This window comes from Hymenobacter monticola (assembly GCF_022811645.1).
GTDB classification, from domain to species: Bacteria; Bacteroidota; Bacteroidia; order Cytophagales; family Hymenobacteraceae; genus Hymenobacter; species Hymenobacter monticola.
Map to the genome: position 1 here is coordinate 1,716,496 of NZ_CP094534.1, position 230,686 is coordinate 1,947,181.

Below are 230,686 nucleotides of genomic sequence, written 5' to 3' on the forward strand. Positions count from 1 at the left end.
AGCTGTGCAGCCCGACGGCAAGGTGCTAATCGGCGGCAACTTCTTTAGCTACAATGCCGCTGCCTCCCCGCGTTTGTTTCTGCGTCTTAATGCCAACGGCACCCTCGACACCAGCTTCAACCCCGGGGGAACCGGGCCCAATAATGCCATAGTGGATGAAGTACTGCTGCTGCCCGATGGCAGGGTGCTCATTAGCGGGCAGTTTACGTCGTATAATGGCATTGCCGCCGCCCCGGACGGAGTGTTGCGTGTCAACGCCAACGGCACGTTGGACACCAGCTTCAACCCCAGCGGCGCAGGGGTCAGCAACGGCACAGCAATAGCACTGGCGCTGCAGCCCGACGGCAAGGTACTGGTCGGGGGCAACTTTACGACCTACAACGGCAATGCTGCGGCTCCGGACTTCGTGTTGCGCCTCAACGCCGACGGTACCTTGGACACCAGCTTCAACCTCGGCGGGTCCGGGCCTAACCCCGCCAGCGTCGGCATCTCCGGCGGCTCTGTCACCCAGTTGGCGGTGCAGCCCGACGGCAAGGTGCTGGTCGGGGGGCAGTTCACTTCCTACAACGGCAACGCCGCGGCCCCAGACAATCTGCTGCGCCTCAACGCCGACGGCCGCCTCAACGACGCGGACGTGCCGCTGGCCGGGGCCACCTTCGTCTTCACACCCGGCAACACCGCCGGCTCCGCCCGCACCGTGAGCACGGCCGGCACCTACACCGCTACCGCCACCGCCCCGGCCACCGGCTGCACCTACACCTCCAACGCCGTGGTGGTGACCGTGGCCCCCGCCGACCTGACCATCAGCAACGCGCAAACCGTGCCCGCCGGCACCTACCACGACATCCTCGTGACCGGCCCCACCACGGGCGGCGCGGGCGTGGGCACCCTGGGCGGGGCCGTGACCGTGACCGGTACCGTGACGGTGCAGGCCGGCGGCGCGCTACTCACCAACTGCCAGCCCCTGACCGGCGGCGCGGGCACCAGCTTCGTGCTGGCGGCCGGCGGTACGCTCGGCATCTGCGACCCGGCGGGCATCGCGGCCACCGGCGCCACCGGCGCCGTGCAAACGGCCACTCGCAGCTTTGCGGCCGATGCTATTTATCTGTACAACGGCACCGTGGCGCAGGTCACGGGCACGGGCCTGCCTGGCACCGTGCGCGAGCTGGCTCTGAGCAACGCCGCCGGCGTCACGCTGAGCCAGCCCGTGCAGCTCACCCAGCGCGTGCTGCTGAGCAGCGGCAACCTCACCCTGGCGGGCCAGGCCCTGACCTTGCTGAGCGACGCCAACGGCACGGCCCTGGTGGCCAACTTGGGCGGCCTGGTGCTGGGCAACACGGCCACGCTGCAGCGTCACATCGAGACGAACACCGCCGCCAGCGGCTACCGCCACTACGCTAGCCCCATGCAGGCCGGCGCGGGCGCCGAAACCCTGGCTACGCTGGCCACCGCCGGCTACACGCCCGACTTCAGCGGGGCCGCCGCCTACAACAGCTCGGCCACGCCCAGCCTGGTGACGCCTTTCCCCTCGGTGTACCTGTACAACCAGGACCGCATTGCCGGCCTCACCAGCGACTACGGCACGTTTGACAAAGGCTGGTAGGCCGCCGTGGGCACCGAGGTGCCGCAGGCCGGGCGCGGCTACGCGGTGCAGGCCCCCGGCGCGGCGCTGGTCGACTTCACCGGCACCTTCACGTCGGGCAGCGTGAGCCGCGCCAACCTGCAGCGCGCCAGCACCGACCCGGCCACCGGCTGGCACCTGCTGGGCAACCCCTTCCCCAGCCCCCTCGACTGGAGCACCATGACCGTGGGCACCGCCGCCGCCGACAACCTGCAGAACGTGGACGGCGCCGTGTACGTGTACCAGAGCAGCGGCCCCTACGTGGGCAGCTACCGAACCTACCTAGCCGGCGCCCCCGGCAACGCATCGCCGCTTATCCCGGCCGGCAGCGGCTTCTTCGTGCACACCACCTCGCTGGCCACGCCCGGTACGGTGCGCTTCGCCGATGCCAACCGGGTGACGACTTTCGGCGCCCAGCCCGCCTTCGGGCGCGGCAACGACCCGCGCGCCCGCCTCACGCTCACCCTGCGCGGGGCCGCCGGCCCGGCCGACGCCCTGACCGTGTACGCCGACCCGGCCGCCACGCCGGGCTTCGACGCCGCGCTGGACGCCCTGAAGCTGCCCAACCCCACGGGCCTGAACCTCTCGGCCCAGGCCGGGGCCACCCCGCTAGCCCTTGATGCGCTGCCCGCCTTCGCGCCGGGCACCACCGTGCCGCTGGCCGTGGGCGTGCCCGCCGCCGGCGCCTACGTCCTGCAAGTGAGCGAGCTGGCGAACCTGCCCACCGGTACCGCTGCCGTGCTGGTCGACACCCAGCTGAACACCCGCACCGACCTGGCCGCGCTGCCCGCCGCCGGCTACGCCTTTGGCGTGACGGCCGCCCAGGCGGCCACACTCCTCACCGGCCGCTTTTACCTGAAGCTGGCTGCCGCTGGCCCCCTGGCCACGGCGGGCGGGCGCACCGCGGTCGGCTTGGCTCTCTTCCCCAACCCCACGCACGGCGCGGCCACCCTCACGGGTGCGCAGCCGGGCACGCGGGTGACGGTGTATGACGCGCTGGGCCGCTCGGTGACCTCGGCCACAGCCAACGCGGCGGGCACGGCCGCGCTGGTCCTGCCCACCGGCCTGGCCACGGGCGTGTACGTGATGCGCGCCGGTGGTGTGGCCCTGCGCCTCACGGTGGAGTAGTCCACAACCCGAAACGAAGAAGGCCCCGACGCTGAGCGCCGGGGCCTTCTTCGTTTCGGCCGGTGCGGGGTTAGTTGCGCCGCTTTTGTGGCTTGGGCGCTTCGGGCTGCGTCGCGAGTAACTCCAGCAAGCGAGCCGGGCTTATTTCGGTGAAGTCCTTGATGACAGCGAGGGGGGCTTGGAATGCTTTGGCCGGCAGGGTGGTGGCCACGGCCACACAGCGCATGCCAGCGCGGTAGGCGGCTTGCTCGCCCAATACGGCATCTTCAAACACGATGCAGTTTTCGGGCTTCACGTGCAGCTTAGCGGCAGTGGTGGTGTAGGTATCGGGGTGGGGCTTGCCCTTGGGCACGTCGTCTTTGCCAACGATGACGTCGAAGTACTGGCGCAGGTCGAGGTGGTCGAGCAGGTAGCTGAGGGTGGGACCGCCCGAACCGGTGCCAAGGCCGATTTTGAAGCCCTCGGCCCGGGCCGCTTTTAGAAATTCGACCAGGCCGGGCAGGGCGCGGCGCTTGCTCCAGTACAGCGTGCGGTAGAGGAACTCGCGCTGCTCAGCGTAGATTTCGAGCTGCTCTTCGGCAATGGGATGGCGGAAAACGCTTTGGATAATTTCGCCGGCCGGCATGCCGTTGAGGCGCTTGAGGAGCTGGCGGGCGTTGGTGGTCAGGCCGAGGTCGCGGAAGAGGAGCTGAAAGGCGCGGGCCTGCACGGGCGTGTTGTCGACAAGGACGCCGTCCATGTCGAAGATGAGGGCTGGTTTCATAGGGGGAGGGAAGTAGCGCGGGCTTTTAGGCCGCAAGTCAGTCAGCTAGATATTCGCGGACTAGAAGCCCGCGCTACGGTGCCCGGACGGGTTTGGTAACCTTGCGTACGCATGATGGGGGAGGGGCGGCGGTATCTTTGCCGAGCTTTTGCTTTTAGCTATTTCATGAAGAAGACCATGTTGCTGGCCTTGTTGGCGTTGCCAACGCTAGCCGCCAAGCCCGAAAAACCCGTGCCGCGCCCCAAGCTGGTGGTGGGCATTGTGGTGGACCAGATGCGCTACGACTACATTTACCGCTACTGGAGCAAGTACCCGGCCGGCGGCTTCCGGCGCCTGCTGGGCGAGGGTTTCAGCTACGAGAGCTGCCACTACAACTACGTGCCCACCTACACCGGTCCGGGCCACGCCAGCGTGTACACGGGCACCACGCCGGCCGTGCACGGCATTGTGGGCAACAACTGGTTTGAGCGCGAAACCGGCAAGGGCACCTACGTGACCGAAGATAAAACCGTGCACGCCGTTGGGGGCACCGAAGCCGCGGGCCAGATGTCGCCGCGCCACCTGCTCAGCACTACTATCACCGACGAGCTGCGGCTGGCCACGAACTTCCAGGCCAAAACCATTGGCGTGAGCATGAAGGACCGGGGCAGCATCCTGCCCGCCGGCCATGCCGCCACCGCTGCCTACTGGTACGACGGCACCAATGGCGCCTTCATCAGCAGCACCTTCTACCAGCCGGCTTTGCCCGATTGGGTGCAGAAATTTAATGCGTCGGGCCACGCGGCCGAGTACCTGAACAAGCCCTGGAACACGCTGCTGCCCATCGCCGACTACACCGAAAGCTCGCCCGACGATGTGGCCTGGGAGGCCGCCTTCAAGGGCGAAACCAAGCCCGTGTTTCCGCACGACTTGCCGGTGCTTTCGGCCGGAGCGCCCGCCTCGGTAGCGCCCGCCCTCAAGAACTCAGGCGACACCAAGAACCCCCAGACGCCCAACCAGAACCTCGACCTCATCCGCAGCACGCCCTTCGGCAACTCGCTCACCACCGATTTTGCCCTCGAAACCCTGCGCCAGGAGCAGATGGGCCAGCGCGGCATCACCGATTTCCTGGCTGTGAGCTACAGCAGCACCGACTACGTAGGCCACCAGTTCGGCCCCAACTCCATCGAGGCCGAAGACACCTACCTGCGCCTCGACCGCGAACTGGCCCGCCTGTTTGCGGCGCTGGATAAGCAAGTGGGGAAGGGCCAGGCCCTCGTCTTCCTAACAGCCGACCACGCCGCGGCCCACGCCGTGGGCTTCAACAACGCCCACCGGCTGCCGGGAAGCGGCGTGGGCCCCAGCGTCATCCGCGACTCAGTGCAGCGCGCCCTCACGCGCCAGTACGGCGCCGGCCAGTGGGTGCTCAGCTACGAAAACCAGCAGGTGTACCTCAACCGCCCGCTGCTGAAAAATAAGAATATCGACCTCAGCAAGGCCCAGGCGGCCGTGGCCGCCGCCCTGCTCACACTGCCCGGCGTCACGCAGTCGCTCACGGCCCTGGATTTGCAGCGCGCCCACTGGAGCGAGGGCCTGGGCATGTACCAGGAGAACGGCTTCTACGCCCCGCGCTCGGGTGATGTGCTCACCGTGCTGGCCCCCGGCTGGCTCGAAGCCTACGCCTACCCCGTGGTGAAGGGCACCACCCACGGCTCGGCCGGTGCTTACGATACGCACGTGCCGCTGCTGTTCTGGGGCTGGGGCGTGAAGCACGGGGCGTCATCGGCCGCCGTGCACATCACCGACATTGCGCCCACCATTGCGCAGTTTCTGCACATTCAGGAGCCCAGCGGCTGCTCGGGTGTGCCCCTGCGTGACGTGCTGGGGCGGTAGGTTGTAGCGTGGACTCTGCGAGTCCGCGAGCGAGCGGAGCGAGCAAACGGGCCTGGGCTTGCCTATTCGCTGCGCCCACGTGCGGACTCGCAGAGTCCACGCTACATTTTTTATAACCAAACTCCCTTTCCCGCTTGTAATTTTGACCACCCCAACCGCCAAGTAGACGGTTGTTTACCCTTCATATGACCCATTTCAACCCCTGGCACGACGTGTCGCGCGGCGACGAGACGCCCACCATCGTGCAATCCATCATTGAAATCCCCAAAGGCAGCAAAGGCAAGTACGAGCTCGACAAAGAAAGCGGCCTGCTGAAACTCGACCGCGTGCTCTTCTCGGCCGTGCACTACCCGGCCGCCTACGGCTTCATCCCCCAGACGTATTGCGACGACAAAGACCCGCTTGATATTCTGGTGCTGTGCTCGGTTGATATCGTGCCCATGTGCCTCGTGGAGGCCAAGGTCATCGGCGTGATGCAGATGGTGGACCAGGATGAGGAAGATGACAAAATCATCGCCGTGGCCGCCCACGACATTTCGGTGAATCACTACAACGACATTTCGGACTTGCCCCCCCACACGCTGCTCGAAATGCAGCGCTTCTTTGAGGACTATAAGGCCCTAGAACACAACAAGCACGTGGTGGTGGAGCGCTTCATGGGCAAGGAAGACGCCTACCGCATCATCAACGACAGCATCAAGCTCTACGAAGAGACGTTTGGCAACCGCGAAGCTAAATAGCTACGGTTGACCTTCTTTTTTGTAAGTCGTCCGTAAAGGCGAAGCATGGCCATAACCCGTCCTGCTTCGCCTTTTTGGCGTTTTTTATACGAGAATAGTCTCATTATCGTCATTTTGCTGCTCACGCTGGGCACGCTGAGCGGCCAGTTCGTGACGGGCTGGCATGATTACAACGACGAGCTCAAGGACATGGGCTTGGCCCAGCTCTCGGCCGGGCAGTATTTCCATTCCGGCCATTTCCTCGAAGCTACGTTCGAAAACTGGGAAAGCGAGTTCCTGCAAATGGGGCTCTATGTGGTGCTTACCATATGGCTGCGCCAGCGGGGCTCATCGGAGTCGAAAAAGCTGTACGAGGAAGAGGAAGTCGATGCCGAGCCCGACCAGTCCAAGAAGGACGCGCCTTGGCCCGTGCGACAAGGCGGCCTCGTTCTTACGCTCTATAAAAATTCGCTGAGCATCGCGTTTTTCCTGCTGTTTGCCATGTCGTTCTACCTGCACGCCCGCGGCGGGGCCGAAGTCTACAGCATCGAGCAGGTGCACGACGGCAAGCCGGCCGTGGGCGTGGCAGAGTATATGGGCACTTCGCGCTTCTGGTTCGAGTCGCTGCAGAACTGGCAGAGCGAGTTTCTCAGCATCCTGAGCATCGTGGCGCTCAGCATCTTCTTGCGCCAGCACGGCTCGCCCCAGAGCAAGCCCGTTGACGCTTCCTATAGCGAAACCGGCGGGTAGCCGCGTTTGAGCATGCTCACCGCTTGGCGGGCTCCCCGGGTTTCGGCCCGCTCGTGGGCAGTAGGACCTGATAGGTGTTCCAGAACTCCTCCCGGTAGGGCACGTTCGCGTTGGCTTCCATCAGCGAGGTTTGCAGCACGACCGGCTTGGCCAGCTCCACGCTGTTGGTGAGGAGTTCCTTCACGTCCTGCCGACGGTGCTGCGTGCTGTCGCGCAGCACAAAGCGCGCGGTGGTTTCGCGCCGGGCGTACTGCCGGAAATAAGTGCCTTTCGCTTCTTCGTACTGGTACACGTCGTGGTGCTGCCAGAACCTGGTGGCCGGCTGCGCAAACCCGTAGCGGCCGTACTCCCGGGGCTTCGTGAGCTCGGTGGGGCTGCGCGTGGTGAAGGCTTCGTACTTGACGACGGCAAAATTTTCGGTGTCCACAAACACGCTACCCGTGTACGCCTCGGGGGCCGGGTAGCCGTAGGGCGTCGTAAATGCGCTGGGCCGGTTGCACACGAATCCTACTTCATACACCGTTCGGCCGTTGTATTGGGTTTCGCCTTTCAGCGTGAAGGTGTACTTGTCGGCGGTGGCGGCCTCCAGCGGGTTGCGGGTGGTAAGCACCGGGTCGTCGCTCCACAGCAGCCAGAAATCGGGCGACTCCTGGTATTCCGGCAGGCGGGCATCGCCGGTTTTGCGCTGCTGCCGCACTTGCAGAAAGCGTTGCTTGCGGGCGTGCTCCCAGCTGCCCCGGCGGTAGCCCTCCTGGTCGTAGCCATCGAGGGCGGCTTCCCGCTGCACGCGCAGCGAGTCGTCGCGCCAGTGTTGGGCCCGCGAATACAGCTGCATGCTGTGCGCCTGCTGCGGGTAATTGGTGGTGATGTGTTCGCGGGCTTTGGCCAGAATGGCCGTTGCGCTCAGCGGGGCCCGCACCACCACCTCGCCCAACAGCTGCCCCTGCGGCACCAGCTGCAGGCGCAGGGGGGCGCCCGCGGGGTGCCGGGCCAGGCTCAGGCGCACCGAGGCATAGCCCAGGCAAGATACCTGCACGGTATCGCGGGTGTGCGCGGCGGGCACAAACAGCGCAAAGTCGCCCTCCAGGTTGGTGACCGTGCCCACCGCCGTGCCCCGAATGCCCACGCTGGCAAACGAAACGGCCGCTCCGCTCTTGGAGTCGCGCACCTGGCCCAGCAGCCGTAGCCCCGCCACCGGCGCGGCCGGTGCGCTAGTCACCGCCAGCAGCGTGGTGGGATGCATGGTGCGCGTAAAAAACAGCCCGTCGAACACCGCTTCCCAGGGGCCGCGCAAGGGCAGGTAGCCCAGGGGCGAGGCGTAGTAGCTGTCCAGCGGGCCGTTCTGCAGGTTCACGAAGCCCCGGGCGCACCCGCGCTGGCCGAACGCGGCCTCGATGCTGCCGGGCGGCGGCACGGGCACCGGGTGCAGGCTGGTGGTGTCGCCCGCCCGGCCGTAGGTACCGTCGTAGGCCACAAAGCCCACCGCGTAGGCTTGCGCGCCCAGGGCCTGCTTCACCAGCCGGCCCATGGGCACGGCCCCGGCCAGCATTTGGCGCGCCGACATGGCCTCGTCGTCGGCCGCGTGTTGCTGCCGCCGTAGTTGTTGCACGTAAGCCGCCGTCACGGCATCGTCGGTTTCCAGCCGTTCGATGCGGTTGGCAACGTGGTAGGAGGCGGCCCACACGATGATTTTGGCGTGCTCGGGCTGCCGGGCCAGGAAGAGCAGGTTGTCGGCCATCAGCGCGTCGCGGGAGTTTTGGACCACTTCCTTGCGGCCGCGGGCTTCGCTTTTGGCATCCTGTGCGTAGCGGGCCGTGGTGTGCAGCCACTGCTGCCAGAAGGCGGCCCGGTGGGCCTGCGCGGGCTGCTGCGCCGCGATGTAGCCGAGCGACTGCCGTACCCGCCGAAACCAGCGGTCCAGCCGCACGGTGTCGGCCGGGTGCTGCAGCTGCTGTTTGAAGTCGCCACCAGCCAGCTCGGCCAGCAGCTCCTGGGCGGGGTAAAAATCCGCCTCCGTCCACTTCGTGCGCCGGTCCTGGGCCACGAAGCCGCGCAACTCCGGCAGCAGCTGCTCGGCCGAATACTCGCCGCTGAGCTGGCAGTCGAACCCGGCCAGGCGCAGCTTGGGGTGCGTGCTCAGGTAGGCCGCCAGCGCCTGAAACTCCGCCGTGCCCGACCAGATGCCTTCGTACACCGACTTCTGCAGCACGGGCAGCACCGGTTGGCCCGCCGCTATTTCGCGGCGCGCCTTGTCCAGCGCGTACATGTCGCTCTCAAAAGCCAGGGTGTTGAAGCCCAGCGAGTCGTGCAGGTAGCGAATCAGGTCGATTTTGGCCTCAAACGTTGCCCCATCGAAATGCGACTGCTCGCCCAGCATGACCACGCGGACCGCCCCCAGCGCCTTGCGAACCGGCGCGTAGTGGTCGGGTGCTTCGGGCGTCAGGCACTGCAAGGGCAGCGTGGGCATCGGCGGTCCCGCCGGCCGTGCCTGGCCAACCGCGGCCAGGTGGCCGATTACACTCAACAGCCCCACCAACAAGAAATGAAGCAGCGGGAAATACCTGGTTTTTCTCATCGGGTTATTAGTGGGGCAAGTCAACAGGTTGCTCATATATAAATGCATCACAATCAATGGCGTGGGTCTGCCTATCGCTGCTGTAAAAATAGAGCAAGTTTGGGCTGATAACGCAAGCCGGGCAAAGCATCGTGTTTCAGCAATGCCGCTTGCTGCGCTTCAAATACCAGCCCCGCATCGGCCCTGCCCCGGCGCCGTTTTACCTTCGCTCCGTGGATTCTCCAGCTTCCTTCGCCGCCCCCGGGGCCGGCCGCGGCATTGCGCGGCGGGTGCTCGATGCCGTGCTGTTCAGCAGCGTGTGGCTGGCCGGCGCGGCGGCGGCCCAAACGGCGGCTTCGTTCCACCGCTGGCCCACGGCGGCGGGCGGCGTAAACGGCCGGGTGGTGGCGCTGGTGTTTGCCGCTACGCTGCTCGTGTACAACCTCGACGCCGTGCTGCCCTTCAAGCACCGGCAGCCGGCAGCGGGCTCGGGGCGCAAGGCCTGGCAGCAGCGACACCGCCGGGCGCTGGCGGTGCTGGCTGGCGCAGCTGCCCTGGCCGCCGCATACCTTTTTCTGGCCGATGGCTGGTGGCACTACTTGCCGGCGCTGCTGCCCCTCACGGTGCTGGCGCTGGTGTACTCGTGGCCCTTGGTACGCTGGCAGGGCCAGCGCAGGGCCGTGCGCGAGGTACCCTTGCTTAAAGGCTTTCTGATTGCGGGCGTGTGGTCGGCCATCACCGTGGGCTTGCCCGCGTTGGCCCTGCACCGCCCGCTGGCCGAGGCGCTGGGCCTGCTCACGCAACGCTTCGCCCTGGTGCTGGCCCTCACTATTGTGTTCGACATCCGCGACCTGACCCGCGACCGGGCGGCCGGCACCCGCACCTTCCCGGTGGTGCTGGGCGTGGCCGGCGCCAAAGCCGCCGCGCTGGCCTTCCTGGCCGCCGCCATGACGCTGGGCTACGAGCGGGGCGTGCCACCGCTGGGGCTGGGCCTCACGGCACTGGCCGCGGCGGCCGTTATTCTGCTGGCCGAGGAGCGGCGGAGCGACTACTTCTTTGCCCTGTGGGCCGATGGCGTGCTGCTGGTGCCGGCGGTATTGTATTTGGTAGGAAGTTAAAGCCGAGTAGCGGCCGCCCGCTAATTTCCGGGCCTATTCACTTCTTGTTCACTGTTTATGCCCGTTGTCGACCCTTCCACTGTGTTTCCGCTGGCTGGCTATGAACGGCTATGCTTCTTGAAAAACGTAGTTGACCACCCGCAGATAACCGTGGGCGAATACACGTACTACGACGATTTCGAGGACGTTGCCAATTTTCAGCGGCGCGTGCGCTACCTGTTCGATTTCACCGGCGACCATCTGCGCATCGGTAAATTCTGCATGCTGGCCTCGGGCGTCGAGTTCATCATGAATGGGGCCAACCACTTGGCCGATGCCATCAGCGCCTATCCCTTTGCTGTGTTTGGCGGCGACTGGGCGGGGGCAATGGCCGGCAAAGCTTACCCCAGCAAGGGCGATACTGTGGTAGGAAACGACGTGTGGATAGGTTACCGCGCCACCATCATGCCGGGCGTGACCATCGGCCACGGGGCCATCATCGGCGCCTGTGCGGTGGTCACACGCGACGTGCCGCCCTACGCCATTGTCGGCGGCAACCCGGCCCGCGTCATCCGCATGCGCTTCGATGCGGACACGGTGGCTCGCTTGCTAACCTTGGCGTGGTGGGACTGGCCCATGGAAAAGATTACCCGCTTCGCTCCGCTGCTGACAGGCGATGTGGCCGCATTTCTGGCGGCTGCGGAGTTGTAGCGCCGGTTTCAGCTTGTGCGGGCCGTGCAACAATGCACCAACTAAATCTGCGCCTGCACCTCCGCCAGCGCCGGGCCAATGTGCCGCACAATGTCTCCAGCCACCAAGCCAGCTTGCCCGGTATGCACGGCGGCCAGGTCGCCGGCCCGGCCATGGGCGTACACGCTTAGCCGCACGGCTTCGAAGGCCGGCAGTTGGGCGTGGGCGCGCAAAGCCAGGAGCACGCCCGTGAGCACGTCGCCGCTGCCGCCGGTGGCCATGCCGGCGTTGCCGGTGCTGTTGAAGTGCAGCTCGCCGGTGGGCGTGGCCAGGCATGTGTAGGCGCCCTTCAGCACCACCAAGCAGCGGTGTGCGGTGGCAAAGTCGCGCAGCAGCTCCAGGCGGTGGTAGTCGTCGCGGGCGGGCTCGGTGAGGCGCTCAAATTCCTTGGGGTGGGGCGTTAAAATGGTGTTTTCGGGCAGCAGCTTGAGCAGCGCACGGTGGCTGCCGAGCAGGTTCAGTGCGTCGGCGTCGATGACGAGGGGGAGCGGGGTGGGGCGCTTTTCGGTGGATTTGGCAGCGTTTTTCAGCAGCTTGCGCAGCACGGTGTAGGTGGCTTCCGCCTGCCCCAGGCCGGGGCCAATGCCCACGGCCTGGTAGGCGTCGAGCTTGGGCAGCTTGCTGAGGTAGGCCACCTGCGGGTCGGGCAGGCACATGGCTTCGGGCTGACTGATTTGGAAGATGTCGTAGCCGCAGCCCGGCACATGTGCCGTGAGCAAGCCCACGCCGCCGCGCAGGCAGGCCCCGGCCGCCAGCACGGCCGCGCCCATCTTGCCCCGGCTGCCAGCCAGCAGCAGCGCGTGCCCAAAGGTGCCTTTGTGGCTGAACTTGGGGCGCGGCGGGAGCGCGCCGGCCACCGCAGCGGCATCGGTATAGTGCCAGGGCGTGGCCGTTTCATTGATAAAACGCTTGCTCAGGCCGATGTCCTCGACGTGCCACGCGCCCACAAAGTCGGCATTCTGCGGCAGCAGAAAAGCCAGCTTGGGCAGGCCGAAGCTGACGGTGTGCTGCGCTCGTACCACCGCGCTATCAGCCGGCTGGGGAGCTTCGGCGAAGAGGCCACTGGGCAGGTCGATGGCCACCACGCGGGCTTGGGCCTTATTCAGGTGCCGCACAACGGCAGCGGCCAGCCCTTCCAGCGGCCGGCTAAGGCCGGTGCCAAACAGCGCGTCAACGACCAGCGTGCCGGACGCGATTTCCGGCAGCTTCTCCGCTTCCATTTCAGCCACGGGCACGGCGGCGGGCAGCTGCTGGCGGTTGTGCTGCCAGTCGGCCGACTGCTTTTCGGCGGGCAGCAGGGCCACGCGCACTGCATAGCCGGCCTGGTGCAGCAGCCGGGCTGCTGCGAGGCCGTCGCCGCCGTTGTTGCCGGGGCCGCACAGCAGCAGGATTTCGCCGGCTTCGTTGGAGTCGAACTGGTGGGAAAGCCATTCGACGAAAGCGCTGGCGGCGCGCTCCATCAGCTGGGCCGAAGTGATGCCCTGTTCCTGAATGGTGGCTTGGTCGAGGGCGCGGGTTTGGGCGGCAGTTAGGATTTTCATGGGGAAGACGAGAGGTCAGTAGCGCGAACTTTATAGTTCGCGTAGCAGAACGGCAATGGTTGCAACGGCGCAGGGTACGCGAACTACAAAGTTCGCGCTACTTTAAACCTACTTTTGAGCATGCAAGAAACCACCCGCGTCTTCATCGTGCCCGGCCTCGGCAGCTCCGGCCCCGAGCATTGGCAAACCTACTTCGAGCGCGAGCTGCCCGAGTGTACGCGCATTGAGCAGCGCGAGTGGGACGTGCCCGACCGCGCCGAGTGGGTGGCCCGCCTCGAAGACACCCTCGACGGCGAAGACCTGAGCCAGGTGGTGCTGGTGGGCCACAGCCTGGGCTGCGTCACCATCGCACACTGGGCCGGGCTGCACGGCCACCGCATCAAGGGCGCGCTGCTGGTTGCGCCCAGCGACGTGGACACGGCCCATTACGCCGCCTTTCCCACCACCGGCTTCGGGCCCATGCCGCTGGCCCGGCTGCCGTTCCCGAGCAAGGTCGTGTTCAGCCAGAACGATGAGTGGGTGACGCCCGCCCGCGCCCACCAGTTTGCCGAAGCCTGGGGCGGCGAGCTGGTCGATATCGGTGAGGCCGGCCACATCAACGCGGCCAGCGGCTACGGGCCGTGGCCGGCGGGGCTGGCGTTGCTGCAGGAGTGGCTGTAAGGAAAAGCGCGGCGATGCGTCTATCCGGGGCGGCCAAAAACCTCCGGGAGCTGGCCGCGTTTACCATATTCCTACCTCAAATTCGCTGATATGCAAACCTGGAACGACGTCATCCGCCTCGCCAACCACCCCATTCCTTCGCCGCGCCGCGTGGAGAAAACGCCCGCCGAGTGGCGCGCCCAGCTCACGCCCGAGCAGTTCCACGTCACCCGCGAGCACGGCACCGAGCGCGCCTTCACCGGCGAATACTGCGAGGCCCATGAAGCCGGCCTCTACGCCTGCGTGTGCTGCGGCACTCCGCTCTACGACTCGCGCACCAAGTTCGAGTCGGGCACCGGCTGGCCGAGCTTCACGCAGCCCGTCGATGAAAGTGCCATCCGCTACAAGAAAGACACCAGCTACGGCATGGTGCGCGTGGAAGTGCTCTGCAACGTGTGCGACGCCCACCAGGGCCACGTCTTCCCCGACGGCCCGGCGCCCAGTGGCCTGCGCCTGTGCATCAACTCGGCCAGCATCAAGCTGGTGACGGAGGGCCAAGGCGCGGCCGTAGCGCAATAGCTGTTGGCTGAGTTATAATTCAGTATAGCGTAATTTTAAGCCGAGCTCACACTGCTTACGCAGTGGGCTCGGCTTTCTTATTCCCACCATTTTCTGTTTTAATGAAGAAAGAATTACTCCCTGTTTTGTTGTTGACGAGCCTATTAGCCCAGCCTGCGGCTGCGCAATTGCGCCAGCACCGCGAGCCACAGGCTGCTACCCTGCCGGCCCCGGCCCAGCGCCTCGCGTCTAACACCAACTTTCGCCAGCTCACGGCCCTCAAGCAGCAGTACCGCGGCGGCACCTGGCTCGATACCCTGCGCTACACCTATTCCCGCTTCACGGCCCTGAACAAGCCCCTGCGCGAGCTGCGCGAAAACGCGCCAACCCGCGGGGCGGCCCTGCGCGCCCTGCGCCAGGAAAGCTACCAGTACAACGCCGCCGGTAAGCTCACGTCGGACTCGACCTTTGCCTACACCAACGGCATGCTCAACACCACCGCTACCCAAGCCTACAACTATACCTACGACGCCCAGGGCAACCTGCTGCAGGAACTACACAGCTTGCGACTGAACGGCACCTGGCGCCCCTACGGCCGCACCACCTACACTTACAACGCGCAGGGCCAGAACATACGCATTCTTGATGAGTCGTACTTCGGCTCGTCGTTTCTGGCCGATGACCAGGAACTGTTCACCTACAACGCCCAGGGGCAGGTGACGGTAGACGAGTTCCAACTGGCCGATATTTCGGGTACCAACTTTAGCCCCTTTCAGCGCAACCTGTTCACTTACAACGCGGCTGGCCTGCGCCTGACCGACACGCAGCAGGGGTACACCAACGGCACGTACGTCAACGCCTACCGCGTCACGAATACCTATACGGCTACGCCCATTGGCGTGCCCGCCGCCACGCAACTGGCCAGCTACGTTGTGGAGCGGGCCAGCGGGGCCACGGCCTGGGCGCCCTATTCGCAGGGCATCGAAACGTACGATGCCGATGGCAACCTGACCACTGACCTGTACCAGGTGTACAGCAACGGCGCTTACGCGAACGACTACCGCTACGTGTACACCTACCAGCGCGTGCTGGCCACCACCCCGGCCAAATCGCTGCAGGCCGGCCTGGTCGTCTCACCCAACCCCAGCCCCGCTGCCCAGCCGATGCGGCTACACTACACGCTGCCCGCTACGGCAGCCATATCGGTGACCGTGTTCGATGGCCTGGGGCGGGTGTTGCTCAATCAAACGGCTGGTGTGCAGACTGCAGGCGAGCACACGCTGCAGTTGGCGCAATTGCCCCAGGCGCCGGGCATCTACACCGTACGCCTCACAGCCGGAACGCAAAGCCAGAGCGTGAAGCTGGTGGTGAAATAGCAAACGACTGCCCGGTTGGAAAGCCGCTCCTGTATTTCAGGAGCGGCTTTTTTGTGCTTTAACTGTGAAAAAGCGGGGCTGTTCGACCCAGCGAGTGCTTGGCGGTGCCGATTTAGCGGCGGGAAACGTACACCTTTGCACCCCGCCGGCTGGCAGGGTCGCCGTTTCCGAAACGAACCTGCTGCCACCTGTTGTTGCAGGTATTCAGCCGGGGAGCTATCTGTTCGCTTCTTCCAATCCCACCCACTATGTCTTTGCTCTTCACCGATTTTGCTTCCTGGCAAGCCCACTGCGCCGAAACCGGCGAGCCACTTTACCAACCCGTTCTGACCTATGAAATTGAGCAGAAGGGCCGCACCGAAGACGAAATCTGGGCCGGCCTGCAGCGGGCATACGACGTGATGCGCGATGCCGTGCACGAGGGCCTCACCGGCAACATGACTTCCCGCTCGGGCATGATAAACAACGGGGCCAAGAAAATTGCCGCCTCGCCCGTCACCGTCCTTTCCCCCGAGTTCAAGCAGCTCGTTACCCGCGCCCTGGGCGCGAAGGAGGTGAACTCCTGCATGGGCCGCGTGGTGGCCGCGCCCACGGCCGGGGCTTCGGGCATCCTGCCCGGCGTGCTGGTCACGCTGCAGGATTTGCACAAGCTTGAAGACCGGCGCATTCTGGAAGGCTTGCTGGTGGCGGCCGGCATTGCCCTCATCATCGAGCAGAATGCTTCGCTGGCCGGCGCCGTGGGCGGCTGCCAGGCCGAAACCGGCTCGGCCGCGGCCATGGGCAGCGGGGCCATTGTGTACTGCCTGGGCGGGCCCGTCGAGCAGGTGTTTGCGGCCGTAGCCGTCACCATTCAGTGCATGCTCGGGCTGGTGTGCGACCCCGTGGCCGGCCTCGTGGAAGTGCCCTGCGTGGTGCGCAACGCCTCGGCCGCGGCCATCGCCTTCAGCTCGGCCCAGATTGCCATCGCCGGCATCGACCCGGTCATTCCCGTTGACCAGTGCGTGGCGGCCCTCGGCGAAGTGGGCCAGGCCATGGAAACCCGCTACAAAGAAACGGCCCTCGGCGGCCTGGCCGCCACCAAGCGCGGCAAGGAAATCGAGAAAATGGTGCTGGTGCAGGACGTCAACATCCTGCCCGACAGCAACGAGCTTTAATCAATACTTATTAACAAAAAAGCCCCGCTGGCACTGCCAGCGGGGCTTTTTGATGCGCCTGCAAAAAGCTATTCGCGCACAATGCGGCGCAGGTCGGTGCCGCCTTCGGTGGTCACGCGCAGCGTGTACACGCCCGCGGCCGCGGCCGACAGGTTCAGCTGCGTTTGCGATTGACCAGCGGCTACCTGCTGGGTGAGCACCACGCGGCCCACGGCGTCATACACGCTCAGCTGCACGGCTTTGGAGTAGCCCTGGAGCTGCAGCGTGAGCATACCGGTAGCGGTGGGGTTCGGGAACAGGTGCAGGGCCGAGCCGGCCAGCGGCTGCGTCGTGGCCGTGATGGTCACCGGCGTGGACGGGGCCGACTGGCAATTGCCCGTGGTGCTGATGAAACGCACCGAGTAGCCCGTGGGCGTGGTGGTGCCCGTAGCGGTGTAGGTCTGGCTGGTGGCGCCGGCGATGGGGTTGCTGCCCTGGTACCACTGGTAGGTGGTGCCGGCCGGTGCCGCGCTGCTGGTGAACAGTGCCGTGCTACGCGTGGGGTAGCTCACCGTGACGGTAGGCGTAGCCGGGAGCGGAATTGCCGTCACCTGGATGGGGGTGCGGGTAGCGCCCACGCAGGCCGTGCTCAGCGAAATGTTGTAGAAGTAGTAGTAAGCGGCCAGCGGGGTGCTGTTGATGCCGTTCGTGATGCTGAAATTGCCGCTGGGCGAGGTGATGGGGAACGACACACCGGTGGGCAGCGGGTTCTCACGCAACAGGTCGGTAAGGCCGGTGTAGGCTTTCACCACCAGCTGGTAGCCCGTGCCGGCGCCGGGCACGGTCAGGTTCAGCTGCACCGTGACGGGGGTACTGGCACCCGAGCCGGTCATGTTCAGAGCCGGCGTGGCCGCGATTTCGGTGCCAGTGCCGTCGCGCAACGCGAAGGTGATGGTGCCCGTGCCCACGGGATAAATAACGGCCGACTGAATGGTCAGGCCGGTGGTGGTGCTGAAAATCAGGCCGGTATCGACGGCGAGGAAGCCGCTGGTCACGGTGGGGGCCGTGCGGCCGCCAATCTCCGACGAGCCCGTAGATGCCTCAGCGTAGAAGGTGGTGTTCGTGGTGACGGCCGGGGTTACCACCGAAGTGGCCGTGCCCGTCGTGGTGGCGCCGGTCAGGGCCGTGCCGCCGGTGGCCGCGGTGAAGAACTGCACCGTGGTGCCGGCCGGGGCGTTGGCCGTGAGCGTGGCCGTGCTACCGGCGCACACCGATACCGGCGACGGGGTGCCCGTCAGCTGCGGGTTGCTCACCGTCACGGCCACCACGTTCGAGGTCACCACCGTGGTGCCGCAGGTCACCTGGGCGCGGTAGTAGGTGGTGCTGTTGATAACCGGCGTGGTGTAGCTGGCCGACGTAGCGCCCGCAATGTTGGTGAAAGTACCCGTGGCGCTCGTGCTGCTCTGCAGCTGGATGGCGCCGTTGAGGGCGCCGGCCAGGCTGAGGGCCGTGGTGCCCGAGTTGCACAGCGACGGCGAAGCGGCCGTCAGCGTGCCGGCCACCGGGGCTGAAACCGTGATGGTAGGGCTGGGCGTCAGGGTGTTGTTGGCGGTGTTGGCGTCGCCGGCCACGCTGGCTGTGATGGCAAACGAATAAGAGCCCACCGTCGAGAGGTTTACCGTGGTGCCCGTGCCGGTCAGCGGCACGTTCAGGGTGGCGCCCCCGGCCAGCGTGCCGGTGTTCAGCGTGAACGTCAGCGTTTGGGTGGCCACGCCGGTGGGGCCGGTCACTACCACCGTGATGGTGGCGGGCGTTGTAGCGAAGTTGAGCGCCGACGTGCCCGCGTTGCGGATGCTCACCGTCACGGCCTCAGCCGAGCCGTAGCAGGCGCCCGAAGCGCCGGCCGCCGCCGGGGCCACTAGGCCCGCGGCTGCAATGTCGACGGCCACCACCGTGAATTCATAGGCGCCAATGTCGGGCGTGGTGCCGCGCGTGGCGCCGGTGTAGTCTACCGTGACGCCCGTGATGGGCGTGCCCACGTTGTTGAGGGCCACGTTGGTGGGCGTCAGGTTGTAGGGCACCGCGGTGGTTTGCACAAACTGCGGGTCCACGCTCACCGAGTTGGCTTCCTGGCCGGTAGCGGTTTGCCAGGCGGCCAGCGTAGCGGCGTCCACCGCATTGAGACGGCCGATGCGGGCGGCGCCGGTGGCACCCACCGTCACGTACAGGTCGTTGTAGTTCAGGGTGCTGCCGGTCACGTTCGCACCCTGCTCGTAGTGCGCGTACAGCGGCGTGGTAGCTGTGCCGCCCGTGCCGCCGATGATGCTGAAGATGTTGTTGCGCACGTCGATGTTGGTGGCCGTGGCCGTCACGCTGGGGTTGCCGTTGGCAAAGGCAGCCGAGCCGGCTGTGCCGCCAGCGGCGCTGAGCTGGCCGGTCAGGTACACCGTGTTGTACACAATCTGCTCGCCGTAGCCGCCGCCCAGGTTGATGCCCACCGTGTTCCAGGTGGCGCTGGCAGCGGTCGAGTTGATGTTGTACACTAGGTTGTTGTCGAGGCGGTTGGCGCTGGCGTTGGCAGCGGTGCTCAGGGCAGCGCCAATGCTCGTGTTGATGGCCCACACCTTGGTCGTGCTCGTACCGGTGTAGGAAATGTTGTGCACCGAGTTGCGGCTAATAACCGCGCCCTTGCTGTCGGCCAGGAAAATGCCGTAGAGGTTGGACGTGGCGGTGCCGCTGGTCAGGTTCTGAATTTCGTTGCTGCGCACCGTCAGGCCCTGCTGGTACACCGCCCGCAGGCCTTCCTGCCCAAAGCCATTGCCCGTGCCGCTCTGGCCAATCTGGTTGCCAATGAATGAGTTGTTCTGGTCCAGCGTTGTGGCCGACACGCCAAACACGAATACGCCGTAGTAGCCTTTCGCAATGAGGTTGTTGGTGAACGTGTTGTTCGAGTTGGACGCCGGGGTGCTGGTGGTGGGCGAAGTCACGCCTGTGCCGCCGCCGCCCAGGAATACCGTGAACTGCGGAAAGCCCGTGCCCGAGTTGCCCCGGATGATGGTGTTGCGCACGTTGTTAAACGTGGCGCCGTCGCCGGCCGCCGCTGCGGCCACCCACAGCACCGCATTGCCCGAACCCGTAGCGCTGGTGTTCTCAATGGTCAGGTTTTGGCTGGTGGTGCCGTTGTTCGAGCCGTCGATGGTCACGTAGTCGGCCCCGTTCAGCATCAGCACCGCGCCCGTGGCCACACTGCCCGAGATGGACGTGGTTACGCCTGTATTGGGCTTGATGGTGAGCGTGTTGGTGGCCGAAGCCGTGCTCACCGACCCAAAGCGGATGGGGAAGGTTTCGGCCGTGCCGTAGGAGTTGTCCAGCAGCACAAACGTGACCGCGCCCGCCAGCGTGGCCGTGTTGTAGGCGGCTGCCGCAGCGGTTAGGGTGGCGTAGGTGCGCGTGGGTTGGGGCGACGTGCTGGTGCCCACGTAGTAGGTGCCGCTGAGCGTGGCCCCAGCCTGCGTCGTGAACGTGCCCGTGCCGGCGGTGCTGCCCTGGCCCTGGCCCAGCGCCACCACCTGCACGGTGTAGCCGGTGTTGGCCGACAAATTGCTGAAGTTGGCCGTGTAAATCGTGCCCGAGCCGGTGGTCGTCGTCGACGGCACAATGGTGGTGGTGGGCGTGCCGCCCGCCGTCGGCGTGATGGTCACGGCAAATCCGTACTCGTTGGTCGAGTTGTCGGTGAACGTGACCGTGCCACCCGTAGTGGTAATGGCACTGAAGGTGAGGCCCGAAGGCGCCAGCACAGCTCCACCGGCCGGGGTAAAGGTGTACGTGAGGCCCGCCGTCGGCTTGGTGGTGATGGCAGTCGTTTCGGTAGTAGAGCTGGCCGTGGGGGTCGCCACCAAGTCATTCAGCGACAAAAAGTTGCCGGAGCCTGTGCCCACGCCGCTGATACCCACCGAGGCACCGCCCGTAGAGCCGGCGTTGTAGGTGCCGGCTTCCGGCCGGTACACAAACTCGATGCGCCCGTCGGCCTCGTAGAGCTTGGCCTGAAACGAAACCACGGCCGCCGTGGCCTGGTAGTTCCACTTCTCGTTAATCCATTCCACGGTCAGCACCCGGCTGCCGGCCGTGCCGGTGGTGGCGTAGGAAATGTCGCTGGTGGTGGTCAGCTGCAAGTCGTCCCAGAGCGGGGCGATGAAGGGCCGCACGCCGGTGCCAGTGCTTAGGTTGTTAGTGGCATTGCTGCTCACCGCGCCGCCCAAGCCCAAGAACCCGTTGGTGCTGGCCGAAAACGAGGTGTAAGCCACACCGTTGTAAATAAAGGTGAAGCCAATGGGCAACACAGCCGTCACGCCGTCATCGGTCGACGATGCCGTGGCCACCGTGCCCCCGCTCAACGGCGTGAACGTGCCCGAACTGGCCGCAAACGTGTAATTGGCCACGCTCTGCGCCTGGGCGCCCAGCGTGCCCATCAGGGGCAACGCCAAAGCCAACACCGCGCGGGCCCAGTTGCGCCGGAACCCGGTCCGGCCAGCGCCGGAAGAATGTAAAAGTGTGTGCATAAAAGAAAAAAGTGAGGTGAGAAAAGGGTACTGAAAGCGGTAGAAGTCAGCGCATGGGCTTGCGGGCCCGTATGGAGCGTAAATTATGAATTATTATGATACCATATAAATTATTTCTGTCTACATCAAAAAGTTAAGGCCTGATTTTTTGCCCAAATGGTTCGGTTTGCAGCAAGCAGCGCCCGGCCAGGCACCATAACCCACTCCGTCTGGCTTTTATCGCCGGTGCGTTTTGAATTAATATTTAAAAATCAGCAGGTTGAATCGGGCGGCACCATTGCGTAGCGCGAAGGGAGCTTTGCCGGCTTGCTCCGGGCCCGCCAACGGCCTGGGTAGATGGAGCGCCAAAACGCAAAAAGCCCCGCCGGCAGTGCCAGCGGGGCTTTTCACTTTGCAAACCCAGGCGCTTATTCGCGCACCAGGCGGCGGGTTTCCACGCCGTCGGCATTGCTCAGGCGCAGCAGGTATACGCCCGTGGCCACACCCGTCAGGTCGAGGGCGTGGGTGGCGGTACCGGCGGCAGCCGGGAGCAGCTGCTGGCTCACCACGCGGCCCAGCGCGTCCAGTACCGTAAGCTGGGTGGCCAGGCGGTAGCCGGTCAGCTCCAGGGTCACCTGGCCGTTAGGCGTGGGGTTGGGATAGAGGCGCAAGCTGGCCCCGGCAATGCCGTTCTTAGCCGAGGTCACCACCAGCGGGTTAGAGGGCAGCGACACGCAGCCGTTGGCGTTGGTGGTGGTCACGGTGTAGGAGCCCAGTTGCGCCGGCAGGCCGGTGAGCACCAGGGTCTGGCCGGTGGCACCGGTCACGGCCGTGCCGTTGAGGTAGAATTGGTTGCCCGTGGTCGCGCTCGAAGTGAGCGTGGTGGTCGAGCCGTTGTAAGCCACCGAGATGGTAGGCGTGGCCGGGCGCGGGTTCACCGTGAAGGTCGTGGTGGCCGTGGCCGCCGCACAGCCGCCCGAGGCAGCCACCGTGTTGGTCACGGTGTAAGTGCCCGCTGTCGAAGTAGCCAGGTTGATGGCACCGGTCGTGGCGTTAATCGTCAGGCCCGTGGCCGAGCTGAACGTGCCGGCCGAAGCGCCCGCGCCTAGCGTAGGCGTCACGGCGCTGGTGCTGCCCACGCAGCCGGTCGCAGTGGCGTAGCTGAACGTGGCCAGCGGCGCAGCCGTGATGGTTACCTGCGAGGTAGCCGTGGCAGCGGCGCAGCCGTTGGCGGCCGCAATCGTGTTGGTTACCGTGTAGGTGCCCGGCGTCGAGCTGGCGAGCGTGATGGCGCCGGTCGTGGCGTTAATCGTCAGGCCGGTAGTCGAGCTGAACGTGCCGGCCGTGGCACCCGTGCCAAGGACAACGGCCGGGGCCGTGGTACCGCTCACGCAGAAGGTGGTCGAGGTGCCGTAGCTGAAGCTAGCCACCGGAGCGGCCGTGATGGTCACCTGAGTCGTGGCCGTAGCCGCCGCACAGCCCCCATTGGCCGCGATGGTGTTGGTCACGGTGTAGGTGCCGGGCGTCGAAGCGCTCAGGTTGATGGCGCCCGTGGTGGCGTTCAGGCTCAGGCCCGTGGCCGAGCTAAACACGCCGCCGCTGGCACCTGCGCCGAAGCTGGGGGCCGGGTTGGTGGTGCCGCTCACGCAGTAGGTCGACGTGGTGCCGTAGCTGAACGTGGCCAGCGGCGCCGAGGTAATGGTCACCGACTGGGTGCTGCTGCTGCCACAGGCCCCGGCCACCGTGTAAGACACGGTGTAGGTGCCGGGCGTGGAGGCGCTCAGGCTGATGGCGCCGGTCGTGGCGTTCAGGCTCAGGCCCGTGGCCGAGCTGAACGTGCCGCCGGCCGTGCCCGTCACCGTCGCTACGGGGTTGGTACCCGTCACGCAGAACGTCGTGCCCGAATAAGAGAACGCAGCCGACGTGGCCGGCGTGATGGTGACCGTGGCGGTGGCCGTAGCAGCGGCGCAAGCACCCGAAGCCGCGATGGTGTTCGTCACGGTGTAGGTGCCGGCCGTCGAGTTGGCCAGGCTGATAACACCGCTAACCGGGTCAATGCTCAGGCCCGCCGTGGAAGTGAACGTGCCAGCGGTAGCGCCCGTGGCCAGCGTGGGCGAAACGGTGCCGGTGCTGCCAGCGCAATAGGCCGTGGCCGTGGGGTAGCTGAAGCTGGCCACCGGAGCGGGGCTGATGCTCAGAACCAGCGAAGCCGTAGCGGCTGCGCAGGGGCCCGAAGCCGCCGACGTCAGCGTGATGGTCACCGAGCCGGCAGCCACGTCAGCGGCCGAAGGCGTGTAGGTGGCCCCTAGCGTAGTCGCGTTGGGCGAGAACGTGCCCGTGCCGCTGGTGGTGTAGGTGCCGGTGGTAACCGAACCGCCCACGGTGCCGCCCAGCGTGTAGGCCGAGGTGCCGCAGGTGTTGGCCGTGGCGGCCGGGAAGCTGGCCGTGGCCGGCTGCGTCACGTTCACCTGAATGGCCGTACGAGCGGTGCTGCCCACGCATTCGCTGCCCAGCGTCCAGTCGTAGAAGTAGTAGTAGTAGTTCGGCCCCGAAGTGAAGGTGTTGCCGGTGATGCTCACCGCGCCGCTGGGCGAAGTGTACGGATACACGGCGCCGCCCGTGTTGCGGTAGAGGCTGGCCGTCGAAGTGGAGGCGTTGGCCAGTTGGAGGCCGGTACCCACCGGTAGCGGGAAGTTCAGCGGCACAAACGTCTTCACGTTGAGGTTGGCCGCCGTGAAGGTGGCCGCGTACGTTTGCAGCACCGTGCCGGTGCTGGTGAGCAGCTGGATGTTGGTGACGCCCGCTGCCGTCGGGTACACGTACACGCCGGTCAGGGTTGTGGGTGCCGTCACGTTGAACACCAACGCGTAGTTGTTGTTGGTGCCGCTGCCGGTGTTAAGGGTATTGTCGGCCGGACCAACCCGTTCCGTGCCGCCCGTGAAGGCCTCGGCGTAGTAGGTGGCATCGGCCGTGAGGGCCGGCGTGGTGTAGCTGCCCGCCGTGGTGCTGGCCAGGGGCGTGCCGCCGGTAGCGGTGCTGAAGAAGCGCACCGAAGCCCCGGCTGCAGCCGTGGCCGTGAGCGTGGCCGTGCTGCCCGCGCAAATGCTAACCGGCGTGTTGGTCGAAGCCAACGTCGGGTTGCTCACCGTGATGGTGCTCACGTTGGAAGTGGCCGTGCCGGTATTGCAGCGCACCTGGGCGCGGAAATACGTGGTGCTGGTGAGCACCGGCGTGGTGTACGCGGCGCTGGTAGCGCCGGCAATGTCCGTGAACGTCACGTTGTCCAGGCTGCTCTGGTACTGGATGGTGCCGTTGGCGGCCCCCGTCAGGGCAAGCGTAGCCGTGCCACTCACGCAGATGTTCGGGGAGGACGCCGTCAGCGTGCCAGCCACCGGAGCCGACACCGTGCGGGTGGGCGCCGGCGTCAGCACGTCGTTCGAGGTGTTGCCATCGCCGGCCACCGTGGCCGTAATGGCGAACGAGTAGGTGCCTACGGTGCTCATGTTGAGCGTGCCGGGCAGCGTCACGGTCTGGGTAGCGCCGGCAGCCAGTGTGCCGGTGTTAACTGTGCCCGTCACCGTGGTGGTGCCGCCGCCGGGCAGCGTCACCACCACGGTGATGGTGGCCGGGCTGGTAGCGAAGTTCAGCGAGGCCGTGCCCGCGTTGCGAATGGTCACGCTCACCGGCTCGGCCGTGCCGTAGCAGGTGCTGGTCGTGGCCGGAGCCACCAGCGCCACCGGGGCCAGGTCGTTGGTGAGGGGCGTGAATTCATAGGCGCCGATGTCGGGCGTGGTGCCGCGGGTGGCGCCGGTGTAGTCCACCGTGACGCCCGCGATGGGCGTGCCGGTGTTGTTGAGGGCCACGTTGGCGGGCGTCAGGTCGTAGGGAACCGCAGTGGTTTGCACAAACTGCGGGTCGAGGCTCAACGAGTTGGCTTCCTGGCCGGTGGCCGTGCGCCAGTCGGCCAGCGTGGTGGCATCGGCGCTGTTGATGCGGCCGATGCGCGCCACGCCCGTGGCGCCCACCGTCACGTACAGGTCGTTGTAGTTAAGAGTGCTGCCCGTGTAGTTGGCCAGCGTGGTATAGTGCGCGTAGAGGGGCGTGGCCGCCAGGCCCGTGCCGCCGATGATGCTGAAAATGTTGTTGCGCACATCGATGTTGGTCGCGGCCGTGCTGCTGATGCCGTTGCCGTTGCTGAAGGCCGCCGAGCCGGCCGAACCGTTGCTCAGCTGGCCGGTCAGGTACACCGTGTTGAAGTAGTACCGGTCGCCGTAGCCGCCGTTGTTGTTGATGCCGCTGGTGTTCCACGAGGCGCTGGTGGCCGTCGAGTTCAGGGCATACACCAGGTTGTTGTCGAAGCGGTTGGCCGAGGCGTTGGCCGCCGTGTTGAAGGTGCTGGTCGAGGTCTGCGTCGAAATGCCGTAGAGCTTGGCCGTGCTCGTGCCCGTGTAGCTCAGGTTGTGCACCGAGTTGCGGGTCACACTAGCCGTTTGCACGTCCTGCAGCAGGATGCCGGTCATGTTCGAGGAGAACGTGGCCGTGGGGTTCACGATATTCTGCACCTCGTTGCGGCTCACCACCGGGCTCAGGGCGCTGGCCACCACAATGCCGTACTGGTTGATGTTGGTGGCGGCAGCGGCCGTGGCCGCCCCAATCACGTTGCCCGTGATGACGAGATTGTCCAAGCCGCCTACCGAGGTGTTGGCCGAGCCAAAGGCCTGAATGCCGGTCGTCACGCCCTGAATGCTGTTGTTCTGCAGCGTCGCGTTGTCGTTGTCGGCGCCGCCCAGCACGATGCCGGTAGTGGCATTGGCCGTGGCGCCGCCGCCCACCACGTTCACGTTGCGAACCGTGGCAAACAGGTTGGCCTGTGCCTGGCCGGTTTGCGAAAGCAGGCCCAGCCCGTAGGTGTTGGCCGTGAGCGTCGTGTTGGTCAGCGTCAGGTCGCGCGTGGTGCCGTTGGCCGTGTTCGAGCCGTCAATGGTCACGTAGCGGGTGCTGGCCAGGGCCAGCACGCTGCCCGCGGCCGTCACCACCGGGGTAGCCCCCGCGTTGGGCTTGATGAGCAGCGTGTTGGTGGCGCTGGCGTCGGGGTTGTTGAAGAAAATGACGGGGAAAGTTTCACCCGTCGTTGCCGAGTACGCGTTGTCGAGCAGCAGGAAGGTTACGGCGCCGCTCATGCCGCTGCTGCTATACGCATTGGCCGCCGCCGTGAGGGTGGCGAAGGTGCGGGCGGGGTTGGGCGAGGTGCTCGTGCCCACGTAATACACGCCACTCAGCGCGCTCAGGATGGTGAATTGGTTCACCGTGGCGGGGTTGGTGGTGAAGCTGCCGCCCAGCGGGCTGGTAGAAACGTTGCCGGGCACGTCCTGCGCGGCCACGTAGTACTGAATCACGTCGCCGGCGGCCACCCCGCCCAGGGCGGCGTAGTCGAAGGTGAACGTGTAGGTGCTGCCGCTCACGCTCGTGGCCAGGGCCGACGTGAACGCGCCGGTGGTGCCTTTGCGGTAGAGCAGGCGCGGCGGCGTGGTGGTCGAAACGCCGCTGAAATCGGTGATGGTCACGGCCAGGGTCCGGTTGGCGGTGCTGGCGGTGCTGGTGAGGGCCGCAAACGTGATGGTCGGGCCGGTCAGGTCAAGCGGGGTGAAGGTGCCTTCGTCGGCGCCGATATCGGGCGTGCTGGCGTTGCGCGCGTCGCCGTCAAAATCGACGGTGATGCCGCTCACGGCCTGCCCGCTGCTTTCCACCTGGGTGGGCGTGGTTGGGTTGATGTGCAGGAAGGTAGCGGCCGTGCCCGTCGTGCTCAGGAAGGGCACATCTTCGGTCACTGAGTTGCTTTCGCGGGGAGCAACCAGGGCCTTGTAAGCCACCAGGGTCTGGGTGGCGTTGGTGGCCGTGGTGGTGCCTTCCACGTACAGCAGGTTCGTGGCCGAAGGCGTGCCGGCGTAGTAGAGGTTGTTGTTGGTGGCGGCAGCCAGGTTGGCCGGAGCCGTGCCCGCCGTGCCGCTCACGCGGCGCAGGGCCGCGGTGTAGCCGCCCGTGCCCACGGCCGTGCTTTTGTTCACCACAATGTTGTTGCGCAGGTCCAGCACGGCACTGGTCGAGTTCAGGTAAATGCCCGAGGTGCCAAACGTGGCGCCCGTGCTTGTGGCAGCCAGGTTGATGGTGTTGTAATAGGCGTTGACGGTGGTACCGCCGCTCACCAGCAGGCCGGTGACGCCCACCAGGCTGGTCGACGTGGCCGCGCGCAGGTCGCCAATCAGGTTGTTGGCGACGGTGGTGGTCGTGCCGCCCGTCAGCCAGATGCCCGTGCTGAGGGTGGCCACGGTGCCCGCCGCAGCGCTGCCGCCGGCCAGGTTGTAGATTTTGTTGCGGCTGATGGTGGGCGAGCCCGTCGACGACAGAATGCCGGCCACGTTCACGGCCACCGCTGCAGCGCCCGCGCCGCTGATGTTGCTGATGGTGTTGCCGGAAATGTTGATGGCGCCCGACGAAGCCGACGAGAAGCCGAAGGCGTAGCCGCCGGTAGTGCTGCTGGTCACCGTAATGGGAGCCGTGGCCCCGCCGATGGTGTTGCCCGCGGTGGTGCCAATGTTCACGTCGCCGGTGCTCACGTAAATGCCCGACACGATGCCGTAGGTGGTGCTGGCGCCGCTGCTGCTCGCCCAGGTGATGTTGCCCACGCTATTACCCTGCACGTTAGTAGCGGTGCCGGTGGTGGTAACCAGGTAGATGCCCGCGTAGCGGTAAGCCGACGTGCCGGTAGTGGTGAGCGGCGTGCCGCCCAGGCTCGGAGCCGAGCCGCCCACGAAATTGCCCGACACCGTGTGGCCGTTGTTGGCATTGATGAAAATGCCGTACATCGTGCCGCTCACGCTGGCGCGGCTGGCCGTTTGGTAGAAGCTGTTGCCGCTGATAACCCAGCCTGCGCCGGTTTGGTTGAGGTAGACGCCGTAGGTGCTGCCCGTGCCGTAGTTGTTGAACAGGTTGTTGTTCAGAATGCTGTTGCGGGCATTCAGCGCGTTGCCGCCGTAAATCAGCGTCACCGGCGTGGTGGCGCCGTCGCCGATGTTGCAGTACTGCACCGTGTTGTCGCTGTTGCCGGTGGTGGTCACCGTACCGGTGAAGTTCACGTCGGGCGAGCCCGAGTCGCTGGTGCCCACGCCCTTGATTTGCACGTGCTGCACCGTGTTGAAGGTGGCGTCGCTGGTGAACTGCAGCGGAATGCCGCTGGTGCTCGTGCTGCTGATGGTCAGGTCGGTGGCCGCGGCCGGGCCGCTCACCGTGGCGCCCGAGCCGCCGGGGCGGCCGTCGATAATCAGGTACTTGCCCCCTGCGATGCTCATCACCGCTGTAGCGCCCGTGCCCGTAATGCTCAGGCCATTAGCGCCGGCTGCTGGCCGCACCGTCACGGTGTTGGTGGCCGTGGCGCCGGCGTAGTTGTACACCAGCGGGAAGGTTTCGGCCGTGCTCAGGTAGCCGCTCTGCAGCTCCAGCACCACCGGGCCGCATAGGCCATTGTTGAAGATGGCCGAGAAAGCGGCCGTCAGCGTAGCGTAGTCGGCGCCCGCGCCGGGTCCCACGGCCTTGGTGCCGCAGATGGGAACGGCCACCAGCGTGGTGGCCGTGGCCGTGGCCGTAAAGGACTGGTAGCCCTCGCCGTTGGCGGCCACCTTGTAGTAGTAGGTGGTGTTGGCGGTCAGGCCGGCTTGCGCCAGCGTCACGGTGCTGCCGGTGCCGGAAGAAGAAGACGTGGCCACCGTGCCCACCGAAGTGAAGGTGACGTTGTCGGTGGAGCGCAGCACCGAAAAGCTGTACTCGTTCGTGGAGTTGTCGGTGATGCTCACCGTCAGGCTGGTTTGCGTCACAGCCGTCAGGGCCACCGTGGGAACGGCCGGCACCACGGTGGGCGTGAACGTAAACACCGTGCGCGAGCCGTCGGCCGTCGAGTTCAATACCGCGATGGCGGTGTTGTCGGCCAGCGAAGTGGTCGTGGCCGTAGTCACCGTGGCGTCGTAGGTCGGCGTCGTGTTGAAGGTTTTCACCACGCCAATCTGGCCGGCGCTGGTGCCCGACGAAATGAAGATGGCGCGCGTAACGCCGGTGCCGTTGTTGTAGGCCGCGCCGTAGCGGTACTCAATCTTGCCGGTGTTTTCTTCGAGCACCACCTGCACCTGCGTGGGCGTGCCCGCGGCCGGGTCGCCCGCGTAGGGAATGCGCAAGCCCGTCCATTCCACCACCAGGGTGCGGTTGGTGCCCGGCACTACCTTGTAGGCCACGCGGCCCGTGGACTGCGTGGCATTGTCGCCCCCGAATGCGCCCAGAATGGCCGCGCCCGAAGCCGGCGATGCGTTGGTGCCCGAAATGACGGTGGCCCCCAGCCGCAGCTGCCCGTTGGAGTTCACGCTGAACTGGGTGTAGGGTGTGCCCATGAACACAAACGTGAAGCCAATGGGCTGCACGGTCGAAGCATCGTCGTCGCGGTAGGCGCCGGTGGCCAATGCGTTGGTCGTGCCCGTCGACATGTCCACCAGCGAGCCCGTGCTGCTCGTGGTGAAGGCATAGTTGGCCGTGCTTTGCGCCCAGGCCGCCGAAGTACTCAGCAGCGCCAGAAGCATCACGACCAGCCACCGGCTCAGCCGGTTAGCAAGTAAGGGTATGTGCATAAAAGTTGGAAAAGGGTGAGAGTGAGTGTGAATTGGAAAAAAAGTGAGCTTAAAAAATGGGTGATTGCGAATTTACAAAAGCCGATAGCGGCGTAAATTAGTCATTATTTCAAGGTGTTCCTGTTTTAATTAAAGCAACGCCCGGCCTGCCCAAAAAAGAAGCCCCCGCGCTAACACCCAGGGGCTTCAAGCAACGAAGAGGGCTCCTGGCTTACTGCTTGACGAGCCGCAGCCGCAGCGGCTGCCCGGCCAGCGCCACCTGCAGCACGTACAGGCCCGCCGGGACGGCGTCCAAATCACTAAGCACCAAATGATTGATGCCGACAGTCAGGTCGAGCGACCGGGCCAGCACCCGGCGGCCGGCGGCATCGGTGAGCAACAGCAGCGCGCCCGTTTGCGCCTGCGTCGCGCGCAAGGTGATGGCGAGTTCCGTGGCAAAGGGCTGCGGCGCGGCACTCAAGGTCGCCGCTTCGCCGAATGCCACCGTGCGCACGGGCGAGTAGGTGGCCGTGCCGTCGGCGTCCTGCTGGCGCAGGCGGTAGTAGCGCCGGCCGGCTTTGCCTTTTTCAGCGTCGAGGAAAAAATAGCGGTGGGCGGCCACGCTGCTGCCCGCACCGGCCACAAAACCCAGCGAACGGAAGTCCTGCCCGTTGGTGCTCACTTGCACATCGAAGCCCTGGTTGTTCTTTTCCGAGGCCGTGGCCCACTTCAGGGCCGCATCGGCGCTCTGGCGCGCGGCTTCAAAACTGGCCAGCTCCACGGGAAGGGGGCCGGGCGCTACCGTGAAGCTGCCTTTGTAGTTGTTGTTATTGTTGGAGTAGTACTCGGTGCCAAAACCGCACTGGTTGTAGTCCGAATCGCCATACACTTCCAGGGTATAGGTGCCCGGGGCCAGGCCGGCGGCCACGTCGGCCGCGTTGTTGAACTGGCTCCATTGCTGGTCGCCGGGGTTGGTCAGTTCCCGGTCGTAGGGCAGGTTCACTTGCGTGAAAGCACCGGGGGTGCCGCCGCTGGTCAGGTACACGCGGTAGTAAAGGTGGGCATTGAGCACGTTGCAGCCCCCGTTTTTAAACGTTTTGAGCTGCCCGCCCACAAACACCAGCGGCCGGCCCTGCACCACCGTGCCCAGGCTGGGGCCCACGAAATCGTAAGAAGTAGTTTGGGTAGAAGGGTTGAGGTCGTAGGTATTGGTGCCGGCGTTGTTGATGTTGAGAAACACGTAGCCTTCAAAAACACCGGTATTGGCCTGCACCCGGGCGCTCAGCAGCAAGAACAGCAGGCCGAGAAGGGTGCACCGGGTGCGCATTGGGTGGGCAGCAAAGCAAACGGGTAAAGAAAACGGCATAAGAGCGAGGTGGGAATTGGGGTTGGAAAAAGCAAAGAGAAAGGCATCGACTGAGCCCAAACGGACGCAGCACACCGGCCCAAAGGCCAATTGCAGTCTGGAAAGGAGGGAGGTACGGGGCTTATTTGCCGCTTCGGCCGCTTCGGCCGCGCGGAAGCGACGCAGCCAAAACGACCTCTCCTGAATTGCCCGGGGTAGAGGCAGAGAGATAACAAAGTTCATACATATGGCGAACTTTAACAATGCCCCTGCGCCCACTATTTCAGCATTGCCGAGGGCCTTAGCCGCACCCCGCTGCCTGCTCCGGTCAAACCGTCATTTGACGGGCCGGGGCCATGGTGATGCGGCGCAGAAATTCCAGCGCCGGCTGGTAGCGGCTGCGCAGCTCGCGGTAGTGCGCCCAAGCCGCGGCGCGGTCTTCGCGCAGGCGCAGGCCGTTGTCGGCCAGCAGCCGGCAGGCTTCGTCGAAGTCGGCGCGTTGGGGCGCTTCGTCGTCATCGGCGGGCAGCAGGCCGGAAGGTTCGGCGCCGGCTTTTTTGTCGAAGAAGCGGTACACCCGGTTCAGGGCCAGGCAGCCGGCCTTGAAAGTGGTTTCGACCTGGCGGGGACGGGGGCCTTCCACGGCGGCGAAGAGCAACGCCGCGGCGTCCAGAATCAACCCGCCGGCCGCCACCCAGGAGCGCCCCGGCTGCGGCGAGCGGAAAAACGACAGGATGGGCAGCGAGGTGTGGCTTTCCTCAATCTCGACAAACCATTGCTCCCAGGCGGCCCACTGCTGGTCGTCGTTCTGCACCGAGCCGTCGTGGTTGAGCCAGCCCAGCAGGCAGGCGGCGGTGGGCGGCGTGCCCGCCCGCAGTTCCAGCAGGGCCACCGTGGTTTCGCGCCGGGCAAAGGCCTGGTAAATGGTGGGCAGGTAGGAGAGCAACAGCGTGAGCAGCAGCAGCCCCAGCGTGGCTTCGGAGTAGGTGAGCACCCCGCCCACGAAACTGAACTCGTCGATGGTGCCCAGCGTGAGCAACGAGCTGCCGCTTAGCTGGTAGCAGTGCACGATGTCGCCTTCGCCCACCGCCCAGTACATGCCGGTATAGCCCAGGCTAACCAAGGCCTCCCACACCACGGGTAGCGCCACCAAGGCCACCGGCGCGTAGTGGGCCATGATTTTGTCGCGCCGCTCGTAGGAATTGGCCAGCTTGGCGGCCAGGTCGAACACCACCCGGATGCTCATGAACACCCACACGTTCAGCCGTACTACCTCGTTGCGCGGCAGCACAAACGAGCGGATAGCCGCCGATAACGTGGTGATAACGAGCATCACGCCGCCCAGCGCCGCCATCACGCGCAAAGCCCCAAACAGGAAGTCCGACATACCGAAGCAAAAACCCTGATACGGGCATCTGCCACAAACCGCCGACCGTTCAGCCCATTAACCGGGCTAGCGCGGGGCCTGCCGCGCCTTCCACAGCTCCCGGAACGAGGGCCCGCCGATGTGCAAGGCCTCGCGGCGCTTGCTCCAGCCCACCTGGCCCAGCAGGCGGCTCAGGCTCCAGTCCTTCACCTTGGCCGGCAGAATATCGAGCGCCCAGCGGTGCTGCATGCTCCACTTCCACAGGCCGATGGCCAGCTTTTCCTCGGTGGGCGCGTGGCCTTCCTCTACGCTCTGCTTTCGGTTGAGCAGCAATAGGTTGTGCAGCGGAATGCGCACCGGGCACACCGTGGTGCAGGCGCCGCACAGGCTGCTGGCGTAACTTAGGTGCTTGTGCTCGGGCAGGCCGCTGAGGTGCGGGCTGATGACCGAGCCGATGGGCCCGGAATAAGTGGTTTCGTAGGTGTGCCCGCCGATGTTCTTGTACACCGGGCACACGTTGAGGCAGGCGCCGCAGCGGATGCAGCGCAGGGCGGCGCGCTTGTCGGGCTGGGCCAGCAGGTTGGTGCGGCCGTTGTCGAGCAGGATGACTACCATTTCCTCGGGGCCGTCGGCCTCGCTGGCTTGGCGCGGGCCGAAGTACACGGTGTTGTACACCGTGACCTGCTGCCCCGTGCCGCTGGTGCTGAGCAGCGGCCAGAACAATTCCAAATCGGTGAGCCGCGGAATCACCTTCTCGATGCCCACAATGGCAATGTGCAGCTTCGGAAACGAGGCCGAGAGGCGGGCGTTGCCCTCGTTCTCGGTCACGGCAATGGCGCCCTCCTTGGCAATGAGGAAGTTGCCCCCGGTCACGCCCACCTCGGCCGTAGTGTATTTGTTCCGCAGCAGGTGCCGGGCCGTGAGCACCAGCTTCTGGGCGTCGTCGGTGGGCTCAATGCCGAGGTGCTTCACGAAGATATCGGCGATGTCGGCCTTGCTCAGGTGCATGGCCGGCGTCACAATGTGGTAGGGCCGCTCGCCGTTCAGCTGCACGATGTACTCGCCCAGGTCCGTTTCCACCGACTCAATGCCCTGCGTGGCGAGGTACTTATTCAGGTGAATTTCCTCGGTGGTCATGCTCTTGGCTTTCACCACGGTTTTGGTGTTGCGGGCCGCCGTTAGCTTGCCGATTTCTGCCAGGGCCTCGGCGGCGTCGCGCGCCCAAATCACGCGCCCGCCACGGGCCGTGAAGGCGGTTTCGAACTGCAACAGGTATTCGTCCAGCTTTTCCAGCACGGTGGCCTTGAGGTAGGCGCCCCGGTCGCGGGCCAGCTCGTGCTGTTCATACAGCTTCATGCCGGCGCTCACGGCCGCGTCGTACTTGCCGATGTTGAAGCGGATTTTGCGGCGGTGCTCGCGGTCGAAGGCCTTGGCCTCGGCGTCGAGCTGGAACTGGTCGGCTTTCACTTTCATGCGGTGGGGCGGGTGAAATGCGGTTCACCCGGATAGTTCAGTACTTGAAATTAACAGAGAACGTCATGCTGAACGCAGTCGAAGCATTTCGGCCGCGCTCAGCATGACGTTCTAAACGGTCACACTAATGATGTGCTAACTACGGCTTGTTCGAGTCAACCACAATGCGGCCGTCGCGGTTGGCCAACTCCCAGGCCAGGTGAAACACCAGCTTGGCGCGCTTCTCCATCTTCGAAAACTCGATTTTGCTGATTTCGTCGGTTTCCTTGTGGTAGTCGGCATGCACGCCGTTGAAGAAAAAGGCCACCGGCACCTTGTTCACCGCGAAGTTGTAGTGGTCGGAGCGGTAGTAGAAGCGGTTCGGGTCGGCCGGGTCATCGAAGCGGTAATCCAGGTCGAGGTTGCTGTACTGCTTGTTTTCGGCTTCCAGAATCACTTTCAACTCCGAGGCCAGCTTGTCGGAACCGATGACGTACACGTAGTCCGGCTTGCCCTCGTGCTCCACGTCGGTGCGTCCTATCATATCCACGTTCAGGTCGGCTTCCGTCTGGGCCAGCGGGAAAATGGGGTGCTTCGAGTAGTATTCCGAGCCAAACAGGCCCTTTTCCTCGCCCGTCACGCTCAGGAAGAGCAGGCTGCGGCGCGGGCCGTGCCCGTCGGCCTTGGCCTTAGCGAAAGCCTCGGCCATCGACACAATGGCCGAGGTGCCCGAGCCATCGTCGTCGGCCCCGTTGAACACCACGCCGTTCTGAATGCCCAGGTGGTCGTGGTGGGCCGAAATCACAATGATGTCGTCCTTCTTATCAGTGCCTTCGATGAAGCCCAGCGCGTTTTCCGTGCCCAGCGGCGTGCGCTTGCGCTCGGCCCGAATCTGCATCGGCTTCACCTTAAAGGTCGATTTCACCGGCTGCTTGGTGCTGTTGGTTTTGGCCAGGTAGGCCTGCATGGCCGCATCCTTGGTGCCCAGCAACGCCAGCCCCACGGCCGGCGACACATTGAACGTCGGTACGCGGCTCGGCTTTTGGCCTTCGCTGGGCATCACCACCGAAGGACGGCTGATGTAAGGCGCCAGGCGGGCCGTCTGCTTAGCGAAGTTGCTGGCGGGATTAAAGTTCACGAAGAACACCGAGCGGGCGCCTTTCTGAGTGGCTAGCTGCACCTTGGCGCGGTCGGTGCCCCACTGCGAGGGCGCCCCGTCGGGGCTCAGCAGGGCTTTGCCGCCGTCGCCGGTGGGCTCACCTTGCAAGATGAGCAGGTCTTTGCCCGCCACGTCGAGGCCGGCGTAGTCGGAGTAGCCGGCCTGCTCGATGCCGTAGCCCACAAACACCGGCGTCACGGTGGTTTCGGTAGCAAAAGGCGAGTCGCCGGTGCCATAGAAGTCGGTCAGCCAGGCGTAGCTGGTTTTGCCCACTTTCAGGGTGGCGCCGTCGGCCCAACTCACCTGCTCCACGTTGAATTGTTGCAGGTAAGGGTCGGTGCCGGTGGTCACGGGGCCGGTCAGGCCGGCGTTTTTAAACTGGGCGGCCACGTAGGCGGCGGCCATGTGCTGGCCCTTCATGCCCGTTTCGCGACCTTCGTACTCGTCGGAGGCCAGCACCGCCAGGTGCGTGCGCAGCCGCTCGGCCGATACCAGGTCGGCGTATTTTACGCTAAAGTCTTCCGGAGCCACGGGCTGGGTGGCGGCAACAGCTTTGTCGTCCTTGATTTTGGTTTTGGCGGGCGCCGTCACGCCCCCTTTGGTCTTCACTTTGACCTTGCCCTGCGCATGGGCCGGGGCAGCGCTGGCCAGGGCCAGAAAGGCCAGCAGGAGAGGGGTTTGTTTCATTGCTTTTGGTTGGTGGGAAATTTCTGGGACGGTGTAGAGACGCATAATTGCGTCTCGTCGTTGAACGTCTTGCGGCACGTCCTTTGGACGATTTCGTTCAACGGCGAGACGCAATTATCCGTCTCTACATCATTCAAAGCTTGATAATTACGATTTCACAATCAGCACGCTGGCGTAGGCGGCCACGCCTTCCTGCCGGCCCACAAAACCCAGTTTTTCGGTCGTGGTTGCTTTAATGGAAATATCTTCTTCGGCCACGCCCATCACGGCGGCCAGCACGCGCTGCATTTCCGGGATGTGGGGGTTGATTTTGGGGCGCTCCAGGCAGATGGTCGAGTCCACGTTACCCACCTCGTAGCCACGTTCGCGCAGCAGGCGCATCACGCCGGCCAGCAGCTTTTTCGAGTCGATGCCTTTGTACTGCGGGTCGGTGTCGGGGAAATGAAAGCCGATATCGCGCAGGTTGGCGGCGCCCAGTAGCGCGTCGCAAATAACGTGAATGAGCACGTCGGCGTCGGAGTGGCCGAGGGCGCCGTGGGTGTGCGGCACCTCAATGCCGCCGAGCCAGAAGGGCAGTCCTTCCTTCAATTGGTGAACGTCGTAGCCGAAGCCGGTCCGGATTTTCATAGAAGCGCGAATGCAAGCGGGCCACCGCGGCCCGGCGCAAAAGTACCGGCCGGCGCGGCTTCCGCCGAGGCACCTGCTACGGTCGTGTTTACAAATAAATAATATGATTCCGCAATGCTATTAAGCTAAATTTATTAGTTTTGTGTTGCCAACAAAATTAGTTGTCGATGCGTGCGGCCGCCTACTTTTTTTCGGTTCAAGCTAAAGTAAACGCGGGGCAGTTGCGTCTTGTCACGCGCGAAAAGGCCTTGCGCTGGTTGCAGACCGTAAAAACGCGATGGAAACTTTGGGTACATTGAAAGTTTCCGTTGTATCTTTGTGGCGTTAGTTATGGAAATCAAAGACCGAATCCTGAACCACGCCCAGCGGCTCTTCATGCGCAACGGCATCAAAAGCGTGAGCATGGACGACATCGCCGCCGACATGGCCATGTCGAAAAAGACCCTTTACAAATGGTTCGAAAACAAGGACCAGATTGTGATGGCCGGCATCACCAACCACCTCAACGGTGTGCAGGGCGAGTGCGCGGGGGTGGCCAGCAAAGCGGCCAACGCCGTGGAGGAAATGCTGATGCTGGCGAAGTGGGCCGACGAGCAGTTTGCCGACGTGCACCCCAGCATCTTCAACGACATGAAGAAGTACCATCCGGCGGCCTGGGAGCTATTTCGGGCCCATAAAAACACCTTCATTCTGGCCCAGATAGCGCAGAACCTGCGCCGGGGCATGGCCGAGGGCCTGTTCCGGCCCGACCTCGACGTGGAGGTGCTGGCCCGCCTCAACCTGGCCCAGATTGAGCTGGCGTTCGACTCGGAGCTGTACCCGTCCGCGCAGTTCAGCCCGGTGCGCGTCAACCGGGTGTTCGACGAGCATTTTCTGCTTGGTGTGGCTACCCTCAAGGGCCACAAGCTCATCAACGAGTACCGGCACATCACCGAGGCCGAATAATTTTCCCCCGCATACCCGTTTCTCTTTTAGCTGTTTATGAACATGCTGTTTCGAACCAGATTCCTGCTGGCGGCTGCCCTTGGTGTGGCCGTGCCGCAGGCGCTGCTTGCCCAAACCTCGCCAAGTGCCATGCCGGCGGCCCCGCCCACCACGGGCACCATGCCCCTGAGCCTGCAACAGGCCGTGGACTACGCCATTAAGAACAAGTCGAGCCTGCTGGCTACCCGCCTGGGCGAGGCCACGGCGGCCGCCCGCGTGGGCGAAATCAAGAGTGCCGGCCTGCCACAGGTGAACGTGGCCGCCACGCTCTCCGATAACTTCAAGCTGCAGAAAAGCCTGGTGGACGTGGGCGCCTTCGGAGGTGGTACCGCTCCGGCCCTCACCGCCGCCGACATTGCCAAGGCGCAGAGCGGCCAGACCGCCACCCTCTCCCAGGTAAATGTGGAGCGGGTGGCGCTGCCGCCCCAGGCCATTGCCTTTGGCCTGCAGTATGCCGGTAACTCCAGCGTGTCGGTGTCGCAGCTGCTGTTCGACGGCTCGTACCTGATTGGTTTGAAGGCCGCTAAGGTGTACACCGAGCTGGCCAAGAAGCAGACCCAGCAGGCCGAAATCGATGTGGCCGAGCAGGTGAGCAAGGCGTACTACAGCACGCTGGTGGCGCGTTCGCGCCTCTCGCTGCTGGCCCGCAACGTGCAGCGCCTCGATACGGTGCTCTACCAAACGGACAAGACCTTCAAGGCCGGTTTTGCCGAGAAGCTGGACGTGGACCGGCTGCGCGTGCAGCGCAACAACCTGGTGGTGGAGCAGCAGAAAGCCCAGCGCCTCACCGAGCTGAGCGTGGGGCTGCTGAAGTTCCAGATGGGCCTGCCGCAAAGCCAGAACATCAGCTTGACCGACTCGCTGGGCGCGGCCGTGGTGGATGCCGGCAGTTTGCGCCGGGCCTTGGGCGTGGCCAGCTTAAATACGGGCGGTGGCGCCCTGGGCCAGGCCCCGGTGCCCACCGCGCCGGCCACGCCGGGCGCCGATAATACGGCCGCCCAGAACCGCCTCGACCAGCAAAACGCCCTCTCCGGCGGGTTGGGCTCGCAGGCCCGCGGCGCCATCAACTACAACAACCGCATCGAATTCTCGACCCTGGAAACGCAGCAGGCCCTGGCCGGCCTCGACCTGCGCAACCGCCAGGCCGGTGCCTACCCGCGCCTCGTGCTCACGGGCGCCTATGGTTTCCTGGGCTCCTCGAACCAGCTGGGCGAGTTGTTCGCCTTCCGCGGGCCGGACTCGCGCAACAGCAACGGCTTCCCCAACCAGAACTGGTTTGGCTTCGGCAACGTGGGCCTGAGCCTGCAGGTGCCGGTGTTCGACGGTTTCCGCCGCAAGTACCTGGTGCAGCAGAGCCGCCTACAACAGCAGACCATTGAAAAGGGCTTCGAAACGCTGAAGCAGAGCATCGACCTGCAGGACGCCCAGAGCCGCACCACGCTCATCAACGCGCTGGACGTGCTCGACAACCAGAAAGCCAACCTCGACTTGGCCACCGACGTGGCCCGCGTGACGCGCATCAAGTTCAACGCCGGCGTGGGCTCCAACCTGGAGGTGATTACGGCGGAAACGGATTTGCGCTCGGCCCAAACCAACTACTACAGCGCCATTTACGACGTGCTGGTGGCCAAAGTGGACCGCGACAAGGCCACCGGCGAGCTGTATAACCAAGTGAAAAAATAACGCTGGGCCTGGCCCGCTTCCCTTTTAAAACACCGAAATACCCCGCTTACCCATGCGTTTCAACCCAACCCAACCCGCCGCGCTGTTCCTCGCCGGCACCCTGCTGCTGGCCTCCTGCGGCGGCGAGAGCAAAGACCCCAAAGCCGAGCTGGCCAAGCTGAAAAAAGAGCAGGCCGCCACGCAGGCCAAAATTGCCGAGCTGGAAACCAAAACCGGCGCCAGCGCCGAAGCGGCCGCTGCCAACATCACGCCGGTATCGGTGCTGAGCGTGCAGCCCGAGAGCTTCAAGAGCTACCTCGAAGTGCAGGGCCGCGTCGATTTCGACCAGAACGCCACCGTAGGCGCCCGCGCTGCCGGCTCGCTCACCAGCATCCGCGTGCAGCGCGGCGACCGGGTGAGCAAGGGCCAGGTGCTGGCCACCATCGACGCCAGCGTCCTCGACGCCAACATTGCCGAGCTGCGCACCCGCATGGAGCTGGCCAAGACGGTGTACGAGAAGCAGTCCGGCCTGTGGAAGCAGCAGATTGGCACTGAAATCCAGTACCTGCAAGCCAAGAACAACTACGAGGCCCTGCAGCGCAACCTGGCCACCCTTAACCAGCAACGCTCCCTGTATAATGTGGTGGCGCCCTTCAGCGGCACCGTGGATGAGGTGCTGCCCAAGTTGGGCGAAATTGCCGCCCCCGGCTCGCCGGTGGTGCGTCTGACCAGCGGCTCGGGCGGTAAAATCCTGGCCGACGTGTCGGAAGCCTACGGCAACAGCATTAAGGCCGGCGACGACGCCATTGTGACCATTCCGGACCTGGGCGGCGAGGAAATTCCCGCCACGGTGCGCGTGGTAAGCCGCAGCATCAACGCCACCAGCCGCACCTTCACGGTGGAGCTGCGCCTAAAGGGCAGCAAAGCCGCCGACCTGCGCCCCAACATGGTGGCTACGGTCCGCATCCAGAACTACGACCGCCAGAACGCCACCGTCATCCCCGTGGACCTGGTGCAGAAGGACGAGCAGAACAGCTACGTGTACGTGGTGGGCCAGGAAGCCGGCAAGGCCGTGGCCAAGAAGCGCGTCATCAAGACGGGCAACGCCTACAACGGCAAGATTGAAGTGACCAGTGGCCTGCAAAACGGCGACCAGGTGATTTCGGCCGGCTACCAGAATTTGAATGACGGCCAGGTGGTGAGTGTCGCCAAGGCCTAACACAGCCTTTGGGCTGTGATTTCTCACGCTTTTTACTAGAACGCTAGAAAAGCTATGCAAGACTTAGAGAAAGAGTTTGGGCCGACCAGTTGGTCCATCAACAACAAAACCAGCATCTACATCATCACGGTGATACTGTGCGTGGCGGGGATTTTTGCCTACATCAAGCTGGGCAAGGAGAAATTCCCCGACATCGTGATTCCGCGCATCATCGTGGCCACGGTGTACCCCGGCACCTCGCCGGCCGACATCGAGAACCTGGTGACGCGCCAGCTCGAAAAGGAGATTAAAAGCGTGAACGGGGTGAAGAAAATCAGCTCCACCTCGAACCAGGACTATTGCATCGTGGACGTGGAGTTCAACTCCGGCGTGGACGTGCAGTACGCCAAGCAGCTCATCAAGGACGCCGTGGACAAGGCCGCCACCGAGCTGCCCAACGACCTGCCCACCGCCCCCACGGTGAAGGAAATTAACATCTCGGAGCAGCCCATCATGTACGTCAACCTGAGCGGCAACCTGCCCGCCGCCCAGCTCAAAAAGTACGCCGACGACTTCCAGGACAAGATTGAGGCCCTGCCCGAAATCACCCGCGTCGACATTATCGGTGCCTTGGACCAGCAGGTGAACGTGGACGTGGACCTGAACAAGCTGCGCGCCTCGCGCCTGGGCTTCTCGGACATCACCCGCGCCATTGGCGGCGAAAACCTGACCGTGTCGGGCGGCTCCATTGATGTGGGCAATCAGAAGCGCGCCGTGCGCGTGGCCGGCCAGTATGCCCGGGCCGAGGACATTGCCGATATCCAGGTGAAGAACCTCAACGGCGCGGCCGTGCGCCTCGGCGACATTGCCACCGTGGTGGACGGCTTCAAGGACCGCGAAAGCTTCGCCCGCCTCGACGGCAAGCCTGCCATCACCCTGAACGTGGTGAAGCGCCAGGGCGAAAACCTGATTGACGCTTCGGACAAAATCAAGGCCATTGTGAAGGACGCCGAGCTGACGCTGCCCAAGGAGCTGAAAGTGACCATCACCGGCGACTCTTCGAACGACACCCGCGTGACGCTGCACGACCTCATCAACACCATCATCATCGGCTTCCTGTTGGTGACGGCCATCCTCATGTTCTTCATGGGCACCACCAACGCCATGTTCGTGGGCCTCTCGGTGCCGATTTCGATGTTCCTGGCCTTCCTCATCATCCCGGGCTTCGATTTTTCGCTGAACATGATTGTGCTCTTCGCCTTCCTGCTGGCGCTGGGCATTGTGGTGGACGATGCCATTGTGGTCATCGAAAACACCCACCGCCTGCTGCACGAGCACCCCAATCTGAGCACCGAAAAAGCCGCCAAATTCGCCGCCGGCGAGGTATTCGTGCCCGTGCTGGCCGGCACGCTCACCACGGTGGCGCCGTTTGTGCCGCTCATGTTCTGGCCCGGCATCGTGGGCTCGTTCATGTACTACCTGCCGGTCACGCTCATCATCACGCTCATGTCGTCGCTGGTGGTGGCTTTCATCATGAACCCGGTGTTTGCCGTGAGCTTCATGGCCCGCGAGGAGCATTTTGAAGAAGACCTGCACAGCAAGCCCAAAGCCACGCGCGGCTTCCTCATCGCCATCGGCGTGCTGGTGGCGCTGGGCATCCTGTTCAACGTGCTGGCCCTGGGCAAGACGCCCGAAGTCGGCCCCGACGGCGAAACGTCCGGCCTGCTGGGCCACTTCCTCGGCAACCTTTGCCTGGCCCTGGCCGGCTTCATCATCCTCGACAAATACGTGCTGGTGAAGATGATTGCCTGGTTCCAGACCCGCGCCCTGCCCAAGTTCCAGAACGGCTACGCCAGCCTGGTGCGCTGGGCCATCAGCCACCCGGTCATTGTCATGGTGGGCGTGGTCATCGTCTTCATCGGCTCGTTCGTGGCCGTGGGCATCCGCGGGCCCAAGGTGGACTTCTTCCCCAAAGGCGACCCCAAGTTCATCTACACCTACCTGCGCATGCCCGTCGGCACCCGCGTGGAAGTGACGGACTCGGTGACCAAAGTGCTCGAAAACCGCATCTACGGCGTCATCGGCCGCAACAACCCCGACGTGGAATCGGTGATTACCAACGTGGCCATCGGCGCCGGCGACCCCAGCGAGGCCACGGCTTCGGGCGTGTCGCAGTCGCACATGGGCAAGGTGGGCGTGGCCTTCAAGGAGCTGAGCGACCGCAAAGGCCCCGCCACCAGCACCTACATGGATAAAATCCGCGAGGTGGTGAAAGGCATCCCCGGCGCCGAGGTATCGGTGGACCAGGAAGCCAGCGGCCCGCCCCAGCAGAAGCCCATCGCCATCGAAGTGAGCGGCGACGACTACCCGGCCCTGGCCAAGCTCTCCAAGAAAGTGGAGCGCTACGTGGATTCCCTGCACATCAGCGGTATCGAGGACCTGCGCTCCAACCTGGAAGACCGCAACCCCGAAATCGCCGTCAACATCGACCGCACCCGCGCCAACCGCGAGGGCATCAGCACCGGCCAGATTGGCCTGGAAGTCCGCACCGCCATCTACGGCTCGGAAGCCAGCAAATTCAAGACGCCGGATGATGAATACCCCATCCAGGTGCGCTACGCCAAGCCCTACCGCAACGACGTGGACGCCGTGGTGAACGCCCCGCTCACCTTCCGCGACGCCACCGGCGCCGTGCGCCAGGTGCCCATCTCGTCCATCGCCACCGTCAGCTACGGCAGCACCTACGGCGGCATCAAGCGCAAAGACACCAAGCGCGTCATCACCATCAGCTCCAACGTGCTCAACGGCTTCACCGGCCCCGACGTGGCCGCCCAGGTGAAGCAGGCCCTCAAAGCCTTCCCCGTGCCCAACGGCTACAACGTGCGGATGGGCGGCGCCGAGGAAGACCAGAAGGAAACCACCGACTTCCTGCCCATGGCCGGCATCGGCGCGCTGGGCCTCATCTTCCTCATCCTCGTCACGCAGTTCAACTCGTTCAGTAAGCCGATTATCATCCTCTCTGAAGTGCTGTTCTCGATTGCGGGCGTGTTCTGGGGCCTGGCCATCACGGGCCAGAACGTGAGCATCGTGATGACGGGCGTGGGCATCATCGCCCTGGCCGGCATCGTGGTGAAAAACGGGATTCTGCTGGTCGAATTCACCGACATCCTGCGCGCCCAGGGCATGCCGCTGCGCGAGGCCATCGTGCTGGCCGGCCGCACCCGCCTCAACCCCGTGATTCTGACGGCCACGGCCGCCACGCTGGGCCTCATCCCGCTGGCCATCGGCCTGAACATCGACTTCTACGAGCTGTTCGCCTCCGGCAACGCCCACTTCTTCATCGGTGGCGAATCGGTGACGTTCTGGGGCCCGCTGGCCTGGACCATCATCTTCGGCCTGGTGTTCGCTACGGCCATCACCCTGCTGGTGGTGCCGGTGATGTATCTGCTGAGCGAAACGCTCAAAGGAAAAATTTCGGGAAAAAATCCCGACCACGTTGCAACCATTTCCAAAGAGGTGGACTCTGAAGAAATACAGGCGGTACGGCCGCCTGTACTAGCCTAGCATTTTCCGCGTTTTGGCGCCCGTCGGCCGGTTTTTGTTGCAGCACTAACCGCTTTTATCCCACCCCGACGGGCGCCTCACCGCAGGGTGCCCACTTCAGTAGCCTCACCGTTTTTTTCGCAACTATTATGTACGTATCCACTAGCACCGCTCACCACACGCCCACCATCGAGCAGCAGGTTTTCCGCATCATCAGCAAGCGCAAGGCCATCCGGGCCAGCCGCGTGCGCAAAACCGCCAGCCTCGCCCGCGACCTGCGCTTCGACACCGTCGACGTGGTCGACATCATCCTCGAGCTGGAGCGCAACTTCAGCATCACCATCCCCGACGAAGTGCCCCTCACCACCGTGGGCGATTTCGTGCGCTACGTGCGCGAGCACGCCGCCGCCGCTTAATAAGGAAGGCTGCCCGCTACCAGGCTATTGCTTATTAGTTGCTATCATTGAAAAAGGCCCCGGAACTAGGTTCCAGGGCCTTTTTTGCATTTGATAAAATCGGTTTAGCGCACGTTGCCACCCGAGTCGAGGCGGCCGGCGTCACTTTCGTTGCGGCTGCCTTCCCAGGTGCGCACCGTGGCGCCGCTGGTGTCGCCGGTAGGCTTCATATCATCGCCTTGCGTGTGCACCGGGGCCGGGCTGCTACTCTCGGGCGAGCCCAAGCCGGAGTCGGTGTTCGACTGTTGGCTGGAAGAATTAGTGTGCGACTCGGGGTGGGTGCCGTGCTGCTTGGCTGACTCAGCGGCGGGCTGGGGCGTGGAAGGATGCTGGTTATCAGGGTTCGAGTCAGTGCCGGAGGCTTTATTTGCAGTGGCTGGGTTGTCACTGGTGCCGGCATTTTTAGCCGACTCGCGGGCGGGCTGGGCGCGGTCCTCGTCGTAGTTGATGGGCGTCAGGCCGCCCATCGACGCGGCGGCGTTTTCGGCAGCAGCTTTATCGGTATTGCCAGCTACCACCGGGCGCGTCAGCTCCCACTCGTTAAACCTGTCCATCTCGTGCTTGAGGGTAGTTGAGAACCAGGCCACCAGGGCCACGTCGTCGAGCAGGCCCAGCACCGGAATGAAGTCCGGAATCAAGTCAATTGGGCTCAGGAAATAGATGAGCACGGCCACCGCAGCCGCCACCGTAGTGCCGGGCACGCCGGTGTACTCACCCGAAATCGACGCCTTGATGAGCCGGAACATGGTCTGGAGCGTTTCCCAGGCTTCGTGGGCCAGCGTGCCTACTTCGTTCTTCTGGCTAGCTTTCTGGTAGGCGTCCGTCAGCAGCTTTTTCATGCGCGTGGGCTGCTTGATGTAGCCCTCGGCGGTGCTGAGAAATTTCTTAAAAAAGGCCGAGCCGGCCACGTCGTTGCCGGAAGGCGGGGTTTGTTGATTTTGAGCCACGGAGTGCAGGATTTAAGAGTGCAGAAAATGAGAAGGACGGGCTGGCCCCTTTGTAAGGCCTGAATACTACAGTAGATGGGCTAAGGTTGTGAAGAGTACGGTAACACGCCTCTTAAGCAGTAAAAAAGTCAACTCAATCGGCGGGCGGCGGAGCATAATCGCAGCAAGCCAAATGTCGTTACAGCACAACGGCCCGCTTCTGGAAAGAAACGGGCCGTTGCAGCGGTCAGAAAGCGTTGGGAATTGAATTAGTTTTCAAATACCTTCACCACGAACACGTAGTCCTGCAGCTTCTTCAGCTGCTGCGGACGGGCGGCACCGGTCAGCTGGTTCGATTTGGGCAGGCGGTAGGGCGTTGCGGGCTGGGTGTTGCGCAGCGAATCCACGAGCCGCACCAGGTACGACGACTTGGTGGCGAAGGAAGTGCCTTCCAAGTCATTCTGCCGGGCATTGATAACCCCAATCAGATTGCCCTGCGCGTCGAGCAGCGGCCCGCCCGAGTTGCCGGGGTTCACCGGAATGCTGATTTGGTAAGCCGCCGTGTCGCCTTCGAAGCCCGAGCGCGCGCTCAGGGAGCCTTCGCCGTACACCACGTCTTCACGCGGGTAGCCCAGCGTAAACACCCGCTCGCCCAGGTCGGCCTGGCCAGCTTTGAAGGTGTAGGGCAGGCGGCCGAAGCCGGTGAAGCGCTTGTCGGTGATGCGCAGAATGGCCAGGTCGTGGGCTTTGTCAGAATACACCGGCTCGACGCGGTAGCGCTGCCGGTCGCGTCCCTCCACCTGCAGTGAATCGGCTCCTTTGATAACGTGGTAGCTCGTTACTAGATAGCCTTCCGCCGTCAGAGCGAAGCCCGTGCCGCCAAACTTGCCGTCCTTAAAAGGCGGCGGCAACACCGTTTTGCCGTCGATGCGCTCAATGGTGCGGTTGAGGGCCCGCTGGTTTTGTTTAAGGTTGTTGATTTCGCGGCGCATCCACTGAATGGAAGCCGGCGCCTGCACCTTCGAACTGCGCCAGATGTCCAGGCCCAGGAGCGTGGCAAACACGGCCATCACGGCCACCGAGGCGGCCACGCCCACCGTGGCGCGGTGCCCGCTCCAAAACTCGCGCAGCTTGCGCTCGGTGCGCGAGATGCGCAGCATCGGGTTCACGGTGTGGGTGAAGGGGCTGGCTTTTTCGGCCACGGGCGCTTCGGTCGGGGCCTCGGCGGTCAGCATGGCGGCGTGAATGCCGCGCAGCTGCTCACGCGTCTGCTGGCGCTGGCGGTAGCCGCGCAGCGTGCCGGTCAGCTCCTTGAAGTCGGCGTAGCGCAGGGCAAAGTCCGGGTCGGCCGCCAGGCGCGCTTCGAGGCTGGTGCGGGCGGGCCCGGCCAGCTCGCCGTGCGAGTAAGCTTCAAATAAGGCGTAATAGTCTGCTTCAGTCATCATGGGGTAAGCCTGCCGGTGGGAGCGGCAGCGGTAAGCGGAGGAGTAGTTAGTGATAAGTATTAAGTAGTGAGACGCATGACGAGTTGGGAGTGCTAATCAGTCCTAACAACATCTCACTACTCAATACTTATTACTAACTGCTAAATAGGCTCTTCTTTATAATGGGCAAAGAATAGTTTTTTGAGGCGCACGAGGCACTTGTATTTCTGGTTTTTGGCATTGTCGGCGTTGGTGTAGCCGAATTCTGCCGTGAGGTCCTGCATCGACTTGTCGTGCAGGTAGAAGCCTTCCAAAAGCGAACGACAAGGCTCCCCCAGGTGGTTCAGGGCCTCGCTCATGGTGGTGAAGCGGCGGTCCTGTTCCTCGGCGGCCAGCACGTCTTCCTCGGCCCCCGTGTTGAGGTAGGGGCCGTGCTCCTCGTCGTCGAGCAGGCGCACGCCAAAGCGGCTTTTGCTCGTGAGGCGCTTCAGCCACAGGCGGCGGCACACGGCGTAGAGGTAGGTTTTAATCTGGCAGCTCAGCTCCAGGGAGTTGTCGCGCACCTTTTCATAAAACACCATCACGCCCTCCTGGTACACGTCCTGGGCGTCGTCTTCGGAGCCGCTGTTTTGCAGCACGAAGTGCGACACCATGGGCCAGTGCAGCCGGTAGAGGTGGGCCAGCGCCCGCTCATCGCCGGAGCGAATGGCGGCAATCAGCGCATCGTCGGTAGGAGTCAAAGAAGAGGAAGTTGGATTGCCCCTGCTCATTCACTTTGGGAGTTAATACGAATGTGGGCGCCAAGTAACCCGCCGAAAAAATATTTTTCTGGGCCGGGTTACCTTTTCAAAAGGGCCGAATAAAGGGCGTTTTTAAGTTAACCCATTTTCAAAATTACCCCCAAAATGAACAACCTGTTCAAAGTTGCTGCCCTGGGCCTCGCCCTGACCGCTGGTCTGACCTCGTGCGAGTCGAAGAAGACCGAAGAGACCACCATCGAGACCCCGGCTGCTGGCACCGAGACGACCACCACCACCACCACCGACAGCACCGCTATGGCTGCTCCGGCTGCTGACGCTACGGCTGCTCCGGCTACCACCGAAGGTGCTGCTGCTCCCGCTGCTGGCGCTACCACCGAAGGCGCTACCACCGCTGGTACTACCACCACCACCACGACCACCGAAGCTCCTAAGTAGTTGTCGGCCGGTTTTGGCCGGCGCAATGCTTAAGCATCTGTAGTTAAGAAAAGCCCAGATTTTCCAGCAGGAAAGTCCGGGCTTTTTTGCGTTTGGCGACATCTACGAAGCTGGTTGTAATGTCCGCTTCTTAAGCAATTAAGGCCAATAAATCGGCCGCTATGCCAGCCCAGGGCTGCTGCAGGTTGAGGGTGATGACGCGCACCGGGTGGCCGCCCAGGGTGTAGCGCACGTCCACGGCTTGGGTGGCGGTGGGGTAAAGCAGAATGCCTTCGAGGGCCTGACCGGAGGCGGGGCGCTGGTTTTGGAGGTAGGCGTAGAGCTGGTAGAGGTGCGGCGAGATGAGGCGCTGCCGGTCGTAGCGCGGGCGCAGAGCTGCGGCGTAATACTTGGTGTCGAGGATGATTTTGCGGTCGGACGCCTCCAGGGTTGTGTCGGTGAGCATGGTGGGCAGCAGGGCCAGGTCGTCGGGCTGCGGGGCATCGGCCTGCCAGGCAATGGTTTCGGCGTACACACGGTAGTGGCGCTGCTCGCGGCGGAAAAAATTGCGCGTGAATTGCTCAAACAACCGCGCCATCAGTACCTCGTCGCGCCGGAAGTCGGCGAAGCGGCGCCGGCCGTTCGCAGCCGGCTCGGGCAGGGCCGTGAGCCACACCAGTTCGCATACGTGCAGCAAAAAGGCATCCTGGCTGCTCGGACGCTGCCGCCGCAGTTCGCGGAACGTAGCGGCGGTGGCAGCGGGTAGGGGGGTATTAGTGGAGGCTACGGGCAGGCGGCGGCGCACGTGGCCCAGCTCGCGTCGCAATGCCACCGGCAGGTCCGGGGCGCGCGCCAGCGCGTCCAGCGTTTGCGCCAGCAGCCGGTGCAGCGGCGAATCCGCCGTCAATTCATCGAACGAGCACACGGCGCGGCCCTGCGCCAGCAGGCCCCGCCCGAGGCTGGGCGCCAGCTCCACGCGCCCGCGCAGGCTGGTAAGCTCAGCGGTGTGGGGGGCGAACGTGCGCGGCAGGCCGGCGCGCAGCAGGCGGCGCGTGGCGTGCAGCAGCACCTGCGCCAGCAGCCCCAGTGGCCGGTGAAACGGCGTGGCCTCGCTGGCTTGGAGCACGGCCGGCTCGGGCAGCCGGTTCCAGGCGTAGCACAGGAAGTAGTAGAGCGTGGCGAGCGGAATCATGGAAATGGAAGCTGCGATGCAAAACAGGCTGAGCCTTTAGGTGCCGGACGCTTCGCAGTGCAGCGGAGGAGGATGTCTGCAAATACGACTAAGCCGGCCGGTTGAGCCAGCGGCGAAACGCCAGCGTGCCTGCCGCATACGCCAGCGCATCGAGCGGGTCGGCCACGGCCTGGGCATCGAAAAGCGGCAGGATGCCCTCAAACCACATCGAAACCGCCACCCAGCTCCACCCCAGCCAGGCATCCGGCAGCACGAAGGCCTGCGACCGAGCCACCATGCGCCGATAAGCGGCCACGGCCAGCGTGAGCATGACCGGCATGGCGGCCAGGTCGCTCAGATACGAGGTAAGCAGCGGCGGCAGCGGCCCCTGCAGCCAATGGCGGTTGGCTTGGCGCAAGCCGTACAGCAGCAGCGCGCCCACAAACAGCGGCCGGGTGAATTCAGGCCAGCGCTTCATGCTACCCGGCGGCCAGCGTGACAAACCAAACGATAAAAGCCAGAATGGCCGCAAACGCCAACTGCCCCCCGCGAATCATGCGTTTGATAAACCGGGTGAAAGCGCCATCGTCCGGATGAATTTCGATGAGCTGCAGCCCGGGCGCGGCCGGTTGGTTTTCCACTTCTTCGCGCTGCCAGGCGTTTTGCGCCGCCTGGGGGTCGAGCAGTTCGCCGCAATGCTCGCACCGGTCGTCGGGGTTTTGCTGCCACACCGACCATTGTTGGCAGGCAGCACATTTCTTGGAGGAAAGCAGCGGCGCGGACATAGGGACGGAGGAGGCTGGGCCGAAGCCGTCGCCGGCCGGCGATGAAATAATATGCCCCAAAAGTACTGCTTTTGCAACTACTACTTTACCCGTTCGGTGCGCTCTTACGCCAGCAGCTTACGTAGCTGCGCCGCGGCCGTGGCGGGCTGTTCGCGCCAGTAGTCGGCCAGCAGCGGGCCGATTTCCTGCTCAATAATCAGCCGCAGCCACGCGGTGGCCTGGGCCGGCTCCGCGGGCGGCTGGCAGAAGTAGCTGTGGCCGATTTCGAAGTCAGGGCCCAGCTCGGGGTCGTCGGCAATAGCCTGATTGAGCGCGGCCATGCGGGTGCACAGCTGTTCAATTACGGCCTCGGGCACCTGGCGCGCCGTCAGGTACTGCCGGAGCGGCGCACCAAACTGCGGTGCCAGCGCCACGAAGGCGAAGCGGCGGCGCAGCGCATAGTCGAGCGGGCTGAGCGACCGGTCGGCCAGGTTGAGCGTGCCGATGACGTACAAATTCTCGGGCACGAAAAACCGGGGCGCATCGGGCGGAGCGTAGGGCAGGCGCAGGGCGTGGGCCGGGCCGCGCTTGTCGGCTTCGAGCAGCAGCAGCAGCTCACCGAATATGCGGGGCACGTTGCCGCGGTTCACTTCGTCAATCAGCAGAAAATAGGGCCGGCCGGGGTCGGCCGCGGCGCGCTGGCACAGCAGCGGCAGCACGCCCGGTACCAGGTGGAACTGCCCCTCCGCATCGGGCCGGAAGCCCAGCATGAAGTCCTCGTAGCCGTAGCTGGGGTGAAACTGGACCAGCTCCACGCGGCGCTCGTCCTGGGCACCGAGCAGCAGCCAAGCCAGGCGCCGGGCCAGAAAGGTCTTGCCCGTGCCGGGCGGGCCTTGCAGCAGCAGGTTGCGGCGGCGCTGCAGGCCGGCCAGGGCCGCATCGAGGGCAGTTTCGTCAATAAATAATTCGGCCAGTGCCTGGGTGCGGGAATAAGCCGGGGGCGCGTAGGGGGCGCCCGGCTCGGCGGCAGCGCTGGGCAGCGGGGCTTCGGGCGTGTCTTTGGGCAGGCCGGTGTACAAGTCCTCGGCCTGCTGGCGGGCCACTTCTTCGCCGTCGGGGCCTGAGCCGGAGGTGAGCACCGGCCGCTTGGTGCTGATGGTGAAGTCGAGGCCTTCGAGCAGGGCATTGGTGGGCGCGCCGGCGGCGCGGGGCCAGTGGGCGGCGGGGTTGCCGGTGGCCAGGCGGTAGGCCAGCTCGGCCACGGCGCGGGGCGGGTATCGGCGGCCCCGGTACACCAGTTCGTACACGGTGCTGGGCGGCAGCGGCCGGCCTTCGCGCGCTATCTGGCGCAGGGCGCGCAGCACGTGCTCGCGGGTGAGCAGGGAGGCGAGCGTGCTGGCAGCGTTGAGCGAATCGGACGGCATGGCGGGCAAGGTAGAACCGGAATACGAAACGGCAGGAATTGAAAAAGTCTCCCGGCCGAGCCAAGAGACTTTTTCAATTCAATAACAAAAAAATAACGGGTTGCTGCTTACGGAGCCACCGTAAACTTCCGCGTCACGGAGTTGTACGGGCCGGGGATGAGCGTGCCGCTGCTGTCCACCAGTTCCAATTTCACGGTGTTTTCGCCGGCGGGCAGGCCTTCCATCATGTAAGGCATCCAGCGGTCGAGCATGAACTCGGTGCCGTTGATGGTGGCGCGCACGCGGTTTCCGCCGGCCTCCAGGGTGGTGTTTACGAGGTAAAAGTCCAGCATGATGCGCTTGGCATCGGCGCCGGAGTAGGTGTCTTTGGGGCGGCTGTAGAACAGGTTGGGGCCGTTCACGTTGATGATGGGCGTGGCGGGCGGCGTGCCGTTGCCCACGTTGATAACGCGCAGGTCGTAGGCGCCGCGGTGTTTGAGGCTCTCGTGGTAGGAGCGCGACAGGAAGGACAGCACCACGTGCTGGCCATCGGGAATGGCCTTGGTGAAGGTGGTTTCGTAGTGGGCGGTGTAGGGCTCGTTGTCCACGATGTTGTGGATGTGCTGGCCTTTCATCGAGTTGGCCATCTCGCCCATATGCGGGCCGCCGCTCATTTTCGTGAGCTGGAAATTGGTAATCTGGTAGTTAAACGAGACCTCGCCGCTGGGCACAGTGGAATTGCCAATGGGCTGCCGCAGCTGCATCTGCGCTTCCGGGAATTTGGGCGAGTCGTTGAAGGGCGTCAGGCGGATGCCGTTCGACTCCATGCTTTCTCCCGAGGTGCTGGTGCGGTTGGGGGTACCGGCCGTGCCAGCGGAGGCGCTCACGTCGGTGGCCGGCTTGCTCGTCTCGCAACCGGCAAGGGCGGCCAGCGTCAGGGTGCTGCACAGCAGCCAATGGGAAGTTTTCATGGTGTAAAAGAAGCTCAAAAAAAGTTTGGCAGTAATTTTAGGGGGTAGACCCGAAGCCGCACCCGCTTACGCAGGGCAGCCGGTTCAGGGTTTTTCTTATCTTGCGGCCTTGCCTCCCGGCCTCTGGAAGGCTTGACGGCTCAAAGTAAACCTAAATTTCCCATGCAAGACCAACTTCTTGACCAAATTCCCTCGCTCGACCTCGCCGATTTCCGCTCCGGCGACCCCGAGCGCAAGGCCCGCTTCGTGCAGCAGCTCGGCGAGGCCTACCAAAACATTGGTTTCGTGGCCCTGAAAAACCACGGCCTCAACGACGAACAAACCAAACAATTGTACGCCGACGTGCAGGCATTTTTCCAACTGCCCGACGCCGCCAAGCAGCGCTACGAAAACCCCGAGCTGGCCGGCCAGCGCGGCTACATCAGCAAGGGCAAGGAGCACGCCAAGGGCCGCAACACCGGCGACCTGAAGGAGTTCTACCACGTGGGCCAGGAAGTAGAAACCGAGGACCCCATCAAGAACGAGTACCCGGCCAACATCTGGCCCGAGGAAGTGCCCTCCTTTAAGGAAAGCACTTTCCGCGCCTACCGCACGCTCGAAAGCGCCGGCCAGGACGTGCTGCGCGCCATTGCGCTGTACCTGCACCTGCCCGAAAACTACTTCGACGACAAGGTGAAGCACGGCAACAGCATCCTGCGCCCCATTCACTACTTCCCCATCGAAGACCCGGACGCGGTGCCAGCCGACGCTGTGCGCGCCGCCGAACACGGCGACATCAACCTGATTACTTTGCTAATGGGCGCCAGCGCCGATGGGCTGCAGGTGAAGCGCCGCGACGACAAGTGGATTCCCATCACGGCCCTGCCCGACCAGATTGTGGTGAACGTGGGCGACATGCTCCAGCGCCTCACCAACGGCGTGCTGAAGTCCACCATCCACCGCGTGGTGAACCCCGCCCGCGAGAAAATGAACACCTCACGCTACAGCATTCCGTTCTTCATGCACCCGCGCTCCGAAATGAGCCTGGCCGCCCTCGACCACTGCGTGACGCCCGACAACCCCAAGAAGGAAGCCGACATCACGGCCGGCGAGTTCCTGAACGAGCGCCTGATTGAGCTGGGCCTGAAGAAGAAATAAGCTGCTTTTTGAATACATCCTCGACATTCCCCGTTGGCCCGCTGGCCGGCGGGGAATTGTTTTTTCCGGCCGGGCCCGGCATTGACCCGCGCTTAAAAACCGAAGCCCATGCGATTCTTCTATTGGTTGCCGCGGGGGCGTGCCCTGCTCGGTACCTTGTCAGTACTTTGCCTGTTGGCCGTGCCGGCGCGGGCGCAAGTTTCGCGCAGCCAGCCCAATGCCGGTTTTTGCGAGCAGATTGTCATCAGCAGCTTGGACGGTACGGGTGGGTTTGAGTACCCGGCGTGGGGCGCTGCGCGCTTCAACCCCGCCGATGATAACCAGGTGGCCGCGTTGCGCAGCGAAATAGACAGTACCGGCGTGGTGCGGCGCCACCTCTACCTGCTGAACCTGAAGACGCATACGCAGAAGCGGCTGGTGCGCGACGTGGGCTGCCAGCTGGCCTGGGGCCGCACCGGCTGGCTGGTGCTGGAGCGTGGCAGCCAGTTGTGGCGGGTGAAGGCCAACGGCGACAGCCTGGCCCGCCTGGCGCCTGCCGCCAGCGGCGCCCTGTACCCAGCCTGGAGCCCCGATGGCCGCCTGCTGGCCTGCTGGCAACCTGACAGCCTCGACACCGGTACCTGGGCGCTCACGCTGCTCTCGCCGGCCGGCCGCCGGGTGCGGGTGCTGCCAACGCCAGGAATAGGCTTGTTCGGGCCGCCTACGTGGTCGCCCGATGGCCGCAAGCTGGCCTTTCTCGGCCGGCCCGAAAAAGAGCATCAGTACTACATGCCCAGCATTTACGAACTGGAGCTGGCCACCGGCAAAATCCGGACGGTGCGCCAAGCCTCGGAGCGACACTACCCAAAAGCTGCCAGTGTGCATTGGCTCAAAAATGGCAAGCAACTGTTGTGGCGCGATTCTGAACGGAACTTGGCCGTGCTCAACGTGGCCACTGGCCGGCCGCGGGGCAAGGCCGAATCCGGGCCGCCACGCGTGCGCATCCTGTCGCTGGACGTAGCCGCCGGTAGCCAACGGCTGGTGATGGTGGTGTGGGAAGCATTCCGGGCGCCTGGTCCGGGGGCGGGCACACTATTTTACCGGAGCCGGCTGGCCACGGCCGCGCTGCCTGGCAAGAAACTGCGGTACTGGTAATGAAAGAGCCGGGCAAGGCCGGAATGCCTGCCGGGCCTTGTCGGCCTTGCGCGTGCGGTTCCTATCTTCGGGCAAGTCAATTGCCCACTGCCATGCAGCCTGCCAGCCCTGCGCCCCCCGCCGAAGTCTCGCTCACGCCGCCCCCGCGGCGCTCGGGCCAGCGCACGCGCCGGGTGCGGGGCATTATTTTTCTGAAGGACGTGGCCCTGCTGGCCTGCACGGCCTTTGGGGGGCCGCAGGCACACCTGGCCATGTTTTTCCGGCTGCTGGTGGAAAAGCGGCGCTACATAAATGCCGCCGAGCTGCTGGAGCTGCAGGCCCTGTGCGCGCTGCTACCAGGGCCTACTTCTACGCAAACCATTACTGTCATCGGCTTCCGGCTGGGCGGGCCCAACTTAGCGTATCTCACGCTGGTGGTGTGGGCCACGCCCGCCGTGGTGCTCATGACGCTGGCGGCCCTCACCCTCAGCTACCTCGACCCCGCCCGGGTGGCGGCGCTGGTGCAGTTTGTGCAGCCGGTGGCTGTGGGCTTCGTGGCGTTTTCGGCCTACAAGATTTCCGAGAAAGTCATCCATACCAAAACCGCGGTGGGCCTGATGGTGGCCGCCGCCATGCTGGCTTACTTTTTCCAGTTGCCCTGGATGCTGCCGCTGCTGCTGCTGGCCGGCGGTGCAGTGACGACGGTGCGATACCGCAAACATGCCATTGAGCAGGAGAAAAAGCCGCTGCGCATTGAGTGGGCCAACTTTTTTCTGTGGTTCGGCACGTTGGCGGGGGCGGCCTTGCTGGGGCACTACACGCGCCTGCTGCCGGTGCGCCTGTTCGAGAACTTCTACCGCAACGGCTCATTGGTGTTTGGCGGCGGGCAGGTGCTGGCCCCGCTGCTCTACGCTGAATTTGTGGAGTTTAAGCACTACCTCACGGGGCCGGAGTTCCTGTCGGGCCTGGGACTGGTGCAGGCCATGCCGGGGCCCAACTTTTCAATTGCGGCCTATATCGGGGCGCTGGCCATGCGGCCCACCGGCGGCACGCACATGCAACTACTCGGGGCCTTGGTGGGCGTGACGGGCATTTTTCTGCCGGGTACCTTCCTCATCTTTTTCGTCATCCGCTTCTGGGACCGGCTGCGGCAGTACCGCGTGGTGAAAGCTTCGCTCGAAGGCATCAACGCCGTGAGTGCCGGGCTGGTGTGCGCGGCCACTTTCCTGCTCTACCACCCGCTGCCCTACCGGCTGCTGGATTTGCCCTTCCACCTCGGGCCGATTGACTCGCTGCCTCTGAACCCGCTGCTGGTGGGCACCACGTTTCTGCTGCTGCTGTGGGAGAAGGTGCCGAGTGTGGCCATCGTGGCCGTGGCATTGCTGGCGGGCGCGGTGCTGGGGTAAGAGGGGAGGCCGAGTGGGGCGCCTGTCATTGCGAGGCGAAGCCGAAGCAATCCGTCCTATTCTCAGCGACCAGCCTGCTAACGTGATACGCCCAATTAAAAAGCCCCGGTGCCATTGTGGTACCGGGGCTTTCTGATAAAAGAAAGTGTTTGGTGTTGACAGAACGGATTGCCGCGTTTCGCTACGCTTCACTCGCAATGACAAGTCTTATCCCTTCGTCCGCCCCGTCAGATACTCTCTGCGGGCCTCCTCCAACTGCCGCACCAGGGCCGCGCGCCGTTGCAGCAACTCCTCGCCCAGCGTAGGCGTGGCGCGGAAGAAACGCAGTACCCGCAGCCGCTCCAAGCGGGCACTAAGGGTGGTCCAGTAGCTAAGGGCGTAGAAGCCGGTGAGGGGCAGGCTGAGCACGTAAAGGGCCGTGAGGCGCCAGTCGTGCGTGAGCCAGTGGTGCACGGCAGCCGCCTGCAGGGTGTAGGCTAGCGGAAAGGTAAGCATGCCCACCACCAGCATGATGGGCGCCACAAATTCCACTTCCTTGGTGGCCCGCTTGGCTATTACGGAGGGCAGGATGTAGGGCAAATAGTTGTTCAACACGCCGTAAATCCACACCGGTACCCCCAGAAACAGGTTGAGCAAGCCGGCGAAGGTGCCGCGGCGCTGGCCTTCCACGGCCTCGTCGGTGAGGCGGTGACGACGCAGGTCTTCCAGATAGGTTTGGAACTGCAGGCGCATGGCCACCAGGCGGGTGGGGGCGTGCTGCTCGAACCAGGCCAGGGCCTGCAGCAGCGTCTGGCTGAGCTGGAAGTTGTCGTAGAGCGTGTTGGGGTCGTCGTCGGGGTTGAGGTGGCTGCCGAAGGTGCGCTCCACCTGCTGCACAAAGGCGTCCTCGGCCGCGTCGCGCGTGATGACGAGACGCCGCTCCAGCGCCTCCCGAATGGCGTCGGTGAGCTGGTCGGCGGCGGCTTCGGGGTCCCGGGCGTAGGCATCGGCGTAGTTGGCCACCACAATGGGCGGGGCCACATTCAGCAGCACGTCGGACCGAAAGCGGCTGGGGTCGAAGTAATTGGTGGCAATGGGCACCACCTTCAGGCCCAGCTTGAAATTGTGCCGGGCCTCGGCGCCCAGCGCAATGCGGGCGGCGCCGGTTTTGAGCGGACGCAGGCGGCGCTCGCTCACGCTGGTGCCTTCGGGGAAAATCATGATGGTGCCGCCCTTGTCTAAGTAGTCATAGCAGCGGCCGAAAACGGCCTCGTTCTGGGCCGCTACCTGCTCGGGCGTAGCGGGCGCGCCGCCCACTTCGGCGTCTTGCCGCCGGTAGATGGGAATGGAATTGCCCGACTGCATGATGGCCCGCACAATGGGATTGACGAAAAACGTGCTTTTGGCCAGAAACGCTACCGGCTGCCGGGTATGGATGGCCGTGAGCAGCGGGTCCATGAGGGTGTTGGGGTGGTTGCCGGCGAAGAGCAGCGGACCGGGCAGGTTCAGCCGCTCGCGGTGCCGCACTTCCATGCGCCGGAAAAACACGCGCAGCGCCACCTGCACCAGTGGCTTCATTACGGTATAGAAAAGCATGAGCGGGAATACGTAAGGCCTGCGAAGGTAGCCGTAAGCTCCGCATTCCCTTTGCCGCTGCCCGGCGCCCTACTGCGCCGAAAACCGGAAGGCCGCCGGCGTCAGCCCGGTCTTGCTCTTGAAGAGCCGCGTAAAATACTGCGGGTACTCAAACCCCAGCCGAAACGCCGCCTCGTTCACCGTGAGTGAGGTGCTGAGCAAGAGGTGCTTGGCTTGCTCGATGAGGGCGTGGTGCAGGTGCTGCTGGGTGGTTTGGCCGGTGAGGGTGCGGAGCATGTCGCTGAGGTAGGCCGGCGACACGTGCAGGGCATCGGCGAAGTGCTGCACGGTGGGCAACGGCTGCGGGCCCTCCTGGGCAAAGTAGCTGGTCAGCAAGGCTTCGAAGCGACTGAGCAGGTCGTGTTCGGGCGTGCGCCGCGTCAGGAACTGGCGGTGGTAGAAGCGGTTGGCGTAGCTGAGCAGCACTTCGAGCTGCGAAATGAGCACGTCCTGGCTAAAGGCGTCGATGGGCTGTTCGTACTCGGCCTTCATGTTGCGCAGCAGGCCGTCGAGCACCGCTTCTTCCTTGGCCGAGAGGTGCAGCGCCTCGTGCACGTCGTAGGAGAAGAAGCTGTAGCTCAGAATCTTCTTGGCCAGCGGGTACTTGGTCAGCAAGTCGGGGTGGAACACCAGCATCCAGCCGCTGATTTCCGACAAGTCCAGCGTTTCATCAATGGCAAACACCTGTCCCGGCGCCTGAAACCCGAGCACTCCCTCGCCGAAATCGTAGGACTGCCGGCCGTAGTGGATGTTGCCCTTCAGCCCCTTTTTCAGCCAAATGCTGTAGAGCTGCGGCACCACTGGCGTGAGGCCTTTGGGCGGGGCCTGCCCGCGCGACTCCTCCAGGTCGATGATGGTGAGCAGGGGGTGCGCCGGGGCCGGCTTCCCGCAAAATCGGGTGTAGTCCGTCACGGTATGAAGCACGCGAAAGTCTTTGATAACCTGTTTCATAAGAATTTGGCTTACAGCCGGATAAGATGGAAGGCCATGCCTGGAGGAGCATGACCTTCCTTAATAACGACAACTTTCGGGGTGGTGCGCCAGCAAGTTCGCCACGCCGTTGCGTTGTGCAACTCCGCCCTAAAACCCTTCCGGGTAGGCCGCGCCCGATTGGCTCCCGATGGGCATAACGGCTTCCAACTCGGCCAGCTCGGCCGGGCTGAGCACGAGGCTGGCAGCGGCTACGTTGGCCTCCAGGTACTTGCGCCGCTTGGTGCCCGGAATGGCCACCACACCCTGCGCCAGCACCCAGGCCAGCGCCAGCTGCGCGGCCGTCACGTCCTTGGCCTGCGCCAGTGCCTGCAGCTTCTCTACCAACGCCAGGTTCTTGTAGAAATTCTCGCCCTGGTAGCGCGGGAAAAACCGGCGCGAGTCGTTGGGCTCGAAGTCGTCCGGCGTCTTGATTTCGCCCGATAAAAAGCCCCGGCCCAGCGGCGAATAGCCCACGAAGCCAATGCCCAACTCGCGCGTGGCTTGCAGCACACCGTCGGCCTCCACGCCCCGGTCGAAGAGCGAATACTCGGTTTGCAGGGCCGTGATGGGGTGTACGGCGTGCCCCCTGCGCAACTCGTCGGCCGTCACTTCGCTCAAGCCCAGGAAGCGTACCTTGCCTTCTTCCACCAGCCGGCTCATGGCGCCCACGGTGTCTTCCAGCGGCGTGGCCGGGTCGATGCGGTGCAGGTAGTAGAGGTCCACGTAGTCGGTGCCCAGGTTGCGCAACGAGCGTTCAATGCTCTTGCGCACGTACTCCGGGCGGCCGTTGTAGCCGCCGGTCCAGGTTTCGGCGTCATCGACTTCGAAACCAAATTTGGTGGCCAGAATTACCTCCTGACGACGCCCGGCAATGGCCCGGCCCACCAGCCGCTCGTTCAGCATGGGGCCGTAGAGGTCGGCCGTGTCGAGCAGGTTCACGCCCAGCTCCAGGGCGCGGTGAATGGTGGCGACGCTTTCCGTTTCGTCGGCCTCGCCGTACACGCTCATGCCGTTCACGCCGGCGGTCATGCCCATGCAGCCCAGGCCTTCTACCGGTACTTTCAGGCCCTGGCTGCCCAGGGCCACTCGTTTGATGTCGCTCATGTTGTTGAGGTTGTAAGTGAATGCCTTTCAGCATCACAAAGCTCCGGCCGGCGCTTAAGATGCGAGCTACACAAAACCATGCATCTGCAACACAAAACGTGGCGGGGCCCAAACACAAGCGCCGCCCCACCCAAAGGCGAGGCGGCGCGAAGCCGACCTATAAGGTCAGGATTTATTTTTTGCGGCGAGCGGCCCGTTCAGCGACCTTCTCCTTGTTTTTGATGCGCTGCTCGGCCAGTTTGGCTTTGGCCTCTTCCTTTTTCTTGCGCTCTTTTTCCATCTTTTCGCGCTTGCCCGGGTGCAGAGCGTCGAAGGACTTGATTCTCGCTAAGCTGTCGGCCACTACGATTTCCCGACGGGTGGTCACGCGCCCGCTCAGCGACACGTGGTCGCCCTCGTTGATTTGGGTGGTGGTGCCGTTGGTGGCCGTCACCAGGCCCGTGGTGCTGATGGTCGTGCCGTTAATTAGTTTCTTCTCAGCCGTGAGCGGGTTCGATACGCCCAGTTCGGTGAGGATGACGCGGCCGCTGGCCATGGTCAGGCCGTCTTTGCGGCCTTCGCCGTTAGCGGCCAGCTTGGCGCGGGCCGGTACGGCGCCTCCCGGGCGACGGGGCGGCAGCTTGGTTTGTGCTTGAGCTACCGAGCCCGTAAAAAACAGCAGGGTAATAATGCTCCAGAAAATGGGTGGGTATTTCATGGAAAAGTTAAAAATAGAATAAGTTAAGCATCGAGTGAACCGTTAACAGAACGCAAGTTATGCATTTTATTGCATTCGAATTCATCTTGCCTTAATGTACGAATGCAAAACGAGAAAAGGTTTACGAGCTAAGCGCTAACTGGATTTTGTCCAATAAATACTCGCTCAGCAGGAGACCATTCAATTTTGATGCCTATTTGCCGCCGTCTAGTCGTACGGCGTTTGGCGCGACTGGGATTTAGGGCCGCTTTTGAACATTCGACCCAAATAATGAAGCCGTTTAAACGGTGCGGCGGCGTGCGCTGGCGCCCTGTTGCAACCAGATGCCCCGAATGCACGAATACCGAATAACTTGCTGCCCGGCCGCGTCCCGGCCATCTTCAACTTTCTCCGGCAATGGATTACAAAGACTATTACAAGACGCTGGGCCTCGACAAAACGGCCACCGCCGAGCAAATCAAGAAGGCCTACCGCAAGCTCGCCCGCCAGCATCACCCCGATGTGAACCCCAACGACAAAAGCGCCGAGCAGAAATTCAAGGAAATCAACGAAGCCAACGAAGTCCTCAGCGACCCCGAGAAGCGCAAGAAGTACGACCAGTTTGGGGCCGACTGGCAGCGCTACCAGCAGCAACCCGGCGGCGGGGCCGGCCGCGGCGGCCAGCCCGGCGGCGGCTTCGACTGGAGCCAGTACACCCAAGGCGGCGGGGGCGGCTTTGGCGGTGGGTTTGGCGAGGGCGAAGACTTTTCCGACTTCTTCGGCTCGCTCTTCGGCAACATGGGCGGTGGGGGCGGCCGGAGCAGCCGCCCCGGCGCCGGCCAGGACTACCAGGCCGAACTGGAGCTGAGCCTGGAAGAAGCCTATCACGGCGGCCCGCGCACCATCACGGTGAACGGCAAAAACCTGCGCCTCACCATTCAGCCCGGCTTGGCCGACGGCCAAACCATCCGGCTGCGCGACCAGGGTGGCCCCGGCCGCAACGGCGGGCCCAACGGCTCCTTGCTCATCACCTTCCGCATCCAGCCCGATGCCCGCTACGCCCGCACCGGCGACGACCTCACCCAGGACGTGCCCGTGAGCATCTACAAGGCCCTGCTCGGCGGCGAGCAAACCGTCGACACGCTCAGCGGCCCCGTCAAAATCAAGCTCAAGCCCGAAACCCCGAACGGCACCCGCCTGCGCCTGCGCGGCAAAGGCTTCCCCGTGTACCGCAAAGAAGGCCAGTTCGGCGACTTGTACCTGCGCCTGAACCTGACGCTGCCGCAGCAGCTCACCGACCAGGAAAAAGAATTGTTTCAGCAGCTGGCCGCCCTGCGGCCGGAGGCTTAACCCGTAGTTCCGCGCCCCATGGAAATGCACGTTCTCACCCTCACGTTTCAGGAATGCTCGGCCCGCTATGGGCTGGATGCTTTGGCCTTGCAGGACTTTTTGCGGGCCGGCCTGCTCCGCTCGGCCCCCACGCCCGATACCGTCATCGTCGACGAGCCCGATGACCTGCCGCGCTTGGCCCGCCTCCACCACGAGTTGGGCTTGGCCCCCGAGGCCCTCGATGTCATTCTGGCCATGCGCCAGCGGCTGGTACACCTCCAGGCCTTACTGGCCAACGAAACGGCCCGCGCCCGCCAATTAGAAAACTTCCTGCGCGGCAGCGGCGCGGTGGAGGATTTTGGGTAAGTATTGGCTAAAAATCACCAGAAAGTCATGACGAGCGCAGCCGAGGCATCTCGCGTGCAGCAATAACCCAGTCGTCGGGATATTTAGCTACTGCGCTCGGCATGGCGGCTTAGGCCTTAGTTGTGGTCAGGCATCAACGAGTGTATGGCCGTTCGCGGCCGATGAGGTAGCTGCCGCCGCGCTTATTGACAATGGCCTTGTCGGCGCCGTGGCGTAGCAGGAATTTCTCCACCGGCACGTTCTGGTTCCACTGCTTAGCGTAAATGAGCGCCGTGTTGCCGTAGCTATCTACCGAGTTGATGGACACGCCGCGCTTCATCAGCGCCTGCATCATCACGGTGTCCTGCAGCACGGCGAAGGTGGGGTTATTGGGCGTGGTTAGCTTCATCCCCAGGCGCTTCTCAGCATAGCTCAAAAAAGGCAGGCTTTCGAAGCGCAGCACGTAGGCTTCCGGGTCGAGGGGCATGTGGAACGGGTTGTCGAGCCGGGCCCCGTGGCGGAGCAGGAACATGGCCATGCTCACGCGGCCGGCTGCCTGGTAAAGCGGCGGGCGTTGGTCGGCATCGTCGAAAGGGGGCTTCAGGCCCACTCGCAACGGCTTCACCAGGCTGGCCCCGCGGTCGAGCAGCTTTTGGATGCCCACCGTGTCGCCTTCCCAGATGTAGCGGTACAGCATGGTGTCATAGAAATCGAACTGCTTAAACAGCGAATCAGGCGCGTGGCGCAGCAAAATCGGCCGCAGCTCGGCCTTGTCGCCAAGATACTCCGTCGGGTACCGCCGCCGCTTGTAGTAGTCGACGTACTTAAGGAGCTGCAGGTTGGCGCCGTGCGCAAGCAACAGTTCCAGCGCGGCCGGCGACTTGGCGAAGCAGATGGGCGGGCGCCGGTCAATGTCGTAGCGGTTCACCCTGGCAGCCGAGGCACCCTTTTTCAGCAGCAGCTCCATCAGCGGCAGGTTGTCGAGGCGCACGGCGTGGCTGAGCGGCGTCAGCTTCGTGCCCTTGATGTACACGGCCGAATCAATTTTGAAGCCCCGCTTCAGCAGCGAGTCAACCCGGCTGATTTTGCCTGCTTCCAGGGCATTGCCCATCACCACATCCGCGCTGGGCTTGTAATTGCGCCGCAGGCTGTCGAGGATGTGCTGGTGGGCCTGGGGCGACGACATCATGCGCGCCAGGAGGCGTTCTTCCGCACTCATTTTCGCGGCGGGCGTGGGCTTGTCGGGCACCGGCTGCCCCTGCCGCGTAAACCGGAACCGCCCGCCCATCAGGTCGCCGTGGCATTCGAGCTGGTCGGTGGCGAAGTCGATTTCGGCCCCCTCGTAGCGCCCGCCCGACCGCCAGGTAACGCGCAGGGTGGGCACATGGAGGACGAAGTCGTTGTCAAACCCGTTGCGAATCAACACATAGTTCGTGTCGTTGAAAGGCGTAATCTGCACGTAGCCGTATTCGGGGCCCAGCTGCAAGCCGGTTTCGGAGCTGCGCAGGCGCTGCTGGGTCAGCAGGGTGCGGTACTGGGCCTTTAGCGGCGCGGGCACGGGCACGGCCGCCCGCAGCCAGCCCGCTTCACCGTTCACCAGCGCATACAGGTATTCCTGGCCATTGGTGAGCAGGTAAGCGCCGTAGCGCACGGCACCGGCTTTCAGCTTCACTGGCTTGGCTTTCTGGTCGAAGTACGCATCGGGCTGGAATGCCTCCGGCTTTATCTGTGTTTCGGACGGCTGCGGAAACCAGAACAGCCCCGTCGGCTCAAACGAATACGTTCCCGCCGCCAGCGGCTGGCCAAACCGGAATATAGCAGCCTCCGAAGAACCCTTCCGGCGGTTTTGAGCCATGGCCCGGGGGGCCAGCGAAGAGCACCAGCTCAACGCCAGCAGATAAATAACCAGCTGTTTCATAGCACAATGATAAGGTCGCTTCATCTGCGGGCCTACGCCACGGCCAACGCCAGCAACAGCCCCGCCAGCGTAGCCGCCAGCTTGGGCCAGTTGAGCCGGTGCTCGGGGCTGGTTTCGAAGAGAATGGTGGTGGACACGTGCAGGAAATTGCCGGCCACCAGGCCCAGCAGGCCCGCATAGAGCCCGCTGCTCAGCAGCTTGCTCAGCACCACGTAGTTGCTGAAAATGATGCCCACCGGCGAAGCCAATGCGAAAATGAGCAGGCCCGGCCACACCCGCCGGAAGCTGCCCAGCCGCAGGCGCAGCAGCGTGGCCAGCGCAAAGGCCGCCGGCATGTGGTGCAGCGCCACGCCCACCACAATGGCGTAGAAATTCTGGCTGATGTCGCCCACCGCCGGCTCTTTCACCAGGATGCTGCCCTCCAGAAACGAGTGCACCACCAGCGCCCCCAGCAGCAGAAATGGCACCCGGCCCGGCGCGTCGTGTCCGTGCGCGGCCTCGTGGTGCACGTGCCCGTGCTCCACGCCCTGCGACAGCACCTCCAGCAGCAACTGCCCAAAGAAGCCCGCCAGCACCCAATAGCCCACCCGCTCCGAATGTTCAGGCAGCAGCTGCAGCGCCTCGGGCAGAATGTGCGTGACCGTGAGCGTAAATAAATAGGCGCCGCTAAAAGCCAGAAGCGGCTTCAGCCAGCGGTTGCCATACTTGCCCGGTACCCACGCGGCCGCTGCCCCGGCCCCCAACACCGTGAGCAGCAACAAGAAAATAGCAAACCCCATACAGAAAGAATGAGGAATAAAAAATAAGGAACGAAGAATAAGAAAGCACCGACGCACGCATCAGTTTCTCATTCTTCATTCCTCATTCTTCATTCCAATAATGACGCAAAGCGGCAGCCTTGCTACCGCCAGCCGGCGGGCAAAGCTGCCACCCAAACGATAATAACCGAACGACGCCGCGAAGGTTAACGCTGCATTTGGTGACCATTCTCGGCCGTATCGGCCTGGGTCGATTTGCCGGCGTCGTGCATTTGGCCGCGCTTAATCATGCCTTCCTCGGCATTGGCCGAGGTGGCCGACTGCGGCGTCACCTGCGTGGTGGCCGTGGCGGGGTCTTGGTTGCCGCCTTGGGCCGCCTCCATCAGGGGCGAGTGCGTGTTCTCGATGGAGCCATTAGGCACCGAGTGGTCGAAGTTCTCGCTGTTGCGGGTGCCGGGGGCCACCTGGTCCAGCGACACTTTCTCATCCGGGCGCCAGTCGGAGGGTTCGCTGCTGCAGGAAGTCAGGGCCAGCGTAGCAGTGGCAACGGCCAGCAACAGGGTGGAGGTCAATTTCATCGAAGTAAAATAAGCAGAGGTTGAAATTTAAACGGTAGCCGCACCGGCCTCGGCCGGCAGCAGGTTTTTGCGGCGCAACAGCGCCTCAAACAGCTTGCGGTCGTTGTCGGCGTTGAAGATTTTGAAAGGCAAATGTAAAAACACCGGCACATCAAACGTGCGCGCCAGCCACAGGCGCCACGCCGCCAGCCCGGCCGGCGGGGTGCCGGGCTTCAGGTACAGCAGGTAGGCGTCCGGGTCGCGGCGGGCCCGGTCTATCAGGTCCCAGGTCAGCTGCATGGCCTTGCCTTCCTTCTCGGGGCCTACGCGCAGCAGGAGTTGCTTGTTATCCATTTCGAACGCCATGCGCTCAAACAGCGGCTTGCTCTGCTCCATTTGCGTGATGCCCGTTACCTGCGCCGAGCGAAACAGCACAAACAGAATGGTGAGCACCACGGCCAGCGCTATCCACCACCACGAGGGCAGGAACAGGGCCGGCAGCAGCCCCAGCACAAACGGAATCAGGGCGTAGGGCCAGTCTTTTTTCCACACCTCGCCCATCACCATCTTGGTGTAGGCGTCGGTGGTCAGCTGCGTTTTCTTGGTGCGAATGGCCAGCGGCGAAGCCTGCTGCGCCTGGCGGAAACCGCCGCTTCCGCCCCGTTGGTTGGGTTGGTTCATTTACTTATTGGTGCTTGGATGTTGGTGCTCGGTGCTTGGCAATTGGGGGCAAGTCCAGAAGGGCAAACAGCCCGTTGTCTTCGCCAAGCACCAACATCCAAGCACTGAATTAATATGCTTTCAGGCTTAAATCGAGGCTTTTAATGGAGTGCGTGAGCGCCCCAACGGAAATATAGTCCACGCCCGTTTGGGCCACCTCGGCAATGGTTTGCTCCGTGATGCCGCCGCTGGCCTCGGTGGGGAAGCGGCCGGCCACCAGGGCCACGGCCTCGCGCAGCTGGTCCGGCTTCATGTTGTCGAGCATGATGCGCGTGATGCCGCCGGCGTCCAGCGCCTGCTGCACCTCGTCCAGCGAGCGGGTTTCAATTTCAATGGGCAGCTGCAGGCCTTTCTCCTTCAGGTAGGCATGCGTGGCGGCAATGGCCGCGCCAATGCTGCCGGCGTAGTCCACGTGGTTGTCCTTTAGAATAATCATGTCGAACAGCCCGTAGCGGTGGTTCACCCCGCCGCCAATGAGCACGGCCCACTTCTCGCAGAGGCGGAAGTTGGGCGTGGTTTTGCGCGTGTCGAGCAGCTTGGCGTTGGTGCTGGCAATCAGGCTGTTGAGGTGCGCGGTGTGGGTAGCAATGCCGCTCATGCGCTGCATGCAGTTGAGCACCAGCCGCTCGGCCGTGAGAATGCTGCCCGCCGGGCCTTCCACCGTGAAGGCGATGTCGCCGTGCTTCACGCGAGTGCCGTCGGCCAGCAAGGGCGTCATCTTCAGCCTAGCGTCGACTTCCTGGAAGATGAGTGGCGCCAGCGCCATGCCGGCCAGAACGCCTTCGCCCTTCACAAGCAGGTGGGCCCGGTTGCGGGCATCGGCCGGAATGGCGGCCAGGGCCGAATGGTCGCCGTCGCCCACATCCTCGGCCAGGGCCGTGCGGATGAAGGTGGTAAGAGCTTCGGGCGTGAGGTAAGGGGCGGGAGGAGTTTGCACAGGGCAAAGGTACGGCCCTTGCGGCGGCTGGGAAAACCAGACGGAAACCAACTGGCTTCCTGAACGCCGTCTGTCATCCTGAGCGCAGCGAAGGACCTTCTCACGCTAAAAGATTCTGACGTGAGAAGGTCCTTCGCTGCGCTCAGGATGACAGACGGCGCATAGATAACGGCCATCGGCCACAAAAAAGCCCCGGCCTGATTAGGACGGGGCTTCGGTCATTCTTTGGTAAATTCCAGCGTATCAATCAGCGGAGTGCCACGTGAGGGCTTGAGCTTCACATAGATGCGGTAGGTGCCGCTGCGGCCCGTGTAGCGCCCGATGGCGTATTGAATGCCGCCCTGGCTCTGGCCTTGGTGGATGAACTCGAACGTGCTGGGCGCATTCTTGGCGAAGATGTCTTTCATTACAATCTCGGCCTGCGTGGCGTTGTAGTTCTGCTTGTCACCGTCGAAGCCAATTTCCACGGTGGGGGCAAAGTACTGCGACAACTCGCGGGAAGAGCCGTTGCGCAGGGCGGCGCGAACGGCGCCGAGAACATCGGTCTGCGCATGCGCCGCGCTCGCAACGAGTAGAAAGAGCCATCCTAAAAATAGCGTCCTAACGAAATAGCGTTTCATTATAAGGGTAGTAAGTGCGTCATACGCAGAAAAGTCGGAGCGAAAATGGTGCCAAGAAGTGAAGCAGACGGCAAACTAATGCAAAAAAGGCAGCACTAAACTTAATGATAAGAAAGAGAAGGCCAAGCGGCCGCAAAGTTAGATAGTTTCAACCCATAGGCGGGCTGGCCGTATCTTCGCGGCATGAATAAGCAGGTTTTGTTGGTGATTTTGGATGGGTGGGGCATTGCCCCCAATACGGCCGTGTCGGCGGTGGACGCCGCTAATACGCCGTTCTATCACGAGCTGTTGCAGCGCTACCCGCACAGCAAATTGCAGGCCTCAGGCGAGGCCGTGGGCCTGCCCGAAGGCCAGATGGGCAACTCCGAAGTGGGCCACATGAACATCGGGGCCGGCCGCGTGGTCGACCAGGAGCTGGTGCGCATTGGCAAGAGCATTCGCGAGCGCAAGCTGGGCCAGATGCCCGCGCTGACGAAGGCATTTGAGTACGCCGTGGCCAACGACAAGCCCCTGCATCTCATTGGCTTGCTGAGCGATGGCGGCGTGCACTCGCACATCGACCATGTGAAAGCCCTCTGCACCATTGCCCATGAGGCCGGCGTGCGCCGCGTGTTTGTGCACGCCTTTACGGACGGGCGCGACACCGACCCCAAGAGCGGCGTGCGCTTCATCAACGACCTGGAGCAGCACAACGAGCGCAACGGCGCCAAAATCGCTTCGGTGGTGGGCCGCTACTACGCCATGGACCGCGACCGCCGCTGGGAACGGGTGAAGGTGGCCTATGACCTGCTGGTGAACGGCGTGGGCACGCCCTCGCAAAACCTGATTCAGAGCGTGCAGGAACAGTACAAGGACGGCGTGACCGACGAGTTCCTGAAGCCCATCGTGAAAACGGGCGCCGATGGGCAGCCGCTGGCCACCATTCAGGAGGGCGACGTGGTGCTGTGCTTCAACTTCCGCACCGACCGCGGCCGCGAAATCACGGAGGTGCTCACGCAGCAGGACATGAACGCCTTCCAGATGCACCGCCTCAACCTGCACTACCTCACGCTGACCAACTACGACGACACGTTCGTGGGCGTGACGCCGATTTTTGAGAAGGACAACCTGAATAATACGCTGGGCGAAGTGCTGGCCGCCAATGGCAAAACCCAGATTCGCATTGCCGAAACCGAGAAGTACCCGCACGTGACGTTCTTCTTCTCGGGCGGCCGCGAAAACGAATTTGCGGGCGAAAAGCGCATCCTGCGCCCCTCGCCCAAAGTGGCTACCTACGACCTGCAGCCCGAAATGAGCGCTGCCGACCTGCGCGACGCCTTGGTGCCGGAGCTGCAGGCCCGCTCGGCCGACTTCGTGGTCCTCAACTTTGCCAACCCCGACATGGTGGGCCACACCGGCGTGTTTGAAGCCGTGGTGAAAGCCGTGGAAACCACCGACGCCTGCGCCCGCGCTGTGGTAGAAACCGCCCGCGCCGCCGGCTACGCCAGCATCATCATTGCCGACCACGGCAACGCCGAGTTCATGCGCAACGCCGACGGCTCGCCCAACACGGCCCACACCACCAACCTGGTGCCCTGCATTCTGGTGGATGACAACTACCTCGGCACACTGGCCGACGGCAAGCTCGGTGACCTCGCGCCCACTATTTTGGAGCTGATGGGCGTGCCCCGGCCGCTGGAAATGACGGGCCAGAGCATCCTCCGTCCGGCCCTGCCGAATGCGTAAGCGGGTGGTTGCCCGGCTGGCCGTGGTGCTGACCGGGCTGGGCTGGCTTTCGGCCTGCGGCGACGCGGGTCCCAGTGCGCCGGCCGCGCGCCGGCCTCTGTACTTTGATGTGAAAGGCCTGCTCGATAAGCAGGTAGCGCAGCTAACTCAGCGGAAAGCGGCCGTGACCAAGCGGGTAAGCCTGCGCGACGAAGCCACCGAAATTGCGCGGGTGCCGGGCGTGAAGTGGGCCGATGAACTGCAGATTTTCTTTCAGGCCGACATCAACAAAGCCGCCCTGCGCGGGGCCTACGTCGTCGATTCGGTGGCGCTGCCGGGCGGGCTGCTGCGCCGCACCTACACGCGCCGGCCCGGCCAGCCCAATGCCCCGGTGGCCCGCCTCGCGGTGGTGCAGCAAAACGGCGCGGCCGTAGACGTGGCCGCTACCATCGACCAGGACAACCCCTTGTTCTCAACCCGGAAACAGTTGCAGCTGCAGCTGAGCAGCGGGCAGCTACGGGCCTACAAAGTGGAGGGCACCCAGAAGCTGGTGCTGTTTGATACGCTGCGCTACGCGGCGGCGGCGCGGGTCGAGTAAGCCAGCGAGCGGCTATTCGTAGGCCCCTAAATTGGGATTGGCAGCGGGAGGAGTGGGGCGCCGCGCGTTTCGCAAATCATTGAGAGGGTTGGGCACAGTTGTGCCTGCGGGCGAGGGTACGGGCGGGCGCCCTTTAGCGGGCGAAGTGTCCTGCAGCCGGTAATCGGGGCGGCTGCTGGTGAGCGTGGTGCGGACAAACAACGGGTCCGTCACCGTTACCAGGTTAGCCAAGCCCGCGGCGCCGAGGCCCGGCTTCTTGGGGGCGTTGGTAGTGGCCTGGAAATCCTTGGTGCGCAGCAGCGTGTTGCGGATGTTGAGCGTGGCGAGGTAATCGTCGCTATTCACGAGTTCGAGCTCATTTTCGTAATTGCCCCAGATGATGCTGTTGGTCAGGTTAACGACCAAGGGGAAATACAACGGTTTGCCTTTGTCGTCGCTCAATTCATTGGAGAAAGAAACCGACGAGGTCTGCCGCTGGAACGCAGGCGTGTAGTTGGCAATGGTGCAAAAGTTCAGGTTGAACGTGCCGCCAAACCCACGCACAGCGTACTCGCCGCAGTTGGTGAGTAAGCAGTTAGTGGCTGTGATGGTGCTGCGCACGCCAATGATGCCGCCGGGCGGCAGGCCGGTGCCCACGTAGCTGGGATTGGAACCTGAGATGTTGCGGATAACTACATTGTCCAGCCGCAAGTCAGGCGTGTTGGCGCCCCCAACGACGGTGTTGAGCAAAGAAACGCCGAAGTTGGCGTTCTTGATTTCGGTGTAGCGGATGTCGTTGTTGCGGCTGGTAGCGGTGAAGAAAATGCCGCCCCACTGGCCGGGAATCTCATTGTAGAACGACTCCAGCCGGTCACCCCGAAAAAGCACCATGGCGCGTTTGGCCGCTGTGGTATCGCCAGTGACGGGAGGCGTGTCGTTGATTTTTAGCGTGCCATCCACTTGGATGGTGGCCCCGGCATGGCAGTAGATGCGTGCACCCGGCTCAATTCGCAGCGTTGAACCTGGCCCTACATACATACCGACGTCGATACCTCTATAAGGCGCATTGATGACGACGTGCGGTTTGTCGTTGCGCCAAACCCGGGTTGTATTACCTGTAACATCATCGCCTCGATGGAAGTAGGCATTTTGCCCGTAGGCCAACAGCTTCACGCTCTGCTCATTGCCGTTGGTGCGGAAGTTAATCAGGTCTTCCAGCAGAAACGGTTTCGTCGTGCTGTTGTCGCCGAGCACGGCGCGCACCAGCACCAGCAGGCTGTCGTTGCCCCGGATGGTGACGCCGCTGGCAGAGCTACCGGCATCGCCATTAATAATTAGCGAATACGTCGTGCCCTGTTGGCCCGCCAGGCTCACGTCGGTTTTCACCGCGCCGCTGTTGCGGTTGTACACCCACAGCCGCTTCGTCACCGTGCGGATGGTGGTGAATACCGTGTCAAATTTCACAGAGTCGCGGTCGAACTCCAGCTTGCCCGATGTTTGCACCAGGTCTTCCTTCGGCTCGCAACCGGGCAGGAAGGTGAGGCAGCAGCTGAAGAGCAGGAACAGCGGGAAGAGGTAGCGCATAGAGGCACGTGAGGCGGACAACTCCCCTCCTTTTTTAAGGAGGGGATGCTTGCGCGAAGCGCGAGCTGGGGTGGTAAAGTCGTTGAACGACCGTAGGCAGCAAATAGTGTGGACGCTGGCAAAGGCAGCAGAAGTCGTTCGAATATCGTTCAACGACGCGGCCACCCCCGTTTTTGCTTCGCAAAAACTCCCCTCCTCGACTGAGGAGGGGAGTTGTCGTTCTGCTTACTTCGTCACGCCCTCCTGCAGGCGCTCGGCGCTGTCGGCGATGCGGAGCTGCTCCACGAAGTCGTCCACGTTGCCTTCCATCACGCTGGCCAGGTTGTACACCGTATAGCCGATGCGGTGGTCGGTCACGCGGCCCTGCGGGTAGTTGTAGGTGCGGATTTTGTCCGAGCGGTCGCCGCCGCCAATCATGCTTTTGCGCACGGCGCCGTCGGCCTCATTTTTCTTGGCCAGCTCCATCTCGTACACGCGCGAGCGCAGCACGGCCAGGGCTTTGTCAAAGTTTTTGAGCTGCGACTTCTGGTCCTGGCACTGGGCCACGAGGCCGGTGGGCAAGTGGGTAAGACGCACGGCCGAATAGGTGGTGTTCACAGACTGGCCACCGGGGCCGCTGGAGCAGAAGTAGTCCTTGCGGATGTCGCCCATGTTGAGCTCGATGTCGAATTCCTCGGCTTCGGGAATCACCACCACCGAGGCCACGCTGGTGTGGATGCGGCCCTGGGTTTCGGTGGCCGGCACGCGTTGCACGCGGTGCACGCCGCTCTCAAACTTGAGCTTGCCGTACACGTCCTCGCCGCGCACGGCCACGATGATTTCCTTGTAACCGCCGGCGGTGCCTTCCATGGCGTCAATCAACTCCATTTTCCAGCCCTGCTTTTCGGCGAAGCGCATGTACATGCGCTGCAGGTCGCCGGCAAAAATGGCGGCTTCGTCGCCGCCCGCGCCGGCCCGGATTTCCACGATGACGTCCTTGGAGTCGTTGGGGTCTTTGGGCAGCAGCAGGTCCTTGATGACTTCTTCGAGGCGCTCCTGCTCGGGCAGCAGCTCGTCGAGCTCGGCCTTGGCCATCTCGCGGAAGTCCTGGTCTTTCTCGGTGGCGATGACTTCGCGGGCGTTGTCGATGTTGCTGAGCACGCCCTGGTAGTTGCGGTACTCGGCCACAATCTTGCCCAGTTCCTTGTATTCTTTGTTTAGTGCCTTATAGCGCTTTAAGTCCGACATCACGTCGGGCTGCATCAGCTCCTCGTTTACGTTCTCGTAACGTTGGTTGATGGCTTCTAATTTATCAAGCATCGGTGTTCGGGAATTAGTCAGTAGTTTGCAAAGATACTGAATCTAAACACCGCTATGTAGGCGAGGGGTTCATTCAGCATCTTCACCCAACAGCGGCCCCGCGGCCGGAGTTTATGCAAGTGTTGAAATTCGGAGGCACCTCGGTGGCCTCCGCCGAAAATATCCGCAAGTCGCTGGCCATCGTGGCCCAAGCGGCGGCGCAAGGTCCGGTGGTTATGGTGGTGTCGGCGTTAGGTGGTACGACGGATGCGTTGATTGGCGTCGGACGCGCCGCGGCTAAAGGCGATGCTTCCTACCGCGAAACACTAAGTCAGCTTGCCGAGCGCCACCGCGTGGCGTTACAGGAGCTAGAACCAGCTAGCGAATTCCATGCTGAGGTGCATCAGGCTGAACTCGCTATGCAGTTCGATAACGCCGCTGCTTTATGCGACGGCGTTTTTGCACTGAGGGAGTTGTCTACCCGCACGCTGGATAAGCTTATGAGCTGCGGTGAACTGGCTTCGTCGCTGATAGTAGCTACAGTGGCTGGGTATTATGAGATGGAAGCCATATGGGTTGATGCTAGAAAATTGATTTGCACTAATTCCCGCTTTGGTGCCGCCGAGGTGGACATCGCCACGACTAAGAAGAAGACAACCATATTTAAGGAACACCACCCGCAAAAGGTCTGGGTCGTGCCCGGCTTCATCGCCGCCGATGCCCACGGCGCTACCACCACCCTCGGCCGCGGCGGCTCCGACTATACTGCCGCCCTGCTGGCCGCCGCGCTAGATGCGGAGAAGCTGGAAATCTGGACCGACGTGAGCGGCATGATGACGGCCGACCCGCGCCTCGTGCGCAGTGCTCGGCCCATTGCCCGCATCAGCTACCAGGAAGCCATGGAGCTGTCGCACTTCGGCGCCAAGGTGCTGTACCCGCCCACCATTCAGCCGGTGATGCAGCGCGGCATTCCGCTCTGGATAAAAAATACCTTCGCGCCCGATGACTATGGCACCCTGGTGGAAGTGGCGCCGCCGCGCGCCGCCACGGTGGTGCAGGGCATCTCCAGCATCGGCAACCTCACGCTGCTCAACCTGGAAGGCAGCGGCATGGTGGGCATCCCCGGCTTCTCGAAGCGGCTGTTTGAGGCCTTGGCCCGCGAGCGCATCAACGTGATTCTCATCACGCAAAGCTCATCCGAACATTCCATCTGCGTGGGGGTGAACGCGCAGGACGCCGCGCCCGCCCAGGTAGCCGTGGACGAGGAGTTTGCCACGGAAATTGCCGCCGGTCGCATCGAGCCGCTGCGGCCGGAGAAGGATTTGGCCATTGTGGCGCTGGTGGGTGAGAATATGAAGGACCACCCCGGCATCAGTGGCAAGCTGTTTGGCGCGCTGGGGCAAAACGGGGTTAATATCCGGGCCATTGCGCAGGGCGCATCGGAGAAAAACATCTCGACCGTCATTCGGGCGCAGGACGTGCGCAAGGCCATCAACGTGCTGCACGAGGCCTTTTTCGAGGCCACTAAGAAGCAGGTGAACTTGTTCATCCTCGGCCCCGGCAATGTGGGCAGCAAGCTGCTAGAACAGTTGGCGCGGCAGCAGCCGCATTTGCTCGAAAAGCTGGGTTTGCAGGTGCGCGTGGTGGCCATTGCCAACAGCCGCCACTGCCTGGTGGACGAAAATGGCCTCGACCTCACCGCCTGGCCGGAAGAGCTGGCGCAGGCTCCGGCCCAAACCCTGGAGGAGTTTAAGGAGCTAATTATCAGTCGCAACCTGCGTAACTCCATCTTTGTGGATGTGACGGCCAACCCGGCCGCGGCGGGCATCTACGCCGATTTGCTGGCCAAAAGCGTGGCCATCGTGGCCTGCAACAAAGTGGCGGCCTCATCGGACTACGCGCACTATGCCCAACTCAAAAGCTTGTCGAAAGAGTTTAACGCCAGTTACTTGTTTGAAACCAACGTGGGGGCGGCCCTGCCCGTCATCGGCACGCTCAACGACCTCACGCGCAGCGGCGACGTGGTGCGGCGCATGGAAGCCGTGCTTTCGGGCACGCTCAACTTCGTGTTCAACCACTACGACGGCTCCCGCCCCTTTGCCGAGATAGTGCGCCAGGCCCAGGCCGAAGGCTACACCGAGCCCGACCCGCGCCTCGACCTGAGCGGCACCGACGTGGCCCGCAAAATCCTCATCCTCGCCCGCGAAGCCGGCCAAGTGATGGAAATGAGTGATATCGAAATCGAAAGTTTTCTGCCTCCAGCCTGTCTGGAGGGCAACGTGGAAGCCTTCTACACGCAGATGGCCGCGCACGAATCCCATTTCAAGGCCCTGTATGAGGATGCCACTGTGGCGGGAAAGCGCCTGAAATTCGTGGCTCGCTACGCCGAGGGGCGCGCCGCCGTGGGGCTGCAGCAAGTGGCGCCCGGCCACGACCTCTACGACCTGCGCGGCAAAGACAACGTGGTGCTCTTCTACACCGACCGCTACGTAGACCAGCCGTTGGTGGTGAAGGGTGCCGGGGCCGGGGCGGAGGTCACGGCTTCGGGTGTATTTGCCGATATTATCCGGGCCGCGAGGTTGTAGCGTGGACTCTGCGAGTCCGCGCATACCCTGGCTTATAATCATTCTTCACCATCCATGCGCGGACTCGCAGAGTCCACGCTACAGTTCATGCCTGATTCTGTTCTCGTTCATTCTCCCGCCACGCTTTCCAACCTCGGTTGCGGCTTCGATGTATTCGGCCTCGCCCTCGCCGCGCCTTACGACACCGTGCGCATCACGCGCAGCAGCACGCCGGGCATCCGCATTCAGCACCTCGACCCCTATAACCTGCCCACCGACCCGCAGCAAAACGTAGCGGGCGTGGCCCTGCAAGCCCTGCTGAAAGAGGTGCCCGAAACCATTGGCTTCGACGTGGAAATCACCAAAGGCATCAAGCCCGGCAGCGGCGTGGGCAGCAGCGCCGCCAGTGCGGCCGGAGCCGTGGTGGCCGCTAATGCCTTATTGGGCAACCGCTTCAGCAAGATGCAGCTGGTGGATTTTGCCATGGAAGGGGAAGCAGTCGCCTCGGGCGCGCGCCATGCCGACAACATCGCGCCGGCCATCTACGGTGGCTTCACGGTGGTTCGCGCTTTGCAGCCGGCCATTGATATAATTGCCCTTCCGGCCCCGCCGCTGTGGGTGGCCGTGGCGCACCCACAGATTGAGCTGAAAACCAGCGACTCGCGCAAGGTGCTGCCTAAAGAGGTGGCTTTGGGCTTGGCCGTGCGGCAATGGGCCAACGTGGCGGGCCTGGTTTCCGGTTTCCTCACGGCTGATTACGAGTTGATTGGCCGCTCGCTCGACGATTACATCGTGGAGCCGGCGCGGCTGCCGCTCATTCCCGGCCTGGCGGAGGCGAAGGCGCGGGCAATGGCGGCGGGCGCCATCGGTGGGGGAATTTCCGGCTCGGGCCCGTCTATTTTCATGCTGAACCGCGACGAGGCGACGGCACAGTCCGTGGGCGCGGCGCTGGGCGGCGTGTTTGCTGAGTTGGGCATTGCGTTCAACGTGTACGTCGGGCCGGTGGGAACGCAGGGGGCGTATGTGGTTTCGGAAGAGCAATAAGAATGTCATGGCATCTCGCGTGCACAACGCAATTCAAAGGATTAGTGAAAGCACGCGAGATGCTCCGCTGCGCTCTGCATGACGGGCCAAAAAGACCAGAATCGAATGAAATACTACAGCCTTCGCCATCAGTCGCCCTTGGTTGATTTTCGCACGGCCACCATCACCGGACAGGCGCCGGACGGTGGCCTGTATTTTCCTGAAACCATTCCGAAATTCCTGCCGGGCTTTCTGCGCGAGCTGCGCGGCCTGAGCAAGGCCACGGTGGCGTTCAACGTGATGCGGCCTTACGTGGGCACAACCATCGGCGAAGATGATTTGCGGCGCATCTGTGCCGAGGCGGTGGATTTTGCCTTTCCGCTAGTGCCGGTGGGGGAGAAGGTGGCTTCGCTGGAACTGTTCCACGGGCCTACGCTGGCGTTCAAGGACGTGGGCGCGCGGTTTATGAGCCGCTGCCTGGGCTACTTCGCGCAGCGCGGCGACACGCCGCCCGTGACCGTGCTGGTGGCTACCTCCGGCGATACCGGCGGGGCCGTGGCCAGCGGCTTTCTGGGCGTGCCGGGCGTGGAGGTGGTCCTTCTCTACCCCTCCGGCAAGGTGAGCCCGGTGCAGGAGCAGCAGCTTACCACGCTGGGCCAGAATATCACCGCGCTGGAAGTGCAGGGCACCTTCGACGACTGCCAGGCGCTGGTGAAGCAGGCGTTTCAGGACCAGGAGCTGGCGGAGAAGCGCTTCCTCACGTCGGCCAACAGTATCAACGTGGCGCGCTGGCTGCCGCAGCAACTGTACTACTGCTTTGCCCTGCAACAGTGGCCGGAGGGGGCCACGCCGCCGGTGGTGTCGGTGCCGAGCGGCAACTTCGGCAACATCTGCGCCGGGCTGCTGGCGCGGGCCTCGGGGCTGCCGTTGGGGCACTTCATTGCGGCTTGCAACGCCAACGAGCCCGTGCCGGCTTACCTGCGCACGGGCACCTTCACGCCCCGACCGGCGGTGCCCACTTTCTCCAACGCCATGGACGTGGGCAACCCCAGCAACTTCGCGCGCATTCTGGAGCTGTTCGACAACGACCTGGCCAAGATGCGCGCCGCTCTCGGTGCCGATACGGTGAGCGACGCCGATACCGTGGCCACCATCCAGCGGGTGTGGAACGAGCACGGCTACCTGCTCGACCCGCACGGCGCAGTGGCCTACGCCGCGCTGCGGCGCTACCAGGCCCAGCACCCCGAGGCGGCCGGCATGATACTGGCCACGGCCCACCCGGTGAAATTTCCCAACGTGGTGGAGCCCGTGCTGGGCCGGGCCATTGAATTGCCTGAAGTGGTGCAGGCCCTGCAGGGGCGCGCTAAACGAAGTGTGCCGCTGGCGGTTGATTACGAAGCGCTGAAGGCCTGTCTGCTCTAGCCTGACGCCCCGCTTGGGCCGTTGGGGCGAGCAGGCTGACCTTTGCTCAGAATTTCACCCTCATGCCCGCTTTTGTGAAAAGCCTGTTCTATAAAATTGCGTTGTCCGCTCTGGTGTTTGGCTTTGCCGCCTGCCGGCCCGACCAAGTCGAACACTTGAAGGACAGCAAGCGCATTGGCCAGGAAACGGCCAACTGGGAGGTGAAGCGCATCATGCCCAACGACTTGCTGCGCGCCACCCGCTGGGCCGGCGACTCGCTCACGGCCACGGCCGACACGCTGTTGCGCCGCACCCTGGCCCGCGAGCTGGCCGCGGGCGGCGTGGCCCGGGCCGCCGCCTTCTGCCGCCCCGAAACCTACGGCGCCGTCGATTCGCTGGCGCGCGTGCTCAAGGCTACGGCCCGGCGCGTGAGCGCGCGGCCGCGCAACCCGGCCAATAAAGGCACGCTGGCAGCGGCCGAAGTGGCCTCGGATACCCTGCGCATCGTGAAACGGGAGTCGCAGGAGGTGTTTTTCTACCAACGCCCCATTGTGCTCAACAACTCGCTGTGCCTGCGCTGCCACGGCGAAGTAGGCAAGGACATTGCCCCCGCCGACTACGCCCTTCTGCAAAAGCAATTCCCGCAGGGCCAGGCCACCGGCTTCCGCCTGGGCCAGCCCATGGCCGCCTGGCAGCTCAGCCTGCGGCGCGACGGCGTGGCCGAGTTCTGGACCATGAAAACGCGCAAGAAGTGGAAGGAGCACAAGATGCCCAAGCTATTCTGAGGGAAGCGGTTCGGATGTCGGTGGCCCCCGACCGGTGGGGCATTAAGGGCACAGTTGCGTACAGGGGCGGCATCTACCTGTTTTTTCAACTGCTTTGTAGCTTCACACAAAAATGCCTGCTTTGAAGAGTAAATGTTACGCTTGCCGGTGGGCTGCTGCGCTTAGTATTGCATTGGGCTGGCCCGGCCTGGCGGCCAGCGCCCAGGACCTAAAGCTGGCCGACTGCGTGAAACTGATGCGCGCCGACAGCGCACAGCTGTTTTTTGACGCCCGCTACGCGCTGGTACCCCCGGCCTGCGCCACCATTCGCCGCGAAAGCCGGATGGATGCCGCAACCGGCAGCTTCCAGGGCGAAGTGCGGGATTACCTGGTGGCCGACAACAGTTTATTAACCAAAGTGCGCTACGCGAACGGGGTGCGCGAGGGCGACTACGAGCAGCACTACGCCAACCACCAGCTGGCCACCACCGGCCGGTTTGTGAAAGGCCAGCCCACAGGCACCTGGAAATACTGGTACGCCAGCGGGCAGCCCTGGCAAACCCTGGAGCTGGGCAGCGGCGGCCCCATGCGCATCGTGGCGTATTGGGACTCCACCGGGCGGCAGCGCGTGACCGACGGCGCCGGCACCTGGGAAGAAAACACCGACGGCACCATGCCCACCCACGTCAGCGGCCGGGTGGTGGCCGGCCTGATGGAGGGCACCTGGGAGCGCCGCAGCCGCCTCGACAAGCTGGTGCTGACGGCCGAAGACTACCGCGCGGGGCGTTTGCTGGAAGGCCGGCAGTACATGGCCACGGTGGGCAAGCCCAAAAAGTACCAGGACCGGTCGTTGCTCGGGCCCCAGGCCGTGGATGCGTCGGCCGTTATCGAGCCTTTTCACCTGGGCAAAAGCTGTGAGGAGCAGGCCGCCCTGGCGGCGTCGGAAGCGGCCAGCCGCCAGTTGATAGCCTCGACGGTACTCGTAAACCCTCGGCCGCCCCGCGACCCCGGCACTTACCAGCAACAGTTGTTGCAGCGCTTGCACGATTTTAACAACCTGACCCAATGGATGCCCCAGACCGACGGGCAGTCGACCCTGATTACCGCCGACATTGACGACAAAGGCCAAATCAGCCATGTCGTGTCGGAGTCGGGCACGCTGGCGTCGGCCTTCACCACCATTCTTGCCGATTTGGGCACTTGGCGTCCGGGGTCGGTGAATGGTCGGCCGGTGCCGGGCAAGTTGCGTATTACGTTGCGGATGTTCAGCACGCAGCTGCAAAGCAGCCTTGGCGCCAACGTGGCTTTCCCGCTGCCCCCGGATGCTTTGCGGCCTGCGTCCAAATAACCCTTTTTAACCAATTGCCCTTCATGCAACCCGAGCTTCCCATCATCATCATCGGCGCGGGCATGGCCGGGCTGGCCTGCGCCACCTGGCTGCACCGCGCCGGCCGACCCGTGCTGCTGCTCGAAGCGGCCGACGCCGTGGGCGGCCGCGTGCGCACCGACCTCACGCCCGAGGGCTTCCGGCTCGACCGTGGCTTTCAGGTGCTGCAAACCAACTACCCCGAGGCCCGGCGCATTTTCGACTACGGCGCCCTGAACCTGAAGGCTTTCCGCTCCGGCGCCGTCATCCGGCTGGCCGACGGGCGCGAAACCACGCTCGAAAATCCGTTGCAGCGCCCGTTGGCGGCGGTTTCGGCCCTCACCTCGCCCATCGGCACGGCGGCCGACAAACTGCGCATCCTCAGCCTGGTGCGGCACGTGCTCAAATACACGCCGGAAGAATTGCTGAACCGCCCGGCCACCGACACCCGAAGCTTCCTGCGTCGCTACGGCTACAGTGAGCAAATCATCAGCACGTTTTTCGAGCCGTTTTTCGGGGGCGTCTATCTGGACCGCGACCTGACCACGGCCAGCAACTTCTTCGAGTTCGTCTTTCAGCAATTCGTGACCGGCGACGCCGCCATTCCCGCCCTCGGTATTCAGCAGCTGCCCGAGCAGCTCGCGGCCCGCCTGCCCACGGGTACCGTGCAGCTGAATGCGCCCGTCGCCGCCATCGTCGACGGCTCGCAGGTGCGGCTCACGACGGGTAAAGTGCTCGAAGCCCAGGCCATTGTGCTGGCCACCGACGGCCTGACGGCTGCGCGCCTGCTGGCCGGCCGCAGCGGCAAGCCCGACGACGCCGTAAACCTCGAAGCCGCCAGCTACCCCACCGCGGCTCGCCTCACCACCTGCACCTACTTCGCCACCGGCGGCCACTCGCCCGGCCGCAACGATAAATTGCTCCGCCTAAACGCTGCCACCAATGCCCTCGTGCACAATGTAGCCTTTCCGGCCGATGTGAGTGGGGCCTATGCGCCGGCCGGTCGGGCGCTTATTTCAGTGAGCACGCACGGCGAGCGGGGCCTGAGCGAAGAGGAAATTGCCGTCGGCGTGCGCGAAGAGCTGGCCGCGTGGTTTGGGCCCGCGGCGCGGCAGTGGGAGTACCTGCGCAGCTACCGCATCACCAAGGCGCTACCGGTGTACCTGGCCGGCCAGCCGCCCCGGCAGCCCCTGAAGCTGGCGCCCAATCTGTACCGCTGCGGCGATTGGACGGCCTACCCGTCGCTGAACGCGGCGCTGGCCACCGGGCGGGAGGTGGCAGAGGCCCTTATCAAAGGCTAGAAATTACTCAATAAAAAAGGCTGCCCGTCACAGGCAGCCTTTTTTATGCATTGACCCGAAGGCTATACGGCGGGGTTGGGCGTGGCCGGACTTTCGTAGGCGGGGGCAAGGCCCTGCTCGCCTTCGATGGGCATGCGAATTTTCTCGTCGTCGGAAACGCGCAGCGTGAGCAGGCCGCCGATAATCATGAGCACACCGCCCAGCACCACCACGTTCAGCGGGTCGAGCGAGGGAAACTGCTTCATGATGAAGGGCAGGCCCAGCGAGGCGCATACCTGAGGCGTGACGATGAAGGCATTGAACACACCCATGTAGTGGCCCATCTTGTTGGCCGGAATGGCGCCCGCCAGCATGGCGTAGGGCACCGACAGGATGCTGGTCCAGGCAATGCCCACGCCTATCATCGAGACGTACAGCATCCACGGCTCGGTGATGAAGGCAATCGACAACAGGCCCAGGCCACCGGCCGTGAGGCAAAGCATGTGGGTGAGCTTGCGGCTAAACTTGCGGGCAATGACGGGCAGCAGCAGGCTGAAAGCGGCCGAAACGCCGTTGTAGACCGCAAAAGCTTCGCCCACAAAGTTGGCGCCCTCGTTGAAGGCCGCCGATTTATTGTCGGTGGTGTGGTACAGGTGCTTGGTAACAGCCAGCGTGGTGAAAATCCACATGCAAAACAGGCCGAACCAGGTAAAAAACTGCACCGAGGCCAATTGCTTCATCACCTTGGGCATGTGCGCCACCCCAGTGAACGTTTCCTTGATGCCCTGCGCCAGCGTCGTGCTGTTTTTCTCGCGCTCGAAGGCTTCTATGTCCTCCGGCGGGTATTCGGTGGTGGTGAGGACGGTGTAGAGCACGCACAGGAAAAACGCCGCCGCCCCGATGTAGTAGGAAAACTTCACCGAGTTGGGTACAATGCCGTTGGCGGCTTCATTGGCCACGCCAAAACGCGTGAGAATGCTAGGCAGCAACGACGCCACCACGGCTCCGATGCCGATGAAAAACGACTGCGTGGCAAATCCGGTGGTGTGCTGTTCGCCCGGCAGCTTGTCGCCCACAAAAGCCCGGAACGGCTCCATGCTGATGTTGATGCTGGCGTCCATAATCCAGAGCATGCCGCCGGCAATCCACAGCGTGGGCGAGTTGGGCATGATGAGCATGGCGATAGACGCCAGGATGGCCCCAACCAGAAAAAACGGCCGTCGCCGGCCCCAGCGCGGGCTCCAGGTGCGGTCGGAGAGGTAGCCGATGATGGGCTGCACGATGAGGCCTGTGAGGGGCGCGGCCACCCACAGAATCGGAATGTCGTCGGCGTTGGCGCCCAGGTTGGAGAAAATGCGGCTGGTGTTGGCATTCTGCAGCGCGAAGCCGAACTGAATGCCCATGAAGCCAAAGCTCATGTTCCAGATTTGCCAGAAGCTCAGGCGGGGCTTCTTGCGGGTGCTTGCGGAGGCCGGAGGCGCAGCGGCTGATGCCATAGGACGGGGTGGGATGCGTCGGTGGAAAGGATAAAGGCTGCGACGCGCCCGAATCCGGGGCACCACAGCCTTCAAATTTAAGAATTTACGCTACTATGCGCAAACGTTAGCGCGGCTTTATCTCGAAAATATAAGCCGACAGCGGGGCCAGCGTGAGACTGAGGCCGTTGCGGGGCTCGTCGGTGTCGAGCAGGTCGGTGTAGGTGTAGAATTTGCTGGTGCTAAGGCCCATGGCTTTCATGGCCTCGGCCGGAATGGTGATGGTGGGCCGGTAGGTTTTGTCGGCCGAGAAGTTGACTACCACCAATACCTGCTGCTTGTCGGTGTAGCGCAGGTAGGAATAGATGCGGCGCTGGTCATACTCCTTGCCCAGGTTGTTGGCGTCCTGCAGCTCGTAAAAGCGGCCCTTGCGCAGGGCCTCGTTCTGGCTGGTCACCGTGAGCAGGCGGCCGTAGAACTCGCGCAGGCTTTTCTGCTCGGGGCTGAGCTTGGCGCCGTCAAACTTGCCTTGGTTCATCCACTTTTGGTGTTCGGGCACGCCCCAGTAGTCGAAGATGCTGGTGCGGCCGTCTTCGCTGCTGAAGCCTTCGGCGCCGTGCGCCGGCTCGCCCACTTCCTGCCCGAAGTAGAGCATCACCGGGCCGCTGGCCAGGGTGGCCGTCACGGTCATGGCCGGAATGGCGCGCTTGGGGTCGGTGGCAAAGTCCTTGGAAGCAATGCGTTGCTCGTCGTGGTTTTCCAGAAAGCGTAGCATGCGCGACGAGAAGCCGTTGCTTTCCTCTTTCCACACCTTGGTGATGTCCTCGGTGGTGCCGCCGCCCGTCATCAGGCGGCGTAGGCCGTCGTAGAGGCCCACCTTGTCGTACAGATAGTCAAATTTGCCCTTGTCGAGGTAGGTCTTGTACTCCTTGGCGTTGTAGGCTTCGCCCATGAAAATGATGCCGGGCTTCGCCTTCTTCACCTCCGGAATCACCCAGGCCCAGAACTCCACGGGTACCATCTCGGCCATGTCGCAGCGGAAGCCGTCCACGTTTTTGCCGGCCCAGAACAGGAGGATGTCGCGCATCTTCTTCCAGGTGTCGGGCACGGGCGTGAAGTACCCTTTGCGCCCGTTCTGGTAGTCCACGCCGTAGTTCAGTTTCACGGTTTCGAACCAGTCGTTCACACTGGGAGCTTCCGAGAAAACGTCGTTGCCGGTGGCCTTGGCGGGCATTTCGGAGTACTTGCCGTCCTCGCGCGGGCCTTTCAGCGGGCCGAGCGGGTTGTAGTTGGCCGGCACCACGAAGGCCTTGCCGGGAAGGTAATAGAAGTTGTTGTTGGCCGCAAAAGCCTTGGTTTTGTCATCGGCCGCGCCCAAATCGACCACGCTTTGCGGCTTGGCGTCTGACTTGTAAGAGCGGGCCACGTGGTTCGGGATGAAGTCCATGATGACTTTCAGGCCGTGGTCGTGGGTGCGCTTGATGAGGGCCTCGTACTCGGGCATGCGGTTTTTCACCACCACGGCCAAGTCTGGGGCCACATCGTAGTAGTCCTTGATGGCGTAGGGCGAGCCGGCGCGGCCCTTCACCACGTCGGCGTCGTCGGCCGGAATGCCGGACGCCGTGTAGTCCGTCATGGTAGCGTGCTCAATCACGCCGGTGTACCACACGTGGCTAACACCCAGCTTCTTGATTTCCTCCAGCGCCTTGTCGGTGATGTCGTTGAACTTGCCGCAGCCGTTCTCGGTGATGGTGCCATAGGGCTTGTTCAGGGCCACTTTATTGCCAAACAAGCGCGTCATCACTTGGTAAATGACGAGCTTATGGTCCTGGGGTACCTCCGCAGTGGTGTTGGGGTCCTGGGCGGCGGGGCGTTTTTTGTCCACGGGCGGGTTGGGCAAAGCGAATGCAGCCAACGAGAGGAGGCTGCCAGCCAGCAACAGTTGTTTCATGATGCGGCAAGATAAGGGAGGTTTGCGTGTTGAGGGTTGAATGTTAAGTGAATGGTGGGCAGTAGAAAAAGCGTCAACTCAACATTCAACCCTTAACACTCAACACTTCAACGCGCTACCACTCCTGCGTGAGCGGGTGCAGCATCAACTCGTCCACCAACACGTGGGCGGGGGCTTCGAGCACGTAGCGCACGGCCTGAGCCACGTCGGCGGGGCGCAGGTGGGTCTTTTCGGCTTCGGGGCTGCCGGGCGTGGTGTCGTTGAAGTAAGTATCGACCAAGCCAGGGTAGATGGTGCTCACCTTCACGCCGTGCGGGCGCACTTCCTTGCGCAGGCTGGCCAGCACGGCATCCTGCGCAAACTTGCTGGCGCCGTAGGCCGTGCCGTGGGCGAAGGTGCGCTTGGCCACGTCGGAGGTGATGCCCACGATGTGGCCGCGTTTCTGAGCTTTAAAGTGCGGCACGGCGGCCTTGCAGAGCAGAAAGGTGCCCTTCACGTTGGTGTCGAAAATCCGGTCCCATTCGGCGGCTTCGAAGTGCTCCAGCTCGTTGAAGGAGCCCACGCCGGCGTTGCAGACCAGAATATCGAGGCGGCCGTAGTGGCGCAGGGCTTCCTCTACCACGTACTGGGCGTCTTCCTCAATGGAGACGTCGGCGGCAATGCACAGGCCCTGGGTTTTCTGGGTGAGTTCTTCCAGCTCGCCCTCGCTGCGGGCCACGGCCACCACTTTGGCGCCCTGCAGGGCCAGCAGCAGCGCAATGGCCCGCCCGATGCCGCGGCTCGCGCCGGATACAATGGCTACTTGGTTAGTGAGGTCGGTCATGGTGGCGGGGTGTTCGGGTTCGTTCAGGAAGTTACCGCTGAGGTACGCGGAGATTACGCGGAGGTACGCTGAGGTTCTTCTAGGCCATTGACTTTGCGGATGATGCCTTCTTTCACTCTTGGAACGTTGAAGTTGATGAGCAAGCCCAACTTGTGTCCCGACAGTTTCAGGTAAGTCAGCAGTTGCATGTGATGCACTTCCAGAATGGCATCGATGGATTTTATCTCCACTACAACGCGGTTTTCCACCAGCACATCCATACGAAAGCCAACATCCATACCCACGCCTTTGTAGGTCATGGGCAAGGGCACCTGGGTTTTCACGTCGAGTCCAATAGCTCGTAGCTTATACACAAGAGCAGTTTCATATACCGATTCCAACAAGCCCGGTCCCAACTCGGTATGCACTTCAAAAGCAGCCTTTCGAATTAGAAAGGAAATATCATTCTCATGCATAGCGCTCTGCGTGCCTCTGCGTTAAAACTCAGCGTACCTCAGCGGTAACTTCCCGAACAAGATACCTCACTACTTCCGCAACTCCAGCACCCAGGCCGTGTGGGCCGGCACGTTCAGGGTCTTTAGGTCCGAAACCGTGGCGCCGCTCACCACCTCCACGCCCGACGAAAATCCGTCGGTGCGCTCGGCAAAGCGGTTGCCGTCTACCTTCTTAGTTTCCTTGGTGTTATTGGCAATAATCATCACGCACTCGCCCGCGTCGTTGTAACGGAAATAGGTGTACACGCCATCCTGCGGGATAAACTGCATCAGCTTGCCGCTGCTCAGCACGGGGTGATTTTTGCGGTAGTTGGCCAGCTTGCTGATGTAGTCGAACGCCTCGCCCGCCTGGCCGGGGCGCGACACGAAGTAGTTGGTCTTGTCGCCAGCCCAGCCGCCGGGGAAGTCTTCGCGCACCTTGCCGTCGGGATTCGAGAAGTTCTTCATCAGCACCTCGGTGCCGTAGTAGAGTTGGGGCGTGCCGCGCAGGGTGAGCAGCCAGGCCATGCCGGTCTTGAATTTGTTGAAGTCTTCGCCAATCACTGAATAGAAGCGGCTCATGTCGTGGTTGTCGAGGAAGGGCACGTTGCGCGTGGCGTCCACGTACAGCCAGTCGCCCTGCAGGGCGTGGTAGAGCTTGCTCAGGTCGCCGTTTTCGGTTTTCAAAGCATCCAGCACCGCAAAGCAGACCTGAAAATCAAGCACGCCCGGCAGGTTTGATTTGAAGCCGTTGACGGGCGGGAAAATGTTCTGAGCGAAAAAGGCCTGCTCAGCCTCGGTGCCCTCCCAGGCTTCGCCAAACAGCGTCAGCTTGGGGTACTCTTCCTGAATGGCCTGGCCCCACTGCATCAGAAATTTCGGCTCCGAATACGGGTAAGTGTCGATGCGGTAGCCATCGATGCCCGTCGACTCCACCCACCACAGAAAGTTCTGAATCAGGTAGGTAGCTACCAGCGGGTTGCCCTGGTTCACGTCGGGCATGGAGGTGTCGAACCAGCCGTCGTTGAACAACTGATAGTCGCGCTTCGAGCCGTAGGGGTCGTTGAGGGCGTAGGCGTTGTAGTTGGAGCGCGTGAACTTGGGGAAGGCGTGGAACCAGTCGGCGGCCGGCTTGTCGAGGAACAGGTGGTGGTAGCTGCCCCAGTGGTTGAGCACGATGTCCTGCACCACTTTAAGGCCGTCGGCGTGGGCGGCTTTCACCAATTGCTGGTACTCGGCGTTGGTGCCGTAGCGCGGGTCAATCTTGTAGCAGTCCGTCACCGCGTAGCCGTGGTAGCTGGCCTTGGGCATGTCGTTCTCAATCAGCGGTGTGGGCCAAATGGCCGTGGCCCCCAACTGCTTGAAATAGGCAAAATGGTTCTGAATGCCTTTGATATCGCCGCCGTGGCGGGCGTACATCGAGTCTCGGGCCACGCGGGGGGCACGGGTGCCCTTCACCACATCGTTCTTCGGGTCGCCGTTCGAGAAACGGTCGGGCATCAGCATGTAAATGAAGTCGGCCTGGCTGAGGCCCTGCGTGCGCTGCGGGTCGGCGTTGCGGGCGCGTAGCTCGTAGCTGTAAGTGAGCTTTTGGCTTCCTTTGAAGTCGAGCCGAAGCTGACCCGGCTTGGCGTCGGGACCGATGTTGAGGTTTACCACCAGGTAATTGGGGCTCTCCATTTTTTGCACGCTCTCCAGCGTCACGCCGGGGTAAGCAGCCAGCGTGGCCGTGCTACTCCCGATGCCCGGTGCGTTTACCAGCAGCTGCAGCTTGGGGTTTTTCATACCCACCCACCAATAAGTCGGGTCGATGCGGACGCTGGGCGCGGCCTTGGCCGTGGCCGCCGGGGGGCTCAGCTTGACTGACGCCGAAACGGGAAGCGCCAGCAGCGACGTTGACGCGGCTAACAGTAAAAGGGAAAGTTTCATGGGAAGGGAGAGAATGAGGGCAGTGCCAGCTGAAAAGTGTGCCTTGGGCGAAGTAGGCAATCGCAAAAAAGAGTCAATTGCTGCACTAAGCCCACCAGATAATTCGAAGCCCGATTGCACTCGGGCCAGCACTGAGGCCAGGCTGTGCAATCGTTTGCTTCGTCAAATGTAGTATTTATCGGACGATGAGCCAATTAATCCCAACGCGATGCTGACGGCCTGCGTTAAGAAGCAAAACTGACTTGGCTGAAAGCCACTCAGGGCCCTTCCTCCACCCAACCCGACTTCTTGCTATGACTGAAAACTCCAAACTAGCTGACACGCTCAACGAGCTGACCCTGTTCGTCAACGACCGCATTGAGGGCTATAAAACCGCCGCCCACGAAACTAAGGACACCCAAAACAAAGCCTACTACGAGCAGTTGATGCAGCAAAGCGAACAGTTTGTGAGCCAGCTCAACGGCTTTGCCAAAGCCGCCGGCGGCGACGCCGAAAGCAGCACCACGCTCAAGGGCAAGTTCTACCGCGGCTTCATGGACGCCAAGGCCCTCGTCACGAACCGCAGCGAAGCCAGCATCCTCGATTCCAACATCTACGGCGAAGAATGGGCCATTAAAGCCTATGTCGAAGCGCTGGCTTCGGAAGAGCTGACCGGCCCGGCCCGCCAGGCCGTGGAGCGCCAGCACCAGGCCTCGCAGGAAACCCTGCGCAAGCTGCAACAAATGAAAGGCACCGCCAGCGTGGGCTAGGCCCGGCCCGCTATATGGGCGCACTACGGCGCGACTTGGGAAAAATTCCTGAGCCGCGCCATGGTGCGCCCGTACAGCAAGCTTAATATTGAGTTTCTACGTTGTTTGTCGAATCGTTTGCACATTGCGGCTTCGTTTCGCTACGGCCTGGTTTGTAGCCTTCTTTTTCCAACCCGCATTCTCCTAACTGCCAGCCCCGGCCGGCCCCTTACTTCTCTATGGCTTTTACCTTCAAACCTTACGCGCCCGCGGCCAAGTACAAGACAGCCGCGGCTTACTTTTCGATGGAGTTCGCCGTCGACCAGGCCCTGAAAACCTACTCCGGTGGCCTGGGCTTCCTGGCCGGCTCGCACATGCGCTCAGGCTTCGAGCTAAAGCAAAACCTGGTGGGCATCAGCATCCTGTGGAGCTTCGGCTACTACGACCAGGGCCGCGCCGAAGACCAGACCATGCGCGCCGAGTTCCGCCAGAAGCACTACTCGTTTCTGCAGGACACGGGCATTGTGTTCCCCATCACCATCCACGGCGCCGACGTGAAAGTGAAGGCCCTGTATCTGGCCCCGGAGGTATTCGGCACGGTGCCCATGTTCTTCCTCACCACCGACATCCCGGAAAACGACTACATCTCGCGCACCATCTCGCACCACCTCTACGACCCGGACGCGGCGGCCCGCGTGGCCCAGAGCATCCTGCTGGGCGTGGGTGGCGGCAAGCTGCTCGATGAGTTAGGCCGCAAAACCGACGTGTACCACCTCAACGAGGGCCACGGCCTGCCGCTGGCCTTCTACCTCTACGAAAAGCACGGCCGCGACCTGGCCGAGGTGCAGAAGCGCCTGGTGTTCACCACCCACACGCCCGAGCTGGCCGGCAATGAGGAGCGCCCCATGAAGCTGCTGCTCGACATGACCTTCTTCGGTACGATGACGGAGGAAGACGTACGCCGCGAAGCCCGCATTGGTGAAGGCGACGCGCTGAACTACACCCTCACCGCCCTACGCTTTTCGCGCAAAGCCAACGCCGTGAGCAAGGTGCACGGCCGGGTGGCCAACGAAATGTGGGGCCACTACGAGGGCATCTGCCCCATCATCCCCATCACCAACAGCCAGAACGGCACCTACTGGCGCGACCCGCAGCTGGCTGCCGCCCTCAAGGCCAAGGACGACGCGGCCCTGCTGGCCCGCAAGCAAGAGTTGAAAAAGGAGCTGTTCAAGATTGTGGCTGACCAGACCGGCAATGTCTTCGACCCCAGCGTCATCACCATCGTGTGGGCCCGCCGCTTTGCCGGCTACAAGCGCGCCGACCTGATTATGCGCCACTTCGACCGCTTCGTGGAGCTGGCAAGCAACACCCAACGCCCCATCCAGATGATTTGGGCCGGCAAGCCTTACCCGAAAGATTTCGGCGCGGTGGCGTTGTTCAACGACATCATCAAGCGCACGGCTAATCTGAAAAACTGCGCCGTGCTCACGGGCTACGAGTTGGGCCTGTCGGCCGCCCTCAAAAAGGGCTCCGACATCTGGCTGAATACGCCGCGCTTCCCGCGCGAGGCCAGCGGCACCAGCGGCATGACCGCCGCCATGAACGCCAGCGTGAACCTGAGCATCGCCGACGGCTGGATTCCGGAGTTCGCCAAAGACGGCGAGAATAGCTTCATTATCGCGCACGCCGACGAAAACCTGCCCGAAAACGTGAAAGACGACCAGGAAGCCACCACCCTGCTCGACGTGCTGGAAAACACCGTGCTGCCGCTGTACTACGACCAGCCCAAAAATTTCCTGAAAGTGGTGAAAACCGCTATGAAGGACGTGGAGCCCGAATTTGAAAGCGGCCGCATGGCTCGCGAATACTACGAGCTCCTGTACAAAGTAGGGTAGGAGGGTATGGGGGCAGGAGGGTAGGAGGAAAAAGGTCAGCAATAACGTGACGCGTTATTTGTCGTTAACTGCTGACCTCCTGCCCCCATACCCTCCTACCCCATCCCTATACTATGTGTGGCCGTTACACCTTCATCGCCCCCGCGCCCACCGTTGAGCAGCGTTTCGACGCCACGTTCAGCGAGGCCGCGCCTACTACCTATAACGCCGCGCCCTCGCAACGTCTGCCCATCATCACCAATGCCGCGCCCGGCCAGATTCAGCTGCTGAGTTGGGGGCTCGTGCCCGGCTGGAGCAAAGACCCCGCCGCCGGCCCCAAGCCCATCAACGCCCGGGCCGAAACGCTGGCCGAGAAGCCTAGCTTCCGACAGCTGCTGGGCCGTAAGCGCTGCCTGGTGCTGGCCGACAGCTTTTTTGAGTGGCAGGCTACGCCGGCCGGCAAGGTGCCGCACCGCATTTTGCTCAGCAACGAGCAGCCCTTTGCCTTCGCCGGGCTGTGGGACGAATGGGTGGACCGCGCCACCGGCGAGCTGCACCCCACCTTCACCATCATCACCACTGAGCCTAATAGCCTGATGGCCAACATTCACAACCGCATGCCAGTCATTCTGCCCACGCGCGCCGCCGAGCAAGCCTGGCTCGACGACGACCTCGGCCTGAAGGCGCACCAGGACCTGCTGCTGCCTTATGATGCCGCCGCCATGCGGGAGTACGTCATCAGCAAGCGCGTGAACTCCCCGGCCAATAATGACCCGGAGGTGCTGGCAGCAGCTTAAGCTGACACCGAATACTGTCATTGCGAGGGCGCAGCCCGTGGCAAACGGAGTTCAGCGTAGCTAATCCTTCCTGTTCTCAGCGACCAATCTTCTAATTTGACACGCTCTAAAAAAGCCCCGGCACCGATTGGTACCGGGGCTTTCTGGTGAAAGGGAGTTGCTGGTCTTGACAGAACGGATTGCTTCGCTACGCTCGCAACGACAGGGCCTTATTCCTCATGGTGCTATCTTGCCCGCATGAACTGGCGCAACCCCTGGCTTTTACCGATTCTCATTCTCGTGCTGGCGGCGGCTGTGCAGCTGGACCTGCCGTGGTGGAGCCTGGCCGTGGTGACCTTCGTGGTGGGACTGGCCATTGCGCCCACGGGCCGGGTCGCCTTCTGGACGGGCTTTGCGGGGGCGGCGCTTAGCTGGGTGTTGCCCGCCGCCTGGCTGGCTTACCAAAACGAAGGGCTGCTGGCGCACCGCATGGCGCAGCTGCTGCCCCTGGGCGGCTCGGTGGCAGCGCTGGTGCTGGTGGCGGGGCTAGTAGCCGGGCTGGCCGGTGGGCTGGCCGCCTTGGCTGGCGCATGGCTGCGCCAGGCTTTCCAGCATAGAGCACTGGCCCGCTAAGGCCCTTGGCTGCCGCTTACGGCTTCACCTGCTGCACCACCCACTCTCGAACAGCGTCCAAGGCATCGGCCGAGGCAGGCGGGCGTTGCTCGGTGCCGGCCGCCAGTGCTTGCGCGCTGGCTGGGGCCAGGAAGTCGTGGTTCAGGCCCTCCAGCGTCTGGCTGCTGACGCGCTTATTGGCTTTGAGGCCTTTTTCGAGCAGCGGCAGGTTGGCGGCCGGGAGTACCTGCGAATCGGCGGTGCCGTGCAGCAGCAGCGTGGGGCAGCTCACCTTGCCAAGGTCGGCCTGCGGGTTGTAGGCCAGCAACGACCGGCACCAGGGGCTGGTGAGCTGAGCGGCCCGTTGCTGAGCAGTGGCCGACGGCAGGCTGGGGTAGAACTGCTTCAGCATGTTGGCCACAATGGCCTGGGCCTGCGCGTTATCGCTCGTTTGCCGGATAATTTCCAGCATGGCATATTGCCGTTTGTATAAAGCGTCGCTGCGTTTCTGGGCTTCGGCGTTGAGGCGCAATTGCTCCTGGGCCACGCGCACTTGCACCTGCTGCGCGGGCACGCCAGCGGCCAGCTGTTTCCTGGCCTCACGGCGTGCCAGGGTCATCAGCTGTAGCTCTTTGCGGTCCCAGGCCAGCTGGGCGGTATCGGGTTCACCGGGCTGATTCACCAGCCCGGTTTGGCGGGCCAGCAGCTCCTGGCCATTCACGCCCGCCGCGCCCAGCGATACCAAAAAAGCCGGGGTAGGGGCCAGGGCGGCCACCTGCAGGGCCAGGTTGGCGCCCTGGCCGTGCCCCAACAGGCCCACCCGCAGCGGGTCGACGCCCGAATGAGAACGCAGAAAAGTAAGAGCCGACTGCGCATCCGCTACCAGCTCATGCCGGGAAGTGGCTGCCGGAATGGCCGCCGAGCGGCCCGCGCTGCGGCCATCGAGCCGCAGCACCGCCATGCCCTGCCGCGTGAGGTAATCGGCCAGCTCCTCGAGCAGGTTGTAGGTGCCCGTCACGCCCGTAGCCTGCGAGCCGTCGGCCAGTAGCACCACGGCCGGGAAAGGACCGGTGCCCAAGGGCATGCTGAGACTGCCGCCCAGGCCAAGCTCGGCGCTGGGGCTGCTCACGCGCACCTCTTCTGTTTTGTAAGCCAGCGTCTTGCCTTTCAGCCCGGAAGCGGCTAGGGTGGGAGCAGCCGGCAGGCGGTCGAGCACCAGCGTGGTGCGAAAACCCGGCTGCTGCCATTGCCCGCGCAGGCGCTTGCCTGCGCCCACTGCCTGAGCCATGAAGCGGTAGCCCGCTTTATCGGCGTAGAAGGCCACGCTGTCGGGGCTGTTTACTACCCGTAGTGGGGTGTTTTGGGGCGCCGCCGCCACGTTCAGCAAGGCCAGGGTGTTGCCATCGCGCTGCTCCGCAATGGTGATGGAAACTCGTTGGATACCGCCTGGTGTCTCGAGTTGCCCTGTCCATTGGCCGGCCAACGAAGCCTTGGTGGCCCTTTCAGCATGTGCAAACAGGCTGAGTTGGCTTGAAAGTGAAATTAAGGCGCTGACGATTAGTGAGTAGCGAAGAGTCTTCATGGCAGAACAACCCCGCTTCCTATGTCTCAGCCACCTAAATAGGGGCTATTGTAACAGAGTTGGTTTCAAAAGTACAATAAATTCTTGCTTTATGAAATAACAATACCTTAGATGAATCAAAATAATTAGGGGTAAAATTTTAAAGCAAGCTTATCGCCATATTTGGCTTTGAAAATCACCTGCAGCAGTTGTTTGCTCTATAGGCATGAAAAAGCCCCTTAGGCCCTGGCATGAACAGCAGAGCCCAAGAGGCAGAATGGAAAAATCAAAGGACCTAACTAGCCGTGTACCACGCTAATACTTCCAGGCCGGCGGCGTCGGTTTCAGCCTCTACTACTTCGTTGATAACGTACTGCACCTCGGCTTCTGACCAGCCTTCGTCTTCGGCGGCGGGCACCCAGAGGTCGAGGGCAGCGTAGCGGTTGGTATTGGGCGGCAGCGTCCAGCGGACTTTTTTGCGGATGTTCATAACGGGGCGGAGGTTTCGGAGGGCAAAGGGAGTATTACGGAGCAGCCTTGATGACGGTGACGCGCACCGGCACCACGCCGGCCGACACGATGTCGAGCTGCTCGGCCGCGCGGCGCGACACGTCCACGATGTAGCCTTTGGTATGCGGGCCCCGGTCGGTCACGGTCACGTCGACGGAGCGGCCGTTGCGCGTATTGGTGACCCGGATGAGGGTGCCGAAGGGCAGCGTGTTGTGGGCGGCTGTCATCTGGCCCGGGCGGTAAGTGGAGCCGCTGGCCGTGGCCCGGCCGTTGAATTTGGCGGCGTAGTAGGAGCCCAGGCCGGTTTGGGTGTAGGCGCCGCGCGGGGCTTTGGTGCTGCCGTTGTTGGCGCTGCGGCTGCCGCCGCACGAGGCCAGCAACAGCAGGCCCGGCAAGAGCCACAGTAGGCACTGCAAGCGTATGCGGTATAGAATGTTGACCTCGTGATTTTGCTTCATCTAAACTTAATGATTTGCGGCAACCTTTCGGCCGAGTTTCTCACCAACCCCCACTTTTATCAACCAATTCAAAACCATGAAAAACCTGTTGAAACTGGCTTCGGCCGTAGCTCTCTCGTGCACCTTCCTGGCCGCTCACGCACAGCAGGGCGACGACAAGATGATGAAAAAAGATGCCAAAGCCGATGGCAAGATGGTGAAGAAGGAAGCCAAAATGGGAACAAACGATAAAATGGCCAAGAAAGAAGGCAAGGCCATGAAGAAAGAGGGCAAGATGATGACCAAAGACAAAATGTAGGCCAACCGCCCGCCCAAACAAGCAGCCGCCCGGTTTGCGCGCCTCTGTGGAGGCGGCAGGCCGGGCGACTTTTTGCGGGCTCAGCGGCGCGCGGGCTTAGGCGCCGGGGCTTTTTTCGGCGCTGGAGCGGGCGGCACGCGTAAGGCCTTCAGGGCTTCGAAATTGCCTTGGAATACGTTGAAATCGACCACGCCGCGGATGCCGGGCACGTAGGCCTCGTCGGAGTGCTGCCAGATTATCCACTTGCTGCGGGGCATGGCGGGGCGCTCCACCTCGTAGTGGGCCAGCCAGAGCGGGTAGTCGTCGAAGTGCCCGGCCAGGTGGCGCTTGTAAAAGCTGTGGTTGGAGTAGAGGATAGGCCGCACACCGTAATGCGCCTCAATGAGCCGCAGCCAGCGGGCCACCTCGCGGCGCAGCACGGCCACGTCGTGAAAGTTAGGCGCCTCTACGTCGAGCACGGGCGGTAGGTCGCCGGGGGCCAGGGGCACGGTGCGGGCAAAGAGGTCGGCCTGAATCTGGCCGTCGCGGTTGGGCTGGAAGTAGTGGTAGGCGCCACACAGCACGCCGGCCTTGCGGGCCTCGCGCCAGTTGCGGGCGAAGCGCGCGTCGCGCATGGTGGCGCCCTCGCTGGCCTTGATGAAGGCGAAGCGCACGTTGTGGCGGGCCACCTCGGGCCAGTCGATGCGGCCCTGGTAGGCCGACACGTCGATGCCGTGCACCGAATAGCCGGCCAGCAGCGGCGTTTTCTCACGCCCCGTGAGGCCGCCTTTGGTGAGCGTGGCCCAGGCCCGGCGGGCGTAGCGGTTGAGCTGCACCTGGTGGCGCAGGTAATACACCGTGCCCAAAGTGAGCAGGGCCAGCAGCCCCGCCAGCAGCACGCTGCGCCAGGCCCGGCGCGGGGCGCGGGGCGGGGCAGGCGGAGCGGGGCGACGGGTGGCGGGAGGGTTGGGCATGGGCGGCGCGGCTCAAAAATAACGACGCGCCCGGCCCCGGCGTGCCCGGGCCGGCGGCTTTTCGCCAACTTTGCAGTTGCCACCATCCGCCATTGCCATGTCTTTCCTCCGCGCCGCCGACGCCCGCGACGAATCCGGCCACCTCATCAGCGAACTGCACGGCGTCACGCTGGCCGCCATTCTCGAATACCTCGTGGCCGCCTACGGCTGGGCCGAGCTCGATGCGCGCCTGCGCATGAACTGCTTCGCCGACAACCCCAGCATCAAGTCCAGCCTCACGTTTCTGCGGCGCACGCCCTGGGCCCGCGCCAAAGTGGAAGCCCTCTACATCAAAGCCCGCTCGGCCGAAGTGCAGGGCCGCCCGCGCCCCTAACTGCCATGGCCGACGTCTCGCAAAAATCATCAGCTGCGTCGTTGTTCGCGGGCCTGCTGCTCTTCGTGGCCTTCGAAACCATGGCTTTCTATGGCCTGCAGTACCTCACCTCGGGCCTGGGCGAAGCCAACCAGATGCAGCCAGAAAACACCATTGTGAGCAATTGGCTGAAAACGATGGTGTTCTTCGTGTTGCACCTCGTGCTGGTCATCGCGGCCATGTTGGTGCTCAGCAACAAGCTGCCGCGCCACTACCGGGGCCAGATTATGGGCTGGTTCTACCTGGCCCTGCTGATGAGCTTCGTGCTGCTGATACCGCTGTTTGGATAAAAAACAAAACCACCGCTGCGGGCGGTGGCTCAATGGTGAAAACCAGGAAACTTAACAAGTAACCGGTCGGACCCGGCGTTATCGATGGACTGCGGTGCCGGTCGGTCCCGGCGTTATGGATATTTAATAAACAGATTGTCAGTGGAATTAATTCGGGATGAATGCCGGAATTAATTGTGGCGGATGTCGATTTCGCGCTGCTGGTCGGAGGGGTTGATGAAGGGGATGCGCACCTGCAGCTCGTTGCCTTCGTGGGAGGCGTCGATGTGGGCCAGGTCGAGGTTGTTGGGCAAGTTGAGCGTTTGCACAAAGAGCGGAGCGGCCAGCTGGTCGTCGGGCTGGTGGCGATACTCACCAAAGACACTGAGCTGTTGCTTATTGAGCACTACGCGGAAGCTGTCGGCCGACACGGTGGGCATGGCCACGCGCAGAATCACGCCTTTGGGGCGCTGGTCGACGCGCAGCTGGGGCTGGGCCACGCCGCCGCCGATGGTGTTGAGCAAATCGAGCTGCGGGGCAATGGAACGGATAAATTTCGGGCTGATGAGTTTCATGGCAGGGAGCCGGGTTTAGGCGTCGGCTTCGTACCTGCTATTACAAATGATGTACCAATCTGAATCAGGACTTATCATGTCTGAAAATCAGTCGTATTGGCCGAAAAATCAGTCGAGAATTTCCCGGTTCGGCCACGCTGGCATATAACCCATATTCGAGGCTTGAAAAGCCGACGAAATGGCGGTTTTTCGACGCTACAACTGCCTTAAAAACGGCTCGTCAGCCCAAAGTGAATTTTCGAGGCGTTGAGCGCAAAAGTCTGCCCAATGTAATTGGACTGGCCCACCGAGTACACGAACTGGAACAGGCCCGCGCCCGTGCGAAAGCTCAGTCCGGCCCCGAGCCCGGTGGGTTGGTCGCTGAACTTCTCGTCCACGGCGTCGTGGCGCAAATACGCCTGGTCGGCAAACAGAAACACGTAGGAATCGGCCCCGATAAACTGGCGAAATTCGGCCGTGGCCAGCGCAAACGAGCTGGTGTAGAATTGGTTTTCATTGAAGCCGCGCAACGAGTTCAGCCCGCCCAGGCGCAGCAGGTCGTTGGTGGAAAGGCGCGGGTTGAGCAGGCCCTCGGTGCGCAGGCGCACCAGCAGCACGCCGGCCCGCTTCACGGGGAAGTAGCGCTCGGCGCGCACGGCAAAGGTGTACTGCGTCGATTGCAGTGGAATGCCGTCGTAGAGCTCGGCCCGCAGCTGCGCGTTCTGGCGGATGGTTTTGGTGCCCACCGCGGCCTGTGTGTTCAGCAGGTAGCCGCGGTGCGGGAAAAACAAGTCGTCGAGGCTGGTCCAGGCGTAGGCCAGGCCGTAGGAGTTGTAGCGTGTGTCGAGGTTGGCGGGCAGCCGCGTGATGTCGCGCAACGAGTCGAGCGAGGAAGTCCGCTGCTCGGCAAAAAAGCTGATGCGGCCCGCCCGCACCGTGGGGTAGGTCACCTGCAGGCGCGGCTGCACGGTGGTGAAAGCGTCGGTTTGCTTGTAGAGGTTGAATGTGCCGGACACTTCCAGCGGGGTGCCGAAGAAGTTCGGGTGCACGTACTGCGCATCGAGCAGCTGCGAAAGGGCGTCGGTTTTGCGCCACTGCAGACCGACCTGCTTGCCGCCGCCTTTGATGTTGCGCAGGTTGATGGTGACGTCGCCGGTGAACTGCACGCCCGTTTGATTAGCGTTGGCGTTCGGCAGGATGCCCACAATGGCGTCGAACTGGTTGCTGGGTCGGTCATCGAGCAGTAAATACACGCGGGCCCGGCCCCGGGCAAACCGCACTTCCGGCTCGGCCCGCAGGCGCAGGTAGGGCAGCTGGCGCAGCAGCTGGGCCGCGGCGGCCACGCGCTGCTGGCTGAAAGGCTGCTCCGGGAAAATCTGCAGGTACTTGGTCAGAAAGCGCTTCTTGGTCTTGGTGTTGCCCACAATCTGCAGCGAGTCGAACACCACGGCCGGGCCGCGCTTTAGCACCACGCGGCCGGCAATGGCGTGCCCGTCAAGCTGCAGCGAATCGAGCCCCACGGTGGCAAAGGGGAAGCCCTGATTTTCGGCTTCGGTGAGGATGCGCTCCTGCAACCGGGCCCAGTCGTCGGGCCGGAAGGGCGTTTGGCGAAACAGCTTTTCGCGGTAGCCGGCGCGGGTCAGCAGGCCGTCGCCGAGGTTGCCGTTGCGCAGGTAGGCCCAGTTGAAAGCCTCGCCCACGTAGAGGCGCACGCGCACCGTGTCGCGGCCCCAGCGCATCTCGTCGGCCGAGGCCGTGAGGTAGGCGTCGGCCTGCAGGGCCAGCACCAGCTCGCGCACCTCGCGCAGGGCCGTCAGCGAATCGGGCACGGTAGTCGGCAGCTTGTAGCGCCGCACAAGGGCGCGGTCGGCGGCTTCGGCATCGATTTGCAGCACGCGCGGGTGGGCCAGGGCGCGCCGCTGGGCCGGCGTCGTTGGGGGCGGGGCGGCTGGCGGCAGGGGCGGGGAGGCCAGGCCCGGCTGGTTGGGAGCGTTGGGGTTGAGGCCGGGCGTTTGGGCACGGGCACACGGGCCGGCCAACAGCCACAGCATTATCCCAAAGCACAGCAGCAAGTACCGGGTGTTCATTCGGTAGGCATAACGCGAAAGCGGGCGTTTAATTTCCCGAAAGTTAAATGCCGGGCAATGGCCAGCCGGCCAAGCGCTGAAACAGCAGAAGTGGTTCCGATAAAGGGAGAAAACAGAAAGAAGGAATAGCGGTGCCAGGCGCAGCACCGCCATTCCTTCTCTTAACGAATACACCCAAGCCTTTCGGCTCCCGGCTTATTCAAGCACAATTTTATAAATGCCCGCCTCGCCGGTCAGCGGCAAGTGCAGCGTGTAGATGCCCGCCGGCAAATGGGCTACCGATACCGTCAGCTCGCCGGCTGCCGAAAGCCGGAACGGCTGCTCCAGCACCGCCTGGCCCAGCGCGTTGTAGAGGCGCGCCGGTGCGGTGCCGGCGCCGGCCCGCAGCTTCACCGGCACCAGCACCCGGAACTGGCCGTGCGCCGGGTTGGGGTAGAGCGTGGCGCGGCCGGCCGCGCCGGCCCCGGGCCGGCTGGCCAGCAACTGGCCGTCGTTGAGGCGGATGGCGGCGTAGTTGGTGCCGCTCACGGACTGGGTGGTGGTAAAATCCAGGTCGCCATCGCCGTCGAGGTCGCCCAGGACCAGCTGCGAGGGGTTGGTGGGCACGGCCACGCTGAAGTTGCCCGAAAAGCCGCCCTGGCCGTTGTTGAGCCGGATGCTGACGTTGTCGGTGAGGCCGTTGGCCGTCAGCAGGTCGAGGTCGCCGTCGTGGTCTACGTCGCCCAGCTTCAAATGGCTGAAGCGGCCGCCCGAGGCCATGCGCTGGCCCGATGCCGTGAAGACGCCGCTGCCGTTGTTGGCCAGCACCGCGAGCCAGCCGCTGCTGTTGCTGCCGCTGGTATCGTTGTAGCCCACGGCCAGGTCGAGGTCGCCGTTGGCGTCCACATCGGCCAGCGCCACGCTGCGGGTTTCGCCGGTAAAGGCGTACGGGAGGCCACTGGCCAGCACGCCAGCGCCGTTGTTGAGAAACAGCTGCGCCCCGTTGGTGTCGTTGGCCGTCACCACGTCGAGGTCACCGTCGCCATCCACGTCGCCCAGCGCTAGGTTCAGGGGCGTGGTCGTGGTTTGATAGGGCAGGGTGGTGAAGCGGCCCGTGCCGTCGTTGAGCGCTACGGACAGCGCGTTGCTTTGGTAGGTAGTCGAGACAAAGTCCAGGTCGCCGTCGGCGTCCATGTCGCCCATGGCAAACCGCTGGCCGGACACGGTCGTGAACACGGCCGGAGCGAAGGTGGCGTTGCCGTTGTTGAGGCACACCACCAGGTTGAAGCTGTAGCAGGCCAGGATATCAAGGTCGCCGTCGCCGTCCACGTCGGCCAGAACTATTTCCGACACTGTGGCCCCGTAGGGCGGCAGAACGACGCCCTGGCTGAAGCGCGCCTGCCCGTTGTTGAGCTGCACCGTCAGGCTGGCCCCGCTGCTATAAGGCGCTGTTATTATATCCAGGTCGCCGTCGTTGTCCAGGTCGCCCACGGCCACGGCGGTGGCAAACTGACCCAGCAGCACATCGGTGCCCGCCCGGTAGGCGCCGCCGCCCGGCCCGCCCGTGGCAGCCGTGAACTGGTACACTTGCTTCCGCACGATGCCGCCCGTGGTGGTTTGCATGGTGGCCGGCAAGCTCACGCTGATTTGCTCGCCGGGTGCAAAGTCCTGGTCAGGGTCGAAACTAAGCGAAGCGGTGCCGCCGCCCGTGAGCACGCCCGGCCGCCGGCCCCGCAGCTGGTTGCCAAACACGCGCAGGTTGCCCGCCGTGCCCGTGCCCATGGCCGCCGGGAACGTAAGGCCCACGGTGGCGTTGCGGGCCACCGCCAGGGCGTTGCGGGCCGGCACATACGCCGTGGGGCCCGCCAGCGGAATCACTGTGAAGGTGGCCACGGAGGTGGCCGTGCCCACCGGCGTCGTGACGGAAAGGGTGCCCGTGGTGGCGCCCACCGGCACATTCACCGAAATCCGCGTGGTTGAGTTTACCACGAAGCCCGGCGCGTTGGTGCCATTGAAGCGCACGGCGGTGGCGCCAAAAAAGCCCGTACCCGTGATGACCACGGCCGTGCCCTCGGGGCCGGCGGGGGGCGCGAAGCTGCTGATAACTGGCGCCGAGGGCGGCCCGTTCAGCCGCACGCTGTACACGGTGGGGGTGTAATAGTTGGAGCTCACCACGTCGAGGTCTCCGTCGCCGTCCACGTCGCTCAGCGCCATCTGGGCGGGGACGTAGCCTAGGCTCAATTCCATCTGGCGGGTGAAGGTGGCGCGGCCGTTGTTCACCCACAGCTCGCTGGGGTCGGTGACGTAGGTCATGATGATGTCGAAGTCGCCGTCGGCGTCCACGTCGCCCACGCGCATCAGGCCGCCGATGCTGGGCAGAGCAAACTCATTGCCCGCAAAATTGCCGCGGCCGTCGTTCAGGGCCACTTTCACGCGGGAGGGCGTGCCCTGCACGTTGCTGGGGGTCGAGGCCAGCAGGTCAAGGTCGCCATCGGCGTCCAGGTCGCCCAGGAAGATATTGCCGCTCCCATTAGAGAGCGGTACGCCGGCCGTCGTGGCCGCCAGGCCGCCCTGGCCGTTGTTGAGGCAAATGAATACCCCGCCGCCGTTGCCCACCAGCAGGTCCAGGTCGCCGTCGGCGTCTACGTCGCCAATTTGCAGGTTGGAAAAGCTGGTGTTGGTGCCGTTGCTGAAAAGCTCGTTGGTGGTGCCGCTAAAGTTGCCGCTGCCGTCGTTGAAGCGTACGCTGGTGGTGCAGGAACTGGAGCCCTGATTGCCAGTCACCAGGTCGAGGTCGCCGTCGGCGTCCATATCGGCTAGGGCCACGGCGCGGGGGGCGTCGCCCACGGACACGTCCTGCGTGCCGCCGAAAACCCCGCTGCCATTGTTCAGCCGGATGCTCACCACGCTGCTGCGGCTGCTCATGGCAGCCAGGTCGAGGTCGCCGTCGCCGTCCACATCGCCCAGCACCAACTGCGAGCCGCTGGTGCCGGCCACCGCCACCGAGCCAGCCGCCGTGAAAGTGCCCGCGCCGGTGTTGCGTTGCACCTGCACCGCGCTGCCGTCGTGCACCAGCATGTCCTGGGCACCATCGCCGTCCACGTCGCCCATCGTAAGGTCGTTCGCCGGCGTGCTCACCGCGGTGCTCAGCGTGGTGTTAATGGGCGCCGCGAGGAAGCCGCGCCCGGTGCCGCCCACGGCCGCCCGGAACTGGTAGGCCTGCTTCACCACCCGCGTCTGGTTGGCGTCGGTATAGGCCGGGATGCTCACGCTCACCAGCTCGCCCGGCTCGAAGGCCTGCGTGGGCGTGAAGGTGAGCGTGCTGGTGCCCGCGCCGGCGCGCGTGCCCGCCCGCCGGCCGCCGCGCTGCGCGCTGAACACCGTCAGGTTGGCGGCCGTGTTGGTCGGAATGGCTTGGCTGAAAGTGGCGCTGACGGGCGTGCTCAGCCCCACCACCGCGTTGCGGGCGGGGCTCACGCTGGTCACCGCTACGGGCCGCAGCACCGTGAAAGCGGTGGCCGACGTGCCCGTGCCCGCCGGCGTGGTAGCCGTGATGACGCCCGAAGTAGCGCCGGCCGGTACGCTCACGGTGAGCTGGCCGGCAGTATTCACCACAAAGCCGGGCGCGGCGGTGCCGTTGAAAGCAACGGCGGTGGTGCCAATAAAATCGGCCCCCGTGAGTACCACCGTGGCGCCCGGCAGGCCGATGCCCGGCGCAAAGCCGCTGATGACCGGCGGGGCCACCCGGTGGTTGAGGCGCACGTACACTACGTAGGCGCCAAAGGCGTTGGTCAGCGCGTCCAAGTCGCCGTCGCCGTCGATGTCGGCCAGGGCCACGCCGCCCCAGCTATTGGGCTCGCTGATGGCGCTGGGCGTAGCGGTGAGCACCCCCTGGCCATTGTTGACGCACAGCACCGCGCCGCTGATGCCGTTGCTGGTGAGCAGGTCGAGGTCGCCATCGGCGTCCACGTCGCCCAGCGTGAGGTTGGCGCCCGTGGCAGTGGCTTGGGTGCCCGAGAAAGTGCCGGTGCCGTTGTTGAGGCGCACAATGCCCGCGTTGGTCACCAAGTCAAGGGCACCGTCGCCGTCGAGGTCGCCCAGCGCGAGGCGGGTGCTGGTGACGTTTGCCGTGGCCCCGTTGGCTGGCAGCGCCACCACGCGGGTGAAAAGCCCGCCGCCGTTGTTGAAGCAGATGCTCACCACACTGGTGCCACTGCCGTTGCCTTCGCAGGCCACCAGCAGGTCAAGGTCACCGTCGTTGTCCACATCGCCCACGGCCAGGCCCTTGGGGCGGGCGCCCACGCCCACGCGCTGCACGGTGGGAAAGCCGGCGCTGCCGTTGTTGAAGCGAATAAGCAGGCTGTCGGCCGTGTACTTGGGCACCACCACGTCGAGGTCGCCGTCGCCGTCGAAGTCGCCGGTGGCCACGTCGCGCGTATCCGGCCCTAGGTTGGCGAAGTTGTTGGCCGCCGTGAAGGTGGCGGTTCCATCGTTGAGCAGCACTTCCCCCGGTGCCGACACCAGGTCGAGGGTGCCGTTGCCGTCCAAATCGGCCAACGCCACGGCATAGGGGTAGTTGCGCAGGTACAGGCTCCCCGCCAAACCGCCGGAGAAGGCCCCACTGCCGTCGTTGAGGCGGATGCTGCCGTCGGAAGCCACCACGTCGATGGCGCCGTCGTTGTTCAGGTCGCCCATCGTCAGGCCCGATGCGCGGCTATTGATTGGAATGTTGGCCGTTCCGGTGGTGTTGAACACGCCCGTGCCCGTGCCCCCAGCCGCGGCCGTGAACTGAAACACGTGGGGCCGCACCACCTGGGTGCTGGTGGGGCCCACCAACGTGCTGGGCAGGCTCACGCTCACCAGCTCGCCCGGCGCAAACGGCTGGGTGGGCGCGAAGGTGAGCGTGCTGGTGCCGCCGCCCGTGAGCGTGCCCGCCCGCTGGCCCCGCACCCGGGCCCCGAACACCCGCAGGTTGCCCGCGCTGCTCGTGCTGATGGGCTGCGCAAACGTGACGGCCACTGCCGTGGCGCGCGGCGCGCTGGCCGCGTTGCGGACCGGGCTCACGCTGAGCACGGCCACGGGCTGCGTCACGGTGAAGGACGTGGCCGAGGCGGCCGTGCCGGCCGGCGTGGTCACACTCACGGGGCCGGTGGTAGCGCCTGCGGGCACGGTCGCCACCAGTTCGGTGCGCGAGTTCACGGCAAAGCCGGTAGCGGCCACCCCGTTGAAGGCCACCGCGCGGGTCCCGATAAGGTTGGTGCCGGTGATGATGACGCTGGTGCCCACCGCTCCGCTGCCCGGCGAGAAAGCCACCACGGTGGGGGCGGGCAGGGGCAGGTTCAGCCGCACGCTCACCACGTTGTTTTCCTGCGAGGTCACCAGGTCGAGGTCGCCGTCGCCGTCCACATCGCCCACGGCAATGCCGGCCGGCGAAACGGAGGTGGTGGGAATGGGCACAATGGCGGCGAAGCCCCCGGCTCCGTTGTTCACGCCAATGCCGTCGTAGCTCAGCAGGTCGAGGTCGCCGTCAGCGTCGGCATCGGCCAGCACGGGCTGGCCCACGCCGCCCAGCAGCACGTCGCCGCCGCTGGCCAGCGTGCCCGTTCCGTTGTTGAGCTGGGTGCTGGTTTTGGTAATGTAATTCAGCGTGGTCTGATACGTGAGGTCAAGGTCGCCGTCGTTGTCGAGGTCATTCAGCGAGAGCCTCGAAGGCACATCCACAACATTGACCTGCTGCGCTGCCGTGAACTGCCCGGCCCCGTCGTTGAGGTGCGTGTTAACGGTGTAAATGCCGTAATAGGGCACGTAGCCGCCCACCACCAGGTCGAGGTCGCCATCGGCATCCAGGTCGCCCAGGGCCAGGCCGGTGGGCGTGAGGGAGCGCGAGCCCGTGCTGAAATAAAGCGCAGAGCCAAAGGCAAAGCTGCCCACGCCATTGTTCAGGTACACATAGGTCGACTGATTCGCCGCCGGCATAAAAATCAAATCCAGGTCGCCGTCGGCGTCCACGTCGCCCGCCACCATCTGCGCAAGGGCCTGGCCCAGGCTCGGGCCCGTGCTCCTGCTGAAAGTGCCGCTGCCGTTGTTGAAAAGCAGTGGCACGTCTTCGGCCCCCCGGGGCAGGGCCACCACGTCCAGGTCGCCATCGGCGTCGAGGTCGGCCAGGGTCAGGCTCGCCACGCCGGAGAGGCCGGTGGCAATGTCCGGCCCGGCGGTGAAGGTGCCCGCGCCGTTATTCAGGCGTTGGGTCACGGTGCCGGAGTTACGGTTTGGAAGCAGCAAGTCCAGGTCGCCGTCGTTGTCGAGGTCGCCCAGCACGGGCTCGCCGGGGTTGGTGGCGGCCAGGGCGGTGGCCGTGCCGAAATTCATCTGGCCGGTGCCGCCAGCAGCGGCCGTGAACCGTAGCACCTGCCTGGCAGCAGGGTTGCCGTCGGCGGCGCGCAGGCTGGCGGGCAAGCTCACGCTCACGGCCTCGCCGGGCATAAAGTCCTGGGTGGGGTCGAAGGTGAGGGTGGGGGTGCCGCCCCCGGTCAGCACGCCGGGCCGGTTGCCGCGCCGCTGGTTGCCAAACACCCGCAGGTTGCCCGCCGTGGCCGTCGTGATGGCCACCGAAAATGTAGCCGACACGTTGGCCCCGCGCGGCGCGCTTACCGCGTGGCGGGCCGGCGAGGTGGCCGTGAGCAGCACCGGCACAGGCAGCGTCACGGTGAATGGCGCAGCTGAGGTGGCCGTGCCCGCGTCCTCCGTGGCCACAGTCACCACGCCAGTGGCTGCGCCGGCCGGTACCGCCACGCTGATGCTGGTGCCCGTGCCGTTAAGCACATAGCCCGGTGCGGTGGTGCCATTAAAACGCACGGCCGTCACGTCGGTCAGGTTCGTGCCCGTGATGACAACGGACGTGCCCACCGGGCCTATGTTAGGCGTCAGGGCTGCAATGGTGGGGCTGGGCAGGGGCGGGGGCGGGCCGCTGTTCAAACTCAGCATCACCTGCCCATTGGTGTCCGAGGTCACCACGTCGAGGTCGCCGTCGGCGTCCACGTCGCCCAGCGTCACGCCCACGGAAGTGGCAGTAGGCGAGGGGCTGCGGCTCAGGCGCAGGGCCCGCGCCTGCACCGTGAAGGTGCCCGCCGCGTTCAGAAACGTGAATACCCGGCCGCCCACGCCCTGGGCCACCACCAGGTCAAGGTCGCCGTCGGCGTCCACGTCGCCCGCGCGCAGGCCCGTTGGGGTGCTGCCCGCAGGCAGGGCCAATGTGGTGCTGCCAGAAAACGTGGCCGTGCCGTTGTTGAGGCGCACGCTCACGGTGGCGTCACCGGCATTAGCGGTTAGCAGGTCCTGGTCGCCGTCGCCGTCCACGTCGGCCAGCACCAGCTCTGAAGGCTGCGCGCCCACGGTGAAGGTCGTGGCTGCGCCGAACGAGCCCGTGCCGGAGTTGCGGCTCACGCTCACGGTGCTCAGCGGGCTGGCGGCCGTGCCGGCGTTGGTGGTGAGTAGGTCGAGGTCGCCGTCGTTGTCCACGTCGCCCAGGGCCACTGAAGTGGGGTTTACGCCCACGGCTACCGTCACCAGGCCGGTGTAGAGCAGCGGCAGGGCGCCGTTGTTGAGACGCACGCTCACGGAGCTGGCGCCGCCGTTGGCCGTGGCAAAGTCCAGGTCGCCGTCGCCGTCCACGTCGCCCACCGCGATGCTCACGGGCCGGACGCCCACCGGCGAGTTCTGGGCACCCGTCACCGAGCCAATGAAGTTGGCCAGGCCGTCGTTGATGCACACGGCCACGCTGTTGTTGTCGGCGTCGCCCACCAGCAGGTCGAGGTCGCCGTCCTGGTCCACGTCGGCCAGGGCGGTGCCGCTGGGGGTTTGGCCCGCCACCAGGCCGGTTTTGAAGGTGTAGCGCCCGCTGCCGTTGTTGAGAAAAATGCGGCAGCCGTAGAGCGCGCCGGTTGTCACCAGGTCCAGGTCGCCGTCGTTGTCGAGGTCGCCCAGCAACTGGTCGCGGTTGGTGGTATTGGCCACAATGGTGGTATCCATGAAGTAGCCCCGCCCCGTGCCGCCCGTGGCCGTGGTGAACTGGTACACATGCCGCGCGAGGGCCGTGCCGCCCGTGCTGCTCATGGTGGCCGGCAGGCTCACGCTCACCACGTCGCCGGCCGCAAAATTCTGGGCGGGCGTGAGGGCGAGTGTGGCCGTGCCGCCCCCAGTCACGGAGCCCGGCACCTTGCCCCGCAGCCGCGCGCTATACACCCGCAGATTGGAAGCCGAAGCGGCCGAGATGGCCTGCGAAAAGCCCACCGTCACGGCGCTATTGCGAGGGGCGGCCACCGCGTGCCGCGCCGGCTGTAGGCTGGTTACCCCTACCTGGGCCTGCGCCGCATGACCCAGGGTCAGGCCGGCAAAAGCCAGCAGTCCAGCCCGCCGCAACCGACGACCAAAGCGAAAAAATGAAAAACAAAGCCCGGAATAGGGTACGAGAGTAGCGTATGAAGCCAAGCAGGAGTAGATTGGAGGTGGAATTAGCTAGAAAACGGCAGCAGTATAGATGCCGAATTTATTGCACAAATAACCAACAAAAACCCGTGATTTTCAGCATGCAACAGCGGCTGCTATTGCCGCAGACAAGTGCCGACGGCTGGGCTGCTTAAGTTATCTGTTTTAACCCCTCTGCGCAGTCTTTGCAACACGCCGCATAGATGTCGCGGGCGGGCGTTGGCGGCCTGCCTACCATCTTTGCAGCGCCGGGTGGCACGTCCGGCGCCGGGGGCTTGTTCTGCGGTTTCGCATGCGCGCCACCTTCCTGCGTTTGCACCTCCATGGCCGGCCTCTACCTTCACATTCCCTTCTGCAAGCAAGCTTGCCACTACTGCGACTTTCACTTCAGCACTTCGCTGGGGCTGAAAAGCCGCCTCGTGGAAGCCATTGTGCGGGAGCTGGAGCTGCGCCGCGACTACCTGGGCTCGCAGGCAACGCTGGAAACCATTTACTTCGGTGGCGGCACTCCCTCCCTGCTCACGGCCGAAGAGCTAGATCAGATTTTCACGGCCATCTACCGACAATTCGCTGTGGCTCCGCAGGCCGAGATTACCCTCGAAGCCAACCCCGACGACCTCAGCGCCGCCAAGCTGCAGGAAATGGCCGCGGCCGGCGTCAACCGGCTCAGCATTGGCCTGCAAAGCTTCTACGAGCCGCACCTGCGACTGATGAACCGCGCCCACACCGCCGAGGAGTCGACCACGGCCGTGCGCCGCGCCCAGGACGCAGGCTTTGAGAACATTTCCATCGACCTGATTTACGGTGTGCCCGCGCCGGGCCACCACATCTGGGACGCTGATTTGGCCAACGCCTTTGCGCTGGGTGTGCCGCACGTGTCGGCCTACGCCCTGACGGTGGAGCCGGGCACCGCCTTCGGCCACCGGCTGCAGAAGGGCACCTTCAAGGCCGCGCCCGATGAGTTCGTGGCCACGCAGTTCGAAATGCTGCTGGCGGCCATGCGCGCCCACGGCTACGAGCAATACGAAATCAGCAACTTCTGCCAGCCCGGCCGCGAAAGCCGCCACAACGGCAACTACTGGCGTGGGGTGCCCTACCTCGGCCTGGGGCCCAGCGCCCACAGCTACGACGGCCAAAACCGCCAGTTCACCCTCGCCAACAACCCGCAGTACGTGGCGGCTGTGCTGGAGCGCGGCGAAGTGCCCGTGACGCTGGACCGGCTCACGGCCACCGACCGGGCCAACGAGTACCTGCTCACCACCCTGCGCACCGCCCGCGGCTGCGACCTGGCCCACCTGCGCACCCACCTCGGCTTCGATGTGCAGGCCGCCCACGCCGCCTACCTGGCCGAGCTGCAGGCCAACGGCTGGGCGCGCATCCGAAACGAAGTGCTTACTTTGACCGACGCGGGCAAGCTCCTGGCCGACCACATCACGCTGGAGCTGTTTCAACCCCCCGCCGTAGCCGAATGAAACTTCTGAGCGACAGCATTGCCGACGACGCCGACTTTTTCGTGGAGCAGATTCACATCGTGGCCATCGTGTTCGATAATACCGACGATGTGACCGTGTGGGCCACCACGTTATTCGACAACGACACCCACTTCTTCCACCTCGCCCTGCCTTTCAAGGCCCTCGACACGCTCCTGACCCTGGCCCACGACCGCGCCGACGCCCTGCAGGAGGAAGTGGCCGATGCCCTGGCCGCCCAAGACTGGCCCGCCCTGCTCGAATACAATGCCGACGACCGACCGCCCGTGCCGCTGCCCAGCGTGGCCCTCAAGCTGTCGGTAACCTACCCCGCTACCGAGGACGGCGAACTGGACGACGACGACCCGCAGCCGCACAACATCTTCTACCTCGAAGGCGTGTTCGTGCGCCTCGATACCTAAGCCATGCTGGCCGCGCCGCCCGTCTTCTACCTCATCCCCGGCCTCGGCGCCGACGAGCGGGTGTTTCAGTTTCTGCAGCTGTGCGGCGAAGTGCACGTGCTGCGCTGGCTGGCGCCTCAAACGCCCGCCGAGCCGTTGCCGCACTACGCGGCCCGGCTGGCGGCGGCCGTGCCCACGGGGCAGCCTTGCTGGCTAGTGGGCGTGTCGTTTGGCGGCGTGCTGGCGCAGGAGGTAGCGGCTTTGCGGCCCCTGGCCCGGGTGGTGCTCATTTCCAGCTTCGTAAGCCCGCGTGAATTGCCGTGGGTTGGTCGGCTGGCCCGCACCACCGGCCTTCATCGGCTGGTGCCTGCCCAGCTGCTGCCGCTGCTGCCCCGCGTGGCGCAGTGGTTCTTTGGGGCCCGCAATGGCGGCGAATACCGCCTGCTTCGGCAAATCCTGCGCGATACGGACCCCGCTTTCACCCGCTGGGCCATTGCGCAGCTCCTGCAGTGGCCGGGCCGACCGTGGCTTCCCATCGTCCGCATCCACGGCACCACCGACCGGTTGCTGCCCGCCGGGGCCGCGCTCAGCCAGCATGCCTTGCCCGGTGGCCACCTCATTATCATTAACCAAGCTGCGGAAATCAGCCATATTTTGAATGAGTTGGCTGAAAATTTAAACGGTCGTCATGCCGAGCGTAGCGGGAAAGATGCTTCGCTACACTCGGCGTGATGGTCTTCTGGTAACAACTTCGCAACTATGCTTCCCAATTACCCCTACGCCGGCCGCACCTACAGCTTCGACCCCGCGGCGCCCATTGACATTTCCCTGCCGCTGGCGCCCGGCCCGGGCCAGGTGAACTGCTTCTGGGCCGAGCCGGTGCAGTTTGATACCATTCGGGTGGGAAGCTTCGTGGGCAGCGTGGCGCAGGGCGGCAGCACCAACTACCAGCGTGTGCACCTCACACCCCACGGCAACGGCACCCACACCGAGTGCTACGGCCACATCTCGCCCGACCCGGACGTGACGCTCAACCAGTGCCTGCGCCGCTTCCTGTGGGTGGCCCGGCTGGTGAGCGTGGCCCCGCGCCCCCAGCCCAACGGCGACCTAGTGGTAATGCTGGCCGACCTGCAAGCCGCTCTGGCCAACCAACCCGACCGCGCCATTCCCGAAGCCCTCGTGCTCCGCACCCTGCCCAACGACCCGGCCAAGCGCACCCGCCAGTATTCCGGCACCAACCCTACCTACATCGAGCCCGCCCTGGCCGAGTGGCTGGTGGAGCACAACGTCCAGCATTTCCTGCTCGACCTGCCCAGTGTCGACCGCGAGGAGGACGCGGGCCAGCTGCTGGCCCACCACGCCTTCTGGCAGTACCCCGCACAGCCGCGCTACTCCGCTACCATCACCGAGCTGATTTTCGTGCCCGACGCGGTGGCCGACGGCCTCTACCTGCTCAACCTACAGATTACCAGCCTGGAACTGGACGCCAGCCCCAGCAAACCCGTGCTTTATGCACTGATAGGCATTACAGCTTCCTGACAGCAGCTCTGGCTTTGATTTAGCGGGTTTTTCGAGCGTTCGACTTGGCCCACGCAGCTATTGAACCGGCAGTTCGAGCTTTTCCGGGAACCGCTTGCTAGATTGCTTATTCGTTGGAAGTAACATGGAAAGCCATGCGCTGACTGTTGCATTTCAACTGTTTAGCTTCGCTCGTTCCTCGCTGTTATGTTGGCTGCCCGCACGCTAAAGATTTTCACGCTCGGCATCGGTCTGGCGGCCACCGCAGCCGCGTAGCCGGCGCAGGAAGTGTCACCGTCGGCACCGACCCACGCACCGCGTCTGTTATTTAAGGGTGGCTTGCGCCTTAACCACCTTTTCTACCTGCCCGACCAGCAAAGCTGGCAGCTGGTGCTACCCTCGTCGGTGGGCTTGGAGTATCGCCTCAGCCCCCGCTTCGCGCTCTACACGCAGCTAGAGTCCGACCTGTCGGCCGGGCGTGGCCCCCGCGGCCGTCGCCGCCGCACCCAGCTGCCCACCACTTCCACCGACCTTGCGCTTGGGGCGCGCTATTATTTCAACCAGCCCGTTGCGGGCAATTCCCCGAGCCACCCCGAGCCCTGGGGCAATTACTTAGCGTTGGAAAGCAACGCCGAGCTAGCTCAAACTGGCCGGGGCGGGCGTCGCGGCCGCAATCTGACCGTCGGCCGCGTCACACCGGCACTCTTCGCACTGTGTGGCACCCAGCACCGCGGCCCGGGCCGACATCTGCTTTACGACCTCAATGCCGGCCTCGGCATCGTGATGCCGCCCGCTTACGCCACCGACGCCAAAATGTCGCCACCTTGGAGCGTGGCCGCGCAGTCAACCTGCGGGTGTACTTGGTCAACCACCAGCGGCTACCAAAGCCGGTTGGCTTCTGAGCCAGGCAAAACGCGGAAAGGGCTGCCCGGTAGGAGCAGCCCTTTGCTATGCTAGCGTGCTGGCAATTAAGCCGGTACCGAAACGACTTCGCGGGGGATAACCGTTACGAACGAACGGTCCTTGCGACCTTTCTTGAACGACACTTCGCCGTCAACGAGAGCGAACAGCGTGTGGTCCTTGCCCATGCCTACGTTCTCGCCGGCGTGGTGCTTGGTGCCGCGCTGACGCACGATGATGTTGCCGGCAACGAGGGCCTGGCCCCCGAAAATCTTGATGCCGAGACGTTTGGAATGCGATTCGCGGCCGTTGTTGGACGAGCCGACACCTTTCTTGTGAGCCATGGTATTGAAGCTAATGCTGCCGGCAAATGGCCGGCAGCGGCTGGTTTAATAGAGAATTAGATAACAAACAACCGGTCGAAATTAACCGATGCTGTTAATCATTACTTTGGTGAACGACTGGCGGTGGCCATTCATCTTCTGGTAGCCCTTGCGGCGCTTCTTCTTGAAGACGAGAACTTTGTCACCCTTCACGTGGGCGAGGATGGTGCCGGTAACGGCCACGTTCAACTCGGGGGCGCCCACGGTGATGGTGCCGTTGTCATCGGTCAGCAGGGCGTTGCCCAGCGTTACGGTGTCGCCAACATTGCCGGCCAGTTTGTGAGCGTAAACGAATTTGTTGGCCTCAACCTTGGTCTGCTGGCCAGCTATGTTAACAATTGCGTACATCAGCTTTCGCGGGTTTTTTCTAAAATGGGAAGGCAAAAGTACGGCTTTGATTTGGCAATTCCAAACCTAAGTTGTTAATCGTCATTGGCTGGCCCCTGCCCGCGCCCGCAAAAGGCCACTGAAGTACCCGCAAGCCGGGTTACAGCAGCTGGAAGAAAAACGCACGGGTACGTACGTACAATAAGCAGTTTTGGGGACAAGTGCACTTATCCACAGTCGAAATGTGGAAAACCCCGGAAAAAGTGGCTGATTTTGAGGGTAATTTGAGAAGGAACGGTGCGGCCAGCTTGTGGAAAACCGCAATGCCTCGGCTTGGAAAAAGTCCGGACTTAGCAAAAAATTAACGAAGAAAAAAGCCGGGTTGGGCGCCCGTTCCCCTCGGGGGCGGGCCTATATTTGAACCAGGAAGGTCGACCGCATTTCCCGCGCTTCAGCCAAACATCTGCCCGAGAACTACGGTTGAGTTGCCACTTTCCCCGCCGAATTCCGCCATCAAAGACCCGAGAAACTATGGAGCCGCTCCTTGCCGAAAACCCCAACCGCTTCGTGCTCTTCCCCATCCAGAACGATGAGGTGTGGCAGTACTACAAGAAGTCGCAGGCTTCGTTCTGGACCGCTGAAGAAATCGACCTCTCGCAGGACCAGAAAGACTGGAACAATCTCAACGACAACGAGAAACACTTCATCAAGCACGTGCTGGCCTTCTTTGCGGCCTCCGACGGCATTGTGAACGAGAACCTGGCCGTGAACTTCATGCAGGAAGTGCAGATGCCCGAGGCGCGCTGCTTCTACGGCTTCCAGATTATGATGGAAAACATTCACAGCGAGACGTATTCGCTGCTGATTGACACCTACATCAAAGACCCCAAGGAAAAGGACTACCTCTTCAATGCCCTCGAAACGGTGCCCGCCGTGCAGAAAAAGGGCGAGTGGGCGCTGAAATGGATTAACTCCGAGAACTTTGCCGAGCGCCTCATCGCCTTCGCGGCCGTAGAAGGCATCTTCTTCTCGGGTTCGTTCTGCAGCATCTTTTGGCTGAAGAAGCGCGGCCTGATGCCGGGCCTGACGTTCTCCAACGAGCTGATTTCGCGCGACGAAGGCCTGCACTGCGACTTCGCCTGCCTGCTCTACAGCTACCTGCAAAACAAACTCGACCCGGCCCGGGTACAGGGCATCATCCGCGACGCGGTGACCATTGAGCAGGAGTTCGTGACCGACGCGCTGCCAGTGAGCCTCATCGGCATGAACGCCAAGTCGATGTCGCAGTACATCGAGTTTGTGGCCGACCGCCTGCTGGTAGCCCTAGGCTGCGGCAAGATTTACAACGCCACCAACCCCTTCGATTTCATGGAGATGATTTCGGTGCAGGGCAAAACCAACTTCTTCGAGAAGCGCGTGGCCGAGTACCAGAAAGCCGGCGTGATGAGCGAGCGCAACGACAACGTGTTCTCGCTGGACGAGGATTTCTAGGAGGCACTAGCTTTTTGTACTGACTTAGCAGAAACCCTACGGCTCACGCCGTGGGGTTTTTCATTTTTAAGGTGGCAAGGTCGGCAGTAGCTAAATGCAGGCATTCGCAATGCCAGTTGGATAGGGCCACTGTCCAATTTCGCCAAATGATACAGCCTCGACTACCAGCTGAGAGCAAACTAGTGCCGCCAGATGCTGCCTGCTGCAAAAAACCGTTGGGCTAAGGCAACCACATGTCGAAAAAAAGCGAGTTGGGAGGATACCGAGCCGCTGGCTCGAGCGCAGTTCGTCAATAACTTCGCTGCTTATTCTCTTCCAATATGAAATACAGGTTACTTCTTTTAGCGAGTCTTTTGGCGGCAGTTCCTGCTGCTCACGCCCAGACGGCTCCGGCTGCTGCTGTGCCCTCGGCGTCCGCCGCGGCCAAGCTGCCGCGCTACACTTCGGCTACCGGGATTATCACATTCTTTTCCTCGGCGCCGCTCGAAGACATTGAGGCGCTGAACTCCAAGGTGGCGGGCGTTTTTGAGATGGCGACCGGGCAGCTGGCTTTCTCCATGCTGATGCGCGACTTCCAGTTTAAGAACACGCTGATGCAGGAGCACTTCAACGAGAACTACGCCGAGAGCGAGAAGTACCCGCGGGCGCGCTTCACGGGCGCGCTGGTGACCATGCCCGACGAGGCGACGTTGCGCAGCGGCCCGCAGCCGGTGTACGTGCAAGGCGTGCTCACCATTCATGGGGTGAAGCGCAAGGTGCGGGTGCCGGGTACCCTGCACCTGCGCGACAACGACCTGGTAGTGACCTCAAAATTTGCCGTGGCCCCGGCCGACTACAAGATTAAAATCCCCGCCTTGGTGCGCAACAACATTGCCAAGAGCATCGATGTAAGCTTGATAATGACCTGCCAGCCCACCACGGCCGCCACGGCCAGCATTGCCAAGTAGCGCCGCACTGCGCGGCACAGAAAAGCCCGCCCTGCGTTAGCAGTGGCGGGCTTTCTGGTGAATAGCCACTGGCCAGCGGCTGCAGGCTAATGGTAAGCCGGGGTATGAGCCGGAGTAGCAACAGCGGCGGGAGCTGCCGGTGCGGCTGGAACTGCCAAGGCAGGCGCAAATACCTTGCGCAGCAGCAGATGCGTAGGCATGTACACCACGAGCAGCAGCGTGGCCATCCAGCCCAGTAGGTAGAGCGGGGCGGGCAGCCAGGTTTGGGCCTTAGCGTCGTCGAAACCGAACACGTAGTTGATGTTGACGGGAATTTTGGGGTCGGGCATGATGGCGCCGGCCGGGGGCAGTAGGAAGAAGGCCACTAGGCACAGCCCCCAGCCCAGGGCCGTCCACGACCAGAGGGCGCGGCGGTCGTAGCCCAGGCGCTGGAGCAGGAACAGCAGCAGGAAGGGCAGCCAGCCGTGGAAGAAAGAGAGCCCGCGCAGAAACAACGAGCGGTTGGGGTCGAACATGTAGGACGTGAGCCCCACCAGGTGCACGCCGAACAGTTCGCCCAGAAAATCAGCGCACCACAGCACCTGGGGCAGCAGGATGCCCACGGCGGCCATTGATGCGGGCCGGGCGTGCTCGGTCCAGAGGCTGATGAGGCAGAGCAGCAGGGCCACGTCGCAGAAGTACAGGAAGTTGGTAGGGCCGTAGTTGACGTAGTACACCGGCACCAGCACGCCGACAAAAGCGGTAACCACGAGTTTGAGCCAAAGCGGCAGGCGGGAAGCGGAGGCAGTAGGCATGAGTAGGGTCGGTGAAGTGAACGAATGCACCAGCGGTTGCGAATGAGCTTGCTGGGAAGCTGAGGCGAAATACGCGGGCCACGCATCGAATACCGAACTCATTTTTATGTTTTTGAGACTTTATGAATTAGGGATATTTACTGCAAGATATTGTTTATCAATATAAAAAAGATGGGTCAGTAGATTTTGCAAATGCTTTCAAGACGCACTTTTCTGCTTCAGCAGCGACGGGCTGGTAAGCGGCGGGAACACGAAATGCAAGCGGCGCGCCGTTGCGGGAGCTATGACGAAGTTTCGACGCTTCTTGGATTGGCTGCGGCCGCTGATGCCTTACTGCAACATGGTGCTGGCCGGGGCGGCCTACTGGGCCAATGAGTATTGGTTCCAGGGCTTCTGTCAGCCAGTGGAATGGGCAGCGTGGGTATTGGTAATCAGCACGGCGGCTTTTCTGCTATGGCCTTTCGCGAAGCGCGTGCCAGGGCTGAACTATCTGCTGCTATTTCTGATGGGCGTGCATTTCACGGTGTGCGTGTATTGCGCGCTGTTCATCGACCCGGTGCAGATGATAGGTATGCTGCTGTTCTCGTTCCTGGTGTTTCCGCTTTTGCTGTGGGTGCCAGCGGTGTTTGCGGTGCAGGCTTTGAACCGAACCCTAGTGAGCCGGCTGCCCAGGGCCAAGGTCGTTTTCGGCGTGGGCGTGTTGACCTTGTTGCCCATCCAACTCTGGGCAGAGTTGCAATACCGGGAGGTAGAAGCAGCCATAGCGAGCCTACCGGCAAGCCAGCGGCGCCGAGCGGCTGCATTAGCCCGGGTGGTGCCGCGTAACTACATAGCTGAACGCTTGGCAGGGGCGTATTTTAAATACCACAACTTTCCCGAATTCATCCTTGATGGCTGGCGGCCACCATTGCACGACCCTTTGGTCAACCTTTGCTTATGGGCTCATCACGCCCAAAACTTAGCGGGCAATCCACTCAGCGTATTTCATTTGAATGTCGAGAAGGACTCGTTGCGGGGCTCCTTGAAGCAGCAGGCCCTACTCTACCACCTGCTGTTTCCGAGGCAATCCATCAAGGCCGACTGCGCCTGCAACCAAACCTATAACGGGGAAGGATACTTCTTCTGGGAGCCGCAGTGGAACAACCCGGAAGCGAGCCGCCGGGTGCAGGAGGAACTGGCAAAACAGGAGCTGATGATAAAGTCGAAGGGAACATTCAGCACTCACTTTCCGGAAGTAGACAGTACTGCTCGATTAGAGTAGGTGTAGCCACTCGTTCAGGGTAAAGACAGCCGCGGAAATGGGCGACCTGAACCGCGGTACCCTAAGCCTCCTTGTCGGAATGAGTAGGGGCCTACTGAAAAGTGGCCGGGCACGGCCGTTTAAGCGGTGTGTGGAAAACTTCCGGAACTTTTCCTTGTCCTTGGAAAACACAGGAGGTAATTTCCGGGATTGAATATCGAACCTACCGCTGCTACCCCAGCCTTCGGTTCTGCTCTTTCACAACTGCCTCAACGACTTGCCGCCGGTACTGTGCCGCGTCGGCTCCTTCAGTATATAAGCAAAAATCCCCAACCAAACACCACTGGTATGCTAGTAATTAAACGCGACGGTCGCCGCGAATCCGTGAAGTTTGACAAAGTCACGGCCCGTATCGAGAAGCTTTGCTACGGCTTGAATCAGGATTTCATCTCGCCCATCGAGGTGGCCAAAAAGGTGATTGACGGCATCTACGATGGCGTGAGCACCGTGGAACTGGACAACCTGGCCGCCGAGACGGCCGCCTCGCTCACCACCCGCCACCCCGACTACGCCATTCTGGCGGCCCGCATTGCGGTGAGCAACCTGCACAAGGTGACTTCCAAGTCCTTCAGTAGCACGATGAAGCGGTTGTATACGTATGAAGACCCCAAGAACGGCGACAATGCTTCGCTGCTGGCCACCGACGTGTGGGAGGTGATTCATAAGAATGCCGCTACGCTGGACTCGGCCATTATCTATGACCGGGACTACAACTACGACTTCTTCGGCTTTAAGACGCTGGAGCGGAGCTACCTGCTGCGCCTGGAGGGCAAGGTGGTGGAGCGGCCCCAGCACATGCTGATGCGCGTGTCGGTGGGCATCCACAAGGACGACATTGACTCGGTTATCAAGACCTACAACTTGCTGAGCGAGCGGTGGTTTACGCACGCCACGCCCACGCTGTTCAACGCGGGTACGCCGAAGCCGCAGATGTCGAGCTGCTTCCTGCTGACGATGAAGGACGACTCCATCGACGGCATTTACGACACGCTGAAGAACTGCGCGCTGATTTCGCAGAGCGCCGGCGGCATCGGCCTTTCGGTGAGCAATGTGCGGGCCACGGGCTCCTACATCAAGGGGACCAATGGCAACTCGAACGGGCTGGTGCCCATGCTGAAGGTGTTCAACGACACGGCCCGCTACGTGGACCAGGGCGGCGGCAAGCGCAAGGGCGCCTTCGCCATTTACCTGGAGCCCTGGCACGCGGATGTGTTCGAGTTCCTCGACCTGAAGAAGAACCACGGCAAGGAGGAAATGCGCGCCCGCGACTTGTTTTACGCGCTGTGGACGCCCGATTTGTTCATGAAGCGCGTGGAGGAAAACGGCGACTGGACGCTGATGTGCCCCCACGAGTGCCCCGGCCTGGAAAACTCCTGGGGCCCGGAGTTCGAGAAGCTCTACATGAAGTACGAGCGCGAGGGCCGCGGCCGCCGCACCATCAAGGCGCAGGAGCTGTGGTTTGCCATCCTGGAAAGCCAGACGGAGACGGGCACGCCCTACATGCTGTTTAAGGACGCGGCCAACGGCAAATCGAACCAGCAGAACCTGGGCACGATTAAGAGCTCGAACCTGTGCACCGAGATTATTGAGTACACCGACGCCGACGAAATTGCCGTGTGCAACTTGGCCTCGCTGGCGCTGCCCCGCTACCTGGTGACCGACGCGCAGGGCAACACCACCTTCGACCACCAGAAGCTGTACGAGGTGACCTACCAGGCCACCCTGAACCTGAACAAGGTGATTGACGTGAACTACTACCCGGTGCCTGAAACGCAGAAGTCGAACTTCCGCCACCGGCCCATCGGGCTGGGCGTGCAGGGCCTGGCCGATACGTTCATTGCCCTGCGCATGCCCTTCGAGAGCGACGAAGCCTCGGGCCTGAACAAGGACATCTTCGAAACCATCTACTTCGCGGCCATGACGGCCTCGAAGGACCTCGCCATCAAGGACGGGCACTACGAAACCTTCCCCGGCTCGCCCCTGAGCGAGGGCAAGTTCCAGTTCGACCTGTGGGGCGTGACGCCCGACTCGGGCCGCTGGGACTGGGAGAGCCTGCGCGCCGAAGTGGTGAAGCACGGGGCCCGCAACTCGTTGCTGGTGGCGCCCATGCCCACGGCCAGCACCGCCCAGATTCTGGGCAACAACGAGTCGTTTGAGCCCTACACGAGCAACATTTACGTGCGCCGCGTGCTCAGCGGCGAGTTTATGGTGGTGAACAAGCACCTGCTGAAGGACCTGGTGGCCCTGGGCCTGTGGAACGACGCCATGAAGCAGGAAATCATCGCGGCCAACGGCTCGGTACAGGGCATTGCCCGCATTCCGCAGCACATCAAGGACCTGTACAAGACGGTATGGGAGATTTCGCAGCGCCGCATCATCGACCAGGCCGCCGACCGCGGGGCCTACATCTGCCAGAGCCAGAGCCTGAACCTGCATGTGCAAAACGTGAACTTCGGCAAGCTCACCAGCATGCACTTCCACGCCTGGAAGCGCGGCCTGAAAACCGGCATGTACTACCTGCGCACCAAAGCCGCCGCCGACGCCATCAAGTTCACGGTGGAAAAGCAAGCCGCCGAAACCCTGGAGCCCCTGGCCCTGGTGGAGCAAAACCAGTCCGACATGGCCTGTTCCCTGGATAACCCGGACGCCTGCGAGGCGTGTGGGTCGTAAGGAATTTAAAAAGGCCGCTCAATAGAGCGGCCTTTTTAATAAAAGCATCATTATGCAAGAGCAAATGATTCAGAAGGCAACAGACCTTCGCTTGGTCCTTACGCGTTACGCAACCGGAGAAAATATCGACAAAGACCCTGAAGTTTACCTTGAGTTAAGAAGTGAATTTTGGGGTGATATTTTCACAAGAAAGCTTCTCCCTGAGTGCGTAATATCTTGTCGACTGCTGGCCGATTTTTGGCCTTATATCAAGTGTAAGTTCAAAACTTACGCTGACAGACGTGATTATATCCGTCAGGAATTTGAGCCGCTAATGAGGTACTTGGAAGGGGAACGTGCCTACTTCCATGACGACATAATTGGAGATGCTGTAACCAAGTTTGATTGTGACTCGGTGCTTCATTTCTGGGAAAAAGCTTTGGAGCGTCGAGAGGCAGACCCTGATGGTGCTATAACTGCTGCTCGGTCTTTAGCCGAATCAGTTTGTAAGCAAATTCTCACCGAGAGAAATGTTGCTTTTGAAGATGAATTGTCGCTTCCGAAACTCTTTAAACTAACTGCCCAATGCTTAAACATGAGTGCTGAGCAGCACGACGAGGCTATTTTTAAGCAGATTCTTGGCGGTTTGCAGAGCGCAATTCATGGATTCGCTACTCTCCGAAATGCTTTAGGAGATGCTCATGGCAAGCCAGGAGGCGGTTACAAGCCACTGGTTAGACATGCTGAGTTAGCAGTCAACTTAGCTGGCACATTCGCAAGCTATTTGATACAGGCTCATCACGAAACCTCTTTGAATAGCACAAGCAACTAAGTTTCTCCAGCCGCTTCTATTCCAGAAGCGGCTGGTTTGTTTTTGGGTAGCTTGCGGTATGGATTTGTTCACGAATATTCGCAAGGTGGCTGGGTGGCAACTTGTGTCGGCTTTACTGATAGCCGGCTGTAACGCAGGACCACGGGAAGAGAATCAAGCGTCGAAACCTGCCTATGACCCCAATGCTGGATTCGTGCCCACCGCTGATGTGGCAAAAAAGATAGCCGAAGCGGTATGGGCGCCCATCTATGGGCAAGAGCACATTGAGGAAGAGAAACCGTTCCGCGCTGTGCTAACGAACAACGAAGTATGGGTTGTACAGGGCTCCTTGCCCAAGCAGTATGCCCTCGGTGGAACCGCTTACATAGAAATCAATAAACGGGACGGTCGAATCTTAAAAGTGATTCACGGGAAGTAACTGTAGCATCACTCCGCCGCTGCCGCCCCGGGAGCGGCTGGGTTGGTTTTGGGGAAACCCACGCGCCGTTAGGTAGAAACACTAAGCATCGTTCGGCCGCTGGGGCGCCGGGGGCGGGCGGGGTGGTGTTAGCCATTCGTAAGTTTCGGGTATGTATAACTTCTCACCTTCCACGCTTGCATATCTGACCCAAGCCGGCTGGAAGGTTGAGCGAAAGGTATGGACCGTCAAGTATCGCGCTTTTCTGAGCGGTGAGGGCTATGAGTGGTTTCCCGCAGTAGCTGATTTTCTGGCTGAGTTCGGCGACCTCCTGATAAGATTTAAGCGGGAAGACGGTGGCCCCGATACCATCGACCTAGATGCGTGTAACGCCAGTTCTGGATTTGATTCGCGTTGGGTGACGGAAGATTATACCCGCCGAATCGGCCAGACGAAGTTCTGTGCCATTGGCCAAGCTTACAGCAACCACATGCTGCTGTTCATGGACGAGGCGGGCCGCGTGTACGGCGGCTTTGATGACTTCTTATGCCTCATCGGCAACAGCGGTGCCGAAGCTATTGAGGTCATTTGCTCGAATCAGCGGGCGCGCATACAGGAGATACCGGAGTAGTATCACTAAGCCGCTGCGCCCCGGGAGCGGCTGGTTTGGGTTTGGGGAAGCTCGCGCGGCATTGCGAGAAACACTAAGCATCGTTCAGCCGCGGGGGCGCCGGGGGCGGCTGGGGTAGGGGAAGCGGTTGTAATTTTCCTCTATGAAACGAATGCTGACGATTTTACTGATTTGGGTATGTATTAGCAGTTGCATGGCTCAAGCGCCAAAGCACCGCAAGCCAGCATCTGCGGCAGTGTTGCTGCAAGGCATATGGGCACAGAAAAAGGAGGACAATGCGGCAATGTGGGTCAAAGGGAATCGCCTTATGTATGGTGAGTTTCTAGATACTTGGCTCAAATACACTTTTACGCCGACCAAACTAACCATCTTTGCACAAGATGGTCCTGATGTTTATCGCATCAAAAAGCTGACGCGTGACAGCCTAGTTTTAATAGGTAATAGCGGAACAAGTATATGGCGGTTATATAGACGTTAGCTAGTATCGCGAAGCCGCTTCCGTCCCGGGAGCGGCTGGGTTGGTTTTGGGGTAGCTCGCGCGGCGTTGCGAGAAACACGAAGCATCGTTCAGCCGCTGGGGCGCTGGGGGCGGCTGGGGTGGTTTTGGGGGAACTCATGCGCCGTTAGGTAGAGACACTAAGCATCGCCCAGCCGCTGGCGCGCCGGGGGCGGGTGGGGGCGTGGGTATCTTTGGGTTTTGCACCTTTTAGCCCCTTCCCGATGCGTACGTTTCTGCTGAGTGCCGTTTTTACGGTGGTTGTTTCATTGACGGCCTTTGCCGCCCCGCCGAGTGTAGTGTTGGTAGAATATCATCGTTTCGATGCCTCTATCACCGTTACGCGAGGTGCAGGCAAAACGGAAACCATTGAACTCTTAAAAGACACCCCAAAAAATAGCCAAGCTAACGCGGAGCGGTTTCATGCTGTGCTGACTAGTCTGTACGGCGAGGGGTTTGCGTTGCAGAGTACGGCCGTGAGCGAGTCGGCAAGTTCTCAATACGAAAAGGTGAGCTACATCTTTGTCAAGCCCTGACATTAGGGAGCTTCCCCCAGCCGCTGCGGCGCCGGGGGCGGGTGGGGTGGTGTTGGGGACGCTCACGCGGAATGGCGAGAAACGCTAAGCATCGTTCAGCCGCTGCGGCGCCGGGGGCGGGTGGGGGGCGTAGCTTGCAATATGAAGCATCAGGTTTTTCTTTCGCTCGTTGTGGGCTTGCTGTCATTAGCCAGCAGCGCCAAGGCTCAAACCCCAAAAGCAGAGCCGCAAGAGCTCGCATCATCGCCGAGTTTCATGCCGAGTGGCGGGTTCGTGCCCAATGCGGCTACTGCCAAGCGCATCGCCGAAGCCGTCTGGCTGCCCATCTACGGCAAGAAAGTCCTGAGTGAAAAACCGTATCAGGCTACGCTAAACAGCAAAGGCGTGTGGGTAGTGGAAGGCTCCTTGCCCAAAGACATGGACGGCGGCGTGGCGTACATCGAAATCAGCAAGCGCGACGGCCGGATTCTGGAGGTTACTCATGGGAAATAACTGACGCATCATTCAGCCGCTGCGGCGCCGGGGGCGGGTGGGGGCGTGGGGCCGCTAAGGCAGCACGTTGCCGATTTCCACAAAGGGCTCCCCAGCTTCCAGTAATTCTATCGCGGCGGGCAGGGTAGCCAGCAGCACTTCTTGCAGCCGCTCGTTGGACGTGTTGCCACAGGTGAGCCAGATAATCTGCGGCGGCGGGCCGAAACGGTCGAGTAATTGCCGGAAGTCGGCGTCTTTGGTGAGCACGACGGCCCCAGCGGCTTTGGCAGCCCGGAATATTTCTTCGTCTTCGGCATCGCGCAGGCCCAGCGTGCGGAGGGCAACGGCCTCCACGGGGAACTTCCACTTTATCCAGGCCGCGATGAGCGGCGAGAGGTGCGCGTCAATCCAGATGGTCATGCGGCCAGGCGCGGGTGGTCAATCTGGCGGGCGGCGTATTGCAGGGCGGCTTGCAGGTCGAGGGCTTCGAGGTCGGGCATCTCGCCCAGAATCTGCTCGGCGGTGAGGCCGGCGGCGAAGAGCTGGAGCACGTCGGCCACGCGGATGCGCATGCCGCGAATGCAGGGGCGGCCGCCGCACTGACGCGGGTTGGTGGTGATGCGATGCTGCAAGGATTCCATGTGGTGAAGATACTAGTGTTTCATTCAGCCGCTGCGCGCCGGGGGCGGCTGGCTTGGTTTTGAGGAAGCGCGCCGTTAGGTAGAAACACGAAGCATGGTTCAGCCGCTGCCGCCCCGGGAGCGGCTAGTTTGGTTTTGGGGGAAGCGCGTGCAGCATTGCAAGAAACACTAAGCATCGTTCAGCCGCTGGGGCGCCGGGGGCGGCTGGGGTGGGTGGTATTCTGATTACATTGGCCTCATGGTACACGAGGAAGCTTCGCCTACTACTTACTACCGGCTAGTCCGTGCCCTAATCTACGCACTAGCAATCGCAGCCGCGCTGCCGATTCTGTTCTACGCCAGCGGCTATAACGGCCACCGTGGAGAATGGGCAGCAGAATGGATAATATTCCGATTGATAGGCAGCCCGTTGCTGCTGCTAGTAACAGGCGGTATCCTGATATCTTATAAGGGGCGTATCCATACTTTATTCGGGCTATTATTTCTGTTACTCGGCCTGAGTTGGATAGTGTACGTTTTCTCGCAAGACCTTTAATATCGCCCAGCCGCTACCGTCCCGGGAGCGGCTGGGTATATTTTGGGGTAGCGCGCGGAATGGCGAGAAACACATAAGCGTCTTTCAGCCGCTGTGGGACCGGGGGCGGGTGGGTGGCAGTGGGGCAGTAGCTTGCAATATGAAATCCTTCTTGCTAGCAGCGCTGGTGGCTATCGTTACCAAAGCATCAGCTCAAACAGCGCCTGACGGGCAAGTGCCCAAAGCTGGCTATGTGCCCAATGCCAGCACCGCCGTCAGCATAGCCGAGGCCGTTTTACTGCCCTTGTACGGTAGCAAGGCGATTCGTCGGGAGCGGCCTTTTCGAGCGGAGCTTAGAAGTGACTCGGTGTGGGTCGTGCACAGCGGGCGCTACACCAAGGGCGGAAGCTACGTGGAGATAAGCAAGCGCGACGGCCGCATCTTAGAAGCTACGATAGGAAAGTAACTGACGCATCGTTCAGCCGCCTTGGCCCCGCGGCGGCGGGGTGGGCCGTGGGGCCGCCCCAACGGGCATTCGGGCAGCGGAATGGGCGTTGGGGCGGCCCCACAGGCCGGTTGGGTGCCCGAATGCCGATTGGGGCCGCCCCAACGGGCAGTCGGGCGCCCGGGAGGCGTTTGGGGCGGCCCCAGCGGGCGTTCGGGCGCCCGACGGGCCAGCGGGGCGGGCGCGGGTAGGAAATGAGTGGGATTAGCTATACATTAACGGCTCAATACGTTTCACTTTCAACCCTTTTACCAAAATTCCCATGTCGCCCACCACATCCGGCGCTTCGGCTGCTACCCCCACTGCCCCAGCCAAGCGCAACAAGAAAGAGCTATTGCCCACCAGCCAGCTGGCGCTGTCCACGCTAGCCCTGGCCGCCGCCAAGGCCTGGCTGGCCTCCGAGCTGCCCGCGCTGCTCTTCGTGAGCAAGGCCGCCTTCAGCGCCCAGGCCATTTCCTACGCCGCCAGCCTGGGCACCGCCGATGCCGCCGACGACGGCGCCAGCCCCCAGGCCAACCGCCTCAAGACGCTCGACAAGCTCATCGCCAAAAACCTGGGCTTCGTGAAAGGCTACCTGGCCGAAGACCACGACCAGGACGGCGGCGAGAGCTACTACGCCGAGTTCGGCATAGCTCGCGAGGGCAAGAACTTCCGCCTGCCCACCGCCCGCACGGCCCGCGCCGGCGCCCTGGGCAAGCTGGTGGCCGCCCTCGCGGCCCATAAGTACGATAAGAAGAAATTCGGCACCGCCTTCTGGCAGCCCATCGCCACCGAGTACGCCGAACTGGCCAAAGGCAGCGACGAAGCGCGCGGTGCCGCTTCGGCCGCCGTAGGCCGGAAAAACGCCCTCGAAGCCCCGCTGCGTCGGGTGCTGAGCTCGTTGGTGCTCAGCATCAAGGCCAACTACCCCGACGAGGACACCCAGCGCGGCGTGCTGCGGGCCTTCGGCTTCCAGAAAGAAGTGTACTAGCGCCCGCCTGGGGCCGTCGCAGCCAGCCGCTTCCGGTTCCGGGGGCGGCTGGTTTGGTTTTGGCACTTCAGCCGCTGCGGCGGCGGCAGTGGTAGTGGCAGTGGGGATGGAACACCCAAAAAACAACCCCGCCGCTACCGTTTGGTAGGGCGGGGTTGTTTGGGAAAGAGGCTAACGGGTTGCGCCGCGGGGGCAGCTGGTCCGCTTAGTAGCTGATGTTGACGAAGGAACCGTTGGTGATGGTGCGGGTGCTGGGAGAGCCCACGTTGGGGTTCACCGCCCCGCCCACGAAGCTGAAATTGCCGGAATAGAGGCGGGAGATGGTATTGACGCCCGTAATCGTGAGCGTGCCCGAGGCAGCGCTGCCGTAGTTGGAGCGGTAGTTCACAAAATCAGGCCCGTTGTACTGGGCGTAGTTGGCGGCCGTGGTGAGCGAAACGGTGCCCACGGTCGGCGTCAGGCCCTGCAAAAACAGGGTCAGGCGCTGGTTGGTGCTGTTTTCGAAGGTGATGAACCGGTCGCTGCCCAGTACCTGGGGCGAAATGTAGACGGGGACAACGTTGCCGGTGCTGAGCGTGTACAGGGCCTCGGTGGGCAACCGGGACACGGTGAACACGGGCACCGTGGTGCCGCCGGCCACCACCGTGGCGCTGAAGGCCGAAATCGTCTGGTTGAAGCCAGAAGCGGCAACGAGCTGCACCGTGTAGCGGCCAAACGGCAGGTTAGGGAATGCATAAGCGCCCGTGCTGCTGGGCGTGACGGTATACACCGTGCCACTGGCGTCGTTGGTGGCCCGCACCGAAGCCACCGCCCCGGCCGGGTTGATTTGGCCGCTGAGCGTGGCCGTGGTGGGCGCCAGGGCCACCGTGGTGGTGGGCACCGCGGTACCACCCGCCGCCAGGGTCACGGCGGCCGTGGCCGGCGCCGTGTAGCCCGGGGCGGGGGTATAGGCCAGCGTGTAGGCGCCCAGCGTGAGGCCGGGGAAGGAATAGGCGCCGGTGCTGGTGGGGGTGGCCGTGGCCACCGGCCCGCTGGCGTTGGACACCGTGACGGTGGTGATGGAGCCGGCCGGCGATACCTGCCCGCTGAGGGTGGCCGTGGCAGGGGCCGGCGGCTGAACTACGGGGTCATTTTTCTTGTCGCCGCAGGAAGTGGCCGTTAGCGAGGCTCCCACGAGCAGGGAGTACAGCAGTGGGGAGAAAAGATTACGCATAAAAATCAACAAGGATAAGTGAACCTCAAAGGTAGCTCCACTGTAGCCAATGGACTGCTTATCCGGCGCTTCATGCCCCGCCTGCCCCACTGCTGCGCGAAGCAGCATTCCCTCCTCGCGCAAGTCGTGGCTCGGCCACCTCACGCGGGTGGGCATCACGTTCCGTTACACGCCCGCCGGCCCCGAGGGCCTCATCAAGGGCAAGAAGGTGTAGCTAGCCGTGGCCAGCGGCGGCCGCTACGGGGACGCGGGCAGTCAACTTCTCGTGCCGGCTTGAATTTGGTAACTTCGCACCATGTCGAAAGCCGAGAGCATCCCCGAGTTTTACCAGTACTACTTCAAGGAGCTGCCCGTCAGCCTGCAGCCTGAGGCGGGCCAGGCCAACGTGTTTCGGCTGGAAGACTCGCTGGCGCCCGGCGCGCAGCCCAAGCAGTACAGCCGCCGCGACTACTACAAGATTACCCTCATCCGGGGCCACAACGCCTACCACTACGCCGACAAAAGCCTGCAGATAACGGGGCCGACGCTCATGTTTTTCAATCCCCAGGTGCCCTACACCTGGCAGCCGCTGGCCGACGACACCACGGGGTTTTTCTGCATCTTCCGCGAAGAGTTTCTGAATGCGCCCGGCGGCCAGGGCCTGCTCGACCTGCCGCTGTTCCGGCCCGGCGGCGACCCCGCCTACGCCCTCACCGCGGCCCAGGACCAGGAAGTGAGCGCGCTGTTTGAGAAGATGCTGGCCGAGATAGGGTCGGATTATGCGCTGAAATACGACCTGCTGCGCAACTACGCGGCCGAGCTGGTGCACTACGCCCTGAAGCTGCGCCCCTCCGACACCCGCTACCAGCACCCCGACGCCAAGTCGCGCCTCGCGGCCGTGTTCAGCGAGCTGCTGGAGCGGCAGTTTCCCATCGAGTCGCCGGCCCGGCGGCTGGGGCTGCGCTCGGCCAGCGACTTTGCCCGGCAGCTGGCCGTGCACGTCAACCACCTCAACCGCTGCGTGCGCGACACCACCGGCAAAACCACCACCGCCCACATCGCCGACCGCCTCGCCGCCGAGGCCCGCGCCCTGCTGCGCCACACCGACTGGAACATTGCCGAGGTGGGCTACAGCCTGGGCTTCGACGAGCCGGCTCACTTCAACTACTTTTTCAAGAAGCAAACCGGGCAAACGCCCTCGGCTTTCCGGCTGGTTTGAATTTGGTAAGCATCGGCTTGAATTTGGTAAGCGCCTGCCTGTGGGGCTGCCGGACCTTTGCAGGGTCAATCAGCAACCCAACAACAACCCAATGGAAAAGCAACAAGTGTGGTTTATTACCGGCGCCTCCAAAGGCTTCGGGCTCGAACTGGTGAAGCAGCTGCGGCAGCAGGGCCACCTGGTGGCCGCCACCTCCCGCAACCTGGCCGAGCTGCGCCAGGCCGCCGGCCCCGAGGCCGCCGATTTCCTGCCCCTGGTCGTGGACCTGGCCAGCGAGGCTAGTGTGAGTGAGGCCCTTGCGGCCACCGTGGCGCAGTTCGGGCGCCTCGATGTGGTGGCCAACAACGCGGGCTACGGCCAGCTCGGCAGCCTCGAAGAACTGTCCGATGCCGAAGCCCGGGCCAATTTTGAGGTCAACGTGTTTGGCACGCTCAACGTGGTGCGGCAGGCCCTGCCGCAGCTGCGCCGGCAGCAGAGCGGGCACATCCTCAATTTCTCGTCCATCGCCGGCCTCTTCGGCAGCTTTCCCGGCTGGGGCATCTACTGCGCCACCAAGTTTGCCGTGGAAGGGCTGTCGGAGTCGCTGGCGGCCGAGGTAGCGCCGTTCGGCGTGAAGGTGACCCTGGTGGAGCCGGGCTACTTCCGCACCAATTTTCTGGAGTCGGGCTCGCTGCGCACGGCCGAAAACCAGCTCGATGAATACACGCTGGTGCGGGAGTCGGAGGCGCTGCACCAGGAGCAAATCAAAGGCAACCAGCCCGGCGACCCGGTGAAGGCCGTGGCCGCCATCATCGCCGTGGCCGCCGCCCCCAAACCGCCCCTGCACCTGCTGCTGGGCCAGGATGCCTACGACATGGCCAACGTGAAAATCAAGGCCCTGCAAGACGATATGGCGCAGTGGAAGCACGTAACCGTGGCCACCGGCTTTGCCGAGCCGGCTACGGCCTAGCGGCGCCTGCTCGGTTTATTTGCCAGCCGCTGCCGTTTCGGGAGCGGCTGGTTTGCGTTTGGGTGGCTCGCACGGCCTTTCTTGAGAGCCTACCAGCTTCCCGCTGCTGCCCTGAGCGCGGCGGCTCACTCCCAAGCTACCGGCCGCTCAATATCCCCTCGGCTTTGGTGCGGATGCGGCAGAGCCAGGGGCCCGAGGCGATGTAAAGCGTGCGGCCGTCGTCGCCCCAGGCGCAGTTGGCGGCCACTTCGCCCGTGTCGATGGTGCCGAGCAGCTGGCCGGTGGGCGAGATGATGGAGATGCCGCCCGGGCCGCTGGCCCACACGTTGCCAGCGCGGTCGGTTTTCAGGCCGTCGGGCACTTCCTTGAAGCGTACTTTGGGCAGCGTCGCCATGTCAAAAAACACGCGGCTTTTGCCCAGCTGGCCCTTCACGCCGATGGGGTAAGCGAGGAGTACGGGCCGCAGCGAATCGGACACGCTCACGTAGAGCGTGCGGCCGTCGGGGCTGTGGGCAAGGCCGTTGGGGCGGGTCAGGTCGCTGATTTCGCGGGTCACGGTGCCTTTGGCGTCGAGGCGGTACACGCCGGCCGTTTGGCGGCGCGGGTCGTTTTCCTTGCCGGGCAGGCCGTAGGGCGGGTCGGTGAAGTAGAGGCTGCCGTTGGTGGGGTGGGCCAGCACGTCGTTGGGGCTGTTGTAGCGCTGACCCTTGTAATGGTCGGTGAGGCTGATTTTGCCGCTTTTCTCGGCCAGGGGCAGGCGGGCCAGGCGGCGGTCGCCGTGCTCGCAGACCAGCAGGTTGCCGTGGTCGTCGAGGGCGAGGCCGTTACTGCCGGGCTCGTCACCGTAAGGCAGGCGGCCGGTGTAGCCGCTGTTTTCCAGGAATTTGCTCAGGCCCCGGGCGGCCGTCCAGCGGTAGAGGGTGCGGGTTTTGGTATCGTTGAAAAGCAGCATGCTGCTGTCGGGCACCCACACCGGCCCTTCGAGGTGGCTGAAGCCGGCGGCCACGATTTCAATCTGCGCATCGGGGGCCAGCAGCTGGTCGAGGGCCGGGGCGTGGCGCAGCACGCGGCCCGTGGTGGTGAAGCGGGCCGGCTGGGCAGTGGCGGCCGGAATGGCGGCGCTGAAACTCAGCAGCAGGAGAGACGGAAGTAAAAAGCGCATAAGCAGATGCAAAGGGGAGGCTCTGCGTACCCGGCCGGGGGCGGGAAGGTTGCGGCGGGGGTAGGGTGTAGGGGCGGGGCCTGACCCGCCCGCCGGCTGGGCTGTTTGAAGGAAATTGCCGGGCGAGGTAGGGGCGGGGCTTGCCCCCGCCCGGTTGTTGGCCTAGTTGGCGTTGGCTGAACGACACCAGAAGCCGGCGTGGGCGTCCGGGCGGAGGCAAGCCTCGCCCCTACACCAACCTTGCCTTGGAACCCGCCGTTCTGGGAAAGCTCCTCCTTTGGCTTCTGATGAAAAACCTGTTCCTGCTGCTTTCCTTTTTCGCTTTCCTGTTGCCCGCCGTGCAAGCCCAGTCCTCCAAAACGCCCGTGCTCGAAGTGGCTGACTTCGGCCGCCACCAGCCCATTGGGGTGGGCGTGTCGAAGCAGGGCCGCATTTTCGTCACCTTCCCGAAGAAGAAAAAGGACTACGATTTCGGCCTGGCCGAAATCGTGAACGGCCAGCGCTTGCCCTACCCCAACGCCGAGTGGAACCGCTGGGATTCGCTGCAGGCCCCCACCCGCTTCGTGAATGTGCAAGCCGCCGTGGTGGATGCCGCCGACAACCTCTGGGTGCTCGACCCCGCCAACCCCGACGACGAGGCCCCGCTCGTGGCCGGCATCAAGCTGCTGAAAATCGACCTGAAAACCAACAAGGTCGAGCGCATCTACCGTTTCGAAGACCTGCCCCGCGAACGCACCGGCCTCAACGACGTGCGCGTGGACCCCGGCCGGCAGGTGGCCTACCTATCCGACCCCAAGCTGGCTGGCATTGTGGTGCTGGACCTGCGCACCGGCAAAACCCGGGTAGTACTGCAGGGCGACAAATCGACGGCCGCCGCGCCGGGCTTCGTGCTGCGCATCGACGGCAAGGAGGTGAAGGACAAAGCCGGCAAGCCGTTCAGCAGCAACGTCAACGGCATTGCCATCAGCCCCGATTTTAACTACCTCTACTACCGGGCCATCAACCAGACCAAGCTCTACCGCATTGCCACCGAGGCCCTGCGCGATGCCGCCCTGCCGGCTGGCGCGCTGGCGGCCCGCGTGGAGGAAGTGGGCGAAACCGGCGTGAGCCACGGCATGATAGCCGATGCCAAGGGCAACGTGTACCTCACCGACTCGCCCAACCAAGCCGTGCGCTACGTGACGCCCACCGGCCGCCTCGAAACCCTGGCCCAGGACGGCCGCTTCAGCTGGCCCGATACCTTTGCGGTGGGCCCCGACGGCTATCTCTACCTCACCTGTGCCCAAATCAACCGCACGCCCAAGTGGAACAACGGCCAGGACCGGGTGCAGTACCCTTTCCGGCTGTTCAAGATGAAGCTGCCGTAGGGGCGGGCGGCGGAGAGGCGCAACGTTTCGGCAGGAGCTGCCATCTTTGGGGCCACTCCTTTCTGCAACATGCCGCTACTTCGACGTAACCGCTACTTCTTCCCGGGGCTGCTGGGCGCCTTGCTGGGCCTGGCCGCCTGCGCCGGTACCAAAAACCGCTCCGCCGCCGAACCCACGGCAGCTACCACCGACATCCTGCTGCTGGGTTGCAGCCATTTGTCTCAGCTCTACAAAGCCGGCAACCCCAGTTCCGACGTGCTGACGCCCAAGCGTCAGGCCGAGCTAAGTGCCGTGCTCGACGGGCTGCAGCGCTACCAGCCCGATGGCATCCTCGTGGAGGAACTGCCCGAAAACCAGCCCCGCCTCGACAGCCTGTACCAGCGTTACCGCCAGGGCCAGCTCGACTTGAACACCATGCCCGGCGGCCGCAGCGAGGTGTACCAACTGGGGTTTGCGCTGGGCAAGCGGCTGGGGCTGGCCCGCATCTACTGCGTGAACGCGCCGGGTGGCACCTCGCAAAGCATTCTGCACGAGGGCAAGAACATCGAGCTATACAAGCAGGCCGATGCCGACTGGCACGCGTTTTCCGACCCCATTGGCCAGCGGCTGGCGACCGGCGCCAGCACCATTGGGCAGTTTCTGCGCGCCATCAACGAGCCGGCCACCCTGCGCCAGCTGCACCGGCTGGTGTACCGCACCCCGGCCCGCGTCACCGACGGCGCCCTCAAGCCTGACCCCATGGTGGACGCAGCCTTCATCAGCCCGCACTACGTGGGCGCGGAGTTCATCTCGGTGTTCTACAACCGCGACCTGAAGGTGTACTCCAACATCGTGACCACCCAGCTGCAAACCCGGCAGCACCGGCAGCTGCTGATAATTGGGGCGCGGCACGTGGCCTCGCTGCAGGGCATTCTGGCCGACGACCCGGCGTATCGGGTGGTGGCCTCGGCGCGCTACCTGGGCCGCTAGCGGCGGCGTTGCTGCGTAATTCACGCCTTCAAAAATCGCTCTCAACGGCCCTTTCAGCCTTGCTATGAACAGACTTTTCAAAACCGCCGTCCTAGTGCTAAGCCTGGGAGCGTGGGTGGTTTCCCCGGCCCACGGGCAAGCCGCGACCAGCGCTACCCAAGCTGCACCCGACCCGGAAGCCGCCAAGAAAGCGGCCGAGTGGACGGCCGCGCTCCAGCTGAAAGACGCCAAAAAGGCGGCCGCTGTGCAGCAGGTGATTGCCACGCACCTGGCAGCCATTCGGGAGTACCACAACGCCCACCCCTACACCGAAACGCCGGCCGGCCTCAACCCCGGCACCGGCCAGCCGCTGAGCACCATGGACCGGACGCTCATCACCGTATCGGCCATGCCCAAGAGCATTCACGACAACCTGATGGCCGGCCTGCGCCAGCAGCTCACGCCCGAGCAGGTGGAGGCCGTGCTCGATAAGTACACCATTGGCAAGGTGGCTTTCACGCTGAACGGCTACAAATCCATCGTGCCCGACCTGACGCCCACCGAGGAAGCCGTGATTGTGGCCAACCTGAAACAGGCCCGCGAGCAGGCCGTGGACTTCAAGAACATGAAGGAGATTTCCGCCGTGTTCGAAATCTACAAAGACAAAAACGAGGCCTACCTGAACACCCACGGCCGCAACTGGCGCGAGCTGTTCAAAACCTACGTGGACGGCGTGAACGCCAAAAAAGCCGCCGACAAAGCCAAGGCGGCCGCAGCTCCGGCGGCTTCGCCCAAGTAGCCGCGGCCCGGCCCCGCAGCCGTTAACGCCGTATGCACGAGGCACCACCATCGCCCGCCGCCGTTGCCTTGCCATTAAAGGCGGCCGTGGGTGCCCCCGTTCATGCCTTATTACACCATTGCGCTGCTGCTGCTCGGGATTGCCATTCTGGGCGTGGCCTGGCTGCCCTCGCTGCTGGAGAAGTACCCGCTGTCGTACCCCATTGTCTACATTGTGCTGGGGCTGGGCGTGTGCAGCCTGCCGCTGGGCCTGCCCCCGGCCGACCCGCAGGCGCATCCCGTCTTCGTGACGCACCTCTCCGAGCTGTGCGTCATTGTGGCCCTCACGGGCACGGGGCTGAAGATTGACCGGCCGTTTTCCTTTCGCACCTGGCGTTCGCCGCTGCTGCTGGTGCTCGTGCTCATGGTGCTCACCATTGCGGGGCTGGCGCTGGCGGGGCACTGGCTGCTGGGGTTGGCGCCGGCCTCGGCCCTGCTGCTGGCCGCCGCCCTGGCCCCCACCGACCCCGTGCTGGCCGGCGACGTGCAGGTGGGCGACCCCGGCGAGGGCCGCGAAGACAACGTGCGCTTCGCCCTCACCGGCGAGGCGGGGCTGAACGACGGCCTGGCGTTTCCCTTCGTGTACCTGGCCCTGGCGCTGCTGCCCGCCGCCGCGCCGCTGAGCGGGCGGCTGCTGCACTGGCTGTGGATGGACGTGGGCTACCGCATCGGGATGGGCGTGCTGCTGGGCTGGCTCTCGGGCGTGGTGCTGGCGTATTTGATTTTCAACCTGCCCAAGCGCGTCAGCATCAAAACCGAAGGCTACGGGTTTGTGGCGCTGTCCGTCACGCTCACGTCCTACGCCGTCACGGAGCTGCTGCACGGCTACGGGTTTCTGGCCGTGTTCATTGCCGCCATCACGTTGCGCAGCCGCGAGCGCAGGCACGAGTACCACCGCCTCATGCACGCCTTCACCGACCAGATGGAGCGGCTGTTCATTGTGGTGATTTTGCTGCTGCTGGGGGCCGCCATTGCCGATGGGCTGCTGCGCGCGCTCACGTGGCCGGGCGCGGCGCTGGGCGTGCTGCTGGTGCTGGTGCTGCGCCCGCTGGGCGGCATGCTCACGCTGATGAGGTCGTCGCGGGTGAACCTGGCCGAGCGGGCCGTGATTTCGTTTTTCGGCATCCGCGGCATTGGCTCGGTGTTCTACGTGGCCTATGCCCTGGGCGAGGCCGACTTCCCACAGGCCCGCGAGATTTGGGCGGTGCTGGCTTTCACCATGCTGCTGTCCATCACGCTCCACGGCGTGCTGGCCACGCCGGTTATGAACTGGCTCGACCGCCGCCACGGCCGCCAGACCGCGGCCGAACTGGCCGAAACCCCGGCGGAGTAGGGGCGGGGCTCGTTTCTGCTCAACGACGAAACGCCCGCAGTGGGCGACAGCAGCGCCCTTCCCATCGAAGTACGGCCCGGCCCGGGCACCTCATCGGCTCGCGGGCGCGTTCAGGAAAGCAGGAGCGTGCCCGCTGCAAGTGGCAAGCCAGATGGTTAGTTTTGTTTTCCGCCCCCAGGATGAACCCGGTAATGGATTGGAAGGACAAAGAAGCAATGCCCCCGGCAACTCCTTCGTTGGGAGCAGGCCCCACGTGGCGCACGCGCCTGGCCGAGTGGCAGGATGCCGCCCGCGACCCCGCCCTGAGCGTGCTGCTAGGCGTGCAGGTGGTGTTCATCTTTCTGATTGAGCCGCTGGTGAACACCGAAGCGCTACCGCGCTGGCTGCTGGAGTTTTTCCAGTTGCTGATGCCGCTGGTTTCCTTTGTGGTGCTGCCCCGCCGCAGCAAGGTTCGGCCCCTCATCCTGCTCACCGCCGGCCCCATTCTGGCGCTGGAGCTGATTGAAAACGGGGTATTTGCCGGGCTGCTGCTGCGCCTGTTCGTCACGGTGGCCATCACCATTCTGGTGGCGCGGGCCGTGTTTCGGGCCGAGACCGTGACCACGCACCAGCTGCTGGGCGCCGTGGTGGTGTACCTGAACCTGGCCCTGCTGTTCATGGGCATCTTTTCGGCCATTCGGCACGCCGTGCCATCGGCTTTCGAAACCTTCACCCACCAGCCCCTGAAGCCGGGCGAGCTGCTGTATTTCAGCATCACCACGCTCACCTCCACCGGCTACGGCGACCTGCTGCCCGTGCACCCCCTGGCCCGCAGCATGGCCAACCTGGAAGCCGTGTCGGGGCAGCTCTTCCTGGCCACCTTTCTGGCCCGTGTGGTCACGCTGCACGGGAAAAGCCGGCGGGAAGCTTGACGTTCTGGCGGTGCGCCTCACCCCCTGACCCCCTCTCCGAAAAGGAGAGGGGACACCGGCCATGCGCAAACGTCAGGCTCCCCCTCTCCCTTCGGAGAGGGGGTCGGGGGGTGAGGCCCCCTCTCCGAACATCTCTACTCCTTCATCACGCGGCGCGTTTGCTGGAAGTTGGTGCCGCGCAGCTTCAGCACGTAAATGCCCGGCGCGAGGTGGGCCGTGTACTCGCGCAGCTGATTTTGCAGGGCCTCGGGGCTGCCTTGCAGCGAGAGCAGGCGCGGGCCCTGCGGCAGGGAGAAGTCGAGCGACAGGCGGCCGGCGCTGGCGGGCACGTCGGCCAGCGTGAAAGGCACCTCCCCGGCCGGTGGGTTGGGGTACACGAACAGCCGCGAGGTGGGCCGCGAGGTGTTTGCGTAGGTCATGCCCGCGAAATTGACTCCAATGAGCACCGGGTCGTGGTCGGACGAGCGAAACGGGGTGTTGATGTCGGTGGCCGCGCCGGCGTTGGAGTACTCCAGCACGCTGGGCTCGCCGGAGTTGATGTGCCACTTCTGCACGTCGATAAAGCCCACCAGGTTGTTGGTAATCACGGCGTGGTCGAGCGAGCCCGTGAGGCCCTTGAACACGTAGGACGCGCTGGTGGGCGGCGTGGCTGGCACCAGCCCCCCGGCCCGCATGATGTCGATGGGGTCTTCCTCGTAGTTGGCGTTGTAGTCGCCGGCGCTCACCACGCGGGCCGCCCCGGCCGGAATCACGGTTTTGTTGATGAACTGCACCAGCGCGGCGGCCTGCAGCTTGCGGCGGGCGTTGGAGCCGCCCTGGCCGTCGTTCTGGTCGGCGTCGGCGCCCTTGCCGCTGCCCTTGCTTTTGAAGTGGTTAATGACGAAGCCCAGCGTATCGGGCCGCTCCTTGCGCTTGGTGATGAACACCTGCCCCAGCGGCGGCCGCTCAAACACGCCGGGGGTGGTGAACAGCAGCGGCGGCCCCAGTGGCGCCACCGCAGCCGGCTTGTAAAGGATAGCGCAGTGAATCAGGTCGGTGTTGTTGGGTTGGTGGTTGGCGTCGCCGTCGTTCACGAAGATGTAGGTGCCCGCGCCCATCACCTTGTTCAGCCCGTCCACCAGGTCCTGAATGGCCGAGGTCGAGCCGTTGCCGTCGTTTTCAATCTCGGTCAGGCCCACCACGTCGGCATCCATCTGGCTGATGGCGAGAATGATTTTGGCCCGCTGCCGGGCAAAATCCTCCGGCGTTTTGGCGCCACGCGGCGTAGGGAAGCTGCCGCCCTGCCCGTCGCCGTTAAAGTAGTTGAGCACGTTGAAGCTGGCCAGCTTCAAATCGAGCTTGCTGAACACGGGCGGGCCCTTGGGCCGGGAGGTGCGCACCACAGGCGCCGCCTCGCCCGGCAGCGGTTGGATGCGCCACTTGCCATACCCAAAGCCCAGGATGCCGCGCAAGCCCAGCAGCGTGCTGCCTATCCGCACCGTGCCGGTCTTGGGGTCGAGGTAGGGGGTGGGGGAGGGGTTGCTGGCCGAGCTGCCGTCGTCGAGCACCAGCGACTTGTCTTCGTTGGCTTTCTGGTAGGCGTTCACGGCGGCTACGTTGCCGCTGCCGCTGCTGTGGGTGCCGGTGGCGGGCTCGTCGTTGGGGTCGATGAACTGCGTGGGCTGGTAGGTGAGGCCCTGGGCCGAAAGCGTGAGCTCGCCGCGCTGCTTGAGGCTGTAGTTGTCGGTCACGGTCATGGGCGCCGCAAACTGCACCCGCATGCCCTCGTACCGCTCCGCATTTGCAGCTGAAAACGTGGTATTATCAATCGTGACAAAGGCCGGCAGCGCATTGCCCGACGACAGCACCGTGATGGTGGGCTCGGTGAGAATGGCCTGGTTGAACGAAGGCGCGCCCGCGTCCTCGCGCACCACGCCGCTGATGCGCACCCGGTCGCCGATTTGCACCGTGGGGCTGGACGCCACCACAAACAGGGCATCGGAAGTAGCCGGGTTGCCGTCGGCCGTGGCCGTTTCGTCCTGCACGTAGAAGCCGGCCGGGTTCAGGCCCGCGTACACCCCCGTCACCACCGCCTCGATGGTGTAAGTACCGGGCTTGGCGGCCGCGCCACTGCCTTGAATGGCGCCAATAGGCGTAGCAACGGCCGCGCCGGCACCTAAAAGAAAACCAGTAGAAAGGACGAGCTTACTAAGCATTAAACAAGATAGAATAGGATTGACGGGGCGCTAAAGATAGGCCGGCAGGCAGTCAATTGATAAAAAACGATGTAGGGGCGGGGCTTGCCCCCGCCCGGACGTTGAACGAAACCCCAAGGCCTGCCATACGGCCGGGCGGGGGCAAGCCCCGCCTCTACATCACTTGACAGCGCCAGCGCACTACCCCGGCTGATGCGCCAGCCACCGCGTGGCCTGGGCATCGGTGTCGAAGGTGCGGTATGTGAGCGGCAGGCCCTGCACGTTGGTGGTCACGTAAGCGGTGGCCAGCCGCACCAGCACATTGGGCGACACCACCACGGCGCCGAAGCGGTAGCCGCCCTCGGCCACGGCCCGGGGCAACCAGTTGGCGGCCACCCATTGTTGCTCGTCGGGCGTGAAGGGCGCCATCTGCGCCTGGTTGATTAGAATGCGGCCCCAGCGCTGCTGCTGCAAGCCCCGCAGCATGGCGTTGAACAAGCCCTGCGTGTCGGCCAGGCTGCGGCGGTGGCTGCCCCAGGTAGTGCGCAGAAAGCCAGCCGGGTCAGCCTCCGAAATTCCCGCAGTGTTCTCAAAAAGCAATTGGCGCGCGGGCTGATTCATTGGCCCAAAGGTACCGCCGGGCCGTTGCTTTTGGCTGCTGGCTTTTGCCAATGGTGGCGCCTTTTACCGCCGTACCCGCCCCAAAAACCGTATACTGCGGCCTATGATTCCGCTGATAACCCAAACGCCTCGCCTCACCATTCTGGCCGCCAGCCGCGCGCTGCTCACGGCCGAGCTGCACAAGCCCCACTACTTCCCGGTGCTGCTGGGCGCCGCCCTGCCCACCGACTGGCCCCCCGGCGAGTACGACCGGGCCGCCGCCGAATTCTTTCTTGACAAGCTCACCGAAGGCGGCCGCGACGCCGCCGGCTGGTACGGCTGGTACGCCCTGCGCAAAGCCGAAGGCGACACGCCCCGCACCCTAGTGGGCCACGCCGGCTTCATGGGCCCGCCCGACGCGACGGGCACCGCCGAAATCGGCTACTCCATCGCAGCTGACTGGCGCCGGCAGGGCCTGGGCACCGAACTGGTGGCCGGCCTGGTGGCCCACGCCGCCGACACCGGCATGGTGCGCCGCCTGGTGGCTTATACTGATGCCGACAACCCCGGCTCGCAGGAACTGCTGCGGCGCAACGGCTTCGAGCCGGCCGGCTCCGCCGACGACGGCCGCCTGCGCTTCGAACGGGCTGTGGAGCCGGCGGCGAAATAAGCTATTTGAAAGGGGTGGGGAGGCTTGGGCGTGGCCTACATTTGCCGTATTCCTCCCTCATGCCCGGTTAGTCCATGAAAAACGCGCTGCTGAAATACGGTTCTTTTGCCCTCCTATTGACCGCGCTGGGCTGCAAAACCAGTGGCCCCGCCGCCACGCAGGCCACCACGGCCGACGCCTGGACGCCGAAGAAAGCCGACCAGTGGTTTCGGAGCCGCGTGTGGGCCAATGGGCTGAAGCTGAACGTGCAGGAATCGGTAGATAAGGTGGAGTTTGCCAAGCAGTACACCGCCAACAAAGCCGCCTGGGACAAAGCCTTTGCCTACTTCCGCGACACCAACCTGGAGGAGCTGCCCGTGGGCAAATACCCCATCGACGGTGACAACGTAACGGCGGCCGTGACCGACAACCCCACCAAGGAGTACGCCGACACTAAATGGGAGTCGCACCGCAAGTACATCGACATGCAGTACGTGGTGCGGGGCGCCGAGAAAATGGGGCAGGTGCCCATGGCTTCGGCCACCGTCACGAAGCCCTACGACGAAGCTCGCGACGTGGCCAACTACAGCGCCGAAGGCCCGCAATACGAAGCCAGGCCCGGCACCATCTACATCTTTTTCCCGCAGGACGTGCACCGGCCCAATATCAAAGCGCCAGGTTTCGACAAGGACAAGAAAGTGGTGGTGAAGGTGCGCGTGGCGCAGTAGCAGAGCGGTTTCTGGCCAGCGACGTAGGGGCGGGGCTTGCCCCCGCCCGGACGCGTGCGCCATCACCACAATTCCGGGCAACCGAAGGTCAGCGAAGCTAACGGCGGGCGGGGGCAAGCCCCGCCCCTACACCTTTCGCGGGCAATTGCGCTCATAGCGCTTTGACAGCCAAACCGGCACCGGGGACGTAGAAGGCCGAAGAAACCCTTCTTCCACTTCACTTCCCCTGCGCTATGTCTAAACTCCTGTTTCTCGTTTTCCTGTTTGTGTCGGCCGGGCTGAGCTTGCCCGCGGCCGCGCAAACTGGCACTTCCGACGTGCCGCCCCGGCCCAAGCCGTTCCGCTTCGTGAACGACGAGGCCAACCTGATGGCCCCCGCCGATGCCAAAAAGCTCGACAACGGCCTGCGCCGCTACGCCGACAACAACGGCACCCAGATTGTGGTCGTGACCGTGCCCTCGCTGGGCGGGCGCGACGTGGCCGCCTACGGCAAGGCCATTGGCACCGCCTGGGGCGTGGGGCAGAAAGACAAAAACAACGGTGTGGTGGTGCTCGTGAGCGCCCAGGACCGCAAGCTTAGCATCCAGCCCGGCAGCGGCCTGCAAAGCAGCATCACGCCCGAAGTAACCCGGCAGGTAATGGCCCAGATGGGCCCCAGCTTCAAGCAGGGCAACTATTTTGCCGGCCTCCGCACCGGCCTCAACACGCTGATGGCTGCCGCCGACCCCAACCCGGTCCAGAGCCAGCAGGCCGGCAGCACGGCCACCGGTGCGGGCGCGGCCGCCAGCACCGCTGCTACCGAGCCTTCCTCGTCGAGCCTGGACCAGCCGACCACCACTTCCACCAGCAACGAACCCATCATGGCCCCACCGGCCGAGCCGGCTCCCTCGGGCCCCGGCATGGGTACGTTGCTGATTGGCGCTTTAGTGATTGGCGGCATTCTGTGGTTTGTAATAAAGATGTTCCGCAACCGCAACGCGGCCAACAACCAAGCGCCAGCGAATGGTGGGTATAATAACCCGTCGGGGGGCAATACGCCCAACTTTCTGCCCAACCGGCCCGGCGCCAATGGCCCCGGTGGCTACGGCCAGGCCCCCGGCAACTACGGCCCGGGCTACGGGCAGGCCCCCGCATCGGGTGGCGGCATGGGTATGGGCAGTATTCTCGCCACCGGCGCCGCCGCGGCCGCCGGCGCCTATATCGGCAATCGCATGTCCTCGGGCCACGACACCTCGGGTAACCACTACGCTGGCGACGGTGACAACAGCAACAGCAACTTTAACACCGGAGCCGGCGCGGCCGGCATGGCCGGGGCCGCCGGTGCGGGCACGGGCGCGGCCAGCGACTACTTCTCGGGCCGTGACGGTGGCACCGCCGACAGCGGTGGTACCGATTATTTCTCCGATGCCAACACGGCTTCGGATAACTCGTCGGACTACTTTTCCTCCGACGACAACTCGTCTTACGACGACAGCTCTTCCGGCGACACGGGCGGCGGGGGCTTCGACAGCGGCGACGACAACAGTGGCTCCTGGTGATGGCCTGACGTACGGGACTGCACCGACACTATCGTTGAAACGGGCTCCGATGCATTGTGCGTCGGGGCCCGTTGTGCTTTTAGCCAGGGCCGAAAACGCGGAAACTCGTCCCTCGCCTGCGATGAAACGCCCTATCTTTCGGCCTCACTTCATTGCTAATTCAACAAGCTATGTTGCAAGGACTGCGCACCGTGGTATATCCGGTGGGAGATTTGGCGAAAGCCACGGCTTGGTACAGCGCCGCTCTGGAGCAAGCGCCCTACTTCGAAGAAGCGTTTTATGTCGGGTTCAACGTGGGCGGCTACGAGCTGGGCCTGATACCGCAAAACACCGCCGCCGGCCAGGCCGGCCCCACCGCCTACTGGGGCGTGCCCGATGCGTCCGCGGCCTACGCCCGCCTCCTGGAGCTGGGCGCCCAGCCCAGCGAAGAGGTGCAGGACGTGGGCAGCGGCATCCTGGTCGGCGCCGTGCTCGACCCGTTTGGCAACCTGCTGGGCGTCATTCAGAACCCCCATTTTGCCCTGCCTGCTTAGGTGAAAAGCCAAAAAGCGTCATGCCACGCGCCGCGGAGCATAACGCTCAAAATCATTTCTTCTAATGAATACAAACCCTAATAACGCAGTGTCCTCGGCCGTGCCCGTGCTCGAAACCGAGCGGTTGCGCCTGCGCGGCTTCCGTGCCGATGACTTCGATACCTGGTTTGCCATCAGCCGCAACATTGATTATCACCGCTACTTCACCCCCGAGCCCATGCCGGCCGAGGAGGTGTGGAAGCTGCTGCTGCGCAGCGCCGGCCACTGGGCCGTGATGGGCTACGGCTTCTGGGCGGTGGAGGAAAAGGCCAGCGGCCGCTTCGTGGGCGGCATCGGCTTCCTCAACCTCAAGCGCGACATCGACCCGCCCCTGGGCGACGCGCCCGAAATGGGCTGGGTCCTCGACCCCGGCATTCACGGCCGGGGCTACGCCACTGAGGGCGTGACGGCGGCTCTGGAATGGGCCGCCAGCCACTTCGGCCCGGTGCGCATGGTGTGCATCATGCACCCCGAGAATGTGCCCTCGCTGCGTGTGGCGGCGAGGTTTGGTTTCCAGGAATATGCGCAGACCACGTACCATGGCGCCCCCATTGTGTTGCTGGAACGGCCGGCGCAGTGAGGTAAGAGTTGAAAGTTGAACTCCGGCCTGCCTCATCAAATTGACTTAACTCTTAACTCCCACCCCATGCCTCCCCGCCCCTACATCCTCGCCGAAACCACCTGGAAAACCGTACAGGCCAATGCCTATCAGGTAGTGGTGCTGCCCTGGGGCGCCACCGAGGCCCACAATTACCACCTGCCCTACGCCACCGACAACCTGCAGGCCGACTACGTGGCGGCCGAGGCGGCGCGCAAGGCCTGGGAGCAGGGCGCCAAAGTGGTGGTGCTGCCTTGCATCCCCTTCGGCGTGAATACCGGCCAGCTCGACATTACGCTCGACATCAACATGAGCCCGAGCACGCAGCTGGCGCTGCTGCGCGACGTGGTGCAGGTGCTGGCCCGGCAGGGCATCCCCAAGCTCGTCATCCTGAACGGGCACGGCGGCAACGACTTCCGCCAGATTTTGCGTGAGCTACAGGCCGAGTTTCCGACGGTATTCTTGAGCACGCTCAACTGGTTTCGGGCCGCCGACCGCAACCAGTATTTCTCCGCGCCCGGCGACCACGCCGACGAGCTGGAAACCAGCGCCATGCTGCACATCGCGCCCAATTTGGTGAGCCCCCTCAGCGAAGCTGGCGACGGGGCCGCCAAGCAGTTTCGCATTGCGGCCCTGCGCCAGGGCTGGGCCTGGGCCCAACGCGAGTGGAGCCAGGTTTCGGCCGATACCGGCGTGGGCAACCCCGCCGCCGCCACGGCCGAAAAAGGCGCTGCTTTTCTGGAAGCTTGCACCACCAACATTGCGCAGTTTTTGGTGGAGCTGGCTGCCGCCGACCCGCAGGATTTGTATGAGTAGATTCAGGAAGAGTTAGCGGTGAATAATTAACACCAAGCAGTATCCACTGTTTATTGCTACCTATTCACTGTTTAACTGATTTCATGACCACCCAATTCGATAGTGTGATTTTTGACCTCGACGGCACCCTATGGGATGCTTCTGAGGCCATTGCCCGGGCGTTCCAGGCGGCCAAAAACAGCGTCGACTACATCGAGAACGACGTGACCCTGGCCCAGGTGCAGGCCGTGACAGGCCAGCCCTACACCGTGGTGTATGAGCGGCTGTTTCCGAAGCTGCCGGCCGACAAGCTCGACGAATACCGCGCCCTCTGCGCCCGGCACGAGCTCACGGCGGCCGAGGAGCACGGCGGCGCGCCCTACCCCGGCCTCGAAGACGCGCTGCGCTACCTGCGCGAGAAGGGGTACCGGCTGTTCATCGTCAGCAACTGCCAGCTGGGCTACGTGGAAGCCTTTTTCAAGCACAGCGGGCTGGGACATTTCTTTGAAGGGCACCAGTGTTTCGGAACCAAGCTGCTGCCCAAGGCCGACAACATCCGCGAAGTGGTGACTCAATACGGCTTGCGGGCGCCCGTGTACGTGGGCGACACGCCCGGCGACCTCGCCGCCAGCCAGGGCGCGGGCGTGCCGTTCATCTTCGCCACCTACGGCTTTGGGCAGGTGAGCGAAGCCGAAGCGCCCGTGCGCATTCAGCAGCCCGCCGACCTGCGGCGGGTGCTTTAAAAAAACGGCGTCGGGGCTGCGCGGCCTTTTGCAGACCGTGTCGCAAATGCGTAGTTTTGACGGAATGAAGTTTCCGGCATTTTCCCGCATTACCGTTCACCCGTCTATTTGCAACGGGCAGCCCACTGTGCGCGGCCTGCGCTACCCCGTGTGGCAGGTGTTGGAATGGCTGGCCGCGGGCACCACGGAGTGTGAAATCCTGGCCCGGCACCCCGAGCTGGAAACCGAAGACCTGCGGGCCTGCCTGCTCTTCGCCGCCGAACGCCTCAAGCCCCTCGACCGCTCCGCGCCGGGCCCCGAAGACGAAAACTCGGAGGAGTGGATACTGAACCGGCAAAGCCAGTGGCTGGCCGAGCAGGAGTTTCTGAAGCAGCTCTGGGAGCGTAGCCCGGTGCCGGCCGAAGCGGGCACTGCACCGGCGCAGCCACAACAACTGCGGCCGCAAACGCTCCAAAAATGAGCCGCTGCCAAGCTGAAATCGGTGCGTAGATTTGGGTGCTAAGCCGGCTGCCCCAGCGGGCGCCCGTATGCCCCCTGCCATGTACCAGGAACTCGCGTCCACGTCTTTTCTGCAAGTTGCCTACCGGCCCGATTCGTGCCTGCTCATCGGCCGCTGGCTGTGCTCCATCACCGACGAGCAGCTGCGCGAAGGTTACGAAACCATGCGCCTGGCCGCGCAGGAACACGACTGCCGCCACTGGCTCATGGATGCCCGCCGCCGCACCGACCGCCGCCTCAACGGCCCCGAGTGGGTCGTCACCAGCTTTTTGCCCCGGGTGCAGCAGGAAATGGGCGGCAGGTTGTACGTGGCCTTTCTGGTGCTGCCCAACCACTTGGCCGAAATCGAAGCCGACCCCAACATGCCCGAAAAGTCGCCCGGCGCCTCGGCCCCTTTCCAGTACGCCCGCTTCATTGACGAAGGCGCCGCCAATGCCTGGCTCGACGAGAAGCGGCGCGGGAAGGCAGGGGAGTAGGGCGGGGACGGGGACCCGGTTTGGCATGGGTTGTGGCGTGGACTCTGCGAGTCCGCGCCCGTCAGAGCATATAACCACACGCCCAGGCGCGGACTCGCAGAGTCCGCGCTACAAGTCACCGCTGGCTTTCCTGCGTTTGCATGGGCGTGGCCATTTCCACATTGGAGGCATTGGGGAAGGCCAGGAAGTGCGTGACACGTGGCGGCTCCGGCCCGCTGTGGAGGCTCAGCAGCTGCGCTTCTACCACTTGGTCTTCCTTGGTGAAGCGGTGGTGCTGGCGCTGGTGTTCGCCCCAGGTGGCCACGTAGTAGAACTCGGTGAGGCGCGTGGGGTGGGCCACGTCGGCAAACATGCCGGCGCGCAGGGCGCCGTCGCGCAGGCGCAGGCGCTTGAGTTGCTCGGCCGCCGCGCGGAAGGCCGTCCACTTGGCGGGCTCCACGTGGTACTCAATCATAATCACCACGGGTCCGTCGTCGGGGTCGACGTCGCCTTCGGTTTTGGGGTCGGGCCAGTGCTCGGCAGGCGCCAGGTCGAGGCCCTCGGCCGGACGCATGGGGAAGGGCAGGGCCAGCACGGTGCTCGCCAGCATCCAGCCGGCGGCAATGAGCAGCGAGGTTTCCAGGCTGAGGCGGTCGGCCAGCTCGCCCCAGGCCAGGGCACCCAGCGACATTCCGGCCTGAAACACCAGCATGTACACGCTAATCACGCGCGCCTGCACCCAGCGCGGCACGTTCAGCTGCACGGTGGTGCTAAAGCTGGTCATCACCATCAGCCAGGCAATGCCGGAGAGGAACATCACGGCATACAACAGGTAGATGTTGGCGATGAGCGCCAGGGCCGCGTTGGTGCCCACAAACATGAGCACGCCCAGTAGCACCCGCTGGTTAAAGCTCAGCCGCGAGCCCGCCCGGCCCATCAGAAACGCGCCCGTGACGGCACCCGCGCCCAGCCACGACAGCATCACGCCGTAGTGCCCCGAGCTCAGGTGCAGCCGCCGGGCAATGACCACCGACACCAGCGCCCACATGGCCGTGGCCCCAAACGAAAAAGCGAACGTGCGCACCAGCACCCCGTAGATGGCCGGCGAGTACTGCACGTAGCGCAGCCCGGCCCGCAGCGCGCCCACAAAGTTCTCGGCCGGCCCGCTGACGGTTTCCGGCTCCCGCTTCCAGAAATACACCACCGCCCAGGTGCCCAGAAACGACACCCCGTTCAGCACGAACACCCAGCCGGCCGAGTAATAAGCAATGATGACCCCGCCAATGGCCGGGCCAATGGCCCGCGCAATGTTGTTGCTCACCCCGTTGAGGGTGATGGCAAACGGCAGCACGGGCCGGGGCACCAACTCGTTGGTTACGGCCTGCCAGATGGGCGCATTCAGGGCCGCGCCCATGCCCAGCAGGAAGGTGAACCCCAGCACGCCCAGCGCCGACACCTGCCCGGCCAGCGTGAGCGCGCCCAGCACGGCCGCCACCACGGCCATGAAGCCCTGCGTGAACAGCAGCAGCCGGCGGCGGTCCACCAAATCGGCCATCGCCCCGGCCGGCATGCTCAGCAAAAAGGCCGGCAAGCTGGTGGCCGCCTGCATCATGGCCACGAGCAGGGCCGAGGTGGTGAGGGTGGTGACGAGCCACACGCCGGCCACGTTCTGCATCCAGGTGCCCACGTTGCTCACCAGCCCGGCAATCCAGATGGCCCGGAAAATGGCGATGGTGAACGGCGTAAGCAGCGTGGCTTTGGCGGCGGGGGCAGCGGTGGTGGGCGTCATCGAAAAGCAGTAGGAATCTGCCTGGTATAACAGGCAGGCGGGCAGAATGGCTACCTACGGCTTTGAGGCGGTGGGAGGTTGTAGCGTGGACTCTGCGAGTCCGCGCCCGGGCGCGGTTACTGTGCTGACGGGCGCGGACTCGCAGAGTCCACGCTACAGCCCTTTTACTTACCTCTTCTGCGACGACTCGCGCACCAGCAGCTTGGGCTTGAGCACGATGGGCTTGGGCGGCGTCTGGCGGTTGGGGCCGCCTTTCAGCATTTTTTGCAGCAGCTGCACCGCCGTTTTTCCCATTTGCTCGCAGCGCTGGTCTACGCTGCTGAGCATGGGCTCGGTGAGCAGCGTGAACATCTCGTTGCTGAAGCCCACCACGGCCACATCGCGCGGCACGCGCAGGCGGGCGCTTTTCACGGCCTGAATAGCGCCGATGGCCGCCAGGTCGTTGCTCGAAAACACGGCGTCGGGCCGCTTGGGCAGCCTCAGCAACTGGCGCATCGCCTGGGTGCCGCCCTTCTGGCTCATCTCGCAGAACATTATCAGCTCCTCTTCCACGGGCAGGCCGTGGGCGGTGAGGGCGTCGCGGTAGCCCTGGTGACGGTTTTTGTGGATGTTGAGGTGCAGCGGGCCGCTGAAATGGGCAATGCGCGTGCAGCCCTGCTCGATGAGGTGCGTCACCACCTGATAGGCGCCCTGGTAGTCGTCAATCATCACGGCGCTCACGTTGCTGCCGCTGAAATCCTCCACCACGCGGTCGAAAAACACCAGCGGAATGTTCTGCTGGCGCACGGCCTCGAAGTGGCCGAAGCTCTGCGTGGTGTTGGCCAGCGACACGAGGATGCCTTCCACCTGCGAGTTCATCAGCAGGTCGATGTTTTTCTGCTCCTGGCGAGCGTCTTCGTTGCTCTGGCAAATCATCACGTTGTAGCCCAGCTTGGCGGCTTCGGTGGCAATGCCGTGCACCACCTGCGGGAAAAAATGGCCCGTGATGTGGGGCACCAGCACGCCCAGCGTGTTGCTGCGGCCGCGGCGCAGGGCGGCGGCCAGCTGGTTGGGCTGGTAGTGCATTTCCTCGGCCAGCTGGCGCACGCGGGCCTTGGTGGCTTCGCTCACGTCGTCGTGGTCGCTCAGGGCCCGCGAAATAGTAGAAGGAGAAAGCCCCAGCACTTTGGCCAGGTCAGTGATAGAGGCGCGGCGATGGGCCATCTGTGAGTTGTAGCGAGGTGAAAAAATACCCGCGCCGTGGTTGCTGCACCAACGTTCGCGGGCCCCAGCGCCCGGCCCCGGACGGGCCTACGCGTGGTGCTGACAATTTACCGAAAGCTGCCCGGCAACCCGGTTGTAGGGCCACCGCTTTCGGGCATAGATGGGAATTCAGTCGCAATCTACTAGCCGCAAACGAAACCGGAAATTGCCCCGCGCATTTTGGCCCCGGCTTGGCGCCGCTTCACCGCGCTACTCCACCACCAACCCAAACTTGGCCACCACGCCCAGCAGGCCGTGCAGCGTGAACTTGGCTCCCTGCAGCGGGTTGGTTTCGGGGTCGATAATGAAGCCGGTGGCGGTGGTGAAGTCGACGCCTGGCAGGCGGGTGTTCTGAAAAACCGCGCCGGCCAGCGCACATTCTTGGAACACGGCATTGGCCAGGTCGGCGTCGGCAAAATCGGCATCTTCGAGGTGGCAGCCCACGAAGCGGGTGCCCGGCATGGTGCGGCCCGCAAACGAGGCGTAGCGCAGCTGGCACTGGTCGAAGTGCACGCCAAAGAGCATGTCGCGGCAGGCCGTGAACTGCAGGCCCAGCAGCTTGCAATCGGCGAAGGCCACGTTTTGCAGCGCCGTGCCCGCCAGCTTGGCCGCGGCCAGGTTGCAGCGCTCAAACAAGCACTCGCTGAAGCGGAGCCGGCTCAAGTCGGCCCCGCCGAAGTCGCAATTGATGAAGTGGTATTCCTCGAACTCGGTGTGGCCCAGCAAGTGGCGGGCGTCCCAGCCCGTAGCTACGTTTTCTTCCGGAAATCGGTCGGGCTTGCGCAGGGTGGAGGCGGGCTTGCGGCGGGGCGGCATGGATGGGCGTGAAGTGCGCCGCAAAGAACGTCATCATCTCGTTCAGGCGTAGGGCCTCACCGGCTTCCCCTCTCCCAAGGGAGAGGGGAAGCCGGTATTGCTTCGTTTGGAATCATCAGGCTCCCCTCTCCCTTAAGAGAGGGGTTGGGGGAGGCCCCACGTTAGGCGCTACTCCTTCACTACTCGTTGCACCTCGCTCAGCCCCTCGCCGCGCAGCCGCACCAAGTAAGCACCCGGCGCCAGCGCCGCCGTGCGCTGCGCCAACTCGGCCTGCACCTCGGCGGCCGTGCCGCGCAAGGCCAATACCGGCTGGCCCAGGGCTGATAGCACCTCAAGCGTCAGCGGCCGCGCATCGGGGTTGGCGATGCGGATGTTGAAGGCGCCGGGGGCGGGGTTGGGGAAGATTTGCAGGCGTGCGGTGGCGGCTTTTGAAGCCGTGGCGGCCGTCACGGTGCTGCGGAAGTTCAGCCCCACGAGCACGGGGTCGTGGTCGGAGGAGCGAAAAGGGCTGGTGATGTCGGTGGCTGCGCCGGCCACGTCGTACTCCAGAAATTCGGGCTCGGCGGCGTTGAGGTGCCATTTTTCCACGGCGGCGTGGCCCACCAGGTTGGGCGTGAGCACGGCGTGGTCGAGGGCGCCGCTGAGGCCGTTGAAGAGGTAAGACGCGCTGGTGGCCGGGCTGCCCAGCACAAAGCCCGCGGCCCGCAGAATGTCCATGGGGTCTTCCTCGTAGTTGGCGTTGTAGTCGCCCACGCTCACCACGTAGCGGGTGCCGGCGGGCTTTACCACATTGTTGATGAACTGCACCAGGGCCGTGGCCTGGCCTTTGCGGCGCAGGTTGGAGCCGCCCTGGCCGTCGCCCTGGTCGGCGTTGAGGCCGCTGCCGCTGGCCTTGCTCTTGAAGTGGTTCACCACGATGGCGAACGTGTCGCGGGCGGCCGTGGAGCGGTTGGTGGTGAAGAGCTGGGCAATGGGCGGACGCTCAAACACGCCCGTCACGGTGCTCAGCAGAAAGTTGCCGTAGGGCGTCACGGCCGCGGGCTTGTAGAGAATGGCGCAGCGAATCAGGTCCGAGTTGTTGGGCTGGGTGTAGAGGCCGCCGTCGTCGATGAAGGCGTAGGTGCCCGCGCCCAGGGCCTGGTTCAGGCCGTCCACCAAGTCCTGAATGGCCGAAATCGGGCGGGTGCCGTCGTTCTCAATCTCCATCAGGCCCAATACGTCGGCGTTCATCTGGGTGAGGGCGGCCAGAATTTTGCTGCGCTGGCGCTGAAAATCGGCCAGCGTGGCGGCCCCGCGCGAGGTAGGGAAGCCGCCGCCCGCGCCATCGCCGTTGAAGAAGTTGAGCACGTTCATGCTGGCCAGCTTCACGTCGATGTTGCTGAAAGTGGGCACCGGCGGCCGCACCGTGATTACCTGCGGCGCGTCGGCCCCGGCCAGCGGCTGAATGCGCCAGGCGCTGCTGCCGTAGCCCATGATGCCGCGCAAGCTGGCAATGGTGCTGCCCACGCGCACCGTGCCGAGGGTGGCGTCGAGGTAGGGGGTAGGCTGCGGATTCACGGCGGCGCGGCCGTCGTCGAGCAGCAAGGACTTGGCCACGTTGGCCACCTGGTAGGCGTTCACGGCGGGCACGTTGCTGGTGCCGGTGCTGCTGGTGCCGCTGGCCGGGTCGTCGTTGGGGTCCACCATCTGGGTGGGCTGATACACCAGTCCGCGCACCGAGATATCCAACTCGCCGCGCGACTTCAGCGTGGACAAATCCGACACCGTGACCGGGGCCGAAAACTGCACCCGCATGCCCTCGTATCGCTCGGCGTCGAGGCTGGAAAACGTGGCGTTGTCCAGTTGCGTGAAGGCCGGGAGCGGACTGCTGGCCGCCAGCAGCGTGATGCTGGGGCTGGTGAGCACCGCTTGGCCATTGGATGGTGTGCTAGCTGTTTCCTGCACCGTGCCCGTGACGCGTAGCTTGCTGCCCACGGCCACCGAAGGGTTGGTTTGCACCACATACAGGGCATCTGACGTGGCGGGGTTGCCGTCGGCGCCGGCGGCGTCGTTCTGCACGTAGAAGCCGGCCGGGCTCAGGCCGGGGTACACGCCCGTCACCACCGCCTCGATGGTGTAGGTGCCCGGGGTGGCCAGCGCGCCGCTGGTTTGGATGGTGCCAATGGGCGTCACCGTTTGGGCCTGAACGGTGGCGGCCGCCAGCAGCGTGCCGAAACCAAGGAGGAAAGAGCGAGCGAAAACCTTCGTCATATAATCAAAAATCAAAAAATCCCAATGCGGGGCTGTAAATGTACTGTGGATTTGACGGTTGGGGCCGGAATGTGGAAAGGGAGCCCGCGGCAGCTGTGCCTAAGCTCGACCGCAGCGGGGCGGCCGGCAACTTGCAGGCAGTCTGGGCACGTAAGCAAAGCCGTTCTCTCCTTAGTTCCACTTTTCCAATCCGTTTAGCATGCTTCAGGAAAACCCTTACGCGCCCGACGTGGCCGAAACCACTCCGGCCGATACCGGCTGCGACACCTCGCGTCGGCAGTTCATCAACCACGCCGGCCTCGGCCTGCTGGCCGTGGGCGTGGCCGGCGCCCTGCCCGCCGCTGCGGCCGAAGCCGCCAACGCTTCTGACATAGCCCTGCCGCCCGCCACGGGTCCGCTCGACATCAAGCTGCCGCCTCTCGAAGCGCCCACCGACCCCAAGGGCGCCGAGCCCTTCAACCCCGACGCGCCCGAGCGGCGCGTGGGCTACGCCGTGGTGGGCCTGGGCCACCTCACCCTCAATGAAATATTGCCCGCATTCGGGCAGTGCAAGCACGCCAAGGCGGTGGCCCTGGTGAGCGGCGACCCGGAAAAAATGCGCAAAGTGGCCCAGCAGTACGGCATCAAGCCCAGCAGCTGCTACTCCTACCAGACCTACGACCAGCTTAAGGACAACCCCGAGGTGGAGGTGATTTACATCGTGCTGCCCAACTCCATGCACCACGAATTCACCCTGCGCGGGGCCAAGGCCGGCAAGCACATCCTCTGCGAAAAGCCCATGGCCAACAGCGCGAAGGAGTGCGAGGAAATGATTGCGGCCTGCAAAAAAGCCGGCAAAAAGCTCATGATTGCCTACCGCATTCAGTACGAGCCCCTGAACCGCATGGCCCAGAAGGCCGTGCGCGACAAAACTTACGGCAAGCCCAAGCTCATCCAGATGGTGAACAACCAGAACCAGGCCCACGACCAGCAGTGGCGCCACAAAAAGGCCCTGGCCGGCGGCGGCGCCCTGCCCGACATTGGCCTGTACTGCCTCAACACCACGCGCTTCCTGCTGGGCGAGGAGCCCACCGAAGTGTCGGCCCAGATTTACAGCACGCCGGGCGACGACCGGTTCAAGGAAGTGGAAGAGAACGTGACGTTTACCATGCGATTCCCGAGCGGCGTCATCTCGCAGTGCATGACGGGCTACGGCACGTTTAACAACAAGAGCTACATGGTGCACTGCGAAGAAGGCACCATCAAAATGGACCCGGCCTTCACCTACCAGGGCCTGCACCAGGAGCGCGTGCACGCCCCTAAAGGCAAGCAACTAAAGGAAACGCCCAACGACCCCATGAAAGACCAGTTTGCCCTCGAAATGGACCACATGGCCGAGTGCGTGCGCCAAAACAAAACCCCCTACACGCCCGGCGAAGAGGGCCTGCAGGACCAGCGCATCATGGAAGCCATCTACCAGTCGGCCAAGGAAAATAAACCGGTGAAATTGCCTGCGGTGAGCAAGGTCGATGCCTTCCGGGGCGAGGCACCGAAGGACGAGGAGGCATAGACGGGTTTAACAAGCGTCTGTCATCCTGAGCGCAGCGAAGGACCTTATCACTTTAGAACAAGGTCGTTGAAACGTGATAATGTCCTTCGCTGCGCTCAGGATGACAGACGGTTTTATTCTTCCTTTTCACCAAAATTCCCACCACCCATGCGCACCATCAAGCAGCGGCACCGGGCCATCAATGCGCCCATCGCCGACCTCGTGACTTACCGGGCGCTGCCCACGGCCTCGGTCGAGTACCTCGACCCGTTTCTGTTTCTCAACCACCACGGGCCGCAGGTGTACCCACCGCGCAACCGCGGGCTACCCTTCGGCCCGCACCCGCACCGGGGCTTCGAAACCGTCACATTTATCCTCGAAGGGGACATTTTGCACAAAGACACCGGCGGGCACGAAAGCGTAATTACCGCCGGCGGCATTCAGTGGATGACGGCCGGGCGCGGGCTGATTCACGCCGAGGTGTCGTCGGAGGCGTTCAAGCAAACCGGTGGGCCGCTCGAAATCCTGCAGCTCTGGGTGAACCTGCCGGCCAAAGACAAGCTGGTGGAGCCGCGCTACATCGGCCTGCAGCGCGACGAGATTCCGGTCCTGACGCTGCCGGGCGGCGTGGTGGTGCACGCCGTATCGGGCCAGTGGCTGGGCACCGCTGGCGCCGTGCAGCCACTGGCCGATGTGGCCCTGGCTTGGCTGGACCTGCCGGCCGACAGCCAGTTGACGCTGCCCGTGGCCGCGCCGCGCACGGTGTTCTTCTACACCGTGCGCGGCGCCCTGCGCGTGAACGGCACCGACACCCGCGCCCGGGAGCTGCTCGAATTCAACCACGACGGCGATGAGCTGCACCTAGAAGCCACCGCCGACGCCGTGCTGCTGCTGGGCCACGCCGCGCCCTTCAACGAGCCCATGGTGTCGTACGGACCGTTTGTGATGAACACCGAGGCCGAGATTCAGCAGGCTTACCGCGATTACCAGCGCGGCGATTTCGGCGTCTGGAACGGCTGATTGGTAGAAAAGATGCGCCGACGAATAACCTCAACCAGGGTTTCCCGGTTGAAGCCAGCAGCCGCTCACGTCGAGGCGTGGGCGGCTGTTTTTTGTTTGCTTCGCTGGTGTTGATGGCCGCTGCTACCCGTTCCCTTTATTTCGAAAACAGCCACGGGCGCATCTGGGAGGAGCCGGCCGGCTACGTGCGGCTGGAATACCACGCCGGCCCGCGCGAAACCGTGCAGTTTCGGGCCCTGCTCACGCACGCCGCCCAGGCCATGAGCCGCCGTCGCTGGAGCGGTATGCTGGTCGACCAGCGCAACATGGCGCCCTTCAGCCCCGCCGAGCAGGACTGGATGACCAGCGAGTGGCTGCCCCGCGCCGTGCAGGAGCACGGCTACCGCCGCGGCGCCGTGCTCGTGGCCCACAACGTGTTTGCCCGCCTGGCCATGAATCAATTTGTGATGGCCTCGCGCGGCCTGCCGCACACCTACCGCACCTTTGAGGCCGAAGCCGAAGCGGTGGCATGGTTGGCCGCGCCCAGCAATTAGCACTGAAAACGTAATCGGCAGGAGAAGTTGGTTTTGGCGGCGGACATTTAGCTTTGAGCCGGTTTTTCCCTCGCCGTTATGCGCAAAATCATTGTTCTCTCGATGCTGTTACTGGCGGCATCTTTTTCATCGGTAGCCCAAACGACGCCCGCGCCGGCCCGCGCCGCGGCCGTTCAGTATGAGCATTGCATGCTCGCCGTCACGGGACAAGATTATGACCAAGCGCGGCTCGAATTTGGGCAGCATTTCAAAGGCGGCTCCACAGATGTAGCCATGCTACAAGCCGACCAGATGGTGCGGAAGTTGCGGTCAGCTGCCGCGGCACTCAATTACTTGAGTAGCTTGGGCTGGGAGTGCGTCGGTATAAATTCCATCCCGTACAACAACCAAACCGGCTACCTGCTGCGGCGCGCCAAATAGCGCGCCGCTTAGCCGACCTTTTCCTCGGCTACAGTGTCCACCTGCCCGGCCAGCAGGTCCTCAAACGTCTGGCGCTTGCGAATCAGGCGCAGTTCGCCGCTTTCGTCCAGCAGCACTTCGGCCGGCCGGGTGCGCGAGTTGAAGCTGCTGCTCATCTCGAAGCCGTAGGCGCCGGCGTTGTGGAAGGCCAGCAGGTCGTTTTCGTGGATTTCGGGCAGCAGCCGGTCCCAGGCAAAGGTGTCGGTTTCGCAGATGTTGCCCACCACGGTGTAGAGCCGCTCGGCGCCCTTGGGGTTGGTCAGGTTGCTGATGTGGTGGTAGCTGTCGTAGAACATGGGCCGAATCAGGTGGTTGAAGCCCGAATTCACGCCCGCGAATACGGTGGCCGTGGTCTGCTTCACCACCGCCACACTCACCAGCAGGAAGCCGCTTTCGCTCACCAGGTACTTGCCCGGCTCAAACCAGCATTCCAGCTCGCGGCCGTATTCTTTCTCGAAGGATTTGAAGGCCGCGGCCACCTGCTCGCCCAGCGCGCGGACGTCGGTTTCGGGGTCGCCGGGCTTGTAGGGCACTTTGAAGCCCGAGCCCAAATCCAGAAACTCCAGCTCCGGGAAGCGCGTGGCCGCATCGAACAGGATTTCCAAGGCGCGCATGAACACGCCCACGTCCTTGATTTCGGAGCCCGTGTGCATGTGCAGGCCGCGCACGTGCAGGCCGGTGCCCTTCACCACGCGCTCCAGGTGGCGCATCTGGTGGATGCTGATGCCGAATTTGGAGTCGATGTGGCCGGTTTGAATCTTGTAGTTGCCGCCGGCTTCGATGTGGGGGTTCAGGCGCACGCACACCGGGTACGAGCCGCCAAACGTGGCCCCGAACCGCTCCAGCAGCGAAATATTGTCGATGTTGAGGTTGACGCCCAGGTTCTTGGCTTCCACCAGCTCTTCAAACGTCACGCTGTTGGGCGTAAACAAAATCTCGTCGGGCGCAAACCCCACGTGCAGGCCCAGCCGCACCTCGTTGATGCTCACGCAGTCGAGCCCCGAGCCCAGGCCGAGGACGTGGCGCAGCACGGCTACGTTGCTCAGTGCCTTGCAGGCGTAGAAAAAGCGCGTTTTGTGCCCCGCAAAAGCCGTGGTTAGCTTCCGGTATTGGCGCGTAATGGTAGCCGCGTTATAAACGTATAGCGGGGTGCCGAACTGGTCGGCGGCGGCGCGCAGCGCCTCGTTCACATCAGACATAATCACAAAAGTACGGCTTGTAGCAGCGAAGCCATTCGTCATGCAGAGCGCAGCGAAGCATCTTGCCTACGCAGCGTAATTATTTACTATTGCGGGCAAGATGCTTTGCTGCGCCCTGCATGACGTGCAATTCATGTGCATAATTCCCTCAATTCCTCTTTATGTCTACTTCCACACCCCTCGAAGTCTGGCTGCGCGGCCCCGTTGCCGGCGTGCCGCCGCTGCTGCAACCCGTGGCCCACGCTCTGCTGCAAGCCCGCGACGAGCTAACCGCCGCCATGCAGAATTTCCCACCTGAGCTCGTGAACGAGCGGCCGGCCGGTGTGGCTTCCGTGGGCTTCCACCTGCAGCACCTGGCCGGTGTGCTCGACCGCCTGCTTACCTACGCCCGGCAGGAAACCCTCACAGCGCAGCAGTTCGCCGCTTTCAATGCCGAAGTCCCGCCGTTGGTTGTTGCTAAGGATACTGTTGAAAAACTGGTGCAGGATTTCAGCAACACGGTGGATAAAGCCATGACGCAGCTTAAAGCCACCGACGAGGCTACCCTCACCGAAGTGCGTGGCGTGGGCCGGGCGCAGGTGCCTTCTACGCACCTGGGGCTGCTTTTTCATGCGGCCGAGCACACCACCCGCCACCTGGGCCAATTGCTGGTGACGGCCCAGTGGGTGCGGAATAAGTAGGAAAAGGCCGTCATGTCGAGCGCAGCCAAGGCATGACGGCCTTTTTTCCCGTTGGCTTTACCGCGGGCCCGCGGCCGCCTCCTTGTGCACGCGGGGTTTGGCGCGCTCGTACTGCGGCGGCCAGGGCACCTCCACGCCCAGGTCGTGCGCGGCGAAGAGCGGGAAGTAGGGCTCGCGCAGAAACTCGCGGGCCAGCAGCACCAAGTCGGCCTGACCGTTGGCGAGGATGGCTTCGGCCTCCACGGGGCTGGTGATGAGGCCCACTGCGCCGGTGCGAATACCCGCTTCGGCCTTGATGCGCTCAGCAAACTGCACCTGGTAGCCGGGGCCCACGGGGATGGGCGCCTTGGGCACGTTGCCGCCGGTGGAGCAGTCAATCAGGTCGACGCCGCGCGTTTTTAGTATGGCCGACAGCTGCACGGCCTCGCTGGCGTTCCAGCCGCCTTCGGTCCAGTCGGTGGCCGAGATACGCACGATGAGCGGCAGGTTTTCGGGCCACACCTCGCGGGTGGCGGCCACCACGTCCAGCAGCAGACGGATGCGGTTTTCGAAGCTGCCGCCGTACTCGTCGGTGCGGTGGTTGCTCAGCGGCGATAGAAACTGGTGCAGCAGGTAGCCGTGGGCGCCGTGCAGCTCAATTACCTGGAAACCGGCATCAAGGCAGCGCTGGGCGGCAGCGCGGAAGTCGGCAATGACTTTCTGAATGCCGGCTACGTCGAGGGCCTGCGGCTGCGGGTAGTTGGGTGCAAAAGCTTCGTCGCCGGGGCCCACCACGGGCCAGCCCCCTTTGGTTTCGGGCACGGCGCCCTCGCCGCGCCAGGGGGCGAAGGTGCTGGCTTTGCGGCCGGCGTGGGCCAGCTGCACGCCCGGCACGCTGCCCTGCGCCACAATGAAGTCGTTGATGCGGCGCAGCATGGGCACCTGCTCGTCTTTCCAGATGCCCAGGTCTTCGGGGCTGATGCGGCCCTCCGGCGACACGGCCGTGGCTTCTTGGATGATGAGGGCCGCGCCGCCCACGGCCCGGCTGCCCAGGTGCACAAGGTGCCAGTCGTTGGCAAAGCCGTCCTGGGCGCTGTACTGGCACATGGGCGACACCACAATGCGGTTTTTCAGGGTGATGCCGCGCAGGGCCAGGGGTTCAAATAGCTTAATCATAGAAGGCGAAATGTAAAGTCAGAAGCCAAGCCTCCTTAACCGGTTTGCGGCTCGTGGGGTTATGGCTGAGACACCTCGGCAGTTGGGTAAGCGGTATTTTTGCGGCCTCATTGCGTTATTATAAAAAATGTCGGCTCCGGCTTTTCTACTGTTCTTCAACCTGCTTTGCACCCTGCTACCGCTGCAGAAGCCCGTTACCACGTTTCCGGTGCCCAGCGGGGTGCCCAACCAGCTGTTCTACCTGCAGCGCGACCCCAACACCAACACGGTTATCTACCAGCTGAACTTGGACCGCGCCGGCCGCCTGGTCGAGGACGAGCCCGTGAACGTGTTCTGGATTCGCTACGACGAGCACGGCGAGCGCAAGGACCTGAACTTCATTCAACGCAAGTTTGCCTACGGCCTCACGGCCGAAAAGCTGGCGGCCGAGAAGTACGAGCTGAAGTTTGCGGCCTACAGCAAGGTGCGGTTTTTCCTGCTGCGCTCGCCCGTCGATAAGAACTTCCACGTGTATACCACCCTGGCCGGCAAGCAGCTGCAACTGGAGCGGGTGTTTCTGCGCATCGAGGGCGGCACGTTCTGGGTGCCGAATGTCAAGTACATCGAGTTCAAAGGCTTAAATACGGCCACCCGCGAGCTGCTGGTGGAGCGTATCACGCTGTAGCGCGGACTTTCCCTCCGCACCCGGCAAGCGCATCTTCATTTGCATTTCTGCCCGGCGTGCCTACCTTGCAACCGCAAACCACTCCTGTTATGCTCCATTCGCGCATCCAGCTCAGCTATTATTACCTCTACGCCACCGCGTAGAGCGTGCCGCCGTTTGTAGCTAACCCTCAGACTTTTCCAGCGCCGCTCGTTCATCGGGCCGGCGCTTTTTTAATGCCCAATTCCGTCATGTTTTCCACGCCACAGGTCGCTTCTTATTACGGCTATCACTACTTCTTCCCGAAGAAGCCGGCCCGCTGTTGCCCGAGCTAACCGCTCGCTGTCAACACCACCAGGGCCCCACACGGAGGCCCTTTTTTATTGTCCAAACCTCACGCTCGATTTTTCGAATTCACCATGCAAGTTCCCGTTGCCAGCCGCCTAGCCCACACCGGCGAATACTACTTCTCGCGTAAGCTGCGCGAGCTGACAGCTTTGAATGCGGCCGGCGCCAACATCATCAACCTCGGTATTGGCAGCCCCGATTTGCCGCCGCACCCGAGCGTGACGGCCGCCCTCGCTGCCAGCGCTGCCCAGCCCCACGCCCACGGCTACCAGGGCTACCAGGGCACGCCGGCCCTGCGCGGCGCCATGGCCGAGTTTTACCAGCGGCACTACGGCGTGGCGCTCGACCCGGCCAGCGAAATCCTGCCCCTGCTGGGCTCCAAAGAAGGCCTGATGCACGTGGCCATGACCTTTCTGGAAGCCGGCGACGCGGTGCTCATCCCCAACCCTGGCTACCCCACCTACCGCGCCGTGGCCGAAATCAGCGGGGCCGAAGTGCGCGAATACGACCTCACGGCCGCTACCGGCTGGCTGCCCGACCTGGATGCCCTGGCCGCGTCCGACCTCTCGCGGGTGAAGCTCATGCTGGTGAACTACCCGCACATGCCCACCGGCACTGCGGCCGACGTGGCCTTCCTGACGCGGCTGGTGGCCTTTGCCCAAGCCCACGGCATTCTGCTGGTGCACGACAACCCCTACGGCTTCATTCTGAATGAAACGCCGCCCCTGAGCCTGCTGGCCGTGCCCGGCGCCCGCGAGGTAGCGATGGAACTGAACTCGCTCAGCAAGAGCCACAACCTGGCCGGCTGGCGCGTGGGCATGTTGTGCGGCCGCGCCGACCTCGTGGCCACCGTGCTGCGCTTCAAGAGCAACATGGATTCGGGCATGTTTCTGCCGGTGCAGCAGGCGGCGGTGGCCGCCCTGGCGCTGGGCGAGCAATGGTTTTGGGAACTGAACGCCACCTACCGCTTCCGCCGCGCGCTGGTGCTGGCGCTGCTGCGCGCGCTGGGCTGCGAACCGGCCGCTGGCCAGGTGGGCCTGTTCGTGTGGGCCGCCGTGCCGGCCGAATACGCCGACGGCTACGCCCTGAGCGACGCCGTGCTGGCCGGAGCGCGGGTGTTTCTGACGCCAGGCGGCATTTTCGGTAGCAATGGCCGGAGCTACGTGCGGGCCAGCCTGTGCCAGCCAGAAAGCGTGCTGTGCGAAGCGCTGGCGCGGGTGCGGAAATGGCGAAACGCCAGTCATGCCTCGGCTACGCTCGGCATGACGGCCTGATAATTCAACACTTCACTGACCCACAACTCCACCAAATGACTGTCACCATCATCGGCCTCGGCCTCATCGGCGGCTCTTTGGCCCTCAGCTTGCGGCAGTATGGGCTGGCGCAGCACCTCATCGGGGTAGAAGCAAGCCCGGCCCACGCGCGCCGCGCCCAAGAGCTGGGCTTGGTAGATGCTATCGAAACCGACCTACCCACGGCCGTGCGCCGCGCCGACCTAGTGGTGGTGGCCGTGCCCATGGACGCCATGCTCGCGGTGCTGCCCGCCGTGCTCGACGCCGTCGGGCCGCAGCACGTCGTCATCGATGTGGGCTCGACCAAAGGCGCGCTGCTGGCGGCCGTGGTCGGGCACCCGCGCCGGGGGCGCTTCGTGGCCGCGCACCCCATGGCCGGCACCGAGTATTCGGGGCCCGATGCGGCGGTGGCGGGCCTGTTCGAAGGCAAAAATGTGGTGCTATGCGACACCGAGCACAGCGACCCCGACGCCGTGCAACTAGTCGAAAAGCTGTTTCAGGCGCTGCGCATGCGGCTGCTGCACTTGGATGCGGCGGCCCACGACCTGCACACGGCCTACGTGTCGCACATCTCGCACCTCAGCTCGTTTGCGCTGGCGCTCACGGTGCTGGAAAAAGAGAAGGAGGAGCAGCGCATCTTCGATTTGGCCGGCGGCGGGTTTCAGTCGACGGTGCGGCTGGCCAAGAGCGCGCCGGCCACCTGGGTGCCCATCTTCCGCCAAAACCGGCTGAACGTGCTCGATGTGCTCGACGAGCACCTGCATCAGCTTCAAGTGCTGCGCGGGCTGCTGACGCAGGAAGATTACGACGGGCTAGCCGAGCAGATTGGGCAAGCCAACCGCATCCGCAAAATGCTGCCGTGATGAATGAAGTGCAAAGTCGGCCGTCATGCCGAGCGCAGCCAATAACTAATCCAACAACCAACATCCTAATGAATCAAATCACCATCCCCGCCATGAAATCCGCCTTATTCAACCGCCAGCCCGACGACAAGCCTTTCCTTATTGCCGGGCCCTGCTCGGCCGAAACCGAGGAGCAGGTGCTCGAAACCTGCGAGCGCCTGGCCGCCACTGGCAAGGTACAGGCCCTGCGCGCCGGCATCTGGAAGCCCCGCACCAAGCCTAGCGGCTTCGAGGGCGTGGGCACCCGGGGCCTGCCCTGGCTCAAGCGCGCCAGCGAGCTAACCGGCCTGCCCACGGCCGTGGAAGTGGCCACCGCCAAGCACGTGGAAGATTGCCTGGCCTTCGGCATCGACATCCTGTGGGTGGGCGCGCGCACCACCGGCAACCCGTTTTCGGTGCAGGAAATTGCCAGCGCCCTGCGCGGCGTCGACGTGCCCGTGCTGGTGAAAAACCCCATTCACCCCGAACTGGAGCTGTGGGTGGGCGCCGTGGAGCGCCTGCAAAAAGCCGGCCTCACGCACGTGGGCCTCGTGCACCGCGGCTTTTCCAGCTACGGCAACACCGATTTCCGCAATGCGCCGATGTGGCACCTGCCCATTGAAATGAAGCGCCGGCTGCCCGACTTGCCGCTGCTCTGCGACCCCAGCCACATTTGCGGCCGGCGCGACACGCTGGCCGCCGTGGCCCAGCAGGCCCTCAACCTGGGCTTCGACGGCAACATGCTGGAAAGCCACATTGACCCGGATAATGCCTGGAGCGACGCCCGGCAGCAAATCACCCCGGAAGTGCTGCGTGCCCTCATCCAAGACCTGGTGTGGCGCCACGAACCCACTCACGAGCAGGAGTTTCGCTCGGCCCTCGCCGGCCTGCGCGAGCAAATCAACCAACTCGACGCCGAAATGATGCAACTGCTGGGCCGCCGCATGGCCGTGGCGGAGCAAATTGGCCGCTACAAGAAGGAAAACGACCTCACCATCCTCCAAACCAACCGCTGGAACGAGGTGCTGGAACGCGCCCAGCGTCAAGGGGCGTCTGTGGGCCTCACACAAGAATTTGTGGCGCAATACCTGGCCGCAGTACATTTGGAATCCATCAACCGCCAGAACAAGGTGATGGAAAGCTAAAATTGCGAATGCCTGAGACTGCTTTGCCAACACGTCAGTCGATAAAAGGCGTTTTGTACGGATTTTATACTTGTAGTATATAAAAAAGCCGCCTTAGCTACTGCAAGGCGGCTTTTTTATGCTGAAGCTGTTTAGAAAGTCGCTTGGATTGGTCCGACCGCTTTTCGCGGTCCGACCGGTTGTCGTGGGAAGTAATAGCAGAGCTCACCTGACGCGTCCAGACGACGACCGGTCGGACCGCCTAGAGCGGTGTGACCGGTGCGGCTGACTTTCGAAACAGCTTCGCTGTTTCGATGGGTAATTAAACTTTGCCGCGTTCGCGCAGGCGCTTCAGCCCATAGGCGGCGCCGGCCGCCAGCAGCAGCGAAGCACCGCCATCGAGGGGCACATCGGTGGGATTAGGAGTGGTGGGCGTGCCCGGGCCGGGGCCGCCGCTGCCGGGCTGCGCCAGTGCCTCCGATGCAGCTCCCGTGGCCAGCCACAGCGCGGCGGCTGTTAGCGCCAGGCGCCAGGTGTTGAGGTTTTTCATATCAATAAGATTGCAAAAGATGAGGAGAATGCCCACCGCCAGCGCGGTAGAGGCCCCCGGCCATCCAAGGCGACCGGGGGCTCGGTGCGTGCGTAGCTAGTTAATCGTCAGTCGCTTGTTGATGGTGCCGGCGGCCGTTTGCAGGCGCACGGTGTAGATGCCCGGGGCCAGGCCGGGCAGCGACAGCGGGCGGAGCAGGCTGGCGCTGGCGGGCAGGGTTTGGTGCAGCACGGTTTGGCCCAGGGCGTTCAGCAGTGACACTTCCAGGGCCTGCGTGCCCAGCGCGGCGGGGAGGCTGAGCGAAACGCTGCCGTGGGCCGGGTTGGGGTAGAGGGCCGCTTGCTGGCTGAGGGCGGCCGGCGCCGTGGCCAGCACCCGGTTTTGGGTGATGAGCAGCGCGAAGCGGCCGGTGGCGGCCGGGCCGGCTGCCAGGCTCACGGTGTAGCCGGTGGGCTGGCTCAGGTCGAACATGGTGCCGGTTTGGGCGTCGCGCAGGTAGGCGTAGCGGCCGGCGGGCAGGTTCAGCAGCTCGGTGGCGCGCAGGGTGTAGGTGCCGGCTTGCGGCGCGGCCACGCGCAGGGCCACGCTCACGTCGGCGGTGCCCAGCGCCGGCAGCGTGTTGATGGACAGCAGCTCGGTGGCACTTACTTCGCTGGCCAGCACGGGCGTCCCGCTGGCGGTCAGCTTGTAGGCGTCGGCCGTGGCATCGAAGCCGGAACTGGCGCCGCTGGCGAAGCTGACGACGGTTTCATCGCCCGGGCCGGTGGCGGCGCGCAGGTCCAGGCGCACGAGCGGGTCGGTGGTGGTGCTGCGCTGGAAGACGGGGCTGGCGTAGGTGGTGGCGCGGGCCGTGTTGGCGAAATTGATGGCGCCCGGCGTGGCCGCCGAGGTGGTGCGCACAAAGAAGCCCTGCGCCACGGGCAGCAGGTTGGTGCCGCCGTTGGTGCTGGCACCGCCGCGTACGTAGCTGGAATAAGTACCGGCGTACTGGCCACTGGAACGGAACACGTACACGGCCGCATCGAGCCCGGTGGTGCTCACGGCTTCCCAGTCAATCGGGGCGGGGTAAGGGTTGCCCAGCAGCTGCCAGCCCGACTCCGGCAGGGCGGTGCGCGTGAGGCCGCTACGGCTTATGGCGCCGTTGTTCAGCGCGCCCACAAAGTCCACGGTCTGGCTGCCCGGAATGTTCACGGTGTAGCCCTGGCCGGGATTCAGGGCGTCGCTCAGCGCCGTGGGCGATTCCCATCCGTAGTCGAACGCGCTGGTAGCGGGGTTGGCCGAGGCGAACAGACGCGACGGGTTGTAGGCAAACACCGTGGGGAAGGAAGGCACGGTATTGCCCTGCGTGTTGTAAGCCGGATTCACCACCGGCGTGAAGCCGCTGGTGGCTAAATCGGCCACGGTGCTGCCGCTCACCGGCGGCGCGTAGTGGCGGTAGCCCTGGCCGGGGTTGGCCGGGTCGATGTAACGCTGCACGGTGGCATTGCCCACCACGGTGCCGCTGGCGTTCACGACCATGGCCGTGCCGGTGGCATTGGAAAGCAGCGTGAACGCGCGCCCGTTGGTGGTGAGGTTGCCGGTCAGGCTCAACAGCTGGCGCACGCCGGCGGCGGCGGCCAGGCTGGCCCCCGCCGAGCCCACGGTCAGGTTCTGGAAATTGGAAACGCTGGTGCCGCCGATGGTTTGGGCGGCGGTGCCGGCCAGCGCAATGGTGCCGTTGCCGCTGCCAGCCAGCGCGCCGCCGTTGTTGGTCAGGTTGCCGGTCAGGGTGAGGGTGCTGCCGGCGGGGGTGGTGAGGGTGGAACTGCTGCCCGACAGCGTGACGCTGCGAATGGCCTGGGCCCCGCTCACGGTGGGCTGGTTGGCGGCGTAGCCGGGGAAGAAGGCGTCATCCGTAGCCAGGGGCAGGGTGTAGGCCGAGGTTGATGAGACCAGGGCGTTGGCGGGGGCGCCGTTGTTGGTTATCCAGTTGCTGGCGGTGCTCCAGGCGCTGCTGGTGTTGCCGGTCCACATGGGGCCGGTGTAGGTGCTGGCCACGTAGTTGCGCAGCCACACCAGGGCCGGGCGCTCGGTATTGTCGGCGTTGGCCAGGTTGGCGCCCTGGGCGGTGCGCCAGTGGCCCACGCGGTAGCCCCACAGGGTGATGCCCCGCACGGCCGGATTTTCCCAAAACAGCGGGAACACGCGCTGGTAGTTGGCCAGCTGGTCGGCATCGGCCAGGCCGTCGAGGTCGAACTCGGTGACGTAAAGCGGCAGGTTGGTGGCCGCCAGCGTGGCCATATTAGCCTGAATGGACGCCGTGGACGTAGACGCCAGCGAGAACGAGTGCCCCTGAATGCCGATGGCGTCAATCAGCCCGCGGGCCTTGAGCAGGTTGGCGATGGTGACGTAGGTGGCGGCCCGGTTGGGCTCGTTTTCCACGCTGTACTCGTTCAGCATCAGCTTGGAGTTCGGGAAGTACTGGCGGGCCAGCTGGAAGGAGGTAATCACCCAATCCCAGCCGGTGGTGCCGCTGCCGCCCAGCGCGTCGATGTAGCCGCCGCAGTCGGCCACGCCGGCCCGCACCACCGGGGGCTGGTGCGTGGGCTCGTTCACCACATCAATGAAGTCGATGCGCTTGCCCGCGAAATGGTCGCGCACGGCCGCAAACCACTGGTTGATGGCCGCCAGCTGGTCGGCTTGCGAGAGACCCACCAGCCAGGTGGGCTGCTGGGTGCCCCAAATGAGCGTGTGGAAGCGGAACGGGCCGCCCGTGGCCACGGCCTGCGCGTAGGCGGCGTCGGCCTCGGCCCAGTTGTAGTTGCCGCGGGTGCTTTCGGCCACGCCCCACTTGCCGCCGTTTTCGGGCGTCACCGAGTCCCAGTAGTTGCCGAAGAAGGGCGCCTGGGCCGAGCTGTAGGCGCTGCCCAGGTACTTGGGCTTACCCGTAGCGAAAGGCACGCCGGTGGGCGTGAAGGTGACCGGCGGGGTGCTAGAGCCCTGCGCCCCGGCGTCGAGGTTGGCCACCGTGAAGTAGCGCCCGGTTTCGCCAAACACAAACTTGTCAAAATCGAGCCCGTCTTCGCGGGCGCCAATCTGGAAGGTTTGGGTGAGGGCGCCGGCCGGCACGGTGAACGTTACCAGCGGTGCGCCGCCGAAGCTGTACTTCGACAGGTTGACCCATTTCCACACGCTGTTGCCCGCCGCCCCGGCGCCGTCCACCACCTGGGTGGCGCCGGTGTAGCCGATGTTGTAAACGTTGTTGCAGTTCACCCAATCCGAGCTGGTGGTCACGCCCTTGGCCCCGAAGCTGTTGCCGTAAAAAAAGCTGTCGTCGTTGGCGCCGTTGGCCCCCACCCGGATGCGGGCGTACAAATCGTAAGTGCCCGCCCCGGGGAAGGTCACGGTGTAGCTCAGCACCCGGTTAGCGTTGCCCGGAAAGCCGCCGCCGCCGGGAATGGACGCCACATCGGTGAGCGAGGTGGCGTACGTCACGGCGGGGGTGCCCGTGATGCGGAAAGCCCAGTCGCCCTGCGCCGCGCCCGTGATGGCCCCGCCCGCCGAGGTGCCGCTTTCGGCTTGGAAGGGCACGGGCGCGTTCTGCGCCGAAAGGGTGAGGTGGCCGCTCAAGGCAGCCGCCAGCGTAAGAAAAACGCGTTGAAGTTTCTTCATAGGAAGGAAGGGAATTGGTGGGAATTGTAGATGAGAAAATCGGCTGCTTCGGCCGCGTCCGGCGCCGGCACCCGATTTAAAAGTATGTCCCTTCCTCATGGAATAAATGCCTGTTTTTCTGCCGATAAGCCACTTTTTTTAGCGGTAACGATTGTGATAGTTACACAACCGTTTGTGATAGCCGGGCTAGCACAAAATTTTATTGCCTGCCCGCAGCCTCCATTTTCCTTGCGCACGCAAAAAGGGGCTCCCACTACCGTGGGGCCCCTTTTTATAAGCTCATGTGTATAGCCTTAACGGCTTATTCCACTACCAAACGCTGAGTGCCGCGGGTGCTGCCGGCCTGCACCTGCACGGCGTAGAGGCCGGGGGGCAGGCCGCGCAGGTCCAGTGTGTGGGGGCGGCCGGCGGAGGCCCAACTGAGCGTTTCGGTGCGCACAGAGCGGCCCATTGCATCGGTTAGGGTGAGGACGGCGCTGGTGGCGCCGGGCACGGCGGGCAGCTGCACGGTGGCGGTGCTGCGGGCCGGGTTGGGGGCTATGCTGAAACCTAAGTTGTCTTTAGCCGCCATGGTGGCCGTGAGGGTAGGGTCGGCGAGGGAGGCCAGGAAGCCCAGACGCGTATTGGTGGGAATACTTCCTGGCAGGGGAGTGCCGCTGAAGGTGGCCGGCGTATTGACAAACCCGTGCGCGTAGACCGTGGAGCCGGCCGCCGCAATGCTGTAGGCAATATCTGCACGGCTGCCGCCGGCCTGCTGCACCCAGCCGAAGCTGCCGCCGGGGCCTGTATCGGTTAGCTTGGCCACGTAAACATCGGCATCGCCGGTACTGGTCACGGTGGTCGTGCCGAAGTCTGCCACTCCCCCAAAATAGCCGGTTATGTAGAGGTTGCTGCCCCGGGCGATGAGGCCCAGCGCAGCATCATCGCCTATCCCGCCCGCGCGGCGGGCCCAGGCAAAGGCAGCGCTGCCGTTGCCGTCGGTGACTTTGGTTACGAATATGTCGTTGGATGGAAAGTAGGGGTCTAAGGTTGACGACAACTGGGCGGTGCCGAAAGTGCATTGGCCCTGGAAACGCCCCGTGACGTATACGTTTCCCCCGCCGACGGCCAAGTCACTCGGATTAACCAAGCTGCTGGCCCCACCGACCGCCAGCGCCCAATTAAAGCTGGCGGCGCTCCCGGCGTCCGTAAGCTTCGCTACGAACATGTCGAAATTGGTACTGGTCAGCACCGTGCTGCCGAAGCCCACGGCGCCGGAAAATCCGCCCGCCAGGTACAGGGCCGTGCCGCTCACCGCCAGCGCGTTGCTAAAGTCGCTGCCGGTGCTGCCGATGGAAAGCACCCACCCAAAGCTGGCGGCAGTGCCCGCATCCAAGAGCTTGGCCACGAACCCGTCGGTGTCACCCGCGCTGGTGAGGGCGGTTGCCCCAAACGCCGCCGTGCCGGCAAACGAGCCCGTTGCGTACACGTTCGGGCCGTTTACAGCCAGGCCCGTGGCGATGTCATTCCCGCTGCCGCCAGCCCGCACGGCCCACGCCCAACTGGCTGTTCCGCCCCCGTCCAGGAGCTTGGCCACGAACACGTCGGCATTGGCCCCGTTGGTGCCGGCGGCTGTCAGGCTGGTGTTGTCGAATGTAGCCGTGTAATAAAACCGGCCCGCTACGTAGAGACTGCCCCCGCTGCTCACGAGCCGGTCCGGCTGCACGTAAGTGGTGCCGCGGACCTGTTTCGCCCACACAAAAGCGCGGGCCGCGGGGCTCCACTTTGCGATGAACATATCGAAGTAGCCCTGGCTGGTAAGCGTAATAGCGCCAAAACTGACCGTGCCAAAAAAATACCCGGCGACGAACACGTTGCCGGCGGCATCGGTGGTCATGGGGCCTTGCTGCAAGGAGCTGTTCGGGGTGGGCACCATTGCGGCTGTCATTTGCAAGGACTGGGCCCGCGCCGCCGGCCCCGCCAGCCACAGCATCAGCAGCAGTCCGGTAAAGAAGCCACGGCGCAGCAAAGAGGAGATGTAGGTCATAGAAAGCGGTTAACGGCATGCCGGTGGTAGGATGCCCGAGTAAATATAGCCGCACAAAGCAGCCCCGACGCATGGACGGCGGGGCTGCTTCCCGGAACATCCTATATACGGCTATTCCACCGTCAGCCAGCGCGTGGCGGTGGCCGGGCCGGCGCTCACGCGCAGGGCGTAAAGGCCCGGCGCGAGGCCGCGCAGGTTCAACTCGTGGCGCTGGCTGGTAGATAAGCTTAACGTTTCGGTACGCAAGGTGCGGCCCAAGGCATCGGTCAGTGTCAAGATGGCGCTGGTAGCACCGGGCACGGCGGGCAGCTGCACCGTGGCGGTGCTGCGGGCCGGGTTGGGGGAGAGGGAGAAGCTCAGGTTGCCCCGGGCGGCCGCCGTGGCGGTGAGGGTGGGGTCGGTGAGGGAGGCCAGGAAGCAGGCGGAGCTGGTAGAGGTATTAATGGTTTGACTACCAAAGCTGGCTATTGGCCCAACGGTTCCTCCTACGTATACGCTGCCCCGGGCCACACGCACAGAAGTAGCAAAGTCATCAGCGGAGCCACCGGCTTGCTGCGCCCAGTCGAAACGGCTGGAACTGCCAGCATCAACCAGTTTCGCTACGAATACATCCCGAGGGTAGCTGCCATTCGCGCTGGGCCTGGTAAGCGTGGTGGCGCCGAAGCTGATTTGGCTGCTTCTGAAGGTGCCCGCCACATACACATTGCTGCCCTGCACGGTAATGGCCGTGGCCGAATCCATGTCCGCGCCTCCGGCCCGTTGGGCCCAGGCAAAGCTGGCCGTAGCACCCGCATCGGTGAGCTTGGCTACAAAGGCGTCATAGTCGCCAATGCTGGGGAGGCTCGTGTTGCCAAAAGTGGAGGGAGTGTTGCCGAGAGGGCCGCCTACGCTATAGCGCGTGCTGCCATAATACCCCGCTATGTACACGTTGGCCCCATTAACCGCCAGCGCCTTCGGGACGTCAAAGCCAATACCTCCGGCCTGCTGGGCCCAGGTAAAGCTGGAAGTAGGGCCTGCATCGGTGAGCTTCGCCACAAAAATATCGGTCCTGTTACCGTAAATTCCTGTGGCGGGGTTGGCATTCGTTAAAGTGAAAGGGCCAAACGTTGCTGTAGGCCCATTAAACCCCCCGGTCACGTAAACGCTGGAGCCACTCACGGCTAGGGCAACTGCAACATTGCCCCCCAAGCCACTGCTCTGTTGGGCCCAGACAAAGTTGGCCGTGGCTCCATTGTCTGCCAGCTTGGCTACGAAGGTCGAACCGGCCACACTGGCGTTGGTCAGCGTGGTTGCACCAAAGACGACTGTGCTTGCGCTAAACCAGCCGGCCACATACACATTGCTGCCGTCCACCGCTATACCAGTGGCACCTTCGTTGCTGGTGCCACTGGCCCGTTGGGCCCAGGCAAAGCTGGCTGAGGCACCCAAGTCGATAAGCTTGGCTACGAATACATCCGTGCCATTGTAGGAGCCGGGCGAGGTGCCGGTATTGTTGGTATTGGCCAGCGTGGTACTGCCGAAGGCAGCGGTAGGCCCCGTAAAGGCCCCCGTGATGTACACGCTGGTGCCCACTACTGCAATAGCAGATGCACCGTCGTAGCCCCCGCCCCCGGCACTCTGGGCCCATACAAAGCTGTTGCTAACCGGGCTCCATTTGGCCACGAACGCATCTGTTTCATTGAAGGATGTATTGCCAACAGTCAAATAGGGCGTCACGCTGGTAAGCGTGATGGAGCCGAAGCTGGCCGTTCCGGAATAAGTCCCCGTGATGTAAACGTTACCGCTGGCATCGGTGGCCGTAGCGCTGACTTGAGGAGGGACGCCGAATTGGGAGCCGCTCTGGTTAATGGTCAAAGCCATTTGCCAGGCCGGGGCTTGGGCAAAGGCCGCCGGGCCGACGAGGAGCAGCAACAACAAGCAGGCTAAGGGGCTGCCGCAGGCGAGCGTAAAAAAGTGTTTCATGCAGGCTTTAGGGAAAGGAGAAAATGAAAGCGGCCCCGATGTGGAGCATCGGAGCCGCTTCGTGCAAAAACCAAACCACTAAGGCAATAGCAACACTACCAAATCACCGCCCTATCGGCCGGCTTGCGAATCATCTTGTCGCCCTCTTGGCAGCCAAACGCCGCCTGAAACTGCGGCATGTTCATCAGCGGGCCGATGGTGCGGTACTGGCCGGGCGAGTGCGGGTCGGTGGCAATTTGCTGGCGCAAGGCCTCGGGCCGGATGTTGGTGCGGCGCAGCTGGGCCCAGCTCAGGAAGTAGCGCTGCTCGGGCGTGAAGCCGTCGAACTTCGGGCGCGGGCCGTTGCCGTAGCGCTGCTGCAGCTGCTTCTGCAGGGCGCCGTATACCACCGTGAGGCCGGCAAAGTCGGCCAGGTTTTCGCCCATGGTCAGCTGGCCGTTCACGTGCACCGAGTCGAGGGGCGAGAAGGCGTCGTACTGGCGGCCCACCACGGCAGCCCGCTTCGTAAACTCGGCCGCGTCGGCGGGCGTCCACCAGTCGCGCAGGTTGCCCTGGGCGTCGTACTGCCGGCCCTGGTCGTCGAAGCCGTGGGTCATTTCGTGGCCCATCACCCCGCCAATGGCGCCGTAGTTCACCGCGTCGTCGGCCTGGGGGTCGAAGAAGGGCGGCTGCAGGTAGCCGGCCGGAAACACCATCTCGTTCAGCGTCGGGTCGTAGTAGGCGTTGATGGTGGGCGGCGTCATGCCCCACTCGGTGCGGTCGATGGGCTGGCCCAGGTGGGCGGCCTCGCGGCGGTTTTCCCACTGGCGGGCGGCCAGCAGGTTTTTGAGGTAGCTCTCGCGCGTGATTTTCAGGCTTGAGTAATCCTTCCACACGTCGGGGTAGCCGATTTTTACGCGCAGGGCGGCCAGCTTTTTCAGGGCCTCGGCCTTGGTGGGCGCGCTCATCCAGGTGTTGGTTTGGATGTGCTCGGCCATGCTGGCCTTCACGTTGTTCACCATTTCCAGGGCCTTGGCCTTGGCCGCGGGCGGGAAGGCCTGGTCCACGTAGAGCTGCCCGAAGGCTTCGCCGAGGTAGCTGTCGGTGGCGGCCTGCATGCGCTTCCAGCGCGCGGCCTGTTGCTTGGCTCCGGTCTGGGCCTGGCTGAAGCGGAAGGCCGCGTCGGCAAAGGGCGTGGGCAGAGCCGCGGCCGTGCTGCGCAGCAGGTGCCAGCGCAGGTAGGCCTTCAGGTCCGGAATGTTCTCGGTTTTCAGCACCGCATTCACCTCATCCAGAAAGGCTGGCTGGCCCACGATGATTTCCTGGGCCTTGCCCATCTGTAGGCCCGCCAGCAGCCCTTTCGGGTCGAGGGCGGGGTAGCGCTTCTGGGCGGCGGCCACGGTCATCTTGTTGTAGTTCGTTTGGGGGTCGCGCAGCTCCACGGGCGTGCGCGAGGCCTTGGCCAGGCGCGTTTCGATGCGCTCCACGGTGGCCGCGTCGAGCTGGGCCAGCGCGGGCGGGGCGCCCGCCAGCTCCAGCACCTGCTGCATGTAGGCGCGGTAAGCGGCCTTCACCTTCTCAGAGCGGGCGTCGGTTTTAAAGTAGAACTCGCGGTTGGGCAGCGTGAGGCCGCCCTGGCCCATCTGCACAGCGTACTGGGAGCTCATCTTCTCGTCCACGCCCACGCCCACCTGGAAAAACACGCCGACGCCCAGGTCCTGCAAACGGATGATTTCGCGGTGCAGGGCGGCCGCGTCGCGCACGGCAGCCAGGCGTTCCAGCTCCGGCCGCAGCGGCGCCAGGCCGGCCCGGTCGATGGCCGCCGTGTCCATGGCCGCGGCGTAGAAGTCGCCCACCTTCTGCAGGTTCGAGCCGGGCGCGGCGGTGCGGTTAGCCGCCGCGTCTTCCAGAATCTGGCGCAGCAGGGCCTGCGTGCGGTTGCCGAGCAGGTTGCGCGGCCCCCAGCTGCTGGCGTAGCTCGGCACGGGGTTGTTGCGCAGCCAGTTGCCGCCCGAAAACTGAAAGAAGTCGTCGCAGGGGTTCACCGTGCGGTCGAGGTCGGCCATGTCGAGGCCGACGCCTTTGGGGTAGGTTTCGGTGGGGGCAGGCGTAGCCGGCGCTGTGGTGGCCACGGGGGCGGGCCTGGTGCCGGCGCAGCTGGCCAGCAGCAGCGCGGTCGCCAGCCAGGGGCGGGAGGAGCGGTTTTTCATAAGCAGCGAGTCAGCGTTTCGGAAGCAAAGTAGCGCCAAAGACCCTGACAGCGGCCCAAAATTGCATGGGAGTATCGATAAGACATCTGTCATCCTGAGCGCAGCGAAGGACCTTATCACCGAAGAACGGCTTGCAGTAATTGTTTACTGATGCAGGCGTGAGAAGGTCCTTCGCTGCGCTCAGGATGACAGCCGTTTCAAAACAGTACACCGCCTCCTACCGCAGCCCCAGCCGCTCGCGCAACTGCTGGTACAGCTTTTCGCCGTCGCTGGGGTGGTAGGCACTGGCCTCCACCAGTTTCCCGTTTTTGTCGAAAATCATGTAGGTCGGTAGGTAGGGAATCACCTTCTCCAGCGACTTCTGCACGGCCTCCGAAGCCAGGTAGTGGGCGCCGCGCAGGTTGCTTTTAGCCGCCAGCGCCGCCCACTTGTCCCGGAAGCCGGGCTTGTCGACAGAGATATAGAGCACCTCGATGCCGTTTTTGCTGGCAAACTCGTGCAGGCCCGGCTCGTGCCGAAACTCGGCAATGCACGGCCCGCACCACGAAGCCCAGAAATCGACAAATACCGGCTGGCCCGCAAACTGCTGGCGCACGAGTCCGGCCAGTGTCCGTACCGTATCCAAGCCCGGCGCAGGAGCGAAGGCCAGGGCGTTGGCGCCGGGGGCAAGGGTGCCGAAGGTGAGGTTCTGGCCCGCCACCGCCGGGGCGGCCGGCGCTTTGGGCAGGGCCCGGGCGATAATGGGCACGTACGGACTCGTTGGAAACATCCGCTTGTAATCGGCAAACGCCCGGACAAAATCGGCCGGGCTCATGGCGTTGAAGGACAGCGCCGTGAGAAAGATGGTACCTACGCCTTCGCCCTGCGCCGCGCGGGGCAGATAGTCGAAGCGGCCCATGCCCCCATACACCGGCGCAAACTGCGTTTCGTAGCCGGCCCAGGTGCGGGCCGTGGGTGCGGGGCCGGGCAGCACGCCCCGCTGGCGCAGTTCTGCCACGGTGCCCAGGTTGCCGAGGGCCGAGTAGCGGTAGCGGGGCAGGGCAGGGTCGTAGCGGGCACACAGAGCCACGGCCAGCCGGCGAACCTCGGCGGCGGGCATCTTCAGGTGCAGGTTGGCCTTGGCCGAATCCTGGAAGTGCACCGCCAGCGCATTACCCACCCAGAACAGCAGGCGCTGCTCCACCTCGGCCGCCAGCACGTCGTGGCAGCGCTGGCTGATGCCTCTGGTTCGCAGCGCAGCCGTGAGCAGGGCCTGGGGTGTGGCGGCCTCGGCCTGCAGAGCCGCCAGCCCGGCCGCGGCAGTGGGGGCAGCGGCCAGGGCTTTGGTGAGGCGCTGGCCGTCGGTGGGGCCGCCGTTCAGCAGCTTGCCTTGCTCCAGTAAGTTGTTGCCGGCCGCGTTGGTGCCCGCGTAAGCCACCGTAGGCGGCGCATTGCCCACGCCCGGCGTCAGCGTGAAGCCAAGGCGCGCGCCCGGCTCCACGAAGGCGAGGCTGCGCGGGGCATACTTGCCATCGTAGCGCACAAAGCCCGTTTGGCTGTGCCGCAGCTGGTAGCGGAAGCGCCCGCCCCGCACCATCGCTTCGTTGGGTCCGTCGGTGAAAAAGTAGTTCAGCGGCACACCCGGCAGGGGCTCGAAGATGGTCACCGTGGTAGAATCCGGCACGCCGGCAAACTGGCCGGTAATAACAACCGGCGCGGCCGGCAACGCGGTTTTTTGGGCACACACCAAGCCAGGGGCAACGGCCAGCGCCGCCCCCAGCAGGCAGGAGGGGTACTTCATTGCAGAAAAGGGTGAGCTAGCGAGTGAACGACTCGGAAAGGAACTTGCCCGCGCCGTCGAAGGTGAGGTAAGCGGGCCGGCGGCCAATCACAATCTCGGCCTGGTAGCGCGAGGGGCCGCCGTTGGCGTCCTTCAGCTCTGTCACGCCCAGCAGGCGGGCGGCGGGGTAGTGCTGCGTAATGTAGGCCAGCGCCGGGGCGGCCAGGTAGGGCACGCTAGTCGCCTGGGCCGGCGCGGCGGGAGCTGTGGGTGCATTGTTCAGCCTGTTATTGAAAGCCACTACCTCGGCGCTATTCTCATTGGCTTTGGTGGTCACCACCAATATGCCATTGTCGGCTTCAGCTCCGAAAAATTGGCGGGCCTGCTCGTTGTCTTTAAATACGCTGATGTTGGCTATGTTGTCAGCGCCAATATCCTTTATATCGCCGGCATAACGCCGGCCATCCAGGTACACAACAGGTGCTAGCTTCTTGCTGTAAATAGCCGGGGTTTTCCCTGCCAACGTCCCCCCAGCGGCTGGCGCCGCCGTGCGAACCGTGGCCGGGGCCGCCACCAGCTGCTCCGCTGCATTAAAAAACAGCTTGTGCTTCTCGCCATTGCTGGCCATCACGCTGGCGTAGTATTTAATGTGCGGCGCTTTCTCCGACGCCTTCTCGCTGATAAACCAGCCACCCAGCTTGCTCCCGGGATATGTCTTGGCAATGTAGGCCTTGATGCCATCGGGCAGCTGGTGGTCGGCCGGGTTCACGGATGTGGTGGCCTGCACCGGCACCATGCGCTTATTTTCAATGGTAAACTTTTTATTGAATGCCACCACATCGGGCCGATTCTGATTGGCTTTGGTGGTGACCACCGCTACACCGCGACCTGCTTCCCCGCCCAGCAGCAGTTGCGCCGAGGGGCCTTTGAGAATGGTCATGCTGGCAATGTTGTCGTTGTTGATGTGGCTAATGTCACCGGCTTGCCTGCGGCCATCCACGTAAAACACCGGAGGCAGGGCATCAGGCCGGTCCGTCAGGGTAGCGCGGGCAATACTGCCGAAGCTCTCGGTGGCGGGGCGGGCTTCCTTCGCCGCTGGCACCGCCGGCCCGGCGCCCTGCGCCCGCGCGCCCGAAAAGCCCAGGGTAGCAGCCAGCACCAGCGGCCCGGCCACAAAATAGCGGGCCAGCTGCCCGGTCGAAGAAAGCGGTGTGTTCATCATGGCAACGCGGTTTTTGAGGGTGGGGAAGGTGAAATGCGAAACAAGGGCGGGGCCCGGCAGCCCCTGACTCAGGCGCAGCAGGCTGTATTGGTAGGCGCGCCGGTCGAGGCCGGTTTGCAGGGCGGCGTGGTCGGCCAGATACTCCAAATTGTCGAGCAGGGCGCGGCGCAACAGCCAGGCCGCGGGGTTGCACCAGGCCGCGGCCTGCGCCACCTGGGCCAGCAGCACATCCAGCGTGTGCCCTTGCCGCACATGCACCTGCTCGTGGCGCAGCACGGCCGCCAGCTCGGGCGTCGGGTGCTGCCCGGGGTTCAGGTAAATGGTGGCGCCGAAGGAAAACGGGCTGACGTCGCCGGGCAGCGCCCGCACCGCTACGCCTTGCACCACCGCGGGTCGCGACAGGCGCCGCAGCCGCGCCAGCGACAGCAGTTGCACCAGCAGCCGCAGCAGCCCCAGGGCCATGCCGGCGCCGTACACGGCCAGCGCGACGGCGTTCCAATCGGTGGGGGCAGGGGCGGGACTGGCGGCCGCGGTCGTGGGCAAGCTGGCCGTTTCCATGAGCACCACGGCCACGGGCGCAGCGGCCTCCGGCGGCAGCAGCGCCGGCACCGGCAGCAGCGGGTATACCGCCGAAAACAGCAGCGCAAACAGCAGGTAAAACCGGTTCAGCGTGAAAAACGTGAGCCGGCGCAGCAGCCCAAAATAAGCCAGCGCAAAGAGCAGCAGCGCCCCGTTGGCCTTCAGCAAATACAGCAGCGTGGGCGAGAGCATGGCTAGTCCTCCTTCTTGCTTTCGATGAGCTTGATAATTTCCTGCAGCTCTTCGGCGCTGATTTTGTTGTCCTGCGCGAAAAACGACACCAGCTCCTTATAAGAGTTCTGGAAGTGCTGCTTCACCAGCGTGCCCAGGGAGCGGCGCTGGTAGTCATCGGCCGACACCACGGGCACGAAGCGGTAGGAGTTGCCCAGCTTTTCGGCGCGCACGTAGCCCTTGCGCTCCAGGTTGCGCAGGGTGCTGGCCAGCGTGGTGTAGGGCGGCCGCGGCTCGGGCAGCTGGTCGAGCACGTCTTTCACGAAGCCGCCGGCGGGCAGCGGCCACAGCACGCGCAGGGCATCTTCTTCAGGTTGGGTGAGGCGTTCCATGGGCGGCTTTGCTGGCTTGTTACGATGATGTCGTAAATCTACGAAAATTTCGTAATTGTGAAACGGGTTGGGCGGAAATAAGTTGTAGTGAAAAAGAAAAGCCCATCTCAGGGGCTGAAATGGGCTTTTTGATAAAGAGTAAAGGGCGCAGGTCTAGGTGGGAGCAGAGGCGCGCGGGGCGTCCGACGTAGGGGCGGGGCTTGCCCCCGCCTGTCGTTGGGCGGAACCGTTGGTTTGGCGCGAACGGCCGGGCGGGGGCAAGCCCCGCCCCTACATTGTTCAATGGCTCATTTTGACTTTTACGTCCGCACCTTGTCCGTCTGCTGAATCTGCAGCCAGCGGATGGCCGCGCCTTCGTCGTTGAAAAACGAGATGGCAAACGGCTTGTCGTCGTAGGCTTCGGCCGACACGTAGCCGGGCCGGCTCACAATGGCTTCGTGCAGGGCCGGGCCCACCAGGTAGGCAATGTAGAGGCGGCCGCCCAGCCGGCGCGCCATCTCCGGAAAAAACTTGTTGAGCAGCCACTCGGTGGTGCCCGGGTCGTTGAGGGTGCGGCGGCGAATGTCCTGCAGCCAGAAGCGGGCCTGCTTGTCGACGGCGGCCTCGCACATCTGCTGGTACACGGCGGGAAGCTCGTGCGGGTCGGGCTGGTAGGCCCAGCGGCTCACTAGGATGTCGAGGTCGGCGCGGTACGAAAAGTCGATGAGCGGCGCAGGAATGTCGGAATTCATAGGGACAGGCAGGAGGCAGGAGGTAGCAAATTACGCGTTGGCGGCCTCATCTGGTTGCCCGCTGGCCTCTGCTGGCCTCAATGCGCGGGCACGGCGGCGGGCACGGTGCTGCTTTCCACCGGCGGGTGCCGGCGAAACGAGCGCAGCGCCAGTGCCGCGCTGGCCAGCGCCATCACCGCCCCCAGCAAAAATGGGGCGCCTGGGAAATGCACCGGCGCGTTGTCGCGGGTGAAGTAGCGGAACAGGCCCGTCATCAGCAGCGGGCCCACCACGCCGGTCACGCTCATCAGGCTGGTGAGGGCGCCCTGCAGCTCGCCCTGCTCGTTGGCCGGCACCTGGCCCGAAATGGTGCTTTGCAGCGCCGGTCCCGCGATGCCGCCCAGGCAGTAGGGCGCCAGAAACGCTAGCATCAGCCAGCCCCGCCAGGCAAAGGCAAACAGCACGAAGCCCACCGTGTAGCACAGCAGCCCCACCACTATGGCCCGCGCCGCGCCCAGCCTGGGGATGGCCACGCGCACCAGCCCGCCCTGCACCAGCGCCGAAAACAGTCCGATAACGCCCAGCGAAATGCCCACCATCTTCTCGCCCCAGCCAAACTTGAGCTCGGTGTAAAACGTCCAGACCGATTGAGTAGAAGAACCTGCCAGGTAGATGAGCACCAGCGAGGCCACCAGGCCCAGCACCGCCGGGTACATTTTCAGCCGCAGCAGCGAGGCCACGGGGTTGGCCCGCGTCCAGGCAAAGGCCCGGCGCTTGTCGGGCGCCAGCGACTCGGGCAGCACCAACAGGCCGTAGAAGAAGTTGCACAAGCTCAGCCCCGCCGCCACCATAAACGGCACCCGCGCGCCAAAATCCGCCAGCAGCCCGCCCACCGCCGGCCCGATGATGAAGCCCAGCCCAAATGCCACGCCCACCATGCCAAAGTTCTGGGCCCGGTTCTCGGGCGTGCTGATGTCGGCAATGTAGGCCGTGGCCGTGGTGAAGCTGGCCCCCGTGATGCCCGCCACCACGCGCCCCACAAACAGCCAGGCCAGGGTGGGGGCAAAGCTCAGGAAGATGTAGTCGAGCCCCAGCCCCAGCAACGCCGCCAGCAGCACCGGCCGCCGCCCCCACTTGTCGCTGAGCCCGCCCATAATAGGCGCAAAACAGAACTGTGCCCCGGCGTAAGCAAACGTGAGCCAGCCCGAATACACCGCTGCCTGGCTCAGCCCCTCGCCCGTGAGCTGCCGGATAAGCGTGGGCACCACCGGAATGATGATGCCGAGCCCGCTGACGTCAATCAGCAGCGTGATGAAGATGAACCCAAGGGCCGGGGAGCGTTGCGATGCCATAGCGGGAGGCTAAAGTAGATAGCAAAGATGGCAGATTTGGCCGGCGCCGACCGGTGCGGCTATCCATTTGCGGCTCGTTGGCGTATGAGGCGCTAGTCCGGCCCGGCCGGTTTTTCTCCCTGACCACCTTCTATTTGACTTATTGCCATGAATCAGAAACGCACGTTTGGCACCATTCTCACCGTTTTAGGCATTGTCGGCATCATCATCGGCGCGCTGGCTTTCCTGGGCGTTGGAGGTATCGGCCTCAGCAAGATGAACTCCATCGTTCCCTTCGTCGTGGGCCTCATCTTCTTCTTTGCCGGCATCAACCTGGTAAAAGCGACCGGCGACCGGGCGTAGCGCCGAAGCGTCGGAAAAATTATTGGCTGTTTGCTAACAGGTTAGCTTTGTTAAGCAATTATTATGAAGCAAATAATTGCCAACCCGGAAAAACCCCGTACTTTTGCAGAACCAAACAGTGCGGGGTGGAGCAGTTGGTAGCTCGTTGGGCTCATAACCCAAAGGTCACTGGTTCGAGTCCAGTCCCCGCTACCTAGTGAAAAGGCCGTTTCCTATCGGGAAACGGCCTTTTCTTTTTCCTGGCCAAGTGAGTTGGTTTGTGGAAGCAGTTGTGCCGCTTGTCTGAGCTGCCTACTCCACCGCCACGCGGGATGCGTAGCGGCGGCCCTGCGCATCGGTGGCCTGCACCACGTAGAAACCGGGCGCCAGGCCCCGCACCGATACGGCCGCCACAGCCGAAACCGTGGCTTCACGCACCACGCGGCCCGTTGCATCTATTACCTGCACGAGGGTGCCCGGCGCCAGGCCGGGCAGGTGCAGGGCATCGGAAGCCGGGTTGGGAAACAGGCCTTGGGGCAATGGCAAGGCCGTGGCGGCCGCCAACGTGGTAGCCGAAGCGTCCAGCTGGGCGATGAAGCCCAGGTAAGACCCCTGGCCCGGCAGGGCAATGGAGCCAAATCTGACGCCGTAGCAGGCGTAGCCGTGTACCTGCAGGGCGCCCTGCGCCAGGAACCCCAGGCCAAGGGCCCGTTCGTCGTCGGGGCCGCCGGCCTGCTGCGCCCAGCGCAGCTGGCCCTGCGGCGAATACGAGGCCACCAGCGCGTCGCCCCGGCCCGCCGAGGTGAGCGCAAGCGTGCCCAGCCGGGCCTGGTTGCCGAAGCTGCCCGTGACGTAAGTGTTGCCGCCGCCATCCACGCACACGTTGGTCAGAAAATCGGAGCTTGCGCTGACCAACGTTTGCGCCCACTGCTCGGCGCCCTGGGCCGAGAACCGGACGAGGAAACCGTCTTCGTTGCTGGCGGTGGCGGTGGAGCCGGCGAAGGTGCTGCCGGCGAAGGAGAACGATTGCCGGAAGGTGCCCGTGAGGTAGAAGTTGCCGGAGGCATCGGCGGCGGCGCCGGTAATGTCGTCAAAATCGGGTCCGCCAAACGTGCGCGCCCATTCCAAGTTGCCGGCCGCGCTGTACTTCATCGCCATCAGGTTGACGCTGCCGGGGCTGGGAAACGTGAGGCCCGTGGGAAACTCCGCCGCCATGTAGAAGTTGCTGGCCACGTAAATCCCGCCGCCCGGCGCGCTCACCAGCCGTATCGGATAAATAACCCCGGCCCCGGTGCTGCGGTCGGAGTAGAAAATATTTTTAATGCTTTGAATATCTCCCGTAGCTGCCGAAAAGCGGGCCAGGTAGGTGGTGTAGGGGGTAGCCAACGTGGTGGAGGGTGCCACCAGCTGGCCACCGAAGCTGACGCCGCTGCTGAAAACGTGGCCGCCGCTCACGAACACATTGCCGGCACCATCAACGGCTACGGCCGTGGCCAGCACCACCGGGATGCAAGCCGGAAAGGCCGGGTCGAACGCTACATCGTCGCTCTGCTTGGCCCAGGCCAGGTTTCCCTGTGCATCGTAGCGGGCCACGAAGGCTTTCGTGCCCAGGTAGGTGCCGGCGCTCAGGCTCTGGCCGTTGCCCATGTCGAGGGTGCCCTGGAAATGGCCCACCACGTAGGCATTGCCCGCGGCATCCAGCGCCACGTCGTCGGTCCCGTCGGCGCCGGTCGAACCGAACTGCCGTATCCAGGCCAGGGCGCCCTGCGGCGTGTATTTGGCCAGGTACCCATCGTAAGAACCGCGGCTGGTCAGGAGGGTCTGCCCCACCCCGGTCTGGGGGTTGAAGGTGGCGGTTTCGTATATATTGCCCTGGGCATCCGTCACCCGGCGCGTTTGAGGCGACAGGTAGGCCCCGGTGCTGCGGGCACTGGTCCAGGCGGGAGCCGTTTGAGCGGCGGCGCGGGAGCCAACGGCGAGGCTGCTCAAGACCACCGCGGCCAGCTGGGCACAACGAAGGATAAGTGTTTTCATACAAACGGCTGGGGCTAGGGTGAAAAATTAAAGCGCGTAGGCGCCCTCAGGCGTCTGACGGAGTAAAGACAAGACCACCAACTATGAAGCAGCGGTTCTATTTTGTCGGCTCTTACGCGCCGGAAGCCGGCGGCTACCTGCGCGACGGTCAAGGGTTGGACGGCTTGCTGCAGGGCGTCGCGCAGGGCCTGCATCTGCTGGGCCAGCTCGGCGGGCCAGGCCTGGGGGGCGATTCCCTCCGTTGGGAATGCTGACCGGCCAGCGTCGGAAAAGGCTGCTGCGGCGGGCAAAGAAAGTTTGGTCTGCTCGGTGTCGGGGGCCTGGTAGGCAGGGCGCAGGTAGCGCACGTGGCCATTGGCTTTCTCGCGGGCGCGCTCGTGGTTGAGGCGCACGAGGTGCGTCAGAATCTCGGCCTCGGGCAGGGCCGGGCTATTCCACGGCCACGCGGGCCGCATACTGCTGGCCTTGCTTATCGGTGGCGTGCAGGGTGTAGAGGCCCGGCGCCAGGCCCAGCACCGATACTTCTGATGCAGCCGAAACCCTGGTTTCGCGGGCCACGCGGCCCAGGGCGTCTAGTAGCTGCACAGGCGTGCCGGCGGGCAGCGACGGCACCCTGACCAGGTGGGTGGCAGGGTTGGGGAAGAAACCCAGGGCCAGCGGCCGAGCCGCCTGGGTAGCGGTGGGCAGTGCGGACAGGTGGGCAACGAAGGCGTTGGAAGTAGCAGCCGCTCCCCCGCTCGTGAGCGTCGTATTGCCAAACTGGCTTTGCTGGGTGAAGGTGCCGCCCACAGAAAGCTCGTTGCTGGCACTCAGGGCAATAAAGGTGGCGGCCTCTAGCTGCGCACTATTCGACTTTTGGAACCATCGGGGCGTGCCCTGGGCCGAGTAGCTGGCCACCAGCACATCGGAGCTGCCGCCGGAGCTGCTGAGCGGCTGGCTGCCGGTCTGCGCCGTGCCCACGAAGTGGCCGGCCACGTAGCTGTTGCCAGCCGCGTCGGCCGCGACGGCCCGGAAATGGACGCTGGTGCTTGATTCCAGCCGCTGCACCCACTGCAGGTTGCCCGTGCCCGCATCGAGCTGGAGCAGGGCGCCGTAGCGCTGGCCGGTGCCGGTCAGGGTTTGGGCGTCGACGGTGGCGGGGCCGCCACTGGAAAAGGTCATCGGCACCAGCAGGTGCCCGTTGCCATCGAGGGCCGGAGTGCCGGCGTTGTCGAAGGAAGCGCTGCCGTAGCGCTTTTGCCACTGCGCCACCCCTTGCGTGTTGTAGCGTACCAGGGTCACATCGTCGTCGCCATAGCCGGCCGCGGGGGGCACCGTGCCAAACCCGCCGGCCGTGGCCGGGATGGTCCAGCTCAGGTAGGCGTCGCCGGCTGGGCTCACGGTTAGCGTGTGCCCAAAATAGCTGATGGTGCTGCCCGTGAATGGTATACCGCCGCCGTGCTGGGCCCACTGCACCACGCCCTGCGAGTTGAATTTGGCGAGAAAGATGCTGATAGTGCCGGGCGCGCTCAGCGGGATGCCGCCCACGGCCACGTTGGGGTTGCTCCCCGCAAATGTGCCGCTGAGGTACAGGTTGCCGGCGGCGTCCACGCCCACGTCTTGCACACTGGGCCCGTTGCGGCTCACCTCCCGGAGCCAGCGCGGCTGGCCCTGGGCGTCGAGGCTGGCCATGAAGGTCACCGTCACGCCCGTGCCAGGGGTCAAGCTCAGGCCACCCAGCTGGATGCTGCCGCTGAACCAGCCGGTGAGGTACACGTTGCCGGCCGCGTCGGTCACGCACCGTTCAATTTTTTCGTTGCCGCTGCCCGTCAACTGCCGCGTCCACAGCAGGCTGCCGCTGGCACTGTACTTGGCCACGTAGGCATCGGAGGCGGCCAGGCTGGTGAGCACGGTGCCGGGCGCCACCGTGACGGGGTCCGATTGCAGGCTGCCGGCGATGTAGGTGTTGCCGGCGGCATCGGTGGTCATGCCGCTCAGGAAAGTGGCGCTGGCGCTGGTCACGGCGTTGGCCCAGCTCCAGGCCGGAGGGGCGGTTTGGGCCTGCGCCAGCCCAGCACTGCTCAAAGCCGCCAGCACTGCCAGCGAGGCACCATAGAAGAAAGAGGTAGAAGTTTGCATGGGCTACGGAAATAATAAGTGAAGGGCACGAGGGCGAGGAAGTGCCTATGCAGCATAACCTTCCGGCGTGTGCCGCACCAAACTTAACGCCGCCAGCGTAGCCAGCAATGGCTCCACCTTGTCGGCTTTCACGCGCCGGAAGCCAGCGGCTACCTGCGCGGCGCTGAGGGGCTGGGCGGCTTGCTGCAGGGCATCGCGCAGGGCCTGCATCTGCTGGGCCAGCTCGGCGGGCCAGGCTTGCGGGCCGGTGGCGGCGGTAGCGGCTGCGGTGGCCGCGGCGGCTTCGGCGGGCAGGGCCAGGGCGGCTTGCTGCTGGCCGGGGGCCTGGTAGGCGGGGCGCAGGTAGCGCACGTGGCCGCCGGCTTCCTCGCGGGCGCGCTCGTGGTTGAGGCGCACGAGGCGCGTGAGAATCTCGGCCTCGGGCAGGGCGGGGGGCCAGGCGTAGGCCTCGGCCACGGCGGCGTCGAGCTGCTGGTGCAGGCTGAGGACCACGGAGGCCAGGCCCTGCTGGTTCACGGCCTGGTCTTTGGCCGACAGGGGTTGGGCGGCGCGCAGCTTCTCCACCACGTTGTAGAGGTCGGTGAGGGTGAGGCTGGGGTGCTGGGCCTGCTGGCGCTTGCGGTGGGCGTCGAGCTGTTCGGCCAACTCGCGGATGCGGGCCTGCTGCGCGGGCGTGGCGGCGGGGAAGGGGAATGGGTCGAAGCAGCGGGAGTTATTGTAAATAAAATCATTGCCTACGCCCATTCTGCCTCCTGCTGCCGAAGCCCACACAGTATGAAAACGACTTGACAAAACGCCGAGTGTAAAGGCATCTTCTGTTGCTATAACAACCAGGTTATAATCTGGGAGCACAGAGGCGTCAACGAATTGAAAAAGCTGATGTTTCGCAGTTCTTACGGTAGCAACATAGCGTGACAAACCATTAAGCATCTTGCGGAGCTTCGGATTAGGCTCTCCGAAAATCCACCATTTATCGCGCCTGCCAGCTCGGTTATTTTGGTCTCGCTCCGGTTTTACAGTTTCAAGTAAGTGTGCATAAGCCGTGGGAAATTGCGCAAGAATTTCACCGTCTTTGTAACCGAAAAAATCGACAGCAAAGACGCCACGAGGCCTATCTGTCATATCACGTCCATTTCTGTAAGGACGAATGTGATTTTCAAGCCCTGCAAGTTGACCCAATCCCAAAGCGGCAGCTTTGTCCGCATTAATGATGAATCCTGTTCCGATTGGCTGAACACCGCGGTTTGACAAATCAACATTTGATTTCAAAACTCCCGCAGAGTCTAAATCAGCACCAATCGATAAATCAGGCAGAATGCGCCCCTGCTGTTCCTCAAAAGTCACTTCAGCCGCTTCGTCGCCTTCGGCTACGGATTCCGTTTTCAGGTTCCAGAGCTGGCCGGGCGCGGCTACGGTTGGGGTCCGTTCGGCTACCGTCATGGCGATGCGCACGGCGGCTCCTTCGGCGGCATCGACCCAGGGGTGGTCGGGAATGGCGAAGGTGAGGGTGAGCGGGGCCGGGTCGCCTTCCAGGAAGGGCTGCATCACGCGGCGGTTGAAGGTTTGCTTGAGGCTGTTGGTGGTGATGAAGCCGAACCGCTCGGCGGGGCCGCGCTGAACGGCGGCCGCGGCGTTGTACCACCAATACATCACCAAGTCGGCGGAGTCGGGCACGCGGCCTTTGTAGGCTTTGCGCAGGGCCTCGGTGTAGCCGTCGCCGAGGGCGTCGCGCATGCGGGCCGGCCCCACAAACGGCGGGTTGCCCACGATGAAATCGGCTTCGGGCCACTCGGCGGGCTGGGGGTTGGGGTAGTCGAGCACGGGCGTGCGGGCGGTTTCGTCGGGCACGGGCTGGCCTGTCGCGGGGTGGGGGCGGGTGGTGCCGTCCCAGCGGGTCACGGGCTGGCCGTGGGCGTCGAGGCGGGGCGTGGGCGCGTCGTGGCGCAGGGCGGCGTCCTGCTGGCGGATGTTCTGGTACTCGTCGAGCAGGGGCTCGGCCAGCTGGGTGATGCCGTGGGTGCGCAGGTGCCACTGCAGGTAGCCGATGCGCAGCACCACGTCGGCAATGGCGGCGGCGCGCGGGTTCAGCTCCAGGCCCAGCAGCTGCCGGGGCGACACGGTGGTGCCCCCGCCGAGGTCGAGCAGGCCGGTTTGCCCGAAGGCGTTGATGGCGGCCAGCACCTCGCCCTCCAGCCGCTTGAGGTGCTCCAGCGTCACGTAGAGGAAGTTGCCGGAGCCGCAAGCGGGGTCGAGGATGCGCAGCGAGGTGAGGCGCGTGAGGAAGCGCACCAGCTCCTGGCGGGCGTCCTTGGCGTTGCCTTCTTCGAGGCGGCGGGCGCTGGCGGCCTGGGCGGCGGTCCACTCCCGGCGCAGGGGTTCGAGCACGGTGGGCAGCACCAGGCGCTCCACGTAGCGGCGCGGGGTGTAGTGGGCGCCCAGGCTGTGGCGCTCCTTGGGGTCGAGGGCGCGTTCGAGCAGGGTGCCGAAGATGGCGGGCTCCACCTCGGTCCAGTCGGCTTCGGCGGCTTTGAGCAGCAGGGCCATCTGGTCGGGGGTGAGGGGCAGGGCGGTGGCGTCGTGGAAGAGCTTGCCGTTGAAGCGCCGCAGGCGGGCCTTGAGGTCGGGCGAGAAGCCGCCGGTGTCCATCGTGGCCCACAAGCCGCGCAGGGCATCCGGTAAGAACTCGCGCAGCTCGGGCGTGGAGTAGGTGCGCAGCATGCCCGTGAAGCTGGCCTTGGGAATCAGCCCCACGTCTTCCGAGAACATCGTGAACAGGCAGCGCATCAGGAATTGGGCCACCACCTCGGGCGCGTGCCCGGCCCGCTCCAGCTGGGCGCTCACGCCGGCCAGGTAGCCGGCCAGCTCCCGCGTGACGCGGGCGGCGCGGCGGCTGGGGTCCAGCTCGCGGGGCGCCTCCCACACCTGGCGCAGCAGCGCGCGGGTGCCTTCGTCGGCCAGCGCCGAGAGCGGCAGCCGGAACCGGGCCTGGTCGGGGAAGGGCACGAAGGAATCGCCCACGCCGGCGAAGTTCGAGTACACGTCGATGCAGTAGCCCACGTCCACCACCAGCACAAACAGGGGGCGGGGCTCCTCGGGCGGCAGGGCGCGCACGTAGCCCAGGGCCTGCTGGCGGGCAGCCTGCATCATCTGCTCCCACTTCACTGTTCCTCGAATGGCGTGCCCGAAACGTCGTTTTTCGGGGCTTAGGCCTAGTTCACGCCGTTCCGTGCTTCCGTGCTTCCGTGCTTCCGTGCTTCCGTGCTTCCGTGCTTCCGTGCTTCCGTCAAAAGATGAATCGACAAAATTACCAACGCCCTGTTTTGTTTCCAATATAAAGCAGCCGCGCTTGTAGAGGTCGATGCGGCCGGTGCTCTTCCTGGCGCCGTCGTTGAAGGTGACAGCGCGCTCCAGCACGTACTGGTCCTGGGCGGGGTTGTCGGTGGTGGGGTCGGGTTTCGGGACCTGTAGTAAGTCGCAGAGGTCTTGCAGAAAAAGGCCGTAGTTGGCGCGCTCGGCGCCGCCGGAGTTGCGCCAGCGGGCGGCGAAGTCGGGGTAGGTCATTTTTTGGCAGAAAATAGGAGCGGGAAGATAGGCAGGCGGGGCGAAGTAGCTGAACGATGTAGGGGCGGGGCCTGCCCCCGCCCATCGTTAGAACGAAATCGTTGGCACGGCGCGAACGGCCAGGCGGGGGGCAGGCCCCGCCCCTACATCGTTCGTCCGCTTCGAAAACCCCGGTCCGCGGCCGCTATTCACCACCGAAAGCGCCACGAGTGGAAAAGGCCGGCCCCTGCTTTAGGGCCGGCCAACTGCCGGGCTAGCCGCACCGGCGGCGCGGGTACCTTTGCCGTGTCCATCAAACCACGAAGGGTTCTTGAAAACGTATTTTCCGGCCCTGACGGGCGTGCGGGCCGTGGCGGCTTATATGGTGGTGCTGGTGCACCTCACCTCGCTGGAGTCGGCGGCGAGCTTGCCGTTTTTCAAGATGTGGGTAGTGGAATACATGCGGCAGTTCGGCATCGGGGTCGTCATTTTCTTCGTGCTGAGCGGCTTTCTCATCACCACCCGCTACGCCGAGGGCATCGAGCTACGCGGCGTCTGGTTCCGGCGCTACCTCCAAAACCGCTTTGCCCGCATCTACCCCATCTATTTCCTGCTCACGGCCTTCACGTTCGGCGTGATGCTGCTGCGGCCCACCCACGGCTGGTGGGAGTGGGCCGCCGATGCGACCGGGCCGGAAAAGCTGGCCGCCGTGCTGCTGAACACCACGCTGCTGCGAGGCTATTTCAACCAGTTTGCCGTGCTGGGGCTGCCCACGGCCTGGTCGCTCACCGTGGAGGAGACCTTCTACCTGTGCGCGCCGCTGCTGCTGCTGGGCCTGCGGCGCAACCTCCGCCGGGTGGTGCTCTACCCCGTGGCGCTGTTGGCCCTGGGGCTGGCGTTGGTGGCGTTCTGCGCGCGCATTCTGCCTTATTATGGCCTGATGCAGGACGTCCGCTTCATGCTGGGTATGACGTTTTTCGGCCGCGCCGCCGAATTTTTCTGGGGCATGGCGCTGGCGCTGTGGGTGGCCCGGCAGCGCCGGCTGCTGGCCCGTCGCGGCCGCTACACGCTGCTGGGAGCCAGTGGCATCATGCTCTACATGGCGGCAACGGCCCTGCTGGGCCACTACTGCCCCACCTGCTTCGACCGCACCGGGGTTGATTGGTACCTCGTCGAAACGCTGGCCAGCAGCACGCTGCTGCCCGTGTTTATCTGCAGCCTGTTTTGGGGCCTGATAAGCGAGCAAACGTGGCTGCGCTGGCTGCTGGAAACGCGGCTGCTGACCCTCTTGGGCAAAGCCTCCTACGCCCTGTACCTGCTGCATCTCGGCACGGTCGATTACCTGTTTCGGGTGTATGTATCAAATAATAGCCTCGTCTGCCTGCTGGCTTACACCCTGCTCAGCATCGGGCTGTATCAGGCCGTGGAGCGCCCTTTGCAAAAGTGGCTGAGGGCCCGCCCGCTCCCGGCACGAGCGGCCGCGCCGGCCGCAACGGGCATCGAAAGCGCCTGATAATTCAGCCCCACGGCCCTCTACTTTACCACCGCCTGCTTGCTGGCCGAGCGGCCGAACTTAGTGGGGAAGTACACCAGCTCGGCCTTGGCCGGGTTGACGGTGTAGGTGCCCTTGAAGCGCGGCTGCAGGGCAATGCGGAACTGGTGCCGGCCAATGGGCAGGCGGTCGAGGAAGATGCCGGTTTGGTGGCGCAGGTACTCGCGGTGGGTTTCGAGGCTGTTGGGCGTGGCCGGGTCGGCGTAGGAGCAGCCGGCCGGGATGGGCACTTCCAGCAGCGCGTAGCGGGCCTCGGCTTTCACGTCCACGGTCACGAGCAGCTCGGCGGGCTGGCCCGCGCGCAATGTCACGCGGGTGCCGGCCTGGCCTGCCAGCTCCGTGCGCACCGCGAAGGCCGCCGCCACGGGCGCCGGCGTGGGGTTCCAGTGGCTTTGGTAAGCGGTGGCGTAGATGGGCAGCAGACCCTCCTTGCGCAGCGTGAGCGGCCCGCTGCTGGCCGCCAGCTTCGCGGTGAAGGGAAACTTGGTCAGGGTTTCAGTAAGCCCGCCGCTGAGCTGGGCGCGGGCGAAGGTGGCCGGGCGGCCCGCCGCAAACAGGTCGGGGCCGATGGTTTCGAGAATCTGGGCGGCTTCGTAGGTGCTGGTCCAGTGGCCGCCCACGCGCAGGTTGAGCAGGCCCACGCGCAGGCGGGCCAGCTCGGCCTCGTGCCCGCCAACGGCGCGTAGGGCCCGGTAGGCCAGCAGGGTGGTGCCCACCCGGTCGCGCAGCAGGTAGCCGAAGTAGGAAGAAGCATGCAGCGTATCGCCGTAAAACACGCCGCCGAGCTGGGTGCGCAGCCGGTAGCGCCGCAGCGTGTCGAGCTGGTAAGGCAGGCCCAGCTGCTGGCGGAGCGTGACGAGAGCCAGGTAGCGGTCAAGGGGCTGGCGGCCGGTTTGCAGGCGGTCGAAGCGGGCCAGGTAGGTTTTGTAGTCGGCCGGCGCGCCCAGGCGGTGCAGCAGGGCCAGCAGGCGGATGAGGTCGTCGGGGGCGCGGTAGTAGCGGTAGTAGCTGGGCAGCGGGCGGCCGCGTAGCCGGGCCACGGTGGCGGCCTCGCTCAGGTGGTCGTCGAGCTCGCCCAGCAAATACCGCTGGGTGGCCGCGCGGTCGAACACCACTTTATAGCCGGCCTTCTCGGCTTCCAGCAAGGCTTCCAGCACGTGCGTGGTGGCCCACGGGCTCACCGCCGACGTGGGCCAGGTGCCCCACAGGTGCTCGGGCTTGTGCTGGCCGGCCAGCAGCTTCTTGATGAGGAATTTCACCGCCCGGTCGCCCCGAAACGGCAGGCGCTGCACCTCCCGGATGCGGCGCTCCAGCAGCAGCGCCTTCAGCTTGGAAGCGGCCTGCTCGTTGCAGAGGTAGGCGTAGCGCTGCAGGTGCTCAATTTCGGAGAGCAGCAGCGGCAGGGCGTCGCTTTCCAGGTGCACCGTCACGTCGCCCAGCGCCGGGTTGATGGGCAGCTGTAGGGTGGTATCGGCGGCGGTAAGGGTGGCGAAGGTGCCCACCCGCTCCAGGGTGCCGGCGGGCAGCAGGGGCAGGCTGCGCTGCTCGCCGTCCTGGTAGCCGTTGGGCTGGGCCAGGGCAAAGCTGAGCATGACCGAATCGGGCACCGTGGTGGCGGGCGCGGCAAAGGTGAGCGTGTCGAGCGCCATCGGGCTCACCAGCCGGTTTTGGGTGCGCAGCACCTGCGCGCCGGCCCGGAAGGTGGTTGTCACCTGCGCCGTGTCGAAGCCGTAGTTCAGGCTTTTCCCAGCAGCTGGGTGCGGTCGCCGGCCACCAGGAAGCGGGGCGTGGCCAGTTCGGCCCGCAGCTGCTTGAACGATTTGAGACGGCCGGTGGCTTGGCCCAGGCGGCCATGGTTGTCGGAGGCCAGCACGAAGCTGTCCCAGCTGGTCACGTCGTCGGGCAGCACCACCTCGGCGCGGGCTAGGCCGCGGGCGTCGGTTTCGAGCAGCGGATGCCACCAGGCGTAGTCGCGGAAGTGGCGGCGCAGGGCCAGGCGCGGGTCGGCGCCGCTGGCCACGTCGTCGGCACTGCCTTTGGTGCTGATAATGAGAGCGCCATTGGCTGCCTGGGCGCCGTAGAGGCTGGCCGCCTCCGTCCCCTTTATCACCCGGATGCTGGTGATGGAAGCCGGGTCGATGTCTGCCTGCAGCCCATTGAAGGGCAAGCCATTTAGCAGGATGAAGGGCTTGTTGCTGACGCTGATAGAAAGGGAGCCGCGGATGGTGATGTTCGTGCCAGAGCCCGGCGCGGCGCTGATGATTTGTACGCCAGCTACTTTGCCTTGCAAAGACATGGGCGTGACGGAGGCCACCGAATAGGCCATTTGCTTGGTAGCCCGTTGCACACCTAAGCCCGTCACCACCACCTCGCTCAGCTGCTTCACGTCGGGCGCCAGCTTCACCACCAAAGTGCTGATTTCGCCCACCACCATTTCGCGCGTCGCATAGCCTATGCTGCTAATCCGAAGCGTGCAGCGTCCGTCGGGCGGCACTTGCAGCGCGAAGCTGCCGTCGGCGTTGGTCGAAACGCCCATGGTAGTGCCTTTGATGAGTACCGTCACGCCGGGCAGCCCTTCTTCGCTGGCTTGGTCGAGCACTTGGCCGCGGAGGGTGCGCCAGCCGGGCTGAGGCGTGGCGGGCATTTTTACCTGAACTTCGCGCCGGGCGGGCACGCTGTCGGCTAGCGTGACGGTGCCTTTGAAGGCGCGCCGCTGCCACAGTTGCTGGTTGATGCGGCGGCTCAGGCGGCCGGCGGGCACCTGGTCGGCGCGGCGCAGCTGGAAATAGGTCTGGCCGTTGGGCTGAATGAGGACGTCCTCGGCCGGCGCCAGGCAGGAGCTGTCGGCCAGCAGCACGGCCACGCGGTAGCGGCCCGGTGCCAGCGCATGAATGAGGCCGTAGCCGCGCTCCAGGCGCAGAAACCTGGGCTGGCCAGGGCGGGTGAGCAGCACATAGCGCGGCGCGGCCAGCTCCTTATAATTCGGCCCGGCATCGGAGGGGCGCGGCGGCAGGCGCAGCTCCAGCCGGCCCAGGCCTGGCGGCGTATGGTAGGGCACCTCGAGCCGGGTGTCGAGGTAATCGAAGGCCGTAATGGCTGACCATCCTGGGCGGCGTTTAAAATCGGCTTCGGTGTAGGCAAAGCCCTTCAGCGGCAGCCAACTGGAGTAGGCATGGCCGTTGAGCGGGCCCAAAATTCCGGCATCCAGGCACTGCATTTTCAGCAGGGTGGCCCCGAACGAATACTTATACAGCGGCTCAAACAGAAACTTGCGCCGCAGGCCGTCGGCATCGCGCAGCAGCACCGAGTCGGGTCGGAAGGGGCCGCTGACCATGGCATCGCGATAATGCAGGCGCGTGGGCGGGCGCAGCGCCGGCCCCTGCCGCAGCGTGGTGGCTGCCAGCCCCGTGCCATCCAGCACCACCAGCGAGCGTTGCAGGCCCAGCAACTCGCTGGGCGCCAGCGTCGGCTGGCGCTTTTCTACACTCAGCTCGGCGCAGGGGTGGTTCACGTCGATGCTGAGCGTGAGCTTGTGCAGGGGCCGCAAATACACCTCACGCAGCGTCACGAATCGCGTGGCTGTGCGCACGCTGATTGTGTGGAAGCCGCTGTCGGCCAGCATGGTATAAGGGTCGTTGCGGTTCACGTCGTAGATGTAGCCGGGCTGCCCGTCCACGTACACGGCCACCGGCGGCTGCACCCGGCCGGAGTCAACCAGAAAAACCGCCACCTGCGCCAGCCCGCCCGGCGCCGGCCGGTACTCGTGGAAAGTGCCCGTTTCCGGGTACAGAAACTGGTAAAACGTCAGTGAATCGAGGGCCAGCACGTGGCGCCAGCGCGCCCAGGGCAGCAGCTTTTGCGCCGACTTGCCGTCGAAGCTTTCGGCCAGCTGGAAACGGCGCAACGACTGCCGGCCCTGCACCGGCCGCGCCACGCGCAGCTGCGGCAACTCGGGGGCGGCGCTTTGCTCAAACTTGCTGGTGTAGGCGTAGCTCGTCAGGTCGGCGTGGGGCACGGGGCGGCCCCGCTCGTCGGTAACGGCGTAGCGCAGGCTGATGCGCTGGCCCGGGTAGGCCACGGCCGGCTGCTCGGCACTGACGACGAGCTGCGGGCCGGGCCGCGCCATCGTGAACTCGGCTGCGCGCAGCGAGTCGCCCCACCAGTAGTGCAACGAGGCAGACCACGGCTCGGGGCCGGGGTGCGGCAGGGCCAGGCGGAGCGTATCGGCGTAGCCGCGGTAGCGCAGGCGGTTGCCCTGGTAGAGGTAGTACCAGAAATGCAGCCGGTGTGGGTTGCGCACGGCCAGCACCAGCGAGTCGGCCCGGCGGTCCGACAGCAGCGTGAGGTCGGCATTGTCGGCGTCGAGGTCGAGGCTGGCGCGGCGGCCTTGCTCATCGCGCAGCTCGTAGGAATCGGCGTGGGCGTCCACTTTCAGCGCCCGCGGCAGCTGCACCGGCCCCCGAAACAGCCAGCCGCTGCCCAGCTCGTTGGCCGTCGAGATGCGGAGCGTGGCCGCGTGCGGCTGGCTTCGGCCCAGGTGCCGGTACTCCAGGTGCACCGAGTCGCCGCGCAGCTCGGCGTGCAGCTCGCCGGGGTCGTGGCGGAAGTCCACGGCGGCGCTCTGGGTGCGGCGCTCGTTGTCGGAGGTCAGCAGCGTGGCCTGCACGTTGTAGCGAAAGTCCACGTCGGGCAGTGCGTTAGCGGGCAGGTCGAGGCGGGTTTCGCCCAGCGCGTCCAGCGCCCGGCTTTTCGTCCAGAGCGTGTCGGGCATAAACAACTGCCGGCCCGGCAGCGCGCCCGGCGCGCCGGTTGGCGTCACGCTCAGCCGCAGGCGGGCGTCGAGCAGGTTGAGGTCGTTGGCATCGGTGCCGCGCACGAATATGGCCTGCGGCTGGCCCTGGCGCTGGGTTTTTTCGGACACGCGCAGCGTGTAGTGGCTGTTTTTGAGTTCGTAGTCTTCGAGCCGAAACGACCCGCTGGCCAGCACCCGCCCGCGCCGGTCTTTCAGCCGGAAGCCCACGTAGGTATCGGGACGCAAACCCAGCGAGTCGCTCAACGGCAGAGTGTAGTGGTAGCTGCCGGGCCGGCTGGGGCGCAGCAGGGCAATGCGCTTGCCGTTCTCGCTGTCGTAGCCATTGCTGCCCAGCCAGAGAGTGAGGGGACGGCGGTAGGGCCGTCCGTTTTTCCGGCGTAGCACGCGGGCTTTCAGGCGCAGGGTGTCGCCGGTGGGGCGGTAGCGGGGCTGGCTGGTGGCCACGTAGTTGGCCCAGCGGCCTCGCTCCTCGTCCTCATCCTCATCCTCGTCCCGGCTGTATTCGCGGCGGCTTTGACGCTCGTCGCGCACGTCTTCGTTGAAGATGGAGCGCAGCAGGCCGATGGGGCCGGTTGATACCCCGCTTGCGTGGCGCAGCTCCTGCACCAGCTGCCGTACCGGTCGGCTCAGGTAGCCCAGCGGGAAGCCATAAAGCCCGCGCCAGTAGGCCCGCCGCAGCCAGGGGGTAGTCGACGGTCGGCCAGTTAGCCGGCCACCGCCGGGCAAGACCTGTTCGAGGGCGTGGTAGGTGGTGCGCCCGCCGGCCGTCACGGCCAGCAGGCCGGCCCGGCCGCCACCTGCCCACCGGAACGTCTGGGTCGCGGCGTCAAAGGCCAGCGGCTTGCCGCGCAGGGCCACCTGCGCATCGGGCAGCAGCCGGCCCAGCGAGTCGCGCACCACCAGGCTCAAGTCCACCTGATTGTCTACCACCAGCACTTCGCGGTCGGCCTCGGTGCAGAGCTGGTACACCAGCTGCGGGCCTTCGGTGTGGGCCACGAGGTAGTAGCCCAGCGGCAGCGCCAGGGGCCGGGGTTTGTCGGTGGGAAACGAATCGACGGGCTGGTTGAAAAACTCGGGCCGGGCCGCCTCCAAGCCGCGCTCATACAGCTGGCGGGCTTGCTCGTCGCTGATGCGGAACACCTTGGTGAGGTAGCTGGTCTGGCGGGCCTGCGCCACCGGCTGCTGGGCGTAGGCAGGTTGGAAAAACAGCAGAAACAGAGCGGCGAAGAGTAGCAGAGGGCGCATAAGCAGGCAGGAAGACGTTTCCCATCCGATGCAGGCCCGCGGCGGAATGCATACCGCCACACGCAAAAAGGCCCGGCGTTGGCCGGGCCTTTTTGCGTGTCAGGGAGCAGTCGTCGCGCCCAAACGGTCAGTAAAAGAGCCTCATGCCTTAGCGTTGCTTGCCAAGCAGGGCGGCTCGCGGCAAAGCTCCAACTTTAGCGGGGCGCCACCCGCGCCACCACGGCGAAGAGTGGGTCGGAGCGGCCGGGCGGCTGGGGGCTGCGGTCGAGCAGTTCGATGGCGTGCCAGCCGTCGGCGGTAGTCAGGTACTGGCGCACCAAGGCCAAGTGGCCACGGTCGTCGAGGGCGTGCCAGGCGGCAACGGCCTTGCTGGGAAAGCAGCGGTTGGAAAAGGTGACAACCAGCGGCGCCTCGGGCCGCAGCACGCGGGCCAATTCGCGCAGCACCGTCACCGGCTGCGTCAGGTAGTCGATGGACACGCAGATGGCAGCCCCGTTGAACTCGTCGTCGGCGAAAGGCAGGACGGGCTGCTGGTTGAGGTCTTGCACCACGAAGGATTCGAGGCGCGGGTTGGCTTTGAGCTCGGCTTTGTTCATGCCCAGGCCCACCACGCGGCGGTAGGGCACCTCGGGCGGCAGGTGGCTCACCCAACTGCTCATCAAATCGAGCAGCGCGGAGTCCGGCGCGAAATACTCGCGGTAGAGCTGCGTGACGGCCGCAATGGCGCGGTCGTCAATGTGCGTCACAAAGCGCGGGTGGTGGTAGAATTCCGCGTCGGGCGTTTCGTCCTGGCGACGGAAGAGGTTGGCGGGAAGGGCGTCGTCGGGAGTCATGAATCCGTAGTACGCAACTGACGGCTTCGGGTAGGAGCGGCCGCCTAGGGCCGCTTTACGGAAGCGGCCGCCGCGAAACGTACACCACCGCCGGGCGGCCCACGGTGGGGTCGATGGCCTCGCCGGTACTGGTATCGAAGCGCAGGCCGGAGGCTGCCACGTACAGCCGCTGCTGCCCATCGAGGTACAGTCCCTTAAGGTAATGACCGGTGGGCAGACGCATCTTGGTTTGCGTGGTGCCGTCCGTTCGCAGCAGGTCGGAGGCGACCACCAAGCGGCTGGTGGAGTTGGCGATGGGCTGGGTGTTTTCCTGGGTGCGGTACGTGTTGCCAGCGGCTTCTACCCGGCCAAAGGGCTGGGTCAAGCGGTAGTACTTCTCGCGGCCCCGGGGCACGGTGTTCACATGCACCCACGTTTTACCGAGGTCGGTGGTGAAGTAATCGACAAAGGAGGCCGTTTTCTGGCCTTGGGCATCGGTGAGGTAGTTGCTTAAGGCAAAAATCGTGTCATTGCGCGACACAAAGCCGTAGGTAGCACTCGCAAAGTTCTTCCGCTCCTGCCAAGTTTTGCCTTGGTCGGAAGTGGCGTAAATGTGTGCCTTTGTCGAAACCAGCAGGGTTTTATCGATGTCGCCCCAAATGGAATAAGCTTCATCGCCATCAAAAACAGTCTTTATTTCCAGCTTTATCCAATCCGGGTCTTCGGTTTCGCGGGGCGTTGCTTCAGGGTCTTTTTTTTGGCAGGCCACCGCGAGTAGCCCGGCGGCGAGCAGAAGGGAAGGGTGTTTCATAGCGGAAGGTCTCAGGAAAACCGATTGGAAAGGGACAACGCCGACGTATGAGCTGGCAACTAAAGGTAGGCGCTATTTCCGAGGAACGCCAGCCGACTGCGGAGCTAAAAACTCCCGCAGATACGGTGCCGTTCGGCTCTCGCGCACCTTGGCCACCGCGCGCGGCGGGCCGGCAGCCACCACGCGCCCGCCGTCCTCGCCCGCGCCGGGTCCGATGTCGATAACCCAATCGGAACCCGCCACCACGCGCATCTCGTGCTCCACCACAATGACGGTGTTGCCGGCCTCTACCAGGCCTTCGAGTTGCAGCATCAGCTTCTCGGTGTCGGAAGGGTGGAGGCCGGTGGTGGGCTCGTCGAGCACGTAGAGCGTGTTGCCGCGGCCGATGCGCTGCAGCTCGGTGGCCAGCTTGATGCGCTGGGCCTCGCCGCCCGAAAGCTCGGTGGCGGGCTGGCCCAGGCGCAGGTAGCCCAGGCCCACTTCGCGCAGCACGGTGAGGGCGCGGTGGATGGCGGGCTCGTCGGCGAAGAACTCCCAGGCGTCGTCCACGGTCAAACCCAGCACCTCGGCAATGTTGCGACCCTGGTACTGCACCTCCAGTGTTTTGGCGTTGTAGCGGGCGCCGTGGCACACCGGGCAGGGCGCGTACACGCTGGGCAAAAACAGCAGCTCCACCATCACGAAGCCTTCGCCCGAGCAGTTTTCGCAGCGCCCTTTGGCCACGTTGAAGCTGAAGCGGCCCGCGTCGTAGCGGCGCTTGCGGGCCTCGGGCGTGGCCGCGAACAGCTTGCGCACGTGGTCGAACAAGCCGGTATAGGTGGCCATGTTGGAGCGCGGCGTGCGGCCTATGGGCTTCTGGTCGACGCGAACTAAGCGCTTGATTTTATCCAGACCCGCCGTAATCTGCCCGCCCAGTGTGGCGGGCGCGGGCGCTGCCAGCGGGTCGGCTTCCTCTTCCTCGGCCTCAATGGTCTGGCCCAGGCTTTCGGCCACCAGTTCCACCAGCACCTGGCTCACGAGGCTGGACTTGCCCGAGCCCGACACGCCCGTAACCGTCGTGAACACGCCCAGCGGAAATTCTACAGAGAGGTTTTCCAGGTTGTTGCGCGTCACACCCGCCAGCTTCAGCCAGCCGGTGGGCGTGCGGGGCGGCACGTCGGGCAGCGCGGAAGTATCGAACAGAAACTGGCGCGTCTGCGAAGCTTCGATACCTTTCAAGCCCTCGGGCGGGCCGCTGTAGAGGATTTCGCCACCTTTTTCGCCGGCCGCGGGGCCCACATCCACGAGCCAGTCGGCTTGGCGGATGACGTCCAAATCGTGCTCCACCACGAACAGCGAGTTGCCCGCGCCTTTGAGGCCCGCCAGCGCGTGCAACAGCGCCTCAGTATCGGCTGGATGCAGGCCGGCGCTGGGCTCGTCGAGCACGTACACCACCCCGAACAGGTTGGAATACAGCTGGGTGGCCAGCCTCAAGCGCTGCAGCTCGCCGGGCGAAAGCGTGGGCGTGCCGCGCTCCAGCGACAAGTAGCCCAGCCCCAAATCAAGCAGCACCGCCAGCCGCGCCGCCAAATCCTCGGCAATGCGCCGGGCCACGATGGCCTGCTCCGGGTGCGCCAGGTGGCCGGCCGTTTTGCCCGCTGCAAAAGGCTGCAACAGCGCCGCCAGCCGCTTCAGCGGCAGCCGCGACATGTCGGCAATGTCCAGCCCGGCAAATTTCACGCTCAGCGACTCCACCCGCAGGCGCTTGCCGTGGCAGGTGGGGCAGTCGGAACCCAGCATGTACTGCGCCACGCGCTTCTTCATCAGCGCGCTTTGGGTGGTGGCGAAGGTGTGCAGCACGTACTTCTTCACGCCCGTGAAGGTGCCCATGTAGTTCGGCGGCTCGCGCCGCTTGATGGCGCGCTGCGTCTGCTCGGGCGAGTAGCCGGGATACACCGGTAGCACGGGCTGCTCCTCGGTGAAGAGTATCCAGTCCCGGTCCTTTTGGGGCAGGTCCTGCCAGGGTGTATCCACGTCGTAGCCCATGCTCACCAGAATGTCGCGCTGGTTCTGGCCGCCCCAGGCCTGGGGCCAAGCCGCAATGGCGCGCTCCCGAATGGTGAGCGTGGGGTCGGGCACCATGCTTTGCTCGGTCACCTCATACACGCGGCCCAGGCCGTGGCAGGTGGGGCAGGCGCCCTCGGCGGTGTTGGGCGAGAAGGCTTCGGCGTAGATGATGCCCTGGCCGGCCGGGTAGTCGCCGGCCCGCGAGTACAGCATGCGCAGCAGGTTGGACAGCGTGGTGACCGAGCCCACCGACGAGCGGGTGCTGGGTGCGCCGCGCTGCTGCTGCAACGCCACCGCCGGCGGCAGCCCCTCAATGGCCGTCACCTCGGGCACCGCCATTTGGTGGAACAGCCGCCGCGCGTAGGGCGACACCGACTCCAGGTAGCGGCGCTGGGCCTCGGCGTAGAGCGTGCCAAAGGCTAAGCTGCTTTTGCCCGAGCCCGACACGCCGGTGAACACCACCAGGGCATCGCGCGGAATGTCAACGTCGACGTTTTTGAGGTTGTGTTCGCGGGCGCCGCGGACGCGAACGAAGCCGTCAGCGCGGGCATCGGCAGGAGAGGGGGGCGGGGAAGCAGGCATGGCCGGCTAACGCGAAGCTCCCCCCCGAGGTTAATGGCCGGCCCGGCAAACGCGGGCAGCAGACAGCGCCAGTCCAGAAAAAACAAACGTGAACGGTACGGCTATCAAGGCTCTTAAATCGAAGGCATTCGGGGAAGCGTGTGTAGGATTTTGTTTAGGATTGTGTGTATAAAAATTAAACAAAAACAAGAATAGGGTCGTAACTCAAGCACAACATATTTTTTGGTTCTCGCATTAATTGGCGTTATAAATAATGGGTATATGTCTGATTCAAAACAACATGCGGAAGTGTAGGAGTACTGCGACTTCATTAATAAGCGGGAGTTTCCCTGCGTAGCCGCCAAAACCGCCCTGACCTGGCAGCAGCTCCACTGCCTGGTCGTCGACCACATGGCTTGTCCGAAAGACGACGCAGCCATTCTGGATTTTCTCTACGAGTTTGTGGACACCTACCGGCAATCGGAAAAGCTGTACCACAGCGCGGCCATCATTTTCCGCGGACCCACGGCGCCCAGCGAAGCCATGTTTGAGGAGTTGTTCTGGCAGCGGCTGCAGTCCCTGGCCAACCTCGATGCGCAACGCTACGGCTACGACCCCCGCGTGGTGGCCGACCCGGCTTCATCTGACTTCAGCTTTAGCCTCAAGGAAGAAGCGTTTTTTGTGGTGGGCCTGCACCCGGGTAGCTCCCGCGCGGCGCGGCAGTTTGGCCACCCTACGCTGGTGTTCAACGCCCACGCGCAGTTCGAGCAAATCCGCGCCAACGGCCGCTACGATGGCCTGCGCGACACCATCCGCAAGCGCGACGTGGCCTATTCCGGCTCCGTGAACCCCATGCTGCAAAACTTCGGCGAAGCCTCCGAAGTGTACCAATACACCGGCAAAGTCTACGACGATGCCTGGAAATGCCCTTTCCTCAGCCCCCATGCCCAGCACCCCCCACTTAATTCCGCCGCGTAGCGGCACGGCCTTCGTCCTGCGCCAGGGCCAACGCCTGAAAGTAACCGACCCGCAGGGCGAGCAGGTGTCCGATTTCGTGTGCTTCAACCTGCACGACACGGCCGAGTACCTGTCGTCGGGCCGCACCATCGACTACGCTGAAACCATCTTCCTCACCGCCGGCCACCCGTTCTACTCCAACCGGAGCAACGTCATGTTTGAGCTGGTGGAAGACACCGTGGGCCGGCACGACTTCCTGCTCACGCCCTGCTCGGCCGACACCTTCCGCATTATCTACGGGCACGAGCACCCACACCGCGGCTGCTTCGGCAACCTCAGCGAGGCCCTGGCTCCGCACGGCATCACGCCCGACCAGATTCCGATTTGCTTCAACATTTTCATGCATGTGACTGTGGACGGCGAAACCGGCAAAGTAGGCGTGCTACCGCCCAAAAGCCGCGCCGGCGACTACGTGATACTGGAAGCTAAAATGGACCTCGTGGTAGGCATGACCGCCTGCTCGGCCGAGATGTCGAACAACTACGCTTTCAAGCCCATAGCCTACGAGGTGCTGGATTAACCCGCACCGTTGGCGTGCAGGGTTCGCGCATCGCGCAGCCTGCCTTGAAAAGTGGTGCGCTGTACCAACGACGGCGGGTTCTGGCGGCGGGTTAAAAAAGCCTGTTCACTGGCTAAAACAGTTGAGCTTAAGTTTCTGCCCAGCCATGGAAGTCTCGAAGCTGCCTGCTGCAAGAGTGTGCGCTTCTGCCAAATAGTGCCCATCTTCGCAACCTGCAACGGGCCATGAAAACTTTTCTACTGACACTCTTGATGGCTGGGGCGAGTTTGGCCGCCCGCGCCCAAACCTTCTACCCCGACCTCGACCTGCAGACGCTGGACGTGCCCGGCCGCGTGGTACACGTGGAGCAGGTGCTCGACGGCCGCGCCGGCACGCCGCCCATCGGCATTGCTTACCGCGCCGGCCGGGCCGCCGCCATCGAATTTCGGCAGGGGGTAGGACCGGCCCTCACCGCTTTCGCGCTCCGCCAGCTGCCCGCCCGCCCCACCGACCACCCCGTGGTGCTGTGCCTGCGCAGCCTGCACCTGGGCGAAACCCTGGGCGGCCCCCGCGAGCAGGCCACCGCCGACCTCACCGCCGACGTGTACGAGCACCTGCCCGACGGCTACCACTTCGTGCAGGCCGTGGCGGCCCACGCCAGCACCCAGGGCCGCGAGGTGACGTACTGGCACGCCGTGCACCTGGCCCAGATGCTGGCCCAGTGCCTCGGCCAGCTGAACACGGCCGACTGGGCTGCCGGGGCCGCCCGCCCCGCCCGTCTCCTCACGGCCCTGCCCACCGATGCGCCGGCAGCCGGGCGCCGGGCGGCCATCCTGCGCGAGACACCGCGCCGGGGCCTGTACTTCCGCTTCGAGGAGTTTTTGCAGAACCGGCCCGACACTACCCTGACCTTCGCCCTCGACACGGCGCGGGCGCGGCGCTACCCCAGCCCCATTGCCACGGCGCAGTGGCTGGGCGTGGCGCGCGTGCGCCCCAAGGTGCGCTTCGGAGCCAACCCCGACGCAACCCTCGGCGAGGACCTGTGGGGCTTTTGCGACGGGCAGCAAGTGTTTGTGAAATACAACAAGCTGTTTTACCCGCTCACGCGCCAGGGCAGCTTCTTCACCTTCGTGGCCGAAGCCCCGCTCGACCAGCTGCACGCCGAGGCCTTGGCCCAAAGCCAGAGCCGGGCGGCCATGCTGGCGGGCTTGGTAGGGGCCGCCGTGGCCCGCACCAACATGCCCGACCACACTGCCGAGCCCATGACCTATGGCCTCGACATGACGACCGGCGCGCTGGGCCCGTTTCCCGCCCTGGGCACCCCCGTTCGGACCGATACCGCCTACGTGTACCTCTACCGGCCCGCCCAGGCGGCCGACGCCCCGCCGGTGGGCGTGTTTGTGGATGGCCGCGAGATGGGCGCGCTACGCCCCGGCCAGTACCTGGAGGTGCCTTGGACGCGCTTCGGCAAGCCCATGCGGCTGTGCCTGAACGGCGTGCCCGTGTCCAACCCCTGCCAGCTGCTGGTGCCCAATGCCGCGCAGCTCAGCTACTTAAAAATAGACGCCTCCCGGAACGGACCCGCCTGGCAGTGGATGTCGCCCCGCCAGGGCTCGGCCGAGCTGGACGAGCTCGACAAGCTCCGCAAGTAGGCGCCGCTGCCCCGGCAGCCGCCCAAAGCGGGCAAACCCGCGCCGGCGCTTACGGCTCGTTTTCGAAACGGCGCAGACGCTTCTTGCTGAGCTTATAGCTCAGAATGGCCGGGATGTAGAACGTGACGTCCGCCAGCAGCTTGGCCAGCAGAATGCCCACCGCAAAGTGGCCCAGCCAGCGCGGCAGGTAGTAGAGCAGGTCGGGGCGAATGACGAGACTATCGAGCACTTCGGCCGGGCCGAATTCCACGGCCAGGGCCCGCAGGTTTTGGCCCAGAGTGCGCCAGGTGTAGGCGTAGCCCCGTCGCCGCCTTGCCTGCTGGGTCTGGCGCACGTCCAGCGCCAGCAGCAGGCCGAAGTAAGCCACATTGCCCGCCCAGGTAGCCGCAAGGGCCGTCCGCGCCCCGCTGCGCGTGGCCCGCATCACCAGGCCGGCTGCTACCAGCGTGGCCACTGCCGAGAGCAGCTCGGCGGGCAGGTAGCGCCGCAGCCATTCGCGCAGTCGTTGCTTCATGGCGGGAGAAATGGGTTTTGACGTTGGGGGCGGCGTGTCGGGTGGGCCGCCCTGCCGATGCGCCCCTGAGCTACTCCCGTTTCAGCAGGCTGGCCGAGTTCATGCAGTAGCGCAGGCCGCTTGGTTCCGGCCCGTCGGCGAATACGTGCCCGAGGTGCCCGCCGCACACGTTGCAGCGCGCCTCCATGCGCTGCATGTTGAAACTCTCATCGAAGAAATACGCAATGGCATTGCGCGCCGCCGGCTGCCGGAAGCTGGGCCAGCCCGAAATGGCGTGGTACTTCTCGTCGGCCTCGAACAGCACCGTGCCGCAGCCGGCGCAGGCGTAGCGGCCGGGCTCGTAGGCGCGGCAGTAGGCGTTGCGGTAGGGCGGCTCGGTGGCCTGCTGCCGCAGCACGGCAAACCGCCCGGGCGGCAGCCGCGCGGCCCATTCGGCGTCCGAAAGCTCCACGCGCCGGGGCGGCTCGGGGTTGCCGTATTTGGCGTAGGTGATGATGTCCTTCCAGCGCAGCATCGGGGCCTGACGTTCAGGGCACTCAACCACTGGTGGCCAGCAGGGCCTCTGCCGCCACGGGGTCTTCCACTTCGATGATGAGCTGCTGGTACTCTTCGTCGCGCAGGTCGATGACCAGGAGGTTGGCCGCGTTGCCCACGTCGACGAACATGGGCTTGTGGCTGGCCTGGTGGTCGAGGTAAAAGGTGCCGGCTTTGACCAGGCCGGGCACCGAGGTGCCGCCCGCGCGCAGGCCTTCGAGGCGTTGCGCCGCCGTGGGGTCGTGCCGCACGCCAATGATGTGGGAGCGGGGCACGGTCAGCTCGCTTTTGAAAGCCAGCACCTTGTGCAGGCCGCGAACAGTGAACACAACCGTGTCGTGATGGACAGTGACTTCAACCATGGCCGAAAGCTTAGGGAACGAGGGAAGGGGCGGCACTCGGCACGGCCGCCGCGCCCGCGGCATTCGGCGCCGACTGGCCGGCTGTTTGGGTGCGCATCAGCAGCAAGTATACGCCGCCCGACACCAGGAAGCCCACAAACCACGAGTAATTGTAGAGGCTCACCAGCGCCGGCCAAACTGCGTCCTTGCCCAGCGCCCCCACCGCCACCAGGAAGCCCGGGATGTTGGGCAACACCCCCAGCACCAGGGCCCAGATGGCGGCCCGGTTCACGCCGTTGCGGTAGGCGTAGGGGCCGCGGTACTGGTAGAGGCCGGCCAGGTCGAGGCGCTGGCGGCGCAGCAAGTAGTAGTCCACAATCATGATGCCGCCGATGGGGCCGAGCAGGCCCGAGTAGCCCACCAGCCAGGTGAAAATGAAGCCCGTGGGGTCGGCAATGAGCTTCCAGGGGAAGGTGAGCAGGCCAATGACGCCGGTGATGTAGCCGCCGGTTTTGAAGCTGATGCGCTCGGGCGAGAGGTTGGCGAAGTCGTTGGCCGGGCTCACGATGTTGGCCGCGATGTTGGTGGCCAGCGTGCTCAGGGCCACGGCCAGCATGGCAAAGCTCACCAGCAGCTTGCTGTCGAACTTGCCGGCCAGCACCACCGGGTCCCAGATGGTTTTACCGTAGATGACGAACGTGGCCGAAGTCACGACCACGCCCACAAACGAAAACATGGTCATCGACGTGGGCAGCCCAATGGCCTGGCCCAGCTGCTGAGCGCGCTGGCTGGTGGCGTAGCGCGTGAAGTCGGGGATGTTGAGCGAGAGCGTGGCCCAGAAGCCCACCATGCCCGTGAGCGACGGAAAGAAGAACGCCCAGAACTGCGCGCTATCGGTGAACTTGCTGGGCTGCGCCAATATCGGCCCCAAGCCCTTGCCCGCCGCAATGGCCCACCACAGCAACGCCAGTGCCGCCACTGGCAGGAAAAATGCCTTGAACACCAAGAGCTTGCGGATGCTGTCGACCCCCTTGTGCACGACGTACATATTCAGGAGCCAAAACAGGAAAAACAGCAGCGCCGGCCCGGTGGTCAGGCCCCAGCTAGCCGGAAACACGGCCGGCAGCGTGGCCAGCCCCGGCACCCAGAGCACCGCCATCTGATACAGCGCGTAGCCGCCAATCCAAGTTTGAATGCCGAACCAGCCGCAGGCGATGATGGCCCGCAGCAGGGCCGGCACATTGGCCCCGCGCACCCCAAAGCTGGCCCGCGCAAACACCGGGAACGGGATGCCGTACTGCGCGCCCGCCCGGCCGTTCAGCAGCATGGGCACCAGCACAATGGTGTTGCCCAGGAAGATGGTGAGCAGGGCCTGCCACCAGTTCATGCCGCCCTCGATGAGCGAGCTGGCCAGCATGTAAGTCGGGATGCACAAGCTCATGCTCACCCAGAGCGCGGCGTAGTTGCCGGTGCCCCAGGTGCGCTCGGCGGGCGCCACAGGGGCCAGGTCGGGGCTGGTGAGGCCGGCGTCGGGAGTATGGGTGGCAGTAGCGGTATCCATGGGTGAGTCAAACTAAATGGAACGTCATGCTGAGCACAGTCGAAGCATCTCTACCGCAATAGTAAATAATTACTTGCGCAGTAGAGATACTGCGACTTACTCAGTATGACCTTGCTTCACTGCTCATCCCTCACCGCAGCAGCCCGGCCAGCTGCTCCACCAATACCGGCACGCTCAGGGCGCCCATCACCAGCACCACCAGCCAGCCGGCGGCCAGCATCCAGCGCGGGTGGCGGTAGGAGCCCATCAGGCGGCGGCTGGTGGCGGCTACCAGCACAATGCTCAGGGCGATGGGCAGAATCAGGCCATTCACCGCGCCGGCCACTACCAACAGCTGCGCCGGCTTGCCCACCAGCACAAACACGCTGGTGGAAAGCACGATGAACACGGAGATGCACAGCCGCTCGTGGCGCGCAAACACCGGGTGAAAGGTCTTGAAAAACGACACCGACGTGTAGGCCGCGCCCACCACCGACGAGATGGCCGCGCTCCACAAAATCACCCCAAACACCCGAAAGCCCGCCTCGCCGGCCGCCGCGCGAAACACGCCCGCGGCAGGGTTGTCCTTATCGAGCACCGCCCCGTGCACCAGCACGCCCACAATGGCCAGAAACAGCACAAACCGCATAACGGTGGAAATGACGATGCCGCTGAGGGCGCTGCGCGTCACCTCCACCTGGTTGCCCGGGCCCTTGATGCCCGCATCGAGCAGCCGATGCGCGCCCGAAAACGTGATGTAGCCGCCCACCGTGCCGCCCACGATGGTAACAATAGCCGCCGCGCTAATCTGCGTCGGCATCACCGTGTGGTGCAGCGCCTGCAGCAGCGGCGGCCGGGCGCTGACGGCAATGCCCATCGTGAGCAGAATCTTGACCGTACCCAGCACCTTGGTAAAGCCGTCGAGCATCTTCCCAACTTCCTGCACCCAGAACAGCAGCAGGGCCACCGCGCAGCTTATCATGGCGCCCTGCTCGAAGCTCAGGCCGGTGAGCACATTCAGCCCCAGCCCGCAGCCGGCAATGTTGCCGATGTTGAAGGCAAAGCCGCCCAAAATCACCATCGCGGCCAGAAAATACCCCAGGCCCGGCAGCAGCCGGTTGGCCAAATCCTGCGCCCGCAGCTCGCTCACGGTGAGGATGCGCCAGGTGTTGAGCTGCGCGCCGATGTCGAGCAGCACCGAGAGCAAAATGACGAACCCAAAGCTGGTGAGCAACTGCTGGGTAAACACCGTAGTCTGGGTAAGGAAGCCCGGCCCGATGGATGAATTCGCCATCAAAAAGGCCGCCCCAAGCGTGGCGCCGCCCCACCAGCGCGCCCGTGGCTGGGGCCTCATGGGGCCACGGCCGGGCCGGCCGCTTGCAGCTGCACCCCGGCGGCGCGCAGCTCCTGGTGCAGGCGCCGGGCAAACTCCAGGGCGTGGGCGCCGTCGCCGTGCAAACACACGGTATCGGCCCGCAGCGCCACCTCGGTGCCCTGCTGGCTGCGCACCGTACCGGTTTGCACCATTTGCAGCACCTGGGCAATGGCCTGGTCGGCGTCGGTGATGAGGGCATCGGGCTGGCGGCGCGGGGTGAGGATGCCGTTGGCCTGGTAGGTGCGGTCGGCAAATACCTCGTGGGCCGTGCGCAGGCCCAGCTGCTCGCCGGCCCGGGTCAGCTCCGAGTTGGCCAGGCCGTAAAGCACCAGCTCGGGCTGTACCTTGTACACGGCCTCGGCAATGGCCTGGGCCAGGGCGGCGTTGGTAGCGGCCATGTTGTAGAGGGCGCCGTGTGGCTTGAGGTGGTGCAGGCGGCCGCCCTCGGCCTGGGCCACGGCGTGCAGGGCGCCGAGCTGGTATACCGTCATGTCAAACGCTTCTTCGGCCGAAATATCCAGGTTGCGCCGGCCGAAGCCCACCAGGTCGGGCAGGCCGGGGTGGGCGCCGAGGGCCACGCCGTGCCGCAGGGCAGCGCGCACAGTGCGCTTCATCACGCCCGGGTCGCCGGCGTGGAAGCCGCAGGCAATGTTGGCCGAGGTGATGAAGGGCAATAGAGCCTCGTCGTTGCCCAGCGTCCAGGCGCCGAAGCTTTCGCCCATGTCGCAGTTCAAGTCGACGGTAGGAATTGGGGGCATACGCGTTGAGTTTAAAAAGCGAAAAAACGGCGCAGACGTAGAACCTCACCCCCTGACCCCTCTCCTCAGGGAGAGGGGGCACCGGACTCGCTGCTGACGAAGTTCGTTTGGAAATCGTCCTCACGAACCGGTGCTCCCTCTCCCTGAGGAGAGGGGGTCAGGGGGTGAGGTTGACACGCAGCGCAATGCCCCGCCGCAACGCCCGCAGCTGCCGTTCCTGCGCAAGGTACAGCGCCTGCGCCTCCGCCAGCGTTACTCGCTGAAACCATAGCTGCTGACCCGGCCGCAACTGCGCCAACACCGGGAAATCGGCCGTAATAACCTGGGCCAGGCGCGGGTAGCCGCCGGTGGTTTGGTGGTCGGCCATGAGCGCTATGGGCTGCCCGCTTGCTGGCACCTGCACCGTGCCGAAAGTGACGGCACCTGACAGCAGTTCGGCATTCGTCTGGCGGTTCAACTCCGGCCCCTGCAGGCGGTAGCCCATGCGGTCGGCTTCCGGGCTTACCCTGAACGGCTGCTGCCAAAAGGCGCGCTGGCTGGCCGGGCTAAACTGCTCGTGCTCCGGCCCTGCTATAGCCCGCACCGTGGTTGCTGGCAACGGCGTGCCACACAGCCGCGGGCCGGGTGTATAAGATGCCTGGGCCCATGTTTTGGGCGAAGCAAGGGCGGCTAGCATTGCCATGAGTTTCTGGCCCAGCGGCGTTGGAGGCGCCGTTGGCAGCACGTCGCCGGCCCGCAACGCCCGGCCGTGCAGCCCGCCCAGCCCAGCCCGCAGATAAGTAGACCGGCTGCCCAGCACCAGCGGCACGGCCACGCCGCCCGCCACCGCCAGGTAGGCCCTGCAGCCGGCCGCCGCCGCGCCGAAGGCCAGCTCGGTGCCGGCCGCCACCCACACGGGCCGGTTCATTCCCACCGACCGGCCGTTGAGGGTGGGGGAGAGGTGGGCGCCCGTGAGGGCAATGAGGTGGTCGGCCTCGAAGCGGATGCGCGGGCCCAGCACCGTGATTTCGAGGCCGGCGGCATCTTCGGCATTGCCCACCAGTAGGTTGCCCACGCGCAGGGCCACGGCGTCCATGGCGCCGCTCACCACCACGCCGTCGGCCTGGTAGCCGTGGCGGCCAAGGTCCTGCACGGTGGTGAGCAGGCCGGGACGAAGGATGTTAAGGCTCATTCCGCTGAAGCTGCTCAAATTCCGCCCGGCCAATGGGCACGAAGCGCAGGCGCTGGCCCGCCTGCAGGCGGCTGGGCTGGGCCCGAGTGGGGTCGAACAGCCGCAACGGCGTGCGGCCGATGAGCTGCCAGCCGCCCGGCGTGGGCAGCGAATAAATGCCGGTTTGGGCGCCCGCGATGCCTACCGTGCCGGCCGGCACCTGCAGGCGCGGCCGGGCCCGGCGCGGGGTGGCCAGCCGCGCATCGAGCCCGCCCAGGTAGGGGAAGCCGGGCGCGAAACCTATCATGTACACCAGGTAGTCGGGCGCCGAATGCCGCGCCACTACTTCTTCCCTGCTCAAGCCGGCGTGCTGGGCTACCGCCTCCAGGTCAGGCCCGAACTCGTCGCCGTAGCAGACCGGGATTTCTACCACAGCGCCCTCGGAAGCCACCGGCGTGGCCAGCGCGGCGGGCAGCAACTGCCGCAGCACTTCGGTTATCTGCTCGTACGGCAGGCGGTGCCCTTGCCCATTCAGCAGCCACGGGTCATAGTACACCGTGAGGGTGGTGAAGGCGGGCACCAACTCGCGCAGGCCCGCAAAGGGGTGCTGCGTGAGGTAATGGCGCACGGCCTGGATGGCGCGGTGCGTTTCGGGGCCGATGGCGTGGCCAAATTCCAGCACCACGGCCGCGTCGCCCAGTGGAAACAGGCGCACGTCGGCTGCGGGCGTCGGCACTGGCAGATGGTTGGGCGCGGGGCTCACGGGCTGGCGGTTACTTTTGGGCTCTTTGCTTTTGCGCTTGTGCCGATGAATTATAGCGTCCGTAAATATGGCAGGGCCGGCGGCTTGCTGCTCGCCCTGGTGGCCGGGGCCTGCCAGCGCCCGCCCGTTGCCCAAACCAAGCTGCCCGCCGCTGCCAGCGCGCCTGCCGCGCCCATCCGCCCGCTGCCGCCCATCGAGAAAGGCGTGTCGGAGGTGCTGGCCGTGGCCCGTAAGCAGCGCATCAGCCGGGTGGCCTATGGCCTCGACCTGAATATTCCGGCCGAAAAAGCCAAACCCATTGCGGCCGAGGAAACCGTGACGTTTACCCTGCGCGATGCCGCCGACCCGGTGCAGCTCGATTTCAAAGCGCCCACTGCCAACCTGCACGGTCTTAAGGTGAACGGCCAGCCTGTTACCATCGACCACCGCGGCGAACACCTCGTGCTGCCCGCCTCGGCGCTGAAAATCGGCCGCAACGTGGTCGAAATCAGTCTCACGGCAGGCGAGCAGTCGCTCAACCGCAACGCCGACTACCTCTACACCCTGCTGGTACCCGACCGCGCCCGCACCGTGGCGCCGGTGTTCGACCAGCCTGATTTAAAGGCCACGTTTGAGCTGACCCTCACTGTGCCGAGACAGTGGCAAGCAGTAGCCAATGCGCCGCTGGTTGATTCAGTTGTAACCGCCGACGGCTTATTGCCGGGACGAAAGTTCTGCCACTTTGTTACCTCCGACAGCATTAGCACCTACCTGTTTTCCTTCGCGGCGGGCAAATTCTCGCGCCTGAGCCGCACGCTAGACAAGCGGGCCTTGACGCTGCTGCACCGCGAAACCGACCCGGCCAAGCTGCGCCTGAGCCTCGGCCCCATCTTCCAGCTGCACGCCGATGCGCTGGCGTTTATGGAGCAGTACACGGGCTTGGCGTATCCGTTTCAGAAGTTCGATTTTACGGCCATTCCCGATTTCCAGTACGGCGGCATGGAGCACGTGGGCGCCATCGACTACAAGGCCTCCACGCTGTTTCTGGACGAGGGTGCCACGCAAGACCAAGTACTGGCCCGCTCTAACCTAGTGGCCCACGAAACCGCGCACATGTGGTTTGGCGACTTGGTGACCATGCGCTGGTTCAACGACGTGTGGATGAAGGAGGTATTTGCCAATTTCATGGCCGACAAAATCACGCAGGTGGCGGTTAAAAACTCGAACTACGACCTCAAATTCGTCATCGACCACTACCCGGCGGCCTACGGCATCGACCGTACCGCCGGGGCCAACCCCATCCGGCAGCCGCTGGCCAATTTGCAGGACGCGGGCTCGCTCTACGGCAACATCATCTACCACAAGGCGCCCATTATGATGCGGCAGCTGGAGCGCCTGATGGGGCCCGAAGCCTTCCAGTCCGGCTTGCAGGAGTATTTGAAAAAATACGCCCACGGCAACGCCACCTGGCCCGACCTCATCGACATCCTCGACGCCCGCACCCCCGCCGACCTGCAGGCCTGGAACCAGGTGTGGGTGAACCAGCCCGGCCGGCCCGTGTTCAGCTACCGCATCAGCGGCGGCCACGACCAGCGCTACGGCATATATATGACCCAAACCGCCGAGGACGGCTCCGACCGTATCTGGCCCCAGGAATTTGAGGTCCTGATTGAGTCGGCCAGTGGCGAGCAGCAACAGGTGACCGTGAAGATGGATGGCCAGGAGAAGGGCACCCGCATCCCGTTTCTGCCGAAGCTTATCGTGTTCAACTCCACGGGTGTGGGCTACGGCGTGTTCCCGGCCGCACCGGAGCTGCTTGCTGGTGTGACGCAGCTCAAGAGCCCCGTAGCCCGGGCCGCCACCTACATCAACCTCTACGAAAACATGCTGCGCGGCGAGGCCACTGCGCCGCTGCAGCTGCTCGGGGCCTATCGCCAGGCCCTCACCCGCGAACCTGAGGAGCTGAACCTGAAGCTGCTCACGGGCCAGGCCAGCGCCATTTTCTGGCAGTTTCTCAGCCCCGCGCAGCGACAGGCGGTGGGCCCGGGGCTGGAAGCCGATTTGTGGGCCGCCCTGCAGAAAAACCCGGCCGCGAACTCGAAAAAGCAACTGTTCAAAACCTACCAGTCGGTGGCCCTGACCAAAGCAGCGCAGGCTCGCCTCTACCAAATCTGGCAGGCGCAGCAAGCGCCCGCGGGCGTGAAGCTGACCGAAGACGACTACACCGCCCTGGCCCTGGCGCTGGCCGTGCGCGACTACCCGGCCGCCGAGTCCATCCTGCCCCAGCAGCTGGCGCGCATCAAAAACGTGGACCGCCGCCAGCGGCTGGAATTTCTGATGCCGGCCCTCTCGCCCGACGGGGCCACGCGCGACGCCTTTTTCGCCACCTTGAAAGACGAGAAAGGCCGCGAGAAAGAAGCCTGGGTGACCTCGGCGCTCGGCTACCTGCACCACCCGCTGCGCCAGGCCACGTCGGAAAAATACCTGCCCGCCAGCCTCGATTTACTGGAAGAAATCCAGCTCACGGGCGACATCTTCTTTCCGTATTCGTGGCTGCAGGCCACGCTCGGCAGCTACCAGTCGCCCACGGCCGCCGCTACCGTGCGGGCCTTTTTGGCCGCTCACCCCAACTACAACCCCCAGCTGCGCGCCAAGCTCCTGCAAGCTGCCGACGACCTGTTCCGAGCCGAGAAGCTCGTGCGCTGAAAGCCCGGGTATTTCGTGTTCCACTTCATTCCGCATGAGCATCAGATTTCAGAAAAAGATGGCCGGGCTGCGGCACCTGCCACAGCGCCTGTTTCGGCTGAGTGGGTTCGATGTATTGGGTGGGTGGGCGCTGCTGGCGGCCTGCTCCGGGCCCGGCACGTCCGAGAAAGCGCCGGCTAAGGCGGAAGCCGAAGTGGCCGCAGCTGCGCCGGCCGCCCCGGCTCCCGCGCCAACGAAAAAAGATTTGCAAACCTTCTACGCCGGCACGCTGGGCGGCAAGCTGGCCGTGCGCCTGTGCCTGCTGCCCGCCGATACCGTGGTGGCTGGCGACTATTACTACGAGCCGCGAGGCGCGGGTATTGCCCTACTCGGCCAGCATGAGCCTGGCGGTCGGCTACGGTTGCGTGAGTTTACCAACAAGAAGCACCCCGACCGGCCCACGGCAGAATTCCTCCTGGTGACGGCTGCGCCCGACGGCTCGCTGGCCGGCACCTGGCGCACGCTGCCACCTGCCCGGCCGCGGCAGCTTGCCGTGACGTTGCGCCCCTACGCCCCGCCGCCCGGGGCCGACTGCCGCGTGCGCATCACCAACGCCGAGGACGGCGACCCCACCATCACGGTGCCCGACGCGGCCGTGACCCAGTTGCTGCGCGTGCAGCTGCGCCGCCTCGTGGCCGAAGACAGCGGCGACCCCGGCACCCAGATGCTGACCGCCGAATACGCCGACAACTGCCTGCTAAGCATTATGCTGCACAGCGAAATGGTGGGCGCCAACGTGACGCCGGGCATCAGCCACAGCGTGTATGACCTGCGCACCGGCGAGGGCATTTCGATAGAATCAGAAATTGACCCTAAAAAAGTGCCGGCACTGGTAGCCGAAGCCAACCGCCGCCTGCAGGCCCAGCTGCAGCGCTTCATCAACGACAACAAGGCGGAGGAAGGCGAAGGCGGCATTTTGCAGGAGGAAGACGTGGCCGGGCTGCGTCAGCAGCAGTACACCCGCGCCACCTTCGACGCCTACTACGGCAGCTACCTGCTCAACGATTCCGTGCGCTTTGACTTTCCCATCGAATACGAATACATGAACAGCTTCGTCTCCAAGATGTACACCAATGCCTTCGCGGCGCCCTTTTCCTTCGCTGAAATCCAGCCCTACCTGTTGCCCAACAGCCCCCTGCGCCGCTTGGCAACGGTCGCGGCAACGCCGCCGAAATAGTCCGCCACAGACGTAAGCAAACCCATGCCCGACGCCTACCAACTGCTCACCATCGAGGCCATCCGGCAGCACAGCGCCAACGCGCGCACGCTGGTGCTGCACCCCACGCCCGGCCAGGCGCTGCCCTACGCAGCCGGCCAGTATCTCACGCTGGTGCGCCAGGTGCACGGCCGCGAAATGCGCCGGTCGTACTCGTTCAGCTCGGCGCCGGGCTTGGGCGAGGTGCCGGCCATCACCGTGAAGCGCGTCGACAACGGCCTGTTTTCGCGCTGGCTGGTGGATGATGTGCGCGTGGGCGACGTGCTGCGCACCAGCGGCACGGGCGGCTTTTTCACCTTACCCCCTGATGTTGAGGAATACCAGCAGCTCGTTTTGCTGGCCGCCGGCAGCGGCATCACCCCCATTTTCTCCCTGCTCAAAGCGGCCTTGCACCAGCACACGCAGTTATCGGTGCTGCTCTGCTACAGCAACCGCACGCCGGCCGACGCGCTGTTTCTGGCGGAACTGCAGGCGCTGGCACAGCAGTTTGCCGGGCAGCTGCACCTGGAGCTGTTTTTCAGCCACGACCCCGCGCTCTACCGCGCCCACCTGCACCGCGAGCTGCTGGTCCAGCTAGTGGCCCGGCACGCCCCCGCGCCGCCCGCGCGCACCCTGGCCTACCTCTGCGGCCCCCTCGATTTTATGCGCATGGGCACCTACGGCCTGCACGAAGCCGGCCTGCCGCTGGCCCATATCCGGCGCGAGCTGTTCCAGACTGGCCAGCCCGCGCCGGCCCCCCTCGTACCACCCGACACGGCCGCGCACACCGTCACACTGCTGCTCCGCGGCCAGGCACACCGCCTCCTGGTGCAATACCCGCACACCATCCTCCAGGCGGCCAAACAAGCCGGCCTCAAGCTGCCCTACAGCTGCGAGGTGGGCCAATGCGGCAATTGCGCCGCCCGCTGCACCCAGGGCCAGGTCTGGATGAAGGCTAACGAAGTCCTCACCGACCGCGAGCTGGCCCGGGGCCTCGTGCTCACCTGCACCGGCTATCCCGTGGGCGGCGACGCCACACTGGAGCTGGGCTGAAGCAGACCGCGCAGCATTACAGCCCTTTCTCCAGCACCAGCAGCGTGAGGGGCTGCCGGGGGATGCCGAAGCGCGGGTCGGTGGGAAAGGGCTCGGTGCCGCCGGTTTGGCGGTAGCCCTGGCGCTCGTAATAAGCAATGAGCTCCGACCGCACCGAGATGACCGTCATCTTGCTGGTGGTGCAGCCGTGCTGCCGGCCGTAGTCTTCGGCCGCTTTCAGGAGGAACTTGCCTACGCCGTGCGCCTGCTTTTCCGGGTCGACGGCCAGCATGCCGAGGTACACCTTCGGGCCGGTAGGCTGGGCATAGAAGCTGCCTAGTAGCTCGTTGCTCTCGTCCAGGCACATAAGGATGGCAGCGCCGGGCACCGCCAGCATCTCGCGCAGCCCTTCCTCGTCGATGCGCTGCCCGTCGAGCAGGTGCGCCTCGGTGGTCCAGCCTTGGCGGGAGGCGTCGCCGCGGTAGGCGCGGTTCACGAGGCGGGTGAGGCGAGGGACGTCGGTGGTGGTGGCGGTGGCGAGAATCATTATAAGAGCATGCTACAGCAAAATTATCAACCCTGCCTGGAATAGGAGGTGGTCCTACTTTCGGGCGAACTATTCCTGTAAATTATTTATAAAAAATATTGTGATAGTTAATTGCTCGCTTTAAGTTTGTTGCCTGTCAATAATTATAAAAATTGTTGGCATGCGACAAATAATATGTTCTCATCTCCTAACACCCTTCTTTCACCTAAATGCGCATGGAAAACACCTACTGTCTCTTTTCCCGCCAAACGCTAATATCGGCTAAGGACACGCCGGTTGGCCAACAGGCAGCACAACTCACTTGGGGGCTGGGCTCACGCGTAGCTGGTTGGGCCCTGGTGCTGGCTGCGCTGTTCACCGCGCAGGAAAGCCTGGCCCAGGGCAACCCAGCAGCGGCTGCTCCTGCGAGCTACCGCACCACGGGCGCTTCGCCGAAGTCGCAACTCAAGACAACCCGAACCGTTGTTTCCAGCGCAGTCAGCCAACAGCTTACCGCCACCACCACGGTAACGGTTTCCAGCAACGGCCAGGGATGGTTCTCTCCCCAGGTAGGCCACGATGCTGCTAATACCAACTATATCGTTGGCTTTTATTCGGATGGTCAGGTAAACTATCGCAACTTCTTCACTTTCTCGCTTGCTGGCTTAAATCTCGCGGGCAGGCAGCTGGTCGGCGCTACCCTTTCCATCAAAACAGATGCATTTGGTTTTCCGGCCAGCGTGGTCAACCCCAACAGCACCACATTGTATAACTTATATGATGTGAGCACCTCCCGCAGTGCGTTGATGGCAAGCCATGCCGCCAGCGACCCCGTGACGGCCAGTACTTACGCTGATTTGGGCACCGGCCGGCTATATGGTTCTTCACCGATTGCAGCCGCTACCAGCGGTGGCTACCGGGTGCTCACGCTCAATGCGGCTGCTCTGGCCGACATCGTAGCCCATGCTGGAAATGATTTTGCCATTGGCGGCACGTTGTCGGCGCTTACCAATGAGTACATATTTGGTTACTCATTGTCAAGTCCGCAGCTTCTCACGCTGCAATTCGTTGAAACGCAGTCTATCACGACCGGAAGCCTGGGGGCCGTTGCGTGCGCGGGCAGCGCGCTGGCAGTGCCGTTCACGCAGTCCGGCACCTTCGGCGCCGGCAATACCTTCACCGCTCAGCTTTCCGATGCGGCGGGCAGCTTTGCGGCACCCGTGGCCATTGGCTCGGCCACCGGTACGGCTTCGACCATCAACGCGACCATCCCCGCCGGCACGCCGGCCGGCACGGGCTACCGCATCCGGGTGGTTAGCTCCGCGCCGGCAGTGGTGGGCGCCGACAACGGCAACAACATCAGCGTGAACGTGGCCCCGGTCATCAGCGCGCCCGGCGCCAGCACCACCACCACCGATGCCGGGGTGTGCGGCGCCTCGGTGAGCTTCCAGGCCACGGCCACGGGCACGGCGCCCACCTTCACTTATAGCATCAACGGCACGCCCATCACCTCGCCGCACGTGTTCCCGGTGGGCACCACCACCGTGACGGCCACCGCCAGCAACGCCTGCGGCTCCGACAGCAAAACCTTCCTCGTGACCGTGAACGACGTGACGCCGCCCGCCGTGGTAGCCAACAGCGGCGTAACCGTGACCCTGGTGAACGGCACGGCCACCCTGAGCGCTGCTGATGCCGGCAGCGCCACCGATGCCTGCGGCGTGGCCAGCCTCGTGCTGAGCCGCAGCACCTTCACCTGCGCCGACCTGGCCGGCAGCCCCGTGGCCGTAACCCTGACCGCCACCGACACGCGCGGCAACCAAACCAGCATCCCCGTCAGCGTGACGGTAGTGGGCAGCATTCCCATGCCCGCCATTGCCGTGATGCCCTCGAGCAGCGTGTATACGGGCGGCGTGCCCACCAACCTCTACCTCGGCTACGGGCCGCAGAGCGCCACCCTGAGCGCCACGGGCGGCGTGAGCTACGCCTGGAGCCCGGCGGCCGGCCTGAGCAGCACCACCGCGGCCAACCCGGTATTTACGGCCAGCACCCCCGGCCAGTACACCTACACCGTGACGGCCACCAACGAATACGGCTGCACCAACACGGCTAGAGTCACGCTGACGGTCATCAACGCCTACTGCGATAAGAACAAGGTGATTGTATGCCACGGCGGCAAGGAATTGTGCGTGGCCGCCAGCGCCGTGAACGCCCACCTTACCGGCCACCCCGGCGATAAGCTGGGTGCCTGCACCGGCGGCGTGGCCTTGCGCGGCGCAGCTCCCGGCGAGGGCCTCGCCGAACTGGCCGCCTATCCGAACCCGGCCAATGGCCAGGCCACTCTGTCGTTCCGGGCCCCGCTCAGCGGCCAGGCGCTGATGGAGGTGTACAACGAGATGGGCCAGCGCGTAGCCACCATCTACGACGGCCAAGTGGAAGGCGGGCAACTGTACTCGCGCACCCTCGACAGCCAGGGCCTGACCACCGGCCTGTATGTGTGCCGCCTGGTGCTCAACGGCAAAGCCGAAATGCTGCGCCTGACCATCGCCCATTAACCAGCGGGCAGCGCAGGTAAAAAACTTCCGTGGCCTCGGCTGCGGAAGTTTTTTGCGTTTTGAAGGGTTTCTGCAGGGAGGCGAAATGCGCTTATCGACGCAAGTACCCGCTCAGGTCCGACACGCTGGTAATGCCCAACTGCTGCGCCTGTTGCCCGCGCATGAGCAGGGCATAGGTGTTGTTGAAGCCCAGCGGCGCCAGCCACTCCAGCCCGTAGCGACGCCGGAATTCCTGGCGCACGTAGTTGAGCACCGCCGCCGGCTGCCCACCCAGCGAATCGACCACCGCCGGCTTGGGCTGTAGCAACACCAGCAAGCCGGTGCCCGCGTACTCGGGATAAAGGTCGATGGCGCCGCTGCGCAGGGCTTCGAAGCAGATGGTGGTGGCGCCCAGGCCGGTTTTGGTTTCCACCGCCAGGTCGGTCTGGCCCCGGATGAGGGCCGCGTACATTTCAATGAGGATGTATTGCTCGGCAAAAATCTTGGAGCCCAGGCGCACCACGGGCGCGCCGGGCACGGCCGGGCGGGCGGGGCGCCACAGCCCACGCCGCCGCAGGAAGGCTTCGGCAATGGCCTTGGGGGCTTGGTGCAGGTAGTCGGCCCGGTAGTTCAGCTCGGTCATCACCGAATCAGAAATCTGCCCGTCGAGCTGGGCCAGCACAGCGCCCAGTTCGGGGTGGGCGCGCAGCAGGGCGGGGCGCACCACCGGCACGGCGTAGTAAGGCGGAAAGACGCGGCGGTCGTCGCGCAGCACGCGCAGGCCATAGGCGCGGATGCGCCCGTCGGTGCTGTAGCCGTCGATGACGTCGACGTGGGCGTTGTGAGCTGCCTCGTACACCAGCGCGGGGGCCAGCACCACGCTGGGCAGGCGCGTGAGGCCGTAGGCTTTGGTGAGGCCGGGCAAGCCGTCGGCGCGGCCCACAAACTCGGGGCTGAAGCCAGCCAGGAGCTTGCCCGTGGCCCGGGGCAGCAGGTAGCCGCCGGCCAGCAGCGGCAGTGCCACCAGCAGCGCCGCGCCGGCTTGCCGCAGCCGCTGGGCGCTGAGCTTCTGCACACCGCCCAGCAGCGCATCCAGTGCCAGCGCCAGTCCGGCGGCCGGCAGGGCCCCGGCCAGTATCATCACGGGGTTGTTGAGGTTGATGCCGCCGAAGATGAATTCGCCCAACCCGCCGGCCGCCACGTAGGCCGCCAGCGTAGCCACGCCTACATTTATTACCGCCGCCGTGCGGATGCCGGCCATGAGCACCGGCAGCGCCAGCGGCAGCTCCACCTGCCGCAGCACTTGTCCACGGCTCATGCCCAGGCCGCGGGCGGCTTCTACCACGGCCGGCGGCACGCCCCGAACGCCCTCAAACGTGTTGCGAATAATGGGCAGCAGCGCATACAAAAACAGCGCGCAAATGGCCGGTACCGCCCCAATGCCCAGCAGCGGAATCAGAAAGCCAAGCAGGGCAATGCTGGGTACCGTTTGGAGCACGCCGGCCCCGCCCAGCACCGCCGGGGCCCAGCGCGGCCGGCGCGCCAGCCCCAGCCCCAGGGGCACGCCCACCAGCACCGCCAGCAGCAGCGAAGCCGCCGTGAGGCCGATGTGCTGCAAGGTTTGCTCGCCCAGCTTGCCGGCCTGTTCGTGCCAGAAAGTGAATAAGGCCCTTAGGGTTTCCATGCGTCCTCCTCCCGTTGCAGGGCCGCGCCGAAAGCGGCCATGAGCTGGGCCACCGTGAAACCACTGTTGGTGGCGGCGGCATTCGTCAGGGTTTCCAGCGCCTCGTGCACGGTGATGTGCCGGTTATTGTCATCCAAAAACTCCTTGCTGAGCACATCGCCCAGCGTGAGCGTGCGCAGCTGCAGCGCCAGCCGCTCGGCCGCAAAAAAGCGGCGCACAAAGTTATTGGCCGGTTGAAATAGCAGCTCGCGTGGCGTGCCCAGCTGTTGCACCCGCCCGGCATCAAGCAATAAAATGCGGTCAGCCAGCTCGAAGGCTTCGGCCACATCGTGTGTCACGAGCACCACGGTTTTGCTGCGCAACTCCTCCAACTCCCGAAACTCGCGCCGGATGCCGGCCCGCGTGATGGGGTCGAGGGCGCCAAACGGCTCATCCATTAGCACAATGGGCGGGTCTGCGGCCAGGGCGCGGGCCAGGCCCACGCGCTGTTGCTGCCCGCCCGAGAGCTGCTGCGGCAGCGCGTGGGCGTAGCGCGCGGGCGGCAGGTGCAGGCGCGTGAGCAGGGCTTCGGTGCGCGCCGCAATGGCCGCCGGGGCGAGGCCCAGCAGCTTGGGCACCACGGCAATGTTTTCGGCCACGGTGTAGTGCGGCAGCAGGCCCACTTGCTGAATGACGTAGCCCATGCCGCGCCGCAGCGCTTCGGCCGGCTGCTGGCGCACGTCGCGCCCGTTGATTTCGACGGTGCCGCCGTCGGGCTCTATCAGGCGGTTGAGCATTTTGAGCAGCGTGGTTTTGCCGCAGCCGCTGGGGCCCAGCAGCACCAGCGTTTCGCCGGCGGCCAATTCAAAGGACACGTCCTGCACCACGGCGTGGGCGCCGTAGCTTTTGCGGAGGTTGGCAACGCGGATGGCAGGCGGTGGGGGAGGAGCGGACACGCGGCAAGGTAAGCCGAACCGGAATACCAGCGCTATGCTGTCATCCTGAGCGCAGCGAAGGACCTTATCACGTAAGGACTGGCCGTTACAACGTGATAAGGCAGGATAACAGACGGCGCCGTTCTACATCACCACAGTCGAATATCCGTCATGCCCGTGGGGATGGGTGCCAATTCGCTAAAGCCCAGCACACACCAGTTGGCTTGCACGCCGAAGGCACCGCCTTGCAGCACGTAGCTCACCCAGCGGGTGAGGCTTTGGCCGGTGTACTGCCCGGTTTCGGGGTCGAATTCGCGCAGCAACAGTTGGTCGCCCACCTGGAAGCCCCGGTCGTTTTCGCGCACGTCGAAGGGCTTGGTGCCAGCCTTTACGGCCGCAAAGCACGACGGCCAGATTTTGAGCTCGTGGGTCTGGCGCTGCGAGGGGTTGGGGGTGTGAAACTGCGGAACAAAAGCTTCGGGGAAAGTGAGGTTCGAAGTCATGGGAAAGGTGCGTTAGGGAGCGGCCGGCGGGGCGTCCGTGGTGGGCGGCAGTGGGGCAGGGCTTAGGCTCCGGGGATGAAGGCTTGTTTTCTCAAGTTAAATAAAAAATCAAGGCCAAGCTGTTTTAACGATAAGGAAATCAGCATGGTTCCGGTGCAAAGCAAGGCGCGTCTCGGGGAGGAGTATGCCCAGGTCGGACCGGGCCACAGCCTCACACAATCGATTGAACGACGCGCATCACGAGCTTTTAGCTTCTGGATAAGCTCGGCGCTAAGAGCAGTGCAAGCCAGAATACCGGTGGTCAGGCGGCCCAAAAAATTAACGAAGCCACCCTCGGCATGCCTTTCTTTGAAGTCTCACTTTGCATGCTGTTCATGAAAATCCTTCTCCCAGCCGTTGCCATTTTCAGCCTTTTACTGGGCCCCGCCGCCCGCGCGCAGGCCCCGCTCACCGTGCCCAAGCCCGTGACGGCCGCCCTGGAGCAGGTGCGCCCCGCCGACATCAAAGCCCACATCGCCTACCTAGCCGACGACCGCCTGCAGGGCCGCAAAGCCGGCACCCCCGGCTATCAGATGGCCGTCGACTACGTCACCCAACAGCTGAAAACCCTGGGCGTGCAGCCCGCCGGCGAAGGCGGCACCTACATCCAGAAAGTGCGCCTGCGCCGCGCCTTCCTGCAGCCCGGCGCCACCTTCGAGGCTCGCGATGCGCAGGGCGCCGCGCTGCCCCTCACCGCCGGCCAGGACTTCGTGCTGTACCCCAGCCCTGAGCTGCCGGCCACCAGCATCAAGAATGCGCCGCTGGCCTTTGCCGGCTACGGCATCAGCGCCCCCGACCTGGGCTACGACGACTACGCCGGCCTCGACGTGAAGGGCAAAGTGGTAATGATAGTGCGCGGCGCGCCTCGCACCTTCGTGTCCACGGTGGCTTCGGCCAGTCAGGATTTGGCCGTGCTGCTCAAAACGGCCGTCAGCCGCGGCGCGGTGGGCTTGCTCGTGGCGTCCACCCACGCCACCCCGCCGGCCAGCATCAAGGCCGGCACCTACAGCGTGCTGGGCGCCAACGGCAAAGTGGCGGCTTCGCGCACGTTTGCGCCCGGCAGCCAGCAGCAGTTCTACGGCACGGTGAATGCCGTGGCGCTTCAGCGGTTTCTGCAGACCGCGGCGCTCGATACCACCCAGGTTTTCGCGGCCATCAAGAGCGGCAAGCCAGCTTCGGCGGTGCTCAAAACCACGCTCACGGCTAGCGCGCAGTCCCGGTATCAGGACATTGAGAGCTACAACGTGGTAGGCAAATTCCCTGGCTCCGATGCCAAGCTGAAAAGCGAGTACGTGGTGCATTCGGCCCACCTCGACCACCTCGGCGTCACGGCCCCGGTGAAGGGCGACTCCATCAACAACGGCGCCCACGACAACGCCTCGGGCGTGTCCTGCGTGCTCGAAATCGCCAAAATCTATTCCAAGCTCAAGGAAAAGCCCAAGCGCACGATGCTCTTCGTGTTCATGACCGGCGAGGAACTGGGCCTGCTGGGCTCCACCGCTTTTGCTACCAATCCCACCGTGCCCAAGGCCAGCATCGTGGCCGACATCAACATGGACATGCCCACGCTCATTGCCCCGTTGCTGAGCGTGGTGGCCCTGGGCGCCCCGCACTCCACCCTCATCGAGCCCGTGAAGCGCGCCGCCGCCTACATGGCCATCGACCTCGAAAACGACCCCGAGCCCGAGCAAAACCGCTTCATTCGCAGCGACCAGTACAGCTTCGTGACGGCCGGCATCCCGGCCCTGCACCTCAAGTACGGTAACAAAACCGCCGACGGCCGCAACAACCTCAGCGAGGAGGTGCAGAAGTGGCGCGCCGTCACCTACCACAAGCCGCAGGACGACATCAACGGCCGGTTCGACTTCGAAGCCGGCCGCAAGTACGTGCAGCTCTGCTTCCTCATCGGCTACCAGGTAGCCCAGGACCCCGCGCGCCCCACCTGGAACAAGGGCGACTTTTTCGGGGTGCGCTACGGCCAGCGGTAGGCGGCTCGAATGGGGCGGCCGTGGCCCGTTTGCCGGCGGACTATCGGCATCGATTGCGGTAGATTGCGGCTAAAATCGGTTAAAAATCAAACGGTTGTGTGGGTGGAAGGGCCCTCTATATTTGCGCTCATTCCCAGCCAAAGCCGTTTGATTTTTCAGTCAAATTGAGTGGTGGCGTAGCTGGTTTCCCGCGTTTTCAATCCCTAAAATTCCCATGCGCAACCCCTTGAATCTGAAAGCTCCTGCCGCTGCCCTGGCCGCCTCGCTGGCTCTGCTGGCCGCCTGCCAATCCACCGAAACCAAACAGGAAACCACCGCCACAACCGCGCCCAGCGAAGCTCCCAAAGCGGACTCGGCCGCGGCGCCCAAGTATCTGTCGCAACCCCTCATCAGCAACATCTACACCGCCGACCCCTCGGCGCACGTCTTCGACGGCAAAATTTACATCTACCCCTCGCACGACATTGAAACGGGGATGCCCGAAAACGACAAGGGCGACCATTTTGCCATGCGCGACTACCACATCCTGTCGATGGACAGCATTGGTGGAAAACTGACGGACCACGGCGTGGCCCTCGACACCAAGGACATTCCCTGGGCCGGCCGCCAGCTCTGGGCACCCGATGCCGCCTTCAAAAACGGCACCTACTACCTCTACTTCCCCGTGAAAGACAAGCAGGACGTCTTCCGCATCGGCGTGGCTACCAGCAAAACGCCGGCAGGCCCTTTCAAAGCCGAGGCCACGCCCATGGCCGGCAGCTTCAGCATCGACCCGGCCGTGTTCCAAGACACCGACGGCAAAGCCTACATGTACTTCGGCGGCCTGTGGGGCGGCCAGCTGCAGCGCTGGCAAAAAGGCACCTACGACGCCAACGCCCCCGAAAAGGAGCCCAACGGCGACGTGCCGGCTCTCAACGCCCGCGTGGGCAAACTCGCGGCCGACATGAAGCACTTCGACGGTCCGGTGCAGGAAGTGAAAATTCTGGATGAAGCCGGCAAGCCCCTGCTGGCCAGCGACACCAAGCGGCGCTTCTTCGAGGGTGGCTGGCTGCACAAGTACAACGGCAAGTACTACTTCTCCTATTCAACCGGCGACACCCACCTGCTGGTGTATGCCGTGAGCGACAAGCCCACCGGCCCGTTCACCTACAAAGGCGTCATCATGCAGCCCGTGGAGGGCTGGACTACCCACCACTCCATCATCGAAAAAGATGGCAAGTGGTACATCTTCTACCACGACACCCAACTGAGCGGCAAAACCTGGCTGCGCAACATTAAAGTGACGGAGCTGAAGCGCCGGGCCGATGGCAGCATCGAGACGATAGTGCCGTAGGGCGTCGCCGAAAAGAAACGCAGAACGTCATGCCGAGCGCAGCCGAGGCATCTCGCGTGCAGTAGTAATCCATTCGACAGGATTTACTCTGGCACGCGAGATGCCTCGGTTGCGCTCGGCATGACGTTCTTTTAGTTGAACAAACTCCTCCGAAACTTTCCGCCGGCCTCATTGCTTTAAGTATTCGTATTTTTGCATCCTCATGCGGCCGTGCCGCTTTTTTATAAAACACTACGACAATGGCAGTTTATCCCGAATACATGGTGGCGCCCATCCGCCAAGACCTCACCGAGGTTGGTTTTGAGCAGCTGATGACCCCCGAAGCCGTAGAATCGGCTTTGGCCGATAAGGAAGGCACCGTGCTGGTGGCCGTGAACTCGGTGTGCGGCTGCGCCGCCGCCAAGGCCCGCCCGGCCCTGAAAATGGCCCTCGCCAGCGCCGACAAAAAGCCCGGCAAACTCGTGACCGTTTTCGCCGGCATGGAAACCGACGCCGTGGCCAAAATGCGCGAGCACCTGCTCCCTTATCCTCCTTCCTCGCCCTGCATCGCCCTGTTCAAAGACGGCGAGTTGGTGCACATGATTGAGCGCTACCACATCGAGGGCTCCGATGCCATGCGCATCGTGAACAACCTGCAAGGCGCCTTCGAGGAGTATTGCTAATTCCAGTATCAGCGGTTGACGTCGATTTCGCACTAGGTTTTGAGCTCAAAAAGCCGCTTCCGTCACGGGAGCGGCTTTTTCGTTTTCTGCCTTAAGGGCTCAAGTGTAAGCCCAGGGCCAGCACCTGGCCCTGCCAAAGGCATGCGCCGCGCGGAGCGGCGGCTTGTGTATCATATTCTTGATTGAGTACCGTTTGGGGCCGGCACACGTACCTTGTTGCGCCTTGGCTCAGACCCGGGTACTGGTCACTCATTTCATTCTTTTTCACTCATTTTATTTCTGCTTACATATGGAAAACTTTTCCTCGTCTTGGGTGGTGCCGCGCTGGCTGAAGCCAGCCGCGCTGGCTCTGAGCCTGCTAACCGCCCCGGCTGCCTGAGCCCAAACCAGCCCATCGGTCATTTACGGCCTAGGCACGGCTACCCAGAACTTTGGCGGCGTCGCGGCGGGCCAGCAGGTTCTGGTGCCGCTCTACCCGGCCAACCTTTCCGGTACTGCGCAGCTCTTCGGGACGAGCCAGATTATTGCCGGCGTCACGGCCGGTCAGCAACTGGTGGGCATCGATGTCCGGCCCAGCACCGGCCAACTCTACGGACTGGGCTACAACCGCAGCACCGGAACCACCTAACTCTACCTGCTCAGCATACCCACCGGCTCGACTACCACGGTCACGGCCACGCCTATCAACGCCACGCCCATCACCCTCAACCTGCAAGACCCCAACGCCAGCCTGACCGGCACGGGGGCCAACACCCGCGGGCTGATTACCAACGTAGGATTCGACTTTGACCCGCGCGCCGACCGCCTCCGGGTGGTGGCGCCCAACGGCGTCAACTACCGCCTCAACCCCAATACCGGCGCGCTGGCCGGCACCGATACCAACCTGACTTACGCGGCCGGCAGCAACGTGGCCCACGCACCCTACATCGGCACGGTGGCTTATACCAACTCGGCCACGACCGTGGCCGGCACTACGCTCTATGATATCGACGTGACCAACACCAACGCCCTGCTCTCGATTCAGAACCCGCCCGACGACGGCATTCTCAACCGGGTAGCACCCGTTACCTTTCGAACCCTCAACAACCCGAATGCCTTTCCGCTGACGTCTCCTACCATCGGGCTGGACCTGGATATCTTTTACGACCGCAGCAGCAGCAGCAACTTGGCCTATCTGGTGGAGGCTCGCTACTCGGACCCGAACAATTCTAATATCAACAACGGTGGCACCGGCAACCAATTCAGTTCCTACCTGTGGGCGTTTAACCTGCAAACTGGGCAGGCTGTGGGCCGCAATATTTTTGGGAGTGTTCCGGTGTTCATCTCCAACATCGCTGCTACGAGCGGCTCAACACTGGTGTGGACCGGGCAGGCCGGTGCCGATTGGCAGAACGCCGGCAATTGGCAGCCCAATCGGGTGCCCACCTCTGCTGATGACGTCTTCATTGCCGGCACCGGCACGCTGGTAGCCCCCGGCCTCACCGTGACCACGCAGCCTATCATCACGGCCACTACCTCAGTGGCCCACACGGTAACGCTTGACAACAACGCACTGCTGGCCACCAACAACGGCGGCCTGCTGAGCCTGGCCGGCAACTTCATCAACAACGGCGGTGTGGTGGCGGGCACCGGCACCGGCACCATCGCCCTAGTCGGCACCGCCCAGCAAGACATCAGCGGCAGCACCGCTACCAGCTTCTGGAACTTGGGCGTGGGCGCCAATGGCGCTACCACCAGCGCGGCCGTTTCTGTCCGGCGCAGCGTGCAGGTAAGCGGCACGTTGGCCATCGGTTCGGGCCAATCGTTTACGCTGCTGAGCAGCGCCAGCGGCACGGCTTATGTGGTGAACAACGCCGGAGGCAGCGTTTCGGGCCTGGCCACGGTGCAGCGCTACACCACCCCCACCAATCCCGGCGCAGGCTACCGCCACTATGGCTCACCCGTGTCGAAAGCCAGCGGCAGCGCCACCAGCAGCACGGTGGCCGACTTCGCCACCAGCGGCTTCACGCCGGTGGTAAGCACGGCTTACAACACGTCGTCCGCGCCGCGGCTGGAGACGGTTTACCCAACGGTTTTTTTCTACGACCAATCGCGCCTAGCTACCAGCAATGCGTCGTACGCGGTGGGAGATTTCGACAACGGGTTCGTCTCGCCTGCCGCCCTCACCGATACTCTCTCGCCCGGCCGCGGCTACACGGTCAATATTCCGGGTACCGAGCTGGTCGATTTTCAGGGCAAGCTGCGCACCGGCAGCTACTCAACCGGCTTCTTGGCGCGGGGCGCACAAACCAACGCCGGCTACCACTTGCTGGGCAATCCGTATCCAGGAGCCATTAGCTACACCACGTTGTACGGTGCTTCGTCGGGCATGCAGGACGGGTTGTATATATTCCGGAGCAGCGGGCGGTACATAGGCAGCTACTCCACCTACATCAGCAACGGCCAGAGCGTAAACGGCGGCAGCGACAATGTACCGCTGGCGCAAGGCTTTTTCGTGCGGGCGCAGCCTGGCGGCGGCCAGGTCGCCTTCACCAATGCGGCCCGCACCAATGCCCCCGAAACCGCCGTTTTCCAGCGCAGCGCCAGCACGGTTCCGGCACTGGCCCTCACCCTGAGCGGCAACAACGCGGCCAACCAGACGCGCATCTACTTCGAGCGCGGGGCCAGCAGTGGCTACGACAACGGCCAAGATGGCTACTACCTGCCGCCTTCGCACGGCCTGGACCTGGCCAGCGACGTCGCGCCCGAAGCATTCAGCATCAATGGCCTACCCGAGTTAGTCGGGGCAGCCGTATCGGTGCCCCTGCGCCTGCACGCAGGAGTTGCGGGCTTATACACGCTGACGGTGGATGAGCTGGTTAACCTGCCGGCCGGCTACCATGCCTACCTGCGCGACGGCCGTACCAATACCTATACCGACCTGGCTACCACTCCCAGCATGCGCGTGTCCCTGTTTCCTGTCGATGCTGCCGTTGGCCGATTTACGGTGGTTTTCAGCGCGTTGCAGCCGCTGGCCAATGCCCCAGCTGCCTTGGCCGCTCTGGTTAGCCTCTACCCCAATCCTGCCCACGGTTCTGCCACGCTGCTGCTGCCCCAGTCCCTGCGCGGCGCGGCCGCCAGCCAGGTAGAGGTACTCAACACCCTGGGCCAAGTAGTGCTGCGCCAGACTGTGGTCGCTATCAGCGCCGAACCGGTGAGTTTGCCCCTCACCGGGCTGGCCGCGGGCGTCTACACGGTGCGAGCCATTACGGCTACCGGTGCGGTAGCCCGTCAGCTGCGTATTGAATAAACTGGGCTTGCTACCCTTCCAACGGCCCCTGTCGGTAGTACCGGCGGGGGCATGTTGTGTAGAATGGGCTATAGCCTTCCGTCCTTGGCGCTCTAAGCCACTGGCTTGGATTCGTAGATGGTCGTCCCGGTTTCGGGGCGGCCATTTTTTTTGCTGCTTTCTTTATCGTCCGCCTTATCGGATGGTTTGGCCGTGGCAATGAGCAACACGCCGGCTACCATAAAGCCGGCGCCCAGTAGCACCTGCCACGTCAGCTTCTCCTTCAGAAACAGCGCCGCCAGCAGCACCGAAAACACCAGCGCCACATTGGTGAGCGGCGATACCCGCGAAGCATCGCCAAGAGATAATGCCCGGAAAGACAGCAGCGATGACGTAGCTGTGAGGATGCCGGCCGTAATGAGAAACGCCCAGCTTTTACGGTCAATTTTCGTGATTTCGGGCAGCAGGCCTTCCCATACCACCGTGCCCCACGACACCACAATTATCAGCACCGCCTGAATGGCAAACGCCAGACTGGGCGGCACGTTTTTGATTCCCGCTTTCGACAGCGTGACGACGGTAGCCGACACCACGGCCGCCAATAAGGCAAAGACTATCCACATAAGCTGGGCTCCGAACTCTAACCGGCGAGCCACGTGCGCTTGGCAGTACGCGGCGCATGGGCCCGGGTTTGATGCAACCCCGGCCGGTCACAAAAAATGCCGCCCACAGGGACGGCATTTTTCGAATAGGCGCTAATGCGGGCTGAACCGGTCAGAAAACCGGCAACGAAAGCGTTTTCTAAAGCCCCAGCGATTTGAAGAAGGCTTCCTGGTTAGGCTCGCGGCCCAAGAAGTTTTTCACCAAGTTGTATTCCTCGTCGGTGCCGCCTTTGGCTAGGATGTAGTCGCGGTAGCGCAGGCCGGTTTTGCTGTCCATGATGCCGTTTTTCTCGAACACTGAGAACATGTCCTCCGCATACACCTTCGACCACATGTAGCCGTAGTAGCCCGCGCCATAGCCAGTGAGGTGGCCGAAAGCAGCCTGCATGTTGGTGCCGTCGAGGTAAGCAAAAGGCGTAATCTGGTTTTGCAGCTTCTTGAGCACGTCGGTGGTCGTCTCGGTGCCGTTCGGGTCGAACCGGTCGTGCAGGGTCATGTCCAGCGTGCCGTACAGAATCTGCTGCGACGCGGCTAGGCCCGAACCCACGTTGCGGGCGGCCCACATCTTGTCGTACAGCGGCTTGGGCAGCACCTCGCCGGTCTGGTAGTGCTTGGCGAAGGTCTTGAGGGCGTCGTAGTTCCAAGCCCAGTTTTCGAGAATCTGTGAGGGCGCTTCCACGAAGTCGCGCTTCACGCTGGTACCCGACTGACTCGACAGCTCGGCCGTGGTCAGCAGGTTATGCATCACGTGGCCAAACTCGTGGAAGAAAGTCACCACCTGGCCGTGGTTCATCAGGGCCGGCTTGCCGGGCGTGGGCGCATTGAAGTTGCAAAGCAGCGCGGCCGTGGGCAGCTGGTAGCCTTGCGCCGTGGCCCGGCCCGACTGAATGCCGAAGCAGGCGGCGTGGGTGTACTTGTTCTCGCGCGGAAACAGGTCGATGTAAAAGCGCCCAATGAGCTTGCCGTCCCGCTGCACCTCAAACATGCGCGCGTCCTGGTGCCATACCGACGCCCCCTTCACCTCGTTGAATTTCAACCCGAACAGCTGCTGTGTAGTCTGGAACAGGCCGTCCACCACGTGGTTCACCTCGAAGTACTCCTTCACCTTCTCGCCGTCGAGCTGGTACTTGCTCTGCATCATCAGGTTGTTGTAGAAGCTGGTTTCCCAGGGCGCCATCGTTTTCACGCTCGGGTCCTTCAGGTAGGTGCGCTTCACGGCCAGCAGCTCGTCGAGGTCCTGCTGACTTTTCTGTTTCACGCGGTCCACCAACTTGGTTTCGAAAGCCCACACGGTTTCGGGGTTTTTCACCATGCGGCTGCTGGTCTGGTAGGCCGCGTAAGTTTTGTAGCCCAGCAGTTGGGCTTTTTTCTGGCGCTCAATGAGCAACTGCTTGAGCACGGGCAGGTTGGCCTCGGCCGCACGGTTGTTATACAACACGTACAACTTCTTGCGCAGCGGCTCCGACTCCGCGTACTTCATGAACGTGCCGTAGGACGGGCCGTCCACGTTGATGCGGTAGGCCGTGCCCTCGCGCGGGCGGCTCTTAATGTAGTCGTCAGGCAGGCCCTTCAAATCGGCTTCGCTCACCAACATAAAGCTCTTGTCCTTGGCAATGTTGGCCCCGAAGGCCAGGCTCAGGTCCGCAATTTTGTCGTTCAGCTTCTGCAGCTCCTGGCGCTTCTCCGGGCTCAGCGCGAAGCCGTTGCGCTCGTACTCCTCCACCGTTTCGGTCAGGAACTTCTTGTGCGGGCCGGTCAGGGTCTGGGCTTCCTTGGTTTTCGAGTAGTCCTTCACGGCCCGGTAGAGCTTCTCGTCCAGCTCCAATTCGTTGCTGTACTTGCTGAGCAGCGCAATGCTGCGCTCGGCCTGGTTGCGCACCGCCGAGTCGGGACTAGCATTGAACAGGATGCTGATGGGCCCGTACGCGCCGCCAAACTGGTCGTTCAGCGCATCGAGCAGCAGCATGGTGTTGGCAAACGTGCGTTTGGCCGCCGGCACATTATAAATGGCCGTCAAAGCCGTTTTGGTGTTGGTAATGGCGGCGCTGGTGGCCTGTTGCACATCGGCCTTGGTGGCCTTGCTGAAAGCAATGGGCTGGTTGTAAGCCGGCAGCAGCGGGTTGGCAGGCGCCTTAGGAGCCGTGGGTGGGCCGCCCGCGCGGGCTTCTAATGTGCCCACCGAGAGCAGAAGCAACGTACCGCGCAATAATGCCCGGCGAGAGAAATAAGAAGTCATACTTTAAAGCAGAAAAGTTGAAAAGCCTGGCAAGTTAACAGCCCTGTATCAAGCAGAAGCCCCAACGAAACAGCCTCCGGCAAGAGGTTGCTCCGTTGGGGCTTCTGCAGCCTGTAGGCGCCAGATTTAGTTGGCTACTTCGCTCAGGAATTTCACGCGCACCAGGCGCAGCTCTTCCTCCGTGAAATCGTCGCCCAACTCCTTCATCGCCACGGCGATGTTGTCGGTGCTGGCCGTCATGAAGTAGTCGTAAATCTCGTCGCGCACTTCTTCTTCCACCATTTCCTCCAGGTAATAGTCGATGTTGAGGCGGGTGCCGGAATAGCAGATGTGCTCGATTTCCTCCATCAGCTCCACCATCGAAATGCCTTTCGAGGAAGCAATGTCTTCCAGCATCATTTTCTTGTCAATCTGCTGGATGACGTAGATTTTGATTTTGGAACGGTTCACGGCCGACTTCACCACCACGTCTTCGGCGGTTTCGATGTCGTTGTCTTCCACATACTTCTTGATGGCGGCCACAAAGGGCGCCCCAAACTTCTGCGCCTTGCCCTGGCCCACGCCCGACACGTGCGTGAGGTCGTGCAGGGTGGTGGGGTAGGTGGTGGCCATTTCCTTCAGGCTCGGGTCCTGGAACAGCACGTAGGGCGGCAGGTTTTTCTGCTTGGCTACCTGCTTGCGCAGCTCCTTCAGCTGCGTGAACAGGGCTTCGTCGTGGCCGGCGGCGTGCTGTACTTCTTCCTTTTCCTCGTCGGCCTTCTGCTCCTCGTCGAAGTTGTGGTCGCGGGTAAGCGTGATGGAGTACGGGTTCTCGATGAAATCCATGCCCTTGTCGGTGATGCGCACCAAGCCCAGGCTGTCGATGTCCTTCTCCAGGAAGCTGTTCAGCAGGCACTGGCGCAGCACCGAATGCCAGAACTGCGCGTCGCCCAGCTCCTTGCCCGTCCCGTAAATCGGCAGGGCGTTGTGCCCGTAGCTCTCAATGTGCGGGTTCATCAGCCCCAGCAGCACCTGGCCGATGTGGTTGAGGTTGAACCGGGCCTCCGTTTGCACCACGGCGCGCAACGCCAAGCCCACGGCTGCTTCGCCCTCAAACCGCTCCTTGGGGTGCTTGCAGTTGTCGCAGAAGCCGCAGTCTTTCTCCAGCACCTCGCCGAAATAGTGCAGCAGCTGCCGCCGCCTGCACACTGAGCTCTCGGCGTAGTTGGTCATTTCCTGCAGCAGCTGGTGGGCGTTGTCGCGCTCGGTCACCGGCTTGTCCTTGCTGAATTTCTCCAGCTTCAGGATGTCGTCGTAGGAGTAGAACATCAGGCAGTCGCCTTCCAGGCCGTCGCGGCCGCCGCGGCCGGTTTCCTGGTAGTAGCCCTCGATGGACTTCGGCGCATCATAGTGCACCACGAAGCGCACATCGGGCTTGTCGATGCCCATGCCGAAGGCGATGGTGGCCACAATCACGTCACACTCCTCGTTGAGGAAAGCGTC

Annotated in this window: 183 protein-coding genes, 1 tRNA gene and 2 pseudogenes (2 of these 186 running past the window's edge); 95 read left to right on the forward strand and 91 right to left on the reverse strand. The window is 63.9% G+C overall.

Going from position 1 to position 230,686, the window contains the following annotated elements:
* Together MTP16_RS25870 and MTP16_RS07250 are read left to right on the forward strand one after the other, a co-directional pair.
* Window positions 1-1,603, forward strand: the 3' portion of a protein-coding gene (locus MTP16_RS25870; RefSeq protein WP_262922664.1) for a beta strand repeat-containing protein. It extends 986 nt beyond the left edge of the window; only the last 1,603 of its 2,589 coding nucleotides appear in the window; its start codon lies beyond the left edge, outside the window; its stop codon occupies window positions 1,601-1,603.
* Window positions 1,604-1,609: 6 nt separating this feature from the next.
* Complete coding sequence (locus tag MTP16_RS07250; RefSeq protein ID WP_243517402.1) at window positions 1,610-2,749, forward strand: T9SS type A sorting domain-containing protein; 1,140 nt, start codon at window positions 1,610-1,612, stop codon at window positions 2,747-2,749.
* A 70-nt stretch (window positions 2,750-2,819) separates the two neighbouring features.
* Here the strand turns inward: MTP16_RS07250 and MTP16_RS07255 are convergent, their stop codons facing one another.
* On the reverse strand, window positions 2,820-3,512 hold the full coding sequence (locus MTP16_RS07255) for an HAD family hydrolase (protein WP_243517404.1): 693 nt from the start codon (window positions 3,510-3,512) through the stop codon (window positions 2,820-2,822).
* A 165-nt stretch (window positions 3,513-3,677) separates the two neighbouring features.
* Between MTP16_RS07255 and pafA the strand changes: the two genes are divergently transcribed.
* From pafA to MTP16_RS07270, 3 genes are all read left to right on the forward strand, one after another.
* A complete protein-coding gene (gene pafA / locus MTP16_RS07260) occupies window positions 3,678-5,384 on the forward strand; it encodes an alkaline phosphatase PafA (RefSeq protein ID WP_243517406.1) in 1,707 nt (568 codons plus the stop codon).
* Window positions 5,385-5,569: 185 nt separating this feature from the next.
* Window positions 5,570-6,124 (forward strand): inorganic diphosphatase, encoded by a 555-nt coding sequence (locus tag MTP16_RS07265; protein ID WP_243517408.1) that lies wholly within the window; start codon window positions 5,570-5,572, stop codon window positions 6,122-6,124.
* 45 nt (window positions 6,125-6,169) lie between these two features.
* Window positions 6,170-6,853: a DUF6766 family protein gene (locus MTP16_RS07270; protein WP_243517410.1), complete on the forward strand. Its 684-nt coding sequence runs from the start codon at window positions 6,170-6,172 to the stop codon at window positions 6,851-6,853.
* Window positions 6,854-6,869: 16 nt separating this feature from the next.
* Here the strand turns inward: MTP16_RS07270 and MTP16_RS07275 are convergent, their stop codons facing one another.
* Window positions 6,870-9,428 (reverse strand): erythromycin esterase family protein, encoded by a 2,559-nt coding sequence (locus MTP16_RS07275; protein WP_243517413.1) that lies wholly within the window; start codon window positions 9,426-9,428, stop codon window positions 6,870-6,872.
* A 212-nt stretch (window positions 9,429-9,640) separates the two neighbouring features.
* Between MTP16_RS07275 and MTP16_RS07280 the strand changes: the two genes are divergently transcribed.
* Together MTP16_RS07280 and MTP16_RS07285 are read left to right on the forward strand one after the other, a co-directional pair.
* The gene (locus tag MTP16_RS07280; RefSeq protein WP_243517416.1) at window positions 9,641-10,525 is read left to right on the forward strand and encodes a UbiA prenyltransferase family protein; all 885 of its coding nucleotides are present in this window, start codon (window positions 9,641-9,643) and stop codon (window positions 10,523-10,525) included.
* A gap of 57 nt (window positions 10,526-10,582) precedes the next feature.
* The gene (locus tag MTP16_RS07285) at window positions 10,583-11,215 is read left to right on the forward strand and encodes a CatB-related O-acetyltransferase (RefSeq protein ID WP_243517419.1); all 633 of its coding nucleotides are present in this window, start codon (window positions 10,583-10,585) and stop codon (window positions 11,213-11,215) included.
* 41 nt (window positions 11,216-11,256) lie between these two features.
* On the opposite strand, the gene MTP16_RS07290 is transcribed toward MTP16_RS07285, so the two are convergent.
* Entirely contained in the window at window positions 11,257-12,795 is a 1,539-nt protein-coding gene (locus MTP16_RS07290; protein WP_243517425.1) for an NAD(P)H-hydrate dehydratase, read from the reverse strand.
* Between the two features lie 120 nt (window positions 12,796-12,915).
* On the opposite strand from MTP16_RS07290, the gene MTP16_RS07295 reads away from it, so the two are divergent.
* The 4 genes from MTP16_RS07295 to sdaAA all read left to right on the forward strand — a co-directional run bounded on the left by MTP16_RS07295 (window position 12,916) and on the right by sdaAA (window position 16,522).
* Entirely contained in the window at window positions 12,916-13,455 is a 540-nt protein-coding gene (locus tag MTP16_RS07295) for an RBBP9/YdeN family alpha/beta hydrolase (RefSeq protein ID WP_243517427.1), read from the forward strand.
* 90 nt (window positions 13,456-13,545) lie between these two features.
* Window positions 13,546-14,013 (forward strand): peptide-methionine (R)-S-oxide reductase MsrB, encoded by a 468-nt coding sequence (msrB, locus tag MTP16_RS07300; RefSeq protein ID WP_243517430.1) that lies wholly within the window; start codon window positions 13,546-13,548, stop codon window positions 14,011-14,013.
* Between the two features lie 131 nt (window positions 14,014-14,144).
* A complete protein-coding gene (locus MTP16_RS07305) occupies window positions 14,145-15,368 on the forward strand; it encodes a T9SS type A sorting domain-containing protein (protein WP_243517433.1) in 1,224 nt (407 codons plus the stop codon).
* Between the two features lie 248 nt (window positions 15,369-15,616).
* A complete protein-coding gene (sdaAA, locus tag MTP16_RS07310; RefSeq protein ID WP_243517436.1) occupies window positions 15,617-16,522 on the forward strand; it encodes an L-serine ammonia-lyase, iron-sulfur-dependent, subunit alpha in 906 nt (301 codons plus the stop codon).
* Window positions 16,523-16,590: 68 nt separating this feature from the next.
* On the opposite strand, the gene MTP16_RS07315 is transcribed toward sdaAA, so the two are convergent.
* The 7 genes from MTP16_RS07315 to ispF form a co-directional block, all read right to left on the reverse strand.
* Window positions 16,591-21,060, reverse strand: coding sequence for a beta strand repeat-containing protein (locus tag MTP16_RS07315; RefSeq protein ID WP_243517439.1), 4,470 nt, complete (start codon window positions 21,058-21,060; stop codon window positions 16,591-16,593).
* 407 nt (window positions 21,061-21,467) lie between these two features.
* Window positions 21,468-29,705 (reverse strand): Ig-like domain-containing protein, encoded by an 8,238-nt coding sequence (locus MTP16_RS07320; RefSeq protein WP_243517443.1) that lies wholly within the window; start codon window positions 29,703-29,705, stop codon window positions 21,468-21,470.
* A gap of 211 nt (window positions 29,706-29,916) precedes the next feature.
* Window positions 29,917-31,011 (reverse strand): hypothetical protein, encoded by a 1,095-nt coding sequence (locus tag MTP16_RS07325; protein WP_243517448.1) that lies wholly within the window; start codon window positions 31,009-31,011, stop codon window positions 29,917-29,919.
* Window positions 31,012-31,357: 346 nt separating this feature from the next.
* Window positions 31,358-32,416, reverse strand: a complete 1,059-nt coding sequence (locus MTP16_RS07330) for a hypothetical protein (protein ID WP_243517452.1) — start codon at window positions 32,414-32,416, stop codon at window positions 31,358-31,360.
* A 66-nt stretch (window positions 32,417-32,482) separates the two neighbouring features.
* Complete coding sequence (locus MTP16_RS07335; RefSeq protein ID WP_243517455.1) at window positions 32,483-33,868, reverse strand: LutB/LldF family L-lactate oxidation iron-sulfur protein; 1,386 nt, start codon at window positions 33,866-33,868, stop codon at window positions 32,483-32,485.
* A 139-nt stretch (window positions 33,869-34,007) separates the two neighbouring features.
* On the reverse strand, window positions 34,008-35,693 hold the full coding sequence (locus MTP16_RS07340) for a M28 family peptidase (RefSeq protein WP_243517456.1): 1,686 nt from the start codon (window positions 35,691-35,693) through the stop codon (window positions 34,008-34,010).
* Between the two features lie 147 nt (window positions 35,694-35,840).
* Window positions 35,841-36,320: a 2-C-methyl-D-erythritol 2,4-cyclodiphosphate synthase gene (gene ispF, locus MTP16_RS07345; protein WP_243517467.1), complete on the reverse strand. Its 480-nt coding sequence runs from the start codon at window positions 36,318-36,320 to the stop codon at window positions 35,841-35,843.
* A gap of 330 nt (window positions 36,321-36,650) precedes the next feature.
* Between ispF and MTP16_RS07350 the strand changes: the two genes are divergently transcribed.
* The 5 genes from MTP16_RS07350 (at window position 36,651) to MTP16_RS07370 (ending at window position 44,123) form a co-directional block, all read left to right on the forward strand.
* On the forward strand, window positions 36,651-37,265 hold the full coding sequence (locus MTP16_RS07350; RefSeq protein ID WP_243517471.1) for a TetR/AcrR family transcriptional regulator: 615 nt from the start codon (window positions 36,651-36,653) through the stop codon (window positions 37,263-37,265).
* A gap of 36 nt (window positions 37,266-37,301) precedes the next feature.
* Window positions 37,302-38,987, forward strand: coding sequence for a TolC family protein (locus MTP16_RS07355; protein WP_243517475.1), 1,686 nt, complete (start codon window positions 37,302-37,304; stop codon window positions 38,985-38,987).
* A gap of 52 nt (window positions 38,988-39,039) precedes the next feature.
* Window positions 39,040-40,185, forward strand: coding sequence for an efflux RND transporter periplasmic adaptor subunit (locus tag MTP16_RS07360; RefSeq protein ID WP_243517480.1), 1,146 nt, complete (start codon window positions 39,040-39,042; stop codon window positions 40,183-40,185).
* 54 nt (window positions 40,186-40,239) lie between these two features.
* Complete coding sequence (locus tag MTP16_RS07365; RefSeq protein ID WP_243517483.1) at window positions 40,240-43,728, forward strand: efflux RND transporter permease subunit; 3,489 nt, start codon at window positions 40,240-40,242, stop codon at window positions 43,726-43,728.
* 128 nt (window positions 43,729-43,856) lie between these two features.
* On the forward strand, window positions 43,857-44,123 hold the full coding sequence (locus MTP16_RS07370; protein ID WP_243517486.1) for an acyl carrier protein: 267 nt from the start codon (window positions 43,857-43,859) through the stop codon (window positions 44,121-44,123).
* Between the two features lie 623 nt (window positions 44,124-44,746).
* On the opposite strand, the pseudogene MTP16_RS26080 reads toward MTP16_RS07370, so the two are convergent.
* The 3 genes and pseudogenes from MTP16_RS26080 to MTP16_RS07385 all read right to left on the reverse strand — a co-directional run.
* Window positions 44,747-45,001 (reverse strand): annotated as a pseudogene (locus tag MTP16_RS26080) (YkvA family protein); the annotation flags it as partial.
* 356 nt (window positions 45,002-45,357) lie between these two features.
* Window positions 45,358-46,533, reverse strand: a complete 1,176-nt coding sequence (locus MTP16_RS07380; RefSeq protein WP_243517499.1) for a S1 family peptidase — start codon at window positions 46,531-46,533, stop codon at window positions 45,358-45,360.
* Window positions 46,534-46,673: 140 nt separating this feature from the next.
* Window positions 46,674-47,282 (reverse strand): RNA polymerase sigma factor, encoded by a 609-nt coding sequence (locus MTP16_RS07385; RefSeq protein ID WP_243517501.1) that lies wholly within the window; start codon window positions 47,280-47,282, stop codon window positions 46,674-46,676.
* 135 nt (window positions 47,283-47,417) lie between these two features.
* On the opposite strand from MTP16_RS07385, the gene MTP16_RS07390 reads away from it, so the two are divergent.
* Window positions 47,418-47,708, forward strand: coding sequence for a hypothetical protein (locus MTP16_RS07390; RefSeq protein WP_243517504.1), 291 nt, complete (start codon window positions 47,418-47,420; stop codon window positions 47,706-47,708).
* 130 nt (window positions 47,709-47,838) lie between these two features.
* Here the strand turns inward: MTP16_RS07390 and MTP16_RS07395 are convergent, their stop codons facing one another.
* The 5 genes from MTP16_RS07395 to MTP16_RS07415 form a co-directional block, all read right to left on the reverse strand.
* Window positions 47,839-48,879, reverse strand: coding sequence for a 5-methylcytosine restriction system specificity protein McrC (locus tag MTP16_RS07395; RefSeq protein WP_243517507.1), 1,041 nt, complete (start codon window positions 48,877-48,879; stop codon window positions 47,839-47,841).
* Between the two features lie 88 nt (window positions 48,880-48,967).
* Window positions 48,968-49,336, reverse strand: coding sequence for a hypothetical protein (locus MTP16_RS07400; RefSeq protein WP_243517509.1), 369 nt, complete (start codon window positions 49,334-49,336; stop codon window positions 48,968-48,970).
* 1 nt (window position 49,337) lies between these two features.
* Complete coding sequence (locus MTP16_RS07405; RefSeq protein WP_243517512.1) at window positions 49,338-49,643, reverse strand: hypothetical protein; 306 nt, start codon at window positions 49,641-49,643, stop codon at window positions 49,338-49,340.
* 104 nt (window positions 49,644-49,747) lie between these two features.
* A complete protein-coding gene (locus MTP16_RS07410) occupies window positions 49,748-51,046 on the reverse strand; it encodes an AAA family ATPase (RefSeq protein ID WP_243517517.1) in 1,299 nt (432 codons plus the stop codon).
* A 107-nt stretch (window positions 51,047-51,153) separates the two neighbouring features.
* Window positions 51,154-51,996 carry a hypothetical protein gene (locus MTP16_RS07415; protein WP_243517520.1) on the reverse strand — a complete coding sequence of 281 codons (843 nt, stop codon included), beginning with the start codon at window positions 51,994-51,996 and terminating at the stop codon, window positions 51,154-51,156.
* A gap of 162 nt (window positions 51,997-52,158) precedes the next feature.
* Between MTP16_RS07415 and MTP16_RS07420 the strand changes: the two genes are divergently transcribed.
* The 3 genes from MTP16_RS07420 to chrA all read left to right on the forward strand — a co-directional run bounded on the left by MTP16_RS07420 (window position 52,159) and on the right by chrA (window position 55,652).
* Entirely contained in the window at window positions 52,159-53,133 is a 975-nt protein-coding gene (locus MTP16_RS07420) for an isopenicillin N synthase family dioxygenase (RefSeq protein ID WP_243517522.1), read from the forward strand.
* A gap of 156 nt (window positions 53,134-53,289) precedes the next feature.
* The gene (locus MTP16_RS07425) at window positions 53,290-54,267 is read left to right on the forward strand and encodes a TolB family protein (protein ID WP_243517525.1); all 978 of its coding nucleotides are present in this window, start codon (window positions 53,290-53,292) and stop codon (window positions 54,265-54,267) included.
* Between the two features lie 92 nt (window positions 54,268-54,359).
* The gene (gene chrA, locus MTP16_RS07430) at window positions 54,360-55,652 is read left to right on the forward strand and encodes a chromate efflux transporter (RefSeq protein ID WP_243517528.1); all 1,293 of its coding nucleotides are present in this window, start codon (window positions 54,360-54,362) and stop codon (window positions 55,650-55,652) included.
* A 207-nt stretch (window positions 55,653-55,859) separates the two neighbouring features.
* Here chrA and MTP16_RS07435 read toward each other — a convergent pair whose 3' ends face one another.
* The 4 genes from MTP16_RS07435 to MTP16_RS07450 form a co-directional block, all read right to left on the reverse strand.
* Window positions 55,860-57,227, reverse strand: coding sequence for a lysophospholipid acyltransferase family protein (locus tag MTP16_RS07435; protein ID WP_243517531.1), 1,368 nt, complete (start codon window positions 57,225-57,227; stop codon window positions 55,860-55,862).
* Window positions 57,228-57,296: 69 nt separating this feature from the next.
* Window positions 57,297-58,217 carry a helix-turn-helix domain-containing protein gene (locus MTP16_RS07440; RefSeq protein ID WP_243517535.1) on the reverse strand — a complete coding sequence of 307 codons (921 nt, stop codon included), beginning with the start codon at window positions 58,215-58,217 and terminating at the stop codon, window positions 57,297-57,299.
* Window positions 58,218-58,346: 129 nt separating this feature from the next.
* Window positions 58,347-59,342: an aldo/keto reductase gene (locus tag MTP16_RS07445; RefSeq protein ID WP_243517536.1), complete on the reverse strand. Its 996-nt coding sequence runs from the start codon at window positions 59,340-59,342 to the stop codon at window positions 58,347-58,349.
* A gap of 172 nt (window positions 59,343-59,514) precedes the next feature.
* The gene (locus MTP16_RS07450; RefSeq protein ID WP_243517539.1) at window positions 59,515-60,039 is read right to left on the reverse strand and encodes a DUF6799 domain-containing protein; all 525 of its coding nucleotides are present in this window, start codon (window positions 60,037-60,039) and stop codon (window positions 59,515-59,517) included.
* A 396-nt stretch (window positions 60,040-60,435) separates the two neighbouring features.
* On the opposite strand from MTP16_RS07450, the gene MTP16_RS07455 reads away from it, so the two are divergent.
* Together MTP16_RS07455 and MTP16_RS07460 are read left to right on the forward strand one after the other, a co-directional pair.
* On the forward strand, window positions 60,436-61,368 hold the full coding sequence (locus tag MTP16_RS07455) for a DnaJ C-terminal domain-containing protein (protein WP_243517540.1): 933 nt from the start codon (window positions 60,436-60,438) through the stop codon (window positions 61,366-61,368).
* Between the two features lie 18 nt (window positions 61,369-61,386).
* Window positions 61,387-61,713: a chaperone modulator CbpM gene (locus MTP16_RS07460; RefSeq protein WP_243517544.1), complete on the forward strand. Its 327-nt coding sequence runs from the start codon at window positions 61,387-61,389 to the stop codon at window positions 61,711-61,713.
* A gap of 133 nt (window positions 61,714-61,846) precedes the next feature.
* On the opposite strand, the gene MTP16_RS07465 is transcribed toward MTP16_RS07460, so the two are convergent.
* The 6 genes from MTP16_RS07465 to MTP16_RS07490 all read right to left on the reverse strand — a co-directional run bounded on the left by MTP16_RS07465 (window position 61,847) and on the right by MTP16_RS07490 (window position 67,202).
* A complete protein-coding gene (locus MTP16_RS07465; protein WP_243517547.1) occupies window positions 61,847-63,610 on the reverse strand; it encodes an ankyrin repeat domain-containing protein in 1,764 nt (587 codons plus the stop codon).
* 32 nt (window positions 63,611-63,642) lie between these two features.
* Window positions 63,643-64,389 (reverse strand): ZIP family metal transporter, encoded by a 747-nt coding sequence (locus tag MTP16_RS07470; RefSeq protein WP_243517550.1) that lies wholly within the window; start codon window positions 64,387-64,389, stop codon window positions 63,643-63,645.
* A gap of 185 nt (window positions 64,390-64,574) precedes the next feature.
* Window positions 64,575-64,946, reverse strand: coding sequence for a hypothetical protein (locus MTP16_RS07475; RefSeq protein ID WP_243517553.1), 372 nt, complete (start codon window positions 64,944-64,946; stop codon window positions 64,575-64,577).
* 27 nt (window positions 64,947-64,973) lie between these two features.
* Window positions 64,974-65,606: a hypothetical protein gene (locus MTP16_RS07480; protein WP_243517555.1), complete on the reverse strand. Its 633-nt coding sequence runs from the start codon at window positions 65,604-65,606 to the stop codon at window positions 64,974-64,976.
* Window positions 65,607-65,715: 109 nt separating this feature from the next.
* On the reverse strand, window positions 65,716-66,582 hold the full coding sequence (gene nadC, locus MTP16_RS07485; RefSeq protein WP_243517558.1) for a carboxylating nicotinate-nucleotide diphosphorylase: 867 nt from the start codon (window positions 66,580-66,582) through the stop codon (window positions 65,716-65,718).
* A gap of 218 nt (window positions 66,583-66,800) precedes the next feature.
* Window positions 66,801-67,202, reverse strand: coding sequence for a DUF4783 domain-containing protein (locus MTP16_RS07490; RefSeq protein WP_243517561.1), 402 nt, complete (start codon window positions 67,200-67,202; stop codon window positions 66,801-66,803).
* Between the two features lie 183 nt (window positions 67,203-67,385).
* Between MTP16_RS07490 and gpmI the strand changes: the two genes are divergently transcribed.
* Entirely contained in the window at window positions 67,386-68,927 is a 1,542-nt protein-coding gene (gpmI, locus tag MTP16_RS07495; protein WP_243517564.1) for a 2,3-bisphosphoglycerate-independent phosphoglycerate mutase, read from the forward strand.
* Window positions 68,920-69,504, forward strand: coding sequence for a hypothetical protein (locus tag MTP16_RS07500; RefSeq protein ID WP_243517567.1), 585 nt, complete (start codon window positions 68,920-68,922; stop codon window positions 69,502-69,504). Before gpmI ends, MTP16_RS07500 begins: the two co-directional genes overlap by 8 nt.
* Window positions 69,505-69,516: 12 nt before the next feature.
* Here the strand turns inward: MTP16_RS07500 and MTP16_RS07505 are convergent, their stop codons facing one another.
* On the reverse strand, window positions 69,517-71,067 hold the full coding sequence (locus MTP16_RS07505; protein WP_243517570.1) for a hypothetical protein: 1,551 nt from the start codon (window positions 71,065-71,067) through the stop codon (window positions 69,517-69,519).
* A 225-nt stretch (window positions 71,068-71,292) separates the two neighbouring features.
* Window positions 71,293-72,366, reverse strand: a complete 1,074-nt coding sequence (gene prfA / locus MTP16_RS07510) for a peptide chain release factor 1 (protein WP_243517573.1) — start codon at window positions 72,364-72,366, stop codon at window positions 71,293-71,295.
* Window positions 72,367-72,479: 113 nt separating this feature from the next.
* Between prfA and thrA the strand changes: the two genes are divergently transcribed.
* The 6 genes from thrA (at window position 72,480) to MTP16_RS07540 (ending at window position 80,764) form a co-directional block, all read left to right on the forward strand.
* Window positions 72,480-74,930, forward strand: coding sequence for a bifunctional aspartate kinase/homoserine dehydrogenase I (gene thrA, locus MTP16_RS07515; RefSeq protein WP_243517580.1), 2,451 nt, complete (start codon window positions 72,480-72,482; stop codon window positions 74,928-74,930).
* Between the two features lie 87 nt (window positions 74,931-75,017).
* Entirely contained in the window at window positions 75,018-75,953 is a 936-nt protein-coding gene (locus MTP16_RS07520; protein ID WP_243517582.1) for a homoserine kinase, read from the forward strand.
* Window positions 75,954-76,031: 78 nt separating this feature from the next.
* Window positions 76,032-77,354 carry a threonine synthase gene (gene thrC, locus MTP16_RS07525; RefSeq protein ID WP_243517585.1) on the forward strand — a complete coding sequence of 441 codons (1,323 nt, stop codon included), beginning with the start codon at window positions 76,032-76,034 and terminating at the stop codon, window positions 77,352-77,354.
* A gap of 62 nt (window positions 77,355-77,416) precedes the next feature.
* A complete protein-coding gene (locus tag MTP16_RS07530; protein WP_243517588.1) occupies window positions 77,417-78,118 on the forward strand; it encodes a c-type heme family protein in 702 nt (233 codons plus the stop codon).
* A gap of 172 nt (window positions 78,119-78,290) precedes the next feature.
* Window positions 78,291-79,445 carry a toxin-antitoxin system YwqK family antitoxin gene (locus MTP16_RS07535; RefSeq protein ID WP_243517591.1) on the forward strand — a complete coding sequence of 385 codons (1,155 nt, stop codon included), beginning with the start codon at window positions 78,291-78,293 and terminating at the stop codon, window positions 79,443-79,445.
* Window positions 79,446-79,468: 23 nt separating this feature from the next.
* Window positions 79,469-80,764: a protoporphyrinogen/coproporphyrinogen oxidase gene (locus MTP16_RS07540; RefSeq protein ID WP_243517594.1), complete on the forward strand. Its 1,296-nt coding sequence runs from the start codon at window positions 79,469-79,471 to the stop codon at window positions 80,762-80,764.
* A gap of 62 nt (window positions 80,765-80,826) precedes the next feature.
* On the opposite strand, the gene MTP16_RS07545 is transcribed toward MTP16_RS07540, so the two are convergent.
* The 5 genes from MTP16_RS07545 to MTP16_RS07565 form a co-directional block, all read right to left on the reverse strand.
* Window positions 80,827-82,239, reverse strand: coding sequence for an MFS transporter (locus tag MTP16_RS07545; protein WP_243517602.1), 1,413 nt, complete (start codon window positions 82,237-82,239; stop codon window positions 80,827-80,829).
* A 106-nt stretch (window positions 82,240-82,345) separates the two neighbouring features.
* A complete protein-coding gene (locus MTP16_RS07550; RefSeq protein ID WP_243517621.1) occupies window positions 82,346-84,169 on the reverse strand; it encodes an alpha-amylase family glycosyl hydrolase in 1,824 nt (607 codons plus the stop codon).
* 115 nt (window positions 84,170-84,284) lie between these two features.
* Window positions 84,285-84,992 (reverse strand): SDR family oxidoreductase, encoded by a 708-nt coding sequence (locus MTP16_RS07555; RefSeq protein ID WP_243517623.1) that lies wholly within the window; start codon window positions 84,990-84,992, stop codon window positions 84,285-84,287.
* A 53-nt stretch (window positions 84,993-85,045) separates the two neighbouring features.
* The gene (locus MTP16_RS07560) at window positions 85,046-85,447 is read right to left on the reverse strand and encodes a GxxExxY protein (protein ID WP_243517626.1); all 402 of its coding nucleotides are present in this window, start codon (window positions 85,445-85,447) and stop codon (window positions 85,046-85,048) included.
* A 69-nt stretch (window positions 85,448-85,516) separates the two neighbouring features.
* The gene (locus tag MTP16_RS07565; RefSeq protein ID WP_243517641.1) at window positions 85,517-87,394 is read right to left on the reverse strand and encodes an alpha-amylase family glycosyl hydrolase; all 1,878 of its coding nucleotides are present in this window, start codon (window positions 87,392-87,394) and stop codon (window positions 85,517-85,519) included.
* A gap of 293 nt (window positions 87,395-87,687) precedes the next feature.
* On the opposite strand from MTP16_RS07565, the gene MTP16_RS07570 reads away from it, so the two are divergent.
* From MTP16_RS07570 to MTP16_RS07585, 4 genes are all read left to right on the forward strand, one after another.
* Window positions 87,688-88,143, forward strand: a complete 456-nt coding sequence (locus tag MTP16_RS07570; protein WP_243517655.1) for a PA2169 family four-helix-bundle protein — start codon at window positions 87,688-87,690, stop codon at window positions 88,141-88,143.
* 218 nt (window positions 88,144-88,361) lie between these two features.
* Complete coding sequence (gene glgP, locus MTP16_RS07575) at window positions 88,362-90,017, forward strand: alpha-glucan family phosphorylase (protein WP_243517658.1); 1,656 nt, start codon at window positions 88,362-88,364, stop codon at window positions 90,015-90,017.
* Window positions 90,018-90,130: 113 nt separating this feature from the next.
* The gene (locus tag MTP16_RS07580) at window positions 90,131-90,793 is read left to right on the forward strand and encodes an SOS response-associated peptidase (protein WP_243517660.1); all 663 of its coding nucleotides are present in this window, start codon (window positions 90,131-90,133) and stop codon (window positions 90,791-90,793) included.
* Between the two features lie 237 nt (window positions 90,794-91,030).
* Window positions 91,031-91,405, forward strand: coding sequence for a hypothetical protein (locus MTP16_RS07585; protein ID WP_243517662.1), 375 nt, complete (start codon window positions 91,031-91,033; stop codon window positions 91,403-91,405).
* Window positions 91,406-91,421: 16 nt separating this feature from the next.
* Here the strand turns inward: MTP16_RS07585 and MTP16_RS07590 are convergent, their stop codons facing one another.
* The 3 genes from MTP16_RS07590 to MTP16_RS07600 all read right to left on the reverse strand — a co-directional run bounded on the left by MTP16_RS07590 (window position 91,422) and on the right by MTP16_RS07600 (window position 93,913).
* Complete coding sequence (locus MTP16_RS07590) at window positions 91,422-92,966, reverse strand: serine aminopeptidase domain-containing protein (protein WP_243517673.1); 1,545 nt, start codon at window positions 92,964-92,966, stop codon at window positions 91,422-91,424.
* 274 nt (window positions 92,967-93,240) lie between these two features.
* Window positions 93,241-93,435, reverse strand: a complete 195-nt coding sequence (locus MTP16_RS07595) for a hypothetical protein (protein ID WP_243517676.1) — start codon at window positions 93,433-93,435, stop codon at window positions 93,241-93,243.
* A 34-nt stretch (window positions 93,436-93,469) separates the two neighbouring features.
* Complete coding sequence (locus MTP16_RS07600; RefSeq protein WP_243517679.1) at window positions 93,470-93,913, reverse strand: septal ring lytic transglycosylase RlpA family protein; 444 nt, start codon at window positions 93,911-93,913, stop codon at window positions 93,470-93,472.
* Between the two features lie 76 nt (window positions 93,914-93,989).
* Between MTP16_RS07600 and MTP16_RS07605 the strand changes: the two genes are divergently transcribed.
* Entirely contained in the window at window positions 93,990-94,211 is a 222-nt protein-coding gene (locus MTP16_RS07605) for a hypothetical protein (protein ID WP_243517682.1), read from the forward strand.
* Between the two features lie 80 nt (window positions 94,212-94,291).
* Here the strand turns inward: MTP16_RS07605 and MTP16_RS07610 are convergent, their stop codons facing one another.
* Window positions 94,292-95,164 (reverse strand): glycoside hydrolase family 25 protein, encoded by an 873-nt coding sequence (locus MTP16_RS07610; protein WP_243517685.1) that lies wholly within the window; start codon window positions 95,162-95,164, stop codon window positions 94,292-94,294.
* 97 nt (window positions 95,165-95,261) lie between these two features.
* Between MTP16_RS07610 and MTP16_RS07615 the strand changes: the two genes are divergently transcribed.
* Both MTP16_RS07615 and MTP16_RS07620 read left to right on the forward strand, forming a co-directional pair.
* A complete protein-coding gene (locus tag MTP16_RS07615) occupies window positions 95,262-95,537 on the forward strand; it encodes a VF530 family protein (protein ID WP_243517689.1) in 276 nt (91 codons plus the stop codon).
* 5 nt (window positions 95,538-95,542) lie between these two features.
* Window positions 95,543-95,866, forward strand: a complete 324-nt coding sequence (locus tag MTP16_RS07620; protein ID WP_243517691.1) for a hypothetical protein — start codon at window positions 95,543-95,545, stop codon at window positions 95,864-95,866.
* A 170-nt stretch (window positions 95,867-96,036) separates the two neighbouring features.
* Here the strand turns inward: MTP16_RS07620 and MTP16_RS07625 are convergent, their stop codons facing one another.
* The 3 genes from MTP16_RS07625 to MTP16_RS07635 all read right to left on the reverse strand — a co-directional run bounded on the left by MTP16_RS07625 (window position 96,037) and on the right by MTP16_RS07635 (window position 106,883).
* Window positions 96,037-96,420 (reverse strand): Hsp20/alpha crystallin family protein, encoded by a 384-nt coding sequence (locus tag MTP16_RS07625; protein WP_243517694.1) that lies wholly within the window; start codon window positions 96,418-96,420, stop codon window positions 96,037-96,039.
* Between the two features lie 206 nt (window positions 96,421-96,626).
* Entirely contained in the window at window positions 96,627-98,486 is a 1,860-nt protein-coding gene (locus MTP16_RS07630) for a BamA/TamA family outer membrane protein (RefSeq protein WP_243517697.1), read from the reverse strand.
* A gap of 195 nt (window positions 98,487-98,681) precedes the next feature.
* Window positions 98,682-106,883: an FG-GAP-like repeat-containing protein gene (locus MTP16_RS07635; protein ID WP_243517700.1), complete on the reverse strand. Its 8,202-nt coding sequence runs from the start codon at window positions 106,881-106,883 to the stop codon at window positions 98,682-98,684.
* A 389-nt stretch (window positions 106,884-107,272) separates the two neighbouring features.
* Here MTP16_RS07635 and hemW point away from each other — a divergent pair, with 389 nt between their 5' ends.
* The 5 genes from hemW to MTP16_RS07660 all read left to right on the forward strand — a co-directional run bounded on the left by hemW (window position 107,273) and on the right by MTP16_RS07660 (window position 111,294).
* Complete coding sequence (hemW, locus tag MTP16_RS07640) at window positions 107,273-108,421, forward strand: radical SAM family heme chaperone HemW (RefSeq protein ID WP_243517703.1); 1,149 nt, start codon at window positions 107,273-107,275, stop codon at window positions 108,419-108,421.
* Complete coding sequence (locus MTP16_RS07645) at window positions 108,418-108,840, forward strand: hypothetical protein (protein ID WP_243517705.1); 423 nt, start codon at window positions 108,418-108,420, stop codon at window positions 108,838-108,840. The genes hemW and MTP16_RS07645 overlap by 4 nt, the downstream gene beginning before the upstream one ends.
* Before the next feature lie 3 nt (window positions 108,841-108,843).
* Entirely contained in the window at window positions 108,844-109,551 is a 708-nt protein-coding gene (locus MTP16_RS07650) for an alpha/beta hydrolase (protein ID WP_243517707.1), read from the forward strand.
* Window positions 109,552-109,578: 27 nt separating this feature from the next.
* Window positions 109,579-110,358 (forward strand): cyclase family protein, encoded by a 780-nt coding sequence (locus tag MTP16_RS07655; protein WP_243517710.1) that lies wholly within the window; start codon window positions 109,579-109,581, stop codon window positions 110,356-110,358.
* A gap of 318 nt (window positions 110,359-110,676) precedes the next feature.
* Entirely contained in the window at window positions 110,677-111,294 is a 618-nt protein-coding gene (locus tag MTP16_RS07660) for a hypothetical protein (RefSeq protein ID WP_243517714.1), read from the forward strand.
* A gap of 11 nt (window positions 111,295-111,305) precedes the next feature.
* Here the strand turns inward: MTP16_RS07660 and rpmA are convergent, their stop codons facing one another.
* Window positions 111,306-111,581 (reverse strand): 50S ribosomal protein L27, encoded by a 276-nt coding sequence (rpmA, locus tag MTP16_RS07665; protein ID WP_196287051.1) that lies wholly within the window; start codon window positions 111,579-111,581, stop codon window positions 111,306-111,308.
* A gap of 81 nt (window positions 111,582-111,662) precedes the next feature.
* Window positions 111,663-111,968, reverse strand: a complete 306-nt coding sequence (rplU, locus tag MTP16_RS07670) for a 50S ribosomal protein L21 (RefSeq protein WP_243517717.1) — start codon at window positions 111,966-111,968, stop codon at window positions 111,663-111,665.
* Window positions 111,969-112,478: 510 nt separating this feature from the next.
* Between rplU and MTP16_RS07675 the strand changes: the two genes are divergently transcribed.
* Window positions 112,479-113,438, forward strand: coding sequence for a ribonucleoside-diphosphate reductase small subunit (locus MTP16_RS07675; RefSeq protein ID WP_243517720.1), 960 nt, complete (start codon window positions 112,479-112,481; stop codon window positions 113,436-113,438).
* 353 nt (window positions 113,439-113,791) lie between these two features.
* Window positions 113,792-114,385: a YceI family protein gene (locus MTP16_RS07680; RefSeq protein WP_243517723.1), complete on the forward strand. Its 594-nt coding sequence runs from the start codon at window positions 113,792-113,794 to the stop codon at window positions 114,383-114,385.
* Window positions 114,386-114,471: 86 nt separating this feature from the next.
* Here the strand turns inward: MTP16_RS07680 and MTP16_RS07685 are convergent, their stop codons facing one another.
* Entirely contained in the window at window positions 114,472-115,179 is a 708-nt protein-coding gene (locus tag MTP16_RS07685) for a membrane-associated protein (RefSeq protein ID WP_243517725.1), read from the reverse strand.
* Between the two features lie 283 nt (window positions 115,180-115,462).
* Here MTP16_RS07685 and MTP16_RS07690 point away from each other — a divergent pair, with 283 nt between their 5' ends.
* From MTP16_RS07690 to MTP16_RS07725, 8 genes are all read left to right on the forward strand, one after another.
* Window positions 115,463-116,440: a hypothetical protein gene (locus MTP16_RS07690; RefSeq protein WP_243517727.1), complete on the forward strand. Its 978-nt coding sequence runs from the start codon at window positions 115,463-115,465 to the stop codon at window positions 116,438-116,440.
* A 327-nt stretch (window positions 116,441-116,767) separates the two neighbouring features.
* On the forward strand, window positions 116,768-119,149 hold the full coding sequence (locus MTP16_RS07695; RefSeq protein ID WP_243517729.1) for a ribonucleoside-diphosphate reductase subunit alpha: 2,382 nt from the start codon (window positions 116,768-116,770) through the stop codon (window positions 119,147-119,149).
* A 64-nt stretch (window positions 119,150-119,213) separates the two neighbouring features.
* On the forward strand, window positions 119,214-119,960 hold the full coding sequence (locus MTP16_RS07700; RefSeq protein ID WP_243517731.1) for an abortive infection family protein: 747 nt from the start codon (window positions 119,214-119,216) through the stop codon (window positions 119,958-119,960).
* A 58-nt stretch (window positions 119,961-120,018) separates the two neighbouring features.
* Window positions 120,019-120,378, forward strand: a complete 360-nt coding sequence (locus tag MTP16_RS07705) for a YbbC/YhhH family protein (RefSeq protein ID WP_243517733.1) — start codon at window positions 120,019-120,021, stop codon at window positions 120,376-120,378.
* Window positions 120,379-120,529: 151 nt separating this feature from the next.
* Entirely contained in the window at window positions 120,530-120,988 is a 459-nt protein-coding gene (locus MTP16_RS07710) for an SUKH-3 domain-containing protein (RefSeq protein WP_243517735.1), read from the forward strand.
* 142 nt (window positions 120,989-121,130) lie between these two features.
* Complete coding sequence (locus MTP16_RS07715; protein ID WP_243517737.1) at window positions 121,131-121,466, forward strand: hypothetical protein; 336 nt, start codon at window positions 121,131-121,133, stop codon at window positions 121,464-121,466.
* Window positions 121,467-121,708: 242 nt separating this feature from the next.
* Window positions 121,709-122,020 (forward strand): hypothetical protein, encoded by a 312-nt coding sequence (locus tag MTP16_RS07720; protein ID WP_243517739.1) that lies wholly within the window; start codon window positions 121,709-121,711, stop codon window positions 122,018-122,020.
* 141 nt (window positions 122,021-122,161) lie between these two features.
* Window positions 122,162-122,512, forward strand: coding sequence for a YbbC/YhhH family protein (locus MTP16_RS07725; RefSeq protein WP_243517741.1), 351 nt, complete (start codon window positions 122,162-122,164; stop codon window positions 122,510-122,512).
* Between the two features lie 54 nt (window positions 122,513-122,566).
* Here the strand turns inward: MTP16_RS07725 and MTP16_RS07730 are convergent, their stop codons facing one another.
* Both MTP16_RS07730 and MTP16_RS07735 read right to left on the reverse strand, forming a co-directional pair.
* The gene (locus MTP16_RS07730; RefSeq protein WP_243517743.1) at window positions 122,567-122,911 is read right to left on the reverse strand and encodes a DUF5615 family PIN-like protein; all 345 of its coding nucleotides are present in this window, start codon (window positions 122,909-122,911) and stop codon (window positions 122,567-122,569) included.
* The gene (locus MTP16_RS07735; RefSeq protein ID WP_243517745.1) at window positions 122,908-123,132 is read right to left on the reverse strand and encodes a DUF433 domain-containing protein; all 225 of its coding nucleotides are present in this window, start codon (window positions 123,130-123,132) and stop codon (window positions 122,908-122,910) included. Before MTP16_RS07735 ends, MTP16_RS07730 begins: the two co-directional genes overlap by 4 nt.
* Before the next feature lie 674 nt (window positions 123,133-123,806).
* Between MTP16_RS07735 and MTP16_RS07740 the strand changes: the two genes are divergently transcribed.
* Together MTP16_RS07740 and MTP16_RS07745 are read left to right on the forward strand one after the other, a co-directional pair.
* Entirely contained in the window at window positions 123,807-124,112 is a 306-nt protein-coding gene (locus MTP16_RS07740) for an NTF2 fold immunity protein (protein ID WP_243517749.1), read from the forward strand.
* A gap of 301 nt (window positions 124,113-124,413) precedes the next feature.
* Window positions 124,414-125,121 carry a hypothetical protein gene (locus MTP16_RS07745; protein ID WP_243517751.1) on the forward strand — a complete coding sequence of 236 codons (708 nt, stop codon included), beginning with the start codon at window positions 124,414-124,416 and terminating at the stop codon, window positions 125,119-125,121.
* A 205-nt stretch (window positions 125,122-125,326) separates the two neighbouring features.
* Here the strand turns inward: MTP16_RS07745 and MTP16_RS07750 are convergent, their stop codons facing one another.
* On the reverse strand, window positions 125,327-126,334 hold the full coding sequence (locus MTP16_RS07750; protein ID WP_243517753.1) for a hypothetical protein: 1,008 nt from the start codon (window positions 126,332-126,334) through the stop codon (window positions 125,327-125,329).
* Between the two features lie 49 nt (window positions 126,335-126,383).
* Between MTP16_RS07750 and MTP16_RS25995 the strand changes: the two genes are divergently transcribed.
* The 3 genes from MTP16_RS25995 (at window position 126,384) to MTP16_RS07765 (ending at window position 128,481) form a co-directional block, all read left to right on the forward strand.
* Window positions 126,384-126,548: a hypothetical protein gene (locus MTP16_RS25995; protein ID WP_317244096.1), complete on the forward strand. Its 165-nt coding sequence runs from the start codon at window positions 126,384-126,386 to the stop codon at window positions 126,546-126,548.
* 81 nt (window positions 126,549-126,629) lie between these two features.
* The gene (locus tag MTP16_RS07760; RefSeq protein WP_243517755.1) at window positions 126,630-127,532 is read left to right on the forward strand and encodes a helix-turn-helix domain-containing protein; all 903 of its coding nucleotides are present in this window, start codon (window positions 126,630-126,632) and stop codon (window positions 127,530-127,532) included.
* A 91-nt stretch (window positions 127,533-127,623) separates the two neighbouring features.
* A complete protein-coding gene (locus MTP16_RS07765) occupies window positions 127,624-128,481 on the forward strand; it encodes an oxidoreductase (protein ID WP_243517756.1) in 858 nt (285 codons plus the stop codon).
* A 136-nt stretch (window positions 128,482-128,617) separates the two neighbouring features.
* On the opposite strand, the gene MTP16_RS07770 is transcribed toward MTP16_RS07765, so the two are convergent.
* Window positions 128,618-129,643 carry an SMP-30/gluconolactonase/LRE family protein gene (locus tag MTP16_RS07770; RefSeq protein ID WP_243517758.1) on the reverse strand — a complete coding sequence of 342 codons (1,026 nt, stop codon included), beginning with the start codon at window positions 129,641-129,643 and terminating at the stop codon, window positions 128,618-128,620.
* A 287-nt stretch (window positions 129,644-129,930) separates the two neighbouring features.
* Between MTP16_RS07770 and MTP16_RS07775 the strand changes: the two genes are divergently transcribed.
* From MTP16_RS07775 to MTP16_RS07795, 5 genes are all read left to right on the forward strand, one after another.
* Window positions 129,931-131,010: an SMP-30/gluconolactonase/LRE family protein gene (locus MTP16_RS07775; protein WP_243517760.1), complete on the forward strand. Its 1,080-nt coding sequence runs from the start codon at window positions 129,931-129,933 to the stop codon at window positions 131,008-131,010.
* Window positions 131,011-131,079: 69 nt separating this feature from the next.
* Complete coding sequence (locus tag MTP16_RS07780; RefSeq protein ID WP_243517762.1) at window positions 131,080-131,979, forward strand: DUF5694 domain-containing protein; 900 nt, start codon at window positions 131,080-131,082, stop codon at window positions 131,977-131,979.
* 64 nt (window positions 131,980-132,043) lie between these two features.
* The gene (locus tag MTP16_RS07785) at window positions 132,044-132,757 is read left to right on the forward strand and encodes a DUF3826 domain-containing protein (protein ID WP_243517764.1); all 714 of its coding nucleotides are present in this window, start codon (window positions 132,044-132,046) and stop codon (window positions 132,755-132,757) included.
* A 102-nt stretch (window positions 132,758-132,859) separates the two neighbouring features.
* Window positions 132,860-134,128 (forward strand): cation:proton antiporter, encoded by a 1,269-nt coding sequence (locus MTP16_RS07790; protein WP_243517766.1) that lies wholly within the window; start codon window positions 132,860-132,862, stop codon window positions 134,126-134,128.
* A 179-nt stretch (window positions 134,129-134,307) separates the two neighbouring features.
* Entirely contained in the window at window positions 134,308-135,039 is a 732-nt protein-coding gene (locus MTP16_RS07795; protein WP_243517768.1) for a potassium channel family protein, read from the forward strand.
* A 134-nt stretch (window positions 135,040-135,173) separates the two neighbouring features.
* On the opposite strand, the gene MTP16_RS07800 is transcribed toward MTP16_RS07795, so the two are convergent.
* Both MTP16_RS07800 and MTP16_RS07805 read right to left on the reverse strand, forming a co-directional pair.
* Entirely contained in the window at window positions 135,174-137,234 is a 2,061-nt protein-coding gene (locus MTP16_RS07800) for an ExeM/NucH family extracellular endonuclease (RefSeq protein WP_243517770.1), read from the reverse strand.
* Between the two features lie 180 nt (window positions 137,235-137,414).
* A complete protein-coding gene (locus tag MTP16_RS07805) occupies window positions 137,415-137,834 on the reverse strand; it encodes a hypothetical protein (protein ID WP_243517773.1) in 420 nt (139 codons plus the stop codon).
* Between the two features lie 103 nt (window positions 137,835-137,937).
* Here MTP16_RS07805 and MTP16_RS07810 point away from each other — a divergent pair, with 103 nt between their 5' ends.
* The 9 genes from MTP16_RS07810 (at window position 137,938) to MTP16_RS07850 (ending at window position 144,410) form a co-directional block, all read left to right on the forward strand.
* Window positions 137,938-138,483, forward strand: coding sequence for a GNAT family N-acetyltransferase (locus MTP16_RS07810; protein ID WP_243517784.1), 546 nt, complete (start codon window positions 137,938-137,940; stop codon window positions 138,481-138,483).
* Between the two features lie 74 nt (window positions 138,484-138,557).
* Window positions 138,558-139,190, forward strand: coding sequence for a YhcH/YjgK/YiaL family protein (locus tag MTP16_RS07815; protein WP_243517787.1), 633 nt, complete (start codon window positions 138,558-138,560; stop codon window positions 139,188-139,190).
* Window positions 139,191-139,423: 233 nt separating this feature from the next.
* Window positions 139,424-140,728, forward strand: coding sequence for a TPM domain-containing protein (locus MTP16_RS07820; protein ID WP_243517790.1), 1,305 nt, complete (start codon window positions 139,424-139,426; stop codon window positions 140,726-140,728).
* A gap of 170 nt (window positions 140,729-140,898) precedes the next feature.
* Window positions 140,899-141,261, forward strand: a complete 363-nt coding sequence (locus MTP16_RS07825; RefSeq protein ID WP_243517792.1) for a VOC family protein — start codon at window positions 140,899-140,901, stop codon at window positions 141,259-141,261.
* A gap of 64 nt (window positions 141,262-141,325) precedes the next feature.
* The gene (locus MTP16_RS07830) at window positions 141,326-141,880 is read left to right on the forward strand and encodes a GNAT family N-acetyltransferase (RefSeq protein ID WP_243517795.1); all 555 of its coding nucleotides are present in this window, start codon (window positions 141,326-141,328) and stop codon (window positions 141,878-141,880) included.
* Window positions 141,881-141,946: 66 nt separating this feature from the next.
* Window positions 141,947-142,714 (forward strand): creatininase family protein, encoded by a 768-nt coding sequence (locus MTP16_RS07835; protein WP_243517798.1) that lies wholly within the window; start codon window positions 141,947-141,949, stop codon window positions 142,712-142,714.
* Between the two features lie 83 nt (window positions 142,715-142,797).
* Window positions 142,798-143,436: an HAD family hydrolase gene (locus MTP16_RS07840; protein WP_243517800.1), complete on the forward strand. Its 639-nt coding sequence runs from the start codon at window positions 142,798-142,800 to the stop codon at window positions 143,434-143,436.
* A 46-nt stretch (window positions 143,437-143,482) separates the two neighbouring features.
* A complete protein-coding gene (locus MTP16_RS26000) occupies window positions 143,483-143,896 on the forward strand; it encodes a DUF433 domain-containing protein (protein ID WP_317244097.1) in 414 nt (137 codons plus the stop codon).
* A 79-nt stretch (window positions 143,897-143,975) separates the two neighbouring features.
* The gene (locus tag MTP16_RS07850; protein WP_243517804.1) at window positions 143,976-144,410 is read left to right on the forward strand and encodes a hypothetical protein; all 435 of its coding nucleotides are present in this window, start codon (window positions 143,976-143,978) and stop codon (window positions 144,408-144,410) included.
* Window positions 144,411-144,525: 115 nt separating this feature from the next.
* Here the strand turns inward: MTP16_RS07850 and MTP16_RS07855 are convergent, their stop codons facing one another.
* From MTP16_RS07855 to MTP16_RS07870, 4 genes are all read right to left on the reverse strand, one after another.
* Entirely contained in the window at window positions 144,526-146,178 is a 1,653-nt protein-coding gene (locus MTP16_RS07855) for an MFS transporter (RefSeq protein WP_243517807.1), read from the reverse strand.
* A 168-nt stretch (window positions 146,179-146,346) separates the two neighbouring features.
* Complete coding sequence (locus MTP16_RS07860) at window positions 146,347-147,381, reverse strand: LacI family DNA-binding transcriptional regulator (protein WP_243517810.1); 1,035 nt, start codon at window positions 147,379-147,381, stop codon at window positions 146,347-146,349.
* A 249-nt stretch (window positions 147,382-147,630) separates the two neighbouring features.
* Window positions 147,631-148,236 (reverse strand): pentapeptide repeat-containing protein, encoded by a 606-nt coding sequence (locus MTP16_RS07865; RefSeq protein ID WP_243517813.1) that lies wholly within the window; start codon window positions 148,234-148,236, stop codon window positions 147,631-147,633.
* Between the two features lie 168 nt (window positions 148,237-148,404).
* Complete coding sequence (locus MTP16_RS07870) at window positions 148,405-150,486, reverse strand: ExeM/NucH family extracellular endonuclease (RefSeq protein ID WP_243517816.1); 2,082 nt, start codon at window positions 150,484-150,486, stop codon at window positions 148,405-148,407.
* A 199-nt stretch (window positions 150,487-150,685) separates the two neighbouring features.
* On the opposite strand from MTP16_RS07870, the gene MTP16_RS07875 reads away from it, so the two are divergent.
* From MTP16_RS07875 to MTP16_RS07890, 4 genes are all read left to right on the forward strand, one after another.
* A complete protein-coding gene (locus MTP16_RS07875) occupies window positions 150,686-152,035 on the forward strand; it encodes a Gfo/Idh/MocA family protein (protein WP_243517817.1) in 1,350 nt (449 codons plus the stop codon).
* 147 nt (window positions 152,036-152,182) lie between these two features.
* Complete coding sequence (locus MTP16_RS07880) at window positions 152,183-153,034, forward strand: pirin family protein (RefSeq protein WP_243517820.1); 852 nt, start codon at window positions 152,183-152,185, stop codon at window positions 153,032-153,034.
* A 113-nt stretch (window positions 153,035-153,147) separates the two neighbouring features.
* On the forward strand, window positions 153,148-153,567 hold the full coding sequence (locus MTP16_RS07885; RefSeq protein WP_243517821.1) for a SpoIIAA family protein: 420 nt from the start codon (window positions 153,148-153,150) through the stop codon (window positions 153,565-153,567).
* Window positions 153,568-153,645: 78 nt separating this feature from the next.
* Window positions 153,646-153,987 carry a hypothetical protein gene (locus MTP16_RS07890; protein WP_243517822.1) on the forward strand — a complete coding sequence of 114 codons (342 nt, stop codon included), beginning with the start codon at window positions 153,646-153,648 and terminating at the stop codon, window positions 153,985-153,987.
* Window positions 153,988-153,995: 8 nt separating this feature from the next.
* Here MTP16_RS07890 and lysA read toward each other — a convergent pair whose 3' ends face one another.
* Window positions 153,996-155,225 carry a diaminopimelate decarboxylase gene (gene lysA, locus MTP16_RS07895; RefSeq protein ID WP_243517823.1) on the reverse strand — a complete coding sequence of 410 codons (1,230 nt, stop codon included), beginning with the start codon at window positions 155,223-155,225 and terminating at the stop codon, window positions 153,996-153,998.
* A gap of 161 nt (window positions 155,226-155,386) precedes the next feature.
* On the opposite strand from lysA, the gene MTP16_RS07900 reads away from it, so the two are divergent.
* The gene (locus tag MTP16_RS07900; protein WP_243517824.1) at window positions 155,387-155,905 is read left to right on the forward strand and encodes a DinB family protein; all 519 of its coding nucleotides are present in this window, start codon (window positions 155,387-155,389) and stop codon (window positions 155,903-155,905) included.
* Between the two features lie 57 nt (window positions 155,906-155,962).
* Here MTP16_RS07900 and MTP16_RS07905 read toward each other — a convergent pair whose 3' ends face one another.
* Window positions 155,963-157,060, reverse strand: coding sequence for an NADH:flavin oxidoreductase/NADH oxidase (locus tag MTP16_RS07905; RefSeq protein ID WP_243517825.1), 1,098 nt, complete (start codon window positions 157,058-157,060; stop codon window positions 155,963-155,965).
* A 127-nt stretch (window positions 157,061-157,187) separates the two neighbouring features.
* On the opposite strand from MTP16_RS07905, the gene MTP16_RS07910 reads away from it, so the two are divergent.
* The 4 genes from MTP16_RS07910 to MTP16_RS07925 all read left to right on the forward strand — a co-directional run bounded on the left by MTP16_RS07910 (window position 157,188) and on the right by MTP16_RS07925 (window position 161,369).
* Window positions 157,188-157,724: a DUF4833 domain-containing protein gene (locus MTP16_RS07910; protein ID WP_243517826.1), complete on the forward strand. Its 537-nt coding sequence runs from the start codon at window positions 157,188-157,190 to the stop codon at window positions 157,722-157,724.
* Window positions 157,725-158,122: 398 nt separating this feature from the next.
* Window positions 158,123-159,325: a pyridoxal phosphate-dependent aminotransferase gene (locus tag MTP16_RS07915; RefSeq protein WP_243517839.1), complete on the forward strand. Its 1,203-nt coding sequence runs from the start codon at window positions 158,123-158,125 to the stop codon at window positions 159,323-159,325.
* 35 nt (window positions 159,326-159,360) lie between these two features.
* On the forward strand, window positions 159,361-160,206 hold the full coding sequence (locus MTP16_RS07920) for a prephenate dehydrogenase (protein ID WP_243517841.1): 846 nt from the start codon (window positions 159,361-159,363) through the stop codon (window positions 160,204-160,206).
* Window positions 160,207-160,298: 92 nt separating this feature from the next.
* Window positions 160,299-161,369 carry a chorismate mutase gene (locus MTP16_RS07925; RefSeq protein ID WP_243517843.1) on the forward strand — a complete coding sequence of 357 codons (1,071 nt, stop codon included), beginning with the start codon at window positions 160,299-160,301 and terminating at the stop codon, window positions 161,367-161,369.
* A 301-nt stretch (window positions 161,370-161,670) separates the two neighbouring features.
* Here the strand turns inward: MTP16_RS07925 and MTP16_RS07930 are convergent, their stop codons facing one another.
* The 10 genes from MTP16_RS07930 to MTP16_RS07975 form a co-directional block, all read right to left on the reverse strand.
* Complete coding sequence (locus MTP16_RS07930; protein WP_243517845.1) at window positions 161,671-161,898, reverse strand: PID-CTERM protein-sorting domain-containing protein; 228 nt, start codon at window positions 161,896-161,898, stop codon at window positions 161,671-161,673.
* Window positions 161,899-161,994: 96 nt separating this feature from the next.
* Window positions 161,995-165,549 (reverse strand): endo-1,4-beta-xylanase, encoded by a 3,555-nt coding sequence (locus MTP16_RS07935; protein ID WP_243517846.1) that lies wholly within the window; start codon window positions 165,547-165,549, stop codon window positions 161,995-161,997.
* Window positions 165,550-165,850: 301 nt separating this feature from the next.
* Complete coding sequence (locus MTP16_RS07940) at window positions 165,851-167,575, reverse strand: T9SS type A sorting domain-containing protein (RefSeq protein WP_243517849.1); 1,725 nt, start codon at window positions 167,573-167,575, stop codon at window positions 165,851-165,853.
* Window positions 167,576-167,686: 111 nt separating this feature from the next.
* Window positions 167,687-169,537 carry a T9SS type A sorting domain-containing protein gene (locus MTP16_RS07945; RefSeq protein ID WP_243517852.1) on the reverse strand — a complete coding sequence of 617 codons (1,851 nt, stop codon included), beginning with the start codon at window positions 169,535-169,537 and terminating at the stop codon, window positions 167,687-167,689.
* 95 nt (window positions 169,538-169,632) lie between these two features.
* Window positions 169,633-171,726: a M13 family metallopeptidase gene (locus MTP16_RS07950; RefSeq protein ID WP_243517854.1), complete on the reverse strand. Its 2,094-nt coding sequence runs from the start codon at window positions 171,724-171,726 to the stop codon at window positions 169,633-169,635.
* Window positions 171,727-171,943: 217 nt separating this feature from the next.
* Window positions 171,944-173,506, reverse strand: a complete 1,563-nt coding sequence (locus tag MTP16_RS07955; RefSeq protein WP_243517857.1) for a TlpA family protein disulfide reductase — start codon at window positions 173,504-173,506, stop codon at window positions 171,944-171,946.
* Between the two features lie 16 nt (window positions 173,507-173,522).
* Complete coding sequence (locus MTP16_RS07960; protein ID WP_243517860.1) at window positions 173,523-175,478, reverse strand: M56 family metallopeptidase; 1,956 nt, start codon at window positions 175,476-175,478, stop codon at window positions 173,523-173,525.
* Window positions 175,479-175,480: 2 nt separating this feature from the next.
* Window positions 175,481-175,849, reverse strand: a complete 369-nt coding sequence (locus MTP16_RS07965) for a BlaI/MecI/CopY family transcriptional regulator (RefSeq protein ID WP_243517863.1) — start codon at window positions 175,847-175,849, stop codon at window positions 175,481-175,483.
* A gap of 299 nt (window positions 175,850-176,148) precedes the next feature.
* Window positions 176,149-176,580 carry a hypothetical protein gene (locus MTP16_RS07970; RefSeq protein WP_243517865.1) on the reverse strand — a complete coding sequence of 144 codons (432 nt, stop codon included), beginning with the start codon at window positions 176,578-176,580 and terminating at the stop codon, window positions 176,149-176,151.
* A gap of 77 nt (window positions 176,581-176,657) precedes the next feature.
* Complete coding sequence (locus MTP16_RS07975) at window positions 176,658-177,911, reverse strand: TCR/Tet family MFS transporter (protein ID WP_243517868.1); 1,254 nt, start codon at window positions 177,909-177,911, stop codon at window positions 176,658-176,660.
* Window positions 177,912-178,058: 147 nt separating this feature from the next.
* Between MTP16_RS07975 and MTP16_RS07980 the strand changes: the two genes are divergently transcribed.
* Complete coding sequence (locus tag MTP16_RS07980) at window positions 178,059-178,253, forward strand: hypothetical protein (RefSeq protein WP_243517885.1); 195 nt, start codon at window positions 178,059-178,061, stop codon at window positions 178,251-178,253.
* A gap of 119 nt (window positions 178,254-178,372) precedes the next feature.
* Window positions 178,373-178,445, forward strand: a tRNA-Met gene (locus MTP16_RS07985).
* 99 nt (window positions 178,446-178,544) lie between these two features.
* Here the strand turns inward: MTP16_RS07985 and MTP16_RS07990 are convergent.
* Genes MTP16_RS07990 through MTP16_RS08005 form a run of 4 tightly spaced genes read right to left on the reverse strand, consistent with a single transcriptional unit; the run spans window position 178,545 to window position 185,945 of the window.
* Window positions 178,545-180,266, reverse strand: a complete 1,722-nt coding sequence (locus MTP16_RS07990) for a T9SS type A sorting domain-containing protein (protein ID WP_243517902.1) — start codon at window positions 180,264-180,266, stop codon at window positions 178,545-178,547.
* Window positions 180,267-180,280: 14 nt separating this feature from the next.
* Entirely contained in the window at window positions 180,281-180,721 is a 441-nt protein-coding gene (locus MTP16_RS07995) for a hypothetical protein (RefSeq protein ID WP_243517905.1), read from the reverse strand.
* Entirely contained in the window at window positions 180,696-182,384 is a 1,689-nt protein-coding gene (locus MTP16_RS08000; protein ID WP_243517908.1) for a T9SS type A sorting domain-containing protein, read from the reverse strand. The genes MTP16_RS07995 and MTP16_RS08000 overlap by 26 nt, the downstream gene beginning before the upstream one ends.
* A gap of 45 nt (window positions 182,385-182,429) precedes the next feature.
* Complete coding sequence (locus MTP16_RS08005) at window positions 182,430-185,945, reverse strand: class I SAM-dependent DNA methyltransferase (protein ID WP_243520136.1); 3,516 nt, start codon at window positions 185,943-185,945, stop codon at window positions 182,430-182,432.
* A gap of 310 nt (window positions 185,946-186,255) precedes the next feature.
* On the opposite strand from MTP16_RS08005, the gene MTP16_RS08010 reads away from it, so the two are divergent.
* Window positions 186,256-187,437 (forward strand): acyltransferase family protein, encoded by a 1,182-nt coding sequence (locus MTP16_RS08010; protein WP_243517912.1) that lies wholly within the window; start codon window positions 186,256-186,258, stop codon window positions 187,435-187,437.
* A 20-nt stretch (window positions 187,438-187,457) separates the two neighbouring features.
* On the opposite strand, the gene MTP16_RS08015 is transcribed toward MTP16_RS08010, so the two are convergent.
* The 5 genes from MTP16_RS08015 to uvrA form a co-directional block, all read right to left on the reverse strand.
* On the reverse strand, window positions 187,458-189,188 hold the full coding sequence (locus MTP16_RS08015) for an alpha-2-macroglobulin family protein (RefSeq protein ID WP_243517915.1): 1,731 nt from the start codon (window positions 189,186-189,188) through the stop codon (window positions 187,458-187,460).
* Window positions 189,189-189,211: 23 nt separating this feature from the next.
* Entirely contained in the window at window positions 189,212-193,534 is a 4,323-nt protein-coding gene (locus MTP16_RS08020) for a carboxypeptidase-like regulatory domain-containing protein (RefSeq protein ID WP_243517918.1), read from the reverse strand.
* Window positions 193,535-193,728: 194 nt separating this feature from the next.
* The gene (locus MTP16_RS08025) at window positions 193,729-194,367 is read right to left on the reverse strand and encodes a class I SAM-dependent methyltransferase (RefSeq protein ID WP_243517921.1); all 639 of its coding nucleotides are present in this window, start codon (window positions 194,365-194,367) and stop codon (window positions 193,729-193,731) included.
* A 55-nt stretch (window positions 194,368-194,422) separates the two neighbouring features.
* Entirely contained in the window at window positions 194,423-195,157 is a 735-nt protein-coding gene (locus MTP16_RS08030) for a beta propeller repeat protein (RefSeq protein WP_243517924.1), read from the reverse strand.
* Between the two features lie 72 nt (window positions 195,158-195,229).
* Complete coding sequence (gene uvrA / locus MTP16_RS08035) at window positions 195,230-197,785, reverse strand: excinuclease ABC subunit UvrA (protein WP_243517927.1); 2,556 nt, start codon at window positions 197,783-197,785, stop codon at window positions 195,230-195,232.
* A 309-nt stretch (window positions 197,786-198,094) separates the two neighbouring features.
* On the opposite strand from uvrA, the gene gntA reads away from it, so the two are divergent.
* The 3 genes from gntA to MTP16_RS08050 all read left to right on the forward strand — a co-directional run bounded on the left by gntA (window position 198,095) and on the right by MTP16_RS08050 (window position 200,932).
* Window positions 198,095-198,742, forward strand: coding sequence for a guanitoxin biosynthesis heme-dependent pre-guanitoxin N-hydroxylase GntA (gene gntA, locus MTP16_RS08040; protein ID WP_262922675.1), 648 nt, complete (start codon window positions 198,095-198,097; stop codon window positions 198,740-198,742).
* Complete coding sequence (locus MTP16_RS08045) at window positions 198,708-199,301, forward strand: DUF1989 domain-containing protein (protein WP_243517929.1); 594 nt, start codon at window positions 198,708-198,710, stop codon at window positions 199,299-199,301. Before gntA ends, MTP16_RS08045 begins: the two co-directional genes overlap by 35 nt.
* A 224-nt stretch (window positions 199,302-199,525) precedes the next feature.
* Window positions 199,526-200,932 (forward strand): DUF2846 domain-containing protein, encoded by a 1,407-nt coding sequence (locus MTP16_RS08050; protein WP_243517931.1) that lies wholly within the window; start codon window positions 199,526-199,528, stop codon window positions 200,930-200,932.
* A gap of 49 nt (window positions 200,933-200,981) precedes the next feature.
* Here the strand turns inward: MTP16_RS08050 and MTP16_RS08055 are convergent, their stop codons facing one another.
* The 8 genes from MTP16_RS08055 to pxpB form a co-directional block, all read right to left on the reverse strand.
* Window positions 200,982-201,446, reverse strand: a complete 465-nt coding sequence (locus tag MTP16_RS08055) for a hypothetical protein (protein ID WP_243517934.1) — start codon at window positions 201,444-201,446, stop codon at window positions 200,982-200,984.
* Between the two features lie 70 nt (window positions 201,447-201,516).
* On the reverse strand, window positions 201,517-201,960 hold the full coding sequence (msrB, locus tag MTP16_RS08060; protein WP_243517936.1) for a peptide-methionine (R)-S-oxide reductase MsrB: 444 nt from the start codon (window positions 201,958-201,960) through the stop codon (window positions 201,517-201,519).
* A gap of 22 nt (window positions 201,961-201,982) precedes the next feature.
* Window positions 201,983-202,342, reverse strand: a complete 360-nt coding sequence (locus tag MTP16_RS08065; RefSeq protein ID WP_243517939.1) for a hypothetical protein — start codon at window positions 202,340-202,342, stop codon at window positions 201,983-201,985.
* 10 nt (window positions 202,343-202,352) lie between these two features.
* Window positions 202,353-203,882: an NCS1 family nucleobase:cation symporter-1 gene (locus MTP16_RS08070; protein ID WP_243517942.1), complete on the reverse strand. Its 1,530-nt coding sequence runs from the start codon at window positions 203,880-203,882 to the stop codon at window positions 202,353-202,355.
* Window positions 203,883-204,012: 130 nt separating this feature from the next.
* Window positions 204,013-205,155 (reverse strand): NRAMP family divalent metal transporter, encoded by a 1,143-nt coding sequence (locus MTP16_RS08075; RefSeq protein ID WP_243517945.1) that lies wholly within the window; start codon window positions 205,153-205,155, stop codon window positions 204,013-204,015.
* A 56-nt stretch (window positions 205,156-205,211) separates the two neighbouring features.
* Window positions 205,212-205,994, reverse strand: a complete 783-nt coding sequence (locus tag MTP16_RS08080; RefSeq protein ID WP_317244098.1) for a LamB/YcsF family protein — start codon at window positions 205,992-205,994, stop codon at window positions 205,212-205,214.
* A gap of 157 nt (window positions 205,995-206,151) precedes the next feature.
* Window positions 206,152-207,165 (reverse strand): 5-oxoprolinase subunit C family protein, encoded by a 1,014-nt coding sequence (locus MTP16_RS08085; RefSeq protein WP_243517948.1) that lies wholly within the window; start codon window positions 207,163-207,165, stop codon window positions 206,152-206,154.
* On the reverse strand, window positions 207,155-207,880 hold the full coding sequence (gene pxpB / locus MTP16_RS08090) for a 5-oxoprolinase subunit PxpB (RefSeq protein ID WP_243517952.1): 726 nt from the start codon (window positions 207,878-207,880) through the stop codon (window positions 207,155-207,157). Before pxpB ends, MTP16_RS08085 begins: the two co-directional genes overlap by 11 nt.
* Window positions 207,881-207,952: 72 nt before the next feature.
* On the opposite strand from pxpB, the gene MTP16_RS08095 reads away from it, so the two are divergent.
* Genes MTP16_RS08095 through MTP16_RS08105 form a run of 3 tightly spaced genes read left to right on the forward strand, consistent with a single transcriptional unit; the run spans window position 207,953 to window position 212,879 of the window.
* Complete coding sequence (locus tag MTP16_RS08095) at window positions 207,953-210,592, forward strand: M1 family aminopeptidase (RefSeq protein ID WP_243517955.1); 2,640 nt, start codon at window positions 207,953-207,955, stop codon at window positions 210,590-210,592.
* A 34-nt stretch (window positions 210,593-210,626) separates the two neighbouring features.
* Window positions 210,627-211,808 (forward strand): hypothetical protein, encoded by a 1,182-nt coding sequence (locus tag MTP16_RS08100; RefSeq protein ID WP_243517960.1) that lies wholly within the window; start codon window positions 210,627-210,629, stop codon window positions 211,806-211,808.
* A gap of 24 nt (window positions 211,809-211,832) precedes the next feature.
* Window positions 211,833-212,879, forward strand: coding sequence for a ferredoxin--NADP reductase (locus MTP16_RS08105; protein ID WP_243517963.1), 1,047 nt, complete (start codon window positions 211,833-211,835; stop codon window positions 212,877-212,879).
* Between the two features lie 16 nt (window positions 212,880-212,895).
* Here MTP16_RS08105 and MTP16_RS08110 read toward each other — a convergent pair whose 3' ends face one another.
* Window positions 212,896-213,405 carry a GNAT family N-acetyltransferase gene (locus MTP16_RS08110; protein ID WP_243517966.1) on the reverse strand — a complete coding sequence of 170 codons (510 nt, stop codon included), beginning with the start codon at window positions 213,403-213,405 and terminating at the stop codon, window positions 212,896-212,898.
* Between the two features lie 215 nt (window positions 213,406-213,620).
* On the opposite strand from MTP16_RS08110, the gene MTP16_RS08115 reads away from it, so the two are divergent.
* Entirely contained in the window at window positions 213,621-215,936 is a 2,316-nt protein-coding gene (locus MTP16_RS08115) for a T9SS type A sorting domain-containing protein (RefSeq protein WP_243517977.1), read from the forward strand.
* Between the two features lie 91 nt (window positions 215,937-216,027).
* Here MTP16_RS08115 and MTP16_RS08120 read toward each other — a convergent pair whose 3' ends face one another.
* The 3 genes from MTP16_RS08120 to MTP16_RS08130 form a co-directional block, all read right to left on the reverse strand.
* Window positions 216,028-217,599, reverse strand: coding sequence for an ABC transporter permease/substrate-binding protein (locus MTP16_RS08120; RefSeq protein WP_243517981.1), 1,572 nt, complete (start codon window positions 217,597-217,599; stop codon window positions 216,028-216,030).
* Window positions 217,587-218,534, reverse strand: coding sequence for an ABC transporter ATP-binding protein (locus MTP16_RS08125; protein ID WP_243517983.1), 948 nt, complete (start codon window positions 218,532-218,534; stop codon window positions 217,587-217,589). The genes MTP16_RS08120 and MTP16_RS08125 overlap by 13 nt, the downstream gene beginning before the upstream one ends.
* Window positions 218,535-218,662: 128 nt before the next feature.
* The gene (locus MTP16_RS08130) at window positions 218,663-219,016 is read right to left on the reverse strand and encodes an ASCH/PUA domain-containing protein (protein WP_243517986.1); all 354 of its coding nucleotides are present in this window, start codon (window positions 219,014-219,016) and stop codon (window positions 218,663-218,665) included.
* 374 nt (window positions 219,017-219,390) lie between these two features.
* On the opposite strand from MTP16_RS08130, the gene MTP16_RS08135 reads away from it, so the two are divergent.
* The 5 genes and pseudogenes from MTP16_RS08135 to MTP16_RS08155 all read left to right on the forward strand — a co-directional run bounded on the left by MTP16_RS08135 (window position 219,391) and on the right by MTP16_RS08155 (window position 226,327).
* Window positions 219,391-221,043, forward strand: a complete 1,653-nt coding sequence (locus tag MTP16_RS08135) for a M28 family peptidase (RefSeq protein WP_243517989.1) — start codon at window positions 219,391-219,393, stop codon at window positions 221,041-221,043.
* A 214-nt stretch (window positions 221,044-221,257) separates the two neighbouring features.
* Entirely contained in the window at window positions 221,258-222,376 is a 1,119-nt protein-coding gene (locus MTP16_RS08140) for a glycoside hydrolase family 43 protein (RefSeq protein WP_243517992.1), read from the forward strand.
* Window positions 222,377-222,615: 239 nt separating this feature from the next.
* Entirely contained in the window at window positions 222,616-223,038 is a 423-nt protein-coding gene (locus tag MTP16_RS08145) for a BrxA/BrxB family bacilliredoxin (protein WP_190927064.1), read from the forward strand.
* Between the two features lie 463 nt (window positions 223,039-223,501).
* Window positions 223,502-224,209 (forward strand): annotated as a pseudogene (locus MTP16_RS08150) (DUF4394 domain-containing protein); the annotation flags it as partial.
* A gap of 1,767 nt (window positions 224,210-225,976) precedes the next feature.
* Window positions 225,977-226,327, forward strand: a complete 351-nt coding sequence (locus tag MTP16_RS08155) for a T9SS type A sorting domain-containing protein (RefSeq protein ID WP_243520006.1) — start codon at window positions 225,977-225,979, stop codon at window positions 226,325-226,327.
* A 92-nt stretch (window positions 226,328-226,419) separates the two neighbouring features.
* Here MTP16_RS08155 and MTP16_RS08160 read toward each other — a convergent pair whose 3' ends face one another.
* From MTP16_RS08160 to recQ, 3 genes are all read right to left on the reverse strand, one after another.
* Window positions 226,420-226,929, reverse strand: a complete 510-nt coding sequence (locus tag MTP16_RS08160) for an EamA family transporter (protein WP_243517995.1) — start codon at window positions 226,927-226,929, stop codon at window positions 226,420-226,422.
* Window positions 226,930-227,107: 178 nt separating this feature from the next.
* Window positions 227,108-229,204 (reverse strand): M3 family metallopeptidase, encoded by a 2,097-nt coding sequence (locus MTP16_RS08165; RefSeq protein ID WP_243517998.1) that lies wholly within the window; start codon window positions 229,202-229,204, stop codon window positions 227,108-227,110.
* 126 nt (window positions 229,205-229,330) lie between these two features.
* Window positions 229,331-230,686, reverse strand: partial view of a DNA helicase RecQ gene (recQ, locus tag MTP16_RS08170; protein WP_243518001.1) — the 3' portion only. It continues 849 nt past the right edge of the window; the window shows 1,356 of its 2,205 coding nt (coding positions 850-2,205); its start codon lies beyond the right edge, outside the window; its stop codon occupies window positions 229,331-229,333.

Excerpts from the sequence above, each read along its gene's own strand:
- MTP16_RS07255 (WP_243517404.1), bottom strand. The coding sequence starts at position 3,512 with ATGAAACCAGCCCTCATCTTCGACATGGACGGCGTCCTTGTCGACAAC.
- pafA (WP_243517406.1), top strand. The coding sequence starts at position 3,678 with ATGAAGAAGACCATGTTGCTGGCCTTGTTGGCGTTGCCAACGCTAGCC.
- MTP16_RS07265 (WP_243517408.1), top strand. The coding sequence starts at position 5,570 with ATGACCCATTTCAACCCCTGGCACGACGTGTCGCGCGGCGACGAGACG.
- MTP16_RS07270 (WP_243517410.1), top strand. The coding sequence starts at position 6,170 with ATGGCCATAACCCGTCCTGCTTCGCCTTTTTGGCGTTTTTTATACGAG.
- MTP16_RS07275 (WP_243517413.1), bottom strand. The coding sequence starts at position 9,428 with ATGAGAAAAACCAGGTATTTCCCGCTGCTTCATTTCTTGTTGGTGGGG.
- MTP16_RS07285 (WP_243517419.1), top strand. The coding sequence starts at position 10,583 with ATGCCCGTTGTCGACCCTTCCACTGTGTTTCCGCTGGCTGGCTATGAA.
- MTP16_RS07290 (WP_243517425.1), bottom strand. The coding sequence starts at position 12,795 with ATGAAAATCCTAACTGCCGCCCAAACCCGCGCCCTCGACCAAGCCACC.
- MTP16_RS07295 (WP_243517427.1), top strand. The coding sequence starts at position 12,916 with ATGCAAGAAACCACCCGCGTCTTCATCGTGCCCGGCCTCGGCAGCTCC.
- msrB (WP_243517430.1), top strand. The coding sequence starts at position 13,546 with ATGCAAACCTGGAACGACGTCATCCGCCTCGCCAACCACCCCATTCCT.
- sdaAA (WP_243517436.1), top strand. The coding sequence starts at position 15,617 with ATGTCTTTGCTCTTCACCGATTTTGCTTCCTGGCAAGCCCACTGCGCC.
- MTP16_RS07315 (WP_243517439.1), bottom strand. The coding sequence starts at position 21,060 with ATGCACACACTTTTACATTCTTCCGGCGCTGGCCGGACCGGGTTCCGG.
- MTP16_RS07320 (WP_243517443.1), bottom strand. The coding sequence starts at position 29,705 with ATGCACATACCCTTACTTGCTAACCGGCTGAGCCGGTGGCTGGTCGTG.
- MTP16_RS07325 (WP_243517448.1), bottom strand. The coding sequence starts at position 31,011 with ATGCGCACCCGGTGCACCCTTCTCGGCCTGCTGTTCTTGCTGCTGAGC.
- MTP16_RS07330 (WP_243517452.1), bottom strand. The coding sequence starts at position 32,416 with ATGTCGGACTTCCTGTTTGGGGCTTTGCGCGTGATGGCGGCGCTGGGC.
- MTP16_RS07335 (WP_243517455.1), bottom strand. The coding sequence starts at position 33,868 with ATGAAAGTGAAAGCCGACCAGTTCCAGCTCGACGCCGAGGCCAAGGCC.
- MTP16_RS07340 (WP_243517456.1), bottom strand. The coding sequence starts at position 35,693 with ATGAAACAAACCCCTCTCCTGCTGGCCTTTCTGGCCCTGGCCAGCGCT.
- ispF (WP_243517467.1), bottom strand. The coding sequence starts at position 36,320 with ATGAAAATCCGGACCGGCTTCGGCTACGACGTTCACCAATTGAAGGAA.
- MTP16_RS07350 (WP_243517471.1), top strand. The coding sequence starts at position 36,651 with ATGGAAATCAAAGACCGAATCCTGAACCACGCCCAGCGGCTCTTCATG.
- MTP16_RS07355 (WP_243517475.1), top strand. The coding sequence starts at position 37,302 with ATGAACATGCTGTTTCGAACCAGATTCCTGCTGGCGGCTGCCCTTGGT.
- MTP16_RS07360 (WP_243517480.1), top strand. The coding sequence starts at position 39,040 with ATGCGTTTCAACCCAACCCAACCCGCCGCGCTGTTCCTCGCCGGCACC.
- MTP16_RS07365 (WP_243517483.1), top strand. The coding sequence starts at position 40,240 with ATGCAAGACTTAGAGAAAGAGTTTGGGCCGACCAGTTGGTCCATCAAC.
- MTP16_RS07370 (WP_243517486.1), top strand. The coding sequence starts at position 43,857 with ATGTACGTATCCACTAGCACCGCTCACCACACGCCCACCATCGAGCAG.
- MTP16_RS07380 (WP_243517499.1), bottom strand. The coding sequence starts at position 46,533 with ATGATGACTGAAGCAGACTATTACGCCTTATTTGAAGCTTACTCGCAC.
- MTP16_RS07385 (WP_243517501.1), bottom strand. The coding sequence starts at position 47,282 with ATGAGCAGGGGCAATCCAACTTCCTCTTCTTTGACTCCTACCGACGAT.
- MTP16_RS07390 (WP_243517504.1), top strand. The coding sequence starts at position 47,418 with ATGAACAACCTGTTCAAAGTTGCTGCCCTGGGCCTCGCCCTGACCGCT.
- MTP16_RS07395 (WP_243517507.1), bottom strand. The coding sequence starts at position 48,879 with ATGATTCCGCTCGCCACGCTCTACTACTTCCTGTGCTACGCCTGGAAC.
- MTP16_RS07400 (WP_243517509.1), bottom strand. The coding sequence starts at position 49,336 with ATGAAGCGCTGGCCTGAATTCACCCGGCCGCTGTTTGTGGGCGCGCTG.
- MTP16_RS07405 (WP_243517512.1), bottom strand. The coding sequence starts at position 49,643 with ATGTCCGCGCCGCTGCTTTCCTCCAAGAAATGTGCTGCCTGCCAACAA.
- MTP16_RS07410 (WP_243517517.1), bottom strand. The coding sequence starts at position 51,046 with ATGCCGTCCGATTCGCTCAACGCTGCCAGCACGCTCGCCTCCCTGCTC.
- MTP16_RS07415 (WP_243517520.1), bottom strand. The coding sequence starts at position 51,996 with ATGAAAACTTCCCATTGGCTGCTGTGCAGCACCCTGACGCTGGCCGCC.
- MTP16_RS07420 (WP_243517522.1), top strand. The coding sequence starts at position 52,159 with ATGCAAGACCAACTTCTTGACCAAATTCCCTCGCTCGACCTCGCCGAT.
- chrA (WP_243517528.1), top strand. The coding sequence starts at position 54,360 with ATGCAGCCTGCCAGCCCTGCGCCCCCCGCCGAAGTCTCGCTCACGCCG.
- MTP16_RS07435 (WP_243517531.1), bottom strand. The coding sequence starts at position 57,227 with ATGCTTTTCTATACCGTAATGAAGCCACTGGTGCAGGTGGCGCTGCGC.
- MTP16_RS07440 (WP_243517535.1), bottom strand. The coding sequence starts at position 58,217 with ATGAAACAGGTTATCAAAGACTTTCGCGTGCTTCATACCGTGACGGAC.
- MTP16_RS07445 (WP_243517536.1), bottom strand. The coding sequence starts at position 59,342 with ATGAGCGACATCAAACGAGTGGCCCTGGGCAGCCAGGGCCTGAAAGTA.
- MTP16_RS07450 (WP_243517539.1), bottom strand. The coding sequence starts at position 60,039 with ATGAAATACCCACCCATTTTCTGGAGCATTATTACCCTGCTGTTTTTT.
- MTP16_RS07455 (WP_243517540.1), top strand. The coding sequence starts at position 60,436 with ATGGATTACAAAGACTATTACAAGACGCTGGGCCTCGACAAAACGGCC.
- MTP16_RS07460 (WP_243517544.1), top strand. The coding sequence starts at position 61,387 with ATGGAAATGCACGTTCTCACCCTCACGTTTCAGGAATGCTCGGCCCGC.
- MTP16_RS07465 (WP_243517547.1), bottom strand. The coding sequence starts at position 63,610 with ATGAAACAGCTGGTTATTTATCTGCTGGCGTTGAGCTGGTGCTCTTCG.
- MTP16_RS07470 (WP_243517550.1), bottom strand. The coding sequence starts at position 64,389 with ATGGGGTTTGCTATTTTCTTGTTGCTGCTCACGGTGTTGGGGGCCGGG.
- MTP16_RS07475 (WP_243517553.1), bottom strand. The coding sequence starts at position 64,946 with ATGAAATTGACCTCCACCCTGTTGCTGGCCGTTGCCACTGCTACGCTG.
- MTP16_RS07480 (WP_243517555.1), bottom strand. The coding sequence starts at position 65,606 with ATGAACCAACCCAACCAACGGGGCGGAAGCGGCGGTTTCCGCCAGGCG.
- MTP16_RS07490 (WP_243517561.1), bottom strand. The coding sequence starts at position 67,202 with ATGAAACGCTATTTCGTTAGGACGCTATTTTTAGGATGGCTCTTTCTA.
- gpmI (WP_243517564.1), top strand. The coding sequence starts at position 67,386 with ATGAATAAGCAGGTTTTGTTGGTGATTTTGGATGGGTGGGGCATTGCC.
- MTP16_RS07500 (WP_243517567.1), top strand. The coding sequence starts at position 68,920 with ATGCGTAAGCGGGTGGTTGCCCGGCTGGCCGTGGTGCTGACCGGGCTG.
- MTP16_RS07505 (WP_243517570.1), bottom strand. The coding sequence starts at position 71,067 with ATGCGCTACCTCTTCCCGCTGTTCCTGCTCTTCAGCTGCTGCCTCACC.
- prfA (WP_243517573.1), bottom strand. The coding sequence starts at position 72,366 with ATGCTTGATAAATTAGAAGCCATCAACCAACGTTACGAGAACGTAAAC.
- thrA (WP_243517580.1), top strand. The coding sequence starts at position 72,480 with ATGCAAGTGTTGAAATTCGGAGGCACCTCGGTGGCCTCCGCCGAAAAT.
- MTP16_RS07520 (WP_243517582.1), top strand. The coding sequence starts at position 75,018 with ATGCCTGATTCTGTTCTCGTTCATTCTCCCGCCACGCTTTCCAACCTC.
- thrC (WP_243517585.1), top strand. The coding sequence starts at position 76,032 with ATGACGGGCCAAAAAGACCAGAATCGAATGAAATACTACAGCCTTCGC.
- MTP16_RS07530 (WP_243517588.1), top strand. The coding sequence starts at position 77,417 with ATGCCCGCTTTTGTGAAAAGCCTGTTCTATAAAATTGCGTTGTCCGCT.
- MTP16_RS07540 (WP_243517594.1), top strand. The coding sequence starts at position 79,469 with ATGCAACCCGAGCTTCCCATCATCATCATCGGCGCGGGCATGGCCGGG.
- MTP16_RS07545 (WP_243517602.1), bottom strand. The coding sequence starts at position 82,239 with ATGGCATCAGCCGCTGCGCCTCCGGCCTCCGCAAGCACCCGCAAGAAG.
- MTP16_RS07550 (WP_243517621.1), bottom strand. The coding sequence starts at position 84,169 with ATGAAACAACTGTTGCTGGCTGGCAGCCTCCTCTCGTTGGCTGCATTC.
- MTP16_RS07555 (WP_243517623.1), bottom strand. The coding sequence starts at position 84,992 with ATGACCGACCTCACTAACCAAGTAGCCATTGTATCCGGCGCGAGCCGC.
- MTP16_RS07560 (WP_243517626.1), bottom strand. The coding sequence starts at position 85,447 with ATGCATGAGAATGATATTTCCTTTCTAATTCGAAAGGCTGCTTTTGAA.
- MTP16_RS07565 (WP_243517641.1), bottom strand. The coding sequence starts at position 87,394 with ATGAAACTTTCCCTTTTACTGTTAGCCGCGTCAACGTCGCTGCTGGCG.
- MTP16_RS07570 (WP_243517655.1), top strand. The coding sequence starts at position 87,688 with ATGACTGAAAACTCCAAACTAGCTGACACGCTCAACGAGCTGACCCTG.
- glgP (WP_243517658.1), top strand. The coding sequence starts at position 88,362 with ATGGCTTTTACCTTCAAACCTTACGCGCCCGCGGCCAAGTACAAGACA.
- MTP16_RS07580 (WP_243517660.1), top strand. The coding sequence starts at position 90,131 with ATGTGTGGCCGTTACACCTTCATCGCCCCCGCGCCCACCGTTGAGCAG.
- MTP16_RS07585 (WP_243517662.1), top strand. The coding sequence starts at position 91,031 with ATGAACTGGCGCAACCCCTGGCTTTTACCGATTCTCATTCTCGTGCTG.
- MTP16_RS07590 (WP_243517673.1), bottom strand. The coding sequence starts at position 92,966 with ATGAAGACTCTTCGCTACTCACTAATCGTCAGCGCCTTAATTTCACTT.
- MTP16_RS07595 (WP_243517676.1), bottom strand. The coding sequence starts at position 93,435 with ATGAACATCCGCAAAAAAGTCCGCTGGACGCTGCCGCCCAATACCAAC.
- MTP16_RS07600 (WP_243517679.1), bottom strand. The coding sequence starts at position 93,913 with ATGAAGCAAAATCACGAGGTCAACATTCTATACCGCATACGCTTGCAG.
- MTP16_RS07605 (WP_243517682.1), top strand. The coding sequence starts at position 93,990 with ATGAAAAACCTGTTGAAACTGGCTTCGGCCGTAGCTCTCTCGTGCACC.
- MTP16_RS07610 (WP_243517685.1), bottom strand. The coding sequence starts at position 95,164 with ATGCCCAACCCTCCCGCCACCCGTCGCCCCGCTCCGCCTGCCCCGCCC.
- MTP16_RS07615 (WP_243517689.1), top strand. The coding sequence starts at position 95,262 with ATGTCTTTCCTCCGCGCCGCCGACGCCCGCGACGAATCCGGCCACCTC.
- MTP16_RS07620 (WP_243517691.1), top strand. The coding sequence starts at position 95,543 with ATGGCCGACGTCTCGCAAAAATCATCAGCTGCGTCGTTGTTCGCGGGC.
- MTP16_RS07625 (WP_243517694.1), bottom strand. The coding sequence starts at position 96,420 with ATGAAACTCATCAGCCCGAAATTTATCCGTTCCATTGCCCCGCAGCTC.
- MTP16_RS07630 (WP_243517697.1), bottom strand. The coding sequence starts at position 98,486 with ATGAACACCCGGTACTTGCTGCTGTGCTTTGGGATAATGCTGTGGCTG.
- hemW (WP_243517703.1), top strand. The coding sequence starts at position 107,273 with ATGGCCGGCCTCTACCTTCACATTCCCTTCTGCAAGCAAGCTTGCCAC.
- MTP16_RS07645 (WP_243517705.1), top strand. The coding sequence starts at position 108,418 with ATGAAACTTCTGAGCGACAGCATTGCCGACGACGCCGACTTTTTCGTG.
- MTP16_RS07650 (WP_243517707.1), top strand. The coding sequence starts at position 108,844 with ATGCTGGCCGCGCCGCCCGTCTTCTACCTCATCCCCGGCCTCGGCGCC.
- MTP16_RS07655 (WP_243517710.1), top strand. The coding sequence starts at position 109,579 with ATGCTTCCCAATTACCCCTACGCCGGCCGCACCTACAGCTTCGACCCC.
- rpmA (WP_196287051.1), bottom strand. The coding sequence starts at position 111,581 with ATGGCTCACAAGAAAGGTGTCGGCTCGTCCAACAACGGCCGCGAATCG.
- rplU (WP_243517717.1), bottom strand. The coding sequence starts at position 111,968 with ATGTACGCAATTGTTAACATAGCTGGCCAGCAGACCAAGGTTGAGGCC.
- MTP16_RS07675 (WP_243517720.1), top strand. The coding sequence starts at position 112,479 with ATGGAGCCGCTCCTTGCCGAAAACCCCAACCGCTTCGTGCTCTTCCCC.
- MTP16_RS07685 (WP_243517725.1), bottom strand. The coding sequence starts at position 115,179 with ATGCCTACTGCCTCCGCTTCCCGCCTGCCGCTTTGGCTCAAACTCGTG.
- MTP16_RS07690 (WP_243517727.1), top strand. The coding sequence starts at position 115,463 with ATGACGAAGTTTCGACGCTTCTTGGATTGGCTGCGGCCGCTGATGCCT.
- MTP16_RS07695 (WP_243517729.1), top strand. The coding sequence starts at position 116,768 with ATGCTAGTAATTAAACGCGACGGTCGCCGCGAATCCGTGAAGTTTGAC.
- MTP16_RS07700 (WP_243517731.1), top strand. The coding sequence starts at position 119,214 with ATGATTCAGAAGGCAACAGACCTTCGCTTGGTCCTTACGCGTTACGCA.
- MTP16_RS07705 (WP_243517733.1), top strand. The coding sequence starts at position 120,019 with ATGGATTTGTTCACGAATATTCGCAAGGTGGCTGGGTGGCAACTTGTG.
- MTP16_RS07710 (WP_243517735.1), top strand. The coding sequence starts at position 120,530 with ATGTATAACTTCTCACCTTCCACGCTTGCATATCTGACCCAAGCCGGC.
- MTP16_RS07715 (WP_243517737.1), top strand. The coding sequence starts at position 121,131 with ATGAAACGAATGCTGACGATTTTACTGATTTGGGTATGTATTAGCAGT.
- MTP16_RS07720 (WP_243517739.1), top strand. The coding sequence starts at position 121,709 with ATGCGTACGTTTCTGCTGAGTGCCGTTTTTACGGTGGTTGTTTCATTG.
- MTP16_RS07725 (WP_243517741.1), top strand. The coding sequence starts at position 122,162 with ATGAAGCATCAGGTTTTTCTTTCGCTCGTTGTGGGCTTGCTGTCATTA.
- MTP16_RS07730 (WP_243517743.1), bottom strand. The coding sequence starts at position 122,911 with ATGACCATCTGGATTGACGCGCACCTCTCGCCGCTCATCGCGGCCTGG.
- MTP16_RS07735 (WP_243517745.1), bottom strand. The coding sequence starts at position 123,132 with ATGGAATCCTTGCAGCATCGCATCACCACCAACCCGCGTCAGTGCGGC.
- MTP16_RS07740 (WP_243517749.1), top strand. The coding sequence starts at position 123,807 with ATGAAATCCTTCTTGCTAGCAGCGCTGGTGGCTATCGTTACCAAAGCA.
- MTP16_RS07745 (WP_243517751.1), top strand. The coding sequence starts at position 124,414 with ATGTCGCCCACCACATCCGGCGCTTCGGCTGCTACCCCCACTGCCCCA.
- MTP16_RS07750 (WP_243517753.1), bottom strand. The coding sequence starts at position 126,334 with ATGCGTAATCTTTTCTCCCCACTGCTGTACTCCCTGCTCGTGGGAGCC.
- MTP16_RS25995 (WP_317244096.1), top strand. The coding sequence starts at position 126,384 with ATGGACTGCTTATCCGGCGCTTCATGCCCCGCCTGCCCCACTGCTGCG.
- MTP16_RS07760 (WP_243517755.1), top strand. The coding sequence starts at position 126,630 with ATGTCGAAAGCCGAGAGCATCCCCGAGTTTTACCAGTACTACTTCAAG.
- MTP16_RS07765 (WP_243517756.1), top strand. The coding sequence starts at position 127,624 with ATGGAAAAGCAACAAGTGTGGTTTATTACCGGCGCCTCCAAAGGCTTC.
- MTP16_RS07770 (WP_243517758.1), bottom strand. The coding sequence starts at position 129,643 with ATGCGCTTTTTACTTCCGTCTCTCCTGCTGCTGAGTTTCAGCGCCGCC.
- MTP16_RS07775 (WP_243517760.1), top strand. The coding sequence starts at position 129,931 with ATGAAAAACCTGTTCCTGCTGCTTTCCTTTTTCGCTTTCCTGTTGCCC.
- MTP16_RS07780 (WP_243517762.1), top strand. The coding sequence starts at position 131,080 with ATGCCGCTACTTCGACGTAACCGCTACTTCTTCCCGGGGCTGCTGGGC.
- MTP16_RS07785 (WP_243517764.1), top strand. The coding sequence starts at position 132,044 with ATGAACAGACTTTTCAAAACCGCCGTCCTAGTGCTAAGCCTGGGAGCG.
- MTP16_RS07790 (WP_243517766.1), top strand. The coding sequence starts at position 132,860 with ATGCCTTATTACACCATTGCGCTGCTGCTGCTCGGGATTGCCATTCTG.
- MTP16_RS07795 (WP_243517768.1), top strand. The coding sequence starts at position 134,308 with ATGAACCCGGTAATGGATTGGAAGGACAAAGAAGCAATGCCCCCGGCA.
- MTP16_RS07800 (WP_243517770.1), bottom strand. The coding sequence starts at position 137,234 with ATGCTTAGTAAGCTCGTCCTTTCTACTGGTTTTCTTTTAGGTGCCGGC.
- MTP16_RS07805 (WP_243517773.1), bottom strand. The coding sequence starts at position 137,834 with ATGAATCAGCCCGCGCGCCAATTGCTTTTTGAGAACACTGCGGGAATT.
- MTP16_RS07810 (WP_243517784.1), top strand. The coding sequence starts at position 137,938 with ATGATTCCGCTGATAACCCAAACGCCTCGCCTCACCATTCTGGCCGCC.
- MTP16_RS07815 (WP_243517787.1), top strand. The coding sequence starts at position 138,558 with ATGAAAAACGCGCTGCTGAAATACGGTTCTTTTGCCCTCCTATTGACC.
- MTP16_RS07820 (WP_243517790.1), top strand. The coding sequence starts at position 139,424 with ATGTCTAAACTCCTGTTTCTCGTTTTCCTGTTTGTGTCGGCCGGGCTG.
- MTP16_RS07825 (WP_243517792.1), top strand. The coding sequence starts at position 140,899 with ATGTTGCAAGGACTGCGCACCGTGGTATATCCGGTGGGAGATTTGGCG.
- MTP16_RS07830 (WP_243517795.1), top strand. The coding sequence starts at position 141,326 with ATGAATACAAACCCTAATAACGCAGTGTCCTCGGCCGTGCCCGTGCTC.
- MTP16_RS07835 (WP_243517798.1), top strand. The coding sequence starts at position 141,947 with ATGCCTCCCCGCCCCTACATCCTCGCCGAAACCACCTGGAAAACCGTA.
- MTP16_RS07840 (WP_243517800.1), top strand. The coding sequence starts at position 142,798 with ATGACCACCCAATTCGATAGTGTGATTTTTGACCTCGACGGCACCCTA.
- MTP16_RS26000 (WP_317244097.1), top strand. The coding sequence starts at position 143,483 with ATGCGTAGTTTTGACGGAATGAAGTTTCCGGCATTTTCCCGCATTACC.
- MTP16_RS07850 (WP_243517804.1), top strand. The coding sequence starts at position 143,976 with ATGTACCAGGAACTCGCGTCCACGTCTTTTCTGCAAGTTGCCTACCGG.
- MTP16_RS07855 (WP_243517807.1), bottom strand. The coding sequence starts at position 146,178 with ATGACGCCCACCACCGCTGCCCCCGCCGCCAAAGCCACGCTGCTTACG.
- MTP16_RS07860 (WP_243517810.1), bottom strand. The coding sequence starts at position 147,381 with ATGGCCCATCGCCGCGCCTCTATCACTGACCTGGCCAAAGTGCTGGGG.
- MTP16_RS07865 (WP_243517813.1), bottom strand. The coding sequence starts at position 148,236 with ATGCCGCCCCGCCGCAAGCCCGCCTCCACCCTGCGCAAGCCCGACCGA.
- MTP16_RS07870 (WP_243517816.1), bottom strand. The coding sequence starts at position 150,486 with ATGACGAAGGTTTTCGCTCGCTCTTTCCTCCTTGGTTTCGGCACGCTG.
- MTP16_RS07875 (WP_243517817.1), top strand. The coding sequence starts at position 150,686 with ATGCTTCAGGAAAACCCTTACGCGCCCGACGTGGCCGAAACCACTCCG.
- MTP16_RS07880 (WP_243517820.1), top strand. The coding sequence starts at position 152,183 with ATGCGCACCATCAAGCAGCGGCACCGGGCCATCAATGCGCCCATCGCC.
- MTP16_RS07885 (WP_243517821.1), top strand. The coding sequence starts at position 153,148 with ATGGCCGCTGCTACCCGTTCCCTTTATTTCGAAAACAGCCACGGGCGC.
- MTP16_RS07890 (WP_243517822.1), top strand. The coding sequence starts at position 153,646 with ATGCGCAAAATCATTGTTCTCTCGATGCTGTTACTGGCGGCATCTTTT.
- lysA (WP_243517823.1), bottom strand. The coding sequence starts at position 155,225 with ATGTCTGATGTGAACGAGGCGCTGCGCGCCGCCGCCGACCAGTTCGGC.
- MTP16_RS07900 (WP_243517824.1), top strand. The coding sequence starts at position 155,387 with ATGTCTACTTCCACACCCCTCGAAGTCTGGCTGCGCGGCCCCGTTGCC.
- MTP16_RS07905 (WP_243517825.1), bottom strand. The coding sequence starts at position 157,060 with ATGATTAAGCTATTTGAACCCCTGGCCCTGCGCGGCATCACCCTGAAA.
- MTP16_RS07910 (WP_243517826.1), top strand. The coding sequence starts at position 157,188 with ATGTCGGCTCCGGCTTTTCTACTGTTCTTCAACCTGCTTTGCACCCTG.
- MTP16_RS07915 (WP_243517839.1), top strand. The coding sequence starts at position 158,123 with ATGCAAGTTCCCGTTGCCAGCCGCCTAGCCCACACCGGCGAATACTAC.
- MTP16_RS07920 (WP_243517841.1), top strand. The coding sequence starts at position 159,361 with ATGACTGTCACCATCATCGGCCTCGGCCTCATCGGCGGCTCTTTGGCC.
- MTP16_RS07925 (WP_243517843.1), top strand. The coding sequence starts at position 160,299 with ATGAAATCCGCCTTATTCAACCGCCAGCCCGACGACAAGCCTTTCCTT.
- MTP16_RS07930 (WP_243517845.1), bottom strand. The coding sequence starts at position 161,898 with ATGAAAAACCTCAACACCTGGCGCCTGGCGCTAACAGCCGCCGCGCTG.
- MTP16_RS07935 (WP_243517846.1), bottom strand. The coding sequence starts at position 165,549 with ATGAAGAAACTTCAACGCGTTTTTCTTACGCTGGCGGCTGCCTTGAGC.
- MTP16_RS07940 (WP_243517849.1), bottom strand. The coding sequence starts at position 167,575 with ATGACCTACATCTCCTCTTTGCTGCGCCGTGGCTTCTTTACCGGACTG.
- MTP16_RS07945 (WP_243517852.1), bottom strand. The coding sequence starts at position 169,537 with ATGAAACACTTTTTTACGCTCGCCTGCGGCAGCCCCTTAGCCTGCTTG.
- MTP16_RS07950 (WP_243517854.1), bottom strand. The coding sequence starts at position 171,726 with ATGAAAAACCGCTCCTCCCGCCCCTGGCTGGCGACCGCGCTGCTGCTG.
- MTP16_RS07955 (WP_243517857.1), bottom strand. The coding sequence starts at position 173,506 with ATGAAGTACCCCTCCTGCCTGCTGGGGGCGGCGCTGGCCGTTGCCCCT.
- MTP16_RS07960 (WP_243517860.1), bottom strand. The coding sequence starts at position 175,478 with ATGCTCTCGCCCACGCTGCTGTATTTGCTGAAGGCCAACGGGGCGCTG.
- MTP16_RS07965 (WP_243517863.1), bottom strand. The coding sequence starts at position 175,849 with ATGGAACGCCTCACCCAACCTGAAGAAGATGCCCTGCGCGTGCTGTGG.
- MTP16_RS07970 (WP_243517865.1), bottom strand. The coding sequence starts at position 176,580 with ATGAATTCCGACATTCCTGCGCCGCTCATCGACTTTTCGTACCGCGCC.
- MTP16_RS07975 (WP_243517868.1), bottom strand. The coding sequence starts at position 177,911 with ATGGCATCGCAACGCTCCCCGGCCCTTGGGTTCATCTTCATCACGCTG.
- MTP16_RS07980 (WP_243517885.1), top strand. The coding sequence starts at position 178,059 with ATGAATCAGAAACGCACGTTTGGCACCATTCTCACCGTTTTAGGCATT.
- MTP16_RS07990 (WP_243517902.1), bottom strand. The coding sequence starts at position 180,266 with ATGAAAACACTTATCCTTCGTTGTGCCCAGCTGGCCGCGGTGGTCTTG.
- MTP16_RS07995 (WP_243517905.1), bottom strand. The coding sequence starts at position 180,721 with ATGCGGCCCGCGTGGCCGTGGAATAGCCCGGCCCTGCCCGAGGCCGAG.
- MTP16_RS08000 (WP_243517908.1), bottom strand. The coding sequence starts at position 182,384 with ATGCAAACTTCTACCTCTTTCTTCTATGGTGCCTCGCTGGCAGTGCTG.
- MTP16_RS08005 (WP_243520136.1), bottom strand. The coding sequence starts at position 185,945 with ATGACCTACCCCGACTTCGCCGCCCGCTGGCGCAACTCCGGCGGCGCC.
- MTP16_RS08020 (WP_243517918.1), bottom strand. The coding sequence starts at position 193,534 with ATGCGCCCTCTGCTACTCTTCGCCGCTCTGTTTCTGCTGTTTTTCCAA.
- MTP16_RS08025 (WP_243517921.1), bottom strand. The coding sequence starts at position 194,367 with ATGACTCCCGACGACGCCCTTCCCGCCAACCTCTTCCGTCGCCAGGAC.
- MTP16_RS08030 (WP_243517924.1), bottom strand. The coding sequence starts at position 195,157 with ATGAAACACCCTTCCCTTCTGCTCGCCGCCGGGCTACTCGCGGTGGCC.
- uvrA (WP_243517927.1), bottom strand. The coding sequence starts at position 197,785 with ATGCCTGCTTCCCCGCCCCCCTCTCCTGCCGATGCCCGCGCTGACGGC.
- MTP16_RS08045 (WP_243517929.1), top strand. The coding sequence starts at position 198,708 with ATGCCCAGCACCCCCCACTTAATTCCGCCGCGTAGCGGCACGGCCTTC.
- MTP16_RS08050 (WP_243517931.1), top strand. The coding sequence starts at position 199,526 with ATGAAAACTTTTCTACTGACACTCTTGATGGCTGGGGCGAGTTTGGCC.
- MTP16_RS08055 (WP_243517934.1), bottom strand. The coding sequence starts at position 201,446 with ATGAAGCAACGACTGCGCGAATGGCTGCGGCGCTACCTGCCCGCCGAG.
- msrB (WP_243517936.1), bottom strand. The coding sequence starts at position 201,960 with ATGCTGCGCTGGAAGGACATCATCACCTACGCCAAATACGGCAACCCC.
- MTP16_RS08065 (WP_243517939.1), bottom strand. The coding sequence starts at position 202,342 with ATGGTTGAAGTCACTGTCCATCACGACACGGTTGTGTTCACTGTTCGC.
- MTP16_RS08070 (WP_243517942.1), bottom strand. The coding sequence starts at position 203,882 with ATGGATACCGCTACTGCCACCCATACTCCCGACGCCGGCCTCACCAGC.
- MTP16_RS08075 (WP_243517945.1), bottom strand. The coding sequence starts at position 205,155 with ATGGCGAATTCATCCATCGGGCCGGGCTTCCTTACCCAGACTACGGTG.
- MTP16_RS08080 (WP_317244098.1), bottom strand. The coding sequence starts at position 205,994 with ATGCCCCCAATTCCTACCGTCGACTTGAACTGCGACATGGGCGAAAGC.
- MTP16_RS08085 (WP_243517948.1), bottom strand. The coding sequence starts at position 207,165 with ATGAGCCTTAACATCCTTCGTCCCGGCCTGCTCACCACCGTGCAGGAC.
- MTP16_RS08095 (WP_243517955.1), top strand. The coding sequence starts at position 207,953 with ATGAATTATAGCGTCCGTAAATATGGCAGGGCCGGCGGCTTGCTGCTC.
- MTP16_RS08100 (WP_243517960.1), top strand. The coding sequence starts at position 210,627 with ATGAGCATCAGATTTCAGAAAAAGATGGCCGGGCTGCGGCACCTGCCA.
- MTP16_RS08105 (WP_243517963.1), top strand. The coding sequence starts at position 211,833 with ATGCCCGACGCCTACCAACTGCTCACCATCGAGGCCATCCGGCAGCAC.
- MTP16_RS08110 (WP_243517966.1), bottom strand. The coding sequence starts at position 213,405 with ATGATTCTCGCCACCGCCACCACCACCGACGTCCCTCGCCTCACCCGC.
- MTP16_RS08115 (WP_243517977.1), top strand. The coding sequence starts at position 213,621 with ATGGAAAACACCTACTGTCTCTTTTCCCGCCAAACGCTAATATCGGCT.
- MTP16_RS08120 (WP_243517981.1), bottom strand. The coding sequence starts at position 217,599 with ATGGAAACCCTAAGGGCCTTATTCACTTTCTGGCACGAACAGGCCGGC.
- MTP16_RS08130 (WP_243517986.1), bottom strand. The coding sequence starts at position 219,016 with ATGACTTCGAACCTCACTTTCCCCGAAGCTTTTGTTCCGCAGTTTCAC.
- MTP16_RS08135 (WP_243517989.1), top strand. The coding sequence starts at position 219,391 with ATGAAAATCCTTCTCCCAGCCGTTGCCATTTTCAGCCTTTTACTGGGC.
- MTP16_RS08140 (WP_243517992.1), top strand. The coding sequence starts at position 221,258 with ATGCGCAACCCCTTGAATCTGAAAGCTCCTGCCGCTGCCCTGGCCGCC.
- MTP16_RS08145 (WP_190927064.1), top strand. The coding sequence starts at position 222,616 with ATGGCAGTTTATCCCGAATACATGGTGGCGCCCATCCGCCAAGACCTC.
- MTP16_RS08155 (WP_243520006.1), top strand. The coding sequence starts at position 225,977 with ATGCGCGTGTCCCTGTTTCCTGTCGATGCTGCCGTTGGCCGATTTACG.
- MTP16_RS08160 (WP_243517995.1), bottom strand. The coding sequence starts at position 226,929 with ATGTGGATAGTCTTTGCCTTATTGGCGGCCGTGGTGTCGGCTACCGTC.
- MTP16_RS08165 (WP_243517998.1), bottom strand. The coding sequence starts at position 229,204 with ATGACTTCTTATTTCTCTCGCCGGGCATTATTGCGCGGTACGTTGCTT.